Here is a 230,686-nt window from a genome sequence, read left to right as displayed (position 1 = left end):
GCACTCGTGCCGAACTGGCACATGTGACCAAAGCGCAGGCCCTCAAGCATCCCAACTGGGACATGGGCGCGAAGATCACGATCGACTCGGCTTCGCTCATGAACAAAGGACTGGAAGTGATCGAAGCGAAGTGGCTGTTCAACCTGAAGCCGGAGCAGATCGAAGTCGTGGTACATCCGCAAAGCATCATCCACTCGCTGGTCCAGTTCGAAGACGGATCGATCAAGGCACAGCTTGGTCTGCCCGACATGAAACTGCCGATCCAATACGCGCTCGCGTATCCGGAGCGTTTAAGGAATTCATTCCCCCGCTTCGACTTTTCCCGCTACCCCGCCTTCACCTTCGAGCAGCCCGATACCGAAACATTCCGCAATCTGGCGCTGGCAATCGACGCGATGCGCAAAGGGGGTAACATGGCCTGTATCGTGAACGCCGCGAACGAAGTCGCGGTGGCCGCGTTCCTCGAAGACCGTATCGGTTTTTTGGAAATGAGCGACCTGATCGAACGCTGCATGCGGCAGGTCTCGTTCATTGCTCATCCGACACTGGAAGACTATGTAAAGACCGACGCGGAAACGCGCCGGCTTGCGCTGGAAGGATTACCGGTGCGCTGAATTATTTCATATACCCCATCTCTTTCCAAATCTTGACACCGGCTTTCAACAAAGCCGTCACTTCCTTTTCATCCACCTGATCAACCTTCTTGATGTTGAAGCAGGTTTTCCCTTTGAGGCACTTCATCAGCTTCGGGGCGAGTGCGCCCAGCGCTTTGGCCTGTGTGTAACAAGGGAAGAAATAAAAGCTGACCATGTCTTTTCTGGCAACGGAAGAGGCAAAGTACATCCCGGGGATGATTTCCTTCTTGTAACCGTACGGAACCGGTTTGTTCCCGATGATCTCCATTCCCTTGTCGGAAGCGCTCTTCTGGATCATAGGCGGACAAACCTTCGCCATGGATTTGTTGAGCCGGGAAATGATCTCGTTGCGGTCGGCATCGGTAAGGGGCATGATAATTCGTTTTGTAATAATGGTGAAAGTATAAAATCCTGTCCTACCCGCGTACTAGCGCATACACTTCAGGAGAAGCAAAAAGGTCATGCGGACGACCCCTATTCCGGCTCCTGCCTGATGTAGGCCATGATCATCGGATAGGAGTTCGACAGTTCAAGCTCTTCCGCAAGACGATTGTAGTCGTCCAGGAATTGATCGGTCACCAGTTTGGCATCGTACTGAGCTCCGAAATACTCCGGACTGGATGCAGCGGACCGCTTGAACCCGTGTCGTGCCAGGATCCGGTCGATGGAATCCGGCCGGACACCGATAGCGAGTTGGAAGTAAACGCAGCCATTCAGATACGAAGGCGGATCCAATGGGTATTCACCGCCGACAAGGTTGAAGACATGTTCAACGAGTGGATGCCGGGCCAGATCGCTTGCCGCAACAACGCCCGCCATCGGAAGATCGATTCGCCAAAGGTTGTTACGATAAGGATGTCGTTGCCATTGGCCACCCGGGAAAGCGTGTTTCAGTTCTTCTATCAGGGCGAGGGAAGTATGTCGGCCTTCGCCGGAATCCATCTTGCATTCGACATAAAAACTGTTCTGCAAAAAGTCGATCGGCATCCTGTTTCGATGAAAGTAATAGTATCGCTGCCCCGTCTTCAACAAATGAACCTGCAAGCCTTCACCGATACCGCGGGGGTAATGGATCGGAACGACAGCGGACCCGTACCGGTTGGACACACGTATGGAGTCTGCTGAATCAGGAAGGAAACAATCCGGCTCCATAGCCAGTCCGGACGAACGAACCTGGATCCATTGTCCGCCTACGTGTGCACGAATCTCAAGCGAATCTTCAACGGTGCCCGGGCTTGGTTGTACCGATAAGGGTGTATGCCGAACGAACAGGCTATCGGCGATCTGCTCGCCCTGTTCGTTCCAATAGGTCCAACGATTAATACGCGAACGATCCTGCGACAGCTCGTAGCCGAGTGCTGCGGGCATACCGTTCGGATGAACTTGCAATACGCAGATCCAGGCTCCATTCTTATACGGCTGTTCTGCCCGTTGGGCCCGGCCATTATCATAGCGCTTAAGCACTTGTTTTGTATCGATCAGGAAGTAGCGGGTGACCAGTGTAACCGGAAGCAGGCGATCCATTTTCATTTCGGTACGGACTTGCGTTTCTTCCAGCAACCCCATGGACCTGTGAACAGTATCGCGATAGTAAACGGCTCCTTCCTCTCCAGAGGATACATGCCGGGTGAAGCGAAAACGGTCGGGCCTTGCCGTCCACATGCTTTGCACGTTTACCGAAAACGCGCTCTTGTTCTCAAATGAAAACGTATCGCAAACTACCTGCGGATCGCCTGGCCGGACTTCGATCACACCCAGCCAGTGCTCGGTGCCCTTTTTGAAATAAAGCTCGTCGAGTCCCTTCGAACCGGAATGAAGGAATAATAAGAGGAAAAGCGGAGTCAGCAAGCGCATGCGGAAGTTTGAGACCTGAACGGCTCAATTTCCACAAAATTCAATTCCTGAAAAACTATCGAAGTCAGTGCCGCTCCTCAGGCAAACGACAGGAACAATCCGGGAGCGGGATCAATACACCAGGTTCACGTGTCCGATATACTGGTGTGTCTTGCCTTCCGGATCCTTCAGGCGGATGACGTACACATACACATCCTGCTGACACAACCGGTTTCCGCCTTTTGTCGTCCCGTCCCAACCCGCTTCCAGGTCGGAGGTGGAGAAGATGTTCACACCCCAGCGGTCGTAAATCCAGAGTTCGAAATCCTTCACACCAACGCAAAGCGGCTTGAAATGTTCGTTGATGCCGTCATTGTTCGGCGTAAAGGTGTTCGGGATATAAACGGCGAACTCGCCTTTCACCCGGATCGACCGATAGGTGGTATCCGGACAACCGTGTTCCGTTCGACTGACCAGTCGGATCGTATAGTTACCGGTGTCCCGATAAGTATAGACCGGTTCACGTTCGGCGGAGTTGCCGAGGCCGTCGCCGAAATCCCAATTCCAGCGTACCGAACGCAGGCTGTTGTTGATCATTTCCACGCGTGGACGGAAGATCGATACTTCCTCCGGCTGCGCGATGAAATCGGCGATCGGATTCGGATGAACATTCACCGCGGCAGGTACGAGCGTTTGCGACGCGCAGCCCAGTGGTGTGATCACGAAGTGCCGCACTGTGTACGCGCCCGGCTGCGCGAATGTATGCGCGGGGTTACGGTCGGTGCTCGTGGCGCCATCACCGAAGTCCCAGAGATAGCTGGTTCCTGCCGGCAAGTTGCCATTGTTGACATATTGTACTGTGAACGGAACACAACCGCTCGCAGGATTCGGCAGGAAGTTCGAGGAAGGCGCAGCAACCACGTTCACCGGCACCTGCAACTGCACCGGCGCACTGCCGCACTGGTCGCTGACCGTCACCGTATAGAGCGTAGTCGTAGCTGGTGTGACGGTGATCGAAGGTCCCAACGCACCGGTATTCCAAGTGTAGGAATACGGCCCGCCATTACTGCCGTTGGCAAAGGCCGTTAACGTTGCCGGATCGCCCGGACAAAGTGTATCTGCATTCGATACGATCGCCGTCAGTGCAGGATACAATTGCAACACGACGGATTGCGGACCGGCAATACATCCATTCGCGTCGGTAAGTGTAACCGCATACGTACTGGTAGCTGCAGGCTGTACGGTCTGATTGGCCGTCTGCGCGCCATTGCTCCAGAGGAATGCATAGCCGGGAGTGCCGCCGGCGGCGCTTGCCTGGATCTGCGTTGACTGGCCGATACACAACCAGGCGTCACCTTGCGTTGAAAGCAGCAAAGCAGGTGGCTCCGTGACCGCGACCGCGCCGGTAATGGTACAGCCGTTGTCGTCGGTAACCGTTACGCTGTAGTTGCCGGCCGCGAGTTGATCCACGCTGGAAGAACTTGCACCGGTACTCCATTGATAAGTATAAGGTGAGGTGCCGCCTTGAACAGAAACGCTGACCGATCCGTCGCTACCTCCATTACAGCGCACTGCCGCCGCATTCGATGCAGACTGCAATGCCGCAGGCTCAGCGATCGTCACGGTTTCCGTACGGGTACAACCGTTCGCATCGGTGACCTGGACGGCATAAATGCCGGCACGCAAGTTGACAGCCAGCGGCTGCTGCACGCCGATACCTGCCCATTCATAATTATACGGTGGGGTTCCGCCGTTGACGGCGATCTCGGCGGCGCCGTCGACTCCGCCGTTGCAAAGTACAGGGACGCTGCTTGTGCTGGCTGTAATCGCATCGGGTTCAGTGATCACATTGCTCAGGCTGGACGTACAGCCGTGCGCGTCGGTCACCACGACGCTATAATTTCCGGTGGTGAGCATCGTCGCGGTTTGGCTGGTTGCTCCGTTCGACCACAGGTAGGAGTAGCCGGGAGTTCCTCCGCCGGTGGTCAGTTGCAAGGCTCCGTCATTTCCGCCATGACACGAAACCGGCAGGGAGAGCGATGAAAGTTCGATGGGCGGAGGCTCTGTGATGACAAAGCTTTGAACGGCGACGCACTGGTTGCCGTCCGTCACAACTATTGAATAAGCGCCGGCGCTCAGTCCGCTCACAGCGTTGCCGCTGGCAACTCCTCCGGACCATTGATACTGGAAGGGAGCGGTCCCGCCCGTAAGGGTCACAGAAGTGGAACCATCGCTACCGCCGGGACAATTGACCGGAATGATCGGGCCGGGCTGAATGACCGGAGCGCCCATGTCGGAAACGGCGGCAATGGCGGTGGCCATACAGCCGTTCGCATCGGTGACAGTCACAGTATACGCGCCTGCTGAAAGTCCGCCCGCAGTGGTTTGTGCACTATTGCCCGGCTGCCAGAGGTATGTATATCCACCTGAACCGCCGGCAGCGATAACGCTCGCACTTCCATCCGCATTGCCGCAGGTAGATTGGGTAGCGCTGGTGCTGGCGGTCAACAAGCTTGGTTCCGTGATGGTAGCCGCGGCCGTCGTAGTACAACCCATCGCGTCCGTAACGACCACGGAATAATTGCCCGCAGGCGAATTCGTGATCTGACTGGTGGTGGATCCGCAGGGTGACCAGAGGTAACGATACGGCGCGGTCCCTCCGGTCACATTGACTGAAGCCGCTCCATCGGACAAGCCATAACACGAAACCATCTGGCTGGCGGCGGCGGCAGAAGTAAGCAGCGCCGGTTCGGAGATCGTCAGGCCAACGGTCTGAACGCAATTGTTTGCATCGGTGATGATGACGGAATATTGTCCTGCCGACAAGCCCGTAGCGCTGGAAGAAGACCCACCGGTGGGTAACCATTGATACGTAATCGGTGAACTGCCGCCGCTGATCGTGACGCTTGCGGCGCCATCCTGTCCATCGTTACAACTTACATCCGTCGATGATGCGAGCGACGCTACTGGTCCCGGAAGGTCGTTGATCAGGATGCTTGAACTCGTCGTACAGCCGTTCGCATCGGTGACCACCGAGGTGTAATTCCCGGAAAAGATGCCGCTAAGCGAGACGGACGATGATCCGCCGGGCGTCCAGTTGATCGAATAGGGGGCTGTGCCTCCACCGGGTGTTGCATTCGCCGTAGCATTGGCGGATCCGCAAGTGGACGGTGTTGATGCAAGCGATAATGTCAACAGGGAAGGTTCCGTGATCTGCATCGACTCGGTTCGTTGACATCCGTTCGCATCTCGAACGACGACGGTGTAGTTACCCGCGGCCAATCCTGTTGCCAGCGCGGTCGTTTGGCCCGTCGGACTCCACAGATAGGTATAAGGAGCCGTTCCGCCGGAAGCCGAAACACTCGCGCTGCCGTCCTGTCCTCCGTAGCATAACACCTGCACAATCGGAGTAGCGGTTGTTACCAAAGGAGGCGGCTCCGGCACTGCGGCCGAGAGAGCAACCGTACAACCATGCGCATCGGTGACGATTACCGAGTATTGACCTTGTCCTATACCACCGGCCGAGGGGCCCGTGGAGACGGAAGGCGACCATTGATAGGCGTATGAACCTGCTCCTCCGGTAATGCCGACCGAGATGCCGCCATCGGTACCACCATTACACGAGACCGGAATCACGTTGAGTACGGATCCCGACAGCATAGGCGGTTCGGTGATCTGCACATTCGAAGAACTCGTACAACCGTTCGCGTCCGTGATCAGCACGGAATAATTCCCTGATGATAAGCCGTTCACTTGCGCAGCGGTTGTACCGACGGGCGACCATTGGTATAGATATGGGGTAGTTCCTCCGCTTGCCGTGACGGTAGCGCTTCCGTTGTTCCCGCCGTAACACAGCACCTGGGTAACCGCGTTGATCGAACTGATCAAGGCGGGTGGTTCGGTGATGGCGATCGAGACCGTTGCTGCGCAGCCGTTGGCATCGCTGACGATCACCTGGTAGTTGCCGGGAGAGAGTCCGCTCGCAACAGCGCTGCTGTTGGTGATCGGTGACCAATTGAACGAGTACGGAGAAGTGCCTCCGCTTGCACTAACACTGGCAGTGCCGTCGTTCGCGCCCTGACAGGAAATCTGGGTGACTGGACCGTTGGCCGCAAACAGCGGTGTGGGTTCCTGAACCGTTGCGCTGACCATGGTCGTGCAGCCATGTGCATCGGTTATAGTCACCGCATACGTTCCGGCGAAGAGACCCGTGGCATTGGCTGTTGTATGTCCGCCGGCATTCCAGGCGTAGGTATAGGGGGTGACACCTCCGCTGGTGGTGACGGTAACCGCGCCGGTACCGGTACCGGCACACAGTGCATTGACCGACGAGGCGGACGCCTGTAGAGGTGGTGGTTCGGTGATGGTCACCGTTAATCCGCTGACGCAGTTATTGCCATCCCGAACGGTGAACGAATACGTTCCCGCGGCAAGTCCGGTAGCATTCAACCCTGTTCCGCCTGATGGCGACCACTGATACTGAAAAGGAGCAGTACCGCCGCTCACTTGCATAGTTGCCGCGCCCGTCATGGCTCCAGCGCAAAGTACCGGCACAACACTTCCGTTGGCCAAAGTAGGTCCGCCGATATTCGATACGGCCACCGATTGTATGAGGCGACATCCGTTCGCGTCGGTGATGACAACACTGTAACTACCCGCCGGCACGGAACTGATCGAAGAAGTCGTAGTGTTACCCGGACTCCAGAAGTAGGTGTAAGGCGCGGTTCCCCCTGCAGGTGTTACGGATGCACTGCCATTCGAAGCGCCGCAGGTAGCATCGACCGTAGCGACAGCGGCGGTCAGCAATGGCGGTTGCGTAATGGTCGCACTCGCAGTGCTGGTACAACCGTTAGCGTCGCGAATCGCGACGGTATAAATTCCCGCCGGGAGAAACGATGCCAGTGTATCTGTTCCTCCGGATGGCGACCATTGATAGGTATAAGGACCCGTTCCGCCGCTCACCGATACCGATGCAGCACCGGAATTGTCGCCATAACACAATGGGCTGTTTTGCACAGTGGGTGTTGCACTTAACAACGCGGGTTGGTTAATGACGACAAGTGCGGTATTGGAACAAGCATTCGCATCGGTGACCGTAACCGTGTACGAGCCTGCGGGTAATCCGTTGGCAGATGTTGAAACCGATCCGCCTGCTGACCAGTTATAGGTATAAGGTGTCGTTCCGCCGGTTGCAACAATCGTAGCACTACCGTCATTGCCACCATAACAAGAAACGTCTACCGGCGCCAGGACGGTCGTTTGCAAGAGCGGGGGCTCTTGGATGATGGCAGCGGTTACCGTTTGGCAACCCCGCGCATCGGTAATGCTGACGGAATAAGATCCAGCCGCCAGGCCGGTTACGTTAGCCGTTGTCGTCCCGATCGGTGACCATACATACTGATAAGGAGCGGTACCGCCGCTGACATTGGTCGAGGCGGTTCCGTTCTGGCCACCGTTACAACTCACGTTGGTGGTCGAGCCGACCGACGCAAGCAAGGCGTTCGGCTGAGTAATGGTGACGGGGACACTGCGTATGCAATTATTGGCATCCCGCACGGTGACGGTATAAGAACCGGCAGCAAGACCGGTAGCCGTAGACAGCATTCCCCCGGAAGGCGACCAACTGTAATCATAAGGAGCCGTACCGCCTCCCGCAGTCACCGTCGTGGTGGCGTTACTTCCACCATAACACGATACCGGTTGATTGGACGTGATACTGGCTGTCAGTGCTGGCGGCTGGGTGATCGCGACCGATTGCGTTGACGTACAACCGTGCGCATCCGTGACCGTCACGGTATAATTGCCTGCAACCAGAAGTGAAGCTGTTGCGGCATTGCCGGCTCCGTTACTCCATGAATAAGTATAAGGAGTTGTTCCTCCGCTAGCCGTCACTGTTGCCGTGCCGGTGTTTCCTCCGTTACAGGCAATATCGGTGCTTTGGATATTTTGCGACAGCGGCGCCGGCTCAGTGATCTCGACCACCACCGACGACTGGCAGTTGTTGCGGTCGCGGACGGTGATCGTGTAATTACCCGCCTGGAGGCCGGTGGCCGAAACTCCGGTCCCGCCGCCAGGCGACCATTGATAGGTAAACGGGGCTTGTCCGCCGGTCACGTTGATCGATGCGGATCCATTGGCACCACCGCTGCAAGCGACATTCGTATAACCCGCTACGGAAACAGTCGGTCCGCCGAGGTTCGATACCCCGGCCGCATCGCTAACGGTACATCCGTGCGCATCGGTGATAACAACGGAATAAGCGCCGGCAGCAATACCGTTGATCGTCGAGGTCGTTAGTCCACCAGGTGACCAGGTATACTGATACGGTCCGGTTCCGCCGGAAGCGGCGACGCTCGCTGATCCGTTCGCGCTGCCGCATGTAGAAGGCGTCGTGCTCGTAGATGAGCTCAGGTTGGACGGTTGATTGACCACAACACTGGATGTGGTGGTGCAACCGTTGGCGTCGGTAACGGTCACGCTATAACTTCCGGCACCCAATCCGGTCACGCCTGCCGTGGTTGCTCCATTGAATGCCCATTCATAACGATAGGGAGACGTTCCGCCAGACGACGTCACCGTTGCACTACCGTTGGCATCCCCGAAACACAATAAGCTGACCGGTCCGTTGGTCGCGGCCGTTAGCGCCGGAGGTTGCGTTATCGTGACGGTTTGCGTTCGCGTACAGCCGTTCGCATCAGTAACCGTAACTGCGTAGTTACCGACAGAAAGTCCGGAAGCCGAAGATGCTGTCCCGCCGTTGGGTGACCAACTATAGGTATAAGGTGCGGTTCCACCCGAAGCGGTGATGGCCGCCGCGCCATCGTTGCCGTTTCTGCAAGAGACATTTGCCTGTGCTGCTATACTGATGGCAACAGGAGGTGGAGCGGTGAGAGTAGTCGATGCTGTGGTAGTACAGCCATAGGTATCCGTGATGGTGGCAGTATAGGTTCCGGGACCGAGGTTGCTGGCAGTTGCAGTAGTAGCGCCGCCAGGCGACCAGGCGTATTGATAGGGGCCTGTTCCGACGGGCAATGCCGTTGCAGTTCCGTTCACAGGACTTGAACAACGGGAATTGGTGGACGTGGCGGTCGCACTCAAAGGGGGGACCAGCACATCATAAGAATACGTCTGGAATCCCGCACTCGGACAGTTGTTGTCCTGCACCGTTACGGTAAAGCTGTACGGTTGCGGTCGTGCATCGGCGATGGTCGGCGTCCAGGAGAATGTGCCCACCGGTCTTGATGCTGCTGAAGGCGTGAAAGTCGCTCCGGGAATCGCATAGTTCCAGTTCATCGACACGGTTTGCGAAGCATTCGCATCGGCTGAGTTGACCGTAAAGTTCAAAGGCCGGCCCGGGCAGGCGACAATCTGGAAGTTGTTCGTACCGTTGATGCCGGTGGCCGTTGGCAACAGGTTACTACAGGGGACGGTCCAGATCTGCATATCGCGGATCACACTGCCGACCAACACGCCGTTCCGGTATTCGCGGACAATGATGGCCAGCACGCCGACTTCCGTTTGCGTCGGGGCGACGGTAATATCGCCGCTTGCATCAATCGACATCGCGGGCGATGAAGAGAGTGGGCTGTTAGTCGTGTAACCGGCGTTGAATGTTACGTTCGTATTGGCGGCTGAGCGCGGAGTGATGAACGAATAGGTGATCGAATCACCATCGGTATTGTAAGCTCCGTGGTTGTAATGAAACACCTGTCCGATACACAGGAAAGAGACCGGGATGTTGGAGAATACCGGAGAAGAGTTGGTCGGCGCTGCGACGTTGTTCAACGTAGCCTCGACATAGAGGGCGGGAGATCCCGCGCAGGTTCCGCCGGCGAATACCAGCGTGGTGATAGCACAATTCCGGCAGCAGATGGAATAACCGAATCGCCAGTCGGTGCATTGCGCCGGCAGCGTAACATTACCGCGGTATTCCCATTTCTGAATACCCGGATAGGTGCCACCCGCACAAGTGGTCACCGAGGTGGAACAGGCTTGTGAGATCTCCTGCCCGGTGCCCGGAACTTTATTCAGCGTAACACTCAGGTTATAGCCGCAACTGGCGGAGGAGTAACTGACGGAAACGTTGTTCGGGGCCGCGATGCCAGAACAATCGCGGTACAGGGTGAGATTGAGTTCGAACGTATTACCGCTGATCCATCGGTAGGTGATATCTGCACCGCTGATGTGCGTGGCATACGAAGCCAATGGGAAGGTGAGAAAGGCGAGGAAGATCATCAAACTGCGACAACCAGTCGCAAGGGATGCCCGGAGAAAAAGTCGAGGATGCATTTCCATTCAAATAAAAATTTAGCCGACCGTCGGCAGGAAACTGGCGTTCAAGCCACCGAACCCACTTCGGATAGTTACAATAAAGACGAAACGCACCATGATTCGTTAGCGCATTTCCCTCGGCTTACTTTCAGTCCATACCCGATATTGCAGGAGGAGAAACGCGTTGAAATGAAAAACACAGCCGGGTTGCGGATCATCCATGCCTCCTGTAGAGCGTCTGTAGAGAGATTTTCTTACAAAAACCCAGGCATCCCGATACCCGTTGGCCCGAAGCGGGACGGCTCCGGTCAGAAATAAATCGGCTTAAGTCTTACAGTTTTTCAACCAGTACCCGCGAAGAGTGTTTCGGATGCCAGGAAACGGGTCTGATCGCCGGAAATCGAAAGCTGAACGATCTCCACCCGCCCTGGAGCAGAACGGAAAACCATTCTTCTCAATCCGGACGAATCAATAACTTTACTTTTTAGCATTATCCGGATGGCTCGAGCCTCCTATTACCTTATCAACGGCATCACCAGCTACCGGGTACTGGCGGCTCCGGTGCTGGTGTGGCTGATCTTCACCGGTGAGGAGGATTGGTTCAAATGGCTGCTCGGGATCAGCTTCTTCACCGACCTCATCGATGGCTACCTTGCTCGCCGCTTTCATGTTGAAAGCGTTTGGGGCAGCCGGCTCGATTCGGTGGGTGATGACCTTACCGTATTGGCAGGATTCATCGGGATGTACGTGTTCAAAGGGGTATTCTTTCACGACCATCTCTTCTACTTTATCTTCCTGGGCGGTATGTTTCTCGTACAAACCGCCATCGCATTGATCCGCTTTGGCAAGACGACCAGTTTTCACACCTATCTTGCTAAGCTCTCCGCCATACTTCAAGGGTGTTTTTTCATTTTACTCTTTTTGTTGCCCACCCCGGTCTACCCGTTGTTTTATACCGCTGTCACCTTCACTTTCTTTGAATTGGCTGAAGAGATCATCATCACGTGCTATCTAAAGACATGGCGCACCAATGTAAAAGGTTTGTACTGGGTGCTGCGGGGGAACGTCAATCCCTGAATTTCAACAATCCTGCAGCATCCGGGGCTCCACACCGGAACCTTGGAATAGGTTAAGGGAACGGGATATGATGGCCGATCCCGCGTACGCCTTACCCGGGATGATTTTATCAAAGGTTCCGAATCCTGTTTCGTCCTCTTCCAAGTCATTTCCCGCCAATTATCCGGTCAACCCGCCACTTGTTCAGGCGGGATCCACACCCCGCTTCCTAAGGCAGTATCATTACAACAGATTACAACAACAAACCGCTCGACACGAGCAACCACAACAAGAAAACACAAACCCTCCATACTCCACGCCATGAAAACCTTGTCCCACCTCCGCCTCGCCGCCGCACTGCTTGCACTTGCTACCACCGGCCTTACCAGCTGTACCAAAGAGGATGGTTTCGAACCCAGCCAAAGCGCCGGCATCCGCGACCTTCGTGCTGATGCAGGAACCGCCGAAGACCGCCGCCGCAATGACCTTCCTTTTGATGCACGCGACACCAAATCGATCCATGACCAGGGAGCGCTCGATTTCACTCCTGCCTTACACGGAGAACTGGATGCCGACGATGTTGTCATGATCCAGATCGATAAGTCGGCGCTTGCCGGAAAAGCCGCATACAAACTGATGGTTTCCAAGAAAGGCATCGTTCGCTTCCTCGGCCTTCACGACACCGCAGTTCCCCAGGCTGAATTGAGGCTCAGCGGCAGCCAGCTCCAGCAACTGGAACAGATAGCAAAGGACCATGCCATCTCGACCGCTATCGGAAGCGAAAAGGACCAGGAAGTTGCAGTTTGCTACTTCTTCAGTAAAGCCGGCAACCAATCCGGCAAGCAAGCACTCGCTACTTCCGGTCGTGACTTCCAAAACATCGAAGCAGAAGTTTTGGGCGCTATCGGACTCGACAAGCTCCTCCTCGGCAACACATTTGCAACTCTCCATGACTGACGAGCTTTTCTGAAATGACACACACCTGCCCCCTTCCGGTGAATCCGGAGGGGGTTTTTGCTGAATTAATCACTCGTTTGCACAAACAATCCCTTCTATCGATCTTGTCACTTCATCCACTACACTTCGATCCAATGAAAAATCGCTACGCGCTTCGGCTCATCCAGGTCTTCCTATTGCTGTTGGCAACGGAATCTTCGCTGGCCCAATGGCAACCGTTGAATGGCCCCTTCTCGGGATATGTCTCGTCCATCGCCTCGGACAACGATTACCGATATGCCGGTACCCGCGGCGGCGGATTCTTCCGCTATACCGATGTCGCCGGAACCTGGTCCCGAGTCAATTTCGATCTGCTTTATTATGATTACTATGACCTCCTCATCAGCAACGATACCATTTTCGCTGCAACCAATAATGGAGTTGCTTATTCTACGGATCAAGGCGTAAACTGGACCCTTTCCAACAACGGGATCAACGATGCCGTTTCCGAAATCCTCTTACTAAACGGCATTTACTATGCCGCTAGCGGGTATAGCGGCGTTTTCGTTTCAACGGACGGCGGTATGAACTGGAATCCCTCCAACAACGGACTCACTACACTTACGCTCTATGACATTGAGCATGACGGCAACGATCTGTATGTTGCCACCGACGGAGAGGGAGTGTTTAAGTCAACAGATGGCGGCGCGAACTGGATTGCAGTAAACAACGGCATCACCGGCACGATCGCGCAGGCAATTTCCGCGGGCGGAGGATACATCTTCGCGGCCATTTCATCCGACGGAGTTTATCGCTCCTCCGATCAGGGCGCGAACTGGGAACCCGCCAACACCGGCATGCCGACAGTTTATTATTTCCCCGCCATGGAATACTACGGCTCGGAACTTTACGTCGGCACCTACGGCTATGGTTTCTGGAAAACTTCCGACAACGGCGACAACTGGACGGAGATTAACACCGGCATCCTCAATCCGCAGGGATATTCCGTGTATTCAGAGAATGGAAATCTCTGGGCCGGTTCCGGTGCAGGCATCTTCAAGTCCACCAACAGTGGAACCAGTTGGACCGATATGTCAGACGGTATGCTGGCGGCGCAGGTTACACGAATTGTCCAAACCGGAACCTCATTGATCTGCATTCTCGAAGACGGCGGATTGGTCCGTTCCAGCGATGGCGGAGCTAACTGGTCGAGCAGCAATACCGGTTTCACGGAAGTGAACCAACAGGATCTCTATGTGTACGGCAGCAAGATCTTTTGCGGAACCAACTATTCATCCGTCTATGTTTCTACGGACGATGGCGCGAGCTGGTCGCCATCCGGCAACGGCATCACCAATCCCAATATCGGATGTTTCACTTCGTATGGAAACAAACTCTTTGCCGGATCCATCGGCGGAGGAGTCTATTTCTCGGACGACGACGGCGCGAATTGGTCAGAAGTGAACAATGGCCTCACCACCCAGGTCATCTCCTCGCTGGCCAATACGGGAACAGAGGTTTTCGCAGCCACGTATTCTGCCGGTGTCTTTCGTACTACGGATGACGGAGCAAACTGGAATGTCGTTAACAATGGTCTGACCAACCTTTCGGTATTCAGCCTGGTGTCCCTGAACGGCAACCTCTACGCCGGAACCAACGGCGATGGCGTCTTCATGTCGGATGACGGCGGCGCCAACTGGTCACAGATTAACAACGGATTGGGTTCTTTGTATATCCGACGACTCTATTCGGATGGCACCTACCTGTATTCCTGCTCCGATTTCGCCGGTATCTTCATCTCCGGCGACGGCGGTCTAACCTGGGAGGAATTCAACAACGGGCTCGTCAACACCAACCTTTATGATGTGGTCAGCGACGGCGTCAACCTGATTGCCGCCACTGCAGGCGCTTCGACCTGGATGCGGCCGGTCAGCGATTTTACGGGGCTCGGTTCCATGAACGATTCCAAATCGTCAGTTCGGCTGTTTCCCAATCCTTCCAGCGGCCGGTTTACCATCAAAGGCTTGCCCGCTGAGGGATCTTCCACCATCACGCTATACGATCTCACCGGCCGCGAATTCCGGCGTGTCGTCACACAAGGCGAACAGCAGTGTTCGTTCGACGTCGAGGATCTGCCAAAAGGGAGCTACATCGTGAGTATCCTTAGCGACCGGCTTGTTGCTATTTCTGTGCTGGTCTTGAATTGATCTGTAGGAAAATGTATGAGGGGCGGTCGTGAATAACGACCGCTCTTCTTTTTATATCGGTCGAAACTAAATTCTCTTAATCGTATACGGTTAACGTTTTCGCAAATTCAACGTGGTGTGAATCAACCCTGGCATCCATGTGCATCAGCCGATTACTACTCGGAAGCAATGCATAAACGGTCGCTGATTCCTCGTAGTTAGAAAAGCCTCAGGTATTCAGCCTTGGTAGCATTGCAATAAATCAACTCCCATTATCCGGGTGAAGTGTCAGCGAAAAAGGCTGGTGTAAGGATTAATTGCAGATTGAAGATTATTCCGGGCAGTTCTTCGACATATTATAGGCGGTGAATTGGGTCCATTTCAATAAAATCCCCATCATCATACAAATTCATTAGTCCGCCTTTTCACAATACAGATTGCTGCATTGACACATCCGGAATGCATGATCGCCGAATATAATTGAGCTTCGGCCCATCGGGAAGCTACTTTGCCCACGTTAAATCAGCTTCATTCGATGCATTCACACAACTACACTTCTGCAATGAAAACACTTCAAAACGATCGAAAAGATCGATCTCGGACAACCATGTCCGGAAGGATGCAACAACTGGCCTTCCTCCTGTTGGGACTGATCCTTTTTAGCGGAAAATCATCGCAAGCCGGCGCGCTGCATGATTTTACAGCATCGGACGCTGCGGTCAACAATATGCTGAACCGCTTCGACGAGAAAATCTATTTCACCCGCAACCAGGGGCAGTACCGGCAGGGCGTCCTTTTCAAGGCGGATTTCCCGCTCGGCCAGGCGATCGCTACCCCGCAGGGGATGCTGATCAAAGCCTACGATCCCGCTTCTGTTGAAGCTCGACGTGAAGATGGTGAACGCATTGAACAAGAGATCCATGACGGGCTTCCGGCACGTGCGCTGAACGTCAATCTGCGCGGACACGGCTGGATGATGCGATTCCTCAACAGTTCGGCTTCGATGAAAGTGGAAGGACGAGACGCACACGGTGACCCGATGAATTTCTTCATGGGAAACAAGTCTGCAGTGGGCGTTCAGAGTTTTCAGGAAGTGTGGTACCGGAATGTCTACCGCAACGTGGATGTCCGCTACTACCCTGCCGAAGACGGCACAATGGAATATGACATCATCTGCAAACCGGGGTTTGATGCTTCCCGCATTGCGGTATCGTTCGACGGCTTAAAGGAACTACAGGTGATAGACGGACGACTTGTGCTCGCGACATCTGTCGGTGATATCGCGGTTCCCGCTCCGGTTGCGTATCAGCAGATCAACGGTCAGCGGGAATTCGTCAGCGCAGCCTATACGGTTCAAACCAACATTCTCCGATTCCAGCTTGGTAAATACGATCCGGCTTATCCGGTCATTATCGATCCGATCGCGCTCCGTTGGGCGACCTGGGTGAATACGAACTCGAGTAGCGACAACCACGGCCACTGCATCTGGGTAGATCCTACCGATGGAGCCATCTACATGGTAGCCCGAGTTGTTGGCACTACTGACGAGATCACAGTAGGGGCATTCGATGAAACGGCCAATGGTAATCTTGATATGATCGTCGGAAAATATCTGGAACCCTCCGCGGTAGGCCAATCTGGTACGCGTGTATGGGAGACGTATCTTGGCGGCAGCGGCGATGACAATCCTTATGCGATGGAACAGGGTCCGGATGGCAATCTATACATTACCGGTTACACCTCCAGCTCGAATTATCCGCTGATCGGCGGTGGCGCGTTTACGGGTAGCAGCGTCGACCAGCGCGGTCAAACCGTCAACAACATATTCGTCACCAAGATCACGCCAGATGGAGCTTCTATCAAAAGCGCCGTGATCGGTGGCAACCAGGATGAAGGTTCCTTCGACATTCGTCTTGATGCAACCGGCAACCCGGTGGTTTGCGGCAACACGCGCAGTACGAATCTGGCCACCCTGTACAGCGGTTCAGGTGCTTCGAACAGCAATGCCGGCAACGCGGATATCCTGATCTTCAAACTCAATCAGGACCTTTCATCGGTACAGTGGATGAAGAACTATGGTGGAAGTTCTGCGGATGTTGCCACTATCATGTTGCTGAACAACGCCAACGGCGATCTTTTTCTCGGCGGTTATACCAACTCTACCAACTTCCCGGTCAGCAACGCGCGCCAGTCAACACTCGCTGGCAGTCAAAGCGGTATTCTCCAGAAACTTGACGGGAACGGTAACGTAGCCTGGTCGTCTTACTTCCAATCGGCCAGCAACCGCAGCACCTCGATCCTCTGCATGGAGTTCAGCCTGCTGAAAGACCAGTTATATTTCGGCGGTATCACAACAGGCCTCGCCGCTTCGAATATCTCCTCTTTCGGAGTACTCGACAATACGCAGAACGGCAGCAACGACTTCTTCGTCTGCCGCATGGATACGAACCAGAATTTTGTCGCATCGACGTACCTCGGCGGCACCGGTAGTGAGGGAAACATGATGGGTCTGAACACAGACCAGAATAACGACGTGTACATCTTCGGTTACTCCGGCAGCAGCGACTTTCCGGTCAGCGGCCTGCCGAACACGCCTTTGCAGACTACTAACCTGGGAAGCAACGACAAGACATTTACCAAGATCAACTCCGATCTTTCATCATTGGTGTTCAGCACCTACTACGGCGGCAGCAACGACGACTATGATCCGGTAGGAGAACGCGGCATCAAATTCTCCAACTGCCGTATCTACACGATCGTAACCTCGGGTAGCAACAACATCCCGCTGACCACCGGCGCACTGAACACCACGAAGAACAGTAACGTGGGCCTCTACGAACCCGGGCTGGTCGTCTGGGCCAACCCTCCGGATCTGCTGGGTAATTCGATCACCGGCACGCAGGGTATTTGTGCAGGTAACACGCCGGGCGACCTGAGCGGCTCTGAACCGGCCTATGTACTTCCAGAAATCTCCCGTAACGGAACCGGCTCTAGCTATCCTTCACTTGGCTCTGCAGCCACCTACCAATGGCAGATCAGCACCGACAGCGTTACCTGGAATGACATTCCGGGAGCTACTTCCCAAAACCTTCTGGGAAGCCAGATCGGGCCGCTCTTTGAAAAGACTTTCTTTCGCCGGATTATCGGTGGTGACGCATGCATCCTTGCCGGGGTTGCCGACCAGGTTGTTACCGTAAACATCGCAACCGCCGCCGGAACTGTAACCAACCTCCGTTGTTTCCAGGATGCGAGTGGCAGCATCACCGCTACTTCGAACGGTGTGGCTCCCTTTGATTATCTCTGGAGTGATGGACAGACGACTGAAACCGCGACGGGCTTGTCGGCTGGAAATTACAGTGTCACGGTAACGGACCTTAATGGCTGCAGCGCGACTGCCAGCTTCACGCTGACCGAACCTGATCTGCTCACGGTGAGCGCCACCGGTTCGACTGTTACCTGTACCAGCGGCCCGGGTGAAGCAACCGCATCTGCACTGGGAGGAACGCCGGGATATAATTTCTACTGGAACTCCTCTCCCGCTCAAACTTCCGCTACTGCCACCAATCTCTTACCGGGCGTCTATACAGTTGTGGTGACAGATGCCAACCAGTGTTCCGCCACCTCATCTGCAACCGTAAATGAAAGCGATCCGATTGTCGCGACGCTCAACAGCACGCCGGCCACGTGCAATGCTGCAGACGGTGTGCTCGAAGTGATCGTGACTAGCGGTACCGCCCCCTTCACTTACGCCTGGAACCCAAGCGTCAGCACGGGTAGCGTTGCCAGCGGACTCACCCCCGGTTTCTACGAAGTCTCGGTTTCTGACGCCAACGGATGCAGCACCGTGTTGAACGCCTTCATCAATGCTACAGGCGTAAACGCCTTTGCCGTATCTCAGACCGATGCAACCTGCTCAAACGGCGATAACGGTTCGGCAACGGTAGGCGGTTCCGGCGGCATCGCTCCGTATTCCTACCTCTGGATGCCGATCGGTGACACGACCGCTACGGTCAACAACCTTGCGCCCGGAACGTATACGGTCATGGTCAGCGACTATACCGGTTGTCCGGCCTACGTCCAGGTCGCGATCGGATACCAAAACCGCGCCCAGCTTGTTGAACTCGGCAACGACGTCGTGGAATGCCTCGGCATGAACGTCACGCTGGACGCCGGAGCCGGATTCCAGTCTTATCTCTGGAACACGAACGAAACGTCGCAGGCGATCAATGTCGGTACAGCCGGCAACTACTCTGTCCTCGCAACGGACGTCAACGGCTGTGAAAGCCTCGACGCCCTCAACGTTGACTTCATCCAGTGTCAGGTCACCCGTGCGGCCATTGCGATGACGAACGACCGCGTCACGGTGTTCCCCAACCCTGCGCATGATCGTCTTGAGATACGTTCAAAGAATCTTGCAGCCGGCAACGTGACGATCCGCCTGTCGGATGCCCTCGGCAAGACCGTTCAGTTCTCCGAAGAAACCGGCGGTGAATCGTACAGCAAGACCCTGGACCTTCACCAACTCAAACCGGGTGTGTACTTTCTCCACATTCGCAATGGCGGGAACGACGAGTATGTGAAAGTGGTCGTGGAATAAGAACAACAAATAATTCAAATAATGAGAAAGCGCCCGGAATACCGGGCGCTTTCCTATTTCATTCATGAACCATTCAGGCCGATTCGGTACTAACCCGAGGGTTCTTACGCACATATAACTTCAACCCCACCACCTCAGCGATTCGCTTTGCCAGAACGTCTCCTCCCTCGCTGAAGGGCCAGACATACAACCACCGAATCGCATGGTCCCGTCGAATGGCCCGGATAGCGGCGAGCGACACCTGCTGCGCCAGGCCTTTTCCTCTGAACTCCGGTAACACCAGAGCCGAACACAGGTATAAGGCGTCAACGTGTTCGCCAGGATGAGTCCGGTCCAGTAATTCGCGTTCTCCAATCTTGTGATCAAAAAACAAGTCCATCGTTTCCCGGGTTGTGGGGATCAGCAGGATCCAAACGACCGGTCCATCTCCTTCAACATGCTCGGACAAGGTCGCAGGATGCAGGGACTGCAACCGCTCGATGACGGCTTCGTCCACATCCAATTGATCAGGATCGGTTCGAGCCGAAAACACCTCTCCGGCAAGGCGGATCATGCGACCCAGGTTAACAGACTTCATGCGACCGGCTTTTGAGCGAACGTTCAAATGTAAATGTCCGCACGTACCTTTACGTCGTTCAGAAGGCATCACGACCACCGGGGTCCGCCGGACCGCTGCAAGAACCTAACGACCTCATCCGCACACCCATGAAAAAAATCACCTGCACGACGGGCCAGGATTGTATTGTCTAACCATCAAAATCTGCCAACTGAAACGATTAGTGATACGACTTTTTGTTACCTGAACCCCCTGGATCCGGTACCGATGACCAACTAAGCCTGATCGGCACGGGCACTAAACCGGCATACGCAACACATTGAATACCCATAGTCACCTGCACGGCGCCGCGAAAGCGGGGTTCCGTGCAACTGCGGCTTCATTGTCCGTCCGCCGACGGCGGACGCAACGAAGCCTTAGTTGTTATAAGCTGGCCTTCTGTCTGTCGAGGTTGCAGAGTTGTTGTCTGCCGTTGGTTTTACTGTAATTGTCGAGCTGCGTATGTGTCGGCTGTGGGTAGCGGTTTTAAAAATTTAAGAAGGGAAGGAAATTTTAAAAAAATAATTTTTCTTTGGGGGTAAAGGTGTAAGCTCTTTTGCAATTTTTGGTCTGTGCGTTGGCTTGTGCGAATTGCAAATGTGCTTACGCCTGTGCGATGGCTAAACTGTCTTACATATAAATCACCTTTACATTAATTGACTTGTTTTCTTTCAACTCAAAACTTGCTTTTGAAAAATTAGGTCTGTTTGTCAAGCCAATTGATTGAAAATTTGAGAAACCAATACCTTCTATCGGCAAAATAAATCCTTTGTCAATTTTACCATTTTTGTTTTCATCGTGTAAAATGTTAACAGCATATTTACCTGATGGAATATTTTCAATAGTAATTGTTGATGAACCATTCACAATTTCGCCTTTTACAATTTTGTAATAGTTTTCATAATCTTCATCTGGGATTGAGCCGTCTTTGTTATAAAGTGCAAATTGAACCACGCCTTTTTCATTCCGTAAATTCTTCACCTCAATTGCTAAGGAAAATGTTTTTGCATTCGGTTTGGCAAATGAATAAAGTGTGAGTGAAAACGAAAATGCGAGTAGTGTTATGATTGTTATTTTCATTTCAATTATTTTTTACGATTTATTTTTTCTTTCGTTGTGTCAACTAAATAATAGACCATAGGCACTAAAAACACGGTCAAAATTAAAGATGATAGAAGTCCGCCAATGATTACCCAAGCAAGTCCGTTTTTCCATTCTGCTGCTGTTCCTGTTGCCATTGCAATGGGAAGCATACCAACAACCATTGAAAGAGTTGTCATTAGGATTGGTCGCATACGACCTTTTCCTGCAATGATTAAGGCTTCTTTAAAATGTTTACCTTCTGCTTTTAATTGATTGGTAAAATCGACAATTAGAATAGCGTTTTTGACCACTAAGCCCATTAGCATAATTAAACCCAATAAGGCGAATAAACTTAAATTGCTTAACGACAAATTCAAAGCGAAAAACGCCCCAATTGCTGCAACTGGTATAGAAAACAAAACTACAAATGGATAAACAAAACTGTCATACAGTGCTACCATAATCAGGTAAATCAGCAAAAACGAAATGAGTAAAACAGAACCTAATGCTCCAAAACTATCATTCTGTCTTTTGATGTCACTTCCCCAAGTCATTTGTATTCCGTTTGGCAATGGATTTTCTTTGAGATATGCTACTACATCCTCTGCTACTGTTCCTGATGGTCTGCCTAATGCGTCTGCTGTCAAAGTAACAGCAGGTTGTCGGTCTTTTCGTTCTAATAATGACGGGGAATTGTCTTGCTCTACGCTTGCAAATTGTGAAACTTCAACTGGTATTCCCATTGGGTTAATGATAGAAAGTTGTTGAACATCCTCAAAATTTTGTCGGCTAAATTCAGCTAACCAAATTCTCACAGGATATTCTGTTCCGTTTTCGGTTAGGGTAGCATCATCATTGCCTGTAAATGCTGTTCTTAGGTTCAATCCAACATAAGCGGTAGTTAAACCTAATCGTTGCATTTTATCTTTGTCGGGAATTATTTTGTATTCGGGACTACCTGCTTCAACTGATAAGCGAATGTTATCCGCACCAGGCATTTTTTCAATAATCGCTTTTAATTCGTTTCCGCTTTTCATCACTTGATTTAAGTTGCTTCCGCTTAATGTAATTTCAATTGGGGCGGAACGAGGTATTAAACCCAGTGCAGCCATTGAATAATTTATGCTCGGAAATTTTGATTTCAAATCTTCTCGCAGGGATTTCATAAATGTTTCGGTAGACAAATTATGCAGTTCCTTCTTAGATTTTAATTGAATGGTAAATTCTGTTTTGTTTGCAGAACCAACACCCAAACTTCCAATACCTGTGCTTGGTCCACCAATATTACTGAATACTGTTGCTACTTCAGGTTGTTGAATAATGTATGCTTCAATTTTTTGAGCAATTAAGTTGTTCTGTTGTATAGATGTGGATTTATCAAACTCTAAAGCCATTCTAAATTTGCCTTGGTCACCTGTTGATATTAATTCTTTACCTATGATGCCTTGCTTCATAATGCCTAAAGTCATTACAAAAAGCAACAAAACAATTCCTGTGAAAATTAATTTATGGCTTAAAACCCATTCTAATTGTCTGCCATACCAATTGGTGAAATTTTCTAATTGATGCTCAAACCAAAGCAAGAAACGATTGAAAAAAATAGTTGGTTGTAAATCTTCTTTCTTTCCAATACGTGAAGCCAACCAAGGTGTAAGAGTAAAACCAACCAATAAACTGGTGAGTGTTGAAGTTACTACAACTACCGAAAATTGTTTGAGCATATCTGCAACAAACACTTGTAAAAAAAGAATTGGTAAAAATACCACTACGTCAACTAATGTAATTGACAATGCAGCAAAGCCAATTTCCATACGACCATCCATTGCAGCAATTCGTTTATCTTTTCCCTTGTCTAAATGTTTTTGAATATTTTCTAATACTACCACTGCATCATCGACCAAAATGCCTATGATTAAAGACATTGCGAGTAAGGTCATTAGGTTAAGCGTGTAGCCTAAAAGCCACATTACTGCAAACGCTGTAACTAAAGATGTTGGAATTGCAACGATAACAATTAATGAGTTTCTAAAACTTCTTAGAAATAATAGCATAACCAATGAAACCAATATCACCGCTAATATCAAATCAAAAACAACTGAATTAACTGCTGCAATAGTGTTGTCTGTGCTATCGTCTGCAATAATAAATTCTACACCTGAACTCGCATTTTGTTGCTCAATGGATTTGAATTTTTCACGAACTAATTTTGAAACATCTACAGCGTTTGCATCTCCTTGCTTTTTCAATAAAAGACCGATACCGTTTTTGCCATTGTAACGACTGATAGAAGTTGTTTCTTTTATGCCATCAATAACATCTGCTACATCTTTTACATAAACAGGACTGCCCATTACAGGCATCGCCACTTGAACATTTTTAATATCTTCTAATGATGTAAATTTTCCGGTTAAACGAACGGAATTGTTTTCTTTTTCGGTTAGCACTTTACCGGCAGGTAAGTCTAAGCCCGAACGATTAATTGCTTCAACAACCTGAACCATTGAAATTTTATACAATTTCAGTTTGTCCTGATTTATTTTTACCTGAATTTCTCTTTCTTCTCCTCCTAAAACGGTAATCTCTGCAACGCCTTTTATTTGTTGAATTTGTGGCAGATAATCATCTTTCATTTTTTGATAAAACTCAGTAGTAGATAAATTACTTGTTGCACTAATTGACATTATAGGCAAATCATTTGGCGAAACTTTACTCATTACAGGACTTAAAACATCCTGTGGTAAATCTTTACGAATGTTGTCAATGTAGCGTTGTGCGTCTTGCATTGACTTATCCAAATCTGTCCCGTATTTCAGATTGGCTATGATGATTGAGGCATTTGGCAACGATTTAGTAACCAAGTAATCTACACCCTCCAAGTTGGATAAAGCATCTTCAATTTTTCGTGAAACAGATGTTTCTACTTCGTTGGGTTCAGCACCTGGATAAACAGTTTTAATTACAACTACTGGCTGATTAAAATCAGGCATTAATTCGTAACTCAAATTTTTATACCCTATAAAACCTAATAAAGTAAATACGCTGAAAAGCACGATTATCAGCGAAGGGCGTTTGATTGATATTTCTGTAATATTCATTTTTGCTGATTTTATTTAACAGTTACATTTGCACCATCAAAAAGATTGATGAAGCCATTCGTTACAATTACTTCACCTTCATTTAATCCATTTGAAACAACTGCTTTATTCTTTATCTTATTTGATATAGTGATGTTTTGCAAAAGGGCTTTGCCATTTTTCAATATGTAAACTTGCGGTTGATTTTCAGAACCTACGATTGCTGACGCTGGAATAATAATGCCCCTTCCTAGTTTATCACTTTTTAAATTCACTTTACCAAACATCCCTGATTTTATTTTCAAATCTGATGTGTTATATACAGTAAACTGAACTGGAAAACTACTGCCCATATTTGCTTTACTACCTATCATAGTGGCTTTCCCCGTTAATAGAATATCAGGATAAGCATCTACTACTACAGGATAGCTTTGATTTAATTTGAATTTGCTTAACTCATTTTCGGGAATATTTACAGTGAATTTTAAATTTGTAATGTCAGTTATTTGAAGCAATGGAACTCCGGGTGCAGCGAATGCTCCTTCTTCACTTAGTTTTGCCGTAACTACTCCGCTAAAAGGTGCTTTAACTGTGGTTTTGTTTATCTGCTCCAACAAAGTGGTTTTTTGCACTTTTGCAGATTTCAAACCTAACTCTGCTTTCTCTAACTGAATGCCTTGTATGGCATCTGCTTTAGCTAAAATGGTATAACGATTTACATCGGCTTCCAAGCCTTCAATTTGCACTTCAATAGTTTGCAGTTGCAGTTTCAATAATGAGTTATCCAACAGCACTAATGATTGTCCTTTGTTTACAATACTTCCAACATCAACTAAAATGGTGTTGATTTTCCCTTGTAATTCGGCACTTATTTTCGTTTCCTTATTAGGTTCAAATGTTCCTGAATAAGAAAATTCAGCGTTCACATTTTCCAATTGCAATGTATCTACCTGAACATTTATAGCTTGTTCTTTATCGTATTGATAAACTTTGCCTTGTGTAATTTCTTTGTTGGTTTTTAGCTTAAAAACAACAAGGACAACGATTGCAACAACTGCAACAATTCCTATTATTTTTTTCCAATTCATTTTCATTGTTTTAATTCTTTTTAGAAATATTTCCAGTTAGTTTTTTTAGTTCTAAATCTGCTTTTAGATAATCAATTACTGCGGAGAGGTAAGTTTGTTGTGCTTCACGTAAAGCATTGTCAGCAAGCAAAACATCTGTTAGGTTTGCTGTTCCTTGTTTTTGTTGAAGAACAGTTTGTTCGTATATAGTCTCTGCTAACTGGATTTGTTTAGTAGTGGTTTCGGCTGTCTGTTGAGCAATCTTTCTTTGCAGTTTTGCATTTTCAACCTGCATATTATTTTGTTCGGTAAGTAAGCTGAATTGAAGCTCATTATTTTGGAATTCAATCCTTTTCTGATTTATTTTCCGTTGCGTAACCGTTCCGTTAAATAAAGGATAGGAAATCTGAATACCTGCAAAACCAATCGGATAAAAATCAAGGAAAGAAGTAGGTTGTCCATTATAACCAAAGCCCGTTGTTCCATACATTCCAATCAGATTTAGCGAAGGCAAATACCTTGATTTATTGAGTGTGTTGAGTTCACTCGACAATAAGCGGTTTTGAGTTTTTATGATACGAATATCTAAAGTTGATGAAGGTGTATATTCATTTGTATTTTGATATTGAATGTTCGCTTCAATTTGTAGATTTTGTTCAATGGAAATACCCATTGCAAATTTCAAAGCATTTAGAACTTGTTCATATTTACTGCTTATATTTTCCTTTTGCGTGGTTAATTGTGATACTTGCAATTTTACCTTGCTTACATCTGTTCCTTTAGCAAGTAATTGTTCATTGAGCAGTTGCATATTTTTTAGAAGTAGTTCTGCATTAATCAGGTTGCTGTCAATAAAAGTCAACTGATGATGCAAAATTTGTCCATTGTAATACAGGTTTGAAATTTCAAAATAGATTTGCTCTTCTGTTCTTTGATATTGCAAGTCTGTCAACTCCGAGGCTATTTTAGTAGTTTGAATAGCTCCATAAACTTGTGGACTATACAATGGCATTGAAAGTTGCAAGTTGGCGTTGATGTTGTGCGGAACACCAAATTGGGCTTCTTTAAACTGTCCTTCAGGTGCTGTCGGATTAAAAGTCGACAAAGGCATTAATTGATAGGGCAGGTTTGTAAAATATTTGTAATCGGTATTGGCTGTTACTTTCGGAATTAAATTCGCTTTGGCTTCTTTTTCTCTTTGTTCACCAATAGCAACATTGTTTCTACTCATTTGCAGGTTTTTATTGTGAACCTGTGCTGTATCAATACACTGTTGCAGTGTCCAAACTTGGGCTTGAGCTGTATGAACCCCTATTAAAAGGAATAGTAGAAGCAACTTTTGTATGTGAATATTTACTAACTTCATTGGTCAAATTTTTTTACTTGATGAGTATTAATTGACTTTCAATAATTCCATCTACCCAATGTTTTACCATTGGTTCAATGTTTATAAAGTCACCCGATAATAGTTTTTCTTTTATCCCTTTTTCATTTTCAAAAATCACTTCTCCTTTCACACAAATCAAAAGTGCTGGTGTTTTGGTAATATGCTCTTTTAATTTCTCGCCTTGCAAAATTTGTATGGCAGTTGCATTGCCCAGTTCACTTTTAAAAAGAGAAGTTGCTGAAACTGGTTTTTCTTGAGTATGTAATTCTTTTATGTTCATTGGAAGTATTGATTAAATGCTGTGAATGAAGTTTGAATATTTTGAAATTGTTTTTCTGCTTCGGTTTCGTCTTTAGCTTCTGAAAGTTCTTTTACCAAATCAATGTAGGGCAATAACCACTTATGCAGTTCATCGTGTGCTTTGCCTTTCATTGTGCAATTAGAGGTAAGTAAATTAATGTTGGATTGTAATTGTTTTGATAATGACTTGTAATCTTTTTGCTCAACCTTAGCAAAGGAAATAACATCGTTTTCCATATTACGAATATGAGTTATCATATTAGCATCAACTTCCCATTTTTCACCATTGTTAAGTTCGATGTTTTGTATTTCAGCGTTGTGCTGATGTTCTTCGTGAGTAACGGTTTCGGTTTGCTCTTTTGATTTTTCGTTAGAAGTATTGCCACAACTGAAAAGGAACAAACTGATTACTGGAATTAAAATCGTTATCTTTTTCATAATTTCTTTTTTGTTATTGTGAAATATGCAATGATTGCAAATACAAGGGTCACGGAAATTCTAAAAATCATTGCACCGATGGTTTTTGTTTCATAAATACCACCTGAACTTGCGTGAATTTTAAGACCGACAAAAGCTGTTATTAGAATAAGTGTTGAAATTCCTAAAAGCGAAGTAGTCCATTTCTTGTTTTTAATAAACCCATAAGCAGCGAATAGGTAAAGAATGCTACTGATGAAGTTTGACCAAACCACAAACAGAACATAATTACCCTCTTTGGCTCTAATGCCAAACAAATCAAATATAACAGATGTGCTTAGGAATAATGTCAGCAAACCAAACCCTGCTAAAATCGTTGTTAATAAATAGGGGATTATTTTTTTCATTTTTCTAACATTTTCAGAAGTCCGTTTAATACATTTTTTCCATCATTTACTAAATTGGATTTGTTACCCGAAAGCTTCCATTTTAAAACAACCATTCGCATACTCCCCATAATAATTGTTGTAATAGTGTCAGCTCCCAATAGCTTTCCATAAACACCTTCGTTTTGTCCTCTTGTAATAAGTGCGTTAATGTTGTTTTGCATCAGAGCCATCATTGTTGAAACCTTGTCACTTAGTTCTTTATTAAATTGAAATATTCCTTCGGAAAAAATCACGCTAACTATGGCAGGTTTTTGAACAAATGTGTTAAGTTGCGACACAAATACTTTTTTCAAAAGTTCAGAAGGTTGTTTTTCTTTATCTTCTATTATTAAAGCAAGTCGCTCGTTCATTTCTAAAATAAAATAGGTCAATAGACCGAGCAATATTTCATTTTTACTTTTAAAATGGCGATATAATGCAGCCTCAGATAAACTCAGGTCGGAGGCTAAGTTTTTTATCGTTAATTCCTGTATTCCGAATTTATCAATGCGAAGCGTAGCGGCTTCCATTATTTCTATTTGCCTTTCGGTAAAATCTTTATTTTTCATTGTTTAACTTTAAATTAATAAACGAAAAACCTAACCAAATTACAGAAGCAGTCATAGCAATTGCTCCAATTAATACTAATGCAGGAGGCAAGCCAAGATACACCTCAGTTAATATTCCTATTGGCATTAATAATCCTGTAAGTGCCAACCAAGAAATGGCTTTCACGTTTTTAAGTTTGTCTCTGAAATGTAGAAGTAAATAACCAATTAGAATATTTAGAAAGGCAAACAAGTTGCCGTGAACGTGAGCCAGTCTACTTTCAAAGTGCTTGCCGATACTGTATGAGTTCACCCATTCTTCCATTCCTGGAGCAAAGTCACGGAGATAAATAAGTAGAAAACCGTAACCCATAAAAAGCCCCATTGTCAGGAAGCCTATTGAGATGTTGTTTTTGCCGTTCATTTTATTTGTATTTATTATGTAAGTGAGTATTCGCTTACAAAGGTAATTGAATTATATTCACACCTGCAAGTTTTTTTTGAGAATACTTTAAAATATGACGAAAATCATCTGGTGCGGTGGGTAATTGGCTCTTTTGGGGTTTGCCTGTGTGTCGGGTTATGTGAAGGGGCAAACCCCAAATGTGCCAATGTGGGGAGGCTAAAATTATTTTTTAAAATGTGCGGTGGGAAAATTTTTAAAACCTTGCGTTGGCTTGAGTGTCGGTAAACTGGATTGGGTCTGTGGCAAGTTACAGCGAATTGTCAACCGAGTTTTTGTCGCCAGAAAGTTAGTTTGGAAGTCAAAAGACTGGTCGTTTTGGTGTCCGCCCGATGGTTGCACGGTTGTCTTTTAGGCTTGCTTATAACGGCAGTTCGTGCAACAACCCACCCCAAAATCACTCTCACGCTACCTGGGCGTTGATAGGCCCAAACCGACAGCCCGGATAGTTTAGCTGCTGCCAGCAATTACGGAGTGCCCTATCCGTAAAAATAGAAAAAAGCAGCTTCCTCAGCCACTTTTTCAACTTAGGCAGGCCTAGGATGTTTATAACCCTCCGAAAATTATAAATCAGGTAAATGAGTCCGAACTCTCCTTCGTTCTTCCGCAGGCCTTTTAACAGGATGTGGTCGTATCCCCACTGTCGTTTGATGGTCCCGAAGATGTGTTCGATGATCTGCTGACGAAGTGTATAGACGGATGAGTTTTCTCTGACCCGCCGGTTGTTGCGCTCTACCGCTTCGGCATGTACGGAACGCTCGATCACCCGGCCGTTCGGATTGCGCGTGCACAGGTGCCGCACTTCACAATTATTACAAGCCGTGGTCTTGTAGTGTTTTACCCGGGTTACCGACTTTTCGTACTTTTTGTTGTACCACTGACCGGTGGTTTTCAGGATATATCCCTGTGGACACACATACTGATCTTTCTTCGGGTTATAACGAAAACGCTCGCCGTAAAACTCCGGGGTGGGAACGGGATTGCTCCGGGGAACTTCCTGGTATGCCACGTAGGTGTAGATGTCTTCCCGCTGGCAGGCGGCAAGCTGCTCGCCGTTGTGGTAACCCTTGTCGGCCAGTACGGCCACGGCCTCTGTATCACAGATGCTCTTGGTCTTCTGAGCCATCGGCAGCAGGGCTTTGCGGTCGTTCTGGTTGGTGACTTCGTACTCGAGCACCAGCTTATTGGCCGAGTCTGCGACGGTCTGCACGTTGTAGGCCACTTCGATCACCGAGCCGTGCAGGATCATGCTGCGGGCATCGGGGTCGGTGGTGGAGACCTGGTCCTGGCCGGTGGCGGCAAGCTGCTTTTCGATGCGCTTATACTTTCGGCGCTGAGCTTTTTGTTTCTTCAGCTTCTCACCAACGGCTTCCTGCTGAGCTTCATCCAGGTCACCGGCATTGAGTTCTTCGATATAGGATTGAATCTTGGTATCGATGTATTCCAGTTGCCGGTCGATTTTCTTCTGGTTGAAGTTGTTCTTCTTGGAGTTGACCGCTCTGAACTTGCTGGAGTCCAGCGCCACCAGTGTTTTCCCGGTCAGGCCCTTGCGGTTGAGTTGCCGTACGAAGTGGGTGAACGCATTACGGAAGAGCTGCGGATTCTCCGACCGAAAACCGGCAATCGTACGAAAACAGGGCTGCAGGCCTTTCAATAGCCACAGCAGCTCAATGTTCCGCTGGCACTCACGCGCCAGGAGCCGGGAGGTTCGGATCCTGTTCAGGTATCCGTAGACATACAATTTGAACAGATCCGCCGGGTGATACATCGGCCGGCCTTCTTCCACCGGCGCTTTTTCCAAAAAACCCAAATCCTTAAGCGGGAGCGCATCCACAAACAGATCAATTACCCTGACCTCGGCATCTTCCGGGATCAAATCATCGATACACGTCGGGAATAACGTGGCCTGCCTGCGATCAAATCCGGTGAGGTATTTCATGGGAAGCCGATTATCCTCTGAAGATAATCAGCAATCCCCTTAATTGGATTGAATTTCTTTAAACAGGGCGGGAAGGTTTTTGCACAGTCTGACGGTTTCGGGTATTGCCGAAGTGGGGGCATTTGAAAACCGTCAGTTCAAATATAGCAAAAAGGCTGATAGAAGTAACCCTGTTGAATTACTTCCATCAGCCCCCATTTTGGCAATACCTTGTTAGCGGTTCGGGCTTTTTATTTCCTTACGCTCAACATTCCCTGTGTCCCAAAGTTGGTGTACAGACCAGTCATAATCTGCTCAAGGTGTTCATTGTAATTCTGAATGTGGTCTGCCATACCAATAAAATCAACAGCCGTGCGGAATGACTTGTCGCCTTTAGGTTTTTCTATAAGTTCGGCAAAGGCGTCTGCAACTTTTTGTGGATTTTGCTGCGGATTGTTTTTTAAAACATTTTCAAAATTATGTAGTGCTGCTTCTGGCACTTTTGCAAAATCACCATAACCCAATTCACGGCTGTTGTCGCTTGGTCTTAATAAATTATCAGAGAATGCAGTTGGGTAACCTCCTGGTTCTACAATGCAATTTTCAATTCCAAAGCCTGAAAGTTCTACTCTGTAATTTTCAGCTAAGGCTTCCAATGCCCATTTTGAAGCCTGATAGGCTCCATAAAATGGTAATGCAATTCTTCCAAGTAAACTTGAAGTATAAATAATCAGCCCGTTTTTCTTTTCACGAAAGTAGGGAACCACAGCCCTATTCATTCGCTGAACGCCAAAAACATTGATGTCAAATACTTTTTGAAAATCAGCAGGTGTAAAGAACTCCTGCATTCCAAGAACACCTAAGCCCGCATTGTTTATCAAAACATCCAAGCCATCAAGGTCAGAAATGGCTGAGTTTACTCCATTCGTAACACTTGTGTCATCTGTAACATCAATCTCAATGATTTTCGCACCTGCTTTCCTCAGTTCGTCAGCAACATTTTTGTTTTTGCCGTTAATGTCACGCATTGAAGCAGCAACCTGATGTCCTTTTTGTAATAACGTCAATACGGTTAATTTTCCAAACCCACCGCTTGCACCCGTAATTAAAATTTTCTTTGCCATAATCTATTTGCATTTGTTAATGCAAAGTTGCAAATAGAGGATGGTTTGGTTATGGTGAGAAGTTCCTATTATTTGGTGATAAGTTCAGTTTTTGAATTTAGCTCACGAAACTGTTTAGGGGTTTTGCCTTCATAACTTTTGAAAAATTTGGTGAAGTTGGAAGGGTCGAAAGTCAATGTCTGTGCGATATGTGAAATTGTGTTGTTAGTTGTGAGCAAAAGTTCTTTAGAAATTTCAATAAGCTGTTCCTCATAAATATCACAGGGGGATTTACCTAATATTTCCTGAATTGTATTACTCAAATGTTTTGGGCTTACAAATAATAAGTCTGCCAAGTCCTTTATTTCAAAAGTTTTGTCAGCTTTTCCGTGTTTAAGGTCTGTCAAATGTTTGCCAAGCTCGTTAAGATATTGGGTAACTATTTCCTTTTGTCTTGCTGATGCTTTATCTTTTACTTTTGTCATTACACTGTAGTTAATGTTGATTGGGTGTCGTTTTAGCCTGACCGCTAACGTTTCTGCGCTTGGCGTTCGTGCGGGATTTCGGAGGACAAAACTGTCAACCCAGCACTAAAGCCCAATTGGAAAACTGAACTTGAATTTAAGCACTTCGCCCCGCATGACGCCAAACGCATGTTAGCGGGTCGGCCTTCTGGTTGTCCGTATGTTTTATTCTTCTCCAAAATAGTCGCTGTCAATTTTTTTAAGTTCATAAGTCTGCTGTGTCGTGCAACCAAGATTGTAGTCAATCATTAGTTGAGCCAACTGTTCACCGTCTATGAGCACAATTTTCGTTTCATTTCTTGGTGTGTATTCCAATGCTTCTTTAGTAAAATTTGAAGTGGTTATGAAAATTCCTTTTTTGGCTCCTTGTCCGGCAAGTGCACCAACAAATTTTTGAAGTTCCGGTCTTCCAACAACATTTCCTGGTTTCCAACGCTTGGCTTGAATGTAAATGATGTCAAGTCCAAGTTTATCTTCTTTAATTGTTCCGTCAATTCCTTCGTCACCGCTTTTACCCATTGCTTTTCCTGCGTCTTTGATTGAACCACCGTAACCCATTTTTACTAAAAGTTCAACTACAAGTCGCTCGAAAAAAGCAGGAGAGAGGTCAACAACTTTATTAAGTAGTTCAGATGCCAATGATTTTCTTATCCGCTGATATGCTTTATCTAAATTCTCTTCAGGTGTTTGTTCGTTATTTTCAATGATTGTGATTTCATCTTCTTCACTGTCATTGTTGTTTCGTGAAGCGTTTTGAAACTCCAAAAATGCAGGAAACTGTCTTAAATACTTTGCGTCAACTCGGTCAAGGTTTTTCGCTAAAGTCTGTCTGCCAAGGTCAGTGATGGTAAAAGTCGCTCGTTTTGGTGAGTCAAGCAGTCCTGCTTTTTTTAGATAAGTCTTTGCCCAACCAACTCTATTGTCAAAAATAGCTTGGTTACCACTTGCCAAAAGTTCTTTTCTTTCTTCGTCTGTTACTTGAAATTCAATTGCCAAACTTTCAATCAAGTCTCTGTATTTGTGTTCTTGTCCATCCGCTACGAGTTTGAGTAGTGGAAGCATTAATGATTGGTAGTCTGGTATCATACTTTTTCTGTTTGTGGTCTATATGGAAATTCTTTTTGGCATTTTTCCCAAAAAGCATCTCCGTTCACTTCTGGTAAATTTTCTTTAAAAAAATTAATCGTTTCTTCCTTCATAGTTTCGATAGCTCCTAAAAACTTGTCGTAAAAAACTAAATGTTGTTCAGTTGCCGAACGTCCCTTATTCATTGCAAAAAAAATGTCTCTTGGATGGAAATGGTAGTTACAGCCACTCGGACAGTTGCCAATAAATTTTGGATATCGTGTTAGGTTTCTGAATTTGTTGTAATGTGTCTTGAAGTGAGAGAAGCAAACCATATCCGTCAAAACTGTCAGAAATAGAGCTACTGCAAATAATTCTTTCCCGTCCTTGTCCAAAAAATCTAAATGGTCAGATGCAGGTGTTAGTCTTTCGTATTGAATCGAAAAAGTCTGTTTGTTCTCTGTGTCTTCGTGAAACCTACTCGTATCAGGAATTGTCGAGAAGAACCGATTTATGTCGTCCCGAAATTTAGAATTGTAGTATGTTTTGAAGTCTGTCATTTATACACTATGTCGTCTTTTAGGCTGCCCGCTAACGGCAGTTCGTGCAACAACTCCCCAAAAATTCAGCACCACCCTTCCCGGACGATAACAGGAACAAGCTGCCAGCACGAATATTTTTGGTATTGCCTTGCATTACGGAGCGCCCTATCCGTAAAAATAGAAAAAAGCAGCCTGGTGAGCCACTTTTTCAACTTCGGCAGGCCTAAAATGTTTATAACCCTCCGAAAATTATAAATGAGATAGATTAATCCGAACTCGCCTTCATTTTTCCGGAGGCCTTTGAGTAGTATGTGATCGTAGCCCCATTGTCGCTTGATGGTGCCGAAGATGTGTTCGATGATTTGCTGGCGCAGGGAATAGGTCGATGTGTTTTCACGCACCCGGCGGTTGTTGCGCTCTACCGCGCCGGCATGTTGAGACCGTTCGATCAGGCGCCCCTTGGGGTTGCGGGTGCACAGGTGTTTGACCGCGCAACTGCCGCAGGCCGTCGTCTTGTAGTGCTTGACTTTGGTTACCGACTCTTCGTACTTCTTATTATACCAATGGCCGGTGGTCTTCAGGATGTGACCCTGCGGACATTTGTACTGGTCCTTCTTCGGGTTGTACCGGAAGCGCTCGCCGTAGTACTCCGGAGTCGGCACGGGATAACTGCGGGGTACTTCCTGGTAGGCTACGATTGTGTAGATGTCTTCCTGCTCACAACCGGTAAGCTGCTCGCCGTTGTGGTAACCCTTGTCCGCCAGTACAGCCACGGCATCCGTATCGCAAATACGCTTGGTTTTCTGCGCCATCGGCAGTAAGGCTTTCCGGTCGTTCTGGTTGGTGACTTCGTATTCAAGGATGAGCTTGTTCCGCTCATCTGCCACCGTCTGTACATTGTAGGCCACTTCGATTACCGACCCGTGCAGGATCATGGTCCGGGCATCGGGATCGGTGGTGGAGATTTGGTCCAGGCCCGTTTCCGCAAGCTGCTTTTCAATGCGCTTGTACTTGCGACGTTGGGCCTTTTGCTTTTTCAGTTTCTCAGCGATCGTGGCTTCTCTGGCCTCATCCAGATCGCCTGCGTTGAGTTCCTCGATGTAAGATTGGATCTTGTTGTCGATGTACTCCAGTTGCCGGTCGATCTTTTTCTGGTTGTAGTTTTTCTTCTTGGAGTTGACCGCCCTGAACTTGCTTGAATCGAGCGCCACCAGCGTTTTCCCGGTCAGGCCCTTTCGGTTGATCTGCCGGACGAAGTGGGTAAACGCATTGCGGAACAGTTTTGGGTTGTCTGACCGAAAGCCGGCAATCGTACGAAAGCAGGGTTGTAGTCCCTTCAGTAACCAGAGCAGTTCGATGTTCCGCTGGCACTCACGCTCCAGCAGGCGAGAAGTCCGTATGCGGTTCAGATAACCGTACACATACAATTTGAACAGATCGGCCGGGTGATACATCGGCCTGCCCTCTTCCGCAGGTTCATTTTCTAAAAATCCCAGTTCTTTCAGCGGCAACGCGTCTACGAATAAATCGATAACCCGCACTTCCCGCATCTTCCGGGATCAAATCATCGATACAAGTCGGGAATAAAGTGGCCTGCCTGCGGTCGAATCCGGTTAGGTATTTCATGAAAAGCTGATTATTCTCTCAATATAATCAGCCCCGCCCGGAAACAGATCAAAATTCTTTAAACAATAGGGGAGGGTTTTTGCACAGTCTGACGGTTTGCGGCTTGGCGTAGTGGCGGATTTTTAGCACAAAAGTTCAATCGAAGCACTGCACTTGAACCTACCACAAAACTGTCATACGAAGCACCGAACCCGCCATTACGCCAAACCGCTGTTGCACTAAACCCCGCTTTCGCGGGGTAGCCTGTACTACCTGAGCAGAACTGTTTTCGGATTGATCCTCGTAGAAGGTTTTACCACAAACATTCTATGCATGAAGAACAAATCTGAAAAACAGCCCTACAGGACGCTGGTAAAACAAGCCTGTTTAAAAGTACAGGGATTCGAGGATTTTTACAAACGCCTCTCGCGCAAGATCCGTATTGCGGGCAAGAGTCCCAGTACGCTGAGCAATTACACGCGCTACCTGGCCCAGATGGCCCTGCACTTTGAGTGCGTGCCCACGGAACTGGACACCGAACAGGTGGAGGAGTACCTGGAGATGATGCTCGATCAGCACGACACGCCTTCGGAGTCTTATTTCAAGTTCGTGGTGTACAGCCTTCGATTCGCCTTCAAGGCCGAAGGGCTGGACTACAAGCGGTTCACCCTGCCCAGCATCAAGCGGGATAAGAAACTGCCGGTGATCCTGAGCCGGGAAGAGATGCGCCGGCTCTTAAGGGCACCGGCCTTACTCAAGCACCGGCTGCTCATCGGCCTGCTCTATGGTTGCGGCCTGAGGTGTATGGAGGTGCGCAGCATCCACATCCGGGACCTGGACCTGGATCGGCGACTGCTGCATGTGCGCAAGGGCAAAGGGCGCAAAGACCGGTATGTGCCCCTGGGTGACCTGCTCTGTCGCGGGGTGCGCAGCTACCTGGAGGCGGAGAACCCGCAGACGTTCCTGTTCAACGGCAAGCCCGAGGGAAGGAAAGGCGGCGACTTCGACAGCCGTTACTCCCAGCGCGGGGTGCAGTGGGCCGTGCAGCAGGCGGCCAAGACCGCCGGTATCCAAAAGGACATCTCGGTGCACACCCTGCGGCACACCTATGCCACGCACCTGCTGGAAGACGGGCTGGATATCGTCTCCATCAAGGAACTGCTGGGTCATGAGCGCATCGAGACCACGATGGTGTATCTGCACGTGGCAAAGCATGGTCGCAAAGCGCCCTTCAGTCCGCTGGATACGCTCTTCACTCCCGGGCAGTGAGGCCGGCCTGCGAAGTAGCGCAGGTCATACGGCAACTAGGGGAACAGGTTGAGCGCAGCAAGCAGCTCAACCACTGGCAAAAGCGCACGCTGCGCCTGATCCGGGACTGCCGCACGGCAGCCCTGGGCGGTCACCTGGACCAGTGTCCGGGCTGTTCCCACCTGCGCATGAGCTACAACAGTTGCCGGAACCGCCACTGCCCCAAGTGCCAGGGGCTGGCGCGGGAAGACTGGGTGGCAGCCCGCAAGGCGGAGCTGTTGCCGGTGCCGTACTTCCACGTGGTGTTCACCCTGCCCGGGGAACTCAACCGCCTGTGCCTGTACGCACCGGAGCGGGTCTATGACGCGCTCTTTGCCACGGCATGGAGCGTGATCGACTCCTTTGCAGGGGACGGCGTTCACCTGGGTGCGCGTACGGGCATGATCGCCATATTGCACACCTGGGGCCAGAACCTCTCCCTGCATCCGCACCTGCACTGCATTGTGCTCGGCGGAGGCATCTCTCCTGCCGGCTATTGGAAGCGGGCCCGCTCCAAGGGCCGGTTCCTCTTCCCGGTAAAAGCCCTGAGCCGGGTGATGCGTGCCCGGATGGTGGCCGCGCTGCGCAAGGCCTTTCCTGGAGAAGACCCGCAGCTCTTCCGCGCGCTCTTCACCAAACCCTGGGTGGTGTATGCCAAGCGTCCTTTTGCCGGGCCCGGGGCGGTGATCGACTACCTGGGGCGTTACACCCACAAGATCGCCATCAGTAACAGCCGACTGATCAGTTGCGATGCGGAGCGGGTGCGCTTCCGGTACAAAGACTATCGGGATGGCAGTACGAAAAAGGTGATGGAGCTATCGCCGATGGAGTTCATCCGGCGTTTTGCGCAGCACATCCTGCCCAGAGGTTTTGTGCGCATCCGGCACTACGGCATCCTCTCCAGCCGCAAGAAGGCCGTGAGCATCCCGCAGATCATCCTGCAGTTGCAGGGAAAGATCATCTCCCTTACCCGGTACCAGCGCAGCAAAGCCCCGGCGGTGGTGTGTCCCTGTTGTAAAAAGCTCCTGATGAGAACCATCCTGCGGTTCGACCACCGGGGCCCACCGGCGCGTTACCGAAACCTCACGACCTCATCCGAACCTCAATGAAAAAATCACCTGCACGACGGGCCGGGATTGTATTGCCCATCCATCAAGATCTGCCGACGATAACGATTACTGATAATGCTTTTTGCATCCTGACCCCCTGGATCCGGTACCGATGATCACCTAAGCCTGATCAGCACGGGAACTAAACCGGCATACGCAACACATTGAAACCCCATAGTCACCTGCACAGCGCCGCGAAAGCGGGGTTCCGTGCAACTGCGGCTTCATTGTCCGTCCTCCGGACGCAACGAAGCCTTAGTTGTTATCAGCTGCCCTTCTGTCTGTCCGAAGTGTTGTCGTTGTTGAATATACACTAAATTGTCCACGTTGTTTGCGGTCTGGTCTGCGGTGCACGGGTGCGGTTGCTTGCACTCTCTTTTGCTTTTGCTGCGTTTGCCTGTGTGTGGTTGCAAAAGCAAATGTGAGTGCAAATGAGTGGGTTTTGTATGCACTGTCATTACGATTGCAGGTTTCAATGTCCGCTTACAATTTTATTTTCAAACTTCATCAAATTCAAACTTGTCAAAATTACTATAAGTGTTACTCCAACGTCTGCTGCAATAGCGAAAACCAAATTGCTGTAACCAATAAAGGCAAGCGTTATGAAAATGAGTTTAACTGCTATTGCTCCAATGGTGTTGAATTTTATTCTGCGTAAAGTTTTTTGACTTAACCGAATGAGAAACGGAATGAGTGAAAGTTTATCGTTCATTAATGCAATGTTTGCGGTTTCTATGGCGGTGTCGCTTCCTGCTGCTCCCATTGCTATGCCTACGGTGCTTTGTGCAAGGGCTGGTGCATCGTTTATGCCATCGCCTACCATTGCTACAAATTTATATTGCTGCAATAGTTCTTTGATTTTTTCGGCTTTGTTTTCGGGTAGCATATTGCCGAATATTTTTTTGATGCCTACTTGCTGTGCTACATAGTTTGCTGCTTTTTCGCTGTCGCCTGTAAGCATTACAGGTTCTATGTTCATAGCTTCTATTTCTTTTAACGCTGCTGCACTGTCGGGTTTTATTTCGTCCATCAATCCAATAATTCCTGCAACTCCATTGCCAAAACTTACTACTACACTAGTTTTGCCTTGGGCTGAAAGTTGCTCTACAATTTTTAGTGCTTCATTGTCTATGGTTTGAGTTTCTTGTATAAAATCTAATTTGCCTACATAAATTGTTTCGTCCTCACACACCAAACATTTTGCAGTTGCCCCTTTGCCCATAATGCTTTTGAAACCTTCGGTTTTGTGTGGTTCAAAACCTTCCTTCTTGCTTGCATCAACTATGGCTTGTGCCAATGGGTGTTCGGAAAATATTTCTGCTCCTGCGGTGCAAGCCAATAGTTCTTCACGGCTTGTTCCGTTCAATGGGAAAATATCCGACACGATTGGATTTCCAAAAGTGATGGTTCGTGTTTTGTCTAATGCAATTGCTTTTATTGATGCCAATGCTTCAATATATTTTCCACCTTTAACTAATGCTCCTTTTACTGATGCGTTGCCTATGGCTGCATAAATTGCAACGGGTGTAGAGATGACTAATGCACAAGGACAAGCAATAACTAAAAGTGTAATTGCCTGTTGTAACCAATGGTTAAAATCTAATTGCATTGCAAATACGGGAATTACAAAAACTAAAATTGCCATTGCAATAATGGACGGTGTGTAATACTTTGAAAATTGCTGAATGAATTTTTGAGTTTCACTTTTGTTGCCTTGTGCTTCAAATGTTAGGCGAATGATTTTTGAGAAAGTTGTATCAACAGAAAGTTTGGTTGTTTCCATTTCTATGAAACCATTTTTGTTTAGCGTTCCTGCAAATAAATTATCGCCTATGCGTTTGTCTTTAGCAATTGGTTCGCCTGTGATGGCAGCTTCATCAACCATTGTTTCGCCTGAAATAATTTTGCCGTCAAGCGGTATCATTTCACCTGCTTTGACTTGAATGATTGTGCCGACTGCAATTTTATCAATAGCCACATTTGCATTTTCAGTTTTTACAAAAGCGGTCTTGGGTGCTTTGCTTACTAATTCATCTAATGCAGATTTTGAATTTTCAATTCCTATATCTTCTAATCGTTCGCCTAAAACATAAAGCACTATTACAACTGCTGCTTCTGGATATTCGCCCAAATAAAATGCTCCGATAACGGCAATAGTCATTAGTAAATTGATGCTGCTGAATTTGAGTTTGATGATTGCTTTTACTCCGTTCCATAAAACATTGTAGCCAATTCCTAAAATAAAAATGGCGAAAAAAAAAGGTGCATAAGGCATTGGTATGTGTATGCCGATGATAGAAAGAATTTCTAACGCAACTACTATTGTGATTGCTGAAAGAAGAAAAAGGAATTTTTTATCGTTGATTGGTAACTTCATTGTATGATTATTTTAAAATTTAATTAATGTTCGTGTGCTTCACCTTTGTTGTTCATTTTAGCCAAAATAAAAAATGCACCGTTCACAACAACTTTACTGTTTGCTGGAATATCTTTTAGCAAAGTAATTTCGCTGTAACCCACATCGGTAGTGCCTTTTCGGATGGGGATTTTTTCAAAGGTTGTTCCTTCTTCGTTGTGTTCGGGTTCTTCTTTTTCGCTGTGCTCGTGTCCGTGTTCATCGTGTTTGTGTTCGGCTGTTTCGGTTTCACTGTGGTGTTCTTCTTCGCTGTGAGCATCGGTTACAATAAAAATATAGTCCTGCCCTTCATGGTTCACTATGGCGTTAGTAGGCACTGCATCAACTGTGGCGTTTTCCAGACTTACCAATGCAGTAATGCTCATTCCGTCAATCAATCCTTGCTTGTTTCCTTTTACCATGGCGTGAACCGAAATGGCTTTGGTGTTTTGCTCAAATGTGTTGCTAATGGCGTAAACATCGGCATCGTATTCTTTGCCGGGATTATTGGTTAGTGTAAAATGTATGGTTTGCCCAACTTTAAGTTTTTGTAAATCTTTTTCATACACATACAAATCCAGATGCAGTTGGCTGTTATCAACTATTTCGGCAATTGGATTGTTGGCATCAACATAACTGCCAATGTTTACCAATACGTTACTTATTGTGCCGTTTATAGGACTTGAAATATTTACAACGGATTGAATGTTTTCGCTTGTGAGTGAATTAGTATTTATTCCTATCAATTCTAACTGTTTTTGCAAACTTGCTTTTCGAGCCTTTAATGTTTTCAGTTCTGCATCGGCTGACTGCAAATTTTTCAATGCTCCTGCGTTGCCTTGTTGCAATTCTTTTTGTCGGGCAAATTCCAATTGTGCCAAGTCTGCTTTTGATGAAATGCTTAAAAATTCTTCCTGCATTGTGATGAAAGAATTGTTTGAAATGGTGGCAATGGTTTGTCCTTTACTTACCGAATTACCTGTTTGCACCAAAATAGATTTAATCACTCCCCCCAATGATGCTGTTGCATTTGCACGGTTTTGATTAGGAACTTTTAAAATTCCATTGGCTTTGAGTGAAGCGGTTAATTGTTTTTTTTCTATGCTTCCCAATTCAATTTTTATGGACTTCATTTGCTCGGCTGTAAGCATTGCCGTGTTGGTGTTTTCGTGTTCATCGTGATGCTCGGTTTCTTCCCCTTGCGTTTCCGTTTTATTGCTGTTGCAGGATGCAAATACTATTGATGTTGCAATGGCTGCTATAAATATTATATTTTTCATTTCTGTGAAATTTTATTTTTTAATTGGTTTATTTTTTCTTGATGGTATTAAAGAGAACGCTTCGCTTAGTTGTTAGTTAAGAAATTGATATTGATAATGGACTGATTGATTTGATTAACCGATTGCAGATAATTTAACTGCACATCGGTAGCGGTTTGCAAGGCTTGTAAGTATTCAATATAACCAATGTCGCCACTTTTGAAACCCACTTTTGCTGTGCTGATAATTATTTCGGCATTTGGCAAAGCGGTGGATTTGTAATAATTGTATTGCGACAAATTTTGGTTGTATTGCTGAAACGCATTTTGCAATTGGTTTTGTAAAATTAGTTTCCCGTTGTCGGCTTCTTTTTGCAATGCTTGCTGTTTGTAGTCAAGCGATTTTATTTTTGAAGCATTGCTGAAAAACGTAATCGGAATACTTAAACCCACATTAAAACCCTGAAAGCGTTTGCTGCCGTCAAAATTTACATCTACTCCGTTAATGCTTTGCACTCCGATTAACGACTGGTTGAAATAACCCACATTAAAATCAGGCAATGTAGATGCGGTTTCTAACTTTTTGTTTTGCTCGGCAATTACTGCTTGTTGATACAATACTTTAAGTGATGGATTATTGGCAATAAGCGTAGTGTCAAACGAACTGCTTAAAACAAGCGGTTGCCAATTTTCATTTACTATTATTGTAAAATCTTCGCTTGTATTCATCAGCGTTTTCAACGAATTGTAAGCCGTTGCAAAATCTGTTTCGTTTTGTTTAAGCAACTGCGAAAGTTGTCCCCGCTTGGTTTCGGCTGTGGTTTTCTCCAACAAATTAGTTTCGCCTGTTTTGTATCGTAACGCTGCCGCACTTACAAAATCGTTATACAAACTGTCTAAAGATTGTAGTTGCCTTTTAGTAGTTTGCAAATACTGCAACTGATAAAACCAGTAATTTACCTGTGCTTTTATTTCGCTGGCGGTGGCTTGCTGTTGCAACTCACTACTTTGCAGTTCGGCTTTATACAAACTTGATTTTGCAGTGAAATAGGTCGGGAACGGAATACTTTGCGAAACCTGAAATGACTTGTCCTGATTGATGCTATTGTATTGCCCAAACTGGAAATTGACATTGGTTTTTGGCAATTCAAACACCGATTTTTTCAAAGTAGTTGACGATTGCACATTGAGTTGTTGCGATTGAATTTCTAAATTATTTTTCAATGCGGTGCTTATTGCATCCTCAACGGAAATGGTTTTTGTAGTTGACGTTTGAGCATTGGCAGCATTGAAAGAAAATAAAGCAAAAACTAAAATTGCTGTTGCGGAAATTATTCTTTTTGACTTCCCGATTTTAGAAAACATCGCATACAACAAAGGCAAAACAAATAGTGTTAAAAAAGTTGCTGTAAGCAAACCACCTATTACAACAGTTGCCAAAGGCTTTTGCACTTCTGCTCCTGCACCGTGCGAAAGTGCCATTGGTAAAAATCCCAAAGAAGCAACAGTAGCGGTCATCAGCACGGGTCGCAAACGGATTTTGGTTCCTTCTTTGATACGGTCTAAGATGTCCGTCATTCCGTCTTTCTCCAATTGGTTGAATGTTCCAATTAACACAATGCCGTTTAATACAGCAACACCGAACAAAGCAATAAAGCCAATGCCTGCCGAAATACTGAAGGGCATATCACGAATCAGCAAAGCAAATACACCACCAATGGCACTCATGGGGATTGCGGTATAAATTAAGGCTGCTTGTTTTACTGAACTGAATGTGAAATAGAGCAACATAAAAATGAGTGCTAAAGCCACAGGTAAAGCAATCATCAGGCGTTTGCTTGCCGCCTGTAGATTTTCAAAAGTTCCTCCGTATGTGTAGTAATATCCTTCGGGCAATTTCACCTTTTCATTCAATTGTTTTTGAATATCCTCTACAACACTTTCTACATCTCTGCCTTTAATGTTAAACCCTACAACAATTCTACGCTTACCATCCTCACGGCTTATTTGTGCTGGTCCCAATTCCATTTTTATTTCTGCCACTTGTGAAAGTGGAATTTGAGTTCCGTTAGAAGTTGGGATATATAAATGACTTACATCGTCAATGTTGTTGCGGTGGGTGCTGTCGAGCCTAACCACCAATTCAAATTTGCGTTCGTTTTCATAAACTACACCTGCTCCGCCTCCTGCGAAGGCTGTGCTTACAATGTGGTTAATGTCCTCAATGTTCAAACCATAGTTGGCAATTTGCGAACGGTTGTATTTGATTACGATTTGTGGAAGTCCTGCCACTCGTTCAACACTTGGTTCGGTTGCACCATCCACACTTTGCACAACAGCGTTTACCTTATTGGCATAAGACAAAAGGGTGTCCATATTTTCACCAAAAATTTTAACGGCTACATCTTGGCGAATGCCTGTCATTAGTTCATTGAACCGCATTTGAATGGGTTGGTTTTTTTCAAAAAATACTCCAGGAATTGTGTTTAGTTTTTCTTCAAACTCTTCTGCCAATTTATCATAAGAAATATCCCGTTTCCATTCGCTTTGCGGTTTTAGAATTATCATCATATCCGTGGCTTCGGGTGGCATAGGGTCGGTGGGCACTTCGGCTGCTCCTGTTTTTCCTACTACCATTTTCACCTCGTCATATTCTTTGATTAGTCTTGATGCTTGCATTGAGGTTTCCAAACTTTGTGAAAGTGATGTGCCTTGCGGCAAAATGCAGTGAAAAGCAAAATCGCCTTCCTGTAAGGTTGGGATAAACTCGCCACCCATTCTTGAAAACAGAAATACGGAAACCACAAACACCGCAACGGTTACACCTACAATTACTTTTTTGAAACGGATGGCTTTTTCTAATAGTGGTGCATAAATACGTTGAAAGAAATTCATCATTCTGTCACTTAGTGTTTCTTTGTGCGAAATGTTTTTGGGTAAAAACGCTGCACACATCATTGGAATGTAGGTAAGCGATAAAATCAATGCTCCTAATATTGCAAAACCAACGGTTTGAGCCATCGGGCGGAACATTTTACCCTCAATACCAATCAGGCTAAGAATAGGAATGTAAACAATGAGAATAATGATTTCGCCAAACGCTGCACTGCTTCGGATTTTAGACGCAGACTGAAAAACTTCTTCATCCATTTCCTGCTGAGTTAGTCTGCCGATAGTTTTTCTCAAACCCAAATGGTGCAAGGTGGCTTCTACAATAATTACAGCCCCGTCCACAATTAAACCAAAGTCAATTGCTCCCAAACTCATAAGGTTTGCACTTACGCCAAATACATTCATTAAACCCAATGCAAAAAGCATTGATAATGGAATGGCAGAAGCTACAATTAGCCCTGCACGAAGATTTCCAAGAAACAGAACTAAAACGAAGATTACTATTAATGCTCCTTCGATTAAGTTTTTCTCGACTGTGCTGATGGCTCGATTTACTAAATCTGTTCTGTCTAAGTATGGTTCTATTACTACATCTTTGGGCAATGATTTTTGAATGGTTGCCATTTTATCTTTGATTCGGCTAACCACATCGGCACTATTTGCACCTTTCAGCATCATTACAACTCCACCAACTGCATCTACTTCACCATTGTAAGTCATAGCTCCATAACGCACGGCACTACCTAAATGAACTTCGGCAACATCTTTAATGAGAATAGGAATGCCGTTTGGATTGGTTTTTACTACAATGTTTTTGATGTCGTCAAACGAACCAATTAAACCCACACCACGAATGAAATAGGCGTTTGGTTTTTTGTCAATGTATGCTCCGCCTGTGTTTTCGTTGTTCTTTTCTAAGGCGGTAAAAATTTCGGGAATTGTTATTCCCATTGCAATAAGTCTGTCGGGATTTACGGCAACTTCGTATTGTTTTAGTTGTCCGCCAAAGCTGTTTACTTCCGCAATTCCTGCCGTTCCGTAAAGCTGTCTGGCTACAATCCAGTCTTGCATTGTCCGCAAGTCCATAGCGGTGTATTTGCTTTCGCTTCCCTTTCTTGGGTGAATGATGTATTGATACACTTCGCCCAAACCTGTGCTTACGGGTGCTAATTCAGGTGTGCCAACACCTTTCGGGATTTTACTTTCGGCTTCTTTTAGCCTTTCGTTTATGAGTTGTCGGGCAAAGTAGATGTTCACTTTGTCGTCAAACACAACAGTAATTACGGAAAGTCCGAAACGGGAAATGCTTCGCAATTCCTCCAAGTCGGGAAGGTTAGCAATGCTTTGTTCAATTGGGTAAGTTACCAACTGTTCAACCTCTTGTCCTGCAAGGGTAGGGCAAACCGTAATGATTTGCACTTGGTTGTTGGTGATGTCGGGAACTGCATCTATTGGCAGTTTGCTTGCACTCCACACTCCCCAAACAATGAGTGCAAGTGTCATCAATGCAATGATGAATTTATTTTTTATGCTGAACGCAATTATTTTGTCTAACATTATTTTAATCAGTTTAATGAATGAATACACGATTACTTGCGGTGCGTTAGCACCGTAAGTAGTTTTGTTTTGTTCCGCTTTAGCGGAACATCAGAAATTCATTAACTGATTTTTGGCGGTTGCCAAATAGACAAATACACCTCTGAAATAAATGAGACGTTGTAAATCGGGAATTTGTCTAACGAAACGGGAACGTGAAGGGCTAAACTGTAATTAGTAAACGAACTACTAAAAGTCTGTCCGCAGCAAGCACACATACAAAAAGGAGAACAATTTTCTGTGTCACTGTCGTGGTCTGAGTGGTCTGTTGTTGCGAAAGTGGATTGGTCGGCACTCTGATATTTACAGTCGTCCTTGTCGCTGCACGGCATAACAGCCAGAGCCAACAAGTAGAAACTGAATATGAGTGTAAAAACTTTTTTCACGAGGCAAATATAGGTAAAATATTTATCGGTTTAGAACAAAACTGTCGGGTTGCACTGGTGCGGTTGGGCAAAATAAAATGTGCTGCAAAAGCGGGTCGGCTTGTGGGTGGCTTTGCAGCTCTTTTTATTTTGCGAAGGGATAGCCAAACGGCTTTGCCGAAAATTGTACTGTCGGTCGGGTTTTGTCTGGCGGTTGATAGTTGCACGGTCGGGTTTTAGGGTTGCTGATAACGTCAGTTCGTGCAACAACTCCCCAAAAATTCAGCACCACCCTTCCCGGACGATAACAGGAACAAGCTGCCAGCACGAATATTTTTGGTATTGCCTTGCATTACGGAGCGCCCTATCCGTAAAAATAGAAAAAAGCAGCCTGGTGAGCCACTTTTTCAACTTCGGCAGGCCTAAAATGTTTATAACCCTCCGAAAATTATAAATGAGATAGATTAATCCGAACTCGCCTTCATTTTTCCGGAGGCCTTTGAGTAGTATGTGATCGTAGCCCCATTGTCGCTTGATGGTGCCGAAGATGTGTTCGATGATTTGCTGGCGCAGGGAATAGGTCGATGTGTTTTCACGCACCCGGCGGTTGTTGCGCTCTACCGCGCCGGCATGTTGAGACCGTTCGATCAGGCGCCCCTTGGGGTTGCGGGTGCACAGGTGTTTGACCGCGCAACTGCCGCAGGCCGTCGTCTTGTAGTGCTTGACTTTGGTTACCGACTCTTCGTACTTCTTATTATACCAATGGCCGGTGGTCTTCAGGATGTGACCCTGCGGACATTTGTACTGGTCCTTCTTCGGGTTGTACCGGAAGCGCTCGCCGTAGTACTCCGGAGTCGGCACGGGATAACTGCGGGGTACTTCCTGGTAGGCTACGATTGTGTAGATGTCTTCCTGCTCACAACCGGTAAGCTGCTCGCCGTTGTGGTAACCCTTGTCCGCCAGTACAGCCACGGCATCCGTATCGCAAATACGCTTGGTTTTCTGCGCCATCGGCAGTAAGGCTTTCCGGTCGTTCTGGTTGGTGACTTCGTATTCAAGGATGAGCTTGTTCCGCTCATCTGCCACCGTCTGTACATTGTAGGCCACTTCGATTACCGACCCGTGCAGGATCATGGTCCGGGCATCGGGATCGGTGGTGGAGATTTGGTCCAGGCCCGTTTCCGCAAGCTGCTTTTCAATGCGCTTGTACTTGCGACGTTGGGCCTTTTGCTTTTTCAGTTTCTCAGCGATCGTGGCTTCTCTGGCCTCATCCAGATCGCCTGCGTTGAGTTCCTCGATGTAAGATTGGATCTTGTTGTCGATGTACTCCAGTTGCCGGTCGATCTTTTTCTGGTTGTAGTTTTTCTTCTTGGAGTTGACCGCCCTGAACTTGCTTGAATCGAGCGCCACCAGCGTTTTCCCGGTCAGGCCCTTTCGGTTGATCTGCCGGACGAAGTGGGTAAACGCATTGCGGAACAGTTTTGGGTTGTCTGACCGAAAGCCGGCAATCGTACGAAAGCAGGGTTGTAGTCCCTTCAGTAACCAGAGCAGTTCGATGTTCCGCTGGCACTCACGCTCCAGCAGGCGAGAAGTCCGTATGCGGTTCAGATAACCGTACACATACAATTTGAACAGATCGGCCGGGTGATACATCGGCCTGCCCTCTTCCGCAGGTTCATTTTCTAAAAATCCCAGTTCTTTCAGCGGCAACGCGTCTACGAATAAATCGATAACCCGCACTTCCGCATCTTCCGGGATCAAATCATCGATACAAGTCGGGAATAAAGTGGCCTGCCTGCGGTCGAATCCGGTTAGGTATTTCATGAAAAGCTGATTATTCTCTCAATATAATCAGCCCCGCCCGGAAACAGATCAAAATTCTTTAAACAATAGGGGAGGGTTTTTGCACAGTCTGACGTTTTGCAGCTACAAGAAGTTGGCGATTTTCACCACAAATGTTCATACGAAGAACGAATGTTTGATTAACCACAAAACTGTCATACGAAGCACTGAACCGCCAATTTCTTGTAGGTGCTGTTATAAGCTGTGGTTCTTTCTACTGTCGTGTCGAAATGCAGATATGTCAAGGGTTTTACTGTCATTTTTTGTCTGTCGGCTGGTGTGTTTGCGATTTAATTTTTGTGAAGCGTTGGGAAATTTTTTGTTTTTCTTTTTGGTTGGAGAAGCAAGCTCTTTTAAAAACTTTGGTCAAGCGTTGGCTCGTGCGGTTTTTAAATGTGCTTGCTTCTGCGTTGACAACCTTAATTTATAACTAATCTTTCCGTATGATAACCGTCTCCAATTTTGAACTTTATCATATAAATCCCTTTGCTTAATTCAGAAGCGTCAATTTGATTTGCTCCTTTATTAATTTTGAATGTCTTTAAAACCTGTTTGCCTAAAACATCAATAATTTCTAAAGTCGCTGAATTTTCAAATCCAGAATTTACTGTAAATATTCCGTCTGTTGGATTTGGGTAAAAATTGAAGTTGGCTTTTAGAAGTGCTTCATCAATTCCTGTGGTAATTGTCGAAGTGTAATTTGCTGTCCAACCTTGTCCTCTAACAGCAGGGTTGCTTAAAAACTCAACATACATACTGCCACCTGTCGAGGTTACAGAGTTGGGAATTGAAGTTCCCGAAAACTGTCCTAAAACTGGTGCTGTATTGTTTGCTCCGTCATAAACAATTACTCCGTCATAGTTTAGCTCGGTATTGAAAGCAGAAAAGGATAAAGTAATCGCAGTCGCACTTGTCGGTTGAATTAACCAAGAACAACTTGTATTATTTGCATAATTATTTGAAGCACTTCCATCAGCAAAAGTTCCACTTTGTGCTGTCAAAGTTGTTGTTGTTCCTGTGCAATATGGATTTTGTGTCGAAGTGTAATATGCAGAAAATCCTTGTTTGTTTTCTTCAAGGTCTGAAATGAAACGAACCAACATACTACCGCCCGAAGAAGTTATTGCAGGAGGCAAATTGCTACCTGTGAACCGTCCTAATAATGTTGCCGAAGTGGTTGTTCCGTCATATACTTCAACTGCATCGTAAATTGTTCCGTCAGAAGCTGCATCTTCAAGCTCAAATGCACTAAAGTTTAAGGTAACGCTTGTAGCTTGTGGTGGTTGAATTAACCACTTACAATCTTGATTGTTGCAATAATTATTTCCTCCACTTCCATCAGTAAAAGACGCATTGTCAGAAGTATTTAGATTTGTTGTTCCTGAACAATAGGCAGAACCTGTAGAAGTGTAATTAGCTGAAAAACCTTGCATTGTAGTCGAATAGTCTGAAACGAAAACGACCAACATTTTACCAGTATTTGAAGTAACTGAACTTGGTATTGAAGTTCCTGAATAAACCGCTAATTGAGTTGCGCTGTTGTCCCAACCATTGTAAACAATAATTCCGTCATAATTTGCTTCGGTGTTAAAAGCAGAAAACGAGAGTGTTACCGCACTTGCACAAGGAGGTGAAATAAACCAATAACATTGTTGATTATTACCGTAGTTACTTCCGCCTGAACCGTCATTAAATGAACCAGTCGGAGTTGAGAGTATTGTCCCTCCGCCACAGCTTGGTGTATTTCCATATGCTTGATAATTTGCTGACCATCCGCCTTCTGTTTGAGTAACATCAGAAGTGAATTTTACACACATTGCACCAACTCCAGAAGTTGTATTAATTACAGGAGGCAATGTATTACCCCACCAAGTAGCTAAAACTGGAAATGTTTCATCAGGACCATCATATACAAAAACGGTATCATAATCTGCTTCGGTGTCAAATGCAGTAAATGTTAATTGAATTTGAGTTGCACCGGCAGGTGCAATTACCCATTTGCAATTTGCATTATTGTTATAGTTTGCCGAACCGCTTCCGTCTGTAATTGTTCCGCTTGGTGCTGTCAAGTTTGTTGTTCCGCTACAAAAGTTATTCGGGTCGTTTCCTATACCTACAGCATACCAAGCTTGTCTAACTGCTGTGTATTGAGTTGAAGGATTTCCATAAAGGTCTTGAGCAGCTTGTAAAGAACCATTATAGGCGTCCAAATGTGTTGCGTTAGGTGATAAATAAGTAATAAGATTTCTATAAGCAATTTGTCTTGCCTGTGTAATACCAATTCCTGTAACTGAATAAGAATTACCTATATCATTTGTTCCTGAGCCTCCTTGACAAAGAAGATAAAACCAAAAATTCTGAACACCGCTATTGGTATGAACACCACCATTATCCTGAGAGGAGCTTGGATTTACCCAGTATTGACCATTATACGTGTCAGGTTGTTGAGCACCATTGGGATTTGACATAGACCGCATATAAGGTTCTCCAATCATTACGTCTTCACCAATGTTCCAGTCAGGATTTACTCCTGAATAAAACTCTACACAAGTTCCAAAAATGTCAGCAAAGGATTCATTCAAAGCCCCTGATTCTCCTTGGTATGTTAGCCCACCATTACCATTGTTGCCTACTACTAAATGTGTGAATTCGTGTCCTTCCACATCTAAGCCAACTAATGGTTTCATAGTAACTCCGTCTCCCATACCATAAGACATTATGTTGTATGGACTTGATAAAGCAGAAGCGTTATTTGGATAACCAGCATTGCCATTTAAAAGAAGCGGATTAACGTATTGTTTAATTACGCTTCCGTTTCCGTCATAACTATTACGATTTAAAGCATTCAAATAAAAATCGTAAGTTTTTTCCATTCCCCAATGCACATCAACAGCAGGGTGTCCCGAATTTGTAATTACATAATTTCCACTGTTTCCACTTCCTGACCAGTTTTGAGTTCCTACACTTGTTGAAATAGAATAACTTCCACCAAAGTCATCACTACTACCAGCATCATAATCCCAAACTTCAACTGTGTATGGTGGATTATTCAAATAAATATTTAGATTGTTATATGTTAGTGCTGGGTTTTGGTCGTTGTAATAATTTGAAGTGTAAACGGTTTGATTAGAACCATCTTTTACTTTAATATAAAGGTCGGGTAACTGGTCAACAAAAGCTGCATACCACCAACTTTGAGCCACAGCCGAAATTGTAAAGGATTGTAACATTGGAACTCCTGTAAATGTTGTTGAAGTGCTTGTAAAATCGGTTGAACCAGTAAATCCGCTTGTTGTTAGATTAGTCGCATTTGTTGCATTATACGTTTCAATTTTTCTTCCATTCTCACGAAGCCTGTATGAACCTGAATAACTATCACAAGTAAGAGATTGGCTACCGCTATACATTGTTTGTCCTGTGCCAGGAACATCTGCGTGTGCAATTAAATTGATTTTGTTTAAAACACTTCCTGTTGTTGCATCAATATAAACATAGCACATTGTAAAAGGATTGTATGAATCAATCCTTACTTTTTGTGCAAATTTTGTAATTGTTCCGTTTTCACTTGGTATTCTTGTAATTACTGTCTCAACTGGATAGTTGTTTATTAAATCCGTTACTTTCAAATAACTTTTAGCGGTTGTTAATGCTTGTTCGTTATTTACAGTTTGAACAGTTTCGATATTCTCGAATTGTGCAACTTGTCCATTTATAGAAGTTAGCTTGCCATTTTTTGAATGAAGCATTACTAAATTTCCTTCAACTAAAAATCCTTTGAAATACTGTTGAAAGTTAGTATGTGTAATTCCTAATTCATCAGTTCTTTCAGAAACTTGTTGAAATGTATGGTTTTGTGATAACCCAAACCAACTTGGCATTTGGCTAACAGCATTTTCTTTTGTCAATCTGTCTTTTTCGAGATTAACCGAGAATGAACCATTTATAATTTCAATTTTTGGTTTGGGCTGTTGAATGCTCATTGTAGTGTTATTGTTCGTTGGAGTAATAACATTGCCTTTAACATTTGAGCTTTTACTTTGGAATGGATTCACAAAGTTTGGAACAGGCTGTTGAGTTTTCTGTCCGAATGAAAGTGAAGCAATAAAAAATGCTCCAACTATTCCGATTGTTTTTAGGTATCTATTTCCCATTTTGAATTTATTTAGTGGTTGTTAATAGTGCGTTATAAAGTTCAATTACTTTTTTGTCAACTGTTGTTGAGCCATAAGCCCAAAGAATTCTGTTAGTTTTTTCTTTTGTCTTTATTTCAATGAATGAATACATATTTTCAGGTTCATTAAAATTTAGGTCTTTCAATTCTTTAGCTTGGTTAAAAAGTTCCAAAGTCTTTTTGGATTCTATTTTTTTTAGCTCTATTTCTTTTTCAAAAAGTTTGCAGTCAGCAGTCAGTTTATAAGTTTTTACTTCGCCAGTAAAACCGCCACCGTTCCCAAAGCTAATTTCTTCAATTCCTGTTTTTACTGCTATTTTACTTGTCATACAAGAGTTGAGCATTACGAATAATAATAGACTGTATATTTTCATAGTTGTAAATAATTTGAGCGTTGATAAAAATGCAAGTGTGTGGGAAGCCGAAGGGTCGGCTTTGTGCGGTTGGGGCTTGCCACACTCTTGCATTGTGTGTCGGCAGAAAAACAAAAAATTGCGGGTCGGGCAAAAATTAAATCTCTGCGTGTCGGTCTGTGAGTTGAATTTTCACAAAAAATATTTGGTCTTGTCTGCATTGTCAAACCGTTACTTTTTTCTATGTCCCCAAAGTTAATGAGGTGTCGTTGTCTTTTTACCATAGCTTATAACGGTTTGCGGCTTGGCGTAGTGGGGGCTTTTCAGCACAACACTTGATACGAAGCACACAGTTCAAATTTAGCACAAATTTTCATACGGAGAACGTCCGCCCCCATTACGCCAAACCGCTGTTACCGGCTGCCCTTCTGTCTTTCGTGGTCTGTCCTGTATTGTCGGGGTTGTCGTGTCGGTCGGTGCGGGTTGGGTATTTTTATTTTTTAGAAGCGTGGAAGAAAAAAATTGAAGTTTTTGGTCGGGCGGAAAAGGGACAAGCTCTTATGCAAGTTTTGGTCTGCGGGCGGGCTTTTGCGGGACTTGCATAAGTGCTTGACCCTGTGCGGTTGCTGTCTGTCTTTATTCCAATGGTTCATTCATAGTTGCCAAAGGAATATTCAAACTGTCCGAATGAAAATTACTGTCCGACATTTCGGGTTCACTGTCTGACGTGCCGAACTTCGGAAATGACATTGAAAATATCGTGTCCGCCAACACTAACTTTCTTGTCGCCACAAGCAGTTTTCTATTCGTCATTGCAAACTTTCCTGTCGCCAAAGCAAAATGTCTGAACGACCTAAGCAACTTTCTATTTTTTCCTTTTCTTAAACTCCAGTCCGCTTACTTGTTTGAATTGCGGACTTGTTGCTCCGAAAACGGATTTTACATATTTCTTTACTTCTAAAGCCGTGTCCACAAGTCCGCTATTGGTGGCGTAAAGTATGCTGTCCCTTGTAATGCGTGTATTACTGTAATTGGTGTAGCTGTTTACAACTCCTGTGTTGGTTGTCTTTAGGTTATTAAGTGTTGTTGTTAAAGTAGAAACCTGCAATTCAGGTTCGTTGGGCGTGTAGCTTGGTTCGCTGCCTACGAGTTCAATCAGCTTGGCAAAGTTCTCAATTAAGCTGTCGAAACTTTGCTGTGAAACGGAAATTGTTTTAGCTGTTTCTGTCGGTTCGTCTTCCGTTATTCCTGCATCTGCTTTGGTTAATTTTCCTGAACGCTTGCCCTGAATTTTGCTGTTGATAGTTCTCGCATCTTTTAACAAAGCGTCTGTTGCTTCTGTTGCATCTAAAGCGTTTACAATTCTTGTCGCTAATTTTTTAAGCGGTTCAAATGCTGCCTGTCGTGCATTGGTTGCGTTGTCAAAAACTATTTTGCTGCTTGTAAGCCCTGCAAGTGCATTTTGTGCATTGCTGTAAAGCGTGTTTAAAGCAGGTAATTGAATTGCTGCTTTTGACGGATTGTAGGCAGTTCCGTAGCCTGTGCAAAATGAGATTAAATCTTCAAAGTTTGCAACATTTTTTGCGTGTCCTGTTTCTGATGTTGATGCCATTGTTTTTGTTTTTAAATGTTAATAATTATTATTCGGTTTTTTAATGATGATTTGCTTGTAAAGTGGTTTCTTCCATAATGGCTATTTGCTTCCACATTTCGCCTACATCTGTTCAGGGAAATCAATTATTTAAGTCTTTTCGGCAGTTTTTATTGCCTGATTGATTTTATACTGTGTCCATTTGTTTTTAGCTACTGCGGTCATCAATTTATCTAAGAGTAAACGAAATGTTACGTTCATAAAACCGTTGTATTTATCTTTTAAACTATGTGCTGTTTTGCGATAAGAAAGCGCATAACCTCCGTCTATATAAACATTGAAATGCCAATAAGCAGAGGGCATAAACAAACTATCTCCCTCGTCCATTACAAATTCATAGCCTTTGATATTTTTTAAAGCAGGATGTTTTTTGTAATCAATGTTGTCAAAATCTACTAACGAAAAACTGTTATACGGTAATTTGTAAATGAAACGATTATACTTCGGTGAAATCAAAATCACTTTTTTACGACCTTTCACTTGTGTCATCAACACGTTGGAATAATCAATGTCAAAGTGCATACGAACCGAAGTTGAATTACCTCCAAAAAACAAAAATCCCATATTGAGTAAACCCGAAAAGATTTTTGGTTTAGGAAAATCTTTTCTTAATTCGGGTTTATATTTAAAACCGTTAAACAAAAACATTCGCAAAGTTGTCGGCTCATTTTTTTCAACGATGTTTAAGAAATCGGCAAACTTCATTTTTAAATCGCCACTTGTAAGAGCCGTTGTTTTTGATTTGATAACAGCGTTATCGTAAATATCAACTTCAATGTTGCCCATTTCTTTTTTGAAAAAATCAATAGACCATTTGCGGTACGCTTCTGTTTTCTTGATAATGCCACCGTTGATAAGCAAAGGTTTTTGAGGAATGAAATAATTTTGTTTAAAATCCTCAGTACTTATATCTTCAACGATGTCAATTTTTAAACTCAAATCCATAGGGTAATTTTTTACTTTCTTCCTGTTACCTGCAAATAAGTAGTAACCGCCAACTTATATTGCGTTTGTGCTTCTGTCAATTTATCGGCTGTTTCAGTAACCAATGCCTGTGCTTCCAATAAGTCGGATAAGGTCACTACACCGCTTTCATAGCCTGTTTGGCTTACTTTAAGATTTTCTTCTGCTTGCAACGCTGTTTCTTTCATAATGGCTATTTGCTTCCACGCTTCGTTTACGTCTGTCCAAGCCTTTTCCATTTGCAGGGTCAATAAACCTTTGGTGTCTTCAAATGTGTTTTCTGCAATTCGTTGTTTTATTTTCTGCTCTTTAATGGCATAGCTACCGCCCCACCAATCAGATATAGGAATAGAAAGGGAAACATAAGCCAATCCATTGGTAAAATTGTTCGCTCCTTTTTCCAACATATTGATATGATAACCTGCCAATCCGACTGCAACGGTGGGCATATAGTCGCCCGTTTTCATTTTGGTTTGTAATTGTGTGGCTTCTACCGATTTTTCTAAAAGTTGGTACTCGGTTCTTTGGGTTAAAGCGTTTTGGTTATCGGTATAGTATTGGTTGGGGTTTTGGCTTACATCAATTACTTCCTGCAATATCAATGTGCCGTCATAAGGTATTCCTATGGTTTGGCAGAATTGCATTGTTACCAATTTCTTTCCGTTCAGCAATTTATTTTTATTGGCTTCCAATTCGCTTTGTTTGATTTGTACTTTCAGCACATCGTTTTTAATAATCAAACCTGCTGTAAAAGCATCATCTACCTGTTTGCGGACACCGTTTAATAACAGTTCGTATTTTTCCAACGTCTTTTGTTTTTCCTGCAAGGAAATCAACAGCCAATATTGTTGCTCGGTTTTAAGCAATATTTCGTTTTCGGTTAGCTGTTGCTGATGTTCTTTTACATCTACATTAAGCTGTGCCAATTTGTTGCCTGTGCTTATTTTACCACCTGCATAAATGGGTTGTGCGATATTCAGCACTCCTATTGCCGAACGTTGCAGCATACTTAATTCCATTCCGGGGAAATAGGCAAACTGCGTAGCTGTGGGCAGGTTGGCAGGATTGCCGTCATATACAGGCAAATTGCCGCCTTCCATTTTGTATTCAATTAATGGATTGATTGCCTGCATACCAAAGACATTGGCACTTACTTTCGGGAAATAGTTGGTGTAAGCATTTTTCTTTATTAGTTGTGCTGCTTCTATTTCCAAAGCACTGTTTTGTAATGCTTTGTTGTTCTTCAAAGCAAGTGCTTTGCTTTCTTCCAACGTTAATGTTGTTTGGCTGTATGCTGTTGCCGATGTAATCAGGGTAACAACGATTATTGTTATTTTTTTCATTTCTTAATTTTTAAGCGTAATTCTTTTTTAATAATTGATTGTACATTACAGGCAGCATATACAGTGTGAGTATCATTGATACCAACAACCCGAAACACACCACCGCCCCAAGCGGTCCCCAAAGGGTAGAGCCGCTTAGTATCATCGGCACAACGCCAACGGCAGCCGCAAATGATGTAAGGAAAATCGGTCGCATTCTGCGTTTGCCTGCTGCTATGGCTGCATTGGAAAGCGACATTCCGTTTTCACTTCTTAATTCTTCTGCATAATCAATCAGGATAATTCCGTTGCGGACAACAATACCCATAAGGCTCATAATGCCTAAGAAAGAAGTTAAACCAAACGGATAACCTGTAATGATTAGTCCTAATGCCGCACCCAAAAAACTTAACGGCATTGTCATCATTACCAAGAAAACCAATTTTGGTTTTTTGAATTGGAACAACAGGATAAAGAAAATCAGCATTACACCTGCAAACAGGGCTTTGGCTAATGGAATATAGTTTTCTACTTCGCTTTCTTCTTCCCCACCATACGTCAGGGTAATTTGTTCGCCCTTGTGTAATTCTTTGATGTCCGTTTTTAAGTCAGATAATACTTTGTATGGCAATACACCACGTTTTACATCTGTACGAACCGTAATTGTTCTTGTGCCATTTCTGCGGATAATTTGCCCTTCGCTCCAATCGTTATTTATTTTTGTTGCTAACTGTCTTACCGGAACGGTTGCACCTGTCAATGGCGATGTTACATTTTGATTGGCTATATCATCAAAACCGTTTTTCTGTTGTGCTTCATTTACCAATTTTACGGTTACAGGATAATCGCCCTCCCATATTGTGCCAATGGGCATTCCCGAAAAACCTGTTGCCAATGATGCAGCTACTACGCCTTTGGTCAATCCCAACCGGTTAGCGGTTTCATCGTTTATCTGTAGGCTTACGCCTTGTCGTGGATTAAGGTAATCTGTTCTTGCCCAAATGACATTTTCGTTCTTTTCCATTACAACCTTTACCTGCTGTGCCAATGTTTTGATAGTGTCTATATTATCCCCGCTAATCCTTACTTCAATAGGTGCGGTGGTACTTAACAGGTCTAATTGTTTCATTCGCACATAAGCATTCGGAAAAAAATTTCTGTACTTCGTTTCGTATTCGTTCAATATGGAAAGGGCATCATCTGCCGTTTGTGTATTGACAACTAACTGAGCATAATTTTTTGAGGGAAAATTCGGTGCATAAGTGGTATGAAAGCGGGGTGAACTTGTACCTACAAATGCCGCTACATTTACCACCCGCTTGTCTTTCATCAGCATTTGTTCCAAGCTGTCAGAAACAAAAGCGGTTTGTTCCAATGTGCTGCCTTCGGGCAAATAGATTTCTACCGCAAATTGGTTTCTATCCACTTTGGGGAATAACTGACGTGGCACTAAGGCAAGAATGGCTATACCTAACGCTACAGAAACAACGCCTGTCAGGATAGTGGTTTTGGGAATACGGAAAGCCCATTCTAATGTACGGTCATAAACTGTCTGTACACTATCTAACAATGATTTTTTCTTCTTTTTACCTTCTTCTTTTTTAATTCCCTTTTTGATGAACACATAACTCATATACGGTACAAGCAAACAAGCTATCAGCAACGATGTAATCAATGCAACTCCAATGGTTATGGGCAATGAACCTACAAAGTCGCCCACCATTCCGTCAAGAAAAAACACCATAGGAATATAGGTAGCTATGATAGCCATTGTTGCGGAAAATACAGGAACAAACAATTCTTTGGCACTTTTCCAAGCTGCATTCCAAGGGGTTTCGTTGTGGTCTAATTTTTCAATATGTCCGTCTAAAACCACAATGGCATTGTCCACCACCATACCCAATACTACAATTAAACCTGCCAACGAAACCGTGTGCAGTTCTACGCCTAACGCATATAAAATACCAATCGTAATGAAAATGGAAATCGGAATGGTTGCCCCTGCAACTGCTGCTACACGGAAAGGCAACAACAGCATTGTAACAATAATTACGGCAATAATGGCAATGCAAAATTCTTTCAGGAAGTGTGTAATGGAATGCCCGACAGCTTGCGGCATATCAGCGATTTTCGCTACCTGCACATCAGGCGAAATTTTACCTTTTAATGTGTGTAAAGTTTCGTCCACTGTTTTACCAAAAGCAACAATGTTGTTGCCGGGTTGCATTTCCAACGAAATCAACAGGCTGTTTGTACCGTTGTTTTTAATGTAAGCGTCAGGCTTTGGATATTCTCTTACTACACGGGCTATGTCTTTTACACGGATAACATTTCCTGTGGGGTCGGTATAGACAATTTGATTTTTGATGTCTTCTTCCGTATTGTAAGTATTGGGAATGTGAATAGGCATAATCTGTTCGCCATTGTCCAACTCCCCGCCATAATATACCGCTCCTTCCAACTGTGCGGCAGCCAATACGCTCATTGGTTTTACGCCATAGTAAGCCAACTTATCATTGTCGGGATAAATGGTAATTTGCTCTTGTGTTAAGCCAAAGTGTTTGACTTTTGAAACCGCCTTTATTTTTCGTAATTCGGTTTCAATAACTTTTAATTCACGGTCAAGTTCCTTATAGGTTTTACTATCGGATTGCACCGTAAGCAAAATAGCTGATGTGTTGCCAAAATCATTGTTGGCTATCAGGGCTAAAACCTGCGGTGGCAACTGCATTTTGAGGTCGCTTAACCCGAATTTTATTTTATCCCAAAAAGCATCAGGGTCTTTTACGCTGTTATTGACTTCTACAAATACAATCAACATTCCTTCTTTGGAAATGGAATAGGTTTTTTCCCTGTTCACTTCTTCAAAGCCATACAAAAAACTTTCTACTTTGGTGGCTAATTGTTCTTCTACCTGTTCGGAATTAGCACCGGGATAAACACCTACAATTAGTCCCTGACGAATAGTAAATTCGGGAAATTCGTTTCTCGGCATTACCATCAGTGAGAACACGCCAAACAGCACGAATATAGATGTAATGATAATGGCTATCTGCTTATGCTTCATAGCCAATTCTATGATATTGAAATTCTTTTTTGTCATAATTACTGAATGATTTTAACAGGTGTACCGTTGTTTAATTTTTGCTGTCCTGAAATGATGATGTTTGCGTTTTGCGGTACTTCGCCTTGTATCAAAACTTTGTTGTCAATCAGGGCAATGGTTTGTACAGGTATCTTTTCGGTTTGTCCGCCTTTTTCAATATAAATGAACTGACTGCCGTTTACGTCTTTTTGCAGGGCTTTATTGGAAACCAATACTCCTGAACGGTTATCTTGTGCTGTAACCTGAACGGAACATATCATTCCGGGCTTTATAGCTCCGTCCGTATTTTGCACTTCAATTTTTACGGGATAAGTATGTGAGAGAATATCTGCCGATACACCGATTTCCTTTACCGTTCCTGTTACGGTTTTATTAATGGCGTTGATACTGATTTGTGCGGTTCCGCCTTTTTTAAACAGGCTTATCTCATTTTCTGAAACAGGAATTTTAACGTAAACAGATTGTATGTTCAGCAATTCCAAAGCGGTTGTTGTCGGCACTATATTCATACCGGGCTGCACATTTTTCTTGCCAATCACACCGCTTGCAGGTGCATACAAGCTACAATCGCTGATACCTTTTTGAGTAATGGCTACGGCTGCTTTTGCCTGTGCCAAGCCTGTTTCCACTTCTACCCATTTTATTTCGGGAAGTGTGCCATTTTCTTTCATTGGTTTCATTCTCCGGTAAGCATCTTCTGCCTGTTGCTGGCTTGCCAAAGCCGCCTGATATGCGTTTTGAGCATTGGAAGCATTGACTTTGGCTAACAACTGTCTTTTACTTACTGCCTGCCCTTCCTCTACAAAAATTTCCGTTATTGTTCCCATTGTGGCAAAACTTAAAGCGGTTGTCTTTTGTGCTTCCACAACTCCTGAATAACCCGACTGAATGTTGCCGTTGTAACTTAACGGCTGTTCTACCTGAACATTGAAAGCGTTATTGCTTTCTGCGGTTGATGTGTTTTCTTTGTGGGTGCAACTTGCTATTACAAGTATTCCCGCTACTGCTAAATAATTGACTTGTTTCATCATCTTGTTTATTTAATTTTACTATTTGACTATTTTCGTTTTTTGGTCAGTTTTTAATTCTAAAAAAATGCTCCGAAAAGCACTTTTTAATTTATTTACCCATTCCTTTAATCAGCATTTCAACAAGTAAATCTGCCTTTTCTGCTAATGTCTTGTTTTTGTTATGTGCAATAATGTCCATTTCTACGCCTCTTATACAACTCACTAAAAGTTCACTTAAAACATCTGTTTCCTGTATGATTTCTTTTTTGAACAAATTGGTTTCAACACCTTTCGTTAAGATAGAACTTATTAGCTTTTTTTCTTCGTTGTCATATCTGTTTCGCAGTTTTGTAAACTCTTGATTTATTCTTCCTTCTAAATCGTTTTCTACGGCAAAACGGTATAGGTTTATTTTTTCCCTCAATGTTTTTATTTTAGTTACAACGTATGTTTTAAGCATACTAATTGCATCTGTTTGTTTATTTACTGCTGTGTTTACTGCATTAAAAAACTCGTCAATTTCAAGATTGATAACCTTGTCAAATATTTCTTCCTTGTCTTTAAAATAATAATACAGAGTGCTTTTACTTTTACCCGCCGCTTTGGCAATATCTTCCATTGTGGTTTTTTTTAAACCATACTGCTGCATTAGCTTTTTAGCTCCATTTATTATATCCTGAACAATAACTTCGTCCTTTTCCATTACTTACACTTTTTGACTAAAAACGTATTTTGGTCGGCAAATATAGAAACAGTTTTTTGATTGTGCAAATTTTTTTTGTTTTTGTAAAAAATAATCTTTTCAAGCCTCTATTATTGGGTGGTGGGTGGGCTTGGCTCTTTTGGGTTTGTGAAGCGTTGGCTTTTGTGTATCGGGCAAACCCAAATGTGCCAATGGCGTGGGTTAAAACTTCAATTTTTTTGTGCGGTGGGAAAAAATAAAAATACAGAAGGGTCGGCTGTCGTGTCGGAAAGTTGGTCGGGTTGGTTGTCGGGTTTGGGTCGGTCGGTTGATGTCTGCACGGTCGGTCGGTCAGGGTTGCCGGTAACGGCAGTTCGTGCAACAACTCCCCAAAAATTCAGCACCACCCTTCCCGGACGATAACAGGAACAAGCTGCCAGCACGAATATTTTTGGTATTGCCTTGCATTACGGAGCGCCCTATCCGTAAAAATAGAAAAAAGCAGCCTGGTGAGCCACTTTTTCAACTTCGGCAGGCCTAAAATGTTTATAACCCTCCGAAAATTATAAATGAGATAGATTAATCCGAACTCGCCTTCATTTTTCCGGAGGCCTTTGAGTAGTATGTGATCGTAGCCCCATTGTCGCTTGATGGTGCCGAAGATGTGTTCGATGATTTGCTGGCGCAGGGAATAGGTCGATGTGTTTTCACGCACCCGGCGGTTGTTGCGCTCTACCGCGCCGGCATGTTGAGACCGTTCGATCAGGCGCCCCTTGGGGTTGCGGGTGCACAGGTGTTTGACCGCGCAACTGCCGCAGGCCGTCGTCTTGTAGTGCTTGACTTTGGTTACCGACTCTTCGTACTTCTTATTATACCAATGGCCGGTGGTCTTCAGGATGTGACCCTGCGGACATTTGTACTGGTCCTTCTTCGGGTTGTACCGGAAGCGCTCGCCGTAGTACTCCGGAGTCGGCACGGGATAACTGCGGGGTACTTCCTGGTAGGCTACGATTGTGTAGATGTCTTCCTGCTCACAACCGGTAAGCTGCTCGCCGTTGTGGTAACCCTTGTCCGCCAGTACAGCCACGGCATCCGTATCGCAAATACGCTTGGTTTTCTGCGCCATCGGCAGTAAGGCTTTCCGGTCGTTCTGGTTGGTGACTTCGTATTCAAGGATGAGCTTGTTCCGCTCATCTGCCACCGTCTGTACATTGTAGGCCACTTCGATTACCGACCCGTGCAGGATCATGGTCCGGGCATCGGGATCGGTGGTGGAGATTTGGTCCAGGCCCGTTTCCGCAAGCTGCTTTTCAATGCGCTTGTACTTGCGACGTTGGGCCTTTTGCTTTTTCAGTTTCTCAGCGATCGTGGCTTCTCTGGCCTCATCCAGATCGCCTGCGTTGAGTTCCTCGATGTAAGATTGGATCTTGTTGTCGATGTACTCCAGTTGCCGGTCGATCTTTTTCTGGTTGTAGTTTTTCTTCTTGGAGTTGACCGCCCTGAACTTGCTTGAATCGAGCGCCACCAGCGTTTTCCCGGTCAGGCCCTTTCGGTTGATCTGCCGGACGAAGTGGGTAAACGCATTGCGGAACAGTTTTGGGTTGTCTGACCGAAAGCCGGCAATCGTACGAAAGCAGGGGTTGTAGTCCCTTCAGTAACCAGAGCAGTTCGATGTTCCGCTGGCACTCACGCTCCAGCAGGCGAGAAGTCCGTATGCGGTTCAGATAACCGTACACATACAATTTGAACAGATCGGCCGGGTGATACATCGGCCTGCCCTCTTCCGCAGGTTCATTTTCTAAAAATCCCAGTTCTTTCAGCGGCAACGCGTCTACGAATAAATCGATAACCCGCACTTCCCGCATCTTCCGGGATCAAATCATCGATACAAGTCGGGAATAAAGTGGCCTGCCTGCGGTCGAATCCGGTTAGGTATTTCATGAAAAGCTGATTATTCTCTCAATATAATCAGCCCCGCCCGGAAACAGATCAAAATTCTTTAAACAATAGGGGAGGGTTTTTGCACAGTCTGACGGTTCTCGGCTTGGCGAAGGTGGCGTTTTTACCACAAATGTTGATACGAAGCACGAACTTCAACCTTACGAAAAAGTTTCAAACGAAGCACTGAACCGCCACTTTTGCCAAACCGATGTTACCTGCTGGCGTTCTGTCGTCCGTGTTCTGAAACACTTTATTGTCAAAGGATTTAAGTCAGTAATTCTCTATGTCAGGGTTTGCGTGTCGAGTGTTTTTTATTTTCAGAAGGGAAGGAAATTTTTTTAATTCAATTTTTCTTGGGATGGAAATAAGCACACTCTTTTTGCAGCTTTGGTTCGTGGGTAGAATTGAGCGGCTGCAAAATGTGTGTGCTTAGGTGCGTTGGCTATTTAGCAAGTTGTAATATTCGGTATGCCCCTCTTGCTACAATGATAAATACAATTGCTCCAATGATTAAGTCAGGATAGGATGAATTAAACCAATTCACTAAAAGCCCTGCGGTGATTACTCCTGTGTTTATGATTACATCATTTGAAGTGAAAATCATGCTTGCCTGCATATGTGCTTCTTTGCTTTTGCCTTTTTGTAGTAAATACAAACAAATTATATTCGCAATCAAAGCAAAAATGGAAACGATAATCATTGTTTGAAAGTCGGGAATTTTTTCTATGCCTATAAATCTCCTTACGACTTCGGTAAATCCGATAATTGCAAGAATGATTTGAAAATAACCTGCAAATTTAGCGATGTTCTTTTTCCTTATAACAGTTCCACCAACAGCAAACAAAGCAAGTCCGTAAACAATGCCGTCTGCCAACATATCCAAACTGTCAGCCACCAAGCCAATTGAATTAGCAATGAAACCTGTAATTATTTCAATAGCGAAAAATGAAACATTGATGATTAAAACAGTCAAAAGCATTTTTCTTTCTTTCCCGTGTGCTTCAGTTTCTAAAATCATTTCGCTTTGTTCGGTTGAAACCAATTTTGTATTCAGGTTCAAACTTTCCAAAGATGTTAAAATTGGTTCAACTTGTCCGTTGTGATATGCGATAAGTTCACGATTGGGTATATCAAATTCCAAAGATTTTATGTCGTCTAAATGCTCCAATTTCATTTTTATCAATTGTTCTTCACTTGAACAATCCATTTTTGAGATATGAAATTTACTTTTGTTCACCATTGCTATTTCTTTTCTAATTTAAACCTAACGCCCACATAAATTTCCCGTCCCCGTGTCGGTCCCCAAACAGAGGATGTGTCAAAGTATGGGCTGAATGGATTTTGCCAACTTATGATTGGTTGTTTTTGTAGGAAGTCAAAAATGTTTTCACAACCTGCATACATTTCAAACTTCTTAAAGTTGTAACTAAACTGTGCATTTACGATTGTGTAAGGTTGTGAAAAGTCAGGTCGTTGAAATTCTAACGGATTAGATTTGGTGTCGGGTAAACGCTGTTCACCATACCAATGCACATTCACGTCAAAATGAAATTTGTTTGTCAACGGTTTGTAGCTGAAAGTTGTCAGCACCTTGTGCATTGGGTTGAATGGCAATAGCTGTATTGTTTCTCCAATTTTTCTGTAAACATCCAAAAAGTTATATCCTGTTTTCAGTTCAAAGCGTCTGTAAATTTTCAAATACAATTCTGCCTGAAAACCATTGCTGACACTTGTTCCCGTAAAATTTTGAATGATTGCTTTAGTTGGGTCAGTGTCGTAGTCTGGAAAAATTTGATTTTGAAATTCAGTTCTGTAAAAATCCGCACTGAAATAACCCGATAGATTATTGTTTTTTGTTTCAAATTTTTGTGTCAGGTTAACACCAAAGTTTACTGCCTTTTCAGGTTGTAACTGCTCGGCAAAAATGATGTCTCTTGAACTAACAAGCAATCCGATGTTTTCGCTAAATAAGTTTACCGTTCTCCAACCCGTTCCAACATTTGCCCGAACAATTGTTTTGGGTGTAATATCATATTTCAAAAGGGTTCTTGGTGTAAACTGAAATCCAAATTGGTTGTGGTGGTCACCCCGAACACCGGCAATCCAAGTAAGTTTGTTGTTGAAAAATCGCATTGTATTTTCGGCAAAAAGCCCGGGAATGTTTTCTAATCGCTGATAATTACCTGCATAAGTCCGCAGTAAAAAAGTATCGGTAAATGCGATGTCTTCATTCAATTTCAAATGACGGTAACTAATACCTGTTTTCAAATCGTGTTTAGAGTAGTTCAGTTCATACTGAATGCTTCCGTAAAAATTGGTGTGCTGTGCAGGGTATTTCACCGTTCCGAAAAAAGAATTTTGTTGTTGGTGGAAAGCCGAAGCGAATAAAACGATGTTGTGTTTATCATTTATCCGATAACCTGTCTTCGTCCAAATTTCAGGTTGGTTGATATTAACGCTTTGACCGTAAACAGTGGTGCTACCTTTGTCGCTTTCAGGATTGAAAAATGTTTGTCCGCCAATGCGTTGTTCGTTGAAAAAACGTAAACCAATTCTGCTGTTCCAACCCCAATCTTTTTCATTTCCGTATTTCCATTTGTTGGAAATCATATATCGGGTAAGCAAAGGCAAATCAAGAAAATTGTCATTGTCTCGGTCAATTTTGTTGGCAGGTTGCACCGTATGAAACGCTGTTAAGTTGCTCCATTTCCCTTGTTTAAAAGCATAGTTTGTGTTAAAATGCTTTTCCAAAAAGTTATTCATATAAGCATTGAGCAACAAGCGGTCTGTTTTGTCGGGTTCTTTTGTTTCCACATTTATTTGTCCGCTGATACTTTCATAACCCTGCAATACGCTGTTTGCTCCTTTTGAAACATAGATATTGTCAACCAATGTGCCTGGAATACTGCTGATGCCATAAGTGTATGACAAGCCTTGTATCATTGGAAAACCGTCAATCAATACCTGATTGTAAACACCCGATAAACCCAAAATGCGAAGCTCTTTTGAGTTAGTAATTACATTGGTGGTTTGCGGCTGAACGGTGGTTTGCGTTTCAAAACAACCTGCCAAGTCGCAACAGGCAGCTTTCCCAAGTTCCGTTTGTGTGATTTGCTCGGTCTTAATCGGTTTGATGTCCGAAATAATTACTCCGTCTCGTTGCCCTTGAACAACTACTTCACCGAGAGTTTGTGTTTCTTGTAAATGAAATTCAACAAAGGTTTGATTGGTAATTTCAATCGTGTCTGATGAATGCCCCAGATATCTTGCAACAAGTTTTTTATTTGAAATGTCTTTGATGGAAATTTCAAACTCTCCTTTGCTACCAGTGGCTACGCCAATGGTAGTGCCAAGCCAATAAACACTTGCACCTATTAGCGGTTCTTTTTTGTCGTTGGTTACTTTTCCTAAAATATTTTGAGCCGAAATGCCAAATGGAAACAGTAAACCAACAATGAAGATGTATTTTTTCATTGTCTTGATTTTTAAGAGTATTGCAGGGCATTGAAAATGCTCTGCAATACAAATGATTTACTGTTTTATTTTGTATGGTCTTTCGTCAGGATTTTCGCAACTTCCTGTGTTTTCAATGGCTGCAAAAATTTCCTTTTCAGTTACCAATGCTGAATTGTATTTTACTTCAAAGGTTGTAGTTGTTCCTTGTTTTCCTGCTTTGCAACTGTTAACGCCTTTTACTTTCTCCACATTGGCGGAAATCATTTTTAAGTCCATTGAACAGGTTATGCCTTTAACCTTAACGGTTGAAGTTTTTAAACTGTCTGTTGTCTGATTGGTAGTTGTTGTTTGCGAAAACGCAATGTTTGTTGTGGCTGTCAATACGATGAGAGCCAAAACGAATAATTTTATGAAATTCATTTTTTCTGATTTTATATTGTTTAACGATAAGAATAATTGCTCCGAAGTTATCGGTGCAAAGTCTAAAGGATTGTTAAACAATTTTTGGCGGCTGCCAAAAATCAGGAGCAAATTGAGAAGTAAAAACTGATTGGTAACTAAATCCTTTGTATGAGAAAGTTGTCGGCTTAGGAATGTAGTCAAACGGAATATTCAAGCAAACCAAAACGCAAGAACTGCAAACCTGAAAAGGGTTACAAACATTTCCGCCACAATCGTTGTCTTGATTTTGGTCTTGTGAATTGTCATTGTCGGAATTTGGGGTGCATTGTCCGCTACAACAAGTTTGTGCCGTGTCTGCCTGCAATGAAAGCAAATCCATTCCCGGCTTAACTGCAAGGAACAGAATAAAAGTCGCTAATATGAATGTTAAAAATTTCATTGCTCTGCAAAAATACGGTTTATTTCCGAAACTCCCACCTGTGGGTCGGCAAAATTGGCTCTTTGGTTTTTGCCGAAGTTTTGGCATTGAGTGTCGGGGCAAAAACCAATGTGCCAATGTGGGTTGGCTAAAAATTGAATTAAAAAAAGTGCGGTGGGGAAAATAAAAAATACAGAAGGGTTGGCTTGTAGTGTCGGCAAAAAAGTTGCTCGAAAGTCAAAGTCAAGTTGTCTGTTATATTTTACTGTCGTCCGTGTCATTGTCATGGTGCTGTGTCGTCCTTTACGCTTGCAGGTAACGCTCAAATAGACGAAGGTTTATTTCGTGTTATTTCTCTGGATTCTTTGATTTCACCCGAATATACAAACAATCGGGCAGATTGGCGAAATGCGTGTTATTCACTTTCGCTGTTTCGCTTTATCCAACGGGCTGGTCACTTTGGCGAGGTCGGTGACAGCTACGTGGGTGTAGATAAGCGTAGTTTTAATGGATTGGTGACCCGGCAATTCCTGGATCCGGCGCAGGTCTGTTCCGCTTTCCAATAAATGGGTGGCAAAACAATGATGTAATCAGTGAAAGGTGATCCGTTTTCGGATACCGGCCCGCTTTACCGCTGCACGGAACACGAGCTGGATACTCCGGGTACTGTAACGTTCGCCTGTCTGGCCCTCGAACACCCATCGCTTCGGGATAATTAATTCCAATCCTACTGATAAATTTCTTAAAACCTATATTGTTATTTAAAGCAGAAATTGTTTTTGCTCATTTCTTATAGTCAGTTCAATTTAGCAGTGCCGTTGCTCAACTCCCCACCCCATCCCACCACCCCAAACTACCCGAAAGCCCCAAAAAATCCAACCCCATTAAAATAACACGAAACACACCAATCCCGCTACCACCCATCGGGCAGCCAGGGTATAAACATCGCCCAGGCTTCGGTTCGCCCGTCGGCCGATTGAAAGTGATTCGCGATGAATCGCGTACGAGTTACCAACAGGGCCGGGCGGCGGCGGGGATGGGGTGGGTTGATAAATTTAATCGGCGATTAAAATACCAATCGGTCCGTTGGCAGGTATTTTTGAGCGGATCGCTCCCTACCGGTTTTTTAAACCTGCAAAACTTTACGCGTATGATTTATATCTGGTTCTTCAGCTTCGGCGCTTACCTGATCTACTCCGTAATCCAAAATCACTTCGCGCAGGCCAAACCGGAAGCCTCCGCAGCGGCCGACACGACCGAAGATCCGATCGTGCGCTGGCTGAACGAACAGGATATCCTGGCGTCCGTCCTCGGGCAGGGGCCGGTGCGGGTGTACGGATTCGATTTCAACCTCTTGAGCTGCCGGATCAATGTGGAGCTTCGCCACGACCCCGGTGTGCCGGTCCACCGGGTGAAAATCACCTTTCCGTTGTTCTTTCCCGAAGCACAAAAGCACATCGTGGCCGCCTGCCTCAGTACCCTGAACAGACGACTGACCGGTGTCGCCTTCCGGCTGGTGACTTCCAGGCAGCGGTCCGTGATCTTGCTGAGTTGCGATGAGCTGACCGATGCCGAGGGGAATCCGGTGAAACGATTCGATCCCGATGACCTGTACCGGATCTTCGCCATCGCGGACCAGTGTTTTCCCGAGATCCATCGCGCCGTTTTCAACGACCATCATCCCGAACTCGTGGCCATCCGGGCCTTCGGACCGGAGGATTTCCGGCTGAATTGAACCACCACCCCCTGCATGAAACCCGGCAGCTTCCTCACGCCCGCGCTCGACTCCTATGCGCTATTGCTCCAGGAGCCCGGACTTTCCGTGGAACCCCGTGCGTCCGTATGGCTCCGATCTTCGGACCCTGTGAAAAAAGTCGCCGGCGCGATCGCTTCGCTGGATGCCGCTGGGGTCGAACAATACCTCGGTCGGCAGGCGTGGTTCGGAGGGTATCCCCGCGCGGAGTTCTTCGAGCACCTGCGGTTCATGTTTCACCTCTTTCGTTTCGAAGGAAACCGACGCCTGCTGTGTGCGCCGACGCATTGTCATTGGAAAGAATGCCGGAACTACAGACACCGGGGCTACTTATTTGCCGGCGACAAAACCGGCAACTACACCTTTTTCATTTTCCGGATGCGCTACGGCACCCTGGTCGATCTACAGCAATGCCATTCTTGTGACCGTAATCTGCACATCCGGTTTCCGGGCCGACTTACTTATCTCGGCGATCCGCCGTTCTGAATTTCGAAAGGCCGCGTGAGTACGATGCTCATGCCGGGGGAGGAATCATGGCAGAGCCGTTAAACTATCCTGCGCGGCTACCGGGGCGATTTGTTAAGTCCTGCGCAGACATGGTTATTTCACGCGTGTACACTCGTAAATGTCTTTCCTCCGCATCGTGAGGGGATGCCGTTAATATCTTATTGCACTTTTCCCGGATGCATTGTGCTGCGATGCGCCGTTGTGGGCATTGGTCTTTCTCTAAATTCCTACCTTCATGAAAACTCCCGACCATGAAACCAGTTCTTGTACTCCTTACCTTCTTTTTACTGACTTCCACCAGGACCTCCGCCTGGGGCCCCGACATCCCCTTCGCCTCACAACCCAGCGGCCGGATCTCGATGGTCGCGAACTCCGCAGGCACCCTCTACTGTACCGTGCCCGCAGCCATGACCGGAGTCGGCGGGGCGAACCTGTATGAATCTACCGACAACGGCGCCTCCTGGATGCCCATCGCCAACCTCGGAAGCGGCGAGACGGTCGTCAAGACCAAACTCCTGGTCACCGGCACCGATTCCGTCTATTGCATCTACCAGATCGGCGACAGCCTGTTCACCTTCAGTGTACAGTCGCGCGTCACAACGCCGTTCACCACCATGACCGTCGAAGATTTCGACGCGGTCGCTTCGCCCAACGGCAACGCGATCTACCTCTTTACCGACGATCTGGGCAACACTAACGTGCACCGTTACAGCTCCACCGACGGCGGTTACACCTGGAACGGCAGCACCGCGCTCGTCGCCGGCGACGCCGCCAACCCGCGCGTCTGCATGGACGGCACACGGCTTATCCTGAATTACTATGGACCCGTACTTTCTCCCGCAACGACCTCGATCATTCGCTCTGCCTTCTACAACGAGACCGTCCCCGGAACCATCGCACCGGGCGCTGGCGCGTTTGCGGATCGCCTGCCTTCGGGACCGACACGACCGCAATTCGAAAGCGCGATCGTAGCCAATACGGTCTGGTTGTTCTGGACAGAAACAAATGGCATCGACATTTCACTCAAGTATATGGTCAGTTCCGATAACGGAGTGAATTATAGTACAGAAGCCACGGTTTCCAACGACGCAGCCTGCTTCGGTCTTACGACCATTCGCAGTATCGTCGACCCGGCGGTCGGATTAGCCTATTATCACGACTCCGTCCCGGTGGCTCCCAACTACCGCTACAGCCAGGTCCGGGCGCTAAATCCTACCGCTTTTTCTTCACCGGAATCTTTCAGCGATTTTGATCCGTCTTGCTTCGGTGGACACGAAACATATCCCGCCGTAGCCGCCATTGGAAATGATGTTGGAGTAGTCTGGACCGAAACCGACGCCTTTGCATCGCTTTATTTTGATCTGCGTTCGGCTATTACAAAAGTTGAAACCGTTTCCCCGAAAGGCGACATCCGTGTTTATCCGAATCCGGCCGGCGACCAAATATCGATTCGGTCAGGTCAGCAAACAATGGGTACGCGGTACCGGATCGTCGACCTATCCGGTCAAATCGTACAAACCATCCAATTGGAAAGTGGAATAACGACGATCGATATCCACCTACTCGCTTCTGGCGTCTATCAACTGGTGGGCGAATCCGGTGCCGCAACCCGTTTCATGAAGAATTGATCTTCCGGAGCGTTCGTTTTACTTAAGCACGCATAAGGGAACCTCTAATAAAAAGCGCCGGGGTTGATGATCAACCCCGGCGCTTTTCTTTTTGATTTCATTCGATCACAACCCGAACCGCATCCCCTTCCACAGGTCGCAAGAAATAGATGCCGGCTGCGATTCCGTGAATATCCAAATCGGACTCGCGCTCAACCAGATTCCAATCCCGAACAATCACGCCTCGTGTATCCATCAGTTGTAAACGCATCGATGACTTCGCTTCTTTCAACGCGACCATCAATTGGTCGGTCGCCGGGATCGGAAATACCGATAGGACAGGGTTCGTGAACCGGGGTCCGATGGACTGGATGATGCAGGGATAAGGCAATAGACAGGTCAAGGTATCGTAACGAAACAGGATGGTGGCTTCAAAACCAGGCGGTATTAAAGTTAAAGACGTAGAACATGGATACACGGAGGTGGAATTTCCAAACTGGCCAAAGAAGAACATGGATCCGTTACCGACGGTATCTCCGTTCTGATCCACCACCGCTTCCGGATAGGGATAATTGATGAACGTGGAGCTGTCGCCCGATAACGTGATCGTGAGATTCATAATGCCGGGAACAGTATCCAGGGAAATGTCATCGATACAGAACTGGTCGCAGGTAACCTGTGCCCGACTGACAGGCAGGGCGGACAGTTGCAGGACCAGAACGAATCCAAGAATTCGGCAGAGTGGTTTCATGGAATTGCTTCTTTAAAGCAAATGTATGGTCGGGTACCCGCAGCCACAGATACGTGATTCGGATAAACAGGTAAAATATTAACCCGTCAGTGTGCCGACGGTCCGGGCACTCGCTTCACCCACTGATTCTCAAGGAAAAACGCTTCCGAAATCGTACCTTTGCCGCCCGCATGATCCACGTAAATAACCTTTCCCTCCGCTACGGCAAACGCGTGCTGTTCGAGGAGGTCAATTTGAAATTCACCCCCGGCAACTGTTATGGCGTCATTGGCGCGAATGGAGCCGGAAAATCCACTTTTCTGAAGATCCTTTCCGGTGAGATCGACCCGACCACCGGCCAGGTACACATCACTCCCGGCGAACGCATGAGCGTACTCAAGCAGGACCACTTCGCCTTCGATCAGTGCCAGGTGCTGCAGACCGTCCTCATGGGCAATAAGAAATTGTGGGACGTCATGCAGGAGAAGGACGCCCTCTATGCAAAGGCCGACTTCACCGATGCCGACGGTGAACGGGCCGCCGTGCTCGAACAGCAATTCGCCGACCTCCACGGCTGGGATGCCGAGAGCGATGCAGCGACCCTGCTTTCGAGCCTGGGTATTCGGGAAGAACTCCACCAGCAGTGGATGAGCGAACTGAGTGGTAAAGAAAAAGTACGGGTACTGCTGGCACAGGCACTGTTCGGAAATCCTGATATCCTGCTGCTCGACGAACCGACGAACGACCTCGACGTTGACACCATCACCTGGCTGGAAAACTTTCTCGCCGATTTCCAAAATACCGTGATCGTCGTGAGCCACGATCGTCACTTCCTCGACGCGGTGTGTACGCACGTTGCGGATATCGATTTCGGAAAGATCAACCTGCACAGCGGCAACTACACGTTCTGGTACGAATCGAGTCAGCTCGCGCTGCGTCAGCGTGCCGACCAAAACAAGAAGATCGAAGACAAGCGCAAGGAACTCCAGGAGTTCATCGAACGCTTCAGCGCCAACGCTTCGAAGTCACGTCAGGCGACCAGCCGTAAGAAACTGTTGGAGAAGCTGGTGGTCGACGATATCCAGCCTTCCAACCGCAAGTATCCCGGCATCATCTTCACCGCTGAGCGCGACTGCGGTGACCAGATCCTTCACGTCGACGGATTGACCAAGATCGACCACGAAGGTAAGCCGCTCTTCCGCGATATCAGCTTCACGCTTCGTAAGGGCGACAAAGTCGCGTTCCTCGCGCGCGACCACCAGTCTGTCACCGCCCTGCTGCGTACGCTGATGAACGACGAAGCTGCCGACAGCGGCGAGTTCAAGTGGGGCACTACCATTACCTGCTCATACCTTCCGAACGACAACTCCGCGTTCTTCCAGAGCGACCTCAACCTGGTCGACTGGCTCCGGCAGTATTCCAAAGACAAGGATGAAACCTATGTGCGCGGCTTTCTTGGTCGTATGCTCTTCACAGGTGAAGAGACCCAGAAAAAGTGTAACGTACTTTCCGGTGGTGAAAAAGTTCGCTGCATGGTTTCACGCATGATGCTTACCAACGCCAACTGCCTCGTACTCGACGAGCCCACCAACCACCTGGACCTGGAATCGATCACCGCCTTCAACAACGCGCTCAAGGACTGGAAACACATCGCGCTGTTCACCAGCCACGACCATACGTTTGTGCAGACCGTCGCCAACCGCATCATCGAGATCACCCCGAACGGATGCATCGACAAAGAGATGAGCTACGACGAATACCTCGCCAGCGAAAACGTAAAGGAACAACGCGCGAAAGCGTACGGTGAAGTGCTGGCCTGATTCCGAAAAAATTCGATTCAATAAAAAAGCCTGTCTGTGAATCACAGACAGGCTTTTTGCTTTTATTTTAGGGCGATTCCCTCCGACCGGTACTAGTTGATGATATGCTTCCAGATATCGTTGCCGAGTGTGTAGACCATCAACGACAACAGGATCACCATACCGGCGACCTTGGCGCGTTCCATGAAGCGGTCGGAGAGTCTCTTACGGGTCACCGACTCCCACAACAGGAAAATCACATGGCCGCCATCGAGTGCCGGAATGGGCAGGATGTTCATGAACGCCAGCACCATCGAGAGCAATCCGGTGATCGCCCAAAAGCGACGCCAGTCCCAGATGCCGCCATAGATGTTCGCGATACCGATCGGGCCCTGCAGGGATTCGCTGGCCTTCTCTTTTCCAGCGAAGATCTGCTTGAGTCCTTTGATGTTCGACGAGATCGCTTCAAACGCGTCGGAGGTTCCGTAGCGGAACGCTTGTCCGGTCGAGTAAGCCGTCAGCGGATAACTGCCGAAATCGGTATGATAGGTAATGCCGATCATGCCACTGTCGCTTACAACCGGCTGCAGGGTCAGTGTATCGGTGCCACGGGCCAGCGTGAGCGCCACCGGTTTGCCTTTGCTTTCTCCGATCATCTTGCGGGCGCCTTCCATCGACAAGGTTCGCGTTCCATTTACCGCGAGCAGGCGATCACCTGCACGTACGCCGGCCGCCTCCGCGGGCTTGCCCGCTATGATGCTGTCGATCAGTAACGCGCTGCGATAAGGTCCGATGAAGTTGCCCTTTCCGGCTTCGATCGTTCGACGGTAAAAGTCGGCGGGCACTTCCACTTCCATCGTTCTGCCGTTACGCAGAACCGTCAGGGTGGCGCCGAAGATTACGCGCGACGACAACACATCCTCGAATCGTTCGAAGGGTTTGCCGTCGATGGCGACAACCTTATCGCCGTTCTCAAAGCCGACTTGTTTGCCCAGCTCGTACACATAGATGCCGTCGGTGACATCGGCATTGGAGAGGTATTGCTTGTCGTACTTCATGAGTACGAGCGAGTAGATCAGAATGCCGAGGATGACGTTCATCGTCACGCCGCCGATCATCACGATCAGTCGCTGCCAGGCCGGCTTGGAACGGAACTCCCAGGGTTGAGGCGGAAGCTTCATCGCCTCCTTGTCCATGCTCTCGTCGATCATGCCGGAGATCTTGACATAACCACCCAATGGCAGCCAGCCCACTCCATACTCGGTATCTCCCTTACGGAAGCTGAAGAACTTGAATCCCCAGGCGTCGAAGAAGAGATAGAATTTCTCCACGCGGATACCGAACGCGCGTGCAGCAAGGAAGTGACCCAGCTCGTGCAAGGTCACCAGTATCGCAAGGCCCAAAATCAGTTGGGCCGCCATGATCAATCCAGACATCGTCTAAGTTTATCCGCAGCTCCCGCGGAATACTGCATAACTGCTTTTATCCGGGGAGGTTTCAGGATTGCAAAGATAAAGAATCGGGGTTGTAAGCCTGATGAACGGTCATTTTTAACGGGATTTAACGGGTTTCTCCACCATTGCACGCTGAAAAATGCTCCAGCGAAACGGCAACCCGGTCATTCCACACTCGTACACGGCATCATGCGCCTGTTCCTGCTCTTCCTGTTGCTCTCTCTTGCCGGCCCCTGTTATGCGGCCTCCGACTCCCTGCGTCATCGCGTCCTGATCATTCCTTATCAGGAAGCCATGCACCTTTCAGATGCCGACCCTGACATTTCGATGGGTTCCGAACTGGATCTCGGTGAAATGCGAAAAACATTTCGGTTGGGACTCCTGAAGTCGATCAAGGAACGTACCGCCGAGATCAGCGACACGCGCCTGCTCGAAAGCGATTTCGTCGCGGAAGATGTGGATCAGGACCGTTTGTACAAGGCGATCTACTATACCGAAGACACGGTCTATCGGAAAACAAAACTGCTTCCCGCCGATTCCACGATCGCCGCGAATACAAAACCTCTGAGTAAAAAAGGCGCCAAACAACCGGAACCGACCACCTATATGAATGTCGGGTTTCACGACCAGTTATTACTCAAGGACCTTGGCCGCAACTTCGGCGTCGACCGCATTGTGCTGCTCAACGAGGTCGACATCATCACGCATACCGACGACTGTCTCGACCTGGCATTGCAGATCTATCGTCGCGAGCTCAAGGTGCATTTCAGTGTTTTCACCTCTTCGGGTAAACAAGTCTACGGTGGCGTGGCGCATGCCGACTTTCCTTCCAACTCCAACGACGTACAGGAGATCCTGAAACGTGTGGCACCTTCGATCGCCGATCAGGTACGACGGGGTGCTAACGCGCCCGCTACTGAAACTCCCTGATCCCCCGGAATGAATAAAGGCCGCCCACACACACCGGGGCGGCCTTCACAGAAGGGGAACAGAAACAGGAACAAATCAGCGTCGTAATACTTCTATTTTCTTGTTGTACACACCGGCATCGGTGACCACGCGCAGTTGATAGATGCCGAGCGCGATCGCGTCAACGGCAATGCGGGTCTCGGCTTGTCCGGTCTGGTCGCGGAACACACACTGGCCGCCGAGATCAAAGAGGGCTACCTCCATCACCTGTATGTCCTTGCCGCGAACGATGACTGTATGAGCGGCCGGGTTCGGGAAGACCACCAAGTGGGTGGAGAGGTCCGGAACCGGAACGCGCGTCAGGGTCGGATCCAGCACGACACGGTCGTTCTGGCTGCCGAACAAGAGCGGGAACTGCGAGGCGGTGATGGCCCGGAGATTACCCGGCGTGAACAAGGCGTCGGTCAGCGTAGAAATGTTGTCGACGATGACGACATCAAACAAGGCAATGTCGCCGAAGCCGCCGAACACGTTCTGTCCGTCGTTGCGCACCAATGCGAAGTCGATGCGGCCGGCCGAGGGCGTGTGGCGATAGAAGGTGATGAGATCGACACCCGCCGTCCCGAGCCAGCTCGTGCTGAAGTCGGTCACCAGCGAGTTGGTATCCACCACGGTCGGATCATAATAGACGGTGAAGGCGATGCCGTACAGACTGTCGACGGCCTGAGTCATTGTGCCCAACTGAATGGCCACATTCACCGTCGCACCGGGGGCTACCGTATCGGGCGTAGCGTCGATCACCAGCGGAGGTAGGGCCGCGTCAATCTGAACAGGTGTCGGCTGCAGACGTGCGGGATGGGTTTGTCCGTAGTTCTGGTTCACCGCCAGTGTATCGGCGAACCCGACGGCGCCGTCGCCGTCGCAGTCCGCATGTTTGAAGTTGACCGCGCTGACGAACCATCCGTTGAAATCGGTAGCGGCCTGTGCGGTCCAGCTCAGTGTAGCGCCGGCACGTACCGGACCAGTCTGGCCGAAGGCCACCCCGATATCAAGGATGTCGCTGTTATTGCAAACCAGGTCGTAGTTGGCATCCCCCGGCCACACATTGCTGACCACGGTACAGGGCGCATAGGTCCAGCCGGTGTTACCGCCGAGGTCGACACAACCATTGCCCGCGTTGAAGGTCGCACCACCATTAACGGTCACATCCTGAATCAAGGCGTTGGCAATACAGACCTGGCCCGATGTTTTGGTGAGTATCGCAATCGGGTTGCCTTTGAGGAAGACCGGGAAAGCGGGTGTTCCATTGCAGACCAACTCGGAGAAGTTAATGTTACCACCCAGATTCGAGGTCTTGCCGGGGTTGTTCAGGAAGATGGTGTCGCAGACGATATTTCCGCTCATGGCGAAGTCGTCGAAGAAAATCGCCTTCCGGATGGAATCACTGGCCAACTGCGAATACACGTTCACGTATTGGTAGGCAGTGAACTGTTCGCAGACGAAACTATTGAGGAAGAAGCGGGCGCCGATGTCGAGTACGGTGATGTTGCGGAACGCGCCGGTGGTTCTGAAATCAAAGCCCAGGCTGCTGTAAACAGGCGCTATCCACCGCATCACCACGTCGGCCTGACGTGAGTTGCTAAGACTTCCCTGAAGATAGAAATAAGAGACCGTCAGGGTCATGGGACCGAAGTTGACATTGCTGCCGGTAGTGCTCGTCATGCGGCTGACGGTGATATCGTTACCTGCGGCATCGAGGTTGCCGTTCAACAGCGTCAGTTGAATGCCCGAAAACGCATCCTGAAAGGCAACGGTGCCGGTACCGTTGACCGTGACCGAATCCAATTCGGTGCCATTACTCGTCAGATCGATGCCGGAAGCTCCCGGCAGCAGGTTCGTGGTGACAACGTTCCAGTTCATCACCGGTGCTAACGCAAGGTTGCCGGTAACACTGATGGTCGATCCGTTCACGGTGATATCGCTCCCGGCCGCGGAGAAGTCAATGCCGGCTGCGCTGACGTTGGTGACGTCGAGCGTCAGCGTGCCGTTGGCAAGACCCGAATTGGCATCGAATACGACTTGATCGATAGCCGCGGGAACACAAGCGCCGGATGAACCTCCGCTCGACAATGACCAATGAGCGGGGTCACTCCAGTTGCCGGAGCCGCCAACCCAGTACACCGTTCGCGGAGCCGGTGAGTTGATGGTCCAGCCGGTGTTGTTGCCACCGTCCACGGAATTGTTGGCCGTGAACGTCGCACCGCCGCCAGCCGCTATACTGTTGAGTGAGACAAAGTCGACGACCACGTTGCCGCTCGCCATGCTGATACTGGACGGTGAACCGGCTATGGTGGAACGAATACCTGCAAGGCCGTTACAATCAGCCTGCACTTGCAGGCTGGTGCCCAGTGTCAGTGTTTCTCCTGGCGCCTGCGAAAAATTGTATCCGCCATTGGCAAGCAAAAGGTTATCAATCGAATTGCTGCCACTGACGTTGACATCCTTATGGAATTCGGCGTCGGTGAACAGGTTGGCATTTCCGATATCGATTGACTCGTCGGCCAGGATAGTATTCACTGACACACTATCGGAAAGATATCCCCGAACGCTGAAATGCATGGAACGAAATGTGCTCGCCCGGTTGTTGCGGCAATATGCCGGGCCTTTATCGAATTCGATATCGGTGGTTGCTGAACCGATGAAGGTCCCGTCGAAGTACATGTCCTTCAGGAAGAACGTACTGTTGGCCGTAATGGCTTGTGCGGCAGGATAACCCGACAGCAACCGGGTGTTGACGTTCTGGCCGTTGTAATCGACGTTTCCGTTTTGCTGGTAGATCCCTTCCGCGTAGAGCGAATCCTGAACCGTGTACCAACAGGAATCACCGACCGTCAGGGTAATAAAAGGAGTGCCGGCAGATCGCAGGATGCTACCGGTCCGCGGTGAACGCAGATCGGTTTGGTCAAGGCGCCAGTTCAGTTGGTTGTTGAGGTCCAGTGAACCGTACAGGGTGATGTAGTCGCCGAAGAAGGTCGGAGACCCTGTTACGCCGTTCACAGTCAGGTCGCCGGCGTACTGTTCCAGATGGGGAAGATAAACGGTGTCGCCGGCGCCAAGTGAATTCGCGTCGAAGAAGACATTGTCCAAACGATTGGGTGTACAACCGGCCGGAGCGCCTCCGCTTGAGAGCGACCAGTGGTTCGGGTCATTCCAGTCGCCGGTACCACCCACCCAATAAAGGTCACGCGTTACCAGCGCCGAGATATTCCATCCGGTGTTGCCGCCCAGGTCGATGACGTTGTTCGCATTAAACGTCGCCCCGCCGCTGGCCTGGATGCCTTCGAGGATGGCGTAGTCGATGGAGATCGTGCCGGATGCGGCGTTCAGCGTAGCGGGAGGAGCGCCGGCATAGGAGGTGCTCAACCGGCCCATATCGGAGCACGATGAATTGAGGGTGAGGTTGTTGATGTTCGAGGTGGTACCGGTCATCAGGTACACGAGTTTACCGTTGAGTTGGTTGATCGTGCAATTCTCCAGCAACACACTCGTGGAGAATTCACCGGTGCCGAGTATCGTGTTCAGCGCGTACGAGGTATTGGTCGCGCTCGCGTAGTTGGCCTGGCAGGCTCGCAGCGTTCCGGCATTCTGGAAAATTAGAGAGTCGAACGGCGTGGTGTTGTTGATACAATCCATTTCACCGCTTACGCAATTGAAATGCACGGAGGTTTGATCGGCGCCGGATGGAATGACATCCAACGTGATCGTGCGCGTAAAGATCTCGTTGCTTCCGCCGTTGACCGAAAGCGTGATGTCGCCAAGCACCAGCGTGGTGCCTACGCCCGCGTTGAATCCGCCACAGGATATATCAAAGGCATTCGCGTTGAGACTTCCTGCACGCAGGTCGACCGGACCGATGCAAGTCAGTGGCGAAGACAAGGAGTAGGACGCGTTGGCGTCGATCGTTACGGCATACGCGTATTGTCCGGCCAGGTCGATGGTGTGCGAACCGGTTGTGGCGCTCATCACCAGGTTGACATTGGACAAGGTCATACCGGCGGAGAATGCGATGCTGCCACGCAGGTTCAGCGTAGCGCCGTTGCCTTCAAAGGTCGGATTGAACTGGACGCCCGCCCAGCTCATGCTGTTACAATAGTAGAAGGTGGAGTCGAGGTTCAGCACCTGACCCGTTGCGGTGAACGAAGCGGCGTCGATCACCACATCGTCGTTGATCGTAGGGATGGAAGCGTGGAAGGTGGAGCCGCCGCTACTGGTTGCCCAGTGCGTGGCGTAGTCGCTCCAGTTACCGGAACCGCCCACCCAGTAGTAGGTCGCGGCATTCGTGCCAGCCGGGCCAAAGAGTCCCAGCACGAAGAGAAGCAGCAGGTGGAGGAAGTTTTTCATGGTCGTATGTGTTTGCTCGGGGGTCGTCAGACATGATTTACCGATACAAACGTAGGGGCAGAGGAAGGCTGGAACAAATACAGAAATGGCAGTTTGTCGAATGTCGATACAGTACTGATATTATGAATTTGATATATTTTGGCTGTTTATTTGCCTAAATATTTGGTGTTTGTCGAATTTGGATTAGTTTAGATGCAGGAAGTCCGGGTCTGAAATGCGCACGATTAAGGTACTTGAATTGCTCCATGCGCTCAAATCGCACGAAAAAGCAGCGTTTTCGGCGTATTTGACTTCCCCCTACTTTCTTCCGGCTCCTGAATATCCCCGGTTACTGCAGCTATTGGAAACCTTGCCTTTGTCGACGCAGGAGTTGCCAAAGACTGAATTGTACGGGCGGCTTTTTCCGCAACAGCCCTTTGACGATCAGCAGCTGCGCTATCTCTTGTCGGATTTCACAGAACGGTTGGAACACTTCTTCCTGCTTCGTCAGCTTGCAGGCGAAAAAGAAGAAAGCGCCCTGCTGCAGCTCGAAGCCTTGCACGCGCGTGAAACATCCAAGGCCTATCAACACGCGGCAAGACGGTTCGAGAGCATCGACCGCTATGAAAGCGCGAAACACTTTCACCGCCACTATCGCGCGGCGGAGATCCGGCAGGAGTTCGCCGCACAACACGGCGCGCGCGATGAAGTGACGGACTACGTAGAACTCGCCGACAACCTCGATCGCTTCTACTTCCTGCGCAAATTGCAATTGCAGTGCGAACGGATCAACTATCGAAACGTCCTTGCGCGGGAATTCGACGTTTCCCTGATCGACGAGATCACGCGGCATGTGCTGCGCAATCAATTTCTCGGTTCCCCGCTCATCGAAACCTACTACCAGGTCCTGCAACTACTCAGCGGACCGGAACCCGAGACCGCGTTCCAGTCGTTGCTGCAACTGCTCGAAGCGCATCGCGATCGCTTTTCCGTCGAAGACCTGAACAACGTCTATCAATACGTCAAGAACCACTGCATCCGCCGCATCAACCTCGGCGACGAGGTTTACCGTGAGCGGCTGTTCGGCATTTACCAAAACATCCTCGCCGACGAACGATTGATGCGCCACGACTACCTCTCGCCCTGGGAATACAAGAACATCGTTACCCTCGGGTTGCGCTTACGGCAGGAGGCCTGGGTGGCCGACTTCATCGAACTCCACCTCCACCATCTGCCGCCGAATGAACGTGACAATGCCCACACCTATAACTCAGCCATGCTGTGTTACTACCGGAAGCAATACCGCCAGGCAGTCAAGTTGCTGCAAACCGTCGAGTTCACCGACCTCTACTATCAGCTCGACGCGCGGTCCATTCTGTTAAAAGTTTATTTCGAAACCTACGAATCCGAATCGTTGCTACACCATATCTCGGCATTCAAGATCTTCCTGCGCCGCAATAAGCTGGTGAGCGCCTATCAACGTAAGATCTACGAAAACTTCATCCGCTACGCGCTGAAAATTTTCCGGAGCAGCGACTCCGAATCAAAACGCAAAGCGCTGGCGGAGGAGATCCGAAGCGTCGATCACATCTCCGACCGCGCCTGGTTACTGGAGCAACTCGAGTGACCGGTCAGGGCCCGGACGGAACCGGGAACACTTTCAATTCTCCGCTCTGAAATAGCGGAAAAGCGCCCTGCCAGGTGGTATCGGGTTCATGCCACAGGAGAAAATACTTCGCGCCTGATTCCCGGATCACCTCCAACGCTCCGGCTTGCCGGTCGTTGATCTGTCCGCGATACGGTGTCTTGTTGTGATAGGCTACGAACAACGAAGACGAGTAACGATGTCGATCCGGGCTTTCCGAATACCGGGAAGCGATCGGTCCGTCGAGCAATTTCAGCGACCGCAGGTAATACGTCGCCTCCTGCAGTTGCCGATCCTGTTGGTACAATACGTCCATCGTCTGTAACGGCTGCCGAACGGCTTTCCAGATCCAGATCGCAGGCACATCGCGGTCAAGGCCGAACAACAACTCCTTGACCGGCCGCTTGATAGCCACTAAGAGGGTAATCAGGAAGAGGACACGCGCCAGGTAAAACCAGGGTCGTCCTCCCTGTTCGATCGCCGCCGCGAAAAACGCCGCCAGGAACAGCATCATCCAGGTGCTGATCCAGATGTATCGTGTATGGACAAGGATCAGACTATAGCCGCCATAAAACGCCAGCAGAAACAAGCCGGCCAGCAGGCGTGATCGCTGCGACAAGGGTTCCTGTCGTAGTTGCAGTTTATTGCGGAAGATCAGGAAAAGTGCCAGCAGCAAGAGTAGTCCCCATCCGGTAGTTCGTTGGAAATCGAAATACCAAATGGTGAGCAGGTTGCGTTCCAGCACCTGAAGGAATCCGGGGACCACACACGTCGGTTCCGATACGCGTCCGGTCCAGAACAATTGCATCGGCTCTTCCCAGGCGCAGATCGCATGCGGACCGGATGGTTTCGTCAGTTCGTTAGAGAGCACCGGAAGCTGCATGACCTGTCCCGGCATGGGTGCGACACCCGGACTACGGTTGAACGCGGCCGCCTCGCTGATCGTAAAGTGCCCATACTTGAGACTGATGGCTGTCACCCAGGGCGCGATGAGCAAGAGGAAAATCCCCAAAGCACGCAACAGGAGTCGTCTCCCGACAGCTAGCTTGCGCACCTGCCACCATTCCGATACCAGCAGGAATAAAAACAAGGGCAACCCGAATGCTTTCGCATAATAGGCAAGCGCGCCGAGCAAGGCGAATCGTTTCGCGTTCTGTTCATCGGTTAAGGCCGAACCTTTAGCCAGAAAGCGAAACAACGCGAGTGTAAGCCAGAGAAACAACAGGTCCGCGGTCGGACTCAGGAAAGCATACGCCAGGACAAATGGAAGCGCCGCATATGACAAAGCCTCCGCATATGGCTCCGGCATAACCGAACGACGCAACACGATGGTCCAGGTCCACAGCACCCCGGCTCCGATGACCAATTGCAGTGTTTTTAATGCCGGGATATCTCCGAAATCCTGCCCGGTAAACGGCAGCATCAGCCAGCTCAGCAATGGGCTCCAATAACCATTGATCGCCTCCCGGAAGTCACCTTCCAGATAGTGCCGGGTGATCATCAGGTACTGGAAGGTGTCGGGATTATTGACGTACCAGCACAGGTAAGGGAACAGGACCGCCGCCAGGAAAGCATACAGGGCGAGTAATAGAAATGGCGGCCGGTTCATGAGGGGGCAAAATAGCGAATCTGAAAAGGAAAATCGGATGCGTGTTCCGGGTTTCGCGTTTCGAGTTTCGGGTTTCGGGTTAATGGGGCGAAAGAGAATTAGTTTTTAGTTACCAGCTACCCTTCCGAATTCCTCGTCTAAAACCTGTTTTTCTTTCAACTTTCCACCGTTCAACTTTCAACTTAAAGCGAAAGTCATTTCAATGCCTCCCGCTATTGCCGTACCTTTGCGGCATGAAAGACACTACCACGCTCCAGGACTACGGCATTGCAGAAGCCCTGAAGGCACTTGGCCTGAAAGACATCAACCCGGGAGCCGGCACGGGCACCCGTTGGTCCGACTCCGACGGTGAGATCATTTCTTCGTATTCCCCAGCCGACGGCAGCCTCATCGGAAAGGTGAAGCAAGCCACGGCCGACGATTACGAAAAGACCCTGCGCGCAGCGGAGGAGGCTTTCAAGGTGTGGCGCAACATGCCCGCGCCGAAACGCGGAGAGATCGTTCGGCAGATCGGCGAACAATTCCGCAAGTACAAAGACCCGCTGGGCAAGCTCGTTTCCTATGAGATGGGCAAGAGCCTGCAGGAAGGTCTTGGCGAGGTGCAGGAGATGATCGACATCTGCGATTTCGCCGTCGGCCTGTCGCGTCAGCTCTACGGTCTGACCATGCACAGCGAGCGCCCGAAGCATCGCATGTACGAACAATGGCATCCGCTTGGCATCGTCGGCATCATTTCCGCGTTCAACTTCCCGGTCGCAGTATGGAGTTGGAATGCCGCCATCGCCTGGGTATGCGGTGACGTGTGCATCTGGAAGCCGAGTTCGAAAGTTCCGCTGTGCGCGGTTGCTTGCCAGAACATCATCGCTTCTGTACTGAAAGCCAACAATGTTCCGGAAGGCGTCAGTTGCGTACTCGTGGGCAATCACGTCGGCGATCGCATGAACAACGACAAGCGCGTACCGCTGGTATCCTTTACCGGCTCAACACGCGTTGGCCGGATCGTATCGTCGGCCGTCGCGCAGCGTTTCGGCAAGTCGATCCTCGAACTTGGCGGCAACAACGCCATCATCGTTTCCGAAAACGCCGACCTGAACATGGTACTGGTCGGTACCGTCTTCGGCGCGGTCGGTACGGCCGGACAACGTTGTACCTCGACGCGTCGCCTGATCGTACACGAGAGCGTATACGACAAGACCGTCAGCGTCCTCCAGAAGGCCTACGCGCAATTGCGCATTGGCAATCCGCTCGACGCGAACAACCACGTCGGTCCCCTGATCGACAAAGGCGCGGTCGACGCTTACCTCAAAGCCATCGAAAAGGCGAAGCAGGAAGGCGGCAAGATGATCGTCGAAGGCGGCGTGCTCTCCGGTGACGGTTATGAAGGCGGCTGCTACGTGAAGCCCTGCATCGTTGAAGCGAAGAACAGCTTCCACATCGTACAGGAAGAGACGTTCGCGCCGATCCTGTACCTGCTCAAGTACAAGACCATCGACGAAGCCATCGCGATGCAGAACGACGTCCCGCAGGGACTTTCCTCCGCGATCTTCACGACGAACATGCGCGAGATGGAGCAGTTCCTGTCACACGAAGGTTCCGACTGCGGTATCGCCAATGTGAACATCGGTACTTCGGGTGCCGAGATCGGCGGAGCATTCGGTGGTGAGAAAGAAACCGGCGGCGGTCGCGAATCCGGCTCCGATGCCTGGAAGGCGTACATGCGTCGTCAGACCAACACGATCAACTACTCCACGAACCTGCCGCTCGCGCAAGGCATCAAGTTCGATATCTGATCCTGATACCAACAACAAAAGGCCGGATGTGTTGGAACACATCCGGCCTTTTTATTTACACCGTTCGATTACTTCTTGCGCTTGAAGACGATCTCCATGGTTTTACGCTCCTTGCCCTGCTCGGTCTGGAACATCTCCATCTTCTGGGTATCGTTGTCGATGAACGAGAAGATCTCCCGACAATCCAACGCCTGTCCGGAAACGGGATCGACCATCTTGCCTTTGAAGTGAACCGCCTTCGTGGCTTCATCGTAAACGCCTTCCATGTACATCAGTCCGGTACCCATGTTGTCGATCCAGGTGCTGAGGTACTTTTTCATGGCGTTGTCATACGCCACGGTGCTGACACCTTCGAAGGGCATCCCCATGAAATTCCCGGAGTGCCGGGATTCCTGGTAGCGCCCGCCGAGGATCATTTTGTTGACGCAAGTGGCGGTGTTCTTCATGGGTTCGGCACCCGGCGCCATCCACATCGTCATTTCTTCTGTCCACTCACCATCGGCATCCGCCAGCATTTTGTGCATCGGACCGGGGGTCATGTAGGCCATCCAAGCTTTCTCTTCGGCAGTCGGCTCCTGCGCCGTCTGCGCTTGTGCTGCCAGAAACATTCCGCTCAGCAGCATCAGGGTGAAAATCTTTTTCATGTTGGTTTGATTTAAGGGGATTCTAAAGTAACTAATTAAAATATTAACGGCCCTGAACTGACGGGGAAATAAAAATCGATCGGAAACGGCGCAATATTTCCAAGATAATTCCATGGAGAGCGCCCTGCCATCTTGGTTCAAGTTGTTTTCTTCGAAATCCGGTTGAAAAAACCACATGAAAATACGCCTCTCCGTAGGTATTTGCCATCTGCAAGACTACTGTGTAATACCCTTCACCTCAACCGCATTTATGCGAATACTATTTGTGCCTTCGTATCTTTATGACATGAAACGCGCGTTGCTGCTGTTGTTCTTTAGCATAAAAACCTGCTTTGCCCAAACCACCGTGAGTCCATTGACGCAAGGCATTTGGAGAGCGGAACTGCAGATCAACGATACCCTTTCGTTACCCTTCAATTTTTTGTCGACCTCGGAGGGTCTGGAGATCATGAACGGCAGGGAGCGTTTACCGGTAAACGAGTACTCCTTGGTCGGAGACACTTTGGTTATTCGGTTTCCAGTCTTCGATGCAGAGGTCCGTTGCCGGTATACTGCCGACTCCTTGAACGGTTTCTTTCTCAACCACGCGCGCAAAACACAAAACGTGGTTCCATTTCGCGCAGCGGCCGGTCAGGGATTTCGATTCTCGGATCGTCCCGAACGTCCTGTCACGGATATCAGCGGAAGATGGCAGGTGATATTCGACGGCGAAGAGGGTGAGAACCGTTTTGCAGTGGCGGAATTCGAACAGAGCGGCGCGCGTGTCACCGGAACTGTCCTTACCCCGACGGGCGACCACCGATTCCTCGAAGGTGAACTGGCGGGATCCCGTTTGCACCTTTCAGCTTTCGACGGTTCTCACCTGTTCTTATATGAAGCGGAGCTGACATCCGACAGTTCGCTGCAAGGACATTTTTTCTCCGGACGTCACTACCACGACACCTGGGTGGCGTTCCGGAACGCGGATGCCTCCTTGCCGGATCCCGATGCGCTGGCGTTCCTGCGGCCCGGTTACTCCTCCCTCGATTTCAGCTTTGCTGATCGCAACGGGAAATATTGGACGCCGCGCCATCCGTCCTTCGTGAATAAGGTCCTGATCGTGCAACTGCTGGGTAGTTGGTGTCCAAACTGTATGGACGAAACCGCCTTCCTGAGCGATTACTACCGTATGCACCGTGACCGGGGAGTCGAGATCATCGGGATCGCATACGAGCGCACAACCGATTCTTTACGCCTTTGGAAAAACATCGATCGGTTTCGGAACTTCCATCATGTTGAATATCCGTTGGTCTATGGCGGTTATGCAAACAAGGATTCTGCCGCCAAGACACTGCCGATGCTGAACCGGGTATTCGCTTTTCCGACCACGATCATCCTCGACCGCAAAGGACAAGTGCGACGCGTACATTCCGGTTTCAACGGGCCGGCAACCGGCGAGGCCTACAAGAGGGAAACGGCGGAACTTTCCTCCTTCATTGATCGTTTACTGGCGGAATAACCGCACTTCGCATTTCAACTTCCCCGGCATGAGGACCATACACTACCTGCTGACGATCGGACTGATCACTTCCTTCGTGTCCTGTTCTTCTTCCCGCGAACCGAACAACAAGGCCGCGACAACCGTCGTGACGACCGCGCCGGTAGAAACGGTCGCCACGGAGAACACGAAAGCGGTCGAGCCGACTCCGGTCGTATCATTGGACGACACGCTTCATCTTCGACAAGTCAATTGGCGTGACGTCCGGATCACGGTGCGTGTGCGTGGTAACGCCGATTCAGAACTGTCGATCAAGATCACAAAGCCCAACGAAGAGCTGCCCGAATTCGTGACGGGCTGGAGCGGCAGTCTGCTCGGGCAAGTACTTGTAGCCGACCTCAACCAGAACAACGAGCCGGAGATCTTCATCGCCGCCGTTGATCCAAAAAAACTGGAGTATGCGGAGTTCCGCGCGTTCGAACGCGCCGCAAACAACTATATACGCTTTGATTTGCCTGAACTGACCGAGAAACAAAACGGTGGTTATCGCGGCGGTGACCTTTTCTGGTTCGACAACCTCACGATCTGTCGCGCGATCAGGATCTACCGCACCCAGGATCTTGACGGAAAGCCTACCGGCGGCGAGCGAAGGATCTATTACAAAGTGGACAACGTCCCATCACTTTCCTTCGCCGGCATGCAGGCGATGGAACGACAATAAACGTACCGCCAAAAACAAGAAACCCCGAAAGCTGTCGCCTTCGGGGTTTTTCTTTGTGCGGGGAAATGATCACTGTTTGTCGAAACGGATCGTAGCATTGCGATCGTTGATAATGGCCTGCAACAGGTAGTTGCCGGAAGCCAGGTTGGCGACATCCAGCGGAAGCTGAAGTTTACCGGGAAGGTAACGTTCCATCGGAACGGCGATCACTTCACGACCCTGGAGATCGAGTACGCGAACCATGACGTCGGATGCTTCCGTGAGTTCGAGACTCAGCGTGCTGCGCTCCTGTGCCGGGTTGGGGTAGACCAGCATGTTCAGTTGCGCGGCCAGGTTTTCTTCGATGCCGACACCGGACCATTTTGCCCAGAACCCAGATGCTGAACCGGATGAGGGAAATGACATTTCCAAAATAGGGTATCGAATTCCTTGTGAGTACCAAGTATACCGAGTCAAGCTTCCATTCGAAACAGTAATAATGCCTGTGGAAAGTTGTCGAATTGAATCCGAATAGGTCTCTGTTGATTTAACTCTTAAAACATTCGAATACGTTCTGTCCGGTGTTGTAAGAGTCCCATAAGCATCGGCAACGATGCTCACATTTCCATTTCGCGTGATTAAGATTGACCCGCCAACTGAGTAAACAATGCGATAAGCATCCGCCTGAGTTGAGTTGTAACTAACAGGATATTTTAGAAGTGTCATCCCATTACTATATGGGTAACCAATGGATAGCTCAACTTTCCCATAACGTACAAGTGTGTCAGACGATATACGGTAATAATCGTAATCATTCCCCAACTTAACACAAATATTGGATTGAGGGAAACTCGTTTCATAGGTAGAGCCTATCGAGTTCTGTGTGACAGCACTTATTGTAGACGTTGGAGTAATACTACCCAATGACCATGTCTGACTTCCTGATGAACCAGCTTGAGCCAAATTAGGTGTAAATCGTTTAACAATCGCTACATCGCCAATTACTGGATTAATGCCAGAGGCGGTTAATGTTGGTTGAGCCTTTGCGTTGTAGGTACAGCAAAGCAGGGCAATAAAGCCGTAAAACTTCTTCATGGTGAGTTGGTTGGAAGGGCCACAAAGATAACCAAGCCCGGGTGCCCTCCAAACGTCCTATTCCGCTTTTGTAGCGGATTTTCGAAGAATGGAAGCGACAACGAGCCAGGCGAGCGAAGGCAGGGCAACCCAAAGCCCTTCGCTTTTGAGAACCCGGAGTCCCCATTCCGAGAAGAACGCGCCCGCACCGATCGGCGATACCTGGATCGGGCGAAACGAAAAGAAGAAACGCTCATCACTGAAAGGCGCCCACAGTGCAACACCCAACCCGCCATTGGTCAGTGCGTCGAGCAAGGGGTGAGAAGCTGTCGCAAGAAACAGGCAACACCAGATTGTGAATCGCCGAGGTCCGGACGCTTTGAAAATTGTTAGCACCAGCAGTGACGAGAGCAATGCGGCAAAGAAAAACGAATGCGTTATCCCCCGGTGGCCCCAGATCGATTCATAGGGAATGCCGAACCGGAATGCCAGCACATCCGCATCCGGTAATACCGCGCATACAGCCGACCAGATCGCCAGCTTGTGGAAGTTGCTTCCGCCAAAGGATCTGGCAAGTGGCAATGCTGAGATTGCATGCGCGAAGAAGGAGGGCATGGTGGAAAGGTAAAAAGAAAGTACCGGTATCATCCATTCGTCATCGCTTCGCCGACACGGGCACTTCACCCGTCAGTGCGCCGAGGAAAGTAATTATGGATTTCCGTTGCTCAGGCGTTAACGTTTTGATCAATTGTACCAACTTGTCAGCGGTCTGTTAAATTCCGATCGAAGAGAGAAAGTTGAATTAGGAACGAATAAATTTGTTGAAAACCTCCCCTGTTGATGAAACATCTTTACCTCCTCTCTGCAACGCTCCTGCTATTCACCTTTACCGCTCCGGCTCAACAGTTCAGTTGGATCGGCGAGTTCCCGATGCGATACAACATGAATCCGGGAATGCCGATCAGCCAGATCACCGCATTGCCGAATGGAAATACCGTCGGATTTCGTGTCGACAGTTCCGCGGTCATCTATGGGTCCGACATCTATGGCCTTCAACTACTCGAGTGCCGCGACGGAAGTGGCACACTCCTCTGGGAACTGCCGTTCGGCCCCGAGGCCCATCTTCGTCATGTCATCAGCGACGGAAACGGAAATTGCGTACTCAACGGATACTTCATGGACACTCTCCTGCTGGGCGTGAACGATACGCTCTACAATACGCTCGGCGGTCTCTGGACGAACAGCTTCCTGGCTTCCATCGACCCGAACGGGCAGGTGAATTGGAAACGTAACCTGACACGTGAAAATCCGGATGCGTACGAGGTCGGTTGCCTGGCACGTCATCCGGATGGAAGTGTGTGGTATGCGCACAGTGATTTTTCCAAAAGTGTCATCTGTCGACTTGATGCCAATGGAAACGAGCAGCGGGTCGATAGCGTTTCCGGCATCCGTCTGCTGAGTGGTCTCGCAATCGATCCTTTCGGCAATCGTTATCTCTCCGGCGCGAACGAATCCGGGACGCTGACGGTGAACAACCTTTCCATCAGCGCGATCACTTCCTACGGACAATTCGTAGCACGCGTGCGTGCGGACGGAACCGCGCATTGGGCCTATTCCGGCAACGACATCACCTTTCAACGACCCGAAGTCGTCGCCGGCGACGACGGATCGGTCAGCCTCTCCTGTGTCGTCTTCGATTCCATCACCTGGGGCAATATCTCCTTACCGTCTCCCGGGAATTCGCAGACGTTTTATCTGGTGCACGCCGATTCAACCGGTTTCTTTACCTGGGGACGTCAGATGCCGGTCGGCGCAGATCCCTTCTCCTACCTTCAACCGCTCGCGCAACATTACCTCAGCAGGTTGAGCGATGGCACCATTGTATTGATCGGTAATCAACGCGCGACCGTGGATTGGGGTAATGGTGTCGTGCTGTCATCCGGCAGCTCGTTTTCGCAAAGCACCGCCATCCTCTATTTCCATCCTGCCGATGGCAGTGTGATCCACGGCCTCATCGGCGGATCGACCGGATACGATTATACCCAGTCACTCGCCGTAGGACCGGCCAATGAAGTCTGGTTTACCTCCACCGTTACCGACAGCGCTACCTACGGACCGTTCCTCGTCAATACCGGCGAAGCCTACCGTACCATTGTTGGCAAGGTGAGTGCGCCATTGCCCAGCGGGGTCAGCGGTATCGCGGCTTCCGATGCGGTCGTATTCCCGAACCCGATCAGTGATCTGTTGTGGGTTCGCGGACAAGCGCCCGGAACAAGTGCCCGGATACTTTCTTTGGACGGACGATTGCTGGAGAGTCGGCAAGCGGACGCGGGCACGGTGTTCTCACTCCAACAGTACCCGGCCGGAGTTTATCTGCTCCAACTGATCAATGAGACTGGTGTGCGCTGTCTGAAGGTTATTCGGAACTGAGTCGCCGTACTCATCTACAAGGCTGCCGCAAGAGAAAAAGGGAGCCGTCGAGCGTAGCTGATGAAACGGTAACCTGCCTTCCGGCCATTCATTGGGGCGGCTTTTTCGTTGATTTCAGGAGTGTTTTGAAAATATCGAAATGCGCACTATCTTGACGTATCAACTGCTGCGATCCCACATGAAAAAACTGTTACTGTTGCTGGCCGCCATGGGTGCGGCTTTGCTGACGAGTGCCCAGTGCACGACCTCGAACGCGACCTCTTGTGTGTGTCCGGCCGGCGCGTCCAACTGCGACCTGTTACCCGATATTTCGGTTGGCAAGGATGCGATCACCGCTTCCGGCGGCTATACCGAATATGCCCAGATCAACGCCGGTACCAGTCAAAGCGGACAGGGTTCCGATGACGGACGTCTGCGACTTACCGGCTCTACACCGAACATCGGGTACGGTCCGATGGAAGTTCGCGGTGTTTCGAAGTGGGTTTGCGGCACCGATACGGTGACCGCTTATCCCGGCACCGGCACCTGTCCCGATGGATCGGATCCCAAGCAGGTTGTCGCGCAGCGCGTCTATCACAAGAACGGCAGCGTGATGACGTATTCCGATCGTGAAGCGGGTACGATGACCTACCACCCTACACACGGCCATCAACACATCGATGGCTGGGGATTCTACACGCTGCGCATCGAGAACCCTACCGATCCGAATCCGCTCAACTGGCCGATTGTCGGCAGCGGTTCCAAACTCGCTTTCTGCCTGCTCGACCTGAGCAATTGCAACAGCAGCAACGGTCATTGTCGCGACTCCCTCAATAATATCCTCACCAGCACCAACCTGCCCAACTACGGACTCGGTGGCGGCCAGTATGGTTGTTCGAATACGCTTCAGGGTATCTCCGCCGGCTACGTCGATATTTATTCGAAGACGCTGGACGGCATGTGGATCAACATTCCGCAGGGAACCTGTAACGGCAACTACTGGATCGTGGTGCAGATCGACCCCAACAACAATTTTCAGGAACTCCGTGAAAACAACAACGTGATCGCGGTACCGATCACCCTCACCCGGCAGACGGCGCCGGGTACCGGTGTCGCGACCATCAGCAGCAATCGCGCAGGTGTGATCGCTCCCGGCGATGTGGCAACCCTTACGGCAAATGCCGGAACGGCCTACACCTGGTCCACGGGTGCAACAACACAGTCGATCCAGGTCAGCACTGCCGGCACCTATCGCGTGACCGTCACCAGCCCTTGCGGCACCGCGACCTCCGCTCCCTACACCTTGAGCGTGCTGACCGCCCCAACTGCCCCGTCCGTGACGAATGCGAGTCGATGTGGAAGCGGTTCGGTTACCTTGGGGGCCAGCGGATCCGGGACCCTGAAGTGGTACACCGGCGCATCGGGTGGAATATCCATTGCTACCGGATCGAGTTACACCACCCCCACGCTCAGCGCGACCACGAACTATTATGTATCGAACAGCGTGACCAGCTCCGGCACTAACAGCAGTGCCGGTCCTGCCAGCATTACCATCGGCGCCGGCGCCTACAACACGAGCAGCACGGCGCAATACCTGGTATTCAACGTGTATTCGAACATCGTCCTGCAGTCGATCAAGGTGTATTCCAACACAGCCGCGAGTCGTACTTTCACCTTGTTCGATAAGAATCTTTCGACCCTGCGCACCACGACGGTCCCGCTGGTGAACGGTACGAATACGGTCACCCTGAACTGGAGCATCCCGCCCGGCGATTTTTACCGCATCCAGAGCAGTGGCACCGGCATGTATTACAACACGGCGGGTGTTTCTTACCCGTACAACTATCCGGGATTGCTGCAGATCCATAACTCATCGGGTGGACATGGTCAGTATTATTACTTCTACGACTGGCAGGTGCGGCGCGCCGATATCGTCCAGGAAAGTGCGCGCACTATGGTGACGGCCACGATCAATCCGATTCCGTCGGTTTCATTCACCGGTCTTGCCGCATCGTACACGACTGGTTCTTCACCGGCAATGCTGACCGGCTCTCCTTCCGGCGGAACGTTTTCGGGTCCCGGCATCAGCGGCAATACGTTCACGCCTTCAGTTGCTGGCGCAGGTGGTCCGTATACCGTAACCTACACCTACACGAACGCATTCGGTTGCACGGGCACGGCTACGGCCACTACCACGGTTACCGCTGCGGGGAACAATTGTCTACGTCCTACCGGACTGGGCTCCTCCGCGGTCACCAACGTTTCCGCGACGGTGAGCTGGAGCAACGCGGCCACGGCCGACACGTTCCGGATCCGGTATTCGGTGAACGGCACGACGAACTGTTTGTATAAGGACGTCAACGGCGCAGGTGGTGTCAGCAGCACCGGCCTTAGCGGACTCTCTCCGGGAACGACTTACCAGTTCCAGGTCAGTTCCATCTGCCGCGGCGTGAGCAGCGGTTACAGCAACTCCGCCACCTTTACCACGACCAACGCGCCGATTCCCTGCGCGGTCCCCAACGCGCTTAGCACGACCAACATCGCGAACAACAGCGCAACGGTGGGCTGGACACCCTTCGTTACCGCCGATGTATTCCGTATCCGGTATTATGTGAACGGAACGTCTACGTACTTCTACAAAGACCTCAACGGAAGTTCCGGCAGCAGCACATCGCTGACGAACCTGACACAAAACACAACCTACAAATGGCAGGTCAGTTCGATCTGTAATGGTGTGAGCAGCGGGTATAGCTCCGTTGCTACGTTTACGACGACGAATAATCCGACTCCGTGCGGCCGACCCTTCGGTCTCGGAACTTCGAATGTGGCGAACACCAGCGCTACCGTGAGCTGGACCAACCTGGTGACCGCCGACATTTTCCGTATTCGCTATTCAGTCAACGGCACTACGAATTATCTCTATAAAGATGTCAGCGGCGTAGGCGGAACGACTTCTGCAAGCCTGACCGGTTTGACGCCCAATACGACCTATCAGTTCCAGGTATCTTCGATCTGTTCCGGTCTTAGCAGCGGTTACAGTACCGCGTTAACCTTTTGCACCACGAATGCGCCGGTGCCGTGCGCGACTCCGTACGGACTCAGTTCAACGAATGTGACCAACAACAGCGCGGTTGTCAACTGGACACCGATGGTAACGGCCGACAGTTTCATGGTACGCTACTCGGTAAACGGTACGACGAACTACCTCTGGAAAAAAGTCAGCGGAGCCGGTGGCGTGACCAACATGTCGCTTACCGGTCTCTCCGCGAACACGACCTATCAGTGGCAGGTGCGCTCGATCTGTAACGGCGTTACAACTTCGATTTACAGTTCCTCGGCATTGTTCACCACAGGTCTGATCCGTCAGGGCAACTTCGGAACGACCGATGAGTCGGATGCGCTGACGGCCTTCCCGAATCCTGCACACGAAAATGTTCAGTTGCGCTATTTCTCCGGACTCCTCGGAAAAGCCCGCCTGACCGTTTACGACCTGAGCGGTCGCAGCCTGCTAATGGAAACGAAAACGGTCATGGAAGGAGAAAATCGCTTCGAACTTTCCTTAAAGGACCTTCAGTCGGGCACCTACCTGATCCGCCTGGATCAGGGTGAACAAACCAAGGTAATCCGGATCGTGAAAGAATGATTATTTTAAACCGTCTTTGACGTAAAAAACCCCCAAGTTGAATCAACAAGGGGGTTTTTTATTGCCAAAACACAACCTGCTCTGAAAGAGAAGATCCCGCCTGCGCGCGGGATCTTCAGATGAGCATGAAAAACTGATAAATAACTACTATGAGAAGAAGGGGGTGCCCGAAGGCTGTACTCAGTGGTGCAAAGGTCGCAAGGCAAGGACCCAAGGCCAATACGACAAATGGATGATTTTGGGCTGCAATGTTCCGGGTTTCGGGTTCCGGGATCCGCGTTGTCAATTGTCAATGCCTAACTAGGGTTGACAGTTGAAGGTTGAAGGTTGAAGGTTGAAAATTCAGGCTAGTTATCTTTCTCGCAGTTCGTCCCTCGTCCCACGTCCCTACCACTCAAGCCGGAACCCGGAACAAACAACCCTTTGCCCTTCGTCGCTCCTGCTAGATCCGTCCGGTCTTATTCAACGCTTCGATCCTGTTCTGCACGTGCAGCTTTTCGTAGATGTTATAGATGTGTGTACGGATCGTGTTTACGCTGACGTGTAGTTTTTCGGCGATCTCTTTATTTCGGAATCCCTGTGCAAGCAGATCGAGGATTTCGTTTTCACGCGGCGTTAACAAAGCGGCTTCCGGGCTGGAGAGCGGCGCCTGGCGGAAAGAAGCCACCACTTTACGCGCGATGGAGCTGCTCATGGGCGCTCCGCCCCGATGCAATTCGCGGATCGCGTCAAGCAAATTGTCTCCGGCGGAACGTTTCAGAATATATCCACTCGCACCGGCGGAAAGCGCACGGAAGATCTTCTCGTCGTCTTCGTACACGGTACACATCATGATGTGCACCGACGGGTACTTTTCCTTGATGATCCTGGAACACGCGATACCATCCATGCCGGGAAGGTTGATATCCATCAAGACGACGTCGGGAGGCATTTCGGCAAAGGCTTCCAGCGCTTCTTCCGCAGTGCCGTAAGCACGGCAAAGGAATTCGTCACTGCTCTCGATCAGGAATGACATCCCGTCACGGATGTCGTGGTGATCTTCAATCACCGCTACGCGGATCATCGGCTCGTTCTCCTTCATGTTGCTTCAGTCTAAAAGTGGATGAATATAACCGGTCGCAAGTTACGCAAGCCGGCTCAAGCTTGCTGCAAACGAATCCGCCAATTCCGGTATCGATTGCCGTCAAAGAGCAGGTCGAGGTTGTCTACATAGACCTGTGCCTTCTCCGGTTCATCGATGAACCGCTGGATGCGTTGCAAACACAGGACGACCAATTGAAACCGGAGCCGCTGCGACAGAAAGCGTTCCTTGCCTTCGGATGCTCGAAACCAGGTCCCGAGCAACGTTCGCTGAAATACCCAGTCCTCCAGTCGTACCGTGGGTATCGTAAGATAATATAAAATATCGTAAAGCGAATCGCCCCGGTAGGCACCGGCTTCGAAATCGATCATCAGCATCTTTTCCGAACCCTGTTCATTGGTGAAATTAAAGGTGTTCAGGTCATAGTGCACGGTCACCTGGCGGAGCAGAGGACGATAAGCCAGGTAGCGCAGGGCCATCCACCCCAGTTGCACGCGCCTCCACAGTGACAGCCGCTTGTTCACGGCTTTTCGGAGTTCGATCAGACGGATCAGCGGATAGAAGGCCCCTTTCAGCTTTTCTTTTTTACTAAAGCCACGTGAAGACTGCGGGATCTGTTGAAACTCCTGCAGGGCCGCGATCCATTTTTCCGCTTCCGCCGTCGTCCAGGCTTTCAGTAGTATGGTATCGCGGGTATAGTGTTCGAGTTGCACACAGTCCATCAACATCCAGTGATCGCTCCGGTCCACGATCCGCGGAAGTTTCAGGTGCTTCAATTCATGCGCTTCGGCCAATTGCAAAAGGTCCGCTTCCCGGCGCAACTTGCCAGGAAACAATTTGTTCACTTTCAAAATCAGGGGGGGACCGCCCGACAGCTCCGCAACTTTATAGACGCCGCGCAGCTTTTTTTCCGAAAGCACCTCCATCAGCCGGAGCGACCGCTGCTCCAGGATCGGCTGGTAAAGGGATTCCGGTTGCGCTATCAACGCTTACTTTTTTAGTCCGACGACAAAACGTCCACCGAAATACTTGGTCAGCGGTGAACGCGACAGAAAGCGGAGAAAACCGTCACCGAAAATCGTCATGACCGCGGGGAAGTCGGTGCCGATGATATCGACCACTTCGAATGGCGCGAACGCCTTTTTCAACTCCCATGGATACGCATGACTCTTGATCTTCTTACCGCGGACATGGCGGTGCCAGAATTTCATGACCGCTTTGAACGGATTGAAGAAGTGCAATTGATTCATCACTTCGCAAACCAGGATGCCGTCCTTTTGTAGAACGCGATGAATGTCCTTGGTATACGCCGGATATTCTTCGAGCGGGATCAGGTAGAGAAACGCACCCAGTGTAGCGCCGTCGAAGGACGCGTCCGAAAACGGCAACTTTTTCATATCGGCGACATGATACTCGAGGATGTCCTTGTACTGCGCCGGCAATTTCGAGCGACTGACATCCAGCATGGCGTTGGTCAGGTCACAGGCGACAACTTTCTTATAGCCGAAGGTCACCAACTCCAACGCAACGCGGCCGGTACCGGAGGCCACATCGATGATTTTCTTCTCCGGTTGGATCAGGTTATACTTCCGAAGGATATCGAAGAAATACGCGTTACGCAGACTCTTCGCCTTGCTTCCGCCTTTACTGGTCCAGCGACGCTGATCATAAACACTCGCTTCCTTCGTATAAGTATCGAGGTAATACTGGTTCAGGTCCTTCTTTTGTTCAGTGCTCATGTAACGGGTGGGATAAGATCGCGGGGAGTCTACAACGTACGCAGGATGAAGCCGCTTGTATCTTGTTGAATATTAGTTAATTAGTGTTGTTGTGAGAAGGATCCAAGCTGGCTGCAGATTGAAACTCCGCATGCTCTTCCACTGCATTAAGACGTAAATCATCGAAAAAAGATACGTCTCGCAGGGGGATGATTGGGCAAAAACCGCTGCTCGGGGCTACGGCGGTCTTTCTTCGGGTTGCTTAGTAGTGAACTTGCACTTGAATACGCGTGCCTTTGGTACCGGGCGAATCAATGCTGATCGTTCCACCGATCTCCGCGATACGCTTTTGCATATTGACCAGACCATTGCCGTGTTTGGGCTTGCTCCGGTCAATGCCGTTGCCGTCGTCTTCGATCAGCAAGAGCAGGCTCCGGTTGGTCGCATCATTTACGATATGCACTTTCACCTGGTGTGCCCGGGCATGGCGCAACACGTTCCGCAATGCTTCTTTCAAAACCAGGAACAGGTTCCGGCGCACGGCGGCTTTGATCGGGATGAGTTGCGATTGCGGAGAGGATTCGATTTGCAAGGGCAGGTTGTGCAATTCACAAAAATCGTAGGCATACTGCCGCAAATAAGCGATGAGGTTGTCGAGGGTGTCGTTCGAAGGGTTGAGCGCCCAGATGATCTCGTTCATCTTGTTGATGAGATCATTCGAGGTTTCACCGATCTTTTTCAGCGCGCCCCGTTGCCGTTCGTTCAATGCTTCGGCGGAGCTGATGATCTTGGAATAGATCAGGATGTTGGTGAGATCGGCGCCCAGATCGTCGTGCATATCCGCGCCGATTCTTCGACGCTCCACTTCCAACGCCTGCTGTTCGCGTAAATAAACGAACTGCTTTTGGTACCGGCGGGCGATGATTCTACGAATGAGCAGGAACGCCAGCCCGACCGCGAGGGCGATCATCAGGATCCGGAATGCCAGCGTCTTGTAAAAGGGGGGCAGTATCCGGAATTCCAGAAACGCCGTTGGGCCCCAGTCGGAATTGAATTTCTTCGCCTGTACCTCGAAGCGATAGTAGCCGGGATCCATATCACTGATCAGGATACCCGTCGTAGCCGCGACCGTCCATTCCTCATCATCGGGCAGAAACCTGTAACGGAACTGCATCAGATGGGGTTGATCAAAGGTTGGTGCGATATAGGTCAGTCCGATCGAATTGCTGTCGGGCTGAACAACGATCGGTGCCTTCAACGATACCGATTGCCCGAGGATTTCAAAATCGGTGATGTAGGTCGTCGGCGGCAGGGCTTTCGTCTTCTTCCGGATCCTGTCGATGGTGCAAACGCCATCCGGAGTAGCCAGGTACAGATACCGGTTGTCAATAGCCAGATCGTTGGTGTACTCATTCAGCAAACCGTCGCGGTTGGCGAATTTTTCGATCAGGTGAAGGGAAGCTCCATCCCACTGCAGAATATTCACACCGTTCGTAGTCGCGAGGAAGATCTTTCCTTCCCGGCGGACGAGCTTGGTGCAATGGTCGCCGGTAAGACCGAGGGAATTGTAATCCGCGTGAAAAATGATCGCATCATTTTTCATCACATACAAACCCCGACCATAGGTGCCGATCAACAGACATCCGTCGTCCGTCTCGTTGATTACCGTAATACGGCTGATGAACAAGGAATCGAACTGCGGGAACTCCCGGACTTTGTCACCTTCCAGATAGGATAGTCGCTCAAAATGTTCGAACCACAATCGTCCGTCGCTGGCAAAGAACGGGGCATAGACCCGGAAATTGATATCCGGATGCGTCAGCTCCCCCTGGTACAGGCGACCATTCCGTTGGATGACAGGTCGGATACCGGTAAGGGAACTGGTGTAATTCGTGCCGTTGCGGTCACGGAACAATCGCTTCAAGCCGGCGACTTCAAAACCCTCAATCGATGGAATGGGACGGGCCTCCTCATATGACCCATCACTCCGTCGAGCCAGGAGGAACAAGCCTCGGTCTGCGGCACATAAGATATTCCCGGTGGAATCTTCCAATAAAGACAAGACCCGGTTGATGGTATTGTTTTCCTTCAACAGGTCAAAGCGCGAGAGTCGGCCGCCTTCCCGATGATACACCGATCCGTTGCTGGTGCCGATCCACTGGCTCCCGTCGCGAGCGGCGATAATGGAGAACACCTGTTCCCGATGCTCGTCGTTGGGAATGTACTGGGCCGAAATCTGAGGATTGTTGGCCGGCGATTTATAGACCCCGTTGCCGATCGTCGTGAACCAACGATTGCCTTCACGATCGTTGTAGACCCGGCTGATCACCTGGCCGGTGAAGTATCGGAGGGCCGGAGCGAATCCGCCGGGCGTCTTCTTCAGATAGTACACGCATTTGTCGTTGTTCATCATCCACAGACTGCCGTCTTCATCCTGTGTGATGCGTCCCATGTTCATCTGCGCGGGGATCTCGGCGGCGCTCAGCAGCAATTCCGCCTCGTAGCCATTGAGGCGAAAGAGCCCGCGCGTACTGATCAGCAATCCCGTTCGCGGACCGGTATTTTCCATCCAGGCCACGGTATCACCGATGCCCGGCATTTCAACCGGCGTTTCCTTCAGATCGTCCGAGTTGATGCGAACCAATCCATCCTGCACGTTCACGATCATGACGCCGGGCTCGGGTTCATAGAGAAAGGTCCAGCCCGCACGCGCAGGATTGGCGATCGTATCGGGCATGATAAAATCACAGTGATCGGACGGATCAATGCGCAGCACCTGGTTACTCAGCCCTCCGAACCAGATATTTCCCTTCGCGTCTTCCCGGAACGACAACAAGCCACGATCCGCCAGACCCTTCGGCAGGTCGGGGTCATTGTAGGGATTATGGATCTTACCGTCGAGATAATAGCACAACAATCCTTTCAGGGTCAGAAACCAGATGCGTCCCTTCGAATCCTGATAGATGCGCAGGACTTCGCTGTCGACCAGTCCATTCTGCACATTGTATCCACGAAACGCGCGCCCGTCGAAGCGGGAAGCGCCCGCATCCGTGCCGAACCACAAAAAACCCCGGGCGTCCTGAAATGCGCAGTAGACGGTATTCGAAGGAAGTCCGTCGCGCCGGTCATAGACCCGGTAAACGGGATCCTGTGCCCGGGCACCGGACAACAGGAAGCAAAACAGGCAGGTTAAAAGGCGCAGGAAAGGTCTCACGTAGGGAATCAAGTTAATCAATGCCCCCGGGGCTTGCAACAGTCCCCGAAAGCCGCTCCTGTGGCGGATTCGTGCGCAAGGCGGGAAAGTTCAGCGATTACGTGACGGGCGTCATCCTCCGCTTCAACGGCTTCAGTATATTTGTTCGACATGCGCCTGACCCTACTCCTGCTGATCTGGTCCCTGTTCGCCTCCGCGCAACAGACCTTTACTGTCTTCGACCGAAATAACTCCCCGCTTCCCGACAACCAATGCCGCTACATCGCGATCGACAGTCTGAACCGGAAATGGTTCTGTACCGAATTCGGTCTTGCGATCTACGACGACAACACCTGGACGGTTTACCAGACGACGAACAGCGGTCTCACCGACAATTCTGTCAAGCATGTCGCGTTCGATGCGGCTGGTCGGGCGTGGATCTCGACACAGAACGGAGGCGTCTGCGTATTCGACGGCACGAACTGGACCAGCTACACCACGGCCAACTCGCCGATCGCCGCCGACTATATCCGAAGCGTTACGATCGATCGCTTTGGCAGCGCGTGGATCTGTACCATCGCCGGACTTAGCCGGTTCGACGGCGCCAACTGGACGACCTGGAACATTGGCAATTCGAACATTCCCGTTGATCACATCTCACGCTGCGTAATTGAAAACGATACACTGCGCTGGCTGGGAACGGTGAACGGCGGATTTTCCCAAATGATCCGTGATACGGGGTTCACCACCTGGGACTACATGCACCAGAACTTTCCCGACAACAGCATGAACGATCTTGTACTGGGTCCGCTTAACCACCTGTGGATGACATGTCCTGCCGGCGCGCTGGTCAATTTCTACAACGGCGGTTGGTTCACTTACAATACGCTCAGTTCCGGTATCCCCACCAATTCGCTCAACTCCCTGCAGTTCGATTCCCTGACCAACATCTGGTTGGGCACCTACGATCGTGGCATCGTGAAAAAAGAAGGCCCGGTTTACTACAGCTGGTACACCGCGAACTCCGACATGCCGGACGACAATGTCTTTTATACCTGTATTGAAGGAAACGGAATCGTCTGGGCCGGAACGGAACAAAGCGGCGTGGTGCGCTTCGATGAAAACCTCTGGCTCGGACCCAAGCCGGTGGCCGAACCTTCCCGCCTCACACTCTTTCCGAATCCGGCGCACGATTTCGTCAACCTCCGATTCGACCATGCGCGACCCGACCTTGTCCAGCTTTACAACATGCAAGGACAATTGATCCGGTCTATGCACAACCTCTCAGCGCCTGTACAGCGCCTTGATCTCACTGGATTATCGGGTGGGTGTTATCTGGTTCGCATCGCGGAAGGAACCCGTATTGAGCGAAAAACACTGATCATCGAATAACGCTTCTTCCTTTTTCTTGCTTTCATCCTGTGATTCGTGACAATCATCACAATCATTGGGTAGCTGCCTGCGTTAGCTTTAGGGGATTGATAGAAACTTTGATTCCGATTGGATCTGTCTCTTGTTAACCCCTTCCATTCCCTCTGCCATGAACAACTCTCTCAAGTTAATGTTGATGCTGCTTCCGGCAGTTACAACGATGATCGCGTGTAAGAAGGACAAAGAAGAATCATCTGCTGATCAGGCGTTCTCTTCGGAGATCCGGAACGGCAGTTATTCCTATTACCAAAATGGAAACACGCTGAGCGCCGCGTCCCCCAGCCCGCACGGCTCTTTCAAACTGAAATTCAACTCCACCGCATTGGCCGCGCTCGATTCAACAGGCGAACTCCCGTCCGGAGCGACTTTCCCGAACGGCTCGGTGATCGTTAAGGAAGTCGTGTCGGGTTCCGGCGTAACTTTATTGGCGGTCATGAAGAAGGAGCCCTCGAACGCAAATGCCGGCAGCGGCTGGATGTGGGCGGAATATGAACCGGACGGATCTACTGTTTTCAGTGTAGGTAAAAAGGGAGATGGTTGCATCGGGTGCCACAGCGGATCACCCAACCGTGATCTGGTCCGCAGCTTCGACTTGCACTAAGCCGCGAATATTACCCCCGACTATTCCAGGACAACCACCTTCCGACTGAGTAAGATTTCCTGTTGCTCTGTTTGCAATAGAAAATGGAATACTCCTGAAGGCAATTTCAGCTGCTTCACATTCCCTGCAGGCACCGATTCTACCCATACGGCGCGACCCGTCAGATCGGTGATGACCAGTCGATACGGCACCGGGCTTTCCGAAATGTTGATACGACCGGTGGAGGGTACCGGATAGAGCGCGATACGATCGCCAAGCGGCGTTCCGACCTGGTCGCAGACGTCGAAGATAACCGTGATCGAATCGCTGCCGGCCTGGCCTGTACCGTCGGTGACAGTCAGTCCGATGCTGAAGGTGTCGGGAACCGACGAGTTGAACGTATAGTTGTTCCCGGTCGTTCCGTCGCTCCAGGCATAGCTATTATACCCCGCCGGGCTCAGTTGTAAGGTCGAATTGATGCAAACCACGGTATCATTGAGCGTGAAGGGTAGCACGTCTTCACCATAAAATGCGGTCCAGGCGGTATCGTTCAACGGCGTACGGAACGTTTGTGTGAGCGCACCGCCATTATTCCAGCGAGTGAAGAAATAAGTGGATGGTCCCGAGGCTTGCGACCAAGGCGCGCCGAAGTTGCGGTACATGCCCTCGACGCCCGTCACCGTATGCGGCGCGATATGGGGTTGCCCATCCACATAGATGGTCAATCCTTGTGGTTGCGTGTTGATGGTAAAGTCACTGAGGTTGGGTTGCAGGTCGACGAACGCCGAATCGACCAAGCCTTCCGCGTCCCGTACGATCAGATAGAGCCGGAAAAAAACATTGGGCGAAACCTCGCCGGTAGTCGGCACCAGAAAAGCTCCGCTGCGAATACCGCTTCCGGCATTGGGTCCTGGATGTACGTGCGTGTCGTGGTGAAAGATGACGACCCACTGGAAGGCGGAGTCGGGCAGTACGCCGTCTTCCGGATCATTGGCATCACCCGAGAAGCTGATGAGGTCGCCGCCGCTGTAATGTGCCCCGGGAAGCGGTGTATTGATCACGGCGACCGGCGGTTGGTTGGCTGTAACACTCAGGTGCGCGTAACGGCTGGTATCGGATCCAAAGGCATTGCTGACCACGACGCGGTAATCGCCGGAGTCCGCAAACGCGCAATTCGGGATGTTGAGTGTGGCGTTCGTGTCGTTGAGCAGCAAGGTCGTTCCCTTGTACCACTGAGACTGGAAAGGAGGTGTACCACTGGCAGAGACACTGAAGTTCGCCGGATATCCAAGCGACACCAACTGATCCAGTGGTTCGTTTACCACAACGGCAGCAGGATTGGGCGAGTAAGCGATCTTGTATAACGCTTCATTGTTGCGCGATAAGAAGTACAGGTTACCATCGGGACCGGTCATCAAGCCGACGCTGTAGTTCGCGACGTTTGAAGCGAAGTGACTCCACACCGGCGGGTAACTCAGGGTGATGTAGTCGATCCAGTTGCCGCAGTAGTCGATGAAGTAATACTTGTCCTGGTACGCGGTCGGATAATTGGTCGTATCCGGATCGAAAAAATCTCCTCCGGTAATGGCACAGCCCTGCCCGGTCGAAAGCCCGTGCAGGTAGGAGTAAAAAGGATTGTCGAAGGCGGTATCGCTGCTGACGCCTTCTGCCAGAGGCCAACCATAGTTACCGCCTCCGGCTGTTGCGTCATTGATCTCTTCCCAGGTTATCTCGCCGACATCATTAATGAAGAAGCGACCGGTAGAGGGCTGGAACGAAAAGGTGAACGGATTACGCAGGCCATAGGCCCAAATGTTCCGCTGCTTCCCGGGTCCGGGAAACGGATTGTCGGACGGGGTTGATCCGTCAAGATTGATGCGGAGGATTTTTCCGAGGTAGCTGTTCAGGTCCTGTGAGAGTGCGGACCGACCGTTTTCACCAACCGCGACATAGAGCTTGCCGTCCGGACCGATCTGCAGGTGCCCTCCGCCATGATAGTTGGCGATCATGGTATCGGTTTCCAGCAATACTACTTCACTACCCGGCACCACCGTATCGCCACTGGCGGTGAAACGACTGACCCGATTGAACTCACCGGTCGGGATCGTGTAGCAGAGATAGACGTATTGGTTGTTTGTAAAGTCGGGGTCGATGGCGATTCCGACCAGGCCGCGTTCACCGTTCAGGTTGGTGGTGAGGGTGATGAAAGGACGCGACAAGAGTGTATCGTTCTTCAGGACCTTGACAGCTCCGGTCTGTTCACAGATAAAGAAACGACCATCGGGCGTATAAGCCATGGTCGTCGGCTGGGTGATGCCCGGCGCGACCAGCACCTGTGAGAATCCGGGCGGAAGGGTTTGTGCTGAAAGCGGCTTATAACCGGACAGCAACAAGAGGGCGGCCACAAAGGTCGCGATGGTGGAAATTCGCATATGGGTGATGGCGCAGAGACCCGAAAAAAGAAAAAAATCTTTAGAGTCAGTATGAATTCCCGATCGTTTACGGAGAATTAATAGTTAGTACGGCAAACGGGGGCGCAACGACGGCTTCCCGGCTTTTCTACCATTCAATACGAAAGGATATAGGACAATATCGAATAATGATTATCTTTCGACTATGACCAACGAATCCCTAGACGAGCAACGTCTCAAGCGGGCGAAGCAACAGAATCTCGGATTCATCCTCGCCGGCATCGGAGCCGTTTTGGGATTCATCAGCTGTGTGCTCACACTCTGGAATCCGATTCCCTCCATCTATGATCTGGTCCTGTACGGTCTGACTTCCATCGCCATACTGGTCATCTTTGCGGGGCTATACCTGATTTTCGAAGGGTAATCGCGGGTGAGACGAGGGACGAAAGGGATCAGGGACTAATTTTTTCAGTGAATTGTTCAGGGGGCTTTCAGCGCACGATTCGCAGGTATCCATTCAACAAAGCGAACGGCAATTGGCGAGGATGCCTCAACAACTCAAAGCCACCTTTACCGAACATCTGGGGCAAATAAAACCGTGCTGCTTCTTCGATGGCTATCGCTGAGACATGCACCCCATCCCGTTCCGCTTCCCGAATGGCCTGCCGTACATCTTGGATACCGTATTGACCTTCGTACCGGTCGTAATCATTCGGCTTTCCGTCGGTCAACAACAATAACCAGCGACTGGAAGCACGCACCTGATTCAACAGATAGGTCGCGTGTCGTAGTGCCGGGCCGATGCGGGTATAACCCGAACTTCCAATTGCACCAATGCGATCCCGGCACAATTGCCAGGACTCGTGAAAGCCCTTTACCGTTCCATAGTTACAATGGTTATGCGTCCGGCTATTGAACGTGTCAAGCTGGAAGCGGACACCCAACTTTTCCCAAACGTCCGCGACAAGTACCAGCGCTTCCTTCTCCAGATCCAATACCCGCTGGTTGTTTGAATATCCATCGGTGCTTAGGCTGGTATCGGTCAATACCAGGATCGCCGCATCCCGGCCACGCTTCCGGCGCGACTGATACAGATTTTCCGACGGAGTGATGCCTGCCTTCCGGTCCAGATAAGCTTCCACCATCGCGTCAAGATCAGGAGCGTCTCCCCACGACAAGCGCTGTTGTACAAAATGCTCGGTCAGGTATCGCTCTGCCTGCCGCCGCATCGAACGCGCCAAACCGGCGTGTTTGCTCAAAGTCGTCGCCGCGTAACCCGACAATGACTCTTTTAGGAAGGTCGGATAGACCCGGCAATAACCCTTACGATAACCATGTTGCTGGAAATTCCATTCGTCGTAACACCGATGAAATCCGGCATGAAGAGCGTCAGCGGTTTCGATCAGGCCCAGCGACTGAATGAATTCCGTCCGATACACCGAATGCACCGGGCTATCAACGCGTACCAGTTGCCGGAGGTCCAGTTCCTGCAATGCTTCGCCATGCTCATCCAGGTCGTCGCTTCCGTCAAAATCGCGCCACCGACCGGAGAACGTATCCAGCGTCTCGATCTTTTCGAAATTGTGGGTGAGCGTATAGTTCTCTTGTTCCTCCGAATCGACGATCAACAGCTCGGTTTCCTCCCGCGCCGGCGCCTGCCTTTCTGAATAATCCTTCGAATCTTTCTCTACTGCCACGGTATTTTTCGATGCAGCATCAGCATTTACGTCGAGCTTGCACCAGCTGTCGTCATCGAGTCGATACCAACGGCCATACAACCAGGGTTCGGCCGGATCCGACGCATCGTGTCCGGCCATCACGTCTTCTTTCACGCGTTGATGCAATTCGTCAAATCCCGGAAATTCGTTCGACAGAAAAGCCAGCACCGCGTCCGCGTTCAGCAGTGCGCACGCGCTCGCCTGTAGTATACTATTCGCCTCCTCTCCACGAAAAGCATGTCGCAGTCGCTCTTGACCATACAGGAAGAAGATCCTGAATAGAAAAAAATCAACATTGCCGGTTTGCGTTGCCGAACGGTCATACCGCGACGGCAACAACCACTGATCTCCTCGCCAGCCACCTTCGCGCTCGGCGGGATGTATGTTCACCGCGCGCCCCGACAAGAGACGAGCCAGGGCTGTCAGTCGCGGTTTCAGGGTTTCCAACTCCACCGCCGCCGCTTGCCGTTGCGGATCCACCGCAGGACGTCTGACCCATTGTACGAGTTCGGAGATCCGTTTGAACAGAAACTGATCCCACTCCATTGTTAAAAGGTCATGTTGATCAGGTCAACCAGCGACTGACGCACTTCCGGGTCGTCCGTCAACGTTTCTGCGATCGCTACCGTACAGGAAAGCCGCGGCGGCATTCCGCTGTGGATGAGCTTGGCCGCGTCAACCAACAACCGCGTCGACGCGGTTTCGGCGAGACCCAGTTCCGCCATGCCGCGAACTCTTGCCGCGAATCCGACCAGCTTATTCGCGATCGCGCGATCGATTTCGGTTTCACCATACAGGATCTCCGCTTCGATGCTTTGTCCGGGATAATCGAACGAAAGGGTCACGAATCGCTGGCGGGTGGAGGGTTTGAGTTCCTTGTATCCGCGTTGGTACCCGGGGTTGAAGGACGCCACGAGCATGAAATCGTCCGGGGCACGCAACACTTCATGATGACGATCGAGAAAGAGCATTCGACGATGATCGGTCAGTGAGTGAATGGCCACCAGAACATCGGGGCGCGCTTCGGCGATCTCATCCAGGTAGATGATCCCGCCCTGCCGGACCGCCTGCGTGAGCGGTCCATCGATCCATTCCGTCGTATCTCCCTTCACGATATAACGACCCAGCAAGTCGACCGTAGAGGTCTCTTCATGACAAGCTACCGTCAGGAAGGGTAATTGCAATTCAGCGGCCATGAACTCCACATAGCGCGACTTACCCGTTCCGGTAGGCCCTTTCAGTAGCAGCGGCAGCTTTTCCCGAAAGCAGTGTCGGAACACTTCCGTTTCGCGACCGGTTTCTTTGTAATAAACGCCGCCGGTCGCGTTGGTATCAGGAAGCTGCGCGTTCAAGGGCCTCATCGGTCGGACGACCGTAGCGGATGAATTCATAGATGTAGAGAATGATAGCGATGGTAAAGAGCGTAGCGGCCAGGATCAATCCAAAGAAATGCGGCTCAATCTCCTTTTGAACAGCGAGAAATTCCATTCCGGATTTTCGCTCCAGGTACACCTGGGCGATACCCGCGACGGCGAATGCTCCGGTCATTCCCAACATGCCGATATTCGACATCCAGAAGGCGATGATACCGGTCATACTGGAATAACGTTTCCGTCCGGTCATCTGCGGCATTGCATAGGCGATGATGGCGAGGACGATCATCGCATAAGCGCCCCAGAATGCAAGGTGGCCGTGCATGGCAGTGACCAGGGTCCCGTGTGTATACAGGTTGACCTGTGGCAGGGTGTGTGCGAAGCCGAGGAAGCCGGCTCCGACGAACGACATGATCGCGCAGCCGATGGTCCACAATAAGGCGAGTTTGTTCGGATGATCGCGACCACTGCGTTTATACATCACGATGGCGAAGAGCGCCATTCCCAGGAAGGCCAACGGCTCCAACGCGGAGAAGATGCCGCCAACGATCAACCAATACTTCGGCGTGCCGATATAATAATAGTGGTGGCCGGTTCCGAGGATTCCCGAGAGAAACGTCAAGCCGACAATTACATACAACCATTTCTCGATCACTTCGCGGTCAACGCCGGTGAGTTTGATGAGTAGGTAAGCCAGGATGCCGCCCATGATGAGCTCCCATACGCCTTCCACCCACAGATGCACGACCCACCAGCGGAAGTACGAGTCGATGGTCTGGTTGTCGAAATAGATCATGCCCGGGAGATACAAGAGCGCAGCGGCAACAAGCCCGGTGTACAATACGATGCCGGTGGTACTGATGCGCTCCGACTTGTAGATCGTGGCGCCGATGTTGAACAGGAAGGTAAGTACATTCACTACGACCAGGTAGTCGAGCGGCCGGGGAATCTCCAGAAACTTCCTGCCTTCCCACCAATTGATGTGAAATCCGATCAAGGCCACGACCCCGACAAGGATCAGGCTGATCAGTTGGATGTATCCTAGTTTCACCGAGTAAAGTTCACGCCCCGCTTCGTCGGGAATGATGAAATAGGCGGCGCCCATGAATCCGGTGAGTAACCAGACCACCAGCAGGTTGGTGTGGACCGCACGTGCGGTGTTGAAGGGGATGACCGAATGAAGGCCGTCATAACCCATGTGCGCGAAGCCCATGATGAAACCGTAAATGAGCTGCAGGCTCAGCAGCAACATACAGGTGGCGAAAAACCAGTACGCCAGTTTTTGTGATTGGTATTTCATAGGATTGTTTTCGTTACAGGTTGAACGGATGGGCTACTTCGTTTGGGAAAGTGTCGGCTTGGCCGGAAAACCATTCAGGTCGACTTCCCCCACCCATTTGAGGAATGCGATCACGTCGGCAATCTCCGCGTCGCTAAAATGATAGTTGACCATTTTCCGCTGTCCCGGATACAATGCTTCCGGGTCCTTTAAAAAAAGCGTGAGCCACTGCTCGCCCCGCCGTTCATAGGCTTTCGTCAGTTCCGGGGCGTAATAAGCGCCTTCACCGAAGATGGTGTGGCAGCCCATACAGTTGTTCGCGTCCCAGATCAATTTACCGCGGTTGACTTCCGCTGTGATGTTCTGTTGTCGGGTCTGCTGCGGAATTTTCCGCATCGTATCCACCGTCAGCCAGAGGAATACGCCCGAGAATGCCACGGTTCCTATGATGAAGAATAACCGGGCTTGTGATTTGGATAACATAAGCGTGTGGGTTAGAAATTGTCGCGTTCAACTGGTTCCGAAAACTTCTTCGGAACGCGCCCTAAGCATGGATAGTAAAACATGGGCATGATGCTTTGAAAAGACAATCAAAAGTATCCCTGCCCGGGGGTGCCGGGAATGATCTCCGATCCTAAAAAAACTATGAATCCTATGTGGATTCAGATGACGATTGTCAGGATTCCTCTACGTACGCACAATTCAATGGCCGGCAATTTCCATTACGGTACCAGAAGAGAAAGATGCTGGTGGGGGACCGATCCATACGGACTGTGGTTCAGCAAGTGCCAAATACCAGCGGGTATCTGCTTGCCGGAAAATCAAGTACGCACATTGACCAGTTCGTACCGCTCCCGGATCTCGTCGAGCACCGCGTGCAGCTCGTCCAAATGATCGAGCGTCACAAGCCGGATGCGGTAGTCGCGAAAATGATCCAGCCCTTTGAAGTAATTCGCGTAGTGCTTGCGCATTTCCACTACGCCCAAACGTTCTCCCTTCCACTCCACGGACTTCTGCAAATGCGTACGACAATTCGCGACGCGTTCGTCGATCGTGGGTCCCGCTAACATTTCGCCCGTGTTGAGGTAATGCCGGATCTCCCGGAAGATCCATGGATAACCGATGCTGGCGCGTCCGATCATCACGCCGTCCACGCCGTAGCGTTGACGCATCTCCACGGCCTTCATCGGAGAGTCGATGTCGCCGTTGCCGAAGATCGGTATACGCATGCGCGGATTGTTCTTCACTTCGCCGATGAGCGTCCAGTCGGCCGGACCTTTGTACATCTGCTTGCGTGTACGACCGTGTATCGTGAGCGCGGCAATGCCGATGTCCTGGAGCCGCTCGGCGACTTCGACGATGTTCTTGGTCAGATCATCCCAGCCGAGACGGGTCTTCACCGTCACCGGCAGCTTTACGGCCCTGACGATCTCTTCGGTCATCTTCACCATCTTCGGGATATCCTGCAGTAGCGCGGCGCCGGCGCCCTTGCAGGCGACCGCCTTGACCGGACAACCATAATTGATGTCGATGAGATCCGGCTGTGCAGCCTCCGCGATCAATGCGGCTTCGCGCATCGAACCGATCTCGCCACCGAACAACTGGATCCCGATCGGACGTTCGTACTCGAAGATGTCAAGCTTCATCGTACTCTTGGCGGCATGCCGGATGAGTCCTTCGCTCGAGATGAACTCCGTGTACATCATGTCCGCCCCGTTCTGCTTACAAACAAACCGAAACGGCGGATCACTGACATCCTCCATAGGAGCCAGGAGCAGCGGGAAGTCGGGGAGTTTGGGAAGCATGGGCGGTGGTAGGTAGGCGGTAGGCGGTCAGCAGTAGGCAGTAGGCAGTAGGCAGTAGGCAGTAGGCGGTTGGCGGTAGGCGGTGGAGGGGCTTGGGGGTTGGGGTAAACGTTACTATTCGCTATTGGCTATTCGCTATTCGCCAAACTTTTTACTGTTCACTGTTCACTATTCACTGTTCACTCCATCAACTACCTTCGCCCCACAAAAATACCGCTCTATGCCCCTCAAGTCAATCTGGGCCCAAAACACGCCGTATTCGAAGTTTTTACTCGGAGTCGGGGTGATTTTGATCTCTGCCGTAGCCTTTACGCTGCTCAGCACCGTGGTCGTGACCGGCCTGTACGGCATCCCGATGTACCAGTTGGAGAACATGCTGCAGGACGTGAAAAACCCGCTGACCCTGCAAGTATTGAAGGTGATCCAGACCGGCAGCACGATCGGTACGTTCATCGTTCCGGCCTGGGTGTTGGCGTATCTGTTTCACGGCGATCCGAAGGAATACCTGCAGTTGCGCAAGGTCGCTCCGGCAACGAGTCTGTTGTGGGTGGGCCTGGGAATGCTCACAGCCGTGCCGCTCATCAACCTGCTGGGCGATTTAAACAGCAAGATGCATTTGCCTTCGTTCCTCGCACCGGTGGAGCAATGGATGCGCGACTCGGAAGATAAAGCGGCGGTACTCACCGAGGCGTTCCTCGACATGCCCGATCCGGGCGCGCTGCTGTTTAACCTCTTCATGATCGCCCTGCTGCCGGCCATTGGAGAGGAGTGGTTATTCCGCGGTGTAGTACAGCGATTGTTCAGCGAATGGTCGGGGAAGAAACAAGTCGGCATTTGGGCGGCGGCCTTACTCTTCAGTGCCATGCACCTGCAGTTCTATGGCTTCGTACCCCGGCTGTTGTTGGGAGCGCTCCTTGGCTACTTACTACTCTGGAGCGGATCGATCTGGTTACCCATGCTCGCCCACTTCCTCAACAACGCGGCGGCCGTCATCGCGGCGTATCTCTACCAACACCAACTCATCAACGCCAACCCCGACACACTCGGCCTCGGCCCAGAACAGTTCATGGTCCTCCTCGCCTCGATCGTCCTAACGGCCTTGTTCTTTGTTTTGGGTAAACGCAATGCCCAATCCGTGTAGGTCCGGTTTCATCCGTGTGCTCCGTGTGCTTAGAATTCGAAGCAGGCCAAAGATTGACTTAAAGCCCCGGGTTTCGTACCTTCGTATCCCTCAACCGCCAAAAACCCATAAAAACGGGTTTTTTCGCATCCCGGAGACGTGTCCGAGTGGTTGAAGGAGCACGCCTGGAAAGTGTGTATACCCCAAAAGGGTATCGTGAGTTCGAATCTCACCGTCTCCGCTGAACGAAAGGGATAAGGCCGATTAAGGTCTTATCCCTTTTGTGTTTTACAATTTTACCTAACAATTGAATGGTAATCATCGTGAAATCGGATTAAAAAATCCAATTAAATACTGCTAGGCTAACTGCATTAATATGTCTTTGGCGTTTCTACCTGAAGCTTATAACTTTATCAATCTCAACGGCCTGTTTAGTAAAGGTACCTATGAATCCCCTGCCATTTATACCGAAACAACTGTATAATCGGCGGACGGATATACATGCCAAATATGGTGGTAATTGGCAAAGTGGTATCTGTCCATCTGCGAATTATCCGTACATCTTTATCTTCTCAGGAAAATCTGGACGCCAACACGGTTATAAAGATGGATGGGACAATCCGGACGTGTATTCATACACTGGCGAAGGGCAAGCTGGCGATATGCAATTCACTAAAGGAAACCTAGCACTACGTGATCATATACAAAATGGTAAACGCGTTTTTTTGTTCGAAATAGAATCCAAAGGGATAGTTCGATTTATTTGTGAGGTAGAGGTTTTTGACACGGGGTATTTTGAAACACATGACACCGCTGGTAAACAACGAATTGGAATAACTTTCTTCTTTAAGCGATTAGGAGTGTTCCTTCCTGCGCTTCCAGGGTTGTTTGATTCACTTAATGTAGCTGGAGAGCCACCCGTAGAATATAGTTTCAAATTGCCCAATGAAACTGAACGAAAGGGGTTAATCACATCAAGGGTTGGACAAGGGGCTTATCGAAAGCGGATTATTCACCGTTGGGAATACAAGTGCGCCGTAACAGGGTTTAATAAGTTGGATGTTTTGATCGCGTCACACATTGTTCCTTGGAAAGATTCCACAGAAAATGAGCGCTTAGATGTACACAACGGCATTTTATTATCACCAACTTTCGATGCATTATTTGATCGTCACTTGATTAGCTTTTCCAACAATGGAAAAATTATTTTAACTGATAAAATAGAATTACAGGCCTTTAATAAGGTGGGGGTTTGGGGGAAGGAGGTGATTAAAAACTTAAGCATTCATAATCATGAATATCTTGAAAAGCACAGAAATTTATTTCATCAGGTAAATTCAAAATAATTATTTTAATTCCATCTCCGAATTTTTCATACGCATGCCCTTTTCACCACTCTCACATTAACACCCACATCCTCCTTGATTCTATTTTTCAAAATTGGCACGAATCGATTCTATATCTTAACTACTTCGATGACCTGCTTAAGGGGGCACGATTGAGTTTGCTCGGGTTGTTGGCAATTGGAATAACAACCAGACCCCCTTCTTCATCGCACAAGGTAACACAACAACCCGCAGAAGAAGAACAGTGATTCATCGAGCAATCAAGCAAGCACATCCCATCACCACACTATTCGCTATTCGCTATTCGCTGTTCACTATTCGCTCCCGCCTACGCTAAAGCTACGGCGGGCAGGATTCACTGTTCACTGTTTACTGTTTACTGTTCACTATTCACTCCTCACTCAATAATAAAACTTCCCACTCAACACCTTCTCCCCCGTCCCGATGTTGAAGTAGTACATTCCCTTTGCAAGCGAGGAGGCGTCGATGCGGAGCGCGTTGGAGCCGCGGTTGGATTGGATGCGGCCGTTGAGTACGGTCTTGCCAAGCTGATCCACGATGACGTAATCAAGTGTCTGGTCGTTCTTGTCGGAGAAATAGACGTGTACCAATTGCCGGTTCCAATCCGGTGAAATGCCGGTGAGCTCGAACTTGCTGCGCTTGAGGTCGACCGGGATGATGTCGGACACCGTGGAGGTGCCGTCGTAGTCGGTTTGACGCAGTCGATAATACGAGAGTCCTTCGTGCGGCTGCATGTCGCGGTACTCGTAGTTCTCCAGCGTTGTGGTCGTACCCGCGCCTTTGACCTTCGCTACGGCTTCGAATTCCTCTCCGGTAACGCTCCGCTCGATGGTGAAGTAGTCGTTGTTCGTTTCCGAAGCGGTCACCCAGTCGAGTTCGCAAAAATTTTCCGTCGCACGTGCCGAGAACGAAATGAGTTCGATCGGCAGGGTGCTGGAGATGGTGATCGGGATCGTGGTGGTTTGTCCGTCGGGGTTGATGATGGTGATCGTATAGGTTCCGGCAGAAACACCGGTCGTATTCAGATCGAGGTTGACTTGCGTCGGGCTGATAAAGGTCGCCCCATTCACAGCGATGCCGCCGGTCGCGGTAGCCGTGATGTGGTTCGCCCAACCCGGACCACCGGCATCGGCGCCCGGATCGAAGAAAGCGGTATTGTTCGGGGTGCTGTTCGCGATCACGTTGACCGTGACGGAAGCCAGGTTGCCGATAGTCGGGAGCGCATTCAGGCTGGCGGTCGGCGGAGGAGCCGGCGCCTTGAGTTGAACCACGCGCAAGCCCCACGAGTTGGCCGCGTCACAGTATTCCTGAAACGTCCAGGCGGTCATGTTATCGTTCGGATCGACAACGGTCTGCGAGTAATCGCCCCAACGCTGTCCGTCGGTCGCCTGTGCAACGTAAGTCGTAGAACTGTTCGTGGCGAGGTTAAAGGTCTGTAATGTTCCGGAGGCGTCGGAAGAATACCGCCCCGCAACCGCGACATCCGCGCGCGCTGCCGCTCCGGCGGAAGTGCATCCCAGTACCGCATGGCCCTGACCGGTCATCGCGATGCTTCCGTTCCAGAAGCCGCGCGGGTTGGTCGCGGCGTTGTCGTAGAGCGTGCCCGACTGCGCCAGCGCGGGCGTGGTGGTGAGGTTGGTCAGTTGATACCAGCGTGTCACGTTGCGGTTCTGAGTTCCCGAAGAAACACCGGAACTGTTCGCCCGGGAAGTATGACAGGTCCAAAGGGAACTCGCGCCGGTCAGTTTATTCTGCATGATGTGCGCGGCGAAGAGTCGATCGTCGAGCGCGTCGAGGCGACGGTTGGCCGCCGCGCCCTGGTGCACCTGCAGTTGCGGCGCGCTGTTCAGTGGAATCGTGATCGCGGGTAAGGCTGTCAAGGTCGGCGTACCGCCGGGTGTACCGATCCGGATTACGTTGATCGCGCCATAGACACCGGCGTCGGTGCCGATAAAGTAACCTTCTGTGGCGGCCGGATCATCGTTGTGTACACCCTGTGGAACGTAGATACCGGTGCTCGTCCCTCCTGCCGTGCGGAATGCCGTGGCGACAATCGGTCCGGCACCCAGCACGGAGCTTTTTCTGACCACAAAGACAGGACAGCCGTCAAATACGTTCGGGTTGAATCGCACGCCACCGATGTAAAGCGCCGAGGCGTCTACACCCAGGGTCGGGTAGTCAAGGAACTTCCCGGCATCACCGGCCGGCGATACGAGGTTGAATTGAAAATAGAAGAAGGTGAACGAACTGGTGTTCGTGATCGTCGGGCCACTGCTCACGGCGATCAGCACACGGTTGTTCGTAGAAGCCACGTTGATGGCCACCACAAACCAGCGCTGGGTGAGACGGTCGTAACGAACGTGCGGATCACTCACCGAGCTGCTGTTGCGAACGGAATTAAAGAACACGTCGGTGGTGACATTCAGTCCGCCCAATACGCCTGCTTTGCTGTATACGCGTACGCGACCATTGGCGACGGTGAGGATCTGTGTAGGGCCGACATCGCCATTGCAATCCGGCGGAACAAACGCCGACACGCTGCTGTTCGCCGCCAGGAAACTGGTGCCGATGGTTTGCGTGGCGTAGGTCTGATTACCTCCGCCCGGGGCGCCGTCGCGTTCCTGAGCGCCGACGGGCCAACGATCCGTCAAGGGCGAATTCGGATTATTGCGCCGGTCAAGTTCTATCTCGTGTTCACGCGGAATACGCGGGCCGTTGGTCTCCGCCGATTGCGCCTGGAGATCCATGAGCTCCTGCACACTGAGCGTAACGCCGCGGGCACCTGTCCAGGGCGTACCAGTCTCGGTACGCAGGGTTTGCGCGGCGACGCCTTTTACCAGAAAGAATAAGCAGATAAATCCGAGGATTCGGGCAATGGTTTTCACGTGGATACACGATTGGTCAGCGTTCGTGTACGCAAAACCGGCGGTATCGCTTGATGAAAAGTGGGGGAAATCTTACAGTGGTCGAGAGGGAGTGATTAGTGAACAGTAAACAGTAAACAGTAAACAGTAAACAGTGAACAGTGAATAGCGAATAGCGAATAGTGGTGAATGGTAAATAGTAAGGCCCCGCTCGCTGAAATGGTGGTATTAACAGGAAACAGGAAACAGGAAACAGGAAACAGGAAACAGGAAACAGGAAACCCGAAACTAGAAACTAGAAACTAGAAACTAGAAAACCCCAACCTCCCCGGCCAGGCTTTTTACCATTGCCCGCTCAAACCGATCTCCTTTGTAGCCTTGTCCGAGCAGGAACATGGCTTTGGTAATCGCGGCTTCGGTGGTCATGTCCATGCCGCTGACTACGCCGATCTCCTGCAGGTGCAGGCTGGTTTCGTATTTTCCCTGCTCAACCGATCCTCCTGAACATTGAGAGATGTTGATGAGGGTGATGCCGCGGTCGATCGCTTCCTTCAGGACGCGCAGGAATCCGGGATCCGTCGGCGCATTACCGCTGCCGTAGGTTTCGATGATCGCCGCGCGCAAACCGGGTGTAGAAAGAATGGCTCGCATGGCTTCAGTGTGGATGCCGGGATAGATCTTGAGCAACGCCACTTCGGTATTGAAACCATATTTCACCCGAAATTTTCCGGTGGGTTTCTTCCGGATCTCCGGTTTGTCGAAGACGATGTGTGTGCCCGCTTCCGCTAATACCGGATAGTTGAGCGAGTGGAACGCGTCGAATTTCGAGGATGTATATTTCTCCGCACGGTTGCCGCGGTAGAGTTGATTGCTGAAGCAGATGCACACCTCCGGTACGAGTACATCGCCGGCGATGATCTCCACGCTGGTGATGAGGTTCCTGCGTGCATCGGTACGAATGGCGCCTAACGGCAACTGCGAGCCGGTTAACAACACGGGCTTGTCCAGATTCTGCAACATATAACTCAGCGCGGATGCAGTATACGCCATCGTGTCGGTGCCGTGAAGAATGACGAAGCCGTCGTAGCGCGCGTACTCGCGTTCAATCACCCGCGCAAGGGTACCCCAGAATTCCGGCTGGACATTCGAAGAATCGATGGGCAAGCCGAAAGCATGAAACCCGAAGCTGCAATTCAACTGACGCAGTTCGGGCACTTGTTCAACGATCGCGCTGAAATCAACGGGCCGCAGTGCTCCGGTATGGTGGTCTTTCATCATACCGATTGTTCCTCCGGTATAGATGAGCAGGATCTTTTTGCGGGATGAGGTGGTCTTGCGGGACATGGAAGTGGGTAGAAGAGTTCTTTTGTTCCGGGTTCCGGGTTTCGCGTTTAACTTATGGTCTTGGGTTTTCCGCTTTCTATTGTAATCTGTGGTTCTAAATGAAATATCTTTTTCAACCTGCAATCTGCAACCTTCAACCCTAATCAGGAATTAGCAATACCAAACTCGGAACCCTAAACCCGCCTGCCTGCCGAAGCTTCAGCGAAGGCAGGAAACTCGGAACTAGAAACTTTCAACCCCCATTTCATATCCCGAATATCCTGTTGGCATTCTCCGTCGTCACTTTGGCCACCTCTTCAATCGTCACACCCTTGATCTCCGCGATCTTTTCCGCTACGAGATAGACGTACTCGGGCAGGTTGCGCTTACCACGGTGCGGGGTCGGTGCAAGGTAGGGAGCGTCGGTCTCCAGTACGAGGTGTTCGAGCGGAATTTGTTCCACCACCGCATCCAATCCGGATTTCTTGAAGGTGACAACACCTCCGATGCCGAGGTAAAAACCGCGGTCGATCGCTTGTCGCGCTTGTTCGATCGTTCCGGTGAAGCAATGGAAGATCCCTTGTGGCGATGCCTTCGGCTGTCGGTCGAGCAGCTCGATGATTTCCGCGAAGGACTCCCGGGAGTGGATAACGACCGGTAGCTGTCGTTCGTTCGCCCAGGCCACTTGTTGCAAAAATGCCTGCTGCTGCTCGGCAAAATAGGTTTTGTCCCAGTACAGGTCGATGCCAATCTCCCCGATCGCCACCCATTTTCGGCGCATCAACTCCTCTTCTACCCTTTTCAGCGCCGCCTGCCAGTCCTGCTGCACATGACAGGGGTGCAAGCCCATCATCGGGATGCAGACACCGGGGTACGCGGCTTCCAATTCGAGCATAGGACCGATGGATGCGGCATCGATGTTGGGCAGGTAAAATCGTCCGATGCCCTTTGCCATCGCGGCTTTGATCAGGTCCGGACGGTCGGCATTAAAAGCGTCGGCGTAGAGGTGGGTGTGGGTATCGACCAGTAACATTCGGGATGACAAAGGACGGAAATTCCGGCTTCATCCTTTCTTCCAAGTCGAATTCCGGCGGATCGGTATCTTTGAATGCTGCGTGTCAAAATTTCTGCTCCTTCGGTTTTCTTCCATTGGCGACATCGTGCTCACGAGCCCGGTGATACGTTGCCTCAAGGAGCAATTGCCCGGCGCGGAGGTACACTTTCTTACCAAGCGCTCCTTCGAACCGGTATTGCAGCACAATCCATACATCGACCGTTTACACCTTACCGGAACAGGTGATCAACTGCCCTTGCGTGAGCTGAAAGCAGAGCGTTTCGATGCCATCATCGACCTGCACCACAACCTGCGTACCCTCCGGGTTGCAGCCGCCCTTGGGGTGAAGCGCTACGCGTTTCGAAAACTCAACGTGGAAAAATGGTTGCGCGTCAACCTGAAGGTGGATCGCCTGCCCAAACTTCACATAGTCGATCGTTACCTGGAAACTGTCGCAGATTTCGGGGTGCGCAACGACGGTAAGGGGCTCGACTACTTCATCAGCGAAGACGAAGAACAGGAAGGGCTTTCGATACTGCCTCCCTCCCACCGCAACGGCTACATCGGCTTCGTCATCGGTGCACGACACGAGACCAAACGAATGCCCGATCGGAACCTGGTAACGCTTTGCGGCATGCTCAAGTGTCCGGTCGTGTTACTGGGCGGAAAGGAAGATGCCGAGCTGGGCGAATTCATTCGTCACCGCGTCGGAGAAACGGTCTTCAATGCCTGCGGCAAAACCGGACTCAACGCCTCCGCCGCGCTCGTGAAACATGCCGACTCCATCATCACCCACGACACGGGGCTGATGCACATCGCAGCAGCCTTCGGTAAGCGGATCGTATCGGTCTGGGGAAACACCATTCCGGAATTCGGTATGTATCCTTACAAAAAACAGGGAAGCACCGAACCGATTTTCATCGAAGAGGTCAAGAACCTCTCTTGCCGTCCCTGCTCCAAGATCGGATACGGCAAGTGTCCAAAGGGACATTTCCGGTGTATGCGGGATCAGAATCTCTTTGCAATCGCGGAGCACACCCTCGGGCGCGACACCTGAGCCCTGTTGAAGCGGGGCCGTGCCCGGTCCTCCTCAGGGAATCCTCCGCAACGACAACCGCCCGATTGGGTTCACGATCATCGGCACTTTCTCACCACTTACCGCGCTGGTGACAAGACTGTATGACCGTCGTTGGGGAAGCATGATTCGTTTTAAGTAGAAAGAGGCTTCCACAAAGGTCTTCTCGATCAAGGAAAGTACTTTCATTTAAAATAGACCTCCTTCAATTTTTTGAAATGGGGGTGGTCGTTCCCTGCCTAATTCTTATAAAGAAATGTGCGATCTTTATCTTGAAATCAAATGCTTGTCTTCCCCCTTTAATCTTATACACGTTCGCGCAATGAAATACTGGTTAGCCTGGTTCATCTTATTGTTTCACGTATCTGCCACTGCGCAACTAACCTGGACGACTTCCGGAGATGTTGCGCCGGATACCTGCAGCAACATGCACCCGCGACTTTGCCTCGATGGGGCGGGAAATCCTTTGGTGGTTTGGGGAAGAATGAACGATCAGACCGTTTTCTTTTCCCGGTGGACGGGGTCCGCGTTCAGTGCTCCGGTGATACTCAATCCGCCCTGGATGCCGGTGGCTACGGCAAGCTGGATGGGTCCCGATATCGCTTCACATGGTGATACCGTGTATGTTGTGGTTAAACGCATTCCCGAATCCGCGGACTCTAATCGTATCTTCTTGTTTGCTTCATTCAACGGCGGCGTGTCGTTCAGCAACCCGGTGGAACTCGGATTCATCGCCGACAGCATCTCACGCTTTCCGGCCGTTACAACCGATGCGACCGGCAATCCCATTGTTGCATTCATGAAATTCAATTCGTCATTTCTGGATAGCCGCTGGGCTGTCCTGCGTTCCTCGGATTATGGTAACACGTTCACCACTGATACGAAGGCCAGCGGTTGGGGTGGCTCGGCGGAGGTGTGTGATTGTTGTCCGGGTGAGATCATCTCGGAGGGCAATACTTGTGTGATGCTCTATCGCGACAACAACGCCAATCTCCGGGATAGCTGGGCGGGCATTTCAGCGGATAATGCCATTTCTTTTACAAACGGTTGTGCGGTAGATGATAACAATTGGGTGATCGCAGCCTGTCCGGCCAGCGGGCCGGATGGGGTCATCGTGGGGGACACCCTGTATGCCACCTTCATGAGCGGAGGAACCGGAAGCTACCAGGCCTACTTGAGCAAAACCTGCCTTGGCTCCAATACACTCTGCAGCATTGAACCACTCACCGGAAACATTCCCGGACTGAGTCAACAAAACTATCCGCGCATTGCAAACGATGGGTCAGCCATCGCCATCGTATGGAAGCAATCGGTGAATGGTGATGCTCAACTTCCTATTCTGCTAACTCCCGATATTACCAATGGTTTCCCCGCGTCTTATGACACCGTTGCAGTGAACAATGTCACCAATGCGGACGTGAAACTGAAAAACAGTCGGGTCTGGGTGGTATGGCAGGACAACGCCAGTGGTACCGTCCGGTACAAAACGGGAACTTACTCCGCCCCTACCGGCCTGCGCGAGGAATTCGATACAAATCCATTTTCAGTCTTTCCGAATCCGGCGGGCGAAGAATTGAATGTTGCTTCAGATTTAAGCAGCGTTTTTACAATTCGCGTTTACACCGTGCTGGGGAAACTGGTCTATCAGGAAACCGTACAGGGAAAAACAACGGTTTCGTTGACTGATTGGAGCGAGGGCTTGTATTTGATGGCGCTGGAGGCCGGAGACAGGGTCTATCGTAAAAAATTCTTCAAGCACTAATTGTTTTTTCTGATCGGCTTTAATAACCCGTGAAATCACGGACTACACAAGTAGGTTATGATCCCCGGTGAGCGTCGACTACCGGAATCCTTCAACTTTATTATCCAAGGCGTCTCGAATACGGCTGCTGCTCTTTTTCCCCTTCAACTTTCAACCGGCACAACCGATCGCTGTCAAACCAAAGGTTCGCTTACGTAATCCTCCGCAATGACAACCGCCCGATCGGATTCACGATCATCGGCACCTTCTCCACGGTCACCGAACTGGTGTCGAGACCGAAGGCCCGGGGTTCGGACAAGGAGATCCGCTTGAAGAAGAAATAGATGTCCATGATGATCTTCTCGTACGCGGATAGCTCATTCTCATACGAGAGGAATTTCTCCATCACCACGAAGCGGAAATCCCCGATCATGTTCTTTCGGCTGAGGGACTCGTAGCGCGAGGTGATGTCGACTTCGAAGTTCTTCACCATGTCTTCGACCACGTTGCGGAACATCAGGTTGATGCGCGGCTCCACCCGGAACCCGAGGCGGAAGTCGACGCGGAAGATGTTGCCCTTGATCAGCTCCGTGACTTTATAATCCATCGTGAACGGCTCGTCCAACACATCGACGTGCACGAACCAGTAGATATCGGCGCGTTTCGGCTGTCGCTGAAGAATGGAGTACACGACCTTGGATTCGATCTCCTCCGGGAAGTTGGCGCTGGTCAAATAAACCAGGTGCGTGGAATATTTCGGAATAGAAAAATCGTGGCTCAGGTCGCGCAGCATCGGCAGGTAGTCCTTGAGCTTGATGAACTCCACGAAGCGGTTGCGGATCTTCCGCGCGGCATACCACGACCACATGACCCCGATCAGCATCGACGCGATGATCAGCGTCAGCCAGCCGCCGTGCGGGAACTTTTCAAGATTTGCCACGAGGAAGGATAGTTCCACCGTGAGGAACAGCACCAACAACAAGCCGATCACCGCGTACGAGACCCTGCGCAGGTACAGGTAGTACATGAGCAGCAGCGTGGTGCTGAGCATGGTGATGATGATGGCGAGTCCGTAGGCGGCTTCCATGCCCGACGACTCCCGGAAGTGCAATACGATCCCGATACAGCCCGCAAGTAAAAGCCAGTTCACCGATGGAACGTATAGTTGTCCGCGAAGATCCGACGGATATACGATCCGCACCTTCGGCCAGAAGTTCAGCCGGATTGCTTCGTTGATGAGCGTGAACGATCCGCTGATCAGCGCCTGGGATGCCACGATCGCCGCGGCGGTGGCGATGACGATCCCCGGCACGAGCCACCAGGAAGGCATGATGGCATAGAACGGATTGACGTCTTCCAGCATCTGCCCCTGATGTTGCATGAGCCAGGCGCCCTGTCCGAGGTAATTCAGCACCAGCATGGTCTTTACAAAACCCCAGGTGATGCGGATGTTCTGTCGACCACAGTGACCGAGATCACTGTACAAAGCCTCCGCTCCCGTTGTGCAGAGAAAGACCGCCCCCAACACCCAGAAGCCGTGGTGATATTGCGTGAGCAGGTGAATCGCGTAGTACGGATTGAGTGCTTTGAATACCGAAGGAAACTGGGTGATCTCGGCAACGCCCAACGTACCCAGCATGAGGAACCAGATCATCATCACCGGACCGAAGAAACGCCCGACGAACTTTGTTCCGAACTGTTGAATGAGAAAGAGCGCCGTAATGATGCCGATCACGATCGGCACCGTAGGGATGCTGTCGTTATAAACCCGCAGACCCTCGATCGCGGATGCGACCGAGATCGGCGGCGTGATGATCCCGTCGGCCAACAGGGCGGATCCGCCAATGATCGCGGGAAGCAGCAACCACTTGGTCTTCGTCCTCCGCACCAGGGCATACAACGAAAAGATGCCCCCCTCCCCTTTGTTATCGGCCCGCAGGGTCAGGATCACATACTTGAACGTCGTCTGGATCGTCAGCGTCCAGAAGACACAAGAGATCCCACCCAGCACCAGATCGGGGTCGATCGGATTCTTACCGATGATCGCCTTGAATACATACAGCGGCGAGGTTCCGATATCGCCATAGATGATCCCCAGCGTCACCAACAGGGTGGCGAAGGAAACGGCGTGAGGGGCTTGTTTGTTCACGAAGGGGATGAGGGTTAGTTGTTCCGGGTTTCGGGTTCCGGGTTTCGGGTTCCGGGTTTCGAGTTTATCCTCTGGTCTTGGGGGCTCCGCTTTTAATGTACGCTATGGTTCTAAATGAAATTTCTTTTTCAACCTGCAACCTGCAACCTTCAACCCTGGTCAGGCATTGACAACCTGAAACCCGAAACTCGAAGCAAACAACTCTCTCAAAGGAACAGCGCCTTCAGCTCCGTGGCGTCGGCTGGTTTCATTTTGCCGGCGAGGATGAGGGAGAGTTGTCGGCGACGAAGGGCTCCTTCGTAGCGGCGTTTTTCTGCATCCGTTTCGGGAATCAATTCGGGTACATGGATCGGGTTGCCAAGCTGGTCGACAGCCACGAAGGTATAGATGGCCTCGTTGCACTTCTTCTTCTCTCCGGTCGCGTTGTTCTCCACCCATACGTCGATGAAGACTTCCATGGAAGAATTGAAGGCGCGCGACACTTTCGATTCCAGGGTCACGATCTCGCCCAGTCGGATCGGCTGGTTGAAGGATACGTTGTTGACCGAGGCGGTCACGACCACGCGGCCGCAATGTCGATGCGCGGCGATGGCGGCGGCGATGTCCATCCAATGCAGCAGGCGGCCTCCCATGAGGTTGCCCAGCGTATTGGTGTCGTTGGGCAATACGAATTCGGTCAGGATCGAAAACGATTCGCTGGCCTTTTTAGCTTTGAGTGACATGAGGATGTTATTTAACCCGTTTGAGCGGGATGTCTCCGACCGGATTCACAACCATCGGAACTTTTTCGATGGTGACAGAACTGGTATCGAGTCCGAATGCCCGTTCTTCGGAGAGCGAGACGCGTTTGAAGAAGAAGTAGGTGTCGAGGATGATCTTTTCGTAGAACGGCAGGTCGTTCTCGAGGCTCAGGAACTTTTCCATTACTACGAAGCGGAAATCGCCGATCAGGTTTTTCCGTCCCAATGATTCGTAACGGGAGGTAATGTCGACTTCGAAGTTCTTCACCATGTCTTCGACCACCTTCCGGAACATCAGGTTGATCCTGGGTTCCACGCGGAAGCCCAGGCGGAAGTCCACGCGGACAATGTTGCCTTTGATCAACTCCACCACCTTGTATTCCATCATGTACGGCTCATCCATAACATCCACGTGTACGAACCAGTAGATGTCGGCGCGCTTGGGCTGTTTCTGCAAGATCGAATACACCACTTTCGCCTCGATCTCCTCCGTGTAGTTCGCGCTGGTAAGGTAGACCAGGTGCGTGGCATATTTGGGGATGGAGAAATCGTGGCTGAGGTCGCGCAACAGCGGCAGGTAATCTTTGAGCTTGACGAATTCAACAAAGCGGTTCCGGATCTTCCGCGCCTGGTACCAGGCCCACATCACATAGATCATGGCCAGGCTGATGATCATGCTCACATAGCCGCCGTGAATAAACTTGTCGAGGTTGGCGATGAGGAAAGAGAATTCGATCGTGGCATAGACCGCGATGAACAGGAAAATGATGAACGAACGATAACGACGCAGGGAGAGGTAAAACACCAACAGCGTCGAGGTCATGATCATGTCGATGTTGATCGTCAGACCATATGCGGCCTCCATGTGCGAGGATTCGCGGAAGAATAAGACGACCCCCACACAACCGGCATACAACATCCAGTTGATCGAAGGAATATAGATCTGCCCTTTCAGGTCCGTCGGGTACTTGATGCGTACGCGCGGCCAGAAGTTGAGGCGAATCGCTTCGTTGATGAGCGTAAAGGATGCGCTGATCAACGCCTGACTGGCCACGACCGTTGCCCCGGTGGCCACGATGAGTCCGATCCAGCGGAAGCTGTCGGGCATCATCGAATAAAACGGGTTGCGGTCCTCGAGGAAGGCTCCCTCCTGCCCTACCAGCCAGGCAGCCTGCCCGAAGTAGTTCAGCAACAACATCACTTTTACGAAGCCCCAGCTCGCCCGGATATTTTTGCGGCCGCAGTGACCCATGTCGGAGTACAGGCCTTCTGCACCGGTTGTACAAAGGAAGACTGCGCCCAGCAACCAGAATCCATTCGGGTGTTCGGCCAGCAGCCGATAGGCGTATAGCGGATTGACCGCTGCCAGCACATGCGGCGCGTGCACGATCGACAGTATCCCAAGCACGCCGATCATGAGGAACCAGGTGAACATCACCGGACCGAAGAACCGGCCGACGAACTTGGTGCCGAACTGTTGGATGAGAAACAATGCGGTGAGGATCGCAATGACGATCGGTACCGTGTTGATCGCGGGATCGAAGTAGCGAAGTCCCTCGATGGCGGAAGAAACCGAAATGGAAGGTGTAATGACTCCGTCTGCAAGCAGCGCAGCGCCGCCGATGATTGTTGGAAACACCAGCCACGGTACTTTCGTGCGACGCACCAATGTATAGAGTGAGAAGATGCCGCCCTCACCCTTGTTGTCCGCGCGCAGCGTCAGGATCACATACTTGATCGTGGTCTGCAGGGTAAGCGTCCAGAAGATACAGGAGATCCCGCCGAGCACGGTCTCTTCGCTGATGGCTTCCTTGCCGACAATGGCTTTCAGCACATACAGCGGCGACGTTCCGATGTCGCCGAAAATGATTCCGAGCGTAACCAGTAGGCCACCGACGGTAACCTTGTTAAGCGAAGAAGAACTCAAAGCCTGGCGTTAGGTTCGCAAAGGTAGCAAAGGACATACTCCTTCATTCTTTCGCGCAATGATTCACGTGGAACATGAGATCAGTTCGAAAGGTTGCGCTAAGTGGCTGGTGGACTGGGGAATTCTTATTACTTACCTTTGCGGCCCCGAATGTCACTGCACCCGACATATGATGTTATAGTAGTAGGCGCCGGCCATGCCGGTTGCGAAGCTGCGGCAGCGGCTGCCAACATGGGCTCCAGCGTTCTGCTGGTCACCATGAACCTGCAGACCATTGCCCAGATGTCGTGCAACCCGGCCATGGGCGGAATTGCTAAAGGTCAGATTGTCAGGGAAATAGATGCGCTCGGCGGTTATTCCGGCATCGTTTCCGATCGTTCCATGATTCAGTTTCGCATGCTGAACAGGTCGAAGGGGCCTGCCATGTGGAGTCCGAGAACACAGAACGATCGTATGCTTTTCGCTGCTGAATGGCGGCGCTTGCTGGAGCAAACTCCGAACGTGGATTTCTGGCAAGACATGGTTAATGGCCTGATTATCAATAACAACAGGGTCGTTGGCGTTCGTACCGGCATGGGGCAGGAGTTTCACGCCAAAGCGGTGGTGTTAACCAATGGAACCTTTCTGAATGGGGTGATACACATTGGTGAAAAGCATTTTGGCGGAGGACGCAGCGGCGAAAAGGCGGCAACGGGAATTACCGAGCAGTTGGTTTCGCTGGGCTTTCAAAGCGGCCGTATGAAAACCGGCACCCCTCCCCGACTCGATGGCCGTTCGATCGATTATTCGAAAACAGAAGAACAACCCGGCGACACCATTCCCGGGCGCTTTTCTTACCTGGACGCACCATTACCCGATCGTCAACTTAGTTGCTGGATTACCTATACCAATGACGCGGTACACGATATCCTGAAAGAGGGATTCGATCAATCCCCCATGTTCGCCGGACGAATTCAGGGACTTGGTCCGCGTTATTGTCCTTCGATCGAAGACAAGATCAATCGATTCGCCGATAAAGAACGGCATCAGTTGTTTATCGAGCCGGAAGGTTGGGACACCGTGGAGATCTACTTGAACGGATTTTCGACCTCATTACCGGAAGAAGTACAGTACAAAGCGCTTCGCCAGGTACCCGGTTTGGAGAACGTCAAAATGTTCCGTCCGGGCTACGCTATTGAATACGACTACTTCCCGCCCACCCAGTTGAATCTGACGCTCGAAACCAAGGGTATTGAGAATCTCTATTTCGCCGGACAAATCAACGGAACAACCGGTTACGAAGAAGCCGGCTGCCAGGGCCTGATGGCCGGCATCAACGCACATCGCAAGATCAACGGACTCGAACCGGTCATCCTCAAGCGGTCCGAGGCCTATATCGGTGTGCTGATCGACGACCTGGTCACCAAGGGCACTGATGAGCCTTATCGGATGTTTACTTCCAGGGCCGAATTCAGGACCTTGTTACGACAGGATAATGCTGATATCCGACTAACCCCGTTGGGATATTCCATCGGTCTGGCAAAAGAAGAACGAATGCGCAGGGTAGAGCGCAAGATGCTCGAAACTGATCGGATTTTGGGCTTTTTAAGACAAGAATCCGCTTTCCCGGATCAAGTGAATCCAATGCTGGAAGAGCGTAACACTTCCGCTATTTCTCAAAAGCAAAAGCTCTTCAACCTGCTTTCCAGACCTCAATTGGGGATGCAGGACCTTTTGGGATCGGTTGATAGCCTCACTTCCTTTGCAGCCGGAATCGAAGAGGATTTTAGGGCAATGGCACTGGAGCAGGCCGAAATAATGGTGAAATATGAGGGTTATATTGAAAAAGAGCAGGAAATCGTAGAAAAGTTCGCGCGTTTGGAGGAAATCAATCTACACGACGAGTTTGACTACGAATCCTTGAGCGCACTCTCAATGGAGGCCCGAATCAAACTCTCGAAGATCCGTCCGCGCACACTGGGGCAGGCCTCCAGAATCAGCGGTGTATCGCCGTCTGATATTTCGGTCCTGATGGTCCATTTGGGCCGCTGATGTTTCACGTGGAACATATTCTTTATGGAAACCCTAAACGCCTGCCCGATCTGCCAATCGGGTTCTTTTTTACCTGAATTAGTCGCAAAGGACTACACCGTATCCGGAAAAGAATTCCAAATCGTCAAGTGCGCGGAATGCGGACTGCTCTTTACGAATCCTCGTCCAACGAAGCTCGAGATTGGGCCATACTACGAGAGCCCAGACTATATCAGTCATTCCAACAGCAAAAAAGGCCTAGTCAACAATATCTACCAATGGGTACGAAATCGCGCGATTAAGGAAAAATTAGCGTTGGTACATAAATTCTCGGGGAAACGCGACACCATTAAGCTGTTAGACATAGGCTGTGGCACCGGAGAGTTCCTTGCCAGTGCAAAGGCTTCCGGAATGCAAACGAAGGGGATAGAGCCCAGCACCGCCGCAAGGGAGCAAGCTATTCGCAACCATCAACTGAATGTAGAAGGGGAGGAGGGCTTGGAGAAACTGACAGAATCCTATGATGTGATTACCCTTTGGCATGTACTGGAACACGTACACGATCTTCGGGTCCGAGTTCAAAAAATCGCCGAAATTTTAAACAATGGGGGAGTAGCCATCATAGCGGTTCCCAACCCCAACTCCACGGATAGAAATACGTATAATAAAGAATGGGCTGCCTGGGACGTACCGAGACATTTGTACCACTTCACGCCTGCCACGATCAAACGGCTCTTCAATGACTTTTCATTGAAACACGAGGCGTCAATTGCAATGAAATACGACGCGTATTACGTTAGTATGCTGAGTGAACGCTATCGTAATAATGGCAAAAACAACTTGCCCGCTGCCTTCCTGAATGGCTGGAAATCCAACATCCACGCCGGATCCAATGCCGAGCTATACTCCAGCGTGATCTACATCTTTAGAAAATCCTGAAGACTACTTTTTCCAGGTGAAGCTGAAGGTTGTGCCGCTTCCTACTTCTGAAGCAATGGTCACTGCGCCCTCTTGCTGTTCAATAATCTTCTTTACGATTGTCAACCCAATGCCGGTACTTTCACACTGGTCCTTGGGTTGAAGCGTCTGGAATATGCCAAAGATTTTTTCCTGATGCTCGGGACGAATTCCAACACCATTATCCGTTACATGAAACCGATAGTGTGAGCCATTATCCTCAAATGCAATCTTGATCCGAATCTCGGCTTTATCGTTGTACTTGATTCCGTTAATGATCAGATTCTGAAGCACTTCGTGAAGTTTCACGCGCTCGGCCAAGATCACCGGCAGGTTGTCCGGTGTCTCGATGACCACATTTGATGCCGGAGCAATAAGATCTATAATGCTGTTAATCAGCTCATTAAGATCAACATCCTCCCGATCACCCCGATTATTGGCCATACGGGAATAATGCAGAATGCCATCGATCAATTGTTGCATGCGTGCCGTACGGCTCTTCATCATATTCAAGAGCTCGACAACTTCCACCTTCGGTTCGGCACCAAGCTCTTCTTCCATGAAACTCGCAAGACTGGCCAGGCCCCGCAACGGCGCCTTGAGATCATGTGAAACAATGTAGACGAACTCGCCCAACTGCTTATTCACACTCTCGAGCCGCTCAGCATTTTCACGCAACTCAATCTTCTGTCGATAGAGCTTTTCAAATACAGCAACTTTTGCCTTTACGACATTAACATCCAGGGGCTTGTGCAGATAGTCGACGGCGCCTTCCTCGTAGCCCTGCATGGTATAACGCTCCTCCTTACTCAGGGCAGTTACGAAGATGATGGATATATCGCGGGTCTTGCTATTCTCTTTCAACAGGCGCGCAACCTCGAATCCATCCATCTCCGGCATTTGCACGTCGAGTAGCATAACGGCAATGTCTTCCTTCAGCGCGATTCGCAGCGCCTCGTTTCCGCTCTCCGCTTTCAGGATCTCACGACCCGGACCTTCCAGGATGCTTTCTAAGGAGAGGATGTTCTCCGGGCGATCATCTACGATCAGCAATTTGACAGGACGAACCTGTGTTGCGGTATCCGGGCGCGAGGGGGAAACAGTGGCTTGCATAAGAATGAAAATGGTCTTTTCTGGGTTTGAAAATTACGATGGTGTAGAGATGGCGGCGGTAAATATCCGCGCTGAACTTACAGTTTCTGGAATCGGACTTTTCGGAAGATTTTATGGCTGCCGTCGATCGTTACAAACGATGTTCGCATACGATTAAAACGCAGGCTCTCTTTATTGCCTATGGCAAAGTATCCGAGGTTCACAAGCGACTCGTGAAACAAACGGGTGGCGCGTTCCTGCAACAGCGGATCAAAGTAGATCATCACATTTCTGCAGAGGATCAGATGAAACTCGTTGAAGCTGGCATCGGCTGCAAGGTTGTGCTGATGGAAGGAAATGCGCCTCCGCAATTGGTCCTTCATCACGATTCTTCCGTTAACCGGGGCACAGTAGTCGGTTAACTGACCTCGTCCACCAGCCTGACGGTAGTTACGGGTATAATGTGAGAACAGGGCAGGGGAGAAGCTGCCTTCTTGCGCCTGTTCCAATACATCGGTATTGATATCGGTCGCGTATATTCTTGCCTTTCGCAGCAGGTTAACCTCATCCAGCATGATGGCCATGGAGTAAACTTCCTCCCCGGTGGAACATCCGGCATGCCAGATGTTGATCCTGGGATAGGTCGCCAGAAACGGCAACACTTGTTCGCGAATGGCCCGGAAGAATTCCGGATCGCGAAACAGCTCGGTGAAGTGAACCGTGAGCGTATTAACGAGTCGGGTAGTCAGTGCGGGATCATGTTCCAGCAACAAGGGCAAGGCCAACAAGTCGGGAAGACCCTCCCGTTGCAAAAACACCCGCAGCCGCCGTACAATAGATGGTCGCGCATAGTGAATGAAGTTCATTCCGGTCCTGCTGTGCAAAACCGAAAGAACCTGGTCGACGCGCTCATCCGTAAGGACGATGGACTCGCTTATTGCTTGTACAGCCATACCTGGAGCAGGGATAACAACTGTTCTACATTGACCGGCTTGGAGATGTAATCGGTTGCTCCGTGCTGGAGACACTTTTCCCGGTCACCTACCATGGCCTTGGCCGTGAGCGCAATGATCGGCAGCGTCTTCCAACGATCTACTTTCCGGATCTCCGTCATGGCTTCATAGCCATCCATTTCCGGCATCATGATATCCATTAGTACAATATCCAGATCAGGTTGCTGCGTGAGCAGCGTGATCGCCTCCCGTCCGTTTGTGGCCGGGATGACGACCATGCCCTGGTCTTCCAGCACGCTGGTCATCGCATAGATATTACGCATATCGTCATCTACGAGCAGTACGCGCTTACCGCGCAATAACTCGCTCATCTTCTCCGGGGTCTTGGTTGCGGCGCCGGTTTGCTCTTCTTCCACCCGGTGCAGGAACTGCTCCGTCTCACTCAGCAGGCGGTTGAAGGCTTCGCCGTCCTTCATGACAATGGTCGCGCTGTGCTTGCGGATCGATTGCTCTTGAGCAGAATCGATCTCCGTGCCGGTGAAGACGATCACGGGCACATTGCGAAACTCATCCCCGGCCTTCAGCTCATCCAAAAAGTCGATTCCCTCTCCGGGTCCATTACCAAGATCCAGGTCGAGAATGATGCAGTCGAATTGCGCTTTCTTCAATTCCATCCAGGCTTCCTGTGTATTCGACACGCTGGTCACTTCAGAGCGGAAATCCTTTCCCTCCAGCAGATTCGATACAATCTCCTGCTGTATGCTTTCATCTTCAATCAACAAAACACGGCGCGTATTATACCGAACGGTATCGTCGATCTCCCGGAAGGCATTATCCAGGTCAACTTTATCCAGCGGCTTTCGCAAATAGGCGTTGGCGCCGAGTTCCATTCCCAAACTTTGGCGGTCCATGGCCGACATGACATGCACCGGGATTCCGGCAAGGCTTTCATTGGCTCGGATCTTTCGCAAAACCGACCAACCGTCCATTCCCGGGAGTTGCATATCCATGATGATCGCCGACGGCCGCAGCAATTCGGCATATTGCAAGCCCTGGTCGCCCTGCGTAGCTACAACAGCCTTGTATTGATGCTCATGAGCCATGTCGACCAGGATCTCCGCGAACTGTACATCGTCCTCGACAATGAGCAACACCCGGTCGCCTTGCTGCACCGATTCACGGTCGTCCACAACCGATGTTTCATTGGCCGGTAACTCGCTGATCCGCTCCAGCTCCCGGATGATCTCCTTTTCCTCTTCCGGCTGATCGGTATCCGTTTTCACTACGATGGATTCGAATGGCAGGTAAACATAGAAGGTGCTGCCCTTGCCTTGCTCGGAAACCAAACGCATCTCACCGCCAAGCATGGAGACCAGCATCTTGCTGATCGACAACCCCAATCCCGTACCGCCATAGCGGCGGCTGGTGGAACCATCCACTTGCTGGAACGCTTCGAAGATCAATTGCTGCTTCTCCTGCGGAATGCCGATGCCGGTATCCGTCACTGAAAATTCGATCACCTCGCGCGATTTCATCAGCGCGGGATTGGTGAACCGGACGTTCCTGTCGGGACGACGCATGCGGAGCGACACCTTGCCTCCCTGCGGGGTGAATTTGAACGCGTTCGATAGCATGTTCTTGATCACTTGCTCCAGGCGCACGCGATCGGTAATGATCTTCTCGGGCAGATTGGTTTCCTGCTCCAGCTCGAACTCGATCTTTTTCTCGTTCGCGACTTCGATGAAGAGCGAACGTAAATCGTCGCGAATGATGCGCAGCTCCGTACTTTCCAACAGCAGCTCCACCTTACCGGCTTCGATCTTGCTCAGGTCCAGAATGTCGTTGATCAGGACGAGCAGGTCACTACCGGATTTGTGAATGACGCGCGCGTATTCGATCTGCTTATCGGTCAGGTTCGTATCCTTGTTCTCCGATAAGAGTTTCGCCAGGATCAATACGCTGTTGAGCGGCGTACGGAGTTCGTGTGACATATTGGCCAGGAACTCGGACTTGTATTTGCTGTTCTGCTCCAGCTCGCGCGCTTTTAGACTCAGGGCTTCGCGCGCCTGTTCCAGGATCTCGTTCTGATGCTCCAGCGCGTGGGCGTTTTCCTTCAGCTCCAGGTTCGACTGCTTCAGCTCTTCTTCCGAAGCCTGCAACAAGCGTGACTGGTTCGATAGTTCTTCGTTAGTCTGGCGCAATTCCTCCTCTTGGGCGGTCAACCGCTCGGCCTGCTTACGGGTTTCTTCCAGCAGCTTTCGGGTCAGCATGTTCGCCTGTACGGAAGCGATCGAACTGGCGATCAGTTCGCCGATTCCCTCCAGGAAGCCGACCGTGTTTCGGTCAAACGCCCGGAAGCTCGCCACTTCCACAGCACCGAACACCTGCCCGTGGTAACTCAACGGCACGATGATTACATGCGAGGCGTGCGCGTCGCCAAGGCCCGATTGGATCCGCGCGAAATGAACCGGCGCGTCCTTCAGCCAGATACTCTTCTTGTCTTTGATACACTGTCCTACCAGGCCCTCTCCCAGTTCCAGTTGCGGCTTCGCTTTGGCGCGCCCGTCCAGGGCATAGCTGCCCTGAAGCTGGATCCAACTCACGTCGCGGAGGTCGTCGCGTTCCACGAGGTACAGGGCACCATGATACGCCTCCAGGTGTCCCACGATCGAAGAAACGAGCTCATCGCTGAGTCGGTGGATGTCTTCGCTGTGCTCCCGCAAGGTGCGGTTGACCTGGGCGATACCGGCACTGGTCCAGTGGCGCTGCCGGTTGTCCTCATCGGCAGTCTTCAGGCTATCGCGCATCTGCACCAGGGCGTTGCCCAGCTCGTCCTTATCACTCATCGGCTGGAATTGTTCTTCGAACTTTCCTTCTCCTATGGCGTGGGCAAAGCCCGTCGTCTTCCGCAGGCTTTCCGCGAGCTTTATGACCGCTTCACTCATTTGACCAACGGCATTCTTCCTTGGTCGAAGATTCACCTCCGGTATTTCGCCTTTACCCATCTGCAACACGTAGTTCCTCAGCTTCATGGTCGGAACGATGATGTTGTTCGACATGTAGAAGGCCGCCATGAGCACCACGATCACGATCAGGATGGCGATTCCGAGTACGCTCCACATCAGGGCCCGACTCGAGGCCATCATGCCGGCGTGTTCTACTTCCGCGAGCGCCCGTTTCTGAACGATGACTTTATTGAGGGAATTGATGATACCATTTGTTCTGGGTAAGATCTCATTATCGACCACTTCCTCCGCGGCGAAATGCTTCATCGGATCCTCGTAGTCGTCAAAACTCACCAGCAGGTTCATTACCTGTCGCTGGTAAACGAGAACCTGTTCGAAATTCTTGAAGATGGCATTGACGCTATCGACCATTCCCGGCTCTTCCCAGGTAGAAGCCAGCGCAAGGATATTGCCCTTGAGATCGGGATACTCGATGTTTTGCAGGCTCTTCAGTCGCTCCTTGTCCTCTCGGTTGCCCTGCAAATACACCCAGTTCGTCGTGTACATCTTCGATCGGGTTACGAGCAGGTTCATGTTCTCCAGCGCCTGCAGCGAAGGGATGTCCACGGTCATGATCTTCGTGGTGGCCTGCTGATTCTTCGAAATGTTCAGCGCGCTGTAAACCGCGTTGAACACCGAAATGCCGATCACCACGATGAACACGAGGTAGATTTCGAAATCGATCTTATAGTTCTGTTGCTTCATGGGCTTATTGGATCACATTTTCCGCCAGGTTGACCAACTGCGACGAGATGCGCAGGTTGCTTTCCTTTGCTTCCGTCAGGTTCAGCTCAAACCGGATCTTATTGTCGCGGTTCAGCAGGTTGATCATGGCACCTTTGGGTATTCTCTTATTGACTTCCGTGACGATCAGTACCGGTTTCGCATTGAAATGATTGACAGCATCGTCGATCGGCGCGGTGCCGGCAATGAACAGCAACTGCACGTCTGGCCATTGCCCCGGAACAACCGGAACCACTTCGATCGCCTTGCCATTCACGCGTTTCTGTTCGGCAACTTTGCGTACCGACTCCAGCACAGGTGTATTGCCAACCACACCGATCCGGAATGTCGGACCTGTGGATGCCGGCCATTCCACGTACTTGATAAAATTGTAAAGGAACATGGCCTTGAGGTCCGACTCGCTGTTACTCTGAGCGCCCACACGCTGCACGAATGCCGACAACAGGAAAGCAAGGCCCAGCGCCACTGTTCTCCAGTGCGCCCGGCCGCTCTTCCGGTTGTTAGGTGTGGTGGTCGTCTCGTGCATGCTTACTTATTCAGAAAGCGATAGGTCAGGCGCAGGCGCAATTCGCGACTGGGGCCGGGAAGGGGGGCGTGGTTGCTGTTATAGGGTTGCAGGTAGTCAACCGGCTCGTTGAACAGGTTGATGCAGGTCAGCGTACACCGTAAGCGATCATGCAGGAATTGCTCGGCGTTGATCGCCAAATCCGCATAGACAACCGGACGAAACTCCACGGCTTCGTCTTCACCGTTATCCGGATTATACCGGGCACCAAAACGTTTGGACATGCCCGTAACCGCCGGCGTGATGTTGAAGCGATCGCTCAGGCGAACATTGGCTGAACAAACACTCTTGTGGGCCGGAAATGCCAGGTGGACACCGGATACGCCCGGCACGACATACTCCTCGACTCCGGTTCCTTTATCAGAGGTGTAATAGGCGTGAGAAACCGACAGGTATCCCCAGTTCGTTTTCCAGCGGAAATCCAATTCCGCACCACGTGTGCCGGTTCGGCCCGCGTTACGATAGGAGTCTTCATTCTCGTTCTCGTAAAAGAAAACGATCACGTCTTTCGTCTGTACATCGTAAAGGTTTGCCGTGAGGTAAGTGTCGTGGGTGATCCGGACGCCGGCCTCGATCTCGGCCACGGTGGTGCTTTCCGGGCGTATCCCCGCACTGGTGGCGTCGATATTCTCGACCGAGGGGGCTCTGAAGGCCGCGCTGTACAGCAACTTCACGTGATAGCCGTCGCGCACGCGATTTAGACCGATCCGCGGAACGAAGGCCGGATCAAACCGGTTGTTGTAATTATAGCGCGCACCCAGGGTAATGTTCGCGGGTCGGGTCTTGATGATCGCCTGTGCGAACACGCTCGCGTTGTCGATGTAAAAACTCGGGCTCCCATTGAAAAACAAACCGTCGTCTCTCCGGTCTCGGGCAATGAGTTGATAATAGCTCGCGCCAAGGCTCAGGTTGAACCGCTCACCGGAATCATATTGCGCGTTGACAAACGCTCGTTTCTTTAGGGTCGTCCGATCGTAAGCGGTAAACTCGTCTTCGGCTGAAGTGCCGGTAAAATTATATGGCGCCTCCTGCTTCACTCGTATGCCCGGACTTAGCGTCCATTTGTCGCCCAGCCGCTTTTCGTACATCGCGTTGAGGTACCAGGAGTCGAAATTGGTCGGATAGGCCTGTGTCAACGCGCCTTCATAACCATCCCGCTGATGGGTGTGGTAGCGGTCCAGCATGCCGCTGACACGCAAACCGCGGAACAGGAAGCTGGTCGCGAAGGAACCGTGCGACAGGTCGGAATTCTCCTTCATATCGTACGAATCTCCCAGGTTGTCCTGGTAGGTCCGGTCACTGCGGTTATACTCGCCTTGCTGCAACTGGTAGTTCCAGTGCAACTCACCGATACGATGGCCTCCAGCTACTCCCAGGGAACGACCGGCCATCGCACGTTGCATCTGACCATAACTGGCGGTGGCGGTTATGCCTTCGCGCTTTTCATCGAGCGTGGTCTGGATGTTGATCACCGCGTACTCCGCATTGCCACCATAGATGGCGGAACCAGGACCGCGGATGATCTCGATACGGCGAACAAATTGAAGCGGCATGTGTCTACCGAACTGAAGCGTGGAGAAGAGCTCTTCGTTCATCTCCTGTCCGTCGATCAGCATCAACACTTTTCCCTCGTGGCCCCAATTGCCACGCACGCCGATGCCGACTACTCCCTCCACATCCACGCCGAAGTCAATGCCGGGTAATCGTTGTAACAATTCCATCAGGTCATCACAACCCGATCGACGAAGCTCTTCTTCGGTAATGACGGTCACGACACCGGGCGACTCCTTGGCAGTCATCGCTACCTGGGAGGCAACGGTCACTTCCACGTTCATCAACTGTTCAAGCGACAGGTTGTAAAACGACGAGCTGTCCGCATTGGGGTTCTCGGCAAAAACGCTATGGCCGCTGAAGCATAAACACAGCAGTACAAAGGCAATTTGTAAAGGGCGGTTTCCTGGCATGGGCTTCCGGGAATGATATTTCCCATTATACCCGTTACCCTATTCAGAGGGTACTATTCAAACCGGTGAAATGCGGTCGCTTCTTACAGTTGTAAGAAAAACTAAAAAGTGTTCAGTTTTTGGAACGCCCGTTTAGGGGCGAACCACCATGCGGGCCGACAAGCGGTTTTCAGCCTCTATGATGACCCAGTAAACACCCGCGGCCCAATCCGCGGAAGAAAAGCGCAGGGTTTCGTCCCCGGGCAGGAGGGTTCCTGTCTCGAAAATCAGTGTTTGCCCAAGCAAATCTTGCACCCGGATCCGGTAATCCAGCTTGCGCTCCGCATGGATCAACACATGAAGGCTTTCCTGCAGCGGGTTCGGGTAGACGTGGAAAACCATGCCGAGCGATTGCAGCTCGTCGATACCTACAAGCGTCACGGCTTTTGCGGGTGAAATGGCCGAACAGCCATTCGCGTCGAATACTTCTACCGCGTAATTACCCGATAGCGTTGCCGTATAGGTTTGACCATTCGCGCCGGATATCGCGATGCCGTTGAAATACCATTGGTAAGCGGTCGCCGCCGGAGCGGTCAACACATTGCCCGCCTGCGAAAAACCCGGAGTCGCGGGCAACGCGTGCACGGTGATAAAGTTCAGCACCTCCAGGGTGTCGCGTCCTGAAAGATTCTGGACAATCAACTTCACCGGGTAAATGCCTGCGTTGGGATAACAGATTCCCGTCGGGCTTTCGATCGTTGAGGTTGCCGTATTGGCACCCTGGAAGGTCCAGTTCCAGTTGGTTGCGTTCAGAGACAGGCTGACGAAATCGATACAGTCGCCCGCGCAGATCGTGGTGTCACTCGAACGAAAATCCGCTACCGGCATTTGGGAACAATCCGCTACCGTGATGAATTGCGGTTGCGTCAGTGTGTCGCTGCAGAACCCGTCGCTGACCACCAGCGTTACGGCATAATCCCCGGTAATCGGATAGCAAACCTGGGCGGGCGATTGAACACTCGCGGCCGCGGGTTGTCCGCCGCTAAAACTCCAACTCCAGCTATTCACCGGTGCGGAGGCCTGACCCGTAAAGGAAATACACGCGTCCTTGCAAATGCTCTGAGAGGAAGCTGTAAACGATGCCTGTGGTGTTGCACGAACCGTGATCATGTTGAGCGATGCGCGGGACGCCGTACAACCGCTGTCGGATGTTGCCGTTTGAACCACCGTATAGGTACCGGGGGCCGTATAGGTGTGCGACGGTTGATTGGCCGATGATGTTCCGCCATCGCCAAACAACCAGCTATACGCTACCGCGCCGGTAGTGCTGTTGGTGAAATTCACGGTCAGTTGATCACATCCCGTCAACGCACTGGCGGCATACTGTACAACCGGTGCCGGATTGACGGTGACGAGTGCACTGGTGGTATCATGACAACCGGCCGCGTTCGCAATATCCAGCAAGACGGTGTACGTCCCGGCATTCGCGTAAAAATGCGCGGGAGAACCAAGGTTGCTCGTGCCGCCGTCACCAAAGGTCCAGCTGATACTGTTCGAAGGAGAGCCCGGGAAGCCACTGGTATTGTTTAGTCGAACCGAATCACCCTGACAAACATTGGCGGTGGTAAATGATGCAATGGGTGTTGGGGTGACGGTAATCGACAGGCTCGCGGTATCCGCACAACTTCCCTGTGTCGCGATCAGTTGCACCGGAAACGTGCCGCCAATTGTATAAGTATGCGATGGGCTGTTCGCCGCAGAAGTGCCGCCGTCACCAAAGGCCCAGGAGTAGGAGGGCGAGCCGGTAGTGGTGTTGCTGAAGTTAACCGCCAATGGCGCACAGCCGCTGAGCGAAGAGGCGCTGATCGCGGCCACAGGTGCCGGACTGATCGTCACACTGATCGTCGTGTCGTCGTTACAGCTCCCGTTGTCGGCCGTGAGTGTAACGGCAAATGTTCCGGCCCCGGCATAGTTGTGCGTGGGCGAGGCGGAGGTGCTCGGGGAAGAGCCGTCGCCGAAGTCCCAGGTATAGCCGGTGATCGGAGATCCATTACCCAAACTGCTGTTCGAAAAACTTACCGGATCACCAAGGCAAACATTGGAGGTGTTGAAAGAAGCGGTGGGCGTTGTCGCGATCGTAATGTAACTCGTGCGCACCAAGGTGTCGGCGCAGCTTCCCTGCGTGGCAATCAGGGTCACGGTATAGGTGCCGGTGGCGGTATAGGTGTGCGACGGACTCGCGGTAGTAGCGCTGCCGCCGTCGCCGAAAGTCCAACTATACGCCGGCGACCCACTCGTGTTATTGGTGAAACTCACCGTGAGGGGCGCGCAGCCGGTGGTGGTGGTCGCGCTGAAAGCCGCAACCGGCGCGGGATTCACGGCAACCGCGATCACGGTATCGTCCACGCATCCGCCGGTGCTGACCGACAGCGTGACGTTGTAATTCCCGGCGGCGGTATAGGTGTGCGTGACGCTGGTGCCGCTGCCGGTGTTGCCGTCGTCATAATCCCACTGATAACTGACAATCGTGCCGCCTCCGGAAGAAGATCCGTCGGTGAAACTGATAACATCGCCCAGGCAGACCGCTGTCGCAGAAGGGGTGAAGGAGGCGGTCGGCGCCGGTGAAACCTGGATGTAATTGGTTTGCACCAGTGTGTCGGCACAACTTCCCTGCGTCGCGATCAGGGTCACCGTATAGGTTCCGCTGGCCGTGTACGTATGCGATGGGGTAGTGCCGGTGCTGGTGCCGCCGTCGCCGAAGCTCCAGTTGTAGCCGGGTGATCCGGTGGTCGTGTTTGTGAAAGCGACCGTCAGCGGTGTGCAGCCGGAAGTGGTCGCTGTGGAGAATGATGCTACCGGCGCGGGGTTGACGACAACGCTGATCGTTGTGTCATCCGAACAGTTCGCGGTTGCGGTGGTGAGCAGCACAGCATAGGTTCCGCTAGCGGTGTACAGATGGAAGGGCTGTGTGGCTGTTGATGTATTCCCATCATCGAAATCCCAGGCGTAACCGGTGATCGTTCCGCCATTACCCGACGATAGGTTCGTGAAGAACACCGTGTCGCCCAGACAAACCGCCGTAGCGGAACTGCTGAAGGACGCGGTGGGTTGCGCATTCACGGTGATGTACGCGCTCCTGATGAGCGTGTCCGCGCAACTTCCCTGTGTAGCGATGAGGGTAACGGTATACGTGCCGGGCGTGGAGAAGGTGTGAGTCGGGGCGCTCAGCGCGCTCGTGGTGCCGTCACCGAAATTCCAGGTGTAGACCGGCGATCCCGTCGTGGTGTTGTTGAAGGCAACAGCCAGACTGCCGCAGCCCGTGGTCGTGGGGGCCGTGAAGGCCGCCACAGGCGCGGGATTGACCGTCACGTTGATCGTGGTATCGTCGCTGCAAACACCGGCCGATGTGGTCAGCGTGACTGCGTAGGTCCCGGGGCTCGTGTAAATGTGCGTGGGACTGGTTTGCGTTGAGGCGGGTGTGCCGTCGTCGAAATCCCAGCTATAGCCGGAGATCGGCGTGCCGTTGGCGGTCGACAGATTCGAAAAGCGAATCGTGTCGCCAAGGCAGATCGACGGAGTTGCGTTGCTGAAGGACGCGGTCGGCCCATTGGCAACACTGATCAGGTTCGTGCCGGTATACGTCGCGCTGCAACCCGAAGCGTTGGTGGCCGTCATCGTCACCGTGTAGGTTCCGTTACTGGTATAAACGTACGTCGGACTGGTGGCGGTCGATGTCGGTGATCCATCACCAAAGTTCCAGCTATAACCGGTCGCGCCGGTCGTGCTGTTGGAGAAATTGACGGACAATGGACCACAACCGGAGGTTACCGAGGGAGTAACGGAGATGACCGGCGGTGCGGAGACAGCGACGGTCTGCGTCGAGGTCATCGTGCAACCGCTGGCGTTCGTGACGGTCAGCGTTACCGTATAGTTTCCGGATGACGAATAGGTGTGCGTCGTATTCTGCGAATTACTCGCCGGACTTCCGTCGCCGAAGTTCCAGCTGTAACCGCTGATGGTACTCATGGAACTCGTTCCGGTACCGGAAAAGCTCAGCGATTGTCCGGTACAACCCGAAGGCGGTGTGAACGAGGCCGTCATCGCATCCACCTGTACGATGAACGGATAACGATAATGCCCCGGACAAACGGCGGCATAGAAGGTGTCGGTTGCAAAAAGTGGCGGTGTCGTGTATGATACTCCGCTGAAACCCGTCGGCACTCCGCCAACGGCTTGTGTGTACCATTGGTAGGAAATGGTTGCCGGCGGTGTACCGCTGGTGACGACATTGATCGTGGCCGTGTTGCCCGGACAAATCACGAGCGGAGTATAGATGAACTTGTAGCCGGGTACGGTTTCATTGGGTAAGCCCGCGCCGCCCTTGGTCGCGCCGTTCGGTGGAAACTCCGTCAGGCTTCTGGAGTTGGTCGTGCCGTTGGCTCCGCCATTCGCCGTGCGTGTCGGAGCGCCTGAAGCAATGCCGATATAACCGCCACCGCCGCCGCCACCCGGACCCTCGGCTTCGAGATTCAGGATGTTGACCGTTTGGTTGCCGCCGTTGCCGCCATTCGCAGAAATAGAAACGCCGGACACCGTGCCGCCGGCCCTGAGCACCACGGTACCACCCGCGCCGCCGCCGCCGGCACCGTCAGTACCGTTGCTCGTCGAGGTGCTGACGCCATTGCTGCCGTTGGCGCGGATCTCTCCGGCGCCACTGACATCTCCGAATGAAAATAAATACGCGAGTCCGCCGCCATTACCGCCCGGACCGCCCTTTGAATCGTTCTGGTCACCAGAACCGCCGCCACCGCCGAGGAAAATCCTGCCGGTGGAGTAATCCAGCGGACGACCTCCCATGCCGCCATTGTTACGGCGCTGATCGCCGCCCCAGGTGCTATTGAAGGGCGGTAGCGTGAGCGCATTCTGATCCGAGCTGCTAAACGTATAACCTCCGCGTCCTCCACCGGAAGATGTTGAACCGGCAAAGCCGCTATACTCGAGGTTCCAGGCCGCCGCCCAGGCCGCGTTCGAAACATCCGGGTTGCCGCTGCCGGTCCAGTTCGCCGGGTTGCCGGCATTACCACCGCCGCCACCGCCGGCATTGTGTCCGTTCCCGCCGCCGCCGGCGTTGATCGCCGCGCCACGACAGTAACGTCCTCCGAACATATCGTAATCCACCTGGTAACCCAGGACGCCTTCGCCTTTCTCGGCACCGTAATCGTCAGTCGGCCAACGATGGTTGCCTACGCCGTACCAACTGTTGTTGTCGAGCAACTGGCCTCCGCGAAATCCAAGACCGGTGACATCGATTCGTCCGCCGGAGTTGATGACCGTGTTGCCCTGTACTTCCAGTGCCAGCACGCCTCCGGTACTTCCGTTCCAATTCGGACAGGTAAGAATGCCGCCGCTGTTGATCGTAATCGAAGCATAGCGCGGCACGCGCACCACTTGTGCGCGACCAACCCAGGTGTACGAGTTCTGCAGGGCGCAGGAAAGTTGAATCGATGTAGCGGTCGGAACGGCCGCAACCTCCGCGAGCTCCTGCCTTCCACAGTTGCCCATCGAGATGATCGTTCCGTAGGTGGAATCGTCGGGCGAGGTCATGCTCGCGCCCTGAATCTGTATGATGAAAACTAGATCGCCCGGCGCAAGTGCTGCAGGAAATCGTCCGTTCGTATTCAACGAACTACTGGTAACCGTCAGCATGGAGGTTCCAGCCAGGGCGTCGGCGGTCAGTGTGGTGTACTCGTTGACGATGGTGCCGGCTGCCGTGACGGTTTTGGCGCCGTCCTTTCCCAGTTGGGCTAAAAGATTGCCCGGAAGAAAAAGGGCAAGAAACAATACGATACTCCGGTAAGAGTAACGCCAAAGGGGGGACATGATACTGCGGGAGAGGGTTTTACCTTCGACCAAGATACGTAAAGGTGAAGGAAAAGTGACACCGTTTTGTCCTATTCCCAACGGAAAACCCGCACCGCGGCGGCATACACGACGATTCCCCAGGCTAATATGACCAGCAGGTGGGTCGAAATATCGCCAAAACCGGCTCCCTCAAAGGCAATCTTGCGCAGGGCGTCGTTCAGCCAGGTCAGGGGCAAGACGTTCGCGATCTTCTGTAACCAGCCCGGAAAGGCATCAACGGGGAAGAACGTGCCGCTGAGCAGGAACTGGGGAAGGGTAATGATGTTGGCAATAGGAGGAATCGTGCTTTCGTTGCGCGCAAGGCCGGAGACGACGAAACCGAAGCCCATGAACACCACCAAACCGATCGCCGACAACAAGAGCATGGTCAGGAAGGTGGTCCAGCCGTTGATCAGGGTAAATCCGAAAGCGTATTTACCCAGCACGATGATCACCATCGCGCCGGCAAGCTGGAAGACAAGCCGGCTCAGGGCTTCGCCCAATACGATGTAGGTACGACGAATCGGGGTCGCGAAAAAGCGTTTCAACACCAGCGTCTGACGCAGCGAGAAGAACACGAAGGCGGTTCCGAACACGCCGGCGCTGAGAATGGAAAATCCTAACTGACCCGGTAGCACGAAGTCGATCATCTTATACTCCCGACCGTTCACTTCCGACTCCCGCAACTCGGCCAGTGGTTCATGTTCTCCGTTTCTGGCGACAATCAACGAATCGAAAACCGAACCCGCCGAACGGAAGTGCGCCAGGTTGCCTTTGTCGATGAGGTTGGTGAGCACCGACTTGACGAACATGCCTTTCTCCCGCGACGCGAGCGAAGTGATGACCTCCACCACACGCACCGTATCGCTTGGGTGAATATTCAATACCGCGTCAATGCGTCCTTTGATCAATTGATCGTCCAATTGTTCCTGCGGCAGGCCGCTCTTGAGCCGGATGTTCGGCAACTGCGCCACCGTGCGGTAGATCACGTTGGTGGTATCGCAGGTGAGCGCTACGCCAACATCGAGCCGGATGGAGTTGCCGCGGATGAATCCGAACACGACGATGAACACCAGCGGAAATCCGATGCTGAAGATCACCGCAGAAGGACTGCGCGAGATCGAACGCAGGCTGGCCTTGCTGATGGCCAGCATCGCCTTCAGTTGATTGTACCGGGGTTGTTGTGGGGCGTTCATCTTATTGGTCCCTCCAGCTGTGTCCGGTGAGCGACAGGAATACGTCTTCCAGATTGGCTTTCTTCACTTCGCGCGGACGCTCGAAGCCACTCGCCACCAATTGATCGATCAGCCGGTCCGGGGTATCGAGCGCGATGATGCGGCCTTTCTCCACAATGGCTACCCGGTCGCAAAGATTCTCGGCCTCGTCCATGTAATGCGTGGTGATCACCACGGTGGTACCCTGCTGCCGGATCTCGCGGATGAGCTCCCACAGGTTGCGGCGCGCCTGCGGATCGAGTCCGGTCGTTGGTTCGTCCAGGAATACCACCTGCGGCCGGTTGATCAGCGTGGTACAAATGCTGAACCGCTGTTTCTGTCCCCCGGAAAGTTCTTTGTATTTCGCCTTGCCTTTGTCTTCCAGCCCGACCCGTCGGAGCATCTCCATCGGATCGATGGTGACGTTGTACAGGCCGGAGAACAAGCGGAGGAGTTCGATCAGGGTAAGGCTTGGATAATAGCCCGCGGCCTGCAACTGCACGCCGATGCGCTGCTTGATCTCGTTCACGTCGCGGTCAACGTCGTAGCCGCAGACGCGTACACTGCCCGCGGTTTTTTCGCGCAGCGTTTCGATGATCTCCAGTGTGGTCGTCTTGCCCGCGCCGTTGGGTCCGAGGAGCCCGAAGATCTCGCCTTCGTGCACCTCGAAGCTGATCCCGTTCACCGCCTGTACGCCGGGATAGTGCTTCACCAGTTGGTCGACGACAATGATCGGCTGTTTCACGGGGCGAAGGTAAGGCTTCCGCCCTTCCGGCGATCACCGGATGAATGAAGGGTGCATGAAAGCAAAGCCGCCCCGCGGGGTTTCCGGGGGCGGCTTCGATGGGTTGCTGTTGCAATCAGAACAGGTTGAGTCGGCTCATCAGGTTCTCCTTGTAGGACTTGCCGATGGGAATCCGGTTGCCGTCGATGATGCAGGCGTTCTCTTCCAGCGCGCCGATCTTCTCGAGCTGCACAATGTAGGAACGGTGCACGCGCGCGAAGTTGAGCGGCGGCAGCTTGGCTTCGATGTCTTTCATCGAGCTGTGCAGGATGAACTGCTCCTTGCTCGAGGTCTTGATGATGACGTAGTTGTCCAACGCTTCGATCCAGAGGATGTCCTGGAAGTTCACGCGCACGAAACGCGAGTCCTTCTTGACGAAGAAGCTGTTGTTCGCATAAATGTTCTCCAGGAAGTTGAACAGGTTCTTGTCGGTCGTGGTCTCCGTGCCGGCTTCGCGTCGAGGCGAGCCGCCGCCGCTGATCACAAACGCGCAGCCGTTGATCTTGTTGTTGACCGTCAGGATCGGGAAGGTGTTCACGGCGACTTTGTTCTCCGCCGCGCCGTTGCTGATGGTCACGGCCGAATCGCCGTCCTGCTTCTGCGACTCGCCGACCACCGTATGGGCCAGGGTCTTGAAAACGGATTTGGTCTCCGAACCGGAGTTCTTCATCGCGACGCTGATGTCTTTGCCCAGCGCCTCCTGCTTCAGACAGCCGGTCAGCGTTTCCGCCATCTTGTTCATGAAGATGACTTTCTCGTTGGCGTCGGTGATGATCACAGCTACGTCGAGCGTGTCCAGCGCGGCGGCGAAACGGTTGCCTTTGTTCTGGAGCTCGAGGTCCTTGGTGTATTTGTAATACGCGATCTCGATCGCGGTGCGGATATCGTCTTCTTCGAACGGCTTGATGATGTAGCCGTACGGCTCCGTCAGCTTGGCGCGGTCGAGGGTGTTCTTATCGGAGAAGGCCGTGAGGTAGATGAACGGGATCTGATAGTGCTGGTGGATCTGCTCGCCCACCTGGATGCCGTCCAGCTCGCTGCTCTTCAGGTTGATGTCGAGCAGGATGAGGTCCGGATTCAACTTCTCCACCGCGTCGAGCGCCTTCTTACCGTTGGCGAACGGATCGAACGCTTCGTAACCCAGCTTTTTCAAAATGCGCTGGATGTCTTTCGCGACGATGATCTCGTCCTCAACGATCATTATTTTCAAAGCAGACATAGGTCAAAGTATATCATAACCTTGTACCGGACGCCGCCCGATTAGGTTACCTTAAAATGCGTAAAAATCAAATAATCAGCCCTTTGGATACGGGAACTTAACCGTAAACCGCGTTCCGTTCTCCCGCCCGATACTCAGCTCGCCGTCGAGCTGACTGGTCAGCGCCTGGATGAGCTGCATGCCCAGCGATTCCGAGGATTCCACCGAAAACCCCTCCGGCAGGCCGATGCCGTTGTCGGTGATATCCAGCGTTACGGTCTTGTCTTCCCGAAACATCCGGATGCGGATCTCGCCGCTGCGCTGTCCGGGGAAGCCGTACTTATAACTGTTCGAGACGATCTCGTTCACCAGCAATCCACAAGGCATCGCCGTGTCCATGTCGAGCGCTACGTCGCCGGCGTCGATCAGCACACGGACACGGTCGGTCTTGTCGCCGTACGACTGGTACAGGTACTGACAAAGTTTTTCCATGTACTCGCCAAAGGCGATCTCCGTGAGCTCGTCGGCCTGGTAGAATTTCTCGTGCACCAGCGCCATCGAACGTACGCGGTTCTGTCCGTCCTGCACGGCCTTAAGCGTCGATTCGTCCTTGATGTAACCCGACTGCAGGTTCAACAGGCTGATGATGATCTGCAGGTTGTTCTTGACGCGGTGGTGGATCTCTTTCAACAACACGTCCTTCTCCTTCAGCGAGGCTTCGATCTGCTGCTGCAGTTGCTTCGTCGAGGTGATGTCGGTGTCTACCATCACCAGTTTTTTCAGCCGCGCTTCTTCGTCGTACACCGGCGTCAGCGTACTGCTGATCCAGATGTTCCGCGGATGGTGGGTGGTGACGTTGGATTCGAAAATGCTCGAGTGTTCCTGCTTCAGCGTTTGCTCCACCTGCTGGTCGATGTCGCGGTAAATGGCGATCTCGTGCAGGCGCATGCCCAGCACTTTGTCTTTGGGCATCGCGTAGAGTCGGAGGAAGGCGTCGTTCACCCATTCAATGCGGGTGTCGGGCGCGGCGATGAGCACGCTGTTGTCGGTACGGCTCGCCACGAGCGAAAGCTGTTCCAGTTCCAGGTTCTTCTCGACAAGCTGCCGGGTCTTCACTTCGACACGCTCTTCGAGCAAATGCCGGATACGACGAAAGGTGTTGCTGCGGAGGCGCACATAGATGTACAGCGTCGCGCCGAACAGCAACAGGCTGATCAGCAACAGCCAGATGTCGCGCACGAACGACGGGCTCTCCAGAAAAATGGTCAACAAACGAAAGGGCGCAGGCATAGCTTTCCGCCCGTTTATACTACTGCGAACGAAAAATGTTATCCCAACACAAAAAGAACAGGCCCGCTCTTCCGAACGGGCCTGTTGTCAGGAGAATAAGATCGATCAACCCTTCTGCTCGAAGTCGGATGCCTTGGGCATGACATCGCCGAACTGCCGCAGCTTGCTGCGCTTGCGGCTGTAGAGGAAGTAGATGACCAAGCCGACCGCCATCCAGCCGAAGGCTACTTTCAACGTTTGCGAGTCGAGGCCGATGATCATGGCCGTACAGATCAGCGCGCCGAGCAGGGACACGACCGGAGCAACCGGCGTGCGGAACGGGCGTTCGATGTTCGGCGCCTTCACGCGGAGGATCCAGACGCCGAGACTCACCAACACGAACGCGAAGAGGGTGCCGAAACTGGTCAGGTCGCCGGCGACGTGTCCCGGTACGAAGGCCGCGAAGGCGCCCACGAAGAAGAACAGGATCGCGTTGGCTTTGTAGGGCGTCTTGTAGCGCGGATGTACTTCGCCGAAGACCGACGGAATGAGGCCGTCGTTGCTCATCGTGAAGAACACGCGGCTCTGTCCCATGAGCATCACAAGAATAACCGAAGAGAAGCCGGCGAGGATGGCGACCGTCACCGCCGTTGCCAGCCAGTGATAACCCGGCATGTAGGCGGAGATCGCATAGGCGACGGATGCTTCGCGCCCCTTTTCGGGATCGACAAAGTCCTGCCAGTTGGCTACGCCGGTGAGCACGTGTCCGAAGAGGATGTACAGAATGGTACAAACGACGAGCGAACCCAGGATGCCGATCGGCATGTCGCGCTTGGGGTTCTTGGCCTCCTGCGCGGCGGTACTCACCGCGTCGAAGCCGATGAAAGCAAAGAAGACGATCGCCGCGCCGCCGAGTACGCCGCCCCATCCGTGCTTGTTCCAGCCGGAATAGTCGGCAATGACTTTACCCGCCGCATCGGTGACCGGTGGTGTGCCCTCCGGAATCAGGTAGGGTGCGTAATTAGCCGGGTTGATGAACTTCCAGCCGATGGCGATGAATGCCAGCACGATCGCCACCTTGATGAACACGATGATGGTGTTCACCAGCGCCGATTCCTGCGTGCCGCGAATAAGCAGCAGCGTTAATACCAGCAGGATGATCAGCGCCGGCGCGTTCAGCAATCCCTGGTGCAGGACGCCGGAAGCGTCGGTGAAGCTTTCAAAAGGTGAATGACAGAGTTCGTACGGTATCGCGCCGTCTAAGAGCTTGTTCAGGTATTCGCTCCAGGCGATGGAGACGGTGGCGGCGCCGAGGGCGTATTCCATGATGAGCGCCCAGCCGATGGTCCAGGCCACGACTTCGCCCATGGTCACATACGAATAGGCATACGCGCTGCCGGCGATCGGGATCATCGAGGCGAACTCGGCGTAACACAATCCGGCGAATGCGCAGCCGATCGCGGCCACAACGAACGACAAGGTAACGCCCGGTCCGGCGGCCTGACCGGCAGCCGCGGCAGTGCGCACGAACAGGCCGGCGCCGATGATCGCGCCGATGCCCAACGCAACCAGATTGGCCGCGCCCAGCGTACGCTTCAGGCCCTTCTCATTGTCAGCCGCCTGCGCCAGGACGTGGTCCAGGGGTTTCTTGATGAACAGACTCATACGGTTGTTTTGATTTGAATGGGGAAAGTAGGAAAAAGTTCGCAAAAGCGGTTTCGTGTTTCGGGTTTCCAGTTTCCGGTTTCCTGTTGTGTTAATTGAGTTTGAGTGAACACTTAAGTATTTAGTCCGCTAGTCTATCCTTACATGAGATCGTGATAAAGCGTTTCCGATTAGAATATGGATAACAACCAATAAAGAACAGGAAACTGGAAACCCGAAACCCGAAACCGGACCCAACCTACAACCAATAACCAACCGGAAACTCGAAACCGGAAACCCGAAACCATCAACTCCCTCGGATCTTCCGAATGAGCCTCCAAAACGCCGCTCCATAATCCACCAGCACCTCCTCGCCCTTGCGGATCTTGCGGGTGGCGACGATGTAGACTTTTTTGCCTTCGGTATCGTACTCGCTGTTGTTGCGGAGACCTTCGACGCGGCTGAGGCCGCGGGCGTCGTTGGCGTAGCGGCCCAGGGTCTTGACGGCCGGCAGGGCGTTTACCGCCCAGCGGTTGTTGATCTTGAAGATGTAGGCGTTGTAACCGTCTTCGTCTTTTACTTCCGACCAGCGCTGTAACTTTCCTTTGTACTCGGTTACGCGTTCGCCTTTTTCGATATCGACTTTGGTGAAGAGTCCTTTGCCAGCTCCCGGAATGCGCGAGCGGCGGATGTAGAGGTAACGGTCTTTGTTCGCCACGACGCGAAGAAAAGGATTTCCGTAAAAATGCAGTGGAGGGATGAATCAATCGCCCGGCTCGCCCCGCGGCAACTCTTCCTGCTCGGTCTTGATCTCTTCGCCGTTGCGGAAAGTCATCGTCACGATCGGTGCGCCGCCTTCGTCGAAAACTTTCCAGACGCCGTCGAGTAATCCGAGGCGATAGGTGCGCTCTTCGCGCTCTTTGCCGTTGGGCCAGTAGTACTTGTGTACGCCCGTTTCCTGGCCGTCGAGGTATTCGCCTTCAAAAGCGAGCTTGCCGTTGGGATAGGTCTGCTTCCAGCGACCGTCTTCTTTTCCTTCGGTGAACTTTCCTTCGGCCAGGTATTCGCCGTTGCGGTATTTCCATTCACCATCCTGCAGGCCGTTCACGTAGTTGCCTTCGGCGATCACGGTGCCGCTGTCGGAATACTCGGTCATGTACCCGTTCTCCTTGCCGTTGGCATAGGTCTCCTCCCGGCGCAGTTGTCCGTTCGGGTAGTACCACTTCCAGGGACCGTTCGGCTTGCCTTTCACAAAGGTGCCGGTCTGCTCGAGCGTATCGTTCTCGAAGCTGAACTTCCACGGACCTTCACGCTTGCCGTCGACGTAGTTGCCGATCGCGCGCAGCTTTCCGCTTTCGTAAAATTCTTTCCACTCGCCCTGCTCGCGACCCTGATTGTCCATCTTGCCCTGGCGCAATAAGCGTCCGCCGGAATAGACTTTCGCCGAGTCGATGTTGCCCTGTTCGTCGTACTTGCGAAAGACGCCTTCTGGAACGCCTTTCTTGTAGGTGCCGACGATCTTGACCGCCCCGGTCTCGTAATAGCCGCGCTTGACTTCGAACTTGTCCTTCTCTTCTTCTTCCTTCACCACCAGTTCGCCCATGCGGTATTCTTCTTTCCTGACGACACGTCCGTCAAGGCTGTACTCTTTGAAGAAGCCGTCTTTCTTGTCGTCCTTGTAGGTGCCTTCACGCAGCAACTGGTCGGTGTCGTAAAAATCTTTGTACAAGCCCTGCTTCATCCCGTTCTTGTCGACCCGGTTGATGCGTTCTTCTTTTTGAAAGTAGCCGTTGCGGTAGTAGGTCACCGTGATCAGGGTGCCGTCGGCGCGGTATTCGCGCGCCAGTCCGTTTTCCACGCCGCTGGTGTAGGGAACTACTTTGATGAGCTTGCCGTCTTCGTTGTACGACTTCAACAAGCCGTTTTTCACGCTCATCGAATCGGTGTACTCGCTTTGCAGCTTGCCGTTGTCCCAGTAGGTGCGTTGCAAGCCGTTCTTGAGTCCTTCTTTGTAGTTGTATTCGGCGGTGACGATGCCGCTGTCGTTGTAGAAGCGCCAGAGGCTGTCGAGTTTGAAGTCGACCCGGTTGCCTTCCGATTTGATGCGGCCACTTTCGGAGTAGCTTTTCCAGTAGCCGTCGGGTTTGCCGTTGCGGAGGGTGCCTTCGCTGCTTACGTTCCCGTTGGGGTAGTAGTACTTGACCAGACCGTCCTTCGGCAGTTGCGCGAGGGAGAGGAGCGGGAGCAGTAACAGGAGCAGTGTGCGCTTGAACACTTGGGGTCGTTAAAATAAAAGGAACACAGAGGAACACAGAGGGTTCACAGAGGGGCACAGAGGGGTGATATTCATTACCACTTCGGGCTTTGTGGGTGTGATGAAATTAAATTACAGTCCTTGTTGGCGGGAGATTTCGAGCATGCGTTGGATGGGGAGCAGGGCTTTTTTGCGCAGGTCTTCGTCCATGGTGAGCTCGGGGACTTCGTACTTCAAACAAAGATAGACTTTCTCCAGCGTGTTCAGTTTCATGTGCGGGCAGTCGTTGCAGGCACAGGCGTTGTTTGGCGGGGCCGGGATGAAGGTCTTTTTCGGCGAGGCCTTCATCATCTGGTGCAGGATCCCCGTCTCCGTGGCGACGATGAACTCCTGGTCGGGGCTGTTCACTGTGTATTTGAGCAGTCCGGTCGTGCTGCCGATGTAGTCGGCGATCTTCAGCACCGCCTCTTCGCATTCCGGATGGGCGATGAACTTCGCGTTCGGGTGGGCGGCTTTGAGGCGTACGATCTTTTCGAGCGAGAAAATCTCGTGCACCATGCAACTGCCGTTCCACAGCACCATCGGCCGGCCGGTTTTTTCCATGATGTACCGGCCGAGGTTCTTGTCGGGCGCGAAGATGATCGGCGTATCCTTCGGCACGCTGTTCACGATGGCGATCGCGTTCGAGCTGGTGCAGATGATGTCGCTCATCGCCTTGATCTCAGCGGTGCAGTTGATGTAGCTGATCACCACGTGGCCGGGATGTTCTGCCTTGAACTTCGCGAACGCATCCGGCGGACACGAATCCGCCAGCGAACAACCCGCGCGGAGGTCGGGCAGCACGACTTTCTTGTCGGGGTTCAGGATCTTGGCCGTTTCCGCCATGAAGTGCACCCCGGCAAACAGGATCATCGAAGCCGTAGTCTTCTCCGCCTGCTGGGCGAGGCCCAGGCTGTCGCCGATGTAATCGGCCACGTCCTGGATGTCGGCATCCTGGTAATAGTGGGCGAGGAGGACGGCGTTCTTCTCCTTCTTCAGCCGGGCGATCTCCGCGAACAGATCCAAAGTCGGATCCACCTTCCGGTCCAGCCAGCCCTTCCGGTCAACGGAACGGATCTCCTCGGCGGTAAGCAGTGTGTCGGTCATGATGGGTGGGGGCGGAAGCCCCTTGTACAAAGATCGGGAATTAGTGAATAGCGGGTTTAGCGATTAGCGAATAGCCAATAGCGAATAGCGAATAGTGGGTTCTGGGCGAATCTTGCTTGTTTTGGTTTTGAGTAAACAAGCTGAACTCAATTCTTCAGAAATTACCGTATCCGGCCAATGTTCACCAAATACTATTCGCTGTTCGCTGTTCGCTATTGGCTATTCGCTAATCGCTATTTGCTTTTTCAATGCTCCATTCAACAAAATGATCATTCAAATGGTTTTTCAATCAGGCTTTGCCGAATAGGATTGTACCGCCGGAAACAAAACCACCGAGCGAATAGCGAACAGCGAATAGCGATTAGTGAGTTCGTGGTCAATCTTGATTGTTTTGGCTTGGATTTGACTGGGGGTACCCAATTCTTCCGTGCATATCGTATCCGGCCAATGTTCACCAAATACTATTCGCTGTTCGCTATTGGCTATTCGCTAAACCAACCCCCACATAATATAATAGCTTTTCTCTTTTTTAAAGAAAGAATCTACTGTTACTATTAGCCTGTTGAAACGGTTCACAGATTTTCACGCTATCTCTTGACATCCGCGTTATCCACAAAAGACCCATCCACCATCAACATCCCCCGGGAATGGTAGTACCTGATACTCCGCTCACTGCCTCTGTTATCCACAAGCCGGTAGAAGCCCCCGCCGATGATAAGTATCCCCCTGTTGAAAGTTGATAAGCCCCCGTTTCGCGTTCGTAAGTCCGCAGCAAGTTCTCACACATTTCCCTTGACAAACGATCCCCCATCACCTAAGCAATACCGGCTCCGGTAATGCAAGCTTTTCTTGCAACGGGTTTGAAACAGCCCGCCACCCTTGTACACCGTTCACCGGTTGATAACCCCGTTTTCGAACCGACTGAAAACCAGCCCCGCAACACACACGCGTCCGACCGATGTTGATATCAATTTCAGTATCTTTGAATTCAACCCCTTACGTGTGCATACCATGAACCTTCCGCCGCTTGCCATCGGTTGCGACCATGCCGGATTCGAATACAAAGAGCTGATCAAGCGCGCGTTGCAGGACGAAGGCTATACCGTACACGACAAAGGCACGCATTCGCTCGATTCGGTCGACTATCCCGACTTCGTGCACCCCGTCGCCGAGGCGGTGGAGTCGGGCGCCTGCCGGCAGGGCATCCTGATCTGCGGCAGCGCCAACGGCGTCGCCATCACGGCGAACAAACACCAGGGCATCCGCGCCGCCATCGCCTGGCGCAACGATGTCGCCGCGCTCGCGCGACAACACAACGACGCGAACATCTTGTGTCTGCCCGCCCGCTTCATCACGATCGACGAAGCGCAGCAGTTCGTGCGCACCTTCCTGGCCACGGCCTTCGAAGGTGGCCGTCACGCGCAACGCGTGGGCAAGATCCCCCTGCAGCACTGCTGAGCGGAGGATGTTCATCCAGTCGCGCATCTTTCAATAAGCATGGAACTCAAACTCTACCAGGTCGACGCCTTCACCGACCGGCTCTTCGGCGGCAATCCGGCCGCGGTGATGCCGCTGCGCGGGGAGCTGCCGGAAGCGCTCATGCAAAGCATCGCGGCGGAGAACAACCTGAGCGAGACCGCTTACCTCCGTCCGGCCGGAGCGGCGGGGGAGTACCACATCCGCTGGTTCACCCCGGCGGCGGAGATCAACCTCTGCGGACACGCGACCCTGGCCTCGGCCTGGGTGGTGTTCAACAAGCTCGGCGATACGAGCGAGACGCTGGTGTTTCATTCGAAGAGCGGTCCGCTGCGTGTGCGACGCGCGGGCGACTGGATCGCGCTGGATTTTCCGAGCTGGCGACCGGAGCCCGTGGAAGTACCCGCCGGCATCGCGGAAGCACTGGGCGGAGTGAAGATTCTCGAAGCGCACCGTTACCGCGACCTGCTGCTGCTGCTCGAAGACGAAGCAGCCGTGCGCGACTGCGCGCCCGAGTTCGGGGCCTTGAAAAAGATCTGCGACAAACTCATCATCACCGCCAGAGGCAGCGGCGAGACCGATTTCGTCTCCCGTTTCTTCGCGCCGGGACTGGGCATCGACGAAGATCCCGTCACCGGCTCGGCGCATTCACAACTCATCCCGTTCTGGAGCCGGCGGCTCGACAAGCGACAACTGAACGCCCGGCAACTCAGCGGGCGCGGAGGCCATCTCGTATGCGAACAACTGAACGACGAGCGCGTGCTCATGAAAGGACAAGCCGTCTTTTACCTCGAAGGCACCGTGTACCTGCCCTGATCCGCTGCTGCTGCGCGTGGGTGCTGGCAGCGGGTCTCGTGCAAGGCGCGCGGGCGCAGGTCTTGTCGCCCGTGGCCATCGAGTACGGCAACCGCATCTCAACGGATTCCCTATACCGTCACCTGCAGGTGCTCACCGCCGATTCGCTCGAGGGGCGCGAGACCGGCAAAGAGGGGCAGCGCCGTGCCGCACGATACATCGCCGACAATTTCCGGCGCTGGGGACTGGTGCCATTGGGCCGCGAGAACGGATTCCAGGACCACGCGCTCTCGCCACGCGCCACGCAGGGCCGCAACCTCGAAGCCAACGGCGCGAGCTTTTGTTACTACCGCGACTACTATTACTACGCCGGCGCTTCGGACACCACGTTTGAACTGGAGCGGCTGGTGTACCTCAACGGGCTGGGCGAAGATGAATACGGGAACGACCTCAGCGGCGCGCACATCCTGCTCGAAGCCACCGCGCTCGGGCGGAAGGCCGACAGCGCGCTGTTCGACCAACGGCTGCGTGGGCTGCTCGGCAAGCGGCCGGCTCTGCTGTTGCTCATCGTGCATCCCTTTGCGGAGGCGCGTGAGCGGCTGGTACACGCCGGCACGGCGACACGCAAGCTTGTGCAGGATTTTCCCGCTACGCGCATCGTCTGGATCTCGACGGAAGCCGCCGCGGCCCTGTTTCCCCGGGGCGTGGAGCACGTGTTCCGCGAGCTGCGGGCGGAGCATCCGGAGCACCGCGTACCCGAGCGGCGCGACCTGTTGCCGGATGCGCGCCTGCACTGGCGAAGCGACACCCGGGCCCTGCTCGGGCAGAACGTCGCGTATCTTCTGCCCGGCACCGACCGCAGGGGGCGTTGCATTGTGATCAGCGCGCATTATGATCATTTGGGCGTGCGCGACTCGGCGATCTACCGCGGAGCCGACGATAACGGCACCGGCACCGCGGCCCTGCTGGAGCTGGCGCGGGTATTCGCGATGGCCGCGAACGACGGCCACCGCCTGAAGTACGGCATCCTCTTCCTGCCCGTGAGCGGGGAGGAGAAGGGATTGCTCGGCTCGAAGTTCTACGTGGAAAACCCGCTGATCCCGCTCAAAAAGACCCTGGCCGACCTCAACATCGACATGATCGGACGCAGCGACGCCTGGCACGACAGTACCGGGCAGCGCCGCTACGTGTACGTGATCGGCGACGAGAAGCTCAACACCCGGCTACACAAGCTCAACCGCGCCGTCAGCGAGCAGTACACCCACCTCCAGCTCGACTACCGCTTCAACGACCGGAAGGATAAGAACCGCTACTACGCCCGCTCCGACCACTACAACTTCGTCAAAAAAGGCATCCCCGCCACCTTCTACTTCTCCGGCAACCACGCCGACTACCACAAACCCACGGATACAATCGATAAGATTGATCTGGAGTTGATGGGGGTGCGGGTGAGGCAGGTTTGGGGGTGTGGGTGTCTGTTTATTAAACCCCTAAAGAAATCTAAAATGATCCTAATGAATTGATAGAAACGATAATTTACTCGTTTATCCTAATCAATAAAATAGATTATTTCTAAAACACCCTGAAGCAAGAAATTCCAGATTAACCTATTCGCCCCATGAATTCAATCGTTGTTGACACTGATCCATCGGCAGTCGGTCATTAAAGGAAAGTAAAAATGTTAGCTTCTCTACCGCTGTTATTTTTGTGATTAATTCCCTTTCAAGAAACAAATCAAATAACCAGAGGATTCCTCTAACATCTATATCTTGATTTAAACAAAAAGTCCGGAGCTTTTTATCTCCGGACAACACAAGAGCTTCAATCCTTTTCGAATAATAATAAACTGTTCGGTCTGCCATTTCAAGACCAGCCGGACATTCCAAAAGTTCAATTTCCTCCAATTCCTGAGAGCTAAAACTGTATACACTCAAAACACCAGCCTGAACGAATCCAGCAGCTACTTCCCTTTGGTGAGAATTTAATTGGTCATAGACCTCTCTGGTTGTATGGATTTCCATGCCAAGATTGAACAAGTAACCCAACAATTCTAATCTGATTAGGTCAATGAAAATATTTGCATCTGTAATTGCAATTTTCATTTTTTGTCAGCATCAAGATATTGTTCACGGAAATCACCAAGAATCTGGTTATTCAATGCCGCAGCTTTGGTTGTTGAAATAACTTCTTGTGCAACTGCCCGGATAAGAAGCTGAATAAATCTATTTGACTTTTCTATTCCATCATAACCTTCCCCTTCTTCCTTTTTAAAAAACTGATTATATTTTATGCAGAAGTATTTTAGGTAATGTTCTGAAATCAAGTTAAGAGCTTTTGCACGGTACATGATTGCAAGTAGTGATATGCCGAAATAGCTTTTAATCAACCGTAGCTCCTTCACATAAACGGTTTCTCGTCTTCCACCAAAATACTCCATTAATTTATCTTCCGGCAGAAGCATAGCCCCTGCAAATGCGTCACATAGTTTTTCGCTATGCTTCTCATCAAATTCAGTAAGGTCAAGAAATAAATGTCCTAATTCATGCAAAAGGGTAAAGCGTTTCCGTACAATTGGTAAATCATTATTGTCGTTATAAACGATGACACCAATCTTATTTTCAATTGTAGTAGACATTCCTGAAAAAGAAGGGTCAACTTCTGTTCTAAACACCTTAATGTTTTTTTCTTCAAGAAGTTCATATATATTGAAAATGGGGTCACTTCCGATTTTCAATATATCTTCTCTCATAGTGGTGGCTGCACTTGAGATGCCTTCAATTTCCTTACCCGGCTTAATTTTAAATGCACGAGGAGTAAATGGCAATTCGTTATCAATACCTAATAAATTTTCAAGCTCAAGGTATCGTTCAAGATATTCTACAGTTTGGCTTTTAACTTTTTCCTTTTCACGAACCGGTAGCTTTTTTAACTTCCGAAATTCAACCTGTTCAAGGGATACGGATGGATTTCTGAAAAAGTAATCTACAGTTACATTGAGAGCAGAACAGAGTTGAGAAACAATTTCACTATCAGGTTTTTTTATACCTGTTTCAAGCCTATTTAAATCCTGTTTGGATATAGCCTGATTCATCACATCAGATAACTCCTGAAGTGAGAAGCCACGCATTTTGCGAGCATTCTTTAACCTTTCAGGGAAGTGGTTCATAGTGAGTCTGTTAATAAATATGGAAGGTTTGTTAAAAACTTCTACTGGACAAATGTAAAAAAAGTTTCTTTTTTGTCCAAGTTTATCTATACTTTTGTTTCTTATGATAAAGATGGAGGAATACCACCAAAGATAAAACACGAAAGCCGATAAGTGCTGGCGGCATCTATCGGCTTTTAAGGATAAAATTCTTAGCTGGAGGGCTTGAATTCCGGGTTGGTACCCCGGTTATTATCCATGCATTTTTTCGTAGGGCAATGATACAACGTTTTTTGGACAAACTTCCAAACGTAATTCTCAATTATTCTACGAACTGCTGCCCGGTATTGATAACCCCTATCGTTAGGATTTTCCACGTGGGTTAAACAATTAAATATCAATACAATGATTCAAAATCCAAAGTACGTATTAAGGCAGGGTTCCAATAATCAATTTTATTGGATACTCACAGCAAGGAATGGTGAGCCCATACTGAAAAGTCAAATGTATGGTTCAAAACAAGGTGCCGCTGTTGGAATTCAAAGTAGCAGGAACAATGTCTCAGACCGAAATTTTGACCGTAAAACTGCCACCAATGGCCAGTATTACTTCAATCAGGTTGCAACAAATGGCGAAGTCATTGGAACGAGTGAAATGTATGTAACGATTGCAGCACGTGAAGTGGGCATTCAGTCAGTGAAAACAAATGCTCCAATAGCAGCATTTGAAGATTTAACAATTAAAGTATTCTAAAATGGCAAGAAATGGTAAGACCGGAGATGGTCATCGAAATGGTGCCGTGAAGGAGCGCAGTCAGACCTATAACCCCAAAACAGATTCCTGGTTGAAGCGTGACGCTGAAACAGGTCGGTTTATGGATGGGAAAAGTGATGACAAGCCTTTCAAAGGTGTCCGAAAAGAGAAGTGAAAACCTTCATTCTCTTCAAAATCCTTCCCCGTCCGGGAAAAGTGACGGATATATTAATCTTTAAAAAAGGAGGTACTATGTATCTTAACAAATACAATAATACTCCCAACGATAAAGTGCGTTTATGCAAGGGCAACCTTTGCATTGAAGCAAGAGGTGAAAATGCCCGTCTTCTGACTGGTGTGTTTGCCATCGCACTTTTGTGTATTGGGATTGCCGCTCTGTCGAGAGCATAATCGACAGGGATTAAATGAAGAAAGAGGGGAGTCAATTGGCTCCCTTCTCTTTTTCAATTCATTAATTTATTTTCAATACATTTGACCAATTCCGTACATGTCTAAAACGGGTTCATTATGTTAGGAGAACGATTAAAGCAATACCGGGAAGCCAAGGGCTTACTTCAACGGCAGGTGGCAGCCGAACTGGAGGTGGATACAGCCTATATCAGCAAGGTGGAAAGTGATGAAAAGCTGGTGAGCCGCTTACACCTCGGTAAACTGGCAAAAGTACTTGGGGCTTCTGAGGGTGAATTAAACGCTCTTTGGCTGGCGGATAAGGTGTTTTACATGGTAAAAGATGAAGCTGCCGGACTCAAGGCTATTAATTATGCTGAGGAAGAACTTTTGAAATTAAAAAAATCGAAACGATAATTATTACCACTTTTAAAATTATCATGTATGGCTTTTAATGAGAATACCAGAGTTAAACTTCCTGCTATACTTCATTTATGTAGGCTGGGGTATAAATACCTCTCTCTTTCTAAATCCAACTGGGATATTGAAACAAATATCTTTACTGATGTTTTTAAAGATAGCGTCAAAAGGATTAATCCAGACGTAGAAAATTCGGAAATAAACCGCTTATTGCAGGATGTTTCCTTAATGCTGGATAATGAGGATTTGGGAGAAGCATTTTATCAAAAACTGATTTCAACTTCAGGGATTCGATTACTCGACCTCTCCAGCCCAGAGAATTTCAAGAAGAACAATTCATTTCATGTTGTAACGGAGTTGCCATGTAAAAACGGTGATGAGGAATTCCGCCCGGATATTACGCTCCTGATAAATGGATTGCCGCTGGCATTTATCGAAGTTAAAAAACCAAACAATCAAGAGGGTGTGCTTGCTGAACGTGAGCGTATCAACACTCGTTTTAAAAATAAAAAGTTCAGGAAATTCATCAACATCTCCCAGGTATTGGTGTTTTCCAATAATATGGAGTATGATACCGAATCCATTGAACCAATTCAGGGTGCATTCTATTCTACTACTTCGTATTCTACAGCCAACTTTAACTGTTTCCGGGAGGAAGAGACTTTTGACCTGGCTTCCCTTTTGCTTCCAGAAGATAATGACCTGGAGAATTTCGTCCTAAAAGATAATAACCTCAGTGCCATCAAGCATTCTCCGGAGTTTATAACCAATAAGGAACCTAATACTCCAACCAATAGAGTACTCACATCTTTGTTCTGCACGGAACGTCTGTGGATGCTGCTGAAATACTGCATCGCTTATGTTAACGAAGAACGGGGTCTGGAGAAACACATCATGCGTTATCCGCAGTTATTCGCAACAAAGGCGATTGAGCGGAAACTGGATGATGGTGTTAGGAAAGGTATCATATGGCATACACAAGGAAGTGGGAAAACCGCTTTATCATATTTTAATGTTAGATACCTGACCGATTTTTATCAAAAGAAAAACGTTGTACCGAAGTTTTATTTCATTGTTGACCGTATCGACCTGATGAATCAGGCGAAACGTGAATTTACCAGCAGGGGATTAGTAGTTCATACGGTTGATTCAAAGGATGAATTGGTAAAGAATTTCAGAACCCGACAGGCAATCCATAATTTATCCGGTAAAAAGGAAATCACGGTTGTAAACATCCAAAAGTTCAAGGATGACACTGATGTTCTACAAGCCAACGATTATGACATTTCTTCTCAACGCATTTATTTCCTTGACGAAGTTCACAGAAGCTACAATCCAACCGGAAGCTTCCTGGCAAATCTATTCAACTCAGATAGGAACGCTATCCTCGTAGGGTTAACCGGTACACCTTTAATCGGAAAAGACCGAACTTCCAAAGCAACCTTCGGTGATTATATCCATAAATATTATTACAATGCCTCAATTGCTGATGGTTATACATTGAAACTAATTCGTGAGGACATTGAGACAACCTATAAATTTCAATTAAAGGAAGCCCTGAAGGATATAGAAATCCTGAAGGGTGATGCGGATAAGCGAATTGTTTACGCTCACCCGAAATTTGCAGAACCCATGCTTGATTACATCATTAGGGATTTTGTGAATAGCCGGGTGCGCTTTGGAGATAATACCATTGGCGCAATGGTAGTATGCGATTCATCTGAACAGGCTAAACAGCTCTTTGAAATATTCATAAATAAATACAACCCGACTCAGAAAGTAGTTGAAGAGGTGCAACCTTATTTAATGGCCGCCGACCCTGTTGTTGAGTATGCTAACTATTACGGTGGAGAAAAACCAAAGTTGAGAGCGACACTTATTCTTCATGATGTTGGCACAAAACAAGACCGGGAGGAAGAAGTAAATGATTTCAAGGATGGAAACATCGACATCATTTTTGTTTACAATATGCTTTTGACCGGCTTCGATGCGAAGCGTTTGAAAAAGCTATATATCGGACGGGTAATCAAAAACCATAATCTCCTCCAGACTCTTACCCGTGTTAACCGACCGTATAAAAAATTCAAGTTCGGGTATGTGGTTGATTTTGCTGATATAACGAAGGAGTTTGACGTGACCAATAAAGCCTATTTTGATGAATTACAGGCGGAACTGGGGGATGAAATGCAGACGTACTCCAACCTCTTCAAATCCAAAGAAGAGATAGAATCGGAATTACGTGAGATTAAGGAGCAGTTGTTCCATTATGATTTAACGAATGCTGAGATATTCTCCCAACAGATTAGCCAGATTGAAGACCGGACACTCGTTCTTGCAATCAAAAAGGCATTGGAGAATGCAAAGAACCTGTACAACCTGATTCGATTGTATGGTCATTTTGATATGCTGGAGAAGGTTGATTTTAAAAAACTGAATCAACTATATAGTGAAGCTTCCCGGCACCTTGATTTGCTGAATTTGAAGGAATCAGTCCAAAATAATGTGGACACCACCAATTTATTGAATGTGGCACTGGAGGATGTGGTGTTCATGTTCCGTAAAGTGAGCGAGGAAGAAATGGTGATTGCGGATGAGCTGAAAGACATGCTCCGGAAAACTCGTGAATCATTAGCCGGGAACTTTGACCAGAATGACCCTCAATTTGTTAGCCTGTATGATGAATTAAAGAGGTTGTTCGATAGGAAAAACCTGGATGAGATTACTCAGGAAGAAATGAAGCAGAATATCGGTTCTCTTCAATTGATTTATGATAAAGTGACCGAGCTCAATCGGAAAAATAATCTCCTGAAGGCTAAATATGAAAACGATGCAAAATATGCCAGGATGCATAAGAGAATTTTGGAGCGAGGTAATATATCGAAGCGTGAGAGCGAAATTTGTGAAACATTACTCGATGTGAAGGCTCAGGCTGACGAGAAGGTGATGATAAATACAAGAATGTTAGAGAATGAAAGCTATTTTGAAAAGATGCTCATTCAAATGGTAATCAGTAGCTTTTCTAAAAATAAAATTGAATTAGACCCGGAAACAGCAAAATATATAAACACATGCCTTGTGCGTGAATACATGAACGAATACCAAGGACAACCAAGATGGTAACACAGGACTTTACAGCGAAAACGAAAGAGTTAATTGATAACCTGAAGGGAGTTTGTACTTCCTATGGGTTGGGGAATGACGGGAATGAATTCAAAATCATTACCCAGGTTTTTCTCTATAAATTTATGAATGATAAATTTGGTTATGAAGTAAAACAGCTCGAACCCAAACTCAAGGATGCGGAAAGTTGGGAACAGGAAATAGCAAAATATAGCGACAAGCAATATGAAATGCTGTTACTCCGCATGAACCCCGATAGCGCAAAGCTGAAGCGGGAACACTTTTTATCGAATCTGTACAATAAACAGGACGTTGAACAGTTTGCCAAGCTGTTCGATGATACTTTACGGGATATAGCTATATTCAATAATGACATATTCTCCGTAAAGACCGGAACCGGAGCAAAGATTACGCTGTTTGATGAACTGAGCAATTTCATTTCCGATAGCTCACAACGGGACAACTTCTGCAAGGCAATTGTAAACCAGTTGGTGAATTTCAGTTTTGAGAAAATCTTCAATCAGAAATTCGATTTCTTCTCTACGATTTTCGAATACCTCATTAAGGATTACAACAAGGACGGTGGCGGTAAGTATGCGGAGTATTATACCCCGCATGCAGTCGCAAAAATTATGGCTGCCATTTTGGTGGATAAGCCTGTAAAGAACGTTACCTGTTACGACCCTTCAGCAGGAAGTGGAACGTTATTGATGAACCTGGCACATGCTATTGGTGAAGACCGTTGTACGATATACTCTCAGGATATATCACAGAAGTCTTCCAGCATGCTGCGACTGAACCTTATCCTGAATAATCTGGTTCATTCCATTCAGAATATTATTCAGGGGAATACGATGCTGAATCCTTACCATAAGGTGGGAGACAAGCTGATGACCTTTGATTATATTGTTTCTAACCCTCCTTTTAAACTTGATTTCAGTGATTATGTAGCTGACCTTGATACCAAACAGAATCACCAACGGTTCTTTGCTGGGCTTCCTAATGTTCCTAAAAAGGACAAAGATAAAATGGCAATTTACCCCCTGTTTATTCAGCATATCATGTTTTCACTGGCAGCGAATGGTAAAGCTGCTATTGTAGTACCAACCGGTTTTATTACAGCCCAGAGCGGAATTGAAAAGAAGATACGAGAAAAATTAGTTGAAGAAAAAATGTTACGTGGAGTGGTAAGCATGCCCAGTAACATCTTTGCCACCACCGGCACAAACGTAAGTATCCTCTTTCTTGACAAAGCGAACACCAAAGGTGATATTGTATTGATGGACGCTTCCAAATTGGGAACCACCGTAAAGGAAGGAAAGACCCAAAAAACCTTACTTTCTGAAGAAGAAGAAAACCTCATTATTGAAACTTTTAATAAACATCAGTCAAAGGAAGACTTCACGGTGGTTGTTTCTTATGAGCAAATTAAGGAAAAGAATTTCAGCTTCAGTGCTGGACAATATTTCGATGTAAAAATAGAATATTCTGACATTACACCTAAAGAGTTTGAAACTAAAATTACTGACTTTAAGAGAAATTTAGATAATTTATTTGCTGAATCGAAATCATTAGAATTATTAATTCAGAACCAACTTAATTCTTTAAAGTATGATTAAAAAAGTTAAGCTTCATGAAATTGTTAAAATTGCAGGTCGTGTAGGTTGGAAGGGATATACAGTTGAGGATTTACGTGATGAGGGTCCATGGGTGATTGGAGCAAATGACATCACATCTGACAATCGTTTAGACCTTTCGAAGGCCAAACATATTTCTCGAGAGAAGTATGAAGAATCTCCCGAAATTAAAATAGATTTAAATGATATTTTAATCGTAAAAGTTGGAAGTACGATTGGTAAAGTAGCTATTGTAAATAGGGAAATAGGAGAGGCTTGTATTAATCCTAATAGTGTTATTCTTAAAAATTGCAAAATTAATCCATCTTATCTCTACTATTATTTAATTAGTTCTGCAGGGAAATCATTTTTGAGGAATAATTCATCTGCAAGCGCTCAATCAGCATTGAATCAGATGACGTTAAAGGAGATGCTGATAGATATAGTTGATGAAAACACTCAAGTTAATATTTCATCAATATTAAATAATCTGAATTCAAAAATCGAACTCAACAACCGCATCAATGCTGAGTTAGAAGCAATGGCTAAAATGATTTATGATTATTGGTTTGTGCAGTTTGATTTTCCCTTCGACTTCGCTCAGGGCAAGCCCGATAAAAACGGAAAGCCCTACAAATCCAGTGGCGGAAAGATGGTTTGGAGTGAGGAGTTGAAGAGAGAGATTCCGCAGGGGTGGGAAGTGAATAAAATGGAAGATTGGATTGAATGTAAAAAAAGTGGAGACTGGGGAAAAGAGGTGCCTGATGGTAATTCTACACTGAAAGTAACTTGCTTCAGAGGAGCAGACATCAATGGATTGAATGGGCTTACTGAATTAAAACCACCCATCAGATACATTCTGGAAAAGAATTCATTCAAGATTCTTAATGCCCATGATATTATTATTGAAATATCAGGAGGAAGTCCAACACAATCCACAGGACGTTTAGCTTATATCACCGATTCCACAATTAAGCGATTCGACACCCCTCTTATCTGTTCGAATTTTTGTAAACCAATCTCCTTAAAAAACCCTAAGCTTCTATACAATTTTGTTTATTATTGGAATAGTCTTTATGATAATGGAATTTTCTTTGGCTATGAAGGTAAAACAAGTGGTATCAAGAATTTGCTCTTTGATTCATTCGTAAGCTCCTATTATACTGTTGTTCCAGAACAATCAATAGTAAATGAATTCTATGATTTTATGGAAAATATTCAAAATAAGAAACAGACTGCACTTGCCGAAAATCAAAAACTAACAGAGCTTCGAGATTGGCTATTACCTATGTTAATGAACGGCCAGGTGAAAGTAAATGAAATCGAACATGCTTGAACAATTTAATGATGTGGATTCTCTTTGGCAAAACGTTCTATCAAAAGCCAGAATTTACGCTGAGAGTAATGAAGTTTATTTCTCTCCCATTCAAGAAGTGCCGTATCGAGTTGTCAAAGTTGAAAATGATGTTATTCATTTATTAAGGCAGAAAGCCAAGACCACAATACCATTGGAAGAGGATTGTTTGATACTGCTATCAAAAGAATAATAAAATGGGGCTCTGAGATTGACAAAGGTGAACTTTATACGCCAGTTATCATTGAAACAACGTTAGTTGAATTCCTACCGATGTTGGATTGGAGTGATGATAGAAAGAAAATTCTGATTATGAGCTCCAGTTCAGTACCATCCTTGAATGATATAGATGAGGCAAAAGATGATGATGTAAACGCTTTTAGATTACAACTTTCACGTATCAGAAGGGGTCAGAATAAATTCAGGTTTAATCTTTTTAAAGTATACGGCATACAATGTTTCATTTCTAAATGTAGTGTTGAACAGGTGCTACACGCCTGTCACATTTCTCCTCATAGTGTTTCTGGTGACAACCGTGTTTCAAATGGAATTTTACTCAGGGCGGATTTACATGAACTTTTTGACTTGAATCTTGTCGCAATACATCCGGAAACTAAACAGGTTCATGTTTCAAATCAGTTGAAAGACAAAGAATATCGGAGATTTGTGGGGGTTGAAGTGTGTAGTCTCAAAGGAATGAGCTCGATAAGTGTAACTGCTCTTATGGAACGATGGGGTAATTTTGTACCTTAACGAGTTAGCAATATTCCTTCAACGAAGTATAGCCCAAGCCCCACTGGGTAGAACGATAGGATACATTAGGGTCGAGGATCCAATGAATGTTACGTGCTGTTGACAAACGCCATAATACGGGTAGCGGCCTTGGGATGGTTTTTTCTAAACCGCACGGCCTCGTGGTCAACAAATGCCTCATTTATTTACTAAAATAGAAGAGGAGATTAAAAAATGTCTTGGTCGACGCTTAATCCGCCATTGACAACTTGAGTGAAGCTGAGTTGAAACAATACGAGCATCGACTCGACGAAGTGCCGCATATTTTTTCGAAGATGAAACCCATGCCCGGGGCCATTGAGGGTTTCCAGTTGCTGAGCGAGCATTTCGATACGTACATCCTCTCCACGGCCCCCTGGGAGAATCCGACCGCCTGGCATGATAAGGTGGTGTGGGTGAAGCAGCACCTGGGCAAGTCGGCCTACAAGCGGTTGATCCTTTCACACAACAAGCACCTCAACCAGGGTGCTTGGCAGTAGGCGGTATGCAGTAGGCAGATGGCAGTAAGCAGCTAGTTTCGAACATTGCTTTTTTTCTCATCTCGCTTATTCTCCCATCGACCACCCCTACGTCATTCTCATCGACAGTTTGCGCGCTAGTTTTGCAGTGCGACTTGTCACGAGGCGAAGGCTTTAACCATCACCCCGAGACGTCAGGAGGAAACCCACACGTACTTTTTCCTGCAAACGATCATTTTCCTGACGTCACGATGATGATAGGAGCGCCCGCGCTGGTGCGGTGATTAACACCAGGAATTCCCGGACAGCGGTACGTCATTTCGGGATTCCTCTTCCCCGTTATCGATAGCCAAAACCAAACAACGCGGACGGTCCGGGGCCCTGCCATGCTATTGAAACATTTAAATTTTAGTAAAATGGCCGATTATCCAAGCGTGCTATATCTAATTAAATATAATAGTAGCCCTTGATAAATAACTATACTAAAATGCATATAGCAACATCATATTTACTATATTTGTATGTATAAGCATACAAAATGAACCAGCTTTCACACTTCGTCAAGAACCGACGGAAGCAGGTCGGGCTTACGCAGGAGGAGTTCGCGGAAAAGGCCGGCGTGGCTCTGACGGTGATCCGGAAGATCGAGCAGGGAAAAGAGAACCTCAGCCTTTCGAAAGTCAACCAGGTACTGCACATGTTCGGTCATGTGCTGGGCCCCATCCGCGAGCAACATGCGACAAGGAGTAGTGAAGTACAATAACATCCGGGCGGGCCTGCTGACCGAAGAGGACGACGGTACTTACCTCTTTGAATACGACGAGGAGTATGTACAGGACTACCCGCATCGGTTCATCACGTTTCAAATGCCGGTGACGACAAGGCCTTACCGGAGCAAGCGGCTGTTCCCTTTCTTCGACGGATTGATTCCGGAAGGCTGGCTGTTGACGATCGCGGCGGATAGCTGGAAGCTGAAGAAGAACGACCGTATGGGACTCCTACTGGCATGCTGCCGGGAAACCATCGGCGCCGTGAGTGTTCATCCTGTTCATCCGAACGCCGATGCGTAAGTGTTTGTCCTGCTATCGGCCCCTGGAAGAGGCGCAGTTGGATTATCATCCGGCCTGTGCGCGTGCTTTCTTTGGCACAACGACCGCCCCCATGCTTCCTTATCGGTTGTCGGAGATGGCCGCACTGGCGAAAGAAACGGTTGAACGATCGATAACCGTTCCCGGCGTACAGCCAAAGTTGTCGTTGGGACGCATCGGGAATGAACTCAACACCGCCGGCCGCGGCCGCTTAACCGTGCTGGATGCGTTGAAGGGAGAATTCATCCTCAAGCCGCCCTTTGCCGATTACCCGCAGCTACCCGAAAACGAACACCTGTCCATGAAACTGGCGGGCTTGTTTACCCTCGACACCGTGCCGCCAAACCTGATCCGGCTTGCATCGGGCGAGTTGTGCTACATCACCAAACGCATCGACCGCAATCCCGACGGCACGAAAAATCATATGATCGATTTTCAGCAGATCCTGGAACTCGAAGACAAATACAAAGGCACCATGGAACTGGTGGGAAAGACCATCGGCGAATTGTCGGTGAATACACTGTTGGACAAACTGCGTTTTTTCGAGTCCGCCGTTTTCAATTTCATCATCGGCAACAACGACATGCACCTGAAAAATTACTCCATGTTTTTGTCGGGTAGCGGCTGGGTGTTGTCACCATGCTACGATCTGTTGAATGTGAAAATCATCTTGCCGAAGGACCAGGAAGACCTTGCCCTGCTGCTGGGCGGGAAGAAAGCGAACTTCGAAAAAAGCTATTTCGATCGTCTGGGCGACTATCTAAACCTGAATGCGAAACAGGTGAATGCGGTTTACAAGCGGTTGCTGAGCTGGTTGCCCCGGGCCAATCAGTTGATCGATGCATCGTTCCTGAACGAAGACAGAAAATCCCAATACAAAAACCTGCTGGCAAAGCGCGTAAAGATCTTCCAAACTGATCCGCATGTTCGGTAGGCGGTATTCGGTTGGCAGTAGGCCGTGTTCGGTGGGCGGTTGGCAGTAGGCGGTATGCGGTGCTTTTTATCTTCAAGCCTCACATCGCGCACCCCGTAACTCATTCCCATGTCCCTTCTTCATAGGAGACTGTTGTTTCGCCCCTCCGGGGCTTGGAGAAAATGGGTGGCTCAAGGGCTGGCATGTTTGGCCCCTGCGGGGCTGGCGTTTGTTCATCGATGGTGGGCGTTGGCAGTGTTCGGTAGGCGGTGGGCGGTATTCGGTTGGCAGTAGGCGGTGGGCAGTATTCGGTTTGCAGTAGGCAGTAGGCGGATTGCGGTGCTTTTTATCTTAGCACGTCATATCTCCCTTCCTCGGTCACGGTCTCGTTCCTCGCAACTCCCTTCCCTCGCATCGCGCACCTCGTAACTCATTACCATGTCCCTTCTTCATAGGCGACTGTTGTTTCGCCCCTCCGGGGCTTGGAGAAAATGGAGGGTTCACGGGCTGGCATGTTTGGCCCCTGCGGGGCTGGCGATTGTTCGGAGATGGTGAGCGTTAGCAGTGTTCGGTAGGCGGTGTGCGGTATTCGGTTGGCAGTAGGCGGTAGGCGGTATTCGGTTCGCACAAGGCAGTAGGCAGTATGCGGATTGCGTTGTATTTTTCCTCGCACCAGCCTACGCTAAAGCTTCGGCCGGCCAGCCTCGCACCTCGCATCACGCACCTCGTATCTCCCTTCCTCGGTCACGGTCACGCTCCTCGTAACCCATTTCCCTCGCACACCACACCTCGCATCACGCACCTAATTCCATCGGTCTCGGTCTCGCTCCTCGTAACCCCTTTCCCTCGCACCTCGCATCACGCACCTAATTCCCTCGGTCTCGGTCTCGTTCCTCGCAACTCCCTTCCTCGTCCCTCATGTTCTGCCGCCTTGCCCCAACCCCCTCCGGCTTTCTCCACGAAGGCAACCTCTTTGCGTTCCTGGTGCAGGAGGAACTGGCAAAGCGGCACGGGGCTTTGTTGGGTTTGCGGATCGATGATTTGGATCGAGAGCGTTTTCGGCCGGAGTATTTGAGCGATGTGTTTCGGTGTCTGGACGCCTTGGGTATCGTGCCGGCTTTTGGTCCGCGTACGGAGGAGGAGTTTTATACCAGCTATCGACAGGAGCTGCGGCTGTCGCGGTACCGCGAGGTGCTGGAGCAACTGAAGGGACTGGGATTACTCTATGCCTGTCGGTGCTCACGCAAGGCGGTGAGCGAGTGGAAGGGTGCGGGTTGTCCGGGCGGCTGCGCGGAACAGGAGCTGTCGTTCGATGCGCCGGATACATTGTGGCGACTGCGGGCTCCGGAGGAATTCGTGGAGTGGGAGGACGGCTTCCGGGGCGCGGTGCGCGTCAACCTCCGCGAACGGATGGGCGATGTGGTGCTGCGTCGGCGGGACGGACTGCCGGCGTATCAAATCACTTCGCTGACGGATGATCACGATCAGCAGATCGACCTGCCGGTGCGCGGCGAAGACCTCCTCGAATCGACGGCGGTGCAATTGTGGTTGTCGGAAAAGCTGTGGGGCCCCGCGAAGGTGCTGCGGTATCATCATCCGCTCCTGTTGTCGCCCTCGGGCGAGAAGCTCTCCAAGAGCGCCGGTGCGGGTTCGAAGCCGATGGAGTTGAATGCAGAGGTGGTGGAGGCGTTGCGTTTTCGAGCGGCGGGTTTCGGTAGGCAGAGTGCGGTTGGCGGTAGGCTGTAGGCGGTTGGCAGTATGCGGTTGGCAGTAGGCAGATTTCACGCACCTCGCACCTCGCATCACGCGCCAATTTTTCCTCGGTCACGGTCTCGTTCCTCGTAACCCCCCTTTCCACGTCCCTGCCTACGCTAAAGCTTCGGCAGGCAAGCCTCGCACCTCGCACCTTTTTTCCCTCGGTCACGTTCACGTTCCTCGCAACTACTTTTCCTCGGTCACGGTCTCGTTCCTCGTAACCCCACCTTTTCACGTCCCTCCTTCATAGTCGACTGTTGTTACGCCCCTCCGGGGCTTTATTCATGGGAGGCATTATCCTTCCAATAATATTGGGCCCCTCCGGGGCTGGGTGTGTGTTGACTTGTACCGAATTGTTTGGTTTGTTCAGTTTGCAATGGGCAGATTACACGCACCTCGCACCTCGCACCTCGCATCACGCAACTCGTACCATTTTTTCCTCGGTCACGGTCTCGTTCCTCGTAACCCCACCTTTTCACCTCCCTCCTTCATAGTCGACTGTTGTTGCGCCCCTCCGGGGCTTTATTCGTGGGAGACATTCTCCTGTCTATTATGTTTGGCCCCTCCGGGGCTGGGTGTGTGTTGACTTGTACCGAATTGTTTGGTTTGTTCAGTTTGCAATGGGCAGATTACACGCACCTCGCACCTCGCACCTCGCATCACGCAACTCGTACCATTTTTTCCTCGGTCACGGTCTCGTTCCTCGTAACCCCACCTTTTCACCTCCCTCCTTCATAGTCGACTGTTGTTGCGCCCCTCCGGGGCTTTATTCGTGGGAGACATTCTCCTGTCTATTATGTTTGGCCCCTCCGGGGCTGGGTGTTGGGTGAATCGTACAGAATTGATTGGTGTGTTCAGTTTGCAGTTTGCAGATTACACACATCCCGCACCTCGTACCTCGCATCTTTTTCTCCCGGTCTCGGTCACGCTCCTTGCAACTCACCTCGCGGGCTTGAAACCACCGAGGACGCAGAGGTTTTCACAGGACACGAAGGTCAGAAGGCAGAAGCCAGTAGCCAGTACGCAGATAGCAGGTTCCTCGCGCCTATTTTTCCTCGGTCACGGTCTCGTTCCTCGTTCCCTCTTTTCCACGTCCCTCGTCGCTCGCCCCTCGCCCCTCGTCCCTAACCCCCGCACCTCCATTTCCTCGGTCACGGTCTCGTTCCTCGTTCCTCCATTTTCCTCGTCCCTCATTTGTTAATGTCCGAAAACCCTTGATTTTACTGCCTTTCCGGGGTTTTGTTCGCGGAATATTTTTGCGGCATTCGGGGGCCTTTGGTAAATTGATGATCTAAATCCGCTGTCACCACAGCCCAATTCCATTTATCTCTTATAGTAGTAGTCATGACAAAACGAGTTACGTTACTCATTGGTGTCATCTTGTTCTTTGCATCGCCGCTGTTTTCCCAGGTCGATGTGAAAACCGTTGACATGCGAAAAATCAATCAGGCAAAACTGGACGGGAAACTTACCGGCAGGGAGCAGTTCGTCAACTACGACGCTCTCGGAAAGAACCCGGCGCGTGTTGCCGAGAATGTCAACCCGGGAAATTCGGTAAACACGACCAACGGTTGTGCCTGCTGGATTCCCCGCGACTCAACCTGGCAGGTTGCGCAGTTCGACGGTTCGGGCGGCAGCGGCGGTCCGGGTCTTCCGCCCGACTACCGCAACGACGACTGGTCGACCGTCGCGATCCCGCTCGGGTTTCCGTTCGCGTTCTATGACGTGCAGTTGTACGAGGTGTACATCAACAACAACGGCAACGTTTCCATCGGCGCTCCTTACGCGACGTTCACAGCCAACTCGTTTCCGGATCCGACCTATTCGATGATCGCGCCCTTCTGGGCCGACGTCGATACCCGCGGTCCGCTGAGCGGCATCGTGTACTATCAACTGACCAACTCGCACCTGATCGTTCAGTGGGAGAATGTCGGTTATTTCAGTCAGCACGACAGCCTCGGCAACACCTTCCAGCTCATCCTGACCAACGGTTGGGATCCCCTGCTGCCGCCCGGACAAAACGTCGGCTTCTGTTATCAGGACATGCAATGGACCACCGGTGACGCTTCCGGCGGCTCCGGCGGTTTCGGCGGTACGCCCGCGACGGTTGGCGTGAACCAGGGTAATGGCACCGACTACATTCAGATCGGTTTGTTCGACCAGACCGGTGCTTCGTACGACGGACCCTACGGCAACAACGACGGTATCGACGCGCTCGACAACCAATCGTTCGTTTTCAACCTGGCACAAAGCGGCAGCAACGTGCCCCCGATCCTGAACTCGGCACAGGCCTGTGATACGCTGCGCGTCTGCGCCGGCGATACGCTTTTGATCGAAGGTGTGTTCCTCTCTCCGGAGCAGGGACAGATCACCACGGTTTCCACTTCCACCACCATGAGCGGCGTTACGGTGACTTCGTTGCCGGGTAACACCGCCAACTTCACGGTGCAGGTCGTCGCCCAGGCGTCGAACCTCGGACTCAACAACCTCATGATCATCGCGACGGACGATGGTACGCCGGTCGGCGCATCGCAGTTCCCGGTGGTGATCGACGTGCAGCCCTCGCCGGTGGCTACGGTTACCTCGACCAACATCAGTTGCAACGGCGCCAACGACGGCTCAGCCAGCCTGAACATTACGGGCAGCGGTCCGTTCGATATTCTCTGGACGCCCGGTGGTTACCAGACCGCGTCGGTCAGCAACCTGGCTGCAGGAACCTATACGGTCGATATCAGCATTCCGGCCGGTTGTTCGACCACGAACCAGGTAACCATCACCGAACCGGCGGCGTTGTCGATCTCGATGACGGCGCAGGATGTCAACTGCAGCGGCCAGGCCGGCAGCGTGGTCTGTACGGTCGGTGGCGGCACGGGTCCTTACGACTACCTGTGGAACACCACGCCTCCGCAGACCACCAGCCAGATCACGAACCTGACGGCAGGAACCTACACCGTCGATGTAACCGACGCGAACAACTGCACGATCTCCGCCACGGCGGAAGTGCACGGCCTCGCCGGCTTCAGCGCGACGATCAGCACCACGCCGGCGACCTGTCTGGCTTCCGACGGTACGGCGAGTGTGCAGACTACCGGAGGTAGCGGCAACTTCAGCTATTCCTGGAACCCGAATGTAAGCACCGGTGCCACCGCTACAGGACTGGCTGCGGGCATGTACCAAGTCACGATCACCGACAATGCCGACGGCTGTCAGCAGATCGTGACGGGCACCGTAGCCAACAGCTCCGGCATCGTCGCCAGCATCGTTTCCTCGTCCGGCGCGACCTGTCAGAACGGTGAAGACGGATCCGCCACCGCCAGTGGTTCGGGCGGAACAGCTCCATACTCCTACCTCTGGATGCCGAACGGCGACACCACCGCTACGGTGAATAACCTGGCTCCCGGCACCTATACGGTCCAGGTATCCGACTACAACGGCTGTCCGGATTTCGCGACGGTGACGATCGGTTACCTGTTCCCGGCACCGGTGGTCGACCTGGGTCCGGATACCACCATCTGCAACGGCGCCACGCTCACGCTGGATGCCGGTGCGGGGTATCAGTACCTGTGGTCGGACAACTCCACCAACCAGACGCTGGACGTTACCGCAGCCGGTGTGTACTCGGTGCTGGTAACCGACGCGAACAACTGCGAAGCGTTCGATGCGATCACCGTGAGCACGGTGGTGTGCATCCGCTACAACCACAGCACGACGACCCTGGCCCGACGCAGCTTCGGTATCTACCCGAACCCGAGCACGGGCGTGGTGGACATCAACTTCAGCAACGAGTCCGCGGCGGATGTGCAGATCGATGTGGTGGATGTGTACGGAAAGGCGCTCTTCCACGCGTCGGAAAATCTGAAAGCGCATGACCTGCGGAAGTACGACCTCAGCAATCTGTCGCCGGGCATTTATTTCGTCCGCGTATCCTACGGAACAGAAACGCAGTCGATCCGCCTGATCAAGCAGTAAGGCAGTAGCGATATAGTTCAAAAGGGCGAAGGTTTTTCTTCGCCCTTTTTTGTTTCTCGTACTTCGTCGCACCGGGCCTGAAACCACGGAGGACTCAGAGGTATGCACAGAGGTCAGAAGGCAGAAGGCAGTAGCCGGTATGCAGATAGCGCGTCCCTCGTCCGCCCTTTCCTCGCATCCCGCACCTCGCACCTCCATTTCCTCGGTCTCGGTCTCGTTCCTCGTCCCTCCTTCCCCTTCCCTGCCTACGCTAAAGCTTCGGCAGGCAAGCCTCGCTCGTCCCTCGTCCCTCGTCCCTCGCCCCACGTCCCTCGTTTTTCCTATCTTTCGCCATGCGCCGCCTCCTGCTTGCCGCTACGCTGATCCTGCTTGCTTTCGCCGGTCGTGCTCAGAAGCTCGACAGCGAAGTGCTTTTCAAACAGTATTTTTCCAAGAACGCCGACAGCCTCGATGCCATCGAGGGAATTTGGAACGTGTCGACGACCCAGGAGTTTTATCGTTACGATACGCTCTACGATATCCAGACCTTCGCCAAGGCTGCGCGGGTGGCGATCATGAAGAAGGAGGGGAAGTATGATTCCTACAACCTTACGGGCGAGTCGTACGATGTGGAATTCCAGACGACCGATGTGAAGGGCGTGTACCTGTACCGGAATTTCTTCCGCGAGACCAACGAATATTCCAAGACCCAGGCCGTTATCAGCAAGGCCGGCGAGATGGAGTACACCTACGATTTCCCGGACAACTACCTCCGCGTGAAGTTCCAGGACAGCTACGAGGAGGGCACCCGCGTGGTCAACATCCTCAAATGGACCAAGGTCTTTCCCGACGGCAAAAAGAAATGAGTCGAACGCGGCGGTACCTGTTGCCGCTCTTTTTCGTTTTCCTGCTCTCCTCCGCACAAGCCGCGGAGAAGTGGTGGGTTACCTTTCGCGATAAAGGTTCCGCCGATCGCCAACTGATTTCCGATTCCACCGACTGGCCCGTCGACCCGACGTATTTGTCGGCCGTAGCCGCGGAGGTGCGCACGATCACCGGCAAAAGCAACTGGCTCAACGGCGCTGCGGTTGTCGCGACCGGCGCGCAACTGGACCGGCTGCGCGCGCTCGATTGCATCGCCTCACTCGAGCCGATGGCGCGCAGCGAACATGCGCAAAAGCGGAAGCGGGAACATGCGTACCGCAGCCGGCAGCAACTCATCGCGTTGGCGAAGTACCAGACGGAGCGGTTTCGTCCGGAACCGTTCCTGCAACGCGGCTACGACGGTCGCGGTCTCCGCATCGCCGTTTTCGACGCGGGCTTTCCGAACGTAAACACGCATCCGGCCTTTCAGCACCTGCGCGACCGCAACGCCATCGTGGCGACGCATGATTTCGTGACCGGCAAAGAGAACGTGTATGCGCACCACTGGCACGGCACGGCGGTATTGTCGTGCATCGCCGGAAAGATGGACAGCGTTCCGCTCGGTCTCGCCAGCGGGGCGGAGTTCCTGCTCGCACGTACGGAAAGCGCGCTGGGAGAGCCGTTTTCGGAAGAGGAGCACTGGCTTGAAGCGGTGGAGTGGGCGTACGCGCACGGCGCCAACATCATCAGCAGTTCGCTCGGCTATACCAACAAGCGTTATTTCAATTACGAGATGGACGGCCGCAGCAGCCTGGTCGCGCGTGCCGCGAACATCGCCGCCTCGAAGGGGCTGCTCGTGATCAACGCTGCGGGCAACGAGGGCACCGACGACTGGCGGTTCATCGACACCCCCGCCGATGCCGACAGCGTACTGGCCATTGGCGGAACCGAGCCAACGCTGGATGTACACATCGGCTTCAGCAGTTACGGTCCTTCGAGCGACGGACGCCTCAAGCCCAACCTCTGCGCGCCCGGGCGCGTGACGGTGGCGGCGGGGCGCGGTTATCGCGAAGTGCAGGGGACATCGTTCTCCACACCACTCGTAGCCGGCTTCGCGGCCTGTGCCTGGCAGGCGAATCGCGAAAAGCGCAACATGGAAGTGTTCCATCTGCTCGAACAAAGCGGCAGTCTCTTTCCTTATTACGATTACGCGCACGGCTACGGTATTCCGCAGGCGCAACGCGCGCTGGGCGATACCGCCTCCTCGCCGACCTTCGACTTCGTGGTCGTCAACGACGAAGTGAAAGTGGTGCTGCGCGAACAGTTTTCGTATCCCGAGACCGAACGCGAGCTCGGTTATGCGGTGCAGCGCAATCTTTACTACAAGATCTCCGACGCGCTTGGGAACATCCGTACCTACACGGTGATGACCGCCGAGAACAAAGAGGCGCTGCACTTCTACGCCGGCGATCTCCAGAACGGCGACGCGGTCACCGTTCACTTCGAAGGTTATACGTCCTCCTTCGACATCCAACACGACCCGGAAACGACTCCTGAAAAATGAACACACGGAATTTCGTCACCCTGCTGCTGCTGAGTCTGCTCGCGTTCGCGCGCCCGGCTTCGGCGCAGACCATGCTGCTGCACGTCGACCGCGCCGTTGATTCCCTGCCGCAACGCACCGGCCCGAACCTGTCGCGCTTTTCGCACTTGTATGTACAAGCCGGCTTCGTCGCCGGTCCCGATGAGGCCGGCGCGCGCATCAAATACGGCAACTCGATGGATTTCGCCATCGGCTTTCGGAAAAAGTACAAGCTGAGCAGCCTCTATTCGTTCGGCTGGGAACTCGAGCTGCGCGGCATGAACTACCGGCTCGTACAGGATTCGGCAAAGGTGGTACCGAATAACTTTCAGAACGACCGGGAACGCTTGAGTTTATCGGTGGTACAAGTAGGCGTCTACCAGCGGATCAATTTCGACCCGCTGCGGGGCAATCACATGGGCACCTACCTCGATCTCGGCGTAAGCGCCGGGTACCAGGTACTGCAGAACAACGTCCGCAACAAGCTGCCCGACGGCAGTGTGGTCAACGCCAGCATCACCAAGGTTCCGTACGACAACAATTTCGGCGCGATGCTCAACGCGCGGATCGGCCGCGGGCATGTCGCGCTCTACGGTTCCTGGCGGCTGACCGATGTTTTCAAGAGCTCCTACAGCTTCCCCGAATTGCCGCGCCTGACGGTAGGCCTGGAAATAGGACTTTTCCAGTAATTTAAAACATCAAAAACATCTTTTTACACTCTAAAACCCATTTTAAACACTTATTAACCGTGTTTTTCAACAGAGTTCGCAGAAATTAACAGGGTTTATTAACAAGTTCGGTTAATAACATTAAAAAACCCCTCCAAAACACCGCAACCCCAGCGGGTTATATCCGGTTAAATTTGCTGTAATCTCAACAAAAAACGGGTATGTCCCTCTCCAAAGAGCAAAAGAAAGACCTGGACAAGATCGGCCAGGAGCTTCGCAAACTCGAACGATTGTCGGTCGAGAACAAATTGGATCTGGATGTGTTCATGACCTCGTACAGCGATGAGGGATACGACATCTATGCCACCGAGAAAGTGAGCATAGAAGAGCAGGCCTCCAAGCGCAAGAAGGTCTTTGAAAAGGCCGGAAAGCAGAAGACCGAAAAGGTCGCCAAGGCCCGCTGATCCTCCTGAACCGTAAGTAATTAGTCAACCCCCGTCTGCGAACGGGGGTTGTCGTTTCAAGTCGCCGGGTCCGGGCCCGAAGTGCGCCAACTGGCCTCCAATACCGGATTAGTACTACTTTTGCCCCCTCATTTGTCCCGACCATGATTGATTGGATTTGGCTGGTGCCCGTGTTCCCGCTTCTGGGATTCCTGCTCATCAGCCTGGGAGGAAAACAACTTCCGAAGCAGGCGGCGGGTTTCATCGGCTCCGCTACCGTACTGGCCTCGTTCCTGATCTCCCTTGGCACCTTTTTGCAACTGCCAGCGGAGCCCACGACTGTCACGCTCTTTCCGTGGATCCACGCGGGTAATTTTCACGTCGATTTCTCCTTCCTCGTCGATCCCGTATCGGCGGTGATGTTGCTCATCGTAACCGGCGTCGGTTTCCTTATTCATGTGTACTCGATCGGGTACATGAGCCACGACGAAGCCTTTGCGCGTTTCTTTTCCTACCTCAACCTCTTCGTCTTCTTCATGCTGTTGCTCGTGCTGGGCGACAACTACCTGGTGTTGTTCACCGGCTGGGAAGGCGTGGGTCTTTGTTCGTACCTGCTGATCGGCTTCTGGTTCAAGCATCCCGAGTACAACAAGGCGGCGAACAAGGCCTTTATCATGAACCGCATTGGTGATCTGGCGTTCCTGTTGGGCATCATCCTCACCTTCGTACACTTTGGGTCGATCACGTTTTCCGAAGTGTTCCCCATCGCGAAGAACGCCGCCACGAATCAGCCGGTGATCATCGCGATCACGCTGCTCTTCTTCATCGGCGCCACGGGCAAGAGCGCCCAGCTCCCGCTCTATACCTGGCTGCCCGACGCCATGGCGGGTCCGACACCGGTCTCCGCGCTCATCCACGCCGCGACGATGGTGACCGCCGGCCTCTACATGGTCGTGCGCTCCAACCTGCTTTATTCGGCCGCGCCCTTCACGCTGGAGATCATCGGGATCGTCGGCACGGCAACGGCGCTCTTCGCCGCGGCCATCGCGCTGACACAAACCGACATCAAGAAAGTACTTGCGTATTCGACCGTCAGTCAGCTCGGCTACATGTTCGCCGCGCTCGGTTGCGGCGCGTATGCCAGCTCGCTCTTCCACGTTACGACGCACGCCTTCTTCAAGGCCCTCTTGTTCCTCGCGGCAGGATCGGTGATCCATGCTATGGGCGGCGAGCAGGACATCCGCAAGATGGGCGGGCTAAGGAAGAAGCTGCCGATCACGTACGCGGTCTTCCTGATCGGCACCCTCGCCATCGCGGGTGTTCCTCCATTTGCCGGATTTTTCTCGAAAGACGAGATCCTCGCCTACATGTGGGGACACAACCGCGTCCTCTTCTTCTTCCTGGCGGTCACTTCGGTGATGACGGCTTTCTACATGTTCCGGCTGTTCTTCCTCACCTTCTTCGGCGGTTTCCGCGGAACGCACGAGCAGGAACACCATTTGCACGAGAGTCCGGCGGCGATGACCTTCCCGCTGATCGTGTTGGCGGTCTTGTCGACGCTCGGCGGCTTCATGGGTTTGCCTTCGATCTTCAGTCATCACCACGCGCTGCGCGAATTCCTGGAGCCTGTTGCGGCCAACGCCTCCTTGATGTCGGTCGAGCCTTCGCACTTCTTCGAATGGGCGCTGATCGCCACCTCCCTGGTGGTCCTGGCCATCGTGATCGTATACGCTTACAACCGCTACGTGAAGCGCGCGAACGTGCCTTCCGGCAGCGAGCAGGAGTGGGACCAACTGTCCCGCTGGTCGTATCATAAGTTCTACGTCGACGAGTTCTACGACGCGCTCTTCGTGCGCCCGTTGCGCGCGTTGGGCGGATTCTTCGGTCGCGTATTCGATCCGCAGGTGCTCGACGGCGCGGTTACCGCTGTCAGTGCCGGAGTGAACGGCGCGAGCGGACTGCTGCGCCGCGTTCAGGCCGGTGGCATCGGCTTCTACATCTTCCTGATGGTCTTCGGCATCATCGCCATTCTTGTATACAACCTCGTGCTGTAAGCGAATTCCTCTTCCATGCTGTCGATCCTCATCTTTCTTCCACTGGTAGCCGGGCTTATCGCAGGCTGGAGCGGCCGCAACGCGCGCACCATCGCGCTGGCGGCGGCAGTGGCCGAATTCCTGTTCAGCGTCTGGTTCGCGTTGCAGTTCAACGCAACAGGCGGTACACAATTCCTCGAAGATTACTGGTGGGTGCAGGGACTGGGCATCAGTTATAAAGTGGGCATGGACGGTATCAGCCTCCTGCTGGTGTTGCTGACCACCTTCCTCACGCCGCTCATCATACTCTCCGCCGCCGGACAACAGCAGGAACGACCGGGTTTATTGTACGCGCTCATCCTCGTGATGGAAGCGGCGTTGATCGGCGTCTTCTGCGCGCTCGACGGATTCCTCTTCTATGTATTCTGGGAACTCGCGCTCATCCCGATCTACCTGATCTGTCTGATCTGGGGTGGAAAAGACCGGCTGCGCATCACATTGAAGTTCTTCATCTATACCCTGCTCGGCAGCTTGTTCATGCTTGTCGCGCTGATCTATCTGCGCCAGCAAACGCCTGCTCATTCGTTCGACATCCGGCAGTTGTATGCCTTGCATTTGTCTCCGGCGGAGCAGACCTGGATCTTCTGGGCCTTTTTCCTGGCCTTCGCGATCAAGATGCCGGTGTTTCCTTTCCACACCTGGCAACCCGATACCTATACCGATTCGCCCACCCAGGGCACGATGCTGCTCTCCGGCATCATGCTGAAGATGGGTGTTTACGGCCTGCTCCGCTGGCTGCTGCCCATCGCGCCGGCCGGCGTAGCGGAGTGGGGGAACGTAGCCATGATCCTTTCCGTGATCGGCATCGTGTACGCGTCGCTGATCGCCTGGTCGCAGCAGGACTTCAAGCGCCTGATCGCTTATTCGTCGATCGCCCACGTGGGATTGATTTCCGCCGGCGTCTTCTCCCTCACGGTGCAGGGCTTCCAGGGTAGTGTCATGCAGATGGTCGCTCACGGCGTGAACGTGGTCGGCCTCTTCTTCATCGCCGAGATCCTGATGCGCCGCACGCATACGCGCGAACTCGATCACCTTGGCGGCATCCGCAACGTAGCGCCGCAGTTCGCGACCTACTTCGTGATCCTGCTGCTGGCGTCGGTCGCGCTGCCGTTGACCAACGGCTTCGTCGGCGAATTCCTGCTCATCAACGGCGTGTACCAATACAACGCCTGGATGGCGGCCGTTGCCGGCCTGACGGTGATCCTCGGAGCGGTGTACATGCTCAACGCCTACCGCAGGATCTCGCTCGGGGAGACCGGCTCGCGCACGCACAGCTTCGACGACCTTACCCTCAACGAGAAAGCCGTATTGATCCCGATCGTTGCGGTCATCTTTATCACCGGTGTTTATCCCAAACCCTTGCTCGACCTGGTAGAGCCTTCCGTACGCGCCTTGCACGATCTGGTCGTGCAGTCGGGTGCGCTCTCGCTGCGTTGATCCTTCCTACGCGACCCGCATGAATACGCTGATCATACTAGCCGGGCTGGGCCTGGTGCTCCTCCTGACCGAGATCTTCAACATCCGGAAAGGCCAACTCGCGTTGATCCTGATCGGGCTGGGCGCGGCGCTCGCAGCCGACGTTGCCGACTGGAACGCGCCGGTGAGCCTGTTCAACGACATGATGCGCGTCGATCATTTCTCCGTGGCGTTCACGGGCGTGATTCTGGCGGTGTCGTTGTTGTGGTTCACCTTCTCCTCTTCTTACTTCGACGAACCCTCGAGCCGGGTCGATCATTTCGCCCTGCTCATCTTCGCGATCACCGGCGCGGTCGTGATGACCAGCTTTTCGAACATGATCATGTTGTTCCTGGGCATTGAGATCCTGTCCATTTCGCTTTACATCCTCGCGGGTAGCAACAAGAGCAATCTCGCCTCAAACGAAGCGGCCCTGAAGTACTTCCTCATGGGCAGTTTCGCGACCGGCTTCCTGCTCTTCGGCATCGCCTTGTTGTACGGCGCCACCGGTTCGTTCAACATCGCGGTGATCGCCGAAAAGATCGCGGCCAACGGACTCGACCAGCCGGTCATGATTACCGCCGGACTGTTCCTGATGATGATCGCGATGGCGTTCAAAGTATCGGCGGCTCCGTTTCACTGGTGGGCGCCGGATGTTTACCAGGGCTCGCCGACCGTCATCACAGCGTTCATGTCGACGGTCGTGAAGACGGCAGCCTTCGCGGCCTTCTTACGACTCTTCAGCGGCGCATTCGCGTCGATCGCGATCAATTGGAGCGAGACGCTGTTCATCATCTCGGCGCTCACGATCGCGATCGGCAACATCACCGCCGTTTTCCAAACCAGCTTCAAGCGCATGCTGGCCTATTCCAGCATCGCGCATGCAGGCTATATGACCATGGCCTTGTTGTCGCAGCAAGGTCAGTCGGGCGGTTCGCTCTTGTTCTACACGGCCGCTTATAGCGTGTCTTCGCTCGCCGCTTTCGCGATCCTCTACCTGGTGAGCAACAAAACCGGTAATGAGCAACTCGAGGGATTCAACGGTCTGGCTTCGCGCAATCCGTTTCTCGCCGCCATCACGGTGGTGGCCATGTTGTCCCTGGCCGGAATCCCGCCCACGGCCGGATTTTTCGCCAAATACTACATTTTCACGGCAGCGATGGAAGCTGGTCATGCCTGGCTGGTCATCATCGGCGTACTCGGTTCGCTGGTAGGCGTGTATTATTACTTCCGTCCGCTGATCGCCTTGTTCCGCGGCACATCCGACGCCACCATCGAGCTTCCGACGGCCACCAGGATCTTCCTGATCGGTACGGCGGTCCTGGCCATCGCGCTGGGCCTGGCGCCGGGCTATTTATCTGGACTTTTGTAACAGATAATCAGGACTTTGTAAAGGTGTCGGCGCAATGTCACGATTGCGTTAAATCGGTGGTTGTCCGGTTTTGGATATAAGGGGAATTTCCTATACTTGCTCCTCCAAAAATTTTAAAAAATCAAAGAAATAGAACGACCGCAGGGTCGTTTATTCGTGTAGTATCCTCGTCAAAAAGAAACATTTAACCAACAAGCATAACATGAGCAACAAGCAATCTAAAGCTGGTGGAATACAAGGTCTCTTTGCCGCACTGGTTATTCCGCTGTGCCTGGTCCTGGGAATCGTCATCTGGAATTTCATCATGGGTAATCCCAGCGGTTTCGAAAACAGCGATCCGGAAAAAGGTCCCCTGCCCAAAGAAGTAATCGGCACGCTCAACCACTACCTGGCCGTTATGTACAAAGGTGGTTTCGTCGTACCGATCCTGCTCGGTTCGTTCTTCACCGTTGTGGTCTTCGCTATCGAGCGCATGATCACGATCGGCAAGTCCAAGGGCACCGGTTCCGTAGAAGGCTTCATCATGCGCATCCGTCCGCTGGTAGCATCCGGCAACCTCGACGGAGCGAAAGCGGAGTGCGCCAAGCAGCGCGGTTCGGTTGCTAACGTTGTCAGCGCCGGCATCGACATGTACCGCAGCATGCAAGCCGACCGCGAGTTGGACAAAGAGCGTAAGATCATGGCTATTCAGAAAGAGCTGGAAGAAGCCACCACCCTGGAGCTTCCGATGCTTTCCAAGAACCTGGTCATCATTTCGACCATCGCTTCCATCGCGACCCTGTTGGGTCTGTTCGGAACGGTACTCGGGATGATCCGGGCGTTCTCGGCGCTGGCCACCGCCGGTGCTCCGGACGCCGTAGCCCTGTCGACCGGTATCTCCGAGGCGCTTATCAATACCGCGCTCGGTATCGGTACCTCAGCCCTGGCCATCATCCTGTACAACTACTTCACGACGAAGATCGACAGCATCACCTACGGCATCGACGAGGCCGGCTACACGATCGTACAGTCCTTCGCTTCCACGCAGAAGGGCCACTAAAAACAGGCTTTCCGTGTGTGGAATATACCTGCACGGGGACTCCTACCATACGTCGTAACTAATGCCGAAAATCAAGATACCAAAGAAGGGTCCTTCGCTGGACATGACCCCGATGGTCGACCTGGCGTTCTTGCTGGTGACCTTCTTCATGCTCACCACGAAGTTCCGCCCGGACGAGCCGGTGGTCGTCGATCAGCCCTCCTCCGTCAGCGAGATTCCGCTGCCGGACAAAGGGGTGATCCTGCTGACGATCGACAAGGGTGGCCGGGTGTTCTTCAACGTAGAAGGACAGCAGTTGCGCCGCAGCATCATCGAGAAGATGGGTGAGCGTTTCAACGTCACCTTCGAAGAGAAGGAACTCAAGCGATTCTCCGTTCTCTCTTCGGTGGGCATGCCGATGAACCAGATGAAGGAATACCTCTCGGCCGACGAAGCCAGGCGGAAAGAGATGAACCTCAGCACGCCCGGCATTCCGAAGGATTCTACGAACAACGAGCTGGCCATGTGGGTGAATGTCGCCCGTAACGCCGCTCCGCGTGCCAGCATCGCGATCAAAGGCGACCGCGAAGCCGACATTCCGACCATCAAGCGGGTCATCTCGATCCTGCAGGATAATAAGGCGAACCGTTTCGCCCTGATCACTAACCTCGAAGGCGCACCCACGGCGGAGCCCGCCACCGATAAACAGTAAACCGCTGCGACGGGCAACCGTCGCGCAAGCCGGGAACACGAACCATGGCAGAAGTACAACAGCAAGAAGGCGGTAGCGACAAGGGCAAACACAAAAAGGTCCGCGCCAAGAAATCGTCCACGCACATCGACATGACGCCGATGGTGGACTTGGCGTTCCTGCTGCTCACCTTCTTCATCCTCACCACGACCTTCAGCAAACCGAAGACGATGGATATCACCATGCCGGTGAAGGATAAGATCTTAGACGAGGAGCGCACCAAAGTCCCCGCCTCGCAAACCCTTTCGCTTCTCCTTACCGAGAACGATCGCATCATCTGGTACATTGGGGAAGACGATCCCGCCAAACCGCCGTCCACCAACATCGCCGACTACTCCCAGGACGGAGCGAAGAGCATCCGCAAGATCCTCCTCGAAAAGAACAAGCTGGTGATCGACCAGGTGAAGCTGGTGGAAGACTCCGTCAAGGCCGGTTTGATCCCGGATACCGACGAAGACATCAAGCGACACAAGTCGGCTGTGAAAGCGGCCGAAAAGAAAGGCCTGATCGTGCTGATCAAGCCGGACGATAAGTCGAAGTACAAGAACCTGGTCGACATCCTCGACGAGATGCTGGTCTGCAACGTTGGCCGTTACGCCATCGTGGACCTCTCGGACTCGGAGAAGACCCTCATTGAAAACACGAAATAACCGCCCGAAGCATGAAGTTGTTCTCCTGGGATAACGCGGTGAACCCCGATCGGGTCGAACTCGTGTTCGAACACCGGAATAAGGAATTCGGAGCCTACGTTCTCCGCAGTAAATATCAGCGTCGCATCCTGACCGCGATGCTGATCTCGTTCGTAGCCGCGATCGTCTTCTTCCTGCTCCCGCAGCTGATGACACTGCTCTCGAGCGTTAAGTTCAACGACAAGTCGACGGTGACCGAAGTGGTCACGCTGGCCGAGCCGCCTCCGATCGACAAATCGACGCCTCCGCCTCCGCCGGTGATCCCGCCTCCGCCGGTGCAACAGACCATCAAGTTCACGCCGCCGAAGGTTGTGAAGGATGAAGAAGCACAGGAACCTCCTCCCACCCAGGAGGAAGTAAAGGAAGTACAGGTATCCACCGTTACGCAGGAAGGTTCGAAAGATGTTGTTGATCTTCCTCCGGACAATCCCGTTGTGGGCGATCCGGATGAGGGTAAGATCTTCACCGTGGTGGAAGAGATGCCGAGTTTTCCGGGCGGGGAAGAAGAATTGTTCAAGTATCTCCAGCGCAACATCAAATATCCGGCGATCGCACGCGAGAACGGCATTTCCGGTCGCGTGTATGTGACCTTCGTGGTCGATAAGGACGGCAAGATCAAGGACGCCAAGATCCTGCGCGGCATCGGCGGAGGTTGCGACGAAGAAGCGCTTCGTGTCGTGCGCAACATGCCCGAATGGAAATCCGGTCGCCAGAACGGTCGCCCTGTGCAGGTGCAGTACAACCTGCCGGTAAACTTTACGCTTAAATAAGACAACCCACACGCATGGCGGATGAATCGTCCCGGCCTGCGTCCCGTTTCCGGTTTTACCTCAACGCGACGATGGCCGTCCTGTATAGCGCAGCGGGCATCGTCGTTTTCTTTTTCTGGACGACGAGCCAGGTGCCGGCAAACAACCGGCGAATCGCCGGCGGCGCGCTGATGATCTACGGCGTGTACCGGTTCTACCGAAGCTTGCGCGCCTATCGGGCCGAAACAACCCCGCAACAACCATGAACACCCGGCGACTACGATTGCTTTACCTGCTTCCGTTGTTTTGGCTGTTCGCCTGCGGCAACCGGACCGACCGACCGTCGTACACCGATACGCCGACTTCCGGTACGATCGACATCGTGGTGGACGAATCGTACGAGCCGTTGATCAAGGTGCAGCTTGACACCTTCATGCGCATTTACAAGTACGCGAACATCCGGGCGCGTTATCTGCCGGAAGCGGAGGTGATGAACGAATTGCTCCACAACGATTCCGTCCGCATCGCGATCACCGCGCGAAAACTGACCAAGGACGAAACCACGGAGTTCGACAAGCAGCGCATCATCCCGCGCTACACCAAGATCGCCGTCGACGCGGTTGCGCTTCTGGTACATCCCGACAATCCCGACACCGCCTTGGGGACCGAGCAACTGTGTGCCATCGTGCAAGGCAAAACCAGTACCTGGAAGATGCTGGATCCGAAAAAAGGGAGCGCCGACACCATCCGCATCGTATTTGATCGCAGTGGTTCCTCGAATACACGCTACCTGAAGGAGGAGTTTCTCGAAGGCGGCAACTTTCCGCCGAACTGCTACGCGACGAATTCGAACGCGGACGTGATCGATTACGTCGCCACGCATCCGAATGCCCTGGGCATCATCAGCGTGAACTGGATCAGCGATTCCGATGATCCTACGGTGAACGAATTCCTGAAGAAAGTACGCGTTGTTTACCTGGCTGCCGAAGGCGAAAGTGCCTTTGTTCAGCCATATCAGGCGTATATTGCACTGAAATCGTATCCCTTGACGCGGGACGTCTATGTGATCAGCCGGGAGGGCCGAAACGGGCTTGGCACGGGCTTTGCCGCCTTTGCCGCCGCCGATCAGGGCCAGCGCCTGGTGCGCATGATGGGCCTGCTGCCCGCTACCATGCCGGTCCGGATCGTCAACCTACACGAGTGAAAAGAACCATGAAGAACCGATTCCGTTACCTGCTCGCCGCACTGCTGCTGCCGGGCTTTGTCGCGGCGCAATCGCTGGAAGAAGCCAGGAAGCTGACCGAAAACGAGCAGTACGATGCCGCGACGAATGTTTACCAGCAACTCATCTCGCGCGAACCCGCCAACGGGAACCTGTATTATTTCTTTGGCGACAACTATCTCCTCGGCGACAATGCCGATTCTGCCATGATCGTATTTGAGCAGGGACGCAAGGCGGATGCCGCCAACCTGTTGCTCAGCATCGGAATGGCCAAGTCGCTGATGGATCGCATGAGTGTTCGCGAAGCCAAGAGCGCCGCGGAAAAAGACCCCTCCAATGCGGAAGCCGCGGCCCGTTATGCCGACGCGCAGCGCCGCGTAGCCGAGGCCCAGCAACTAATCGACGACGCGGTAGCCAAAGCGCCTGCCAAGAGCGCAGCGGTGCTGATCGAAGCCGCAGAAGCCCTGATCCACTATACGAACAAGGACCTTGACAAGGCCAAGACCCTTCTGGACCGCGCGCTGACCATCGAGCCGAAGAACCCGGAGATTCACCTCCTGCTGGGCGACATTTATACGGAGCTCAACAACGGCACCCTCGCCGCCGACTACTACAACAAGGCGCTTGATTACAACAAGACCTCCGCACGCGGGATCGTGAGCAAGGGGCGCTTGTACAAACGTTCCACCAACTACGAAGGCGCGGCCGCGGAATTCGAGCAAGCCATTCAACTGGATCCCAACTACGCTCCCGCTTATCGTGAGCTCGGTGAAACCTACTTCCGCCTTGGTCGTCTGGAGAAAGCCAAGGAACAATACCGCAAGTACCTCGAACTCTCCCGCAACAACTGCAACGCGCGTATCCGGTACGCGTCCTTCCTCTACCTGAGCAAGGAGTACACGAACGCCCTGAACGAGATCAACCAGGTCAAGCAGAAATGCGATTCGGGTAACGTCACCCTGCTGCGTGTAGAATCCTATTGCTACTTCGAAATCAAGGACTACCAGCGCGGACTCTTCGTGTGCAACCGACTGTTCGACAAACTGCTTGAAGACAAGCGCACGGTCACCGACTACGAATACTATGGCAAGATCCTGATCGGTTCCGGTCGGGACTCGCTGGGTGTCGAGAACCTTCGCCGTGCTTACGGCATGGATCCGTCGCGAGTCGACCTGCTTTCCGAGCTCGCCAATGCGTACATGAAGATGAAGCGCTACCCCGACGCGATCCAGGTGCTGAACGAAAAGATCACCCTGGGCAAGGACGTGAAGGTGGCCGACTACTTCAACCTCGGCCGCTCCTATTATTTCAATCACCAGTTTGCTCCCGCGGATTCCGCGATGATGAAGGTGAACGAGCTTTCGCCGAAGTATGCCAGCGGTTACCTCTGGCGCGCCAAGGCCAATACGCAAATCGACAGCACCAGCGAACTGGGCCTGGCCAAGCCGCATTACGAGAAATACATCGAGCTGGCCGAAGCGGACTCCGCCAACGCCGCGAAATACAACTCCGGACTGATCGAAGCCTACGGCTACCTCGCCTACTACTACATCCTCAAGAAGGACAACGCCAATGCCTTGCTCTACCTGCGCAAGAAAGCGGCGTTACCGCTGGAACCCGACGACAAGAAGAACGTCGAGGACGCCATCCGGCAGTTGAGCAAGTAAGTACCAACGCCAACAGAAAACCCGGCAGCCTACATCAGGCTGCCGGGTTTTTTCATGGATCAGGTTTTCTCAACGACGTTTCTTCGCCTTCTTCGGGGCCCGGAAACCATCGCGGCCGGGCCTTTCGCGGGAGCTGCGGCGCGCTCCCGCTTCCATGAGCGGCGTGTGGTGTTCCGGATTGCGCTCCATACGAAAATCGATCTGACGTCGTTGCAGATCGGCTTTTAACACCGTGACGCGCACGGCATCACCAAGCGAATACACGCGACCGGTCCGGGACCCGATCACGCGGAGGTTGGTGTCGTCGAATTCGTAGAAATCGTCTTCGAGTTCGCGGAGGCGCACCAGCCCCTCGCATTTGTTTTCAGAGAGCTCCACGTAGAGGCCCCATTCGGTCACGCCGGAGATGATGCCATCGAAGGTCTGCCCGAGTTTATCCTGCAGGAACTCGACCTGCTTGTATTTAATCGAGGTGCGTTCCGCATCGCTTGCCTTGATCTCCATCGCCGTGCAGTGCTTGCATTGCTCTTCGAGCGCTTCCACATCGACATCCTGTCCGGAAGCGAGGTAGCGTTCGAGCAGACGGTGCACGAGCACGTCGGGATAACGGCGGATGGGGGAGGTGAAGTGCGTGTAATAATCGAATGCAAGCCCGTAGTGCCCGACGTTATCGGTGGTATAGACCGCTTTCGACATACTGCGGATGGCGAGTTGCTCGAGTACGTTTTGTTCTTTTTTTCCGCGCACGCTCTTCATCAGGTCGTTGAGCGAATGGGCGATCTCACGGTCATTTCCGGTCTTGATCTGGTAGCCCCAGCGCCCCGCGAAAGCGGCAAACGACTGCAGCCGTTCATTCACGGGACCTTCGTGCACCCGGTAGACGAAGGGCTTCGCTTCAACCGTAAGGTGTTCCACCTCTTCCTGGTGCTTTCCTTTTTTCATCCCCTGCCCGGTCACGCGATGACGTTTTCCGACAAACTCGGCAACCGAACGATTGGCGAGCAGCATGAACTCTTCGATGAGCTTGTTTGCGTCCTTACTTTCCTTCAGGTAGACGCCGATGGGGCGACCCTGTTCGTCGAGTTGAAATTTGACCTCCACCTTTTCGAACGCGATTGCGCCCTTGCGAAAGCGCTCCGTGCGGAGGCGTTGGGCCAGCCGGTGCATGAGGCCGATCTCCTCGGAAAAGGGGCCTTGTCCGGTCTCGATCACCGCCTGCGCTTCATCGTAGTGGAAACGCTTGTCGGAGAAGATGACCGTTTTCCCAAACCAGGTGTCGTGCACCTTGGCGTGTTCGTCCATGACGACCACGACGGAGAAACAAAGCTTGTCCTCTCCAGGACGAAGGGAACAGACGCCGTTCGAGAGTTTTTCGGGCAGCATGGGAATCGTGCGGTCGACCAGGTAAACCGAGGTGGCCCGTTCGTAGGCTTCTTTATCGAGCCGGGTATGTTCGCGGATGTAATGGGTGACGTCGGCGATGTGGATACCGATTTCCCAGCGACCGTCTCCGGCCGGCCGGATCGATAAGGCGTCGTCGAAATCCTTCGCGTCGATCGGATCGATGGTAAAGGTCGGGACGGAGCGGAAGTCGCGCCGCTTGCGAATTTCCTGGGGGGTGATCTCCTCGGCAATCGCTTCGGATTCCTTTTCCACGTGCGCGGGAAACTCCAGTGGGAATCCGTACTCGGCCAGGATGGAATGCATCTCGGCGTCGTTCTCCCCCGGCCAGCCCAGGACGCGGGAGATGCGGCCCATCGGGTTCTTGGCGTTCTTGGGCCAGTCGACGATCTCCGCCATCACCTTCTGTCCCTGCTCGGCATTCGACAGCAGGTGTCCGGGAATGAAAATATCGATCAGCATCTTGGGGCTGTCGGGAACCACGAACGCGTACTTGCCGACGAGCTGTACGGTTCCGACGAATTCGGTGCGCGCGCGTTCGAGCACCTCTACCACTTCTCCCTCGATGCGCTGGTTGCGGTGTTTCGCATAGAGGAACACCTTCACCCGGTCGCCGTGCAGCGCCTGCCGGACGTTCCGTGGGGCGATGAAGACATCGTCTTCGTCATTTTCGCTCAGCAGGAATGCCGCGCCGGAGGCGGTAATGTCGATGATGCCTTCGAGGTAGGAATGCTTCGGTTTCAATTTGAACTTCCCGCGCTCTACTTCGATCAACTCGCCTTTGAACGCCAGGTCACCCAGTAGTCGGATGATTTCGTTGCGTAGTTCTTCCCCCAGCTCTTCCCGGTTTTGTTCGGGAGAAGCCGGGAGGCGGTCGATAAAATCAAAATAGGGTTCACGCAAATGGCGTGCGAGTTGCTTGTGGTTGAAACTCCTGTTCGGGTGTTGGTTGAATGCCTTATACAGCTCCGACAGGATGAAATGTTCAACCGGATTTTCGTCTTTCCTCTTCTTCTTTGACATGTGTTGCTTGAAGTCCGCGCGTTCAGAAATGGCAGCGACTTGACGCCCGTCTTCTTCACACAAGATACAACTTCATTCAGAGAACAAACTCACTGTGCGCAATGTGAAAAACACGTTTCATAACTTTTAGCATGACTACAATACCCGGTTCCCACTGCCGTTACTTTTATGAAACATTTAAGCACCACTTAAGCGAACATGGAAACGCAAAACCAAGATCAAAAGAAAGGCAAAGGCACGCTATGGCTCGTGTTGTTGATCCTTTCCGGAGCGTTGAACCTTTACCAATGGCAGAATCACTCCACGACCGTGAACACCTACGAACAGAAGGTGGATACGCTGGTCGTCGAGCGCGTCAACGTTGAAAAGGAACTCGCCGAAACGAAATCCGAACTCGAGAAGTACCGCGGTATTTCCGCGAACCTCGACAGCCTCCTGAACGAGGCCAACGCGAAACTCGAAGAGCAGGCCAAGAAGATCAAGAGCATCAGCTCGCAGAAGCAAAGCATGACGGAGCTCAACGAGAAGCTCAAGAAGCAGCTGGCTGACCTGCAAATGCTCCGTGACGAATACCTGGGCCGCATCGACAGTCTCCTGATGGCCAACAAGCAGTTGCAGACCGAGAAGGAGCAGCTCACCTCGAATGTGGAGACCCTCTCGAAGAACCTCGAGACGACCGTCGCGACCGCCTCCGTACTGAAGGCCGAGTACATCAAGGTCACCTCGTACAAGCGCAAGGACAGCGGCAAATACGTCGCTACCCTGCTCGCGAAGCGTACGCACAAGATGGACGTCTGTTTCGACGTGCTGGACAACAAGATCGCGAAGCAGGGTGACAAGACCGTCTACCTGAAGATCACCGAACCGGGTGGTAAGCCGGTCGGCAACCGCAGCACGGGATCGGGCACGTTCAAGACCTCCACCGGCGAAGAAGTCATGTACGCCGCTTCGGGCACGCTCAACTATTCCGGCTCCAAGCAGAACATCTGTCTGAGCTACGAAGAGCAGGAAGACAAGAAATTCCCGGCAGGCACCTACCTGATCGAAGTGTATGTCGACGGTAACGTTGCAGGAGCGGGTTCCTATACACTGCGCTAAGCGTCCGCCCAATCAATAGAACGAAGCGACGCGATCAATCGATCGCGTCGCTTCGTTTTTATCAGGCACGAGGAATCAAACCGACAGGAGCGGCTCCATCATCCGGATCATAGCGGGCGCCGAATCAAATCCCCGGTATCGCCAGATCTCTTTTCCGTCCCGCAAGAGGACGAAGGTGGGCACGCTCAGCACGTGAAATTCGCGTGCTCTTTCAGGGAATTGATCAATGTCGATTTTTTCCAAGACGATCCGATCACCGAAATGTCGCAGCACCTGTTCCATCACGGGCTCCGACCATTTGCAGGGTTCGCACCAGGTAGCCTGAAAATCCAGCAGTAGAAGAGGTTCAGTCTTGTCTCCCATGATGTAAAAATACACATCGGCCGTTTGATCCTTAGGCGGAAGCGGTAATAACCTTGCGTCTGTTTCCGTCGTACTTTTGTATGATGTCAGTAACAGCCGGAACGGGCGGCAGCCCAAGGAACACCCGCACGGTCATCGGAATGGTCTTGTTTCTGGCTTTTCTGGTAGCCATACCGGCATTGGGATGGTCGCCTTCGATCGCATTGGTGTGCGGACTGCTGGTCGGGATCATTTTCGGCAATCCGTTTCCCCAATACACCAAGCCGGTCACCAAGTATCTGTTACAGGCATCCATTGTCGGACTGGGCTTCGGCATTAACATCAACAAAGTTGTAGCGGCAGGTCAGGAGGGATTTGTTTTCACCCTATTGTCGCTTTCGGCTGCGATCGGTTTGGGCTACCTGCTCGGGCGGCTGTTTCGGGTGGACCGTGTGATCAGTTACCTGGTGTCGGTTGGCACCGCGATCTGTGGAGGAAGCGCGATAGCCGCGGTGAGTCAGGTTGTGGAGGCCGATGATCAGGAGGTTTCCATTTCCATTGGAACGGTTTTTATCCTGAATGCTATTGCCTTGCTGATCTTTCCTCCACTCGGACATTGGGCGGAGCTGACGCAGCATCAATTCGGCATCTGGGCTGCGATCGCCATTCACGACACCAGTTCGGTGGTCGGCGCGGCTGCCTCCTACGGCAACGAAGCCCTGACCGTCGCCACGACGGTGAAGTTGGCACGAGCGTTGTGGATCGTTCCGCTCGCGCTGCTATCGGCTGCGATTTTCAAGAAGAAAAGTTCGTGGGGAGGATTTCCCTGGTTCATCTTGTTTTTTCTTGTCGCCTCCATGCTGGGTTCCTGGGTGAACATGCCACTGATCCTGCTGGCCGCGATCGTACACAGCGCAAAAGCGGGATTCAGCATCACCCTTTTCCTGATCGGCGCCGGAATTTCCCTGGGCGCTCTGAAGCGCGTAGGTCCGCGCCCGTTGTTGCTCGGCGTGGTATTGTGGGTGATCATCCTGGTCTCGTCGCTCTATCTTATCAGCAGGTACTAACTACTGAATCGCAGGTAACACGCGATTGAATTTTACTAACTTGTAAGCGATCATGCAGATCGCCATCGTACTCGGATTGTTGTTTGTCGCGCTGATCCTTTTTTCCTGGGATCGGATACGGATCGATGTCGTCACGATCGGACTGCTTGCCATCCTGATGGCTGCCGGCATCTTGACACCGATGGAAGCGTTCGCGGGATTCGGCAGCGATTTCATCATCATGCTGGCCGCGATCTTCGTGATCAGCGGCGCCTTGCAGCAAACGGGCGTACTTGACCTGGTCGGTTCGCGTCTGTTGAAAATCGCGCAACTTCGTCCCGCGGCCCTGCTGACCCTGGTGATGTTCTCGGTGGGAATCACGTCGGCGTTCATGAACAATACGACCGTCACGGCGATCTACATCGCACCGGTCATGGCGGTTGCGCGTAAGTTGAAGATGAGTCCGTCGCGATTGCTGCTACCAGTGGCGTATGCTTCCATTCTCGGCGGATGCTGCACCCTGATCGGAACATCTACCAATATCGCGGTAGGCGGCTACCTGCACCGTAACGGGATCGGCGAGATCGGCATGTTCGACCTGTTGCCGGTAGGCGCTTCGATGTTTGTTGTCGGCTGGATCTACATGAATACGATCGGAAAGCGATTGCTGCCGGACCGTCCGGAAGTCTCGGTCACCGACGAGTTCGGCCTTCGGGAGTATGTCAGCGAAGTTGTGATCACCCCCGGTTCGCCATTGATCGGCCAGACGGTTTTCCATTCGAATCTCAGCCGGATGGGATTTCGCATTCTCAACATGGTCCGGGGAGAGGAGCGTTTCATACCGGACCCCACCACGCGCATACTTGAGCATGATCTGTTGATCGTGGAGGGGAAGATCAACGATTTGTTGGAGGTCCGCGAAAGGGAGGGCATTTCCATTCGCGCCGACCTGCTGATCGATCGGGAGTTGCAAAGCGAGCGCTTTAAACTGGCCGAGATTCTCGTGACACCCGAGAGCGAATTCCTTAACTCGACATTGAAAGAGGCAAAGTTTCGGCAGCGTTATGGGTTGACCGTACTCGCCATCAACCGCACCGGGTATTCGGTGAACGAGAAGCTTGGCCGTTTTGTCTTAAGAAGCGGTGATGTCCTGCTGGTACAAGGATCCGTGGAAACGATCTCGTATCATAAACGGAGCAAGCGCATGCAGGTGATGTCGGACTTCATGCCATTGCTGTATCGCAAGAGCAAGGGTTTGCTGACGTTGGGGTTATTCATCACCGCCGTGATCGTCGGATCACTGGGCTGGCTGCCGTTATCGGTGACCTTCCTGCTCGCATCGGTCGTCGCCGTCGGTTCGGGTGCGATCAGCGTGAGCAAGGCCTACGAAGCAATCGACATGCGACTGCTGATCCTCATCGGGGGAATGACGGCATTCGGATTTGCCATGAGCAAGACCGGCACCGATCAGTGGTTGGCAGATCAGCTCGTTCGACACCTGTTGCCCTTCGGTGAAATGGCGATCATGGCCGGCTTTGTCATCCTGACCGTTTTCCTTACGCAACCGTTGTCGAATGCCGCCGCCGCGCTCGTGGTACTACCGGTGGCTATCGAGACGGCGCATCGGCTTTCGGTGAATCCGATGACTTTCGGCGTTGCCGTGATGTTGTCGGCCAGCGTTTCGCTGATCACGCCCTTCGAGCCCAGTTGCATTCTGGTCTATGGCCCGGGACGGTATCGCTTCTCCGATTTTTTCCGGACCGGCTGGCTCTTAACCGCTCTGTTGATGGCTGTCTTGCTGGTGATGGTGCCGATGCTGTGGCCATTGCACTGAAGACTGCCGCAGCAACCTTCCGCACATGCCGGTAAACATTTTGGGATATTCCCGAAGTAATTTATTCACCCCGGGATATTCATCAATCCATTGAGGTCAATGTTTAAAAGCCCGGAACGACTATTTTCTTCAAACGATGCTTGGTTTTTCGACAAGCGATACCAAACCTTCTGTTCATAGTCGTAAAGAAAAAACTCTGCGAGTCCGTATTGTTGAAGCGCCGCAACGACTGTTAATTTCATTTCGGTCAGATCATCATGCCGGCAGAATTCGATTGCGGCTAACGGCAGTTCGTGCAACAACTCCCCAAAAATTCAGCACCACCCTTCCCGGACGATAACAGGAACAAGCTGCCAGCACGAATATTTTTGGTATTGCCTTGCATTACGGAGCGCCCTATCCGTAAAAATAGAAAAAAGCAGCCTGGTGAGCCACTTTTTCAACTTCGGCAGGCCTAAAATGTTTATAACCCTCCGAAAATTATAAATGAGATAGATTAATCCGAACTCGCCTTCATTTTTCCGGAGGCCTTTGAGTAGTATGTGATCGTAGCCCCATTGTCGCTTGATGGTGCCGAAGATGTGTTCGATGATTTGCTGGCGCAGGGAATAGGTCGATGTGTTTTCACGCACCCGGCGGTTGTTGCGCTCTACCGCGCCGGCATGTTGAGACCGTTCGATCAGGCGCCCCTTGGGGTTGCGGGTGCACAGGTGTTTGACCGCGCAACTGCCGCAGGCCGTCGTCTTGTAGTGCTTGACTTTGGTTACCGACTCTTCGTACTTCTTATTATACCAATGGCCGGTGGTCTTCAGGATGTGACCCTGCGGACATTTGTACTGGTCCTTCTTCGGGTTGTACCGGAAGCGCTCGCCGTAGTACTCCGGAGTCGGCACGGGATAACTGCGGGGTACTTCCTGGTAGGCTACGATTGTGTAGATGTCTTCCTGCTCACAACCGGTAAGCTGCTCGCCGTTGTGGTAACCCTTGTCCGCCAGTACAGCCACGGCATCCGTATCGCAAATACGCTTGGTTTTCTGCGCCATCGGCAGTAAGGCTTTCCGGTCGTTCTGGTTGGTGACTTGTATTCAAGGATGAGCTTGTTCCGCTCATCTGCCACCGTCTGTACATTGTAGGCCACTTCGATTACCGACCCGTGCAGGATCATGGTCCGGGCATCGGGATCGGTGGTGGAGATTTGGTCCAGGCCCGTTTCCGCAAGCTGCTTTTCAATGCGCTTGTACTTGCGACGTTGGGCCTTTTGCTTTTTCAGTTTCTCAGCGATCGTGGCTTCTCTGGCCTCATCCAGATCGCCTGCGTTGAGTTCCTCGATGTAAGATTGGATCTTGTTGTCGATGTACTCCAGTTGCCGGTCGATCTTTTTCTGGTTGTAGTTTTTCTTCTTGGAGTTGACCGCCCTGAACTTGCTTGAATCGAGCGCCACCAGCGTTTTCCCGGTCAGGCCCTTTCGGTTGATCTGCCGGACGAAGTGGGTAAACGCATTGCGGAACAGTTTTGGGTTGTCTGACCGAAAGCCGGCAATCGTACGAAAGCAGGGTTGTAGTCCCTTCAGTAACCAGAGCAGTTCGATGTTCCGCTGGCACTCACGCTCCAGCAGGCGAGAAGTCCGTATGCGGTTCAGATAACCGTACACATACAATTTGAACAGATCGGCCGGGTGATACATCGGCCTGCCCTCTTCCGCAGGTTCATTTTCTAAAAATCCCAGTTCTTTCAGCGGCAACGCGTCTACGAATAAATCGATAACCCGCACTTCCGCATCTTCCGGGATCAAATCATCGATACAAGTCGGGAATAAAGTGGCCTGCCTGCGGTCGAATCCGGTTAGGTATTTCATGAAAAGCTGATTATTCTCTCAATATAATCAGCCCCGCCCGGAAACAGATCAAAATTCTTTAAACAATAGGGGAGGGTTTTTGCACAGTCTGACGGGTTAAGGTTGCGATCGTATACCACGACATCCGGTTGCGGACTGTCGGCGTGGAACGGGTCGAGATCGCTTTCAAATACTACCTCATATCGACTCGACGGCAAATTCCTTGCGAGTACATGTGTGTAATGTCGTGCGAGGTATTTTTTCCGATTGGTTACAGCCTCGTTGTTCCACGATTTTTCTTTCAGATGTTCCATGTCGATTGGATTTACCGAAAGTTATCCAGGAAGTGTTTTCAGGAGATTAAACCTGCAATGCTTAACAGTATGATAAAGTTGGTTCATCGGCCACCCGAGCATTTCCGGAAATGTTCAGCGAAGGAGCCGGGCGAACTGGCTGACGAAAAAGTAAGCAGAGAACCAAAGCAGGGTGAAGAGGCGATAGACAAGACGGGAGATCATACGGGTTGACGTGCGCTTGCTGATTTTCAAAAATCGATTCAGCCAACGACCGATGCGCCGGGGCTCTTCGGTCCAGTCGGCCAGGCTGAAATCGACGGCATCTTCCAAAATTCCCGGATTGTGATGGATCTGGTAGTAGGGGTCCAGGATGCGATGGCGGCTCAGCAGGGTTCCTCGTTGTTGCATGTGTTTCTCGATTGAATCAAAAGTAAGGGCGTAACTTTGCCTCCTTGTTAAACGAGGGAAAACTTCTCGTTAAATCGACTCTATGAAACGTCTGTACCTGGTGCGGCACGCCAAATCGAGCTGGGAATTCGGAACCCTGCCGGATGCCGAACGCCCACTGAACGAACGCGGTTACCGGGACGCACCGCGTGTCGGCGACTATCTGGCAGGAAAGTATGCACGTCCCGAAGCGGTAGTCAGCAGCCCGGCGATACGGGCCTATTCGACCGCATTCATTATTTGTCGTCGTTGGGATTTTCCCGTCGGTGCGATCATGCTCGAACCAGGTCTGTACGAGACCGACACAGATGCATATGCTGATGTAATCCGACAGCAGGATGATCGTGCACAATCGCTGTTATTGGCCGGGCATAATTTTTCGATCACACATTTCCTGTCGTTCATGCTCGGAAAGGAAGTCGGGGAGATGCCTACTTGTTCCGTAGCGGTCTTGGATCTTGAACTTTCTTCCTGGAGTGAATTAAAGCGCGGGTCTGGACGATTATTGGAGTTGGTGCTCCCGAAAGCCTTGCCCAACAGCGAAACGGGCCCATAGGCAATTGCTTGTTTATCAACATGTTATTGGCGGGATGACAGAACTCATCCAACCTTTTTACCGGTATACTTGACAGCGGGAAGTCGGTCGGCGTATCTTAAAGGGTAGACGCAGCGTTAATTCACTGTTAAGTTTCTGGACGTGGGCATTGTTGGCTATTGGGATTACGGAAATTGCCCATTCAAACGAGTTTTATGACAGATAAAATGAAAGCAGATCGACGCGAGCAGCGTAAAAAGCTCGCTTTGCAACTGGTACTGGCATCGGAAGAGATACTGAGCAAGCTGCACCCCGGTGCGACCTTGCGTGTTCGCAAGCAACTGAAAGGTTCGGCAAAGGATATCGCAAAAAAATTCCTTCGCGAAATGAAAACGGCGCAAGCGAAAGTCAAGCCTGCCGCCAAACCGGTGAGCAAGTCGAAGAAGAAAGCGGCGACACCCCGCACCCGGAAGAAATCCTGATTCCTAAAGTTCTTTATGCCTAAGCGCGCGTACCCATTTCTCAACCGGGATCTGAGCTGGCTGTCTTTCAACGCCCGCGTGTTGCAGGAAGCCGAAGATCCGGGAGTTCCGTTGCTGGAGCGCCTCCGGTTTCTGGGGATCTTTTCCAACAACCGGGATGAATTTTTTCGAGTGCGTGTTGCCAACGTACGGCGCATGGCTCGTTTTGGAAAGAAAGGTCGCGAGATTCTGGGGATGGATCCGGTCGTTTTGCTGGAGCGTATCCAGTTGATCACCCTTGCTCAGCAGAAGAAGTTCGACAAGCTCTACATCCAGTTGTTGCGTGAATTGGAGAAGCAAAAGATCTTCATGGTTGATGAGCGTCAATTGACGAACGAGGAGGGTGCCTTTGTCCGAAAATATTTTCGCGAGCAGGTACACCCGCAGTTGGCGCCGATCATGATCGAGACGGCCCCGAAGTTTCCGTATCTCAAGGACAAATCGATCTATCTCGCCATTCGCCTGTTGCGACCGGCGAACGGGAAGGAGAAGAAGACGAAGTTCGCTCTCCTGGAAGTACCCACCGATGTGGTGTCGCGCTTCCTGGTACTGCCGGGTTCCGGGGATCAGCACCGGATCATACTACTCGAAGATGTGATCCGGTATTGCCTGGACGACCTCTTTCCGAATTTCGATTATGCGGTGCGCGAAGCCTATACGATCAAGATGACGCGTGACGCGGAGCTCGACATCGACAGTGATGTGTCGAAGGGTTGGATGGAGAAGATCGAGAAGAGTGTCAAGCAGCGCAAGAAAGGCGCGCCGGTGCGAATGGCGTTCGACGAACGGATCCCGACGGATCTGCTGGCCTTCATCCTCCGAAAGATCAAACTCTTCAAGCAGGAGTACCTGATTCCCGGCGGCCGTTATCACAATTTCAAGGACTTTATCAATTTCCCGCGGGTTGGGCCAAAGCAGTTGTTTTATGCTCCGACAACCCCGGTGGATCATCCCGATCTGCGCGGACAGCGCAGCCTGTTCGATGTCATACGGCAAAAGGATGTGTTGCTGAGTTATCCGTATCACAATTTCCACCCGATCGTCGACCTCTTGCGGGAAGCGTCGATCGATCCCAAGGTGATAAGTATCTATACGACGCTGTACCGCGCCGCACGAAACAGCAGCGTCGTCAACGCCCTCATCAATGCCGCAAAGAACGGGAAGCATGTCACGGTGGTGGTCGAGTTGCAGGCGCGCTTCGACGAAGAATCGAATATCTTCTATGCCAATCGGCTACAGGAAGAAGGCGTTCGGGTGATCTTCGGTGTGCCGGGACTCAAAGTGCACAGCAAATTGTTCCTGATCAGCCGGCGGGAGGGCGGAAAGTTGGCGCAGTATGCGCACGTCGGCACGGGTAACTTCAACGAGCAAACGGCCAGGTTGTACTGCGACCACGCGTTGCTTACCTCGAAGAAACCCATTACCCGCGAAGTGGAACGATTGTTCCAGTTCTATCAGGACAACTACAAAACCGGGCAGTACAAGCAGCTCATCGTTTCGCCGTTCCATACCCGCAAGCGGTTCATCCGGATGATCGACGAAGAGATCGACAACGCGAAGAAGGGAAAAGAGGCCTGGATGATCCTGAAGATGAACAGCCTGGTCGACAAGGAAATGATCGAACGGCTGTATGCCGCGAGCGAGGCGGGGGTGAAGGTGAAGCTGATCGTTCGAGGCATCTGTTCGCTGGTTGCCGGCGAGAAAGGCCTCAGTGATAACATCGAGGGCATCAGCATCGTCGACAAGTTTTTGGAGCATAGCCGGATCTTTTTGTTTTGTAACGGAGGTAAAGAGAAGTGCTACATCGCTTCCGGCGACTGGATGTACCGTAACCTCGATTTCCGTTCCGAAGTCGCCGTACCGATCAACGATCCCGCCTTGCGGGAGCAACTTAAGCATTATGTACAGTTGCAGTTGATGGACAACACCAAGGCCAGAATCCTTGACCAGCAACAGACCAACCGCTATGTGCGCAGCGATTCCGGCCGTAAATACCGTGCGCAGGAGGAGATTGCGCGATGGTTGCGGCAGGAAGCGGAGGTAAAGAAATCCACAACCGTTGTTGAAGAAGCGCCGCGGCCGGTGCAAGCACGAAGCCGGAAAAAGCCGACTTTGAAGAAGAAATAACTTCCCTTGCGTTACGCCGCCATCGATATCGGATCCAATGCCGTTCGCCTCCTACTGTGCCATGTAGAGCTGGAGCATGGTGAGACACACTTTCGAAAAGGAGAACTTGTCCGCATTCCCTTGCGGCTGGGAGAGGATGCCTTCCGCCTCGGTCGAATCACCGAAGAGCGGGCGACCCGCTTCATCAAAACGATGGAAGCCTTCAGGCTGCTCATCGAAGTCTTCGAGCCGGTCGCCTACCGGGCCTGTGCAACGGCCTCCCTGCGTGAGGCGAAGAACGGTGAAGAACTGATCCGACGCGTCCGGGAAAAAAGCGGCCTCAACATCGAGATCATCAGCGGCAAGGAAGAAGCGGAGATCATCTACAGTAACCACGTAGAGGAGCATCTCGATCCCATACGTGCGTATCTGTACATCGACGTAGGCGGCGGCAGTACGGAGCTCACGCTGTTCGATCACGGCAGGCTGATCGCTTCGCAGTCGTTCGATGTGGGCACGATACGCTGGCTGCAGCAGCAAGTACCAAAAGAGCGTTGGGAGGCAATGAAGAACTGGGCGCGTGATCAGGCGGCGGGGCGCGGTCCTTTGACGGCGATCGGTTCCGGCGGCAACATCAACAAGATCTTCAAAATGGTGGGGCGAAAAGATAAGCCGATCCCCTACGAACGACTGCGCGCGCTGTATGACGAACTGAAAGTGCACACCATCGAAGAGCGTATGGAGCTGTGGGGATTGAATCCGGATCGTGCCGACGTAATCGTTCCGGCGGCGAAGATCTATACCGGCATCATGAAAGCGGCGCAAATCAGTGAGATCATCGTACCGCAGATCGGACTGGCCGACGGGATCGTGCATCGGTTGCACGAAGAACGCGCGGTAATGAAACCCTGATCCCCGATCAGACGATGAAACAAAAAAGCCGGAGTACAAACGCTCCGGCTTTTGGATTTTATCAATCGGGACTTACACCAACTCGATATCGAACTGCACCAGGTCGATGAATTGTTGTACGCGTTCGTCGATCTCAGCCTGGGTGAGGCCGATCATGCGCTCGAGTCCGAATTTCTCGACGCAGAACGAAGCCATGGCGGAGCCGAAGATGATGGCGCGTTTCATGTTGTCGAAGGAGATATCGCGCGTTTGCGCGATGTGACCGATGAAGCCACCGGCGAAGGTGTCGCCCGCGCCGGTCGGATCGAACACATCTTCGAGCGGAAGGGCGGGAGCGAAGAACACCTGCTCCTTGTTGAAGAGGAGTGCACCGTGTTCGCCTTTCTTGATGATCAGGTAACGCGGACCCATCTGGAGGATCTTCTGCGCGGCCTTCACGAGCGAGTATTCTTTGGTGAGCAGCCGGGCTTCGCTGTCGTTGACGGTGAGGACATCGACGAGTTGGATGGTTTCCATGAGCGCGTCCCACTGCGTTTCCATCCAGAAGTTCATCGTGTCCATGACGACCAGCTTGGGGCGGGTGCGCATGCGCTCGATGACTTTCTTCTGCAGTTGGGGCATGAGGTTGCTGAGCATGAGGAACTCGCAATCCTGGTAAGAATCGGGAATGACCGGGTCGAAGTCGAGGAGCACGTTCAACTGGGTGTCGAGCGTGTCGCGGGTGTTCATATCCTCGTGGTAGCGGCCTGACCAGAAGAACGTCTTGGCGCCATGCTTGACCTGGAGGCCTTCGGTGGACATGCCGCTTTTGCGGAACTGGTCGATCATGGCCGGGGGGAAATCGTCGCCCACGACGGAGACCAGCTTGACATTTTTGGTAAAATAGGAAGCCGCTGTACCTGAATAAGTTGCAGCGCCGCCGATGATTTTGTCTGTCTTTCCGAAGGGAGTTTGGATGGCATCAAAGGCCACCGTACCGACGACTACCAGGCTCATTTAGGCTAATTTTTTGGCGAATATATTGCTTTTTCCCTGAAAAGCCTTACTTTTGTCGCCCCTTAGTACCCCTGATCTGCGTGCTTTAGTCCTGTTGTTCAACACAATAGGATGGCTGACCGTGAAGAGGAAGGGTTCTCCGCCCGGAGCGTTCCGCGCGAAGGATTATTCCTCCTTAGCTCAGCTGGTTAGAGCATCTGACTGTTAATCAGAGGGTCCCTGGTTCGAGCCCAGGAGGGGGAGCCAAACTGGGCGGAACGGAATTTTTCGTTCCGCCTTTTGTTTTTTCAGGCTGCAACTGGTTGATTTTCATAAATATGGATTCGAGGAACGATGGTTCTCCGATGGTTCGAACTTTATCGTTTTCAAAAATCAATTTTTTGGGAAACATCGAACCAAGCAACCGCTGCTTGAATTCGATTCGAGCCCCCTCGTACCGGTCTGCCAGTGAGGTGAGGTAACCGAGCGAGGCCCGGACAAAGTCCACCGAGTCCTTTCGGCGCGAGGTAACCGACGCCAGGCGTTCCTGGAGTTGGGTAAGCTCAACTATCAGGCGCTCCTTCGTGGAGGTATAACTTTCCTTGTCGATCTCGTTGCTGATGAACAGGTCGTTCAACCGCTCCAGTTTTGTTTTCACTGCAACCAACCCCTGCTCGCATAGCCGGGCGTCTTCCACTGCCGACTTTCTGCGCTCTGCAAAATGCTGCTCAAGGACTTTCGTATAGATCTCCACCATCACGGGTGAGGGTTGAAAAGAAGAAAGATAGCTGTGAAAAGCAGCATGCGCTTTGAAGTCCCTGAAGCGTTCTTTGCAGCCGTTCGAGCAATGGTAGTAAACGTACAAACCGCCATTTCCTTTCGAGCTGCTACCGGTGAGCATCCGTCCACATTTTCTGCAGATAAGATATCCCCGCAGAGGCATCAGTGGATTAAAACATTTGGTGACATCTTTTTTCTTGGTGGCCCTTTTTCGGATTTGCTGGCAACGATCAAAGAGTTCTTTGGAAATGATCGGTTCGTGCAAACCCGGAACGAGTGTAGCAGGTTCGTTTTTAAACGCCCGCAGCACGATGAAGCCCGCATACACCGGATTGCGCAGGATATTCAGGAACTGATTCTTCGAAATATTCAAACCCTTCAAAAGCAATTCCTGTCGGATTTTCTCAATGGATACTCCCCCAAAGGAGTACAATCGAAAGGCTTCTTCGATAAGACTTGCCTTGTCGGATTTGATGATTGCAGGTTTGTTTCTGGCATCCCGTACCAATTTGTAGCCCAGGGGCGCACGGCCCATCCAGCGGCCTTCTTTTTTCCCCTGTCGCATGCCGGCCCGGGTGTTCATGGAGCGGCGGTCGTTCTCCACTTCCGGTATGGTGAGGTAGACCGCGAGCATCACCTTGTTTTCGGGTACCGAGAAATCAATGGGCTGTTCGATGGACTGCACGGCGATGGCCATTTCACCCAATTCGCGGATCATCGCATAGGCGTCGGTAGTGTTCCGTGAGAAACGGTCCCATTTCAGCACCAGCAGCATGTCCGCTGTGAGTTCTTTTCCATGGAGCTGGCGTAGCATTTTCTGGAATCCCGGCCGGTCGAAGGATTTAGCGGAAGCATCATCCTGCACATGACAAACAATTTCCAGGTTTCGTTCCACACAATAGCGCCGGAGTTTTTCTTCCTGGTCCCGCAGGCTATAACCTCGATTAGCCTGTTCGTCGGTTGACACTCTTGAGTAAATGATTGTTCGGATCATTGAAGTCGGATTTATTGTACGACTGATATGCTTCTAAGGCCAGCAGTGTGAAGAAATCAAGCAAGACTTCGATCTCTTCCTTGCTATAATTACACCCGGCAGTAAGTAGAATTTTTTTTACATCATCAATGGTTAACATTAAGGATTAGTGAATACGTATCGGTCCAGTGCTTCTGGTGGCGACACAAAGTAATTATTCGGTCTGAGGCATTCAGTACCACGATAACTAGATTCTCGTAATTTTTTTTCTTTCTGTATAGAGGACGTGCCCTGACTTAGTTTTAATATAGAGGTCTTCGAATGCTCCTCTTGTTAGTATGTCGAAAAGCTTAATCGATTTATTCAGATTTACTTCTTCCGTTGTTTCGATACGGTCCGGCACTCCTGTATTCGAAAACCGAATCGTGACTTCCTTATAATTTCCTTCTCGAATAGTTTCAAGGATTTTTTTCTCCTGCTCTGAGAGGGAAAACAATCTTGACAGTTTATTGAGCGATACTGCTTGAAATACGTCTCCTATAATTTCGTTGATGGAAATGCAAATGCAAGTGCCCAAGAGTGTATCGATTGTCCCAGGTGTAATTTCACTGGCAAAGAGCCTATTCCAATAAATGGGTTCCATAAAGAGATTATTTTCAGATGTTGCGGCTTCACGGATACCAGTGTTATTATTGATTGCGATGGCGATGGAGACGTGTTCACTTTCAAGCAGGACTCCGTACAAGAAGGATTCGAAGAATGAAAGGTGGAAGTTGGCAATGGCAGCTTTAACGTCTGGTTGATCTAGTAGACGAGTATCGAATGATAGGTTCATTTCTTTCATTGTCCGATCGACTTGATGTAGCAGTTGATCTTTGGGCAATATCTTCGTGATATCTGCGAACATTTCATATTTAATTCGCGCCATCGTAGGTAAACCGACATTTAGTTTCCGAAGATTGGCGATGAAGCGGATCCATGCTAGTTCAACCAAATTGAACCGCCGCCACTTTTGCTCTTGAACTTTACTTGGAAGGAGTCCTTTCTCGTCCCAGTATGTGAGCTCACGATGAGTGACCCCTGTGTCGTCAAGCGAGAATGGGCGAGCGCTGAAGTACTTCGCCTGAATGTTTCTGATTTGATCGAGATTCATTCGCCTATAAATAATGAACAAATATGTTGATTTTTATTCAAGGATCCAAATAGTGCCCAAAATTTATGAAAAGTGCATTTTTTTTCAATTTCAGCCCTTGGTATATCGGCCGTTGGCAGCCATTTTTCGGTGATAGCCACCAGGCATATCTGACCTCATTTTGTAAAGAAGGAGCGGCCTTAAGTCAGATTCTCAAAGAAAATGTACCTACATGCAATGCAAAGCACCGAGGGGAATACAAAGCAGTTGAGCAGATAGTAGCTAATATCAGTAAGCGATGATGGATCAATGCTTAAGCAAAAGTGGAAGGAACTGTTTATAAGATCCCAACAATTTTTCCTTTGAAATCCAACCAGAGGAATAATAAGCCTGATTCAATTTGATGCCCATGCCACTATTCTATTTGGCGTTAGTTGACAACACCACCCAAGCGGGTCTTTTGATAGGGTAATTTAATAAAAAAGAAGGGGTTCTCATTTATAACAGTCACCCTCGAAGGAGGGTTGCCACTAAAGCGTATAACAATAACGTAATCTAGAACTGCATTGATAAACCCTACCACCCTCATTATTCAACGCAGCCTAGATACCTATGATGAAACCCGAGAAACGTATTTGTCTCGATACTAATTAATCAACCAGTTTTATTTAAAACCGCCAATTCATCGCAAGGGGTACCAAAGGACATCATTTGTCAAAAGAACTATTATCCAATCATACTGGTTAAAAAGTATTTGCCCCATACTATGATGGATGCTGGACCCCAATTAAACCCATGCTAAACCCAGAAATGCTACCCCCCATTCAATTGGCAAGTCAAAAAACGCAAGGTTTTTCCGATAGGATTATTGAGAAACAGTATTTTTTAATCAAACTTCCGAAGAATTCCTGGGTCATATGAAGTCCACTGAAAGTCCTAAAAATCCATCCAAATGATGCCATGAATTCAAAGTTACAAATACCCGATCGTTTATAGGCTAGTGCCCGGTGCAATAAATACCCGGGCATACCCCCTGCTCGGTAAAGGGGGTATTTCTATAAGGCTATTGTTCACCAAGGACGAACCATATGAATTAACAGGGGCCTTAGAAAAAACGCGGTTTTCGGCCATTTGTCAACAAGAATTCCTGGACGATCAATAGAGAGCTCAAAGGGGGCGTTTAATGAACATCCTTTGAAAATTAAATATTTTAAAGGTAAGCATTAAGTTCAACCCGAATCGCCTGTAGGTTGTGTAATAGAAGATTGTCCGAATCGCCAGGCCTTGAATACAGTTACCTCATTGATTTCCTGCAATGACATCAGATTTCCAATTGCTTATTGTGAATTATGAAAGAAGCAGTCGTGTGAGATCAAAATCTAGAACTCCGATTTGAAGGGATTGGCATCCGCCCTCAACTTCTATCGAAGTTTTTTAAGGAAGCAAATAGAATGTGATAAAAGTCATCATATAGCCTTTTTAAGGCTTCAGGATGATGACGATGGCTAATCCCAACATTTTCATATTGTAATTCGAGTAGTTTTGAACGCAGCATTTTTTGTGAAGATTTCTCAGTGTCTTCGACTGGTTGAAAAATTACCCCTCCCGGGCCACCGCAATCAGCCGATTATCGATTGCAAATCGCATTAAGGATTGAGTATTCTTGGTTCCGGTTTTAGATAATATGATGTGAAACATGTTCTTTACATGACTTAAACTGTAATTGTATCGCTGAGCGATCTCAGCATTGGACAATCCTTCGAATCGACTACGAATTAGTTGAATTTCTATCATTTTTAACCCGTCCGATTCGACTGCTTCCAGCTTGCGAACCTTTCTTAATAAGCAGGGCGTTATGAGATTGTTGTATAGATAATCTTGGCTTTTTAGCAATGGAATCTGGATAAGAATATCCTGTAGTTTCGAAGAAATGTCAAACACTCCTTTGATTCCAGATTTGACCATACAAATCAGATCATGGTTAGACCCTGAGAAATTGAAAATAATCCCTTTTAAATGTGGGAATAGTGTAAGGAGTTTATCAAACTCTAGAATCGAGCTTTTCTCAATAGAGGAGTAATTCACGAGAACAGCATTTACATCCTTACTTACAAGATGTTGAATCAATTCATTTCTGGAATTTGCACAAGCAACTTGTATGAGATTATTGTCAAGGTGTTTAAGAAAGTAGTGAAGGGCAAACCGCGATACTTCACTTGCATCAAGTAAGACAATTGATAAATGCATACACAGAGAGGGTTGTCACAGTAATGATAGCGATGTATTTTATTAAAGTCAAGCACTATTTAGTAAACGGTCGACCTGTCCGGTCCAATAGGCGGAATCAGTTAGTGAAAAGGGATTAGACGAGCTAGATGACATGTATTTGAGCCATTGCATGAAATAAGTACCAAAGTACTTGATTAATCCCCATCCTCAGTACTTCAATTTCGGCTTTTACAAAGTCATATTGCCCTTCGAGATCAAGGGCCATGCGATACCGTCTTCTTATGTTTTGTTTGCTGACGTTCTTCGATAGTCGAGCCACAGGATGGTGGCATAAGCTATTTGAAGAGAAGTTTACACGAGGTAATTGTTCCCAAGTCGCACCATGGATTATTGATACGGTTGCCACACCACCCCATACTGGTGATTTTCCTAATCAATGGTATATGGCCGGCTTCATTTGGTCAGGCGATCAACCGGACCTCTCTTCAATTGCAGGCGAATGCTATTTACTTGATGGACTTAACGGGGAAGATGGGCTTCTATATATTGCACCAGGCGGTGGATATAATTGTGATTCTGCTAGACTTGGTGCTATTTATCGCGATAGTTGCAACAACAACACGCACAAGCGGATTTCCAGTAGATGGATTAGAACTGAGCATTGCACGGCTCTGCGGCTGGAGTTTGATCTGATTTTGGTCGGCGATCAAAATGTGAATGATCGGCTTACGGTGCAGTATGTTTCCAGCCAAAGCCCATCCACCTGGAGCACGTTAAACTTTTCGAGCCAACAGCTTTATTGTGCCGGAAACGTACCGAGATGGAGCAGAGTTGTTATTCCGCTGCAGGGAATAATGTCCATAGACTCCATTCAGCTTGGTTTTGTCTGGAAGAACAACGGAGATTGTATTAAGGGTCCATATTCAGTGGCAATCGACAACCTGGTATTGTATGGGATGAATGACTGTCCCGAGATTCGAATAGAAGGACCTGAGTCAGCTTGTGCCAATGCCGATGTGGCGTTGGATAACCTTTCTGTCCCCACAGGAACCTATAGTTCCTTTCAATGGAATTTTGGTGACGGCGATATTAATAATACAGATTTTGATCACGTAACTCATCAGTATTCAGCCTCTGGACATTACACAATTGAACTTGAAATTACCTCCCCGACCGGTTGCACTTCAGCTTTACAAAAGATTGTTACTGTCTTCGGATCTCAACCCTCCTCGTTGTTGAACAGCGAAGTATTGGTGGGAATGCAACCATTACCATCCCCAACAGATCCGCCTTTAAACTTAGACATCAATCAGGGTCATTTATTGCAACTAGCGAGCCCTGATCCACAGGATATTGAATCGGTCGAGTATAGGGTGGGTAATTACTGGGGACTAGTTGATAATCCCTGGGGTACCTTTCCATTCACACTTGCCACGCCGGGGCTATATAATGTTCAAGTTACAGCAATCAATGCCTGTGGCTTCACCACATCTTATTTCAACGCAGTGCTGAATGCTCAATAAGCCAGGGTCACAATACTGTGTATTCAACAACCCATAATTACCTAAATAACGCTCGTGCAATTCTGATTTCCATCTCAATCATGTGGATAGTCCTATTTTCAGAAGGCTCGAATGCAAACGGCGGAAAGCAAGCCGGGAGCAGAACCTGGTATGATTTGAATTTCCGATCTGAGCAGGTGGCGCAATCCGGTAACGGGTTCGACGATTGGGGGGAGTGGCAATTCATGAACAGACTGCAGCTAAACGGCAAAGCCCTTGGTCTTCCGATTCGTGCAAATGGATATCTCATCTATGATCCGTCCCGAAACAAGTTCTCAATCAGCGGTTTCAGAATCGGGCTTACGCGGATCAACCTGGACGAACAGCTAACCACCCGACTGAGCGAAGTGCCTTATACGGGAAGCCCGGCTGCAGACGATAGTCTTTTCAGATTTCAACAGGCAGTAAGACAGATGAATGATACTGTCCTGGCCAGGAAGTACAATCAGTCGCGAAGGATCAAATCCGATTCTTTGCAATGGAATTCATTGTCAGACTCTGAACGGGATTCGGTGCAAAACTTCATTCAGTATGGCGATTCGGTGCAGCAAAATTACGCAGCCTTATACCAGTGGCGTAAGCGGACAATCGACCGCTACAATAAACACGATGCAGTGTTACGCGACTCGATACGGCGTAATCTGTCATCGCCATCGGATTCGCTTCATGGCAAGAAGCCTCTATTTTCGAGGATTTACAAAAACATCAAATCGTTTGAAATCGGACTTAACTACCTAAATGAGAACCCCCTCGTCTTTCGAAGTTTTGCATTCAACGGCGTCGAAGCGGAATATGGACGGGATATGTCCGTACGCATCAGACACAGCATCGACGCCGCGCCCATGGACTACCTGTTCAACTATACGCTACCCGTTGATCAAGGTAGCGACGGTATCGATTACAGGCTATCCGAGGTTTCATTTTTCGCTGGTAAGGCAACTCAAAAGAGTCATATAGGGTTTTACCAATTCGACCTATCAGACAGAAATGTAAAAGAAGCCGATATACAATCATCAGTATCACAGGCAAGAATAGTAACATTTACCCAAGAACAGCGGGTAACGGGTGGCGGCATGATCAAGGGCGCACTCGCCAGTCGGCTGGATTTAAACAGGATAGGTTCTTCGGACAATCTCGCCGGTTTCACGGAAACCAGGCTACCAATTCAACGGTTGTCAACGACAATACAAGGAGCATATCGATACTTCGGAAGAGATTATAGTTCTCCGGGTATCCGTTTTCAGCAAGGCATCTCATCGGACCTCACGCTTGGAATTACGAAAGACCTTTTCAATCGTCGAATTGCCATTAATCTGAGTGGTGGACGAATGCGGTTGGGCTATGAACGAACCCCCGCCACAAGGACGTATGGCACCTTCAGTCTGCGGATGCAAATGTTGAAAAACATCGTGTTTGCAGGCCAGTATGCTAACAACACCAATCAGCTTAGCATTGGCGATGAGCATGCGCCCGCTTTCACGACATCGGAGCAACTTTCGTTGTCGCTGACGGCTTCATCAAAATTCGTGTCCAAAGGAGAGACTAGTGCGTTTTCATGGACACGCATTTCAACCCATAATGGAGCAATCGAGGGTTCTTCTGACCTCCTTTTGTTTCAACTGAGTAATCGAGCTCAATGGAGCAGCGGTACGGTCTTGGCCATCAATAATCAATTAAGAACCGGTTGGAACGATCCGGCGTCTCTGATAAGTACCTGTAGCATCGCCGGAAGAATCGGCAGGAAGCAGAATTATAGAGGACAAGTGACTTCCGAGGCTCAGAACAAGCGACTCCGAAGGTTAATGACAATCATCGGTTACGGATACCAGCCTACCAGACAAGTCCAGGTGTCGGTGCAGTATCAGTTTGATATACTGTCGAATGGATCGGTAACGGGAGCCGGTGATCGGTTTCGTATGACATGCACGCTAACATCTAGATAAATGCTCGGTAAAAGATCCATATTGATACTTACGCTGGTTTCATTGCTCCTTCGGGCCCAGGCTCAGATTCAGGTTCTTTTTCCAGTGATCACCAGCCCACTGGTGTCAAAGCAGTTGGATGATTTGACTTTAATAAATCAGGGCCCTGAAATCGAGATCACGGCCGATGTCCTGGTTAGTATCGGTGGTGCTCCGATCATTCGTTTCGTTTCTGTTCCGGTTAGGCTGTTGCAAAGCCAGGCATTGCGGTTTTCAGAGTTGCGTACGGGACTGAATCCAGGGTATTTTTCCAACGAACTATCGGACAAATGGCAAGCATATGAATTATTGTCATTCAGAACCCTCGAACTATGTGTATCGATCCGTACAGGAGACGAACGGATCATACTGAACAGGGAATGTCAGGAATATCAGCATGAGGTCACTTGCAACATTATGCAAGTGTTTCCTCCGGATAATGCAATATTGGAGAATCCTCTACCGGTATTCAGCTGGACTGGATTGGGTTTAGAGCCGGGATCTAGTTATGACCTCGTGATGGTGGAATCATTTCCGGGTCAGACGCGCGAAGAAGCCATTCACTTTAATCCTCCGATGGTACAGATCGCTTTGATCGAACCACAGTATGGCTATTCCGATTTCAATCTGCCACTGTCCAGAGACCAGGCATATTTCTGGCAGGTGAAAGGACAATGCAGTGACGGGACTATCGTGTGGAGCGAGGTTTGGAAATTTTCATTGAATGAGTCAGGCAGCCTGAACCCGATCAAGACTTACCGAAAACTTTTGCAGGATGTCAATGGCGGGAATTATATCTATGACCATACCGTGTGTTTCGCATTCGACAACCGAGGTCGTGATGGACAACTCAATTACAAAGTTGTTTCCAGATCCACCGGAAAGCAGATCGACCGACTTCCAACGATTAATGTGAAAAGTGGATATAACAAAATTGACATTGACTTGGATCGCGTCCCGGGTATTGTGAAAGGCGAAGAATATGAATTGACCGTAGTCGATCAGGATATGCAGCATTACATTCTTCGATTCAAAGGCATATGAACATGCGTTCCATATTACGGGTGAACAGGCTGGCCTGGCTGCTAATCACGGGTGTGTCGGCATCTCTCTTCTTCGCGTTTATGAACCGCGGTTCCGGAACTAATACAATTTATCTGGATCACGCACATTTGTTGCGAAAAGTGACGTTGCTTTACGGCGATTCGGTATTCGCTCAACTGCAGTTGGGCAAGGAGCTTGATGGTATCAAAGCATCCGCGGGCTCGAATGCCATTCCCGATTCCGTGTTCGGGCTCATTCAATTTAGAATTGACGGACTGCCGCCTGTACGAAAGGACTCCGTTACAAAAAGCCTTGAAGGGGGGAAGTATATACCGCAGCTTGAAACACGGCTTTCGCTGATTCTGGAGAGAGTTGACACTATCTCGTGCCTTTTTGCTCACGTTGTTCAGGACGGCAAGTCGAACGAGAATACTGTGTTACTGGCATTCGAACCACCAATGCCCTGGAGCAACTATGAATCCGTGGAACTTCTGTATTCGCCCACTGTTGACTTCCGTTCGTACCTACGGTGGCCATTTGAGTTGAAGCAAGTACAGCAAGCACTAATTGAAATGAATTGAGCTCATGAGAAAAGCCATAGCCATCTACTTGTTGTTATCCTTCCTGTCGGAGCTTTTTCTACCCACTGTTGCGTTCGCGCTGACCAGCGGTCCTAATCAACCGGAAATGGCATCATTCGCTCCAGTAAGTATGGACAACATGGTAGATCTCTCTTCCGGGGACTTCAAGTACAACATTCCATTGTTAGAGATCGGAGAATATCCAATCAACTTGGTCTACGATGGGGGGCCAACCATGGACCAGGAAGCCGGCTGGGTCGGATTAGGCTGGACACTCAACCCGGGTTCCATCAACCGGCAAGTACGGGGGCTCCCGGATGATGCGTATCAGAGTCAGGAAAAGGTGGTTACAAATACGGCTATGCGGCCAAATGAAACCTGGGGGGTGAATGTCGGAATTGAACCGGAGATGTTTGGACTCAGTCTTAGTAAAAAAATTGGAGGAGAGGGTCGTATGAGCCTGGGCATCTCCCGAAATACATTCAAAGGATATAACGCAAGTTTTGGAGTTAGTGCTGGCTTGAATGCGGGCCAGAGTTCGAAGTCCAATCTGACAGGATCTCTTGGGCTTGCAATTGGCGGCCAAGATGGAGCAGAGTTTTCAGCTAGCGTGGGAATTAAGAAAAAAGATGATGTTGAAAGAAGTGCGACCATTGGCTCTAGCTTTAATACGAGAGAGGGGATGAAATCCATTTCATTTGCCGCCTCTTGCAGTCATGAGAAAAGTAAGGTGACTTACGGAGCGAGTTCAAATGCTTCACTTAGTTTAAATCCAATCGCGTATCCTCCAAGCCCCAGTTCGCCAATGCATACCGATGCATTTACGTTTAATGTAAAACTGGGAGCAGATGCTTTTGGGTTTTTCTCAGGATCGACACTTAGCGGCTACTATTCAAAATCAGGCCCACAAGCAGCCCCCCTTATCTCTGAACCGGTTGGCTATTTACAGCTGGAGAAGGCCGGCAATTCTCAAAACGCACTATTAGACTATAGTCGTGAGAAGGACATCGAGTATGTACGTGGCATCCCCAATCTTCCACCTGCCTGTTTAACACCGGATCAGTTTTCAATTTCTGGCCAAGGCGTTGGTGGGCAGTTTCGGGCCTATCGTTCGGATGTTGGAGTCATTCGAGATCGAAGGACTTTGTCAACATCCAACAGCACAACAGCAGGAGTAGAAGTTGGATTTACAACAAGCGTTCATATTGGCGCGGACATCAAGTGCGTACTAGCTGAAACAAGAAATTCCGGTTGGATTGATGACAATGAGATTAACGAATCATTGCGATACTGTACACCTGATTACTTAGATGGCAAAGAATCGGTCAACTTCAAATGCACCGACGATAAGAGTCTGCCGGATTCTTCCGTGTTATTGAAAACTGGCGGATATGAGCTTGCTTCGGTGGAGCTGGAAGGCAGAAAGTCAAGGGCTCGGAATGTACTGAACGTCGGTCGAGACGCGAATCGACCCGTACGGCGCCATTCTATAACGGGTATACTCAGGAAACCTAAACGAGAAAAACGGGCCCAATCAGTCAGCTACCTGACCAACAGTCAGTCCGAACAATACGGATTCACGCCCTGGATTCAGCAGTATCCGATGAATCAAGTCGTATTCAGCGAAGAGTGCGGCGAAATCATCAACCGGTACAGTGCCAGTAAGACTTGGATCAGTAGTTCCCAGTACATCGGCGAGATAAACGTAAGAACTACCGAGGGAAAGGAGTTCATATATGGCCAACCTGTTTACAACCGAAAATCGAAGGACGTTTCATTTTCAGTATCGGAGCAATCCCCGCTGGATGCTTTGGTGCATTATGATGCCGGGGACAACTCTAAATCGAATTCGAAAGGAATGGACCAATACTTCTATTCGAAGACTGAGCCGGAGTACGCTTCCTCCTTTTTGCTTTCCTATGTGCTTAGTCCTGATTATGTGGATCGAACCGGTAACGGTGTTACGAATGACGATTTGGGCACTTGGACCAAGTTTAACTATTCTCGATTGAACAATGCATATCGTTGGCGCGCTCCGTTCGGGAAGGATACCGCCAACTACAATCCCGGGATTAATACCGGCAACGGCGCCCCCACCTCATCATATGGCGATGCCAAAGGGAACTATTCCTATGGAAGTAAGGACTTAAACTACGTTCATTCCATTGAAAGTCAGACGATGCTTGCTCAGTTCTACCTTGAAGAACGACTGGACGGCCTGGGTGTAACAGATGAGAACGGCGGACTGGACCCGAACAGCAAGCAGTACCTGCTCAGGGAGATCCGACTATTTTCCAAGAGCGACCTGATAGCACATGGCGCTTCGCACGCGGTCCCCATCAAGACAGTTCATTTCGTGTATGACTATTCGGTCTGCCCCAGGGTGGAGAATAACCTGAACATGCACCAGGCGGCTACCGTTGACAACAGCAATGGTCATCTGCCCTATTACGTGCAGGACGTTATCAATTCGCAGGCCGGTAAGCTCACCTTACGGAAAGTGTATTTCACATATGGCCGGAATTATACCGGAAGCCTGAATCCGTATGTCTTCAACTATTCGGAAAATAATCCGGATTACGCTTATCGAAAAGCAGATCGTTGGAGCAATTACAAGGACAACAGCCTTTCTGGCAATTACAGTCACCTGACGGAAGGGGAGTACCCCTACGTTATTCAGGACACATCCGTCACAAACGAGTTTGCCCGCGCCTGGCAACTCACAGAGATCCAATTACCCACTGGTGGAAAGATTCGCGTTCAGTATGAAGCGGACGATTATGCATATGTACAGGACCGTCCGGCCGGACAGATGTACATGGTGCGCGGATTCGGGCCTGATCCTGGTACATGCAAGAACGAGTTGTATAACACGGCCGGTGACCAGTATCCATATGTCTTTTTCGATGTTCCCAGTACAATCGGCGACCTGGAACAGACCTATCTGCGAGGTCAGCAGTACATCGCCTTTCGTGTGTCCTGTAAACTGACCGCAAACTCCAACTACGAAGAAAACATCTGGGGCTATGCGGAGGTTGATCGGAGCGGACAGGCCATCGGAGCCGTATCATCCACTCGTATATGGGTCAGACTTAAGCTGGTCGACGGGAAGAATCCAGTTGTAAAGCAAGCGCTGCAGTTTCTCCGTTCCAATGCTCCTGAAGCCGCTTATGGATACAATGCCAATCCAAACACATCCGTCATTGATGCGATCCGGAGTCTCGTAGGATCGATCGGGGATGTGTTGACATGGATGCGATCGTTTGAATCAAAGGCTATTGGCCAGAACAGTGCACGTTGGATCAGCACTTCGAAGAGCTGGGCACGGCTCAATAACTGGAACGGTAGAAAACTCGGCGGGGGCTACCGAGTGGCGTCCATTTCGCTATCGGATGAGTGGAATGCAATGACTTCATCGGCGACCCAGACATATTCCGAGTTCTACGATTATTCCATGGTTGATACTGACGGGAGGGTCATCAGCAGTGGCGTAGCCTCTTGGGAACCCAGCCTGGGTGGAGAGGAGAACTCTCATCGAACCCCAAAATTTTACAAGAGAAGGCGAGCACTTGGCCCGGATGATTATCTCTTCCAGGAGTCTCCGCTGTGCGAGTCGCTTTACCCAGCCCCTTCAATCGTATACAGAAGGGTTACAAAAACAAGCGGTGTCCCTCTGGCCGCAGGAAACCTGCCTGCCGGATTTCAAGTCTCCGAATTCTATACGGCTTATGATTTTCCGGTGATAGTGGACAATACCACGATCAATCACAAGCAGTCTCCCAAAGCCCTTGGCTTTCTCAAACGACTGTTCAAAGTGATGGTGAATGATTATTGTACTACGAGTCAGGGTTACAAGATCGTTACAAACGACATGCACGGTAAACAGAAGTCGGAGGCTGCCTATAGTTCATCGGGTTCTTTAATTGCCAAAACGACGTATCGGTATAGACAGTCTACTACTCCGGAAGGGAAACCGATTTTGGACAATAAAGTGGCGGTGATGGATGCACGAGGACAGATTAAAGAGGCGGAGATCGGACGGCATTATGACTTCTGGGTCGACATGCGCGAACACACCACAGAGATCGTGGAGGCGGGAGTTCAGGCGAATAGCGAACTGTTATTTTTTGTTATCCTCCCTCCGCTTCCCGTTACGCCATTGCCTTTCCCGCTGATGGCCAAGGAAGTCAGTCGATTCCGCTCTGCAGTAACGGTGAAGAGCATTGCATTGTGCGGCTTGCTGGACCAAACCGAAGTGATCAAGGATGGATCAAGAGCCGTAACCAGTAATCTGCTATACGACGGCGGCTCTGGAAGCGTGGTTCTTACGAGTACACAAAATGCATTTGAAGCACCAGTTTACGACTTCAAATTCCCCGCTTATTATGGGTATCCACAAATGGGGGCGGTCGCCTTTAATGTAAATTTTCAATTACCTGCTGTGCAAATCCGTGACGGAAGATTATTCAATGTAAGTCCATTGACGCGAAGAATCATTGAAGTTGGCGACGAGTACCAAGTCTTTAGCTCCTATTCTCATCTAAATGGTTTAAGGATTCACCAAGTTCCATATCAGGGAGACTATAGGTTTATAGATAGTCAAGGCGAACTGGTAACATTTCGCGATCCTTCCGGGTCAACTTATGTAGCAGCACATTGTGTTCTTGTCCGATCTGGAAGAAAAAACAACCTCAGTGCAATAGCCGGCACCGTTCAGTCGCTGGAAAACCCTATCAATGCAGGCACGTCAAGATTAGAGTTTTCGGCTTCAAACACTCCGCACATTCTACAGGCGTCGGCCACGGAGTACTCGGACAAATGGAAGGTGCCGTGTATTAAAGGGCAGGTAGAAGAGTGTGATACTACGCGTCCGGCCATTTGTCTGGAGGAGATTTACAATCAAATGATCTTGTATCAGGCACGAACTGGCATTAACGCCTTTGAAGCTACGCGCGATGATTCGATCAGCCTCGCGGATTTGATGGGGCATTGCAATTGTGCCTGTCAGCTTGATAGCCTGAACGGGATACCGGCAACTGAATTCTTCATCTACGCATTGTCACCGGCTACATTCCTCGGCGGTTTAGTCTATTACACCTACCAGTTCGGGCCGTCGTGCCAATTGATAATGACCGCAGAGGGAAACATACCGATCAATATGAATAACTGGGTACCAGCCTCAACTCCGTATACGCAGGATAGCTGCATTGATATTAATAATGGAATCAATAAGGTGGAACTTTGTATTCAGTGTCTCAGCTGTGAAACTACCTGTAAGCAGGACCTCACCTATGGACTACCGGTGAATCCATACCGGATCGGCTTGTATGGTCGTTGGTACCCGGAAAAGGAGTGGAAGTATCGCACACAGCGTGAACCAAACGGGGGGAGCTCACGCAATGCGGCTGACGGCTATTTCACAGCATCTATGGTTCCTTTCTGGGAACCCGACACCACCCATGGTTACTTCGTCCCATCCGGCAAGCTGACAGACCCTAACTGGATCATGTCAAATCGCATCACCAGGGTTAATAGGCTGGGTGCTGATATCGAGAACGCCAATGCGCTGGAGATTCCTTCAGCCGCACTGTACGGGTATTCCGAACAACTTCCTATAGCCGTGTCGGCCAATTCCCGGCTCCAACAGATCGGAAATGACAATTTTGAAGACTATGATTTTTCGGTATCGTGCAATAATCCATGCCTGGAAACCCATATGTCATTCAAATCCGCGCTCCAATTATCGGCAGCCACGATCGATGCGAATGTATCCCATACCGGACTGAGAAGCCTTCATATCCCGGCTGAAATGTCGGTCAGGTTCGAACGAGAATTGTATGCATATCCAGATACTGAACTTGTCATCGAGGACAGCAATAAGGTTTATATGAAAAATGGCTGCCTTGAAAAATTCTCACCTACGCCGGGACAGTATCACTTTAGTGCCTGGATTCGACCCGATGCAGGATGTCAGAGCCTAGACACGTCATACGGCGGTCCACGAGTGAGTATTCTTTTCCCCGGAGACGGACGATCCGCTTCGCATCAGGCTAAAGGAAGGATCATTGATGGTTGGCAGCGCATCGATTTCGATTTCGAGGTCCCCGCAGCGGCCGATTCCATCGTTGTGATACTAAGTGCAGGAATCTCTTCAGCAGTCTGGTTCGATGATGTGCGGATTCACCCGACTCAAGCCAGCATGAAAACTTATGTATATCATCCGTTTACCCAGCGATTGATGGCCGAATTGGATGACAATAACTACGCTATCTTCTATGAGTATTCCGACGAGGGCAAACTCATCAGAATAAAGCGTGAGACGGATTTTGGTGTGGTTACCCAGAAGGAAGGACGCACTATTCTTAAGCGATGAGATATGAAAACAACACTGCTCTTATTTACATTGATCGTAAAAGCACTGCTATCTTATGGACAGGCCGCCGAGCTAAGGCAATTGTTGGCTGTGCCTTACGACAAAGTGAAGAAAGACCTTTGCCGCTTGTCATACAAGGCCACCACGTTCATTTACGACATGAATGATCCCAGGGAAACATGTGATACGATTCACTCCACGGTAAGCCTCGACCAGCAAGGAATGGAGATACTCAGCGAGTATGGCTTTTCCATACAGCGAAACGACACCCAAATAGTAGTGGATCATGCAACGCGAAGTATTACGTTGAGCAGGGTCCAATGGTCATACGATAAGCTATGTCAGCAGGCAGCGCAATCTTTGTTGGAAGACTGTGTGCCGGTTAAAATATTTTGCAGGACCAGGTCGGGATTCGTGGATTTCACCATTAAATATAAGAATGGGAGTCTGCTGGATTCGGCGGAGGTGAGTTTTAAAGGGCCGGATCGCGTACTCAATAAAGTTAGCATGTACTACTCCGCCAGCGCCATCACCGGCGAGCCCGAAGGCCGACCGGTGGTGGAAATGCGATATGGTGATATGCGCTTCTCAAGGCAAAGGGAATCGGGAATAAACAGGCTGGAGGATGTAATTCAGATCGGAGTTGCCGGCAAGCTGGCTACCCGGGGCCGTTATTCGAAGTACAAGCTGGTCAATCAATTGTGATTCCCATGAAAAAGTCTTACCCATTTTACCGTTTTACTCTTCTGCTTGTCATTGTCCTGTGGAACCTGGGCATGGAGCATGCGGCCGGGCAGGGCCAGGAGACTTATATAGATTTTCTCGAAGGCGCAGATCTTGCCAACGGCCAGTCCATGGATGTTCTGGACGACAAAATCTTCGGCCCGGATTCACTGACGACCAGAGATTTAATCGATTCAACCTATTCATCCAGATTTGACCTAATTCTTGAATTGGACCCCAAGCTGACAACAGCCATGGTGAGTGAACAATTCAACATCTCCGTGGAAATGTCAGTCAGATTGTTCACATCACCAACCGATTCACTGGATACGCTTATTGAAGTAAGCCTGATTACGAATCCCGAACATGCAGTTTATAAAGGGAAGGCCTTCACATCGATCAATAATGTACAGCGTGCAATTATATCTATTCTTAATGTAACATATTCGTCTGCTAGCAGTTCTGTCCCTCCTGCCTTGTTTCGTCTGCGTGGTGAAATTAGTGTGATCAGATCGTATCACTTTGATTGTGCGGATGCATCAACCCTTTCACTTGATACGTATGATGATGATGAGAATGGGTATCGGCTGGTTTGGACACCAATTGCCGGGGCTTCTTCTTATCAACTTGAATGGACATATTTTGATGTCGCCTCTTTATTAAATGGAAATGCGGCTTGTTCCTATATACCGGTCGTGGATGAAATCCTTTATCGGCATAATTGTTCACGGATTGAAACCGAGAACGTATCATACCTTCTGCCCAATATCTATGCAGAAGGTTGCCTGTTTGTACGGGTAAGAGGGGTTCGAAGAGTCCAGGGATTGGATCCGGCGTATTCCCAATGGAACGCGGTCAGTTTTGGAACGACGCATGAAGATGTGACTATCAACAAGAAAGCTGAATTGACTTTTGCAGAGGAAGGTCGGGTCAATTCGAAGCTTGATTTCGTGGACGGATCGGGTAGAGGCCGGCAAAGCCTTAGTCGCAGTTCCGGGACCTCGGAGTATTCCCTGATTTCAGAAAAGTACACGGACCGGATTGGGCGCGAAGCTGTGGAGTCGCTTCCGGTGCCCACTTTTGACCGGTCATTGAAGTTCCATCCGGAGTTCAATAAGGACTTCAATGGTAAGGCTTATTCCTGGATGGACTTCGACGACGGAGTGTGCGATTCTCCTCCTTTGCCGATGGATTCGGCATTCGGGGCTTCTTTGTATTACTCCGGGCAGAATCCTCAGGCGGGCAACGCCGGAACGCGCTATACTCCGGATGCAGAAGGATACCCTTTCGTGGCAAGGGAGTATATGCCGGATCCATTATCGAGGGTATGGAAGCAGAGTGGGGCTGGATCTCGGCTCATGCTCGGATCCGGTCACGAGACCCGGTACGAATACGGACAACCGGTGCAGGCGTCCCTTGACAGGCTTTTCGGTAATGATGTAGGCCCCGCCAGGAACTATAGCATGGAAATGGTCACGGACCCCAATGGACAAATATCCATTACTTATAAGGACCTGCTGCGTGATAAGGTAATTGCGACCAGCCTTGCCGGAAACCGCCCTTCGGCCTACGACTCCTTGATGGAAAGTCAGTCGGATACACTGCTCATGGGCGTGATTACAAGTCATTCCGATACACTCCTTACGGTGGAGCCGAATGTGAACAATGCATACCTGGTCAATACCGAAGGCGACTTCTTGTTCCGGTACGAGCTCCTCCCTACATCCTTCATTATTGAGAATTGCACCAATGAGGAAGTGTGTTATGACTGTAAGTACGACATCGTTATCCGCATCAACGATGTTTGCAGCAACAGTCCGCTGCAATCAAAGACCTACCAGAACTATTCACTGCCTTTCTTATTTGATTCTGCGTGTGCGGAACCGGACTCATCATTGCTGGATTCGTTCACGGTACACCTGACTCCGGGAACTTATTATCTGTCGAGAGAACTACGCATTAGTCAGCAAGCCTTGGATTATTTTACCGACCGGTTTTTAGAACAGAACGGTTGCATGAGTTTTTCTGACTTCTTCGATCGGGAATATGAGGCGATGGTGGCGGCGTTTGGTTGTACCATGGATTGCGACGGTTGTTTGCAAGAAGTGGGAGCGGAGGAAGACTATGTGAATCGATTCGTGTCACTGCTGGCGGTGGACGGATATGTGCCAGATACTGAAGATACGCTGAATGCGCGCCGGGCATATGAGGAGTCCTTGGAACAATGCCGCCAGTTGTGCGAGCCTCCCGGGGAATGCGAAAGCGCTTTCGAGCTGATGAAAAAGGACGTATCTCCTGGAGGGCAGTATGCCACTTATCAGGTAGACGATAATGGGGTGTATTCTTCTTCGGAAAGGGCCTCCATTTTTACCGGCCAGATTTCTGTACTGGATTACAGAAACTATAATATCTATGATGAGAGCGGGGTACCGGTAACGGTTCGGTTGCCGAATGGAAGCACGGTACAACCCAGATACCTTGACATTAAAGATTATATAGAGGCTTTCGAACCGTTCTGGGCCAATTCTTTGGTGGAAGGCCATCCAGAGATTTGCTATTATTACTTCTGTGTCGCGAACCAGGGAAGTAATACTTACAATGATGCGATGTTCGAGACGAATGAGTATGCCGCCGCCCTGGATTCGGGATACTTCGATCCATTGCAGAATGACCCCTTTTTCGTCAGCGAGTCGGGCAGTATTCCGTTTTATAGAAACCGCGCCACGGCTTTAATTCAGCAGTATCACCCTCGCCGCCCCTGTATGGGGTATCTGACCATGCTGGAAACGGCCATCTTTGCGGCCCTTTCCGGCAAGTTGGACCTCCGTGACACTTGTAATGTGATCATACCGGATATCGACACCATGTGTATCGGAGATAAAAACCGTGTATGGCAGGTTTATCGCGCGCTCTACTATTCCATGAAAGTGAGACTTTATAATTCGGCAAGAGAGCACTTCGTGACTGATCCCGGTGTATGCGCCGTGGCAACAATCTATAGCTCTAACGAAGATATCGGCAGTTCAATTCCTGCATATCAGCAAGCGGGCCATGTCACTACTGATCCCGGTACATGCGTGGGGAATAAGATCCCGAGGTTCATCCGAAGCGTGACAGGCTCTTCGGTTTTTATGTCCAGTAATCCCACGGAGATACTACATGCTGTAAATGCTGCGATGGACACCCTTCGTGAAACAACCTGTGAAGGCTATCGCCCATATTGGGAAGCTGAACTCCGTTCATCCTGCCTGGAACTCACCGCAGGGCAGATGACAGATATTCTGGATGGATTTCAGGAAATCTGCATGGCTGGCGTGGACAGCCTGCACCCCGACGGGGCAAGCACGCTGCCCCCTGGAGCAACCGGATATACGTTTCACTCATTTCAGGAAGTGCTGAATCACCATGCAGGGATCGCAGCCGGAACGCTGGATCCATTTTGCAATGCTTATGGCATTACGGCCCCCCGACCATACGATGCACAGTCCTACCTCCAAAACCCGGTGGTGTATCCCAATCCACCAACCTGTACCTGCGAAAGGCTCGACTCCCTGGCATTGTTGTATTTCATTGAAACAGGTGAAGCTACTCTGGATTCATTTGCTGTATTTCTGCATAACAACTACGGGAGCGAACTTACGCAGCAGGAGATCGAGTCCATGCGTGGAGTATGCCATAACAACGGATGCAGCGCCCTCGAGGAACCGATCGAACTCCCGCAAGTGCTTTCCTGTCACGATTGTATCCCATGCGACAGCGCCCAACAAGCCTATGATGATCTGATGGCTTCATTACCGGCGGGACTTTATCCGGTTCCGAGCCTTGATCGCGTGATGACCGATTATTTCAACAACCGATTCGGCTTTTCATTGGCATACGATGATTATAGCAATTTCATGTCCAGTTGCGCATTAATGGACATGGACACGATCAATCTGCTTTCATGTGACAGTTTGCGACTTCTGTTTGACGAGTACTTTTCCGATACGGTCAATGGGCGTGGAGTTTCTCCGTTCCTGCCCTGGCTGGAAAATTACATGAACCATACTATCAGTGAATCCATGTTCACGGTTTGGGTCCTGAGCTGCGGCTTGGACACCAACAGGGTTGAGCTGTATTATTATTCCCAGCGCAGCGCGGGTACAACCAGAGCCGGAGTTGCAGGAGCATACCGACCGGCTCCTGCGAAGACTGGAAGGGTCCAACGTTCTGCAATGAACAAAGATCTCTTCAGGTATTTCGTGTATGAAGAAGATGAGTCATTTTTCGTCTTAGACAGCTGCGACCTCATCAAGGATGCAGTAACGGGATACAATAGCCTCCCAAATGGAAGTCATCCTCCCATTTCGGTCTGGCTTAACAACACGCTGGGATGGGGTTGGACATACGCTCAATACATCTCCTTTCTTAACTCTTGTTCTCCTGGTTATCCGGTGGATGCTATTGACTGCGGATCTTTATCTACGGCACTTGATAGCTGTAGGTCCAGCGGACCCTATTGCCATATTCAAGAATGTCTGAATGTTTCATTCGGGTTCGCTTTTAAATTGGAAGATTATCTGGCATGGATTGATAGTTGCAGTTTATCTTTGGTGGATTGTGGTGAGTTAAATGATGCACTCAATAAGTATTTATCGCTATCCGATGAGTTCAGACCCCCGCTTACTGTTTTTTTAAACAGCTATTTCCACGTAAAAATATCTTTTGAAAGATGGACTAGCTACATCGATAAGGCGTGCAATTTTGTTGTTCCGAAAAGCAAAAGTAATTGCGAGTACTTGTGGGATTATTATCTGAAGCATCTTGAAACAGGGAAATGTAATATCACCTACGGCCTTAATATGGCTCTTGGTCTTGAGTTTCTTTGGAGTGATTATCTTGCCTGGTTTGATTCGTGTGGCATTGAAGCCGTGAATTGCGAAGTCCTATTAGTTGCAATGGATCAATACAATTCGATATCCCCGGATCAACGCCCACCTGTGAATATTTTTCTGAATGATCGCCTTAATCTGGCGTTGTCGATGGACTCCTATTCAGGTTTGCTTAAGTGCTGCGGCATTGAATGGAGTCCAGAATCAATGTCTTGCGACTCATTAAAGGCGAAATGGCTCCTTTGTAATTCGAGCCAACCATTATCAAACATGGCGATCTGCCTGAACCAGGCCACTGGATTAAATCTGTCCATTAACGCTTACATTGATTGGTTGTCTGAATGTAAACTGCCTTTTATCCATTGCGATTCATTGAAAAAGGCAATCAACGCATACAATGGAATGAACTCCGGCACACGTCCGCCTTTTACGATTTTCATGAACTCGTTGTTTGATCTTAACCTTTCTTTTGAGCAGTATCTTGAGCTTATCATTGATTGTAGTTATGAAAGCCCGGTCTCTACCCCTAATTGTGACACTCTTGCGTCCGTTTACATCTTATGCTCCGGGACTACAGCGCCGTATAAGATTGCCGATTGTCTCAATGGAATTTTAGGCTTCAACTTGCCCCTAAGCGCATATTGGCAGTGGCTGGATAGTTGCCAGATACCACGTGCGCCGATTACGTGCGGATCGCTTGAAACAGCAGTAGTTGCTTATCCATGCTGGCAGGATACCATCAGCCTCACTACGTGGCTGAACTTCTATTTTCAAACGAGTCATTCTGATTCTTATTTCACGCAATTGTTGGATAGTTGCGGGCTGAAAACAAAATGTTGTGATTACCTCTCAGCGGCCCTAAATGCTTACAAGTGTGATTCTGTAGGATATAGCTTGCCGATCTATTTGAACGAAGAGCTTCATGCAAACCTTAATCTGGTGCAATGGACGGCTTTTCTGGACACCTGTAACCTTAGTAATCCTTGTGATACCTGTACCCGCGTATCAAGCCTGATCCCGTCTTTCGTATGCCAGGATACACTCACTTTATATCAATACCTGAATGCCTCGCTCGGGTGGGGACTGACGGTCGCAAGCTGGGACTCGCTCCTTGATTCGTGTGACATCACGCTTCCCTGTCAATTGTCCTGCGAGCAGTTGCAGTCCCAGTTGAACACCTATCCATGCGATTCAGCCGGATTGACGCTCGCCGCATGGCTGAACGCCCAAACAGGATTCCACTATTCCGATTCTACATGGCTGCTCATGATGGATACGTGCGGCCTTTTCCTGCCCTGTATTCCAGGGTGCGATTCGTTGAACTTGCAGTATTGGGTCAATCAGTTCCCATGCAATGCTCCCGCAGATCTGTACACCTGGTTAAACGATACGCTGGGACTGGACCTTACCCAGTCGGAGTATCAGTTTTTATTTGATACTTGTCAGGTTATCGCCGGCTGCGACACCTGCAGCTACCTGACCGCCCTGGTCGACACTTTCCCCTGCGATTCACTATCATTCACCGCCTGGCTGAACGACCAGACCGGCTGGGCCTATTCGACGACGACATACTTCTCACTGCTCGACAGTTGCAACATCTTAGGCGACTCCACGGGCTTGTGGCCGTGCCTTCCCAACTGCGACTCGTTGTCTGAGCTTACGTCCTCCTATCCTTGCAACAGTCCGCTGAACCTGACGGCCTGGCTGAACGATCAGCTCAACCTGGGTTACACGCCCGAGGAGTGGGCGGCCTTCCTGGCCATCTGCGGCATCGATACGATTGGCTGCGACACCTGTAGCTACTTGACCGCCCTGGTCGACACTTTCCCCTGCGATTCACTATCATTCACCGCCTGGCTGAACGACCAGACAGGCTGGGCCTACACAACGACCACCTACTTTGGACTGCTTGACAGTTGCAACGTCTTAGGCGACTCCTCGGGCTTGTGGCCGTGCCTGCCTAATTGTGATTCTCTGAATGCCCTAACCTCGGCTTACCCCTGTAACAGCAACCTTAACCTGACGGCCTGGTTGAACGACCAGCTCAACCTGGGCTACACGCCCGAGGAATGGGCCGCCTTCCTGGCCATCTGCGGCATCGATACGATTGGCTGCGACACCTGTAGCTACTTGACCGCCCTGGTCGACACCTTCCCCTGCGATTCACTATCATTCACCGCCTGGCTGAACGACCAGACCGGCTGGGCCTATTCGACGACGACATACTTCTCACTGCTCGACAGTTGCAACGTCTTGGGTGATTCGACGGGCTTGTGGCCGTGTTTACCAAATTGTGATTCTCTGAATGCCCTGACTTCGGCTTACCCCTGTAACAGCAACCTTAACCTGACGGCCTGGCTGAACGATCAGCTCAACCTGGGTTACACGCCCGAGGAGTGGGCGGCCTTCCTGGCCATCTGCGGCATCGATACGATTGGCTGCGACACCTGCAGCTACCTGACCGCCCTGGTCGACACCTTCCCCTGCGATTCCCTATCATTCACCGGCTGGCTGAACGACCAGACCGGCTGGGCCTATTCGACGACGACATACTTCTCGCTGCTCGACAGTTGCAACGTCTTGGGCGATTCAACAGGTCTGTGGCCGTGCCTGCCTAATTGTGATTCACTGCATACGCTGACTGCTACTTATCCCTGTAACAGCTCATTGAACCTGACAGCCTGGTTGAACGACCAGCTCAATCTGGGCTACACGCCCGAGGAATGGGCGGCCTTCCTGGCCATCTGCGGCATCGATACGATTGGCTGCGACACCTGCAGCTACCTGACCGCCCTGGTCGACACCTTCCCCTGCGATTCACTATCATTCACCGCCTGGCTGAACGACCAGACCGGCTGGGCCT

The 230,686-nt window shown here is 50.7% G+C and carries 156 protein-coding genes, 2 tRNA genes and 2 pseudogenes (2 of these 160 running past the window's edge); 74 read left to right on the top strand and 86 right to left on the bottom strand.

The features are described 5' to 3' along the window. Positions 1-614 carry the 3' portion of a 1-deoxy-D-xylulose-5-phosphate reductoisomerase gene (locus IPJ96_02075; protein MBK7909135.1) on the top strand. 553 nt of this gene lie to the left of the window's left edge, so the window shows 614 of its 1,167 coding nt (coding positions 554-1,167); the start codon falls outside the window, past its left edge; the stop codon is at positions 612-614. Position 615: 1 nt separating this feature from the next. Here the strand turns inward: IPJ96_02075 and IPJ96_02070 are convergent, their stop codons facing one another. The 3 genes from IPJ96_02070 to IPJ96_02060 form a co-directional block, all read right to left on the bottom strand. Further along, on the bottom strand, positions 616-1,008 hold the full coding sequence (locus tag IPJ96_02070; GenBank protein MBK7909134.1) for a DUF1801 domain-containing protein: 393 nt from the start codon (positions 1,006-1,008) through the stop codon (positions 616-618). A gap of 101 nt (positions 1,009-1,109) precedes the next feature. Beyond that, a complete protein-coding gene (locus IPJ96_02065) occupies positions 1,110-2,489 on the bottom strand; it encodes a hypothetical protein (GenBank protein MBK7909133.1) in 1,380 nt (459 codons plus the stop codon). Between the two features lie 111 nt (positions 2,490-2,600). Next, on the bottom strand, positions 2,601-10,763 hold the full coding sequence (locus tag IPJ96_02060; protein MBK7909132.1) for a gliding motility-associated C-terminal domain-containing protein: 8,163 nt from the start codon (positions 10,761-10,763) through the stop codon (positions 2,601-2,603). A 474-nt stretch (positions 10,764-11,237) separates the two neighbouring features. Here IPJ96_02060 and IPJ96_02055 point away from each other — a divergent pair, with 474 nt between their 5' ends. The 4 genes from IPJ96_02055 to IPJ96_02040 all read left to right on the top strand — a co-directional run bounded on the left by IPJ96_02055 (position 11,238) and on the right by IPJ96_02040 (position 19,514). After that, complete coding sequence (locus IPJ96_02055) at positions 11,238-11,816, top strand: CDP-alcohol phosphatidyltransferase family protein (GenBank protein ID MBK7909131.1); 579 nt, start codon at positions 11,238-11,240, stop codon at positions 11,814-11,816. Positions 11,817-12,116: 300 nt separating this feature from the next. Further along, positions 12,117-12,752, top strand: coding sequence for a hypothetical protein (locus IPJ96_02050; protein MBK7909130.1), 636 nt, complete (start codon positions 12,117-12,119; stop codon positions 12,750-12,752). Positions 12,753-12,886: 134 nt separating this feature from the next. Further along, positions 12,887-14,938 carry a T9SS type A sorting domain-containing protein gene (locus IPJ96_02045; GenBank protein ID MBK7909129.1) on the top strand — a complete coding sequence of 684 codons (2,052 nt, stop codon included), beginning with the start codon at positions 12,887-12,889 and terminating at the stop codon, positions 14,936-14,938. Between the two features lie 586 nt (positions 14,939-15,524). Then, positions 15,525-19,514, top strand: coding sequence for a T9SS type A sorting domain-containing protein (locus IPJ96_02040; GenBank protein ID MBK7909128.1), 3,990 nt, complete (start codon positions 15,525-15,527; stop codon positions 19,512-19,514). A gap of 73 nt (positions 19,515-19,587) precedes the next feature. Here IPJ96_02040 and IPJ96_02035 read toward each other — a convergent pair whose 3' ends face one another. The 16 genes from IPJ96_02035 to IPJ96_01960 form a co-directional block, all read right to left on the bottom strand. Then, positions 19,588-20,091: a hypothetical protein gene (locus IPJ96_02035; GenBank protein ID MBK7909127.1), complete on the bottom strand. Its 504-nt coding sequence runs from the start codon at positions 20,089-20,091 to the stop codon at positions 19,588-19,590. A 648-nt stretch (positions 20,092-20,739) separates the two neighbouring features. Beyond that, positions 20,740-21,189 carry a DUF2141 domain-containing protein gene (locus IPJ96_02030; protein ID MBK7909126.1) on the bottom strand — a complete coding sequence of 150 codons (450 nt, stop codon included), beginning with the start codon at positions 21,187-21,189 and terminating at the stop codon, positions 20,740-20,742. Positions 21,190-21,194: 5 nt separating this feature from the next. Beyond that, positions 21,195-24,287 carry an efflux RND transporter permease subunit gene (locus IPJ96_02025; GenBank protein ID MBK7909125.1) on the bottom strand — a complete coding sequence of 1,031 codons (3,093 nt, stop codon included), beginning with the start codon at positions 24,285-24,287 and terminating at the stop codon, positions 21,195-21,197. Positions 24,288-24,298: 11 nt separating this feature from the next. Beyond that, on the bottom strand, positions 24,299-25,354 hold the full coding sequence (locus IPJ96_02020; GenBank protein MBK7909124.1) for an efflux RND transporter periplasmic adaptor subunit: 1,056 nt from the start codon (positions 25,352-25,354) through the stop codon (positions 24,299-24,301). Between the two features lie 10 nt (positions 25,355-25,364). After that, positions 25,365-26,699 (bottom strand): TolC family protein, encoded by a 1,335-nt coding sequence (locus IPJ96_02015; protein ID MBK7909123.1) that lies wholly within the window; start codon positions 26,697-26,699, stop codon positions 25,365-25,367. 13 nt (positions 26,700-26,712) lie between these two features. Beyond that, positions 26,713-27,000 (bottom strand): hypothetical protein, encoded by a 288-nt coding sequence (locus IPJ96_02010; GenBank protein ID MBK7909122.1) that lies wholly within the window; start codon positions 26,998-27,000, stop codon positions 26,713-26,715. Next, the gene (locus IPJ96_02005) at positions 26,997-27,458 is read right to left on the bottom strand and encodes a hypothetical protein (GenBank protein ID MBK7909121.1); all 462 of its coding nucleotides are present in this window, start codon (positions 27,456-27,458) and stop codon (positions 26,997-26,999) included. Before IPJ96_02005 ends, IPJ96_02010 begins: the two co-directional genes overlap by 4 nt. Beyond that, positions 27,455-27,844: a hypothetical protein gene (locus tag IPJ96_02000; GenBank protein ID MBK7909120.1), complete on the bottom strand. Its 390-nt coding sequence runs from the start codon at positions 27,842-27,844 to the stop codon at positions 27,455-27,457. The genes IPJ96_02005 and IPJ96_02000 overlap by 4 nt, the downstream gene beginning before the upstream one ends. Further along, on the bottom strand, positions 27,841-28,434 hold the full coding sequence (locus IPJ96_01995; protein MBK7909119.1) for a TetR/AcrR family transcriptional regulator: 594 nt from the start codon (positions 28,432-28,434) through the stop codon (positions 27,841-27,843). Before IPJ96_01995 ends, IPJ96_02000 begins: the two co-directional genes overlap by 4 nt. Beyond that, a complete protein-coding gene (locus IPJ96_01990; protein MBK7909118.1) occupies positions 28,424-28,837 on the bottom strand; it encodes a hypothetical protein in 414 nt (137 codons plus the stop codon). Before IPJ96_01990 ends, IPJ96_01995 begins: the two co-directional genes overlap by 11 nt. 442 nt (positions 28,838-29,279) lie before the next feature. Next, positions 29,280-30,815 (bottom strand): IS1182 family transposase, encoded by a 1,536-nt coding sequence (locus IPJ96_01985; protein ID MBK7909117.1) that lies wholly within the window; start codon positions 30,813-30,815, stop codon positions 29,280-29,282. A 230-nt stretch (positions 30,816-31,045) separates the two neighbouring features. Further along, entirely contained in the window at positions 31,046-31,918 is an 873-nt protein-coding gene (locus IPJ96_01980) for an SDR family oxidoreductase (GenBank protein ID MBK7909116.1), read from the bottom strand. 68 nt (positions 31,919-31,986) lie between these two features. Next, positions 31,987-32,382 (bottom strand): helix-turn-helix transcriptional regulator, encoded by a 396-nt coding sequence (locus IPJ96_01975; protein ID MBK7909115.1) that lies wholly within the window; start codon positions 32,380-32,382, stop codon positions 31,987-31,989. 204 nt (positions 32,383-32,586) lie between these two features. Further along, complete coding sequence (locus IPJ96_01970) at positions 32,587-33,507, bottom strand: restriction endonuclease (GenBank protein ID MBK7909114.1); 921 nt, start codon at positions 33,505-33,507, stop codon at positions 32,587-32,589. Beyond that, the gene (locus IPJ96_01965) at positions 33,504-33,692 is read right to left on the bottom strand and encodes a hypothetical protein (protein ID MBK7909113.1); all 189 of its coding nucleotides are present in this window, start codon (positions 33,690-33,692) and stop codon (positions 33,504-33,506) included. Before IPJ96_01965 ends, IPJ96_01970 begins: the two co-directional genes overlap by 4 nt. A gap of 419 nt (positions 33,693-34,111) precedes the next feature. Next, complete coding sequence (locus tag IPJ96_01960) at positions 34,112-35,569, bottom strand: IS1182 family transposase (GenBank protein MBK7909112.1); 1,458 nt, start codon at positions 35,567-35,569, stop codon at positions 34,112-34,114. 397 nt (positions 35,570-35,966) lie between these two features. On the opposite strand from IPJ96_01960, the gene IPJ96_01955 reads away from it, so the two are divergent. Both IPJ96_01955 and IPJ96_01950 read left to right on the top strand, forming a co-directional pair. Next, a complete protein-coding gene (locus IPJ96_01955) occupies positions 35,967-36,902 on the top strand; it encodes a tyrosine-type recombinase/integrase (GenBank protein MBK7909111.1) in 936 nt (311 codons plus the stop codon). Beyond that, positions 36,899-38,029 (top strand): IS91 family transposase, encoded by a 1,131-nt coding sequence (locus tag IPJ96_01950; GenBank protein ID MBK7909110.1) that lies wholly within the window; start codon positions 36,899-36,901, stop codon positions 38,027-38,029. Before IPJ96_01955 ends, IPJ96_01950 begins: the two co-directional genes overlap by 4 nt. Positions 38,030-38,501: 472 nt before the next feature. Here the strand turns inward: IPJ96_01950 and IPJ96_01945 are convergent, their stop codons facing one another. The 18 genes and pseudogenes from IPJ96_01945 to IPJ96_01860 all read right to left on the bottom strand — a co-directional run bounded on the left by IPJ96_01945 (position 38,502) and on the right by IPJ96_01860 (position 68,577). Next, positions 38,502-40,406 (bottom strand): cation-translocating P-type ATPase, encoded by a 1,905-nt coding sequence (locus tag IPJ96_01945; GenBank protein MBK7909109.1) that lies wholly within the window; start codon positions 40,404-40,406, stop codon positions 38,502-38,504. Positions 40,407-40,429: 23 nt separating this feature from the next. Further along, a complete protein-coding gene (locus IPJ96_01940) occupies positions 40,430-41,704 on the bottom strand; it encodes an efflux RND transporter periplasmic adaptor subunit (GenBank protein MBK7909108.1) in 1,275 nt (424 codons plus the stop codon). A gap of 65 nt (positions 41,705-41,769) precedes the next feature. After that, the gene (locus IPJ96_01935) at positions 41,770-46,131 is read right to left on the bottom strand and encodes a CusA/CzcA family heavy metal efflux RND transporter (GenBank protein ID MBK7909107.1); all 4,362 of its coding nucleotides are present in this window, start codon (positions 46,129-46,131) and stop codon (positions 41,770-41,772) included. A 686-nt stretch (positions 46,132-46,817) separates the two neighbouring features. Then, on the bottom strand, positions 46,818-48,359 hold the full coding sequence (locus IPJ96_01930; GenBank protein MBK7909106.1) for an IS1182 family transposase: 1,542 nt from the start codon (positions 48,357-48,359) through the stop codon (positions 46,818-46,820). A gap of 437 nt (positions 48,360-48,796) precedes the next feature. Next, positions 48,797-52,528 (bottom strand): M4 family metallopeptidase, encoded by a 3,732-nt coding sequence (locus IPJ96_01925; GenBank protein MBK7909105.1) that lies wholly within the window; start codon positions 52,526-52,528, stop codon positions 48,797-48,799. 7 nt (positions 52,529-52,535) lie between these two features. Next, positions 52,536-52,877 (bottom strand): hypothetical protein, encoded by a 342-nt coding sequence (locus tag IPJ96_01920; protein ID MBK7909104.1) that lies wholly within the window; start codon positions 52,875-52,877, stop codon positions 52,536-52,538. 889 nt (positions 52,878-53,766) lie between these two features. After that, positions 53,767-54,513: a hypothetical protein gene (locus IPJ96_01915; GenBank protein MBK7909103.1), complete on the bottom strand. Its 747-nt coding sequence runs from the start codon at positions 54,511-54,513 to the stop codon at positions 53,767-53,769. Between the two features lie 129 nt (positions 54,514-54,642). Continuing rightward, positions 54,643-55,497, bottom strand: coding sequence for a cupin-like domain-containing protein (locus IPJ96_01910; protein ID MBK7909102.1), 855 nt, complete (start codon positions 55,495-55,497; stop codon positions 54,643-54,645). Positions 55,498-55,508: 11 nt separating this feature from the next. Further along, positions 55,509-56,858: a TolC family protein gene (locus IPJ96_01905; protein MBK7909101.1), complete on the bottom strand. Its 1,350-nt coding sequence runs from the start codon at positions 56,856-56,858 to the stop codon at positions 55,509-55,511. 10 nt (positions 56,859-56,868) lie between these two features. Then, positions 56,869-59,940, bottom strand: coding sequence for an efflux RND transporter permease subunit (locus IPJ96_01900; GenBank protein MBK7909100.1), 3,072 nt, complete (start codon positions 59,938-59,940; stop codon positions 56,869-56,871). A 2-nt stretch (positions 59,941-59,942) separates the two neighbouring features. Beyond that, entirely contained in the window at positions 59,943-60,974 is a 1,032-nt protein-coding gene (locus IPJ96_01895) for an efflux RND transporter periplasmic adaptor subunit (protein MBK7909099.1), read from the bottom strand. Positions 60,975-61,062: 88 nt separating this feature from the next. Further along, on the bottom strand, positions 61,063-61,656 hold the full coding sequence (locus IPJ96_01890; protein ID MBK7909098.1) for a TetR/AcrR family transcriptional regulator: 594 nt from the start codon (positions 61,654-61,656) through the stop codon (positions 61,063-61,065). Between the two features lie 376 nt (positions 61,657-62,032). Next, positions 62,033-63,160 carry a transposase gene (locus IPJ96_01885; GenBank protein ID MBK7909097.1) on the bottom strand — a complete coding sequence of 376 codons (1,128 nt, stop codon included), beginning with the start codon at positions 63,158-63,160 and terminating at the stop codon, positions 62,033-62,035. 858 nt (positions 63,161-64,018) lie between these two features. Continuing rightward, on the bottom strand, positions 64,019-64,813 hold the full coding sequence (locus tag IPJ96_01880) for a cation transporter (GenBank protein MBK7909096.1): 795 nt from the start codon (positions 64,811-64,813) through the stop codon (positions 64,019-64,021). Positions 64,814-64,818: 5 nt separating this feature from the next. Then, positions 64,819-67,050 carry a TonB-dependent receptor gene (locus IPJ96_01875; GenBank protein ID MBK7909095.1) on the bottom strand — a complete coding sequence of 744 codons (2,232 nt, stop codon included), beginning with the start codon at positions 67,048-67,050 and terminating at the stop codon, positions 64,819-64,821. A gap of 57 nt (positions 67,051-67,107) precedes the next feature. Further along, positions 67,108-67,452, bottom strand: a complete 345-nt coding sequence (locus tag IPJ96_01870) for a heavy-metal-associated domain-containing protein (protein MBK7909094.1) — start codon at positions 67,450-67,452, stop codon at positions 67,108-67,110. A 417-nt stretch (positions 67,453-67,869) separates the two neighbouring features. Further along, the gene (locus IPJ96_01865) at positions 67,870-68,178 is read right to left on the bottom strand and encodes a hypothetical protein (GenBank protein MBK7909093.1); all 309 of its coding nucleotides are present in this window, start codon (positions 68,176-68,178) and stop codon (positions 67,870-67,872) included. Positions 68,179-68,271: 93 nt separating this feature from the next. Then, positions 68,272-68,577: pseudogene (locus tag IPJ96_01860) on the bottom strand (tyrosine-type recombinase/integrase). A 425-nt stretch (positions 68,578-69,002) separates the two neighbouring features. Between IPJ96_01860 and IPJ96_01855 the strand changes: the two are divergent. From IPJ96_01855 to IPJ96_01845, 3 genes are all read left to right on the top strand, one after another. Further along, on the top strand, positions 69,003-69,587 hold the full coding sequence (locus IPJ96_01855; GenBank protein MBK7909092.1) for a hypothetical protein: 585 nt from the start codon (positions 69,003-69,005) through the stop codon (positions 69,585-69,587). Between the two features lie 15 nt (positions 69,588-69,602). Continuing rightward, positions 69,603-70,091, top strand: a complete 489-nt coding sequence (locus tag IPJ96_01850; protein MBK7909091.1) for a hypothetical protein — start codon at positions 69,603-69,605, stop codon at positions 70,089-70,091. Between the two features lie 272 nt (positions 70,092-70,363). Further along, positions 70,364-71,740 (top strand): T9SS type A sorting domain-containing protein, encoded by a 1,377-nt coding sequence (locus IPJ96_01845; protein ID MBK7909090.1) that lies wholly within the window; start codon positions 70,364-70,366, stop codon positions 71,738-71,740. A 97-nt stretch (positions 71,741-71,837) separates the two neighbouring features. Here IPJ96_01845 and IPJ96_01840 read toward each other — a convergent pair whose 3' ends face one another. After that, entirely contained in the window at positions 71,838-72,470 is a 633-nt protein-coding gene (locus IPJ96_01840; protein MBK7909089.1) for a T9SS type A sorting domain-containing protein, read from the bottom strand. Between the two features lie 170 nt (positions 72,471-72,640). On the opposite strand from IPJ96_01840, the gene IPJ96_01835 reads away from it, so the two are divergent. Further along, a complete protein-coding gene (locus IPJ96_01835) occupies positions 72,641-74,269 on the top strand; it encodes an ATP-binding cassette domain-containing protein (protein MBK7909088.1) in 1,629 nt (542 codons plus the stop codon). A 92-nt stretch (positions 74,270-74,361) separates the two neighbouring features. Here IPJ96_01835 and rseP read toward each other — a convergent pair whose 3' ends face one another. Next, entirely contained in the window at positions 74,362-75,684 is a 1,323-nt protein-coding gene (gene rseP, locus IPJ96_01830) for an RIP metalloprotease RseP (GenBank protein ID MBK7909087.1), read from the bottom strand. Positions 75,685-75,891: 207 nt separating this feature from the next. On the opposite strand from rseP, the gene IPJ96_01825 reads away from it, so the two are divergent. Beyond that, positions 75,892-76,632, top strand: coding sequence for a hypothetical protein (locus tag IPJ96_01825; GenBank protein ID MBK7909086.1), 741 nt, complete (start codon positions 75,892-75,894; stop codon positions 76,630-76,632). A gap of 75 nt (positions 76,633-76,707) precedes the next feature. Here the strand turns inward: IPJ96_01825 and IPJ96_01820 are convergent, their stop codons facing one another. Beyond that, complete coding sequence (locus IPJ96_01820; protein MBK7909085.1) at positions 76,708-81,012, bottom strand: T9SS type A sorting domain-containing protein; 4,305 nt, start codon at positions 81,010-81,012, stop codon at positions 76,708-76,710. Between the two features lie 214 nt (positions 81,013-81,226). Between IPJ96_01820 and IPJ96_01815 the strand changes: the two genes are divergently transcribed. After that, on the top strand, positions 81,227-82,618 hold the full coding sequence (locus IPJ96_01815; protein ID MBK7909084.1) for a hypothetical protein: 1,392 nt from the start codon (positions 81,227-81,229) through the stop codon (positions 82,616-82,618). A 4-nt stretch (positions 82,619-82,622) separates the two neighbouring features. Here IPJ96_01815 and IPJ96_01810 read toward each other — a convergent pair whose 3' ends face one another. Then, entirely contained in the window at positions 82,623-84,245 is a 1,623-nt protein-coding gene (locus IPJ96_01810; protein MBK7909083.1) for a hypothetical protein, read from the bottom strand. A gap of 233 nt (positions 84,246-84,478) precedes the next feature. Between IPJ96_01810 and IPJ96_01805 the strand changes: the two genes are divergently transcribed. Next, on the top strand, positions 84,479-86,035 hold the full coding sequence (locus IPJ96_01805; GenBank protein ID MBK7909082.1) for an aldehyde dehydrogenase family protein: 1,557 nt from the start codon (positions 84,479-84,481) through the stop codon (positions 86,033-86,035). 68 nt (positions 86,036-86,103) lie between these two features. Here IPJ96_01805 and IPJ96_01800 read toward each other — a convergent pair whose 3' ends face one another. Further along, complete coding sequence (locus tag IPJ96_01800; GenBank protein ID MBK7909081.1) at positions 86,104-86,679, bottom strand: DUF1579 domain-containing protein; 576 nt, start codon at positions 86,677-86,679, stop codon at positions 86,104-86,106. Between the two features lie 286 nt (positions 86,680-86,965). Here IPJ96_01800 and IPJ96_01795 point away from each other — a divergent pair, with 286 nt between their 5' ends. Together IPJ96_01795 and IPJ96_01790 are read left to right on the top strand one after the other, a co-directional pair. Next, entirely contained in the window at positions 86,966-88,177 is a 1,212-nt protein-coding gene (locus tag IPJ96_01795) for a TlpA family protein disulfide reductase (protein ID MBK7909080.1), read from the top strand. Between the two features lie 28 nt (positions 88,178-88,205). Beyond that, positions 88,206-88,877 (top strand): hypothetical protein, encoded by a 672-nt coding sequence (locus tag IPJ96_01790; GenBank protein MBK7909079.1) that lies wholly within the window; start codon positions 88,206-88,208, stop codon positions 88,875-88,877. A gap of 69 nt (positions 88,878-88,946) precedes the next feature. Here IPJ96_01790 and IPJ96_01785 read toward each other — a convergent pair whose 3' ends face one another. Together IPJ96_01785 and IPJ96_01780 are read right to left on the bottom strand one after the other, a co-directional pair. Next, complete coding sequence (locus IPJ96_01785) at positions 88,947-89,282, bottom strand: T9SS type A sorting domain-containing protein (protein ID MBK7909078.1); 336 nt, start codon at positions 89,280-89,282, stop codon at positions 88,947-88,949. Positions 89,283-90,008: 726 nt separating this feature from the next. Then, positions 90,009-90,545: a metal-dependent hydrolase gene (locus tag IPJ96_01780; GenBank protein ID MBK7909077.1), complete on the bottom strand. Its 537-nt coding sequence runs from the start codon at positions 90,543-90,545 to the stop codon at positions 90,009-90,011. Positions 90,546-90,770: 225 nt separating this feature from the next. Here IPJ96_01780 and IPJ96_01775 point away from each other — a divergent pair, with 225 nt between their 5' ends. Together IPJ96_01775 and IPJ96_01770 are read left to right on the top strand one after the other, a co-directional pair. Then, the gene (locus tag IPJ96_01775) at positions 90,771-92,360 is read left to right on the top strand and encodes a T9SS type A sorting domain-containing protein (protein MBK7909076.1); all 1,590 of its coding nucleotides are present in this window, start codon (positions 90,771-90,773) and stop codon (positions 92,358-92,360) included. Between the two features lie 139 nt (positions 92,361-92,499). After that, positions 92,500-95,982: a fibronectin type III domain-containing protein gene (locus IPJ96_01770; protein ID MBK7909075.1), complete on the top strand. Its 3,483-nt coding sequence runs from the start codon at positions 92,500-92,502 to the stop codon at positions 95,980-95,982. 442 nt (positions 95,983-96,424) lie between these two features. Here IPJ96_01770 and IPJ96_01765 read toward each other — a convergent pair whose 3' ends face one another. The 4 genes from IPJ96_01765 to IPJ96_01750 all read right to left on the bottom strand — a co-directional run bounded on the left by IPJ96_01765 (position 96,425) and on the right by IPJ96_01750 (position 101,995). After that, a complete protein-coding gene (locus IPJ96_01765) occupies positions 96,425-97,045 on the bottom strand; it encodes a response regulator transcription factor (GenBank protein ID MBK7909074.1) in 621 nt (206 codons plus the stop codon). A 74-nt stretch (positions 97,046-97,119) separates the two neighbouring features. Next, positions 97,120-98,049: a phosphotransferase gene (locus IPJ96_01760; protein MBK7909073.1), complete on the bottom strand. Its 930-nt coding sequence runs from the start codon at positions 98,047-98,049 to the stop codon at positions 97,120-97,122. Between the two features lie 3 nt (positions 98,050-98,052). Then, positions 98,053-98,802, bottom strand: a complete 750-nt coding sequence (locus IPJ96_01755) for a class I SAM-dependent methyltransferase (GenBank protein MBK7909072.1) — start codon at positions 98,800-98,802, stop codon at positions 98,053-98,055. 241 nt (positions 98,803-99,043) lie between these two features. Then, a complete protein-coding gene (locus IPJ96_01750; GenBank protein ID MBK7909071.1) occupies positions 99,044-101,995 on the bottom strand; it encodes a hypothetical protein in 2,952 nt (983 codons plus the stop codon). Positions 101,996-102,145: 150 nt separating this feature from the next. Here IPJ96_01750 and IPJ96_01745 point away from each other — a divergent pair, with 150 nt between their 5' ends. Together IPJ96_01745 and IPJ96_01740 are read left to right on the top strand one after the other, a co-directional pair. Then, positions 102,146-103,366, top strand: a complete 1,221-nt coding sequence (locus tag IPJ96_01745; protein ID MBK7909070.1) for a T9SS type A sorting domain-containing protein — start codon at positions 102,146-102,148, stop codon at positions 103,364-103,366. A gap of 148 nt (positions 103,367-103,514) precedes the next feature. Beyond that, complete coding sequence (locus IPJ96_01740; GenBank protein MBK7909069.1) at positions 103,515-104,006, top strand: cytochrome P460 family protein; 492 nt, start codon at positions 103,515-103,517, stop codon at positions 104,004-104,006. Positions 104,007-104,026: 20 nt separating this feature from the next. On the opposite strand, the gene IPJ96_01735 is transcribed toward IPJ96_01740, so the two are convergent. After that, positions 104,027-106,417, bottom strand: a complete 2,391-nt coding sequence (locus IPJ96_01735; GenBank protein MBK7909068.1) for a PQQ-dependent sugar dehydrogenase — start codon at positions 106,415-106,417, stop codon at positions 104,027-104,029. 184 nt (positions 106,418-106,601) lie between these two features. Between IPJ96_01735 and IPJ96_01730 the strand changes: the two genes are divergently transcribed. Continuing rightward, positions 106,602-106,820 (top strand): hypothetical protein, encoded by a 219-nt coding sequence (locus tag IPJ96_01730; GenBank protein ID MBK7909067.1) that lies wholly within the window; start codon positions 106,602-106,604, stop codon positions 106,818-106,820. Between the two features lie 67 nt (positions 106,821-106,887). On the opposite strand, the gene IPJ96_01725 is transcribed toward IPJ96_01730, so the two are convergent. From IPJ96_01725 to dusB, 5 genes are all read right to left on the bottom strand, one after another. Beyond that, the gene (locus IPJ96_01725; GenBank protein MBK7909066.1) at positions 106,888-108,660 is read right to left on the bottom strand and encodes a VWA domain-containing protein; all 1,773 of its coding nucleotides are present in this window, start codon (positions 108,658-108,660) and stop codon (positions 106,888-106,890) included. Between the two features lie 2 nt (positions 108,661-108,662). Beyond that, on the bottom strand, positions 108,663-109,475 hold the full coding sequence (locus tag IPJ96_01720) for a CbbQ/NirQ/NorQ/GpvN family protein (GenBank protein MBK7909065.1): 813 nt from the start codon (positions 109,473-109,475) through the stop codon (positions 108,663-108,665). Further along, positions 109,447-110,787 carry a cbb3-type cytochrome c oxidase subunit I gene (locus IPJ96_01715; protein ID MBK7909064.1) on the bottom strand — a complete coding sequence of 447 codons (1,341 nt, stop codon included), beginning with the start codon at positions 110,785-110,787 and terminating at the stop codon, positions 109,447-109,449. The genes IPJ96_01720 and IPJ96_01715 overlap by 29 nt, the downstream gene beginning before the upstream one ends. Positions 110,788-110,820: 33 nt before the next feature. Next, positions 110,821-111,249 (bottom strand): cytochrome c, encoded by a 429-nt coding sequence (locus IPJ96_01710; GenBank protein MBK7909063.1) that lies wholly within the window; start codon positions 111,247-111,249, stop codon positions 110,821-110,823. Between the two features lie 338 nt (positions 111,250-111,587). Then, positions 111,588-112,571 carry a tRNA dihydrouridine synthase DusB gene (dusB, locus tag IPJ96_01705; GenBank protein ID MBK7909062.1) on the bottom strand — a complete coding sequence of 328 codons (984 nt, stop codon included), beginning with the start codon at positions 112,569-112,571 and terminating at the stop codon, positions 111,588-111,590. A gap of 220 nt (positions 112,572-112,791) precedes the next feature. On the opposite strand from dusB, the gene IPJ96_01700 reads away from it, so the two are divergent. The 3 genes from IPJ96_01700 (at position 112,792) to IPJ96_01690 (ending at position 115,037) form a co-directional block, all read left to right on the top strand. Further along, positions 112,792-113,712: a CPBP family intramembrane metalloprotease gene (locus IPJ96_01700; protein ID MBK7909061.1), complete on the top strand. Its 921-nt coding sequence runs from the start codon at positions 112,792-112,794 to the stop codon at positions 113,710-113,712. Positions 113,713-113,844: 132 nt separating this feature from the next. Further along, positions 113,845-113,932 (top strand) — tRNA-Ser (locus tag IPJ96_01695). A 205-nt stretch (positions 113,933-114,137) separates the two neighbouring features. Then, positions 114,138-115,037: an HNH endonuclease gene (locus tag IPJ96_01690; GenBank protein MBK7909060.1), complete on the top strand. Its 900-nt coding sequence runs from the start codon at positions 114,138-114,140 to the stop codon at positions 115,035-115,037. A 401-nt stretch (positions 115,038-115,438) separates the two neighbouring features. Here the strand turns inward: IPJ96_01690 and IPJ96_01685 are convergent, their stop codons facing one another. From IPJ96_01685 to IPJ96_01675, 3 genes are all read right to left on the bottom strand, one after another. Further along, positions 115,439-117,943, bottom strand: a complete 2,505-nt coding sequence (locus IPJ96_01685; protein MBK7909059.1) for a T9SS type A sorting domain-containing protein — start codon at positions 117,941-117,943, stop codon at positions 115,439-115,441. 288 nt (positions 117,944-118,231) lie between these two features. Beyond that, positions 118,232-119,266 (bottom strand): type I asparaginase, encoded by a 1,035-nt coding sequence (locus IPJ96_01680; GenBank protein MBK7909058.1) that lies wholly within the window; start codon positions 119,264-119,266, stop codon positions 118,232-118,234. Positions 119,267-119,510: 244 nt separating this feature from the next. Then, positions 119,511-120,278 (bottom strand): TatD family hydrolase, encoded by a 768-nt coding sequence (locus IPJ96_01675; GenBank protein ID MBK7909057.1) that lies wholly within the window; start codon positions 120,276-120,278, stop codon positions 119,511-119,513. A gap of 82 nt (positions 120,279-120,360) precedes the next feature. Between IPJ96_01675 and IPJ96_01670 the strand changes: the two genes are divergently transcribed. Continuing rightward, complete coding sequence (locus IPJ96_01670; protein MBK7909056.1) at positions 120,361-121,356, top strand: glycosyltransferase family 9 protein; 996 nt, start codon at positions 120,361-120,363, stop codon at positions 121,354-121,356. 340 nt (positions 121,357-121,696) lie between these two features. Next, a complete protein-coding gene (locus IPJ96_01665) occupies positions 121,697-123,136 on the top strand; it encodes a T9SS type A sorting domain-containing protein (protein MBK7909055.1) in 1,440 nt (479 codons plus the stop codon). Positions 123,137-123,326: 190 nt separating this feature from the next. On the opposite strand, the gene IPJ96_01660 is transcribed toward IPJ96_01665, so the two are convergent. The 3 genes from IPJ96_01660 to IPJ96_01650 form a co-directional block, all read right to left on the bottom strand. Continuing rightward, on the bottom strand, positions 123,327-125,222 hold the full coding sequence (locus IPJ96_01660) for a KUP/HAK/KT family potassium transporter (GenBank protein ID MBK7909054.1): 1,896 nt from the start codon (positions 125,220-125,222) through the stop codon (positions 123,327-123,329). 248 nt (positions 125,223-125,470) lie between these two features. After that, positions 125,471-125,986, bottom strand: a complete 516-nt coding sequence (locus IPJ96_01655; protein ID MBK7909053.1) for an acyl-CoA thioesterase — start codon at positions 125,984-125,986, stop codon at positions 125,471-125,473. Between the two features lie 7 nt (positions 125,987-125,993). Then, the gene (locus tag IPJ96_01650) at positions 125,994-127,931 is read right to left on the bottom strand and encodes a KUP/HAK/KT family potassium transporter (GenBank protein MBK7909052.1); all 1,938 of its coding nucleotides are present in this window, start codon (positions 127,929-127,931) and stop codon (positions 125,994-125,996) included. A 150-nt stretch (positions 127,932-128,081) separates the two neighbouring features. Here IPJ96_01650 and mnmG point away from each other — a divergent pair, with 150 nt between their 5' ends. Next, entirely contained in the window at positions 128,082-129,962 is a 1,881-nt protein-coding gene (gene mnmG / locus IPJ96_01645) for a tRNA uridine-5-carboxymethylaminomethyl(34) synthesis enzyme MnmG (protein ID MBK7909051.1), read from the top strand. 24 nt (positions 129,963-129,986) lie between these two features. After that, positions 129,987-130,880 carry a class I SAM-dependent methyltransferase gene (locus IPJ96_01640; protein MBK7909050.1) on the top strand — a complete coding sequence of 298 codons (894 nt, stop codon included), beginning with the start codon at positions 129,987-129,989 and terminating at the stop codon, positions 130,878-130,880. Positions 130,881-130,883: 3 nt separating this feature from the next. Here IPJ96_01640 and IPJ96_01635 read toward each other — a convergent pair whose 3' ends face one another. From IPJ96_01635 to nadA, 14 genes are all read right to left on the bottom strand, one after another. Further along, positions 130,884-132,011: a response regulator gene (locus IPJ96_01635; protein MBK7909049.1), complete on the bottom strand. Its 1,128-nt coding sequence runs from the start codon at positions 132,009-132,011 to the stop codon at positions 130,884-130,886. A gap of 77 nt (positions 132,012-132,088) precedes the next feature. Then, the gene (locus tag IPJ96_01630; GenBank protein MBK7909048.1) at positions 132,089-132,943 is read right to left on the bottom strand and encodes a protein-glutamate O-methyltransferase CheR; all 855 of its coding nucleotides are present in this window, start codon (positions 132,941-132,943) and stop codon (positions 132,089-132,091) included. Then, the gene (locus IPJ96_01625; GenBank protein MBK7909047.1) at positions 132,925-136,653 is read right to left on the bottom strand and encodes a response regulator; all 3,729 of its coding nucleotides are present in this window, start codon (positions 136,651-136,653) and stop codon (positions 132,925-132,927) included. The genes IPJ96_01630 and IPJ96_01625 overlap by 19 nt, the downstream gene beginning before the upstream one ends. A 4-nt stretch (positions 136,654-136,657) precedes the next feature. Then, positions 136,658-137,218 carry a YfiR family protein gene (locus tag IPJ96_01620; protein ID MBK7909046.1) on the bottom strand — a complete coding sequence of 187 codons (561 nt, stop codon included), beginning with the start codon at positions 137,216-137,218 and terminating at the stop codon, positions 136,658-136,660. Between the two features lie 2 nt (positions 137,219-137,220). After that, positions 137,221-139,221 (bottom strand): TonB-dependent receptor plug domain-containing protein, encoded by a 2,001-nt coding sequence (locus IPJ96_01615; GenBank protein MBK7909045.1) that lies wholly within the window; start codon positions 139,219-139,221, stop codon positions 137,221-137,223. A gap of 132 nt (positions 139,222-139,353) precedes the next feature. Then, complete coding sequence (locus IPJ96_01610) at positions 139,354-145,080, bottom strand: PKD domain-containing protein (GenBank protein MBK7909044.1); 5,727 nt, start codon at positions 145,078-145,080, stop codon at positions 139,354-139,356. A gap of 71 nt (positions 145,081-145,151) precedes the next feature. Continuing rightward, positions 145,152-146,297, bottom strand: coding sequence for an ABC transporter permease (locus IPJ96_01605; protein MBK7909043.1), 1,146 nt, complete (start codon positions 146,295-146,297; stop codon positions 145,152-145,154). 1 nt (position 146,298) lies between these two features. Then, on the bottom strand, positions 146,299-147,060 hold the full coding sequence (locus IPJ96_01600) for an ABC transporter ATP-binding protein (GenBank protein MBK7909042.1): 762 nt from the start codon (positions 147,058-147,060) through the stop codon (positions 146,299-146,301). A gap of 115 nt (positions 147,061-147,175) precedes the next feature. Then, the gene (locus IPJ96_01595; protein ID MBK7909041.1) at positions 147,176-148,318 is read right to left on the bottom strand and encodes a response regulator; all 1,143 of its coding nucleotides are present in this window, start codon (positions 148,316-148,318) and stop codon (positions 147,176-147,178) included. Positions 148,319-148,393: 75 nt separating this feature from the next. Further along, the gene (locus IPJ96_01590; protein ID MBK7909040.1) at positions 148,394-149,587 is read right to left on the bottom strand and encodes a PAS domain-containing protein; all 1,194 of its coding nucleotides are present in this window, start codon (positions 149,585-149,587) and stop codon (positions 148,394-148,396) included. A 105-nt stretch (positions 149,588-149,692) separates the two neighbouring features. Further along, entirely contained in the window at positions 149,693-151,231 is a 1,539-nt protein-coding gene (locus IPJ96_01585) for an amino acid permease (GenBank protein ID MBK7909039.1), read from the bottom strand. Between the two features lie 286 nt (positions 151,232-151,517). Continuing rightward, on the bottom strand, positions 151,518-151,928 hold the full coding sequence (locus IPJ96_01580; GenBank protein ID MBK7909038.1) for an SET domain-containing protein: 411 nt from the start codon (positions 151,926-151,928) through the stop codon (positions 151,518-151,520). Between the two features lie 45 nt (positions 151,929-151,973). Next, positions 151,974-153,485, bottom strand: a complete 1,512-nt coding sequence (locus tag IPJ96_01575; protein ID MBK7909037.1) for a toxin-antitoxin system YwqK family antitoxin — start codon at positions 153,483-153,485, stop codon at positions 151,974-151,976. 111 nt (positions 153,486-153,596) lie between these two features. Then, complete coding sequence (nadA, locus tag IPJ96_01570; protein ID MBK7909036.1) at positions 153,597-154,610, bottom strand: quinolinate synthase NadA; 1,014 nt, start codon at positions 154,608-154,610, stop codon at positions 153,597-153,599. 1,011 nt (positions 154,611-155,621) lie between these two features. Between nadA and rpiB the strand changes: the two genes are divergently transcribed. The 3 genes from rpiB to IPJ96_01555 all read left to right on the top strand — a co-directional run bounded on the left by rpiB (position 155,622) and on the right by IPJ96_01555 (position 158,404). Then, on the top strand, positions 155,622-156,068 hold the full coding sequence (gene rpiB / locus IPJ96_01565) for a ribose 5-phosphate isomerase B (GenBank protein ID MBK7909035.1): 447 nt from the start codon (positions 155,622-155,624) through the stop codon (positions 156,066-156,068). Between the two features lie 39 nt (positions 156,069-156,107). Continuing rightward, complete coding sequence (locus tag IPJ96_01560) at positions 156,108-156,902, top strand: PhzF family phenazine biosynthesis protein (protein MBK7909034.1); 795 nt, start codon at positions 156,108-156,110, stop codon at positions 156,900-156,902. Between the two features lie 71 nt (positions 156,903-156,973). Continuing rightward, positions 156,974-158,404, top strand: a complete 1,431-nt coding sequence (locus IPJ96_01555) for a M28 family peptidase (protein ID MBK7909033.1) — start codon at positions 156,974-156,976, stop codon at positions 158,402-158,404. A gap of 84 nt (positions 158,405-158,488) precedes the next feature. Here IPJ96_01555 and IPJ96_01550 read toward each other — a convergent pair whose 3' ends face one another. Both IPJ96_01550 and IPJ96_01545 read right to left on the bottom strand, forming a co-directional pair. Further along, the gene (locus IPJ96_01550; GenBank protein MBK7909032.1) at positions 158,489-158,983 is read right to left on the bottom strand and encodes a hypothetical protein; all 495 of its coding nucleotides are present in this window, start codon (positions 158,981-158,983) and stop codon (positions 158,489-158,491) included. After that, a complete protein-coding gene (locus tag IPJ96_01545) occupies positions 158,980-160,047 on the bottom strand; it encodes an ImmA/IrrE family metallo-endopeptidase (protein ID MBK7909031.1) in 1,068 nt (355 codons plus the stop codon). The genes IPJ96_01550 and IPJ96_01545 overlap by 4 nt, the downstream gene beginning before the upstream one ends. A 384-nt stretch (positions 160,048-160,431) precedes the next feature. Here IPJ96_01545 and IPJ96_01540 point away from each other — a divergent pair, with 384 nt between their 5' ends. From IPJ96_01540 to IPJ96_01405, 28 genes and pseudogenes are all read left to right on the top strand, one after another. Continuing rightward, positions 160,432-160,779 (top strand): YegP family protein, encoded by a 348-nt coding sequence (locus IPJ96_01540; protein MBK7909030.1) that lies wholly within the window; start codon positions 160,432-160,434, stop codon positions 160,777-160,779. A 1-nt stretch (position 160,780) separates the two neighbouring features. Next, the gene (locus IPJ96_01535) at positions 160,781-160,954 is read left to right on the top strand and encodes a hypothetical protein (GenBank protein MBK7909029.1); all 174 of its coding nucleotides are present in this window, start codon (positions 160,781-160,783) and stop codon (positions 160,952-160,954) included. Positions 160,955-161,307: 353 nt separating this feature from the next. Then, a complete protein-coding gene (locus IPJ96_01530) occupies positions 161,308-161,604 on the top strand; it encodes a helix-turn-helix transcriptional regulator (protein ID MBK7909028.1) in 297 nt (98 codons plus the stop codon). Between the two features lie 27 nt (positions 161,605-161,631). Next, positions 161,632-164,727, top strand: a complete 3,096-nt coding sequence (locus IPJ96_01525) for a type I restriction endonuclease subunit R (protein ID MBK7909027.1) — start codon at positions 161,632-161,634, stop codon at positions 164,725-164,727. Further along, the gene (locus IPJ96_01520; GenBank protein ID MBK7909026.1) at positions 164,721-166,346 is read left to right on the top strand and encodes an SAM-dependent DNA methyltransferase; all 1,626 of its coding nucleotides are present in this window, start codon (positions 164,721-164,723) and stop codon (positions 166,344-166,346) included. Before IPJ96_01525 ends, IPJ96_01520 begins: the two co-directional genes overlap by 7 nt. Further along, positions 166,339-167,679 carry a restriction endonuclease subunit S gene (locus tag IPJ96_01515; GenBank protein ID MBK7909025.1) on the top strand — a complete coding sequence of 447 codons (1,341 nt, stop codon included), beginning with the start codon at positions 166,339-166,341 and terminating at the stop codon, positions 167,677-167,679. Before IPJ96_01520 ends, IPJ96_01515 begins: the two co-directional genes overlap by 8 nt. Next, positions 167,672-167,890: a hypothetical protein gene (locus IPJ96_01510; GenBank protein MBK7909024.1), complete on the top strand. Its 219-nt coding sequence runs from the start codon at positions 167,672-167,674 to the stop codon at positions 167,888-167,890. Before IPJ96_01515 ends, IPJ96_01510 begins: the two co-directional genes overlap by 8 nt. Next, complete coding sequence (locus IPJ96_01505) at positions 167,863-168,450, top strand: HNH endonuclease (protein ID MBK7909023.1); 588 nt, start codon at positions 167,863-167,865, stop codon at positions 168,448-168,450. Before IPJ96_01510 ends, IPJ96_01505 begins: the two co-directional genes overlap by 28 nt. A 218-nt stretch (positions 168,451-168,668) precedes the next feature. Then, positions 168,669-168,968, top strand: a pseudogene (locus IPJ96_01500) (hypothetical protein). Between the two features lie 517 nt (positions 168,969-169,485). After that, on the top strand, positions 169,486-169,710 hold the full coding sequence (locus tag IPJ96_01495) for a helix-turn-helix transcriptional regulator (protein ID MBK7909022.1): 225 nt from the start codon (positions 169,486-169,488) through the stop codon (positions 169,708-169,710). Then, positions 169,682-170,017 carry a HipA N-terminal domain-containing protein gene (locus IPJ96_01490; GenBank protein MBK7909021.1) on the top strand — a complete coding sequence of 112 codons (336 nt, stop codon included), beginning with the start codon at positions 169,682-169,684 and terminating at the stop codon, positions 170,015-170,017. The genes IPJ96_01495 and IPJ96_01490 overlap by 29 nt, the downstream gene beginning before the upstream one ends. Continuing rightward, positions 170,010-170,969 carry a HipA domain-containing protein gene (locus tag IPJ96_01485; protein MBK7909020.1) on the top strand — a complete coding sequence of 320 codons (960 nt, stop codon included), beginning with the start codon at positions 170,010-170,012 and terminating at the stop codon, positions 170,967-170,969. Before IPJ96_01490 ends, IPJ96_01485 begins: the two co-directional genes overlap by 8 nt. Before the next feature lie 897 nt (positions 170,970-171,866). Continuing rightward, positions 171,867-172,694 (top strand): hypothetical protein, encoded by an 828-nt coding sequence (locus tag IPJ96_01480; protein ID MBK7909019.1) that lies wholly within the window; start codon positions 171,867-171,869, stop codon positions 172,692-172,694. 1,353 nt (positions 172,695-174,047) lie between these two features. Further along, a complete protein-coding gene (locus tag IPJ96_01475) occupies positions 174,048-176,672 on the top strand; it encodes a T9SS type A sorting domain-containing protein (protein MBK7909018.1) in 2,625 nt (874 codons plus the stop codon). Between the two features lie 332 nt (positions 176,673-177,004). After that, the gene (locus tag IPJ96_01470; GenBank protein MBK7909017.1) at positions 177,005-177,517 is read left to right on the top strand and encodes a hypothetical protein; all 513 of its coding nucleotides are present in this window, start codon (positions 177,005-177,007) and stop codon (positions 177,515-177,517) included. Then, positions 177,514-179,079: a S8 family serine peptidase gene (locus IPJ96_01465; GenBank protein ID MBK7909016.1), complete on the top strand. Its 1,566-nt coding sequence runs from the start codon at positions 177,514-177,516 to the stop codon at positions 179,077-179,079. The genes IPJ96_01470 and IPJ96_01465 overlap by 4 nt, the downstream gene beginning before the upstream one ends. Beyond that, positions 179,076-179,786: a hypothetical protein gene (locus IPJ96_01460; GenBank protein ID MBK7909015.1), complete on the top strand. Its 711-nt coding sequence runs from the start codon at positions 179,076-179,078 to the stop codon at positions 179,784-179,786. The genes IPJ96_01465 and IPJ96_01460 overlap by 4 nt, the downstream gene beginning before the upstream one ends. 200 nt (positions 179,787-179,986) lie before the next feature. Further along, positions 179,987-180,229: a hypothetical protein gene (locus IPJ96_01455; protein MBK7909014.1), complete on the top strand. Its 243-nt coding sequence runs from the start codon at positions 179,987-179,989 to the stop codon at positions 180,227-180,229. 143 nt (positions 180,230-180,372) lie between these two features. Beyond that, positions 180,373-182,262: an NADH-quinone oxidoreductase subunit L gene (gene nuoL / locus IPJ96_01450; protein ID MBK7909013.1), complete on the top strand. Its 1,890-nt coding sequence runs from the start codon at positions 180,373-180,375 to the stop codon at positions 182,260-182,262. Between the two features lie 15 nt (positions 182,263-182,277). Next, positions 182,278-183,738, top strand: coding sequence for an NADH-quinone oxidoreductase subunit M (locus IPJ96_01445; GenBank protein ID MBK7909012.1), 1,461 nt, complete (start codon positions 182,278-182,280; stop codon positions 183,736-183,738). A gap of 19 nt (positions 183,739-183,757) precedes the next feature. Beyond that, the gene (locus tag IPJ96_01440) at positions 183,758-185,128 is read left to right on the top strand and encodes an NADH-quinone oxidoreductase subunit N (GenBank protein ID MBK7909011.1); all 1,371 of its coding nucleotides are present in this window, start codon (positions 183,758-183,760) and stop codon (positions 185,126-185,128) included. 202 nt (positions 185,129-185,330) lie between these two features. Continuing rightward, complete coding sequence (locus tag IPJ96_01435) at positions 185,331-186,167, top strand: MotA/TolQ/ExbB proton channel family protein (protein MBK7909010.1); 837 nt, start codon at positions 185,331-185,333, stop codon at positions 186,165-186,167. Between the two features lie 61 nt (positions 186,168-186,228). Continuing rightward, a complete protein-coding gene (locus tag IPJ96_01430) occupies positions 186,229-186,858 on the top strand; it encodes a biopolymer transporter ExbD (protein MBK7909009.1) in 630 nt (209 codons plus the stop codon). A gap of 44 nt (positions 186,859-186,902) precedes the next feature. Further along, positions 186,903-187,547: a biopolymer transporter ExbD gene (locus IPJ96_01425; protein MBK7909008.1), complete on the top strand. Its 645-nt coding sequence runs from the start codon at positions 186,903-186,905 to the stop codon at positions 187,545-187,547. An 11-nt stretch (positions 187,548-187,558) separates the two neighbouring features. Further along, the gene (locus IPJ96_01420) at positions 187,559-188,356 is read left to right on the top strand and encodes an energy transducer TonB (protein ID MBK7909007.1); all 798 of its coding nucleotides are present in this window, start codon (positions 187,559-187,561) and stop codon (positions 188,354-188,356) included. Between the two features lie 14 nt (positions 188,357-188,370). Beyond that, positions 188,371-188,601: a hypothetical protein gene (locus tag IPJ96_01415; GenBank protein ID MBK7909006.1), complete on the top strand. Its 231-nt coding sequence runs from the start codon at positions 188,371-188,373 to the stop codon at positions 188,599-188,601. Then, positions 188,598-189,539, top strand: coding sequence for a substrate-binding domain-containing protein (locus IPJ96_01410; protein ID MBK7909005.1), 942 nt, complete (start codon positions 188,598-188,600; stop codon positions 189,537-189,539). The genes IPJ96_01415 and IPJ96_01410 overlap by 4 nt, the downstream gene beginning before the upstream one ends. Then, positions 189,536-191,224: a tetratricopeptide repeat protein gene (locus IPJ96_01405; GenBank protein ID MBK7909004.1), complete on the top strand. Its 1,689-nt coding sequence runs from the start codon at positions 189,536-189,538 to the stop codon at positions 191,222-191,224. Before IPJ96_01410 ends, IPJ96_01405 begins: the two co-directional genes overlap by 4 nt. Positions 191,225-191,293: 69 nt before the next feature. Here the strand turns inward: IPJ96_01405 and rnr are convergent, their stop codons facing one another. After that, entirely contained in the window at positions 191,294-193,648 is a 2,355-nt protein-coding gene (rnr, locus tag IPJ96_01400; GenBank protein MBK7909003.1) for a ribonuclease R, read from the bottom strand. Positions 193,649-193,846: 198 nt separating this feature from the next. On the opposite strand from rnr, the gene IPJ96_01395 reads away from it, so the two are divergent. Then, the gene (locus IPJ96_01395) at positions 193,847-194,746 is read left to right on the top strand and encodes a hypothetical protein (GenBank protein MBK7909002.1); all 900 of its coding nucleotides are present in this window, start codon (positions 193,847-193,849) and stop codon (positions 194,744-194,746) included. A gap of 75 nt (positions 194,747-194,821) precedes the next feature. On the opposite strand, the gene IPJ96_01390 is transcribed toward IPJ96_01395, so the two are convergent. Beyond that, a complete protein-coding gene (locus IPJ96_01390) occupies positions 194,822-195,109 on the bottom strand; it encodes a thioredoxin family protein (protein ID MBK7909001.1) in 288 nt (95 codons plus the stop codon). 83 nt (positions 195,110-195,192) lie between these two features. On the opposite strand from IPJ96_01390, the gene IPJ96_01385 reads away from it, so the two are divergent. Both IPJ96_01385 and IPJ96_01380 read left to right on the top strand, forming a co-directional pair. Further along, positions 195,193-196,155 carry a putative sulfate exporter family transporter gene (locus tag IPJ96_01385; GenBank protein MBK7909000.1) on the top strand — a complete coding sequence of 321 codons (963 nt, stop codon included), beginning with the start codon at positions 195,193-195,195 and terminating at the stop codon, positions 196,153-196,155. 52 nt (positions 196,156-196,207) lie between these two features. Continuing rightward, positions 196,208-197,968 carry a potassium transporter TrkA gene (locus IPJ96_01380; GenBank protein ID MBK7908999.1) on the top strand — a complete coding sequence of 587 codons (1,761 nt, stop codon included), beginning with the start codon at positions 196,208-196,210 and terminating at the stop codon, positions 197,966-197,968. A 65-nt stretch (positions 197,969-198,033) separates the two neighbouring features. Here IPJ96_01380 and IPJ96_01375 read toward each other — a convergent pair whose 3' ends face one another. The 5 genes from IPJ96_01375 to IPJ96_01355 all read right to left on the bottom strand — a co-directional run bounded on the left by IPJ96_01375 (position 198,034) and on the right by IPJ96_01355 (position 200,506). Then, positions 198,034-198,270, bottom strand: coding sequence for a hypothetical protein (locus tag IPJ96_01375; protein MBK7908998.1), 237 nt, complete (start codon positions 198,268-198,270; stop codon positions 198,034-198,036). A 12-nt stretch (positions 198,271-198,282) separates the two neighbouring features. Continuing rightward, the gene (locus tag IPJ96_01370; protein ID MBK7908997.1) at positions 198,283-198,972 is read right to left on the bottom strand and encodes a transposase; all 690 of its coding nucleotides are present in this window, start codon (positions 198,970-198,972) and stop codon (positions 198,283-198,285) included. Further along, on the bottom strand, positions 198,891-199,823 hold the full coding sequence (locus IPJ96_01365; protein ID MBK7908996.1) for a transposase: 933 nt from the start codon (positions 199,821-199,823) through the stop codon (positions 198,891-198,893). The genes IPJ96_01370 and IPJ96_01365 overlap by 82 nt, the downstream gene beginning before the upstream one ends. Next, entirely contained in the window at positions 199,820-200,116 is a 297-nt protein-coding gene (locus tag IPJ96_01360) for a hypothetical protein (protein ID MBK7908995.1), read from the bottom strand. Before IPJ96_01360 ends, IPJ96_01365 begins: the two co-directional genes overlap by 4 nt. Before the next feature lie 114 nt (positions 200,117-200,230). Further along, the gene (locus IPJ96_01355; protein MBK7908994.1) at positions 200,231-200,506 is read right to left on the bottom strand and encodes a hypothetical protein; all 276 of its coding nucleotides are present in this window, start codon (positions 200,504-200,506) and stop codon (positions 200,231-200,233) included. Positions 200,507-200,588: 82 nt separating this feature from the next. Between IPJ96_01355 and IPJ96_01350 the strand changes: the two genes are divergently transcribed. The 4 genes from IPJ96_01350 to IPJ96_01335 all read left to right on the top strand — a co-directional run bounded on the left by IPJ96_01350 (position 200,589) and on the right by IPJ96_01335 (position 204,619). After that, positions 200,589-201,101: a histidine phosphatase family protein gene (locus IPJ96_01350; GenBank protein MBK7908993.1), complete on the top strand. Its 513-nt coding sequence runs from the start codon at positions 200,589-200,591 to the stop codon at positions 201,099-201,101. A 206-nt stretch (positions 201,102-201,307) separates the two neighbouring features. Beyond that, the gene (locus tag IPJ96_01345; protein ID MBK7908992.1) at positions 201,308-201,562 is read left to right on the top strand and encodes a hypothetical protein; all 255 of its coding nucleotides are present in this window, start codon (positions 201,308-201,310) and stop codon (positions 201,560-201,562) included. A 15-nt stretch (positions 201,563-201,577) separates the two neighbouring features. Next, entirely contained in the window at positions 201,578-203,728 is a 2,151-nt protein-coding gene (gene ppk1 / locus IPJ96_01340) for a polyphosphate kinase 1 (GenBank protein ID MBK7908991.1), read from the top strand. Positions 203,729-203,734: 6 nt separating this feature from the next. After that, entirely contained in the window at positions 203,735-204,619 is an 885-nt protein-coding gene (locus IPJ96_01335; GenBank protein ID MBK7908990.1) for an exopolyphosphatase, read from the top strand. Between the two features lie 72 nt (positions 204,620-204,691). Here the strand turns inward: IPJ96_01335 and IPJ96_01330 are convergent, their stop codons facing one another. Beyond that, a complete protein-coding gene (locus IPJ96_01330; protein MBK7908989.1) occupies positions 204,692-205,615 on the bottom strand; it encodes a bifunctional hydroxymethylpyrimidine kinase/phosphomethylpyrimidine kinase in 924 nt (307 codons plus the stop codon). A gap of 169 nt (positions 205,616-205,784) precedes the next feature. Between IPJ96_01330 and IPJ96_01325 the strand changes: the two genes are divergently transcribed. Continuing rightward, positions 205,785-205,861: transfer RNA gene (locus IPJ96_01325), tRNA-Asn, on the top strand. On the opposite strand, the gene IPJ96_01320 is transcribed toward IPJ96_01325, so the two are convergent. Both IPJ96_01320 and IPJ96_01315 read right to left on the bottom strand, forming a co-directional pair. Further along, positions 205,824-207,368 (bottom strand): recombinase family protein, encoded by a 1,545-nt coding sequence (locus IPJ96_01320; GenBank protein ID MBK7908988.1) that lies wholly within the window; start codon positions 207,366-207,368, stop codon positions 205,824-205,826. The two genes, IPJ96_01325 and IPJ96_01320, sit on opposite strands and share 38 nt — an antisense overlap. Positions 207,369-207,594: 226 nt before the next feature. After that, a complete protein-coding gene (locus IPJ96_01315) occupies positions 207,595-208,500 on the bottom strand; it encodes a MerR family transcriptional regulator (GenBank protein MBK7908987.1) in 906 nt (301 codons plus the stop codon). Positions 208,501-210,971: 2,471 nt separating this feature from the next. Here IPJ96_01315 and IPJ96_01310 point away from each other — a divergent pair. The 7 genes from IPJ96_01310 to IPJ96_01280 all read left to right on the top strand — a co-directional run. Then, positions 210,972-212,231, top strand: a complete 1,260-nt coding sequence (locus IPJ96_01310; protein MBK7908986.1) for a PKD domain-containing protein — start codon at positions 210,972-210,974, stop codon at positions 212,229-212,231. 80 nt (positions 212,232-212,311) lie between these two features. After that, entirely contained in the window at positions 212,312-214,213 is a 1,902-nt protein-coding gene (locus tag IPJ96_01305; protein MBK7908985.1) for a hypothetical protein, read from the top strand. Further along, positions 214,214-215,275, top strand: a complete 1,062-nt coding sequence (locus IPJ96_01300; GenBank protein ID MBK7908984.1) for a hypothetical protein — start codon at positions 214,214-214,216, stop codon at positions 215,273-215,275. It abuts the gene before it with no gap. Between the two features lie 2 nt (positions 215,276-215,277). Next, the gene (locus tag IPJ96_01295) at positions 215,278-215,856 is read left to right on the top strand and encodes a hypothetical protein (protein MBK7908983.1); all 579 of its coding nucleotides are present in this window, start codon (positions 215,278-215,280) and stop codon (positions 215,854-215,856) included. 4 nt (positions 215,857-215,860) lie between these two features. Then, positions 215,861-222,229 carry a hypothetical protein gene (locus IPJ96_01290; GenBank protein ID MBK7908982.1) on the top strand — a complete coding sequence of 2,123 codons (6,369 nt, stop codon included), beginning with the start codon at positions 215,861-215,863 and terminating at the stop codon, positions 222,227-222,229. Between the two features lie 3 nt (positions 222,230-222,232). After that, a complete protein-coding gene (locus IPJ96_01285) occupies positions 222,233-222,934 on the top strand; it encodes a hypothetical protein (protein MBK7908981.1) in 702 nt (233 codons plus the stop codon). A gap of 5 nt (positions 222,935-222,939) precedes the next feature. Beyond that, positions 222,940-230,686 carry the 5' portion of an RHS repeat protein gene (locus IPJ96_01280; GenBank protein MBK7908980.1) on the top strand. 4,307 nt of this gene lie beyond the right edge of the window, so the window shows 7,747 of its 12,054 coding nt (coding positions 1-7,747); it begins with the start codon at positions 222,940-222,942; its stop codon lies off the right edge, out of view.

This window comes from Bacteroidota bacterium, assembly GCA_016713765.1.
Lineage (GTDB): Bacteria > Bacteroidota > Bacteroidia > AKYH767-A > 2013-40CM-41-45 > Pollutiaquabacter > Pollutiaquabacter aromativorans.
Note: the sequence above shows the minus strand (reverse complement) of the source record. Positions and strands in the feature narration are given on the sequence as shown.

Coding starts and splice junctions, on each gene's coding strand:
- IPJ96_02070 (MBK7909134.1), bottom strand. CDS start 1,008: ATGCCCCTTACCGATGCCGACCGCAACGAGATCATTTCCCGGCTCAAC.
- IPJ96_02065 (MBK7909133.1), bottom strand. CDS start 2,489: ATGCGCTTGCTGACTCCGCTTTTCCTCTTATTATTCCTTCATTCCGGT.
- IPJ96_02060 (MBK7909132.1), bottom strand. CDS start 10,763: ATGGAAATGCATCCTCGACTTTTTCTCCGGGCATCCCTTGCGACTGGT.
- IPJ96_02055 (MBK7909131.1), top strand. CDS start 11,238: ATGGCTCGAGCCTCCTATTACCTTATCAACGGCATCACCAGCTACCGG.
- IPJ96_02050 (MBK7909130.1), top strand. CDS start 12,117: ATGAAAACCTTGTCCCACCTCCGCCTCGCCGCCGCACTGCTTGCACTT.
- IPJ96_02045 (MBK7909129.1), top strand. CDS start 12,887: ATGAAAAATCGCTACGCGCTTCGGCTCATCCAGGTCTTCCTATTGCTG.
- IPJ96_02040 (MBK7909128.1), top strand. CDS start 15,525: ATGTCCGGAAGGATGCAACAACTGGCCTTCCTCCTGTTGGGACTGATC.
- IPJ96_02035 (MBK7909127.1), bottom strand. CDS start 20,091: ATGAAGTCTGTTAACCTGGGTCGCATGATCCGCCTTGCCGGAGAGGTG.
- IPJ96_02030 (MBK7909126.1), bottom strand. CDS start 21,189: ATGAAAATAACAATCATAACACTACTCGCATTTTCGTTTTCACTCACA.
- IPJ96_02025 (MBK7909125.1), bottom strand. CDS start 24,287: ATGAATATTACAGAAATATCAATCAAACGCCCTTCGCTGATAATCGTG.
- IPJ96_02020 (MBK7909124.1), bottom strand. CDS start 25,354: ATGAATTGGAAAAAAATAATAGGAATTGTTGCAGTTGTTGCAATCGTT.
- IPJ96_02015 (MBK7909123.1), bottom strand. CDS start 26,699: ATGAAGTTAGTAAATATTCACATACAAAAGTTGCTTCTACTATTCCTT.
- IPJ96_02010 (MBK7909122.1), bottom strand. CDS start 27,000: ATGAACATAAAAGAATTACATACTCAAGAAAAACCAGTTTCAGCAACT.
- IPJ96_02005 (MBK7909121.1), bottom strand. CDS start 27,458: ATGAAAAAGATAACGATTTTAATTCCAGTAATCAGTTTGTTCCTTTTC.
- IPJ96_02000 (MBK7909120.1), bottom strand. CDS start 27,844: ATGAAAAAAATAATCCCCTATTTATTAACAACGATTTTAGCAGGGTTT.
- IPJ96_01995 (MBK7909119.1), bottom strand. CDS start 28,434: ATGAAAAATAAAGATTTTACCGAAAGGCAAATAGAAATAATGGAAGCC.
- IPJ96_01990 (MBK7909118.1), bottom strand. CDS start 28,837: ATGAACGGCAAAAACAACATCTCAATAGGCTTCCTGACAATGGGGCTT.
- IPJ96_01985 (MBK7909117.1), bottom strand. CDS start 30,815: ATGAAATACCTCACCGGATTTGATCGCAGGCAGGCCACGTTATTCCCG.
- IPJ96_01980 (MBK7909116.1), bottom strand. CDS start 31,918: ATGGCAAAGAAAATTTTAATTACGGGTGCAAGCGGTGGGTTTGGAAAA.
- IPJ96_01975 (MBK7909115.1), bottom strand. CDS start 32,382: ATGACAAAAGTAAAAGATAAAGCATCAGCAAGACAAAAGGAAATAGTT.
- IPJ96_01970 (MBK7909114.1), bottom strand. CDS start 33,507: ATGATACCAGACTACCAATCATTAATGCTTCCACTACTCAAACTCGTA.
- IPJ96_01965 (MBK7909113.1), bottom strand. CDS start 33,692: ATGAATAAGGGACGTTCGGCAACTGAACAACATTTAGTTTTTTACGAC.
- IPJ96_01955 (MBK7909111.1), top strand. CDS start 35,967: ATGAAGAACAAATCTGAAAAACAGCCCTACAGGACGCTGGTAAAACAA.
- IPJ96_01945 (MBK7909109.1), bottom strand. CDS start 40,406: ATGAAGTTACCAATCAACGATAAAAAATTCCTTTTTCTTCTTTCAGCA.
- IPJ96_01940 (MBK7909108.1), bottom strand. CDS start 41,704: ATGAAAAATATAATATTTATAGCAGCCATTGCAACATCAATAGTATTT.
- IPJ96_01935 (MBK7909107.1), bottom strand. CDS start 46,131: ATGTTAGACAAAATAATTGCGTTCAGCATAAAAAATAAATTCATCATT.
- IPJ96_01930 (MBK7909106.1), bottom strand. CDS start 48,359: ATGAAATACCTAACCGGATTCGACCGCAGGCAGGCCACTTTATTCCCG.
- IPJ96_01925 (MBK7909105.1), bottom strand. CDS start 52,528: ATGGGAAATAGATACCTAAAAACAATCGGAATAGTTGGAGCATTTTTT.
- IPJ96_01920 (MBK7909104.1), bottom strand. CDS start 52,877: ATGACAAGTAAAATAGCAGTAAAAACAGGAATTGAAGAAATTAGCTTT.
- IPJ96_01915 (MBK7909103.1), bottom strand. CDS start 54,513: ATGGCATCAACATCAGAAACAGGACACGCAAAAAATGTTGCAAACTTT.
- IPJ96_01910 (MBK7909102.1), bottom strand. CDS start 55,497: ATGGATTTGAGTTTAAAAATTGACATCGTTGAAGATATAAGTACTGAG.
- IPJ96_01905 (MBK7909101.1), bottom strand. CDS start 56,858: ATGAAAAAAATAACAATAATCGTTGTTACCCTGATTACATCGGCAACA.
- IPJ96_01900 (MBK7909100.1), bottom strand. CDS start 59,940: ATGACAAAAAAGAATTTCAATATCATAGAATTGGCTATGAAGCATAAG.
- IPJ96_01895 (MBK7909099.1), bottom strand. CDS start 60,974: ATGATGAAACAAGTCAATTATTTAGCAGTAGCGGGAATACTTGTAATA.
- IPJ96_01890 (MBK7909098.1), bottom strand. CDS start 61,656: ATGGAAAAGGACGAAGTTATTGTTCAGGATATAATAAATGGAGCTAAA.
- IPJ96_01875 (MBK7909095.1), bottom strand. CDS start 67,050: ATGAAAAAATACATCTTCATTGTTGGTTTACTGTTTCCATTTGGCATT.
- IPJ96_01870 (MBK7909094.1), bottom strand. CDS start 67,452: ATGAATTTCATAAAATTATTCGTTTTGGCTCTCATCGTATTGACAGCC.
- IPJ96_01855 (MBK7909092.1), top strand. CDS start 69,003: ATGATTTATATCTGGTTCTTCAGCTTCGGCGCTTACCTGATCTACTCC.
- IPJ96_01850 (MBK7909091.1), top strand. CDS start 69,603: ATGAAACCCGGCAGCTTCCTCACGCCCGCGCTCGACTCCTATGCGCTA.
- IPJ96_01845 (MBK7909090.1), top strand. CDS start 70,364: ATGAAACCAGTTCTTGTACTCCTTACCTTCTTTTTACTGACTTCCACC.
- IPJ96_01840 (MBK7909089.1), bottom strand. CDS start 72,470: ATGAAACCACTCTGCCGAATTCTTGGATTCGTTCTGGTCCTGCAACTG.
- IPJ96_01835 (MBK7909088.1), top strand. CDS start 72,641: ATGATCCACGTAAATAACCTTTCCCTCCGCTACGGCAAACGCGTGCTG.
- rseP (MBK7909087.1), bottom strand. CDS start 75,684: ATGTCTGGATTGATCATGGCGGCCCAACTGATTTTGGGCCTTGCGATA.
- IPJ96_01825 (MBK7909086.1), top strand. CDS start 75,892: ATGCGCCTGTTCCTGCTCTTCCTGTTGCTCTCTCTTGCCGGCCCCTGT.
- IPJ96_01820 (MBK7909085.1), bottom strand. CDS start 81,012: ATGAAAAACTTCCTCCACCTGCTGCTTCTCTTCGTGCTGGGACTCTTT.
- IPJ96_01815 (MBK7909084.1), top strand. CDS start 81,227: ATGCGCACGATTAAGGTACTTGAATTGCTCCATGCGCTCAAATCGCAC.
- IPJ96_01810 (MBK7909083.1), bottom strand. CDS start 84,245: ATGAACCGGCCGCCATTTCTATTACTCGCCCTGTATGCTTTCCTGGCG.
- IPJ96_01805 (MBK7909082.1), top strand. CDS start 84,479: ATGAAAGACACTACCACGCTCCAGGACTACGGCATTGCAGAAGCCCTG.
- IPJ96_01800 (MBK7909081.1), bottom strand. CDS start 86,679: ATGAAAAAGATTTTCACCCTGATGCTGCTGAGCGGAATGTTTCTGGCA.
- IPJ96_01795 (MBK7909080.1), top strand. CDS start 86,966: ATGAAACGCGCGTTGCTGCTGTTGTTCTTTAGCATAAAAACCTGCTTT.
- IPJ96_01790 (MBK7909079.1), top strand. CDS start 88,206: ATGAGGACCATACACTACCTGCTGACGATCGGACTGATCACTTCCTTC.
- IPJ96_01785 (MBK7909078.1), bottom strand. CDS start 89,282: ATGTCATTTCCCTCATCCGGTTCAGCATCTGGGTTCTGGGCAAAATGG.
- IPJ96_01780 (MBK7909077.1), bottom strand. CDS start 90,545: ATGCCCTCCTTCTTCGCGCATGCAATCTCAGCATTGCCACTTGCCAGA.
- IPJ96_01775 (MBK7909076.1), top strand. CDS start 90,771: ATGAAACATCTTTACCTCCTCTCTGCAACGCTCCTGCTATTCACCTTT.
- IPJ96_01770 (MBK7909075.1), top strand. CDS start 92,500: ATGCGCACTATCTTGACGTATCAACTGCTGCGATCCCACATGAAAAAA.
- IPJ96_01765 (MBK7909074.1), bottom strand. CDS start 97,045: ATGATCCGCGTAGCGGTGATTGAAGATCACCACGACATCCGTGACGGG.
- IPJ96_01755 (MBK7909072.1), bottom strand. CDS start 98,802: ATGAGCACTGAACAAAAGAAGGACCTGAACCAGTATTACCTCGATACT.
- IPJ96_01745 (MBK7909070.1), top strand. CDS start 102,146: ATGCGCCTGACCCTACTCCTGCTGATCTGGTCCCTGTTCGCCTCCGCG.
- IPJ96_01740 (MBK7909069.1), top strand. CDS start 103,515: ATGAACAACTCTCTCAAGTTAATGTTGATGCTGCTTCCGGCAGTTACA.
- IPJ96_01735 (MBK7909068.1), bottom strand. CDS start 106,417: ATGCGAATTTCCACCATCGCGACCTTTGTGGCCGCCCTCTTGTTGCTG.
- IPJ96_01730 (MBK7909067.1), top strand. CDS start 106,602: ATGACCAACGAATCCCTAGACGAGCAACGTCTCAAGCGGGCGAAGCAA.
- IPJ96_01725 (MBK7909066.1), bottom strand. CDS start 108,660: ATGGAGTGGGATCAGTTTCTGTTCAAACGGATCTCCGAACTCGTACAA.
- IPJ96_01720 (MBK7909065.1), bottom strand. CDS start 109,475: ATGAGGCCCTTGAACGCGCAGCTTCCTGATACCAACGCGACCGGCGGC.
- IPJ96_01715 (MBK7909064.1), bottom strand. CDS start 110,787: ATGAAATACCAATCACAAAAACTGGCGTACTGGTTTTTCGCCACCTGT.
- IPJ96_01710 (MBK7909063.1), bottom strand. CDS start 111,249: ATGTTATCCAAATCACAAGCCCGGTTATTCTTCATCATAGGAACCGTG.
- dusB (MBK7909062.1), bottom strand. CDS start 112,571: ATGCTTCCCAAACTCCCCGACTTCCCGCTGCTCCTGGCTCCTATGGAG.
- IPJ96_01700 (MBK7909061.1), top strand. CDS start 112,792: ATGCCCCTCAAGTCAATCTGGGCCCAAAACACGCCGTATTCGAAGTTT.
- IPJ96_01690 (MBK7909060.1), top strand. CDS start 114,138: ATGAATCCCCTGCCATTTATACCGAAACAACTGTATAATCGGCGGACG.
- IPJ96_01680 (MBK7909058.1), bottom strand. CDS start 119,266: ATGTCCCGCAAGACCACCTCATCCCGCAAAAAGATCCTGCTCATCTAT.
- IPJ96_01675 (MBK7909057.1), bottom strand. CDS start 120,278: ATGTTACTGGTCGATACCCACACCCACCTCTACGCCGACGCTTTTAAT.
- IPJ96_01665 (MBK7909055.1), top strand. CDS start 121,697: ATGAAATACTGGTTAGCCTGGTTCATCTTATTGTTTCACGTATCTGCC.
- IPJ96_01655 (MBK7909053.1), bottom strand. CDS start 125,986: ATGTCACTCAAAGCTAAAAAGGCCAGCGAATCGTTTTCGATCCTGACC.
- mnmG (MBK7909051.1), top strand. CDS start 128,082: ATGTCACTGCACCCGACATATGATGTTATAGTAGTAGGCGCCGGCCAT.
- IPJ96_01640 (MBK7909050.1), top strand. CDS start 129,987: ATGGAAACCCTAAACGCCTGCCCGATCTGCCAATCGGGTTCTTTTTTA.
- IPJ96_01635 (MBK7909049.1), bottom strand. CDS start 132,011: ATGCAAGCCACTGTTTCCCCCTCGCGCCCGGATACCGCAACACAGGTT.
- IPJ96_01630 (MBK7909048.1), bottom strand. CDS start 132,943: ATGGCTGTACAAGCAATAAGCGAGTCCATCGTCCTTACGGATGAGCGC.
- IPJ96_01625 (MBK7909047.1), bottom strand. CDS start 136,653: ATGAAGCAACAGAACTATAAGATCGATTTCGAAATCTACCTCGTGTTC.
- IPJ96_01620 (MBK7909046.1), bottom strand. CDS start 137,218: ATGCACGAGACGACCACCACACCTAACAACCGGAAGAGCGGCCGGGCG.
- IPJ96_01615 (MBK7909045.1), bottom strand. CDS start 139,221: ATGCCAGGAAACCGCCCTTTACAAATTGCCTTTGTACTGCTGTGTTTA.
- IPJ96_01610 (MBK7909044.1), bottom strand. CDS start 145,080: ATGTCCCCCCTTTGGCGTTACTCTTACCGGAGTATCGTATTGTTTCTT.
- IPJ96_01605 (MBK7909043.1), bottom strand. CDS start 146,297: ATGAACGCCCCACAACAACCCCGGTACAATCAACTGAAGGCGATGCTG.
- IPJ96_01595 (MBK7909041.1), bottom strand. CDS start 148,318: ATGTCTGCTTTGAAAATAATGATCGTTGAGGACGAGATCATCGTCGCG.
- IPJ96_01590 (MBK7909040.1), bottom strand. CDS start 149,587: ATGCCTGCGCCCTTTCGTTTGTTGACCATTTTTCTGGAGAGCCCGTCG.
- IPJ96_01585 (MBK7909039.1), bottom strand. CDS start 151,231: ATGAGTCTGTTCATCAAGAAACCCCTGGACCACGTCCTGGCGCAGGCG.
- nadA (MBK7909036.1), bottom strand. CDS start 154,610: ATGACCGACACACTGCTTACCGCCGAGGAGATCCGTTCCGTTGACCGG.
- rpiB (MBK7909035.1), top strand. CDS start 155,622: ATGAACCTTCCGCCGCTTGCCATCGGTTGCGACCATGCCGGATTCGAA.
- IPJ96_01560 (MBK7909034.1), top strand. CDS start 156,108: ATGGAACTCAAACTCTACCAGGTCGACGCCTTCACCGACCGGCTCTTC.
- IPJ96_01550 (MBK7909032.1), bottom strand. CDS start 158,983: ATGAAAATTGCAATTACAGATGCAAATATTTTCATTGACCTAATCAGA.
- IPJ96_01545 (MBK7909031.1), bottom strand. CDS start 160,047: ATGAACCACTTCCCTGAAAGGTTAAAGAATGCTCGCAAAATGCGTGGC.
- IPJ96_01540 (MBK7909030.1), top strand. CDS start 160,432: ATGATTCAAAATCCAAAGTACGTATTAAGGCAGGGTTCCAATAATCAA.
- IPJ96_01535 (MBK7909029.1), top strand. CDS start 160,781: ATGGCAAGAAATGGTAAGACCGGAGATGGTCATCGAAATGGTGCCGTG.
- IPJ96_01530 (MBK7909028.1), top strand. CDS start 161,308: ATGTTAGGAGAACGATTAAAGCAATACCGGGAAGCCAAGGGCTTACTT.
- IPJ96_01525 (MBK7909027.1), top strand. CDS start 161,632: ATGGCTTTTAATGAGAATACCAGAGTTAAACTTCCTGCTATACTTCAT.
- IPJ96_01520 (MBK7909026.1), top strand. CDS start 164,721: ATGGTAACACAGGACTTTACAGCGAAAACGAAAGAGTTAATTGATAAC.
- IPJ96_01515 (MBK7909025.1), top strand. CDS start 166,339: ATGATTAAAAAAGTTAAGCTTCATGAAATTGTTAAAATTGCAGGTCGT.
- IPJ96_01510 (MBK7909024.1), top strand. CDS start 167,672: ATGCTTGAACAATTTAATGATGTGGATTCTCTTTGGCAAAACGTTCTA.
- IPJ96_01495 (MBK7909022.1), top strand. CDS start 169,486: ATGAACCAGCTTTCACACTTCGTCAAGAACCGACGGAAGCAGGTCGGG.
- IPJ96_01490 (MBK7909021.1), top strand. CDS start 169,682: ATGCGACAAGGAGTAGTGAAGTACAATAACATCCGGGCGGGCCTGCTG.
- IPJ96_01485 (MBK7909020.1), top strand. CDS start 170,010: ATGCGTAAGTGTTTGTCCTGCTATCGGCCCCTGGAAGAGGCGCAGTTG.
- IPJ96_01480 (MBK7909019.1), top strand. CDS start 171,867: ATGTTCTGCCGCCTTGCCCCAACCCCCTCCGGCTTTCTCCACGAAGGC.
- IPJ96_01475 (MBK7909018.1), top strand. CDS start 174,048: ATGACAAAACGAGTTACGTTACTCATTGGTGTCATCTTGTTCTTTGCA.
- IPJ96_01470 (MBK7909017.1), top strand. CDS start 177,005: ATGCGCCGCCTCCTGCTTGCCGCTACGCTGATCCTGCTTGCTTTCGCC.
- IPJ96_01465 (MBK7909016.1), top strand. CDS start 177,514: ATGAGTCGAACGCGGCGGTACCTGTTGCCGCTCTTTTTCGTTTTCCTG.
- IPJ96_01460 (MBK7909015.1), top strand. CDS start 179,076: ATGAACACACGGAATTTCGTCACCCTGCTGCTGCTGAGTCTGCTCGCG.
- IPJ96_01455 (MBK7909014.1), top strand. CDS start 179,987: ATGTCCCTCTCCAAAGAGCAAAAGAAAGACCTGGACAAGATCGGCCAG.
- nuoL (MBK7909013.1), top strand. CDS start 180,373: ATGATTGATTGGATTTGGCTGGTGCCCGTGTTCCCGCTTCTGGGATTC.
- IPJ96_01445 (MBK7909012.1), top strand. CDS start 182,278: ATGCTGTCGATCCTCATCTTTCTTCCACTGGTAGCCGGGCTTATCGCA.
- IPJ96_01440 (MBK7909011.1), top strand. CDS start 183,758: ATGAATACGCTGATCATACTAGCCGGGCTGGGCCTGGTGCTCCTCCTG.
- IPJ96_01435 (MBK7909010.1), top strand. CDS start 185,331: ATGAGCAACAAGCAATCTAAAGCTGGTGGAATACAAGGTCTCTTTGCC.
- IPJ96_01430 (MBK7909009.1), top strand. CDS start 186,229: ATGCCGAAAATCAAGATACCAAAGAAGGGTCCTTCGCTGGACATGACC.
- IPJ96_01425 (MBK7909008.1), top strand. CDS start 186,903: ATGGCAGAAGTACAACAGCAAGAAGGCGGTAGCGACAAGGGCAAACAC.
- IPJ96_01420 (MBK7909007.1), top strand. CDS start 187,559: ATGAAGTTGTTCTCCTGGGATAACGCGGTGAACCCCGATCGGGTCGAA.
- IPJ96_01415 (MBK7909006.1), top strand. CDS start 188,371: ATGGCGGATGAATCGTCCCGGCCTGCGTCCCGTTTCCGGTTTTACCTC.
- IPJ96_01410 (MBK7909005.1), top strand. CDS start 188,598: ATGAACACCCGGCGACTACGATTGCTTTACCTGCTTCCGTTGTTTTGG.
- rnr (MBK7909003.1), bottom strand. CDS start 193,648: ATGTCAAAGAAGAAGAGGAAAGACGAAAATCCGGTTGAACATTTCATC.
- IPJ96_01395 (MBK7909002.1), top strand. CDS start 193,847: ATGGAAACGCAAAACCAAGATCAAAAGAAAGGCAAAGGCACGCTATGG.
- IPJ96_01390 (MBK7909001.1), bottom strand. CDS start 195,109: ATGGGAGACAAGACTGAACCTCTTCTACTGCTGGATTTTCAGGCTACC.
- IPJ96_01385 (MBK7909000.1), top strand. CDS start 195,193: ATGTCAGTAACAGCCGGAACGGGCGGCAGCCCAAGGAACACCCGCACG.
- IPJ96_01380 (MBK7908999.1), top strand. CDS start 196,208: ATGCAGATCGCCATCGTACTCGGATTGTTGTTTGTCGCGCTGATCCTT.
- IPJ96_01365 (MBK7908996.1), bottom strand. CDS start 199,823: ATGAAATACCTAACCGGATTCGACCGCAGGCAGGCCACTTTATTCCCG.
- IPJ96_01360 (MBK7908995.1), bottom strand. CDS start 200,116: ATGGAACATCTGAAAGAAAAATCGTGGAACAACGAGGCTGTAACCAAT.
- IPJ96_01355 (MBK7908994.1), bottom strand. CDS start 200,506: ATGCAACAACGAGGAACCCTGCTGAGCCGCCATCGCATCCTGGACCCC.
- IPJ96_01350 (MBK7908993.1), top strand. CDS start 200,589: ATGAAACGTCTGTACCTGGTGCGGCACGCCAAATCGAGCTGGGAATTC.
- IPJ96_01345 (MBK7908992.1), top strand. CDS start 201,308: ATGAAAGCAGATCGACGCGAGCAGCGTAAAAAGCTCGCTTTGCAACTG.
- ppk1 (MBK7908991.1), top strand. CDS start 201,578: ATGCCTAAGCGCGCGTACCCATTTCTCAACCGGGATCTGAGCTGGCTG.
- IPJ96_01330 (MBK7908989.1), bottom strand. CDS start 205,615: ATGAGCCTGGTAGTCGTCGGTACGGTGGCCTTTGATGCCATCCAAACT.
- IPJ96_01320 (MBK7908988.1), bottom strand. CDS start 207,368: ATGATCCGAACAATCATTTACTCAAGAGTGTCAACCGACGAACAGGCT.
- IPJ96_01315 (MBK7908987.1), bottom strand. CDS start 208,500: ATGAATCTCGATCAAATCAGAAACATTCAGGCGAAGTACTTCAGCGCT.
- IPJ96_01310 (MBK7908986.1), top strand. CDS start 210,972: ATGCGATACCGTCTTCTTATGTTTTGTTTGCTGACGTTCTTCGATAGT.
- IPJ96_01305 (MBK7908985.1), top strand. CDS start 212,312: ATGTGGATAGTCCTATTTTCAGAAGGCTCGAATGCAAACGGCGGAAAG.
- IPJ96_01300 (MBK7908984.1), top strand. CDS start 214,214: ATGCTCGGTAAAAGATCCATATTGATACTTACGCTGGTTTCATTGCTC.
- IPJ96_01295 (MBK7908983.1), top strand. CDS start 215,278: ATGCGTTCCATATTACGGGTGAACAGGCTGGCCTGGCTGCTAATCACG.
- IPJ96_01290 (MBK7908982.1), top strand. CDS start 215,861: ATGAGAAAAGCCATAGCCATCTACTTGTTGTTATCCTTCCTGTCGGAG.
- IPJ96_01285 (MBK7908981.1), top strand. CDS start 222,233: ATGAAAACAACACTGCTCTTATTTACATTGATCGTAAAAGCACTGCTA.